Origin of the sequence: Nocardia arthritidis, assembly GCF_011801145.1 — a bacterium.
Classification (GTDB): Bacteria; Actinomycetota; Actinomycetes; order Mycobacteriales; family Mycobacteriaceae; genus Nocardia; species Nocardia arthritidis_A.
Genome location: NZ_CP046172.1, coordinates 5,791,951 through 6,022,636 on the forward strand (window position 1 = coordinate 5,791,951; position 230,686 = coordinate 6,022,636).

Here is a 230,686-nt window from a genome sequence, read left to right on the forward strand (position 1 = left end):
TCGAATTGCCTTCGCGCATACCGGCCGGTTGGGCGTCGCGCACATGGCGACGCACCGGCCATCAGCATCAACAACCGGTCGGTTCGTGTCGTTACGGCGGTGTAAGCGGGCTCGACACCGTGCGACTCATGGCACCATCCAGGACAGGACGGGGGTCGACTGGAGGACGACCAGCACGCACATGCCCGCCAGGAACAGCAGGCTCCAGCCGAGTACCCGCCGGAATATGTCGCCCTCCTTACCCGGTAAGCCGACGGCGGCGGCCGCGATGGCCAGGTTCTGCGGTGAGATCATTTTGCCGAGAACGCCACCGGAGCTGTTCGCGGCGGCCAGCAACGTCTGCGACAGGCCCGCCTTGTCGGCGGCGGCCACCTGCAGCGCGCCGAACAGCGAATTGGATGAGGTGTCCGATCCCGTGACGGCGGTGCCGAGCCAGCCGAGTATCGGCGACAGCAGTGCGAACACCCCGCCCGCTCCGGCGAGCCAGGCGCCGAGCGTGATGGTCTGGCCCGAGGCGTTCATGACGTAGGCCAGGGCCAGGACGGCCAGCACCGTCACGATCGCCCAGCGGAGTTGGCGCAGCGTTGCGCCGTAGGCCCGCAACGCTTTCGGGATGGATACCGACAGCGCCGCCATGGTCAGCAGTCCCGCCACCAGTATCTGAGTACCGGGTGAGGTCAGGATATTCAGGGTGAAGGTGACCGAACCGAGTTGTGCGCCTTTGGCATTGAACAGATGTAGACCGGGCCAGGCGAATTTGCGGGTCGCGTGATCGAGCAGTGTTTTGATCGGCCCGACCTGCCCGAGACCGAAGACGGCGATGATGATGAGGTACGGCGCGTAGGCGCGAGCGATCTCCCGCCGCGAATCGGGATGTTGGACGCGGCGCGCGAGGTCATCCGGCGCGATCTCCGTAGCAGGGACTGCACCGGCTTCTCGTCCGGGCGCGATGTCCGCGGCAGCGACCGCACCGGCTTCGGGCGCGATGTCCACCGCGGCGCCCGCGCCGACCCGCGCCGGATCGGCTGTCGCCGGCGCGGCGGTGCGCCGCACCCGGAGAAATACGACGACGGCCGACGCGGAGACCAGGGCGGCGACCACATCGGCGAGCGGCGCCGAAACGAAATTGGCTGTCGCATACTGCGCGAGCGCGAAGCAGACACCGCAGATCACGGCCACCTGCCACGTCTGCCGTATCCCGTTCTTGCGATCGACGATGAAGACGAGCACCAGCGGAACCAGCACCGACAACACCGGAGTCTGCCGTCCGACCATCGCCCCGAGCGTATCGGCGGAATGGCCGGTCACCGCGCCGAGCGTGACGATCGGCGTCGCCATCGCGCCGAATGCGACCGGCGCGGTATTCGCGGTTAGCGCGAGGACGGCGGACTTCATCGGCGCGAATCCGAGGGCGATCAACATGACGGCGGTGACCGCGACCGGGGTGCCGAAGCCCGCGAGCGCCTCCATCAGCGCGCCGAAGCAGAACGCGATGAGGATGGCCTGCACCCGCTGGTCGTCGCTGAGGCCGGCGAACGATCGGCGCAGCACATCGAAATGCCCGGTGGCGACGGTCATGTTGTACAGCCAGATCGCATTGATGACGATCCACAGAATCGGGAAGAACCCGAACGCCGCACCCTCGGATCCGGCGAGCAGCGCCTGGCCGACGGGCATTCCGTACACCCAGATCGCGACGATCAGCGCCGTGCCCAGCGCCACCAACGACGCGATCCACGCGGCCCACCGCAACACCCCGAGCAGCGCGAAGAGCACCAGTAGCGGCAGCGCCGCGACGAGCGAACTCCACGCGAGTGAATGGGCCAGTGGATCGAGCACTTGCTGATACATCGCGAAACCTCCAGAACCGAGCAGAGCCCGAGCACGGTCCGATTAGCCGCCGGTCTACGGCAGGTGGTCGGCCGGTACCCGGCAGCTGAATTCTGGTCAACTATCGAGTGTTCGGTGGTTTGTTTCGCGACAATGCGGCCGGATCAACACCTCTGAAGTCCGTGAACGGGTGTGCGACCGGCATCGCCCGCCCGAGCCCGGATACTGATCCGCATGCCGCTTCTCACCGAACCCGTCGCCACCTCGCTCGCTTGGCGCAGCCGATCGAGCAGGCAAATCGGTCCCGACGAGCAGCGCTCCCCAGTACTAGCTGATATTTGCTATTCGGCTGGTGTACAACGCAATTGGGGATCCTTCGGTGCGATGCACGGTGCTACGCTGCCATCGCGGTTCGAGGACAGGAGGGGCGATGCGCGGATCGGATCGGCGAAAGATACTGCCCGGCCGTGTATTCGGGAAATTCTGGTCGAATATCGTTGCGCTGGTGTTGCTTTCGGCGGCAATCTCGGCGGCCTCATCGACCGCACCGGCACGGGCCGCGGACGGCGATCTGACCTGCCAGGCGAAGGCGACATTCATCTTCGACCCCAGCCCGCTGTCCTACTACGACACCTATCTCACGCCCTCCGGCACGGTCGACCTGGGCGCGAAGGCCGATGCGGGCACACCGTGCACATCGGAGACCGGGGCGACGATGTCGGGCGGCACGTTCACGCTGGATCCGTTCAGCGCCGTATTCAGTTGCACGCACGCCGATCTCACCGGTACCGGCACCATCGCCTGGAACAACGGCAATCCGGCCAGCTCCATCAAATGGCATCTCACCATCACCGTGCGCGGGGACCGAACCCTCACCGCCGAGGTCGTCGCCGGGCCGCTCCAGGGCGATACCGTGACGATCTCCCCCGGAAACGTTACGGCGGACGGTGATTGCGCCGGCTACATCCACAAACTGCAATTCGACGACGCCACAATCACATTCCAGTGAGGCACGCCTATGGACGGTGGGTGGACTCCGGCCCGACTCGTCGCATGTGCACGTCGGTGAACCCGTCCTGTCGCACCGATCGGACGATGGCGAAACCCAACTTTTCCGCCACCCGCCGCGACGGCGCGTTATCCGTCGTCGTCATGATCTCGACCGGGTGATCCGGCCACGCCCGCTCGGCCCAGGACACCGCGGCCGCCGCCATCTCCGACGCGAAACCCTTCCCCCATGCGCTCGGCCGGAAGCGATAGTAGAGGTTCAACAGCCGCTCCCCGTCCCGCACGGTGACCCGCAATCCACCGAACCCGATGATCCCGCCCGCCGGGGCCACTTCGACCGCCCAATACCCGATGCCGTGTTCGGCCCAGTCGCGCAACCAGATTCGGAACAACTCGACGGATTCGTCCACGGATCGCGCCCGATCCGGCCGGAATACGTTGGCCGCCGGATCACCGTGAATCTCCACCATCGCCGGCAGATCACCGTCCGCCACCTTCCGCAGCACCAACCGGTCGGTACGTATCAATTCCGGCGCACTGTCCACCATCAAGGCAGCCTAGGACGACCACACCGCCTTCGTCACACCGTTTTGTCGCACGCCGACGGGCGAGATAGCGCTCGACGGCGATCCCGCGGCGGGACAACATGAGTCGTTTGGGCGCTCAATCGATCGGGCGTGCGTCGCGGAGGATCGCGTCCACCGTTTCGTCGACCGTCGAATCGGAACTGTCCAGCCATAAGCCGATTCGCGGGGTGTTGTCGCGGAGTCCGGTGTCGAGGTCGGCGACGCTGAAGACACCGTATGCCTTCTTCACTCGGCCCATCTCGCGGCGTGCGACCTCTTCCGCGCGTGGCGTGAGTACCACGACGTAGCGGGGGCGGGTTCGGATCCGGTCGACGAACCAGGCCAGTTCCTCGCCCAGCGCCACGTCCTGGACGATCGCGGTGAACCCGTTGTCCGCGTAGGCATCGGCGGTTCGGGCCGCCAGTTGGTAGCGCAATCGCAGCTGCGCCAACGCATCCGGGGTCGGGTCGGGGGACATCTCCGCACGGCCGTTCACCACGAAACGCCGGAACACATCACCGCGCACATGTGCCGAGCGCGGCAGACGTTCGGCCAAAGCCTGTGCGACGGTGGACTTTCCGGCCGCTTGGATTCCGGTGATGAGATATACCGCGCCTGCCATGCCGATCATGATCGAGTGCGGATGCCGATCGCACCAGCGAATTAATGGGCGGGCTGATCGATATAGCGGTGCATGGCCCAGTTCATGGTGCGCATCGCCGCGTTGTAGGCTGGCGGGAAATACCGTTGCGCCAGGTGGCCGATGCGGATGTCGGGTGAGGTGTAGATGAGGTAGCGGTCGCGTTCGACGCCGCGGACCACCGTGCGGGCGGCCGCCTCCGGGGTGACGGCGTGCCGCATGAACAGCGAGATGCCGCGCTGCACGGCGACGGTGGAGCGGTCGATGCCCGCGATGTCGACGCTGTCGACCATCGGCGTCGCCATCGCGCCGGGCACCACCAGGCTCACCCCGATGCGGTGCCTGCGCAGATCGAAGCGCAGCACCTCCGAGACGCCGCGCAGCCCGAATTTGCCCGCGCTGTACGGCGCATGCCACGGCAGCCCGAAAAGGCCCGCGGCCGAGGATACGTTGACCAGATGTCCGCCCTTGCCCGCGGCGATCATCGGCGGCACGAATTCCTCGATCACGTGAATCGGGCCCATCAGATCGATATCGATGGTGCGCCGCCACTGCTGGTGGGTCAGCCGGTCGACCGAGCCCCAGGTGGCGATGCCCGCGACGTTCATCACCACATCGACATTGCCGAGTTCGGCATGGGTCTTGGCGGCCAGGTCGACGACGGCGTCGTGATCGCTGACGTCGGCGGCCTGCGCGAGGTGCACGGTGGCCCCGGTCGCGCGCACCAGCTCGGCGGTTTCCTGCAGACCCGGATCCGCGATATCGGTGAGCACCACCGAGGCGCCCCTGACCGCCACCGCGAGCGCGGTGCAGCGCCCGAGCCCGCTGGCCGCTCCGGTGATCAAACAGCGCTTACCGCCGAACTTCGTCATGCCGACGACGATAGACGAACACCGCTGTCTATAAAAGACTGGCGCGGCAAGAGCCTCATCGCATTTCGGCCGACACCACGATGGTGGTCCACCCGCCGAGGTGGATCCGGTCGCCGCTGCGCAGCAGCACCGGCACCTTCGCCGGGATCAGCTCGTCGCTGCCGTTGAGGCTGGTGCCGTTGGTGGAACCGAGGTCGGTGATGGTGAGCGCCTCGCCGTCGATCCGCAGCATCGCGTGCGCGCGCGAGACTCCCGCGTCGGCGGGCGGGATGCCGAGGTCGATATCCGGCGCCAACCCCTGTGAGACGCTGCGCTTGCCGATCAGGATCTCACCGCCCCGCAGCGTGATCCGCCGCTCCGGATAGAACGCCGGGAACTCCACCCGGTCCGCATCGGGCCCCTTGCGCGCGATCACTCGATCGTAGAACTCGCGGTCGGCGGTGACGATCGCCACCCATCCGGATTCCGGAACAGCTTGCGCGCCAACGACTTCGGCCGCATGCACGGTGGGCGCGAGCCGGGGGTCGGTGACCGACTCCACCGGCGGCGGCGCGGGCAGCGCGGAATCGAATCCGCAGACCTCACAGAACCGGCCCGAACTCGGCGACCCGCACGACGGGCACACCGCGATCGGCGCCGCGGCCACCGTCGGCGCGGCCGTACTCCCGATCGGCGACCCGCACACATCGCAGTAATCGGTCGCCACGGACTCGTGGCCATCGGGGCAGACAACCATCACTCTCCCTTTCGCACCCGCGCCGTCTTCGTCGAGCGCGCGTCCAACGCCATCTCGTCGGCCGCCTGAACCTGCGAACGCAGCCGCACGGTGCCGCTGCGCTCGTCCACCTCCACCACACCGCGCAGCAGTTTCGCGGTGCCCTCGTTACCCGATTCGGCCGCGAGCGCGACGGCGCGGCGCAGTTTGGCGGTCGCCGTCTGCACATCACCACTCTTACGCGCCGCCAGCCCCTCCTGCACCGCCCGCGCCAGTTCGGCCTGGCCGGTGTAATGCGCGACGCGCCTGCTGATCCGGGCCGACAGTTCGGCGTCGTCGGTCCACACCGCCTTCACCAAACCCTGGCCGAGCACCTCCTCGCCCGCGACGACAGTTATTCTGGCGGCGAGCTTTTCGCGTCCCGGCGCCGCGGGCTCCACCTGCACCTGGACGTGATAGTCGCGGTCCTCCGCACCCCACGCGCCGAGCGAGTACTCCCCACCTGCGGTCCGGTGTCCACCCGGCGCCCGGTCAGATCCTCGATGGTCGGCGCGACCTGTTTGACGAAGCGGATCGTCGCGCCCGCGGGCGTCCAGACCCGCAGCGTGAGATCCGGAATCGCCTTGGCCAGCGAACCTTGCGTCATGGCGGCGAAATCGGCGGCCAGATTCGCCGGATCGGCGACGATATCGACGGTGCCGTGCAGCGCGGTGGCGATCGCACGCAGCTCGTCCACCCGCCAGTCGGTGCCGACGCCGCGGCAGTCGCAGGTGAAATATCCTTGGGACAGCTCGATTTCGGCGGCCAGCCGGGTGGGTTCCTCGTGCTCGTTCTTGCCGTCGGTGAGCAGGATGGCGTGCACCATCGCGTCCGGATGTTTCTGCGCCAGCTGACGCGACAGCCCCAGCCAGGTGCCCATGGCGGTGCCGCCGGTCGGCCGCAGCTTGTCCAGTTTGCGCCGGGCCGCGGCGCGCGAGTCGGCATTGGCGGGCAGCGACGGCACATCGGTCGGAAAGATCAAGCGCGCCAACGCCGTTCCCTCCACTATGGCGAAATGCGTGCCATCGGGCAGCGCGTCGAGCGCGGCGAGCACGGCCCGACGCGCACCCTCGAATTTGCCGCCGGCGCCCATGGATCCGGAGCAGTCCATGATCAGGATCTCCAGCCGCTGCTGCGGCCTGCCCGCGGCGACCAGTTCGGCGCCCGCCTCGACGGTGACCACCGCGTCCACCGTGCCGTGTCCGGCGGCGAGATACTCGTTCTGGTCGATGGCGACCGAAATACCGTTTCCGGCAGCAGCATTCATGATATTTCTCCTGAAGGTGCGGACCACGGCACGGGGGCGAGCGCGACGGTGATGTTATCGCTGCCCCCGCAACGCAGTGCGAATTCGACGAGTTCGCGCGCGGCCGACATCGGATCGACCCCGGTGGCGACGGCGGCCAGCGCGGCGGGATCGGGCAGGTAGTTCCACAGGCCGTCGCTGCATACCAGCAGCACGCCGGGGCCCGTGGTGCGCAGGGTGCGAACGCAGTTGTCCGACCAGGGTTTCGGGCCCGAGTCGGCGCCGAGCCAGCGCAGCAGGGTGTGCGCGCGCGGATCCTCCATGGCCGAGCCCGCGTCGAGGGCGCCCGCGTCGACGAGGGCCTGCGCCCACGAATCGTCGACGGTGAGCTGCTGCGACGGGGCGTTGCCCGGTGCGTCCGCATCCTCGGCGCGTAGCCAATAGGCCCGGCTGTCACCGACATTCGCGATGGTGATGTCGACGCCGTCCGGCCCGTGCCGCACGATCGCCGACACGTAGGTGCACGAGGGGGCCTGCCCGTCGTGCACGGCGACGGCGCGCACCGCCTCGGCCGCGGCCGCGAGCCCGGCCATCGCGGCCTCGGCCGCGGATTTGCCCTCGGCCAGCGCGATTCGCGCGCCCTCCACCCCGGTGCCCGCGGCGGCACCGGAGGCGGCCTGCGGATCCTCCGAAGTGGACACCCCGTCGGCGACCACGATCAGCGCGATATCGTCGAGTACCGCGGCCGCGACGGCATCCTCGTTGTGCGCGTGCATGATTCCGCGATCGGTCACCACCGCGACCGCCCCGAGATCGGCCTCGAAACGGTCCGGCGCCCCACGCAGCTCGCCGCAGGCCAGGCAGTAGCCGTCGGCATCGTATTCCGTCGCGCCACAACCCCGGCACGATCCCGGCGGACCGGATTCGTGGCGCGGCAAGGCGATTCGGCTGCCGGCCAGCTCGTGGCCGCAGGATTCGCAGAAACGGTCGGCGCGCCCGACGGCGGCCGTGCATTGCGGGCAGATCACAGCGTGGTCCTCGGGCGAATCGTATTGGCCTGCTCCACGAGTGCGATCCGGGCCCAGCTGTCCTCGGCCTCGCGGGCCAGGTCGCGATAGCAGCGTTCCAGGCCGGTGCGCACACCGTCCTCGTTCAGTGGCGCGCCGAGCAGCGGTGCGTCGTCGTCGGGTTTGCGGCCCGCGCGCAGCCAGCCGAGCGCCGCGCTGAGCACCTGCCTGCGCACCTCGGCGCCACGGCGCTTGGAATCCAGTGCGAGCCTGCCCGCGCGCTCGGCGGCGTCGCGCAGCACCGATTCCGCGATACTCGCCGAATCCCGTTCGGCCAGTAGGGTTTCCACAGCCGCGATACGCGCCTCGGTGAACAGCGCCGAACCGGGATCCACCTGGTCGAGCACGGCGACCGCGCCGTCCCGGTCGCCGCCGCGCCGCCGCTGCCTGGCCAGACCGAACGCGGCGCTCAGATAGCCGCGGTCGGTGCGCCACACCAGCTCGTAATACTTCGCCGCCGTCGCCATCGAAAGCCGCGCCCGCGCCGCCGCCTCGTCCGGCGCCGCATACTTACCCGGCTCCGAAACCGTTGCGACCGAGTCGGTTCCGCTCGACAGCTCGGCCACCGCGGCCAGCGCGAGCTTGGGCGCGGGCTCGCCGGGCAGCGCGGCGTAGACGGCCTCGAATTCCGCTGCGGCCTCGGGGAATTCGCCCGTCAGCAGCCGGGCCTGGCCGCGATACCAGGCCATCCGCCAGTCGCCCGGCAGCGCCGCGGTGAGCGCGTCGAGGCGGCGCAGCGCATCGGCCGCATCGCCGGATTCCAGCGCCGCGCGCACCAAACGCAATGGGATCTCAATGGATTCGTCCCGCCCGGTGACCACCGACCGCAGCCCCGCGGTGAACGCCCGCTCCAGCTCGGCGGGCGTCGCCCCTGTGGTGGTGGCCAGCAGCGCCGCCGCGCTGTCGGTCGGGTCCACCAGCGGAACGGGTAGCGCGGCAATGATTTTCACCGGGTCGGCCAGCGGCGCGATACCCGCGCCGAACACCCCGCGCACCGGACCGAAATAGGTCGACATACCCGGCCGCGGCACGCCGTCCTCGGCGCTCAGCACCTCGCGCAGCGCGCCGGTGAGCTGATCGGCCATCTCCTCCATCGAGGCGAATCGGGCCTCCGGATCCGGATCGGTGGCCCGCAGGATGCACCGGTAGAGCGAATCATGTTTCGCCAGAACGGGTTCCGTCGACGGATCGGGTAGCGCGCCGAAATGCCCGCCCTGCTGCGGCACATCCATGATCAGCACCGCGAGCGTGCGGCCCACCGTGTACACCTCGGTGGCGACGGTCGGCCCGGTCTCGCCGATCTCCGGAGCCTGGTAGCCGATGGTCCCGTAGATCGGGCTGTCCTGGTCGTCCATCGCGATGACCGCGCCGAGATCGATCAGTTTGAGCTGCTCGTCGGTCTGCATGACGTTATCCGGTTTGAAATCGCAGTACGCCAGACCCAGCGAATGCAGATAGCCGAGCGCGGGCAGCATTTCCAGGACATAGGCGATGGCCTGCGCGGGCGCCAGATTCGCGCCGTCGGCGTCGCGGCGGTCGCGCAGGATCTGCTTGAGCGAGGTGCCGCCGATGTACTCCATCACGATATAGCCGACCGGTACGCCGTCGCGTCCGGTGTGCTCGACGAAGTTGTGGATCTTCACGATGCTCGGATGCTCCACCTCGGCCAGGAACCGCCTCTCGGCGAGCGCGGCCAGCATGGCGTCGGCGTCACCGGAATTCAGCAGGCCCTTGAGCACCACCCAGCGGTCGCTGACATTGCGGTCCACGGCCAGGTAGATCCAGCCGAGTCCGCCGTGCGCCAGACATCCCGCCACCTCGTATTGCCCGCCGACCACATCGCCCGCGGCCAGCTTCGGCGCGAAGGAGAACCGGGTGCCGCAGTTCGGGCAGAAGCCGTCGGTGCGGCCGGGCTGCCCGTCGCGGCCGCGGCCGACCGGACGCTCACATTTGCCGCAGAACCGCTTGTTCTCCGCGACCTGCGGATCGGCCATGATCGCGGTGGCCGGATCGACCCGGGGCACCCGGGGCACGTCGACCATGCCCGCGCCGAGGCGGCCCCTCGTGCTCGACCGACCCGAGGCGCGGCCGGTCCGCACCGAACGCCCGGTGCCGCGCGTCGTGCCGGTGCCCTGCGTGATACCCGTGCCGCGCGTGACCTCCGTACCGTGCGTGGTATCGGGTGCGGCACCGCAGATATCGCAGTAGCCGTCGACAATCGTTCCGGCGCAACCGATTTCGGCACAGCGCGCGGGCAGTTCCGCTCCGGTGGCCGCCGCGGGCGCGGTGCCGCAGACCGCGCAGTAGCCGTCCACCACCTCCCCACCGCAGCCCGGCTCGTCACACGTCATGGTCGCCTCCCCGTCTTCTCCCCGATGAGCTGCTGAAAGTCGGCGACCGCCCGGGTGACCGCGGCGAGATCGCACGGCGTGCGCGAAAGCAGCCCCAGCGCAATCTGATTCGAGGCGAGGATGTCTCGGTCCTCGCCGATCCCCAGCCGGGCCGCCTTCGCCCGATAGGCATCGAGCCGTCCGCGCAGCTCGGCGCGCCGGTCCAGCAGCCCCTGTGCCAGTTCGCGATCCCGTTCGGCCACCGCGGTCGCGGCCGCGATCCGCCCGCGCAACTCCAGAAGTGCCGCCGCGGCACCGGTATTCGCCGCCACCTCAGCCAATCGGGCCGCGAGCCCGGCGCTTTCGTCCGGATGACTCGGCAGCGGACCGGTCCGGATGGTTCGCCCAGCCTCGGTCCGTGCCCGTTCGGCGCGCGCGCCGGTCTCGCGCAGCGCCTCGATATCGGCGCGGGTCTGGGCGACGGCGGCGGGCCAATCCGACACCAGCGCACCGAGTTCGGCGAGCAGCGCCGACTCCCGGCGCAACCGCGCCGCCAATTCCGCGATCCGGTCGTCGATTTCGGCGGCGGTGAGGGCGAGCGGATCGGTGGCCGACCGGCTGAGCAGTTCCCCGATGCCGTCGCCGACCGCGCGCAGCCGCTCGTTCGCTCCCCCCACCCGGTCCAGCTGCTCCTGCAGCGGCGCGAGCCCCGTCGTGACGCGGGTGTTCACCGCGTCGACCGCGTCCAGGAATTCGGCGATCCTCGGGAACGTCTCCCGCATGCGGTCCAGCGTATCGGCGAGGCCGACGAACAGCACCTGCTCGCTCGGACCAGTCAGCGAACGCTGCGCCATCGGGATCGGGGTGCGCGCCGCCTCGTACGGCCTGCCGCGCAGCAGCCTGGTCAGTTCGGCGCGTTCGGCGTCGGTGAGTTTGTGCTTCACTCCGCGGGTCGCGGTGGCCGAATCCAGGATCGCGCGCATCCGACCGAAGTCCTCCCACATCAGCTCCAGCGCGGCGCGCACCGGTTGCCAGCGCACCTCGGTGACTCCGGTCGGCGGGAATCGGCGGATCAGCGTGAGCCCGGGATGTTTGTCCAGTTCCAGCAGCGTCGCGGTGACCCGATCGATTTCCGCTGCGCGCCTGGCCAATTCGTGATCGATCTCGGTGATGCCGAGCGGCGGTACGGCCCCGGTCATCCGTTGTACTTCGGGGTCGGTGGCGCGGGCGGCGGGCCGATGACGCCGAGATCCGCACTGTAGATCCGCTGCCAGGTGCCGTCGCCGCGGACCCGCTCCAGCACCCCGTTGACGAAGCGGACCAGCTGATCGCTGCCCTTGGGCAGGCCGACCGCGTACGCGCCGGTGCCGAGCGATTCCCCGACGATCGACAGGTTGTGGTCCTGGGCCATCAGCCCGTAGAGAATCGGTTCGTCACCGAAGATCGCGTCCACCTGCCCCTGCTGCAGCGCGACCAGGCAGTCGGTCCAGTTGGTCACCCCGATCACCTTGGGCCGCTTGGGCAGTGCGAACACCGCGGCCACCGAACTGCTGCCGTTGAGCACGCACAGCCGCTTGCCGCCCGCGCTGGCCCCGTCGGTGATGCCCGAACCCTTCACGACCAGGAATCGTTCCGGTGCGTAGTAGTAGACGGTGGAGAAGTCGACATCGCGGCGGCGCTCGCAGGTCGCGGTGAAGGTGCGCACGACCATGTCGACCTGTTTGCTCTGCAGTGCCGTGCTGCGGTCCTGCGCGGTGAGCGTGCGCAGCTCGATCTTGTTGGGATCGTCGAACAGGTCGCGCGCGATCTCCCGCGCCAGGTCGATATCGAATCCCTTCAGCTCGCCGGAGACCGGGTCGCGGAAGCCGAACAGGTAGGTGTTCTGGTCGACGCCCACGCGTAGCCTGCCGCGCGCGAGAATCGCCGCCATCGGCGAACTCGGCGGCACCGCAAGGGGTTTCGGCTGTAGGCCGGGCCGCAGGCTGGTCTCGACATCACACGAACCCTCGGCGGGCCCCTGCGGCGGGGCGGTGATCTCGGCGGCGTCGGGCGGCAGTGGGCTCACGGCGCCGATATTGCTCCCGGCAGGCACGTGCGAGCCGGAGCAGGCGGCGGTGAACAGGATGACGCCCGCGAGTACGGCGGACCGCAACCGCCTTGCCCAAACCTTCACAGGTACTCCTCCAGCCGCGGCCAGATTCCGGCGGCCACCGCGCCCGCGGCCACGAGCAGCAGCACCAGTGCGCCCTCGGGGCCGACCAGGAAGAAGCCACCGCCGGTGTCGACATCGTCGCGCACATCGCCCCTGATCTGGGTGATATTCGTCTGTAATGCGCTGTCGAGGTGGGTGAACCGGCTGGCCGACGCGTCGCGGCCGCCGCCGATCGCCTGCTCGACCGCCGCCGGGTAATTCGCGGCCTGATAGGCCGCAACCTGTTTGCCGTGGCTTTCCACCCAGCCGTTGAATTCCGGCCACGCGGTGGAATCCTTGGCCAGCGAACTGGTGAGCAGGGCGCGCAGTTCATCGCTGTGCGCCTTGTATTTGTCCTCGATGGCGGTGATCTCGCCGCGGGTGACCAGCTCCTGGGTCTCGTCGGAGCGCGCCTGCTGCGCGAGAATCCTTGCCCGGGAAAGGTTGTCGAATCTGTTGGTGGCGCCGCCGGGACCGGTGTCGACGGTCGCGCTCGCGGCAAGGCCCGCTCCGGTGACCCACAGTCCCGCCAGCAGCACCGCGCAGGCCGCGGCCAGCACGCCGAGGTTGACGCGACGGTTGGTGCGGCGCAACAGGATCAGCGAACAGGCCAGGCAGGCCAGCAGGGTGAGCAGCAGCAGAGCGACGGTGAGCAGCGGCGGCCCGGTGAGCGCGCGCTCCTGGTCGCGGACCGCGGCGAAGCGGGCGCCGGTGAGCCGTTCGGCGTTGGGCAGCAACGAATTCTGCATCAGCGTCGAGGCCTCGTGCAGATACGCCGAGCCGACCGGGTAGCCCTGCCGGTTGTTCGCGCGGGCGGCCTCGACCATACCGGTGTAGGCGGGCAGGTCGGCGGCGATGCGGGCGAGGACCTGTCTGGTCATCGCGTCGTCGGCGCCCGCGGTGGCATCGGCGAGCGCGGCCGCGGCGTCGGCCAGCGATTGCTGATAGTGGGCGCGCACGTCGGCGGGTTCGATACCCGCGGATAGGAATGCGGTGGCGGCCGTGGCGTCGGCGGCCGAGAGCGCGACATAGAGCCGCTGCGCCGCGTCGGCGAGCGGCTCGGTGCGATTCAGCAGCGTATCGCGCTGAGTGAGCTTGTCGCCCAACTGATTCGCACCGACCAGTCCGGTGACCAGACACAGCGCGATGGTCAGCACCGCGACTCCGCCGATGGCGCCCGGCGCGGTCGCGGCGAAACGCCGCAACCATCCCACCCCCGCGCCGACGGCTACCGGTAGCCGAAAACCCACACCGCCCCCCTTCTCGAACCGGTCGGCGTTCCCGTTCGCGATAGTACGGGAGGCCGCCGACATTGTCGCCGGATGGGCTTGCCCCACGAATCACCGGGTGGATTAGGGGTTTTTCGGTGCTGTCACGCGGTTTCGTCGTCGAACGGCCACAGCCTGCGCGCGAAGGTGTTCTCCGGCGACACCGTGATCACATCGCATACCCGAACCACCTCGGCCGGGATCTCACCATCGAAATGCGCTGGCCCGGGGACGATCACGGCCTCGGCATCGATCCGGCGCGCCGTGGCGATCAGCCGGGCGACGGGAGCGTCGGTCTCCGGCCCGAAGGCGATGGTCTTGGCCAGGTCGTAGCCGAGCCGCTTGGCCGTGCTGCGTATGAGCGTTTCGTCCCAGACTTGTGAGACGCCGGACACATCACGACGCAGGTAGCCAATTGCCTTGGGGCGCAGACTCATTGGTCAACTGTCGCATACCTTCGCCACCGGGCCCCGAGCCCGGGGCGGAAAATTTACGGTCCGGTGATCTCGAGGCAACCCGCCGATCGGCCTGGCGCGCCGCGACATACCGCCGTCATCGCGCCGCGACCAGCACACCGACGTCGGAACGCACGCCGGGATCGGTGACGCGAACGGCCAGGGCAGGCGCGAAATGCATGGGCCGCGAGACCGGCGGCGGCACATTCGGGCGGGGACCGCGCGGGCCGACCGGCAGCGAAAGCGTCCGCCGCGCGGCGGGTCCGGTGGCGATGCGGGTCACGATGAGCGCGGCGACGGTCAGCACCGCGATGGTGTGCCAGCTCGCCGCCGCGGGCGCGTGGAAGTCGGCGGCCGACCGCAGCGCGTCGGGGTGGCCGCCGATGATCGAGCCGATCACCGCGACCCCGATGGTCTGCCCGAGCTGACGCGAGGTGGTGGCCAAACTCGCCGCGACACCGGCCTGTTCGATGGGCAGCCCGGCCACCGCGGTCGCCGTGATCGGCGTATTGATCAACCCGATGCCCGCGCCGAAGACCGCGTACCCGGCGAGCAGCGCCGCCCGAACACTGGTGTCGAAGGTGAAACCCAGCAGCACCGCGGCGCCGGTGGCCGCGCTCGCGCCCGCGGTCAGCGCGATACGAGCGCCGCGCTCGGCGACCAATCGCCCCGACAGCGGCCCGAAGACGAACATGGCCGCCGCCATCGGCAGCAGCGACAGCCCGGCACGCAGCGCGGTGTCGCCCCGGATCTCTTGGAGATAAAAGGTATTCAGGAACAGGAACCCGCCGAGCGCGGCGTACGCCAGCGCCGCGATCACGAACGCGCCGCTGAACAACACCGATCGGAAGGCGCGCGGATCGATCAGCGGATCGCGGTGCCGCGGCTCGTATCGGAGCAATACCGTCAGACAGGCCGCCGCGCCGAGCAGGCAGCCCACGGTCACCGCCGAACGCCAACCCCGGTGCGGCCCTTCGATGATCGCGAACACCAGCAGGCCGAGCGTCCCGGTCAGCAGCAGCTGCCCGATCGGGTCCAGCACTCGCGGCAGCTCCGATTTCGACTGCGGCACAAGGAAGCTCGTCGCCACCACGGCCACCGCCGCGATCGGCACATTGATGAGGAATACGGCGCCCCAGCCGACGGCGTCCACCAGCAACCCGCCGACCACCGGACCAGCGGCCATGCTGACGCCGATCGACGCACCCCAGACGCCGATGGCGCGCACCCGGGCCCGCGGCTCGGTGAACACCGCGGTGATGATCGCCATGGCCACCGGATTCAGCATCGAACCGCCGACGGCCTGCGCGATACGGAAGGTGATGAGCCAGCCGAGCGACGGCGCGAGACCACAGGCCAGCGATCCGACAGCGAATATCACGGTGCCCAACTGGAAGACGGTGCGCCTGCCGATCCGATCGGCGAGCGCCCCCGAGAAGGTCAGCAGGCAGGCCAGCACCAGCGTGTAGCCCGCGGCGACCCACTGCGCGCCGGCGACGGATGCGCCCAGGTCACGGCGGATCGCGGGTAGTGCGACATTCACCGCGGTGGTATCGAGATTGGCCATCACCACGGCGGTGCAGCAGATCGCCAGCACCGCCGCACGCCGACCCACTGTCGGCTCTCCGGACGCGTTGGGCGCAGTGAATGTCACGCCAGCATCCTTGCAGCTTCAAACCGAAATGCGTGGTAGGGCCGGTTGTGTCCGCGCGCCCAAGGCCCTGTGTCGAAGTCCGGCCGGATGCATCCGCGGTCCAGCTCGTCGCCTGGCAAGGCGGAGGAGGAGCCGATACCGGGGTTGTATCGGCGACGACGACAACGCGGCCAGGCGGCGAGCTGGGCCGCGGAGGCGCCGGATGGGACTTCGACACAGGGCCTTTCAGCCGGGCGGGCGGATTCGGTCGTCGGTCCAACGCGGCAGCGCGGACCTGATCAGCTCCTTGGCCTGATCGCCGTAGCGGGCCTGCCGGTGCAGTGCGGCCCAGGCCTGTTCGTAGTATCGCAGCTCCGAAGGGCGGGTGACGGTCAGCTCGGCGCTGATCGTCTCCACCATCGCCATCCGCTGATCGAACATGTCGAATGATGTTGTGGTATAGATGAATTCGGAATCGAACGGCACGACGCCGAAGATCAGCCGCGGATTGTCGAATGCGGTTTCGAGCAGCCGATGCAGCTGTTCGGTCATCACCCCGGCATCACCGACCACGGTATGCAGCGCGGATTCGTGTACCAGCGTGGCGATCCGGTGATTGCCGCGCCGCAGCACCTGCTGGCGCTCCAGCCGCGCGGCCACCGCGTCGGCCAGGTCGTCGTGCGTGCCGAGGAACCGGATACATTGCGACAGAACAGCTCTCGCGTACGCCTCGGTTTGCAGCAGTCCGGGCACCAGCACCACCGTATAGGTGCGCCGCAGCCGGGTTCTGCTCTCCAGTTCGATTGCGCGCCGCTGCCTGCGCGCGTGGCCGGTGGCCGCGACCCGCTTCCACTCCGCCCACTGCGCCTCCACATTCCGCAGTGCCGCAATGAGATCGGGCAGCGCGAGCTCGGCGTCGCAGACCCGGCACCAGATGGCGACATCGTCCTCGCTCGGCGCCTGCTTACCGTGTTCGATGCGGCTCGTCTTGGACCAGTGCCAGCCCGCGGCGGTGCTGAATCGCCTGCCGTCGAGCCGCGCGTCCTTGCGGAGTTCGCGCAGCCGGGCGCCGAGAACCTGCCTGGCCTGGTCGGCCGCCGTTACGCCCGCCATCGGAATGCGTAGTCCCCGAATGGAATCGCCGCCGCCCACACCCGGTCGCGAATTTCGGCCGCGGCGGCGACGAGCACCGGATCGCGGGTGGCCGCCGCGCCGACCCAGTACCCGGCGGCGTCGAAAAGGCTGTAGGCGACGGTGGAATCGTCGAGCATCCAGAAATCCTCCGCGGCCGCGTCGGCCGGATCGGCCTCGGTGCGCGGTAGATAGCGCACGTCCTCACCGGCGGCCACATTGTGTTCGGCAAGGGCGAGCAGGTATTTCGTGTACGCAGTGTGCGGTTCGCTGACGATGCGGGCTCGCTGCACCACCACGTTGCGGGCGACGGTGGCCCGCACCTGGCGGGCCCACGGCTCGAACCAGTCGCCGCCCGGATCCCCGCTCGGGTCGGCGAGCCAGGCCCGCAGCGAATCCGCCTCGCCTGCCGCGAGATAGTCGTCGTTGGTTTCCAAATGAAATGCCCTGTGCTGTGCTTCGTCGATCAGCTGGTCGAACGGTTCACCGGCGAGGATCCGCCTCATCCGGTATCACTTCCCTTCCCACCGGTAGCTCGAGCACGGCCTCGTGACTCGGAATCGCCATGGCCGCCAACGCTTCCGCGTCGGTGAACGGGATACCGGTCAGCAGGAAGGTGCCGTGCCCGGTGTCGGAGAGTCCGGCGAGGCAGGTGCCCGGCTCGGCGTACGCGATCAGTTTGTGCGGGATCTCGATGCGGTCCACCCGTCCGGTCTTCCATCCCTGGACGGCGAAGGTGTCGCGGTCGGTGGCGTACAGCCGTGGCGATCCCTGACTGCCGGACGGCCCGCCGAGAAGTCGAATCTTCATGCTGAAGCCCCCTTGTGTCGCGTGCGAGTGCAATGGGTTCGTCCAATGGTCGCCGTATACGGCGTAGAGCAGCAAGAGTGCGTGCACTTTCGCGCACTTCGATGGCTGCGCGGCCACGGCGGTCGTAGCGTCGCCCCGTGGCGTCCGCAACTTCATGGCAACGGGGCCGTCGCGGTGCGCCGCGAGCGGAAGGGAGTTGGCAGTGCGAAGGGATGTGCGGGTTCAGTGAGTGGAGAGCGGGTGCGGGCCGTCGCAAGCGTTTACCGCCTCGGCCCGAATCAACGTGCGGTACTTCGGTGTCTGGTAGACGGCACCCCACGCAGCGTCGCGGATATCTCGGCACGAACCGGCAAGTCGGGTAGACAGATTCGGGCCTGCCTGCCCTCGTTGTTGGCACTTCGCTATGTGCGCCCGACCCGCCCGGCGGGTTGGGTCATCACCGCGGCGGGGGTCAGGGCGGCCACGCTGCTTCGCATTCATTGGAACTGAGGTAATGCGTGGCGTCGGCGGCGCGAATCCGGGCCGCCGACGCCACATTCGGCCGAACAGCAACTTCTTAGCTTCGAAACGACAACTCGGACAAAAGTTTACGGTGCGCGGCGGGCGAAACCGTCGGCCATGTGGAACTCGTTTGTCGATGACCGCACCGATTCGCCAGACTTGGGGCCGGAGCACAAGCAGGGGAGGTCGGCCATGTCGAATTCGAAGAGCATTCTGGTCTGCGGCGGTGGTATCGCGGGGAACGCGGTGGCACTGCAGCTGGCCCGCGCGGGCATCGCGACCACCGTCGTCGAGCGCGCATCCGCGCCGCGGCCCGGCGGCCAGGCGGTCGATCTGCGCGGGCCGAGCCGCCGGGTCGCCGAGCGGATGGGGCTGATGCCGGGTATCAGGAAGCGTCAGCTCGACGAGCGCGGCATGGCCTTCGTCGACGCGCGCGGCCGCAAGCTGGTCCGGATGCCGGTCGAGATGTTCGACGGGCGCGGGATCATCGCCGATATCGAAATCACCAGGGGCGACCTCAACCAGGTGCTGCTCGACGAAATCGACGCGCTGCCGGCAAGTTCCGGCACCGTCGACTACCGCTACGGCGAATGGGCCGAGCGGGTGCGCGAGGACGCCGACGGTGTCGAGGTGACCTTCGCCTCCGGTGCGGTCGAGCGGTTCGATCTGGTGATCGGGGCCGACGGACTGCATTCGGCGCTGCGCGAACAGGTTTTCGGGCCGGACGAGAGCATCGTCGAGAACCTCGGCGGCTACATCTCGTTCTTCACCGTCCCGACGCCATCCGGCCTGGATCTCGAAACCGGTTGGGTCGGTGTGCATATCGTGCCCGGCAGCGTATTCGCGCTGCGGCCGGACACCAATCCGGCGACCTCGATGGCGATCATCTCGGTCGGGCAGCCGCTGGTATCCGGCCTGCGCGGTGACGCGGCCGCGCAGCGACAACTGATCCGGGAGCGGCTGACCGGTGGCGGCTGGATGATTCCGGAGGTGCTGGCCGCGATGGACGACGCGCCCGATTTCTATTTCGACGAGCTGGCCAGGGTCCGGCTGCCGAGCTGGTCGCGGGGCCGGGTGGTGCTGCTCGGCGATGCGGCGTTCTGCGGTTCGCCGGTCACCGGGATGGGCACCGCGCTGGCGATCATCGGCGCCTATCTGCTGGCCGGTGAGATCGCGACCACCCCGGACGATCACGCCCGCGCGTTCGGCCGGTACGAGGAACTGCTGCGTCCGATGGTCACGGCGATCCAGAAGGGGCTGGAAACCCGGGTGCGCCTGCGTCATCCGCGCAGCAGGGCCGGAATCGCGCTGACCTTGGCCATATTCCGGGTGATCACCGCGAGATCGCTTGCGCCGCTGCGGTCGCGGCTGAGCAAGCTGCTCGGCGACGAGGCGGACGAGTTCCCGCTGCCGGACTACTCCGGCCGCACCGAGCCGGCTGCCTGAGCTCAGACCAGTGCGGGCTGGCGGCGCGCGAACCCGTTGCGGGCGCGGAACTCCTGCGGCGGACACCCTTTCCACCGCCGGAACGCCCGGATGAACGAGGCCGCCTCCGCGTAGCCGAGGCGGCCCGCGACCTGTTCGGTGGTCATATGGGTATGCGTCAGCAACTCCTCCGACAGCATCTGGCGCACCTCGTCCAGCAGCGCACGGAACGAGGTGCCCTCCTCGTTCAACCGCCGGGACAGGGTGCGTGGGCTCATGTACAGCCCCGCGGCGACGGCCGCCTGATCCGGGATCTCACCGGGCCTGCGCACCAACAGATCTCGCACCGATCCGGCCACCCCGCCGCGGGCCCGCCGCTGGGCGAGCAGATCGCGGCACAGTTGTTCACAGGTCTGCCTCGCCCAGTCGCCCGCCTGCGGCAGCGGCTGGTCCAGATCACGCCGATCCACGGCGACGATATTCGCGGACGCGCCGAAAACCGGTTCCACACCGAACATCTCGCGATAGCGCGCGGTGTCGGCCGGTGCGGCGTGCCGGAAGGTCACCCGATGTAACGGCAGGGCGACCGAATACAGCTCGCGACCGATGGCGGGAAGCCCGGCCAGCACCCGTTCGGTGAGGAACGGGCGCAGATCCTCCGGGATATCGGGGCCGTCGAAAACCAGCCGCACCTCGTCCGCATCCTCCTCGAGCGTCAATCGCCCGAATACGAAGGCCAATTCGAGGTAGCGCTGCGCGACATCGATCACCTCGCGCAGGGTGCGACTGCTGAGCAGCGCCAACCCCCACGGCCCGTACAGCGAAATATGGTGGCGCGCACCGGCTTCGACACCGAGGCCGGGTTCGTCGCCACAGCGCGCCAGCAGGTTGCGGACCACCCGCAACTCCTGTCGCGCGGAGACGTCCACATTGGGATCGGTCACCGAACGCGGCGTGAGAGCCGTTCCGGCCAGAGCTTGTTCGGGACGTATCCCGCGTTCCTCGGCCAGTCGCACCAGCACCCGTACGCTGGACGCGCCGAGCGGAAAATCCCAGTCGAACATACTTCGCACCCTCGATGAGCCGGTAATTGGCGCAATGTATCAATGCGAACCACCGGATATGGGCGGAATTACAAATATCTGTGACGGCACATAAACACACCGCCGCGACGCGCGCTCCGGCGACAGGTTTGCCGGTAGCCGCGTGCCGACGGTCACTGCGCCTCGTGCAGCAGCAGATCCAGCACCGTGAGCAGCCGCGGCACGCCGAACTGTTCGGGGCGGTCCAGGGCGAGCCGGGTCACGGTGTGCACCCCGGCCTGCACCACCTCCACCAGCACATCGAGGTCGACCTCTTCGGCGCCCTCCCCCGCGGGCCGATCGGCCAGCCATTCGCCGACCAAGCGCCGCAACGGGATTCGCAGTTCGTCGCGCGCCTTCCTGATCCGTTCGCGCAGCGGCGGCGGCACCCCGTCGATCGGGAAATACACCAGCCGCCAGGTGTCGGGCATACCGCGCACCGCGGTGAGGAAGCGGGCCAGCGCGATCGCGATCGCCTCGTGCGGATCGGCGCCCGGCTCGGTGCTCTCGTCGTCGAGCGCGTGCACCACCGCGTCGCGCAGTCGGGCCGTCTCCCGGTCGATGAGCTCGCGCAGCAACTCGTCGCGATTGCCGAACGAGTCGTACACCACCGGCCTGGTCACCCCGCCGCGCTCGGCGACCGCGGCGATGGTGACCTCGGCGAAGCCGCCGGTGGTGATGATGCGCAGCGCCGCGTCGAGCAGTTGTTCGCGGCGGTCGGCGGGTTGCAGCCGTTTGGCGTAGCGGCGGCGCGGACGGGTTGGCTCGTCGGATGGTTGCGCGGGTCCGCTATCGGCTTTCGGCACGGTCCACCTTTCCGGTCGCGGCGGCGGCCACCGCCCGGCGGGCCAGCCAGCGCATGGTCGCGGCGACGGCATCGCGGCGGGCGGGCCCGTCCTCGGCCAGAACCATTCTCGCCACCGCCTCGCTGATCGCGATCACGGTGTGCCCGACCAGTTCGGCGTCGATCTCCTGACCGCGCAGCGCCGCCATGAGCCCGAGCAGCGCTTCGGTGCGTTCTCGAATTATGTTGCGGCCCTGGCGCACTCGCTGATGGGCTTCGGGCGGCATGCCCTCGCCGGGCAGCAGCACGAACCGCCACGTCTCGGGTGCGGCGAGCACGATGTCCAAAAAGATGTCCGCCGAATCGGCGGCCACCTCGGCCAGATCCGCGCCCGGCGGCACCTCGGGCACCGAGGCCGCGGCCATCATGAGCGCCCGCTCCTCCTCGCGGTCCAGCAGGGCGGCGAAAAGTTCGTCGCGGTCGGCGAATTCGGCGTACAGCGCGGGCCTGGTGGTCCCGGCCGCCCTGGCGATGGCGTGCATGCTGGCGTTGGGATAGCCGTCGCGGACGATGAGATCACGGGCCGCGTCGAGGATGTGGTCGCGCCGGTTCGACACCGTCACCTCCCTCGTGCTCCGCATCGATCATCGTCGTTGATGCCCGAATCGGACAGTCTACGCATCGAATCCGGCTTTCGCCCCTCGCCAGCCCTGGGTAACCGACAGGCGGCGCCGGCCGAATTTTACGACTTCAGCGGCGTTTTCACACGAAATTTACGACGTTGTTTTCTGGTGTGACGGGTGCTACTTTTGGCCGACGTCGGTGAGCAGCGTCACATCCTCGCCGATCCCTTGCCGGGGCGCGACGGCTCTGCCGTGATGTCTCGGATCACGTTGCGGGAGAACCCCTTTCCGGATCCTTCGCAAAGGGGTTGAGGGAGGCTTCATGACGAGTGCGAATACGGCATCGGCCCGGATGATCGCCGCGCCGGAGCCGCCGGACGAATCCGCCCTCCGCATCATCCGGCGCAATTTCACCGATACCGCGGTCGCCGCCGTCCGCACCTTCGGCCGCGCCGTCGACCTGGCCGCGGAATCCGTCCGCGGCACCGTGACCGATCTGCTCGGCCTGCGCTTCCAATGGCACGAAATGCTGCGCCAGGCGTGGTATCTCGTGACGGTGACCGCGATACCGGCGGTGCTCATGGCGGTGCCGTTCGGGGTGGTCGTCTCGGTGCAGGTCGGCAATCTGATCCATCAGCTCGGCGCGGATTCGATGATCGGCGCGGCGGGCGGGCTCGGCGTCATCCAGCAGGGCGCGCCGATCGCCACCGGCCTATTGCTCGGCGGCGCAGGCGCTTCCGCGATCGCCGCCGATCTCGGCGCGCGCACCGTGCGCGAAGAGATCGACGCGCTGCGCACCATGGGCATCAGCCCGGTGCACCGGCTGGTGATCCCCCGGGTGGCTGCGATGATGGTGGTCGCGCCGCTGCTGAACATCCTGATCATCTTCGTCGGCATCGTCTCCGGCTACGCGGTGGCGATCAGCGCGCAGAATGTGACGCCCGGAAGTTACTGGGCCACTTTCGGATCCTTCGCGGTGCTGGCCGATGTGTGGATCTCGCTGGCCAAGGCGATGCTGTTCGGCTTCCTCGTGGTGATCGTCGCCTGCCAGCGCGGGCTGGAGGCCAAGGGCGGCCCGCGCGGCGTCGCCGACGGGGTCAATGCCGCGGTGGTGGTCTCGGTGGCCGGAATCATTCTGGTGAATCTGGTGATCACCCAGGTGGTCGCGATGTTCCTGCCGCTGCGGGTGGCGTGATGGTCGCGACGCCTTACCATCCCAAAGGCCTCGGCTGGGCGTATTCGCTTGCGCGCCAACCCGGCCGGCTGCTCGCGCCGCTCGAGCACACCGGCTTCATGCTCGGCTTCGTCTGGCAGGCGCTGTGGGCGATCCCGTTGACGCTCAGGCGGTATCGCGCCCAGACCATGCGCACCATCACCGATATGACCTGGGGCCGCGGCTCGGTGATCGTCGGCGGCGGCACCGTGCCGATGCTGGTGGTGCTCGGCATCGCGATGGGCGCCGGCGTCGGCATCCAGTCCTTCGCCGCACTGGATCTGCTCGGCCTCGGCCCGGTCACCGGCGTCGTATCGGCGTTCGCGAATACCCGTGAGCTGGCGCCGATCGCGGCCGCGGTCGGCTTCGCCGCGCAGGCGGGCTGCCGGATGACCGCCGAGATCGGTTCCATGCGCATCTCCGAGGAAATCGACGCCATCGAATCGCTCGGCCTGCGCTCGGTCCCGTTCGTGGTGACCACCAGGGTGATCGCCGGCGCGGTCGCCATCGTGCCGACCTTCCTCATCGCGCTCATCCTCAGCTACCTGTCCTGTTCGGTCGTCATCGTGCTGCTGCACGGCCAGGCGGGCGGCGTCTACGATCACTACTTCTTCCAATTCACCAGCGGCTACGACGTTTTGGCCGCGGTGATCAAGATCCTGGTGTTCGGTGTCACCGTCATCCTGATCCACTGCTACTACGGCTTCTTCGCCGCGGGCGGACCCGAGGGGGTCGGCATCGCGTCGGGCCGGGCGGTGCGGGCCAGTTTCGTCGCGATCATCGCCCTCGACATGGTGCTCTCGATCCTGCTGTGGGGCATCAATTCCGCCATCGAGTTCCCGGGGTGAGCAGCCGTGCCGATCTACGGAATGCCCGGTGTGTCCATGGGCCGCAACGGGTCTCGCGCGCTCGGCGCGTTCGTCGTCGTGGTGGCCGTCGTCGCGGTGGTCGGTGCGCGGGTGCACACCGGCGGGCCCGGCGACACCCACCTGCACGTCCAGTTGCGCACCGAGCAGATCGGTGAGGGCATCGTCTCCGGCACCAAGGTGCGCATGGACGGGGTCACGGTCGGCCAGATCACCGATATCCAACCCGTCGCCCAGGGCCGTCAGCTGATCACGCTGGATCTGGATCGCCGCGAAACCGCCTCGCTCACCGACGCTTTCACCGTCGACTACGCACCGGAGAACCTGTTCGGGATCAGCGCGCTCACCCTGCGCCGCGCCGAGGGCGGCGCGGCGCTGCGCGACAACAGCGTCATCGATCTGGCGGGCCGGGTCAACGATGTGACGATGGGCAACCTGCTGCGCACGTTGGCCGGTACCACCACCGATGTGCTCACCACCAAGCTCACCGACCTGATCACCCGTTTCAACAGCGATCTGCAGGCATTCACTCCGCTGCTCCAGGCCATCGTGATGCTCAGCCGCAATATCGCGGATACCCAACGCTTTCCGTCGCCGTACCTGCTCGACCAGTACTCGTCGTTCTTCGGTGGGCTCGGCGACTTCGTCTCGGCCACCTTCAAACTGTTCAACTCGGTGCTGAATATCGAGGTACTGAAGGACGACCGGCCGCGCTACGACGCGACCATCAATATGGTCGTCGACGGCGGATTCCCGGCTTTCGGTCACGTCGGCGACGTGGCGCACACCCATTTGCAGGGCTACGCCGAGCTTTTCACGCCGCTCGTCGGCGCGATCGCCGCGACGGTGCCGACACCCGGCCGATCACGCACGGACGTCAAGGAATTGATCGATCGTCTCGACCGCATGTTCGCCAACGGTCCGGACGGTCCGGCGCTGAACGTCACGGTGGCGCTGCGCGGCATCCCGGGTCTCGGCGTACCGCTGCTGGGCCAGAGCGGTTTCGACGCACTGGGCGGTGGCCGATGACCAGGCTGTCCATCGGCGCGGTGCTGGTCAGGTTCGGCATATTCGCGATCGCGATGCTCGTGCTGCTGGTGGTGATCGTGCAGGCCATCACCCGGCCGATCGGCGGCAGCACCGACAGCTTCAGCGCCGATTTCACCGATGCCAGCGGCCTGAAAACCGGTGACGACGTGCGCATGTTCGGGGTTCAAGTGGGCAAGGTCAGCGCGATCGACCTCGTCGGCGCCACGGCGCGGGTGACGTTCACCGTGCAGCGGGACCGGCCCGTCTACGACGCCAGCGTGCTCGCCATCCGGTACCAAACCCTCACGGGCCAGCGATATCTCGACATCCAGCAACCCGCCCAGCCGACAGCGCGGCTCGGCGGCGGCGCGCATATCGCCGAGGCCAAGACGATACCGTCGTTCGATATCACTCAGCTGTTCAACGGTTTACAGCCGGTGATCGCCCAATTCTCCCCCGCCGCACTGAATCAGTTCACCGAGAGCATCCTCGCGGTGATCCAGGGCAACGGTTCGGGCATCGGCCCGGCGCTCGACGCCATCGACAAGCTCAGCCGCTACGCCACCGACCGCCAGGCGGTGATCACCGCGCTCGTGGCCAACCTCAGCGATATCTCGGCGCAGATCGGCGGCAAGTCGCCCAATCTGAAGGTGCTGCTGCGCGGCATCGCCGACGTGTTCACCGCGTTCCGGGCCAAGCTGGACGGCCTGCTCGACTTCGCGGCGGTCGCGCCCTCGGCGCTGGGCCCGCTCAACAGCCTGCTCGACGCGCTCGGCTTCACCGAACAGACCAATCCGGATCTGATGCGCGATATCCGGCTGCTCTTCCCGGATCCGCAGGCGGCCATGGACGTGCTCGGCAGGCTACCCGGCCTGCTGCAGGCGCTCAGCTCGCTGCTGCCACCGGCCGGTGCGGCCGCCACCGAGGTGAACCTCACCTGTTCGAAGGGTAACGCCAAACTGCCGCAGGTACTTTCGGTATTGGTCGCCGGACAGAGGATCGCGATATGCAACGGCTGATCCGACTGTGGAATCTACTATTCGATCGGCTGCTCGACGCCGACGGGTATATCGACCGGCACGAGGCGGTGAAGAATCGCCGCGAGTTCCGGCTCGGCCTGCTCGGCGCCTGCTTCGTCGCGGTGGTGCTGCTGGTCACGGCCGCGATCTATGTACTGCCGCTGGGCAAATCCACCTACACCGCCGACCTGCCGGAGGCCCAGTCGCTGAAGGTGGGCGACCAGGTGCGGATCGCCGGGATCACGGTCGGCTCGGTCACCGCGCTCGATCTGCGGCCGGACCGGGTGCGGACACGGTTCACCGTCAAGAGCAACGTATCCATCGGCGACGCGACCACGCTGGAGGTCCGGATGCTCACCGCGATCGGCGGCCACTACCTCGCGGTACTGCCGGCCGGTTCGAAGCCGTTGGGCAGCAAGATAATTCCGCCCGATCGAGTGAAGCTGCCGTACAGCCTGGTGCGCACCCTGCAGGACGCGGCCGCGCCGGTGGCTCAGGTCGACGGTGACACGCTGCGGAAAAATCTGGCGGCACTTCAGGATTCGATCGACAACAGCCCGGACGCGCTGCGCCGGGTCGGCCGCGCGATGCAGTCGTTCGTCGATATCCTCAACCACCAGAACGCCGAGGTATCCCAGGCGCTGACGGTGGCGCGGGAATTCCTCGGCACCGTCGAGGACAGCAAGGGCCTCATCGGTCAATTCGTCCGGCAGACCGGCATGTTGGAGATCGAGGGGCTGAACAAGCGCGCGGAGATCACGGTGGCGCTGAATGTGACCGCACAGCTGCTGTCTCGGATCGCGGCGCTGGAACCCACCTCCCGCGAGGTGCTCGAACCGCTGGCCGAGAAGCTCCGCGAAACCCTGCCGCAGCTCGAAGAGCTCGGCGCCCAACTGGATATCGCGCTGCCGCAGTGGAAGGAGCTGCGCGATCGGTTGGTCGCCGCGACGGCCGGGAAAGACGGTGTGACGGTTGATCAATCGGCGTTGAACGTTTGTATTCCGGTGCCGGGACGGGGGTGCTGATGAAACGCGTGCTGGCGTCGCCGGGTTTCGTGACGGTGGTGGGCGCGGTGCTGTCGGCCGTGGTCGCCGTCGCCGGGTACCTGGTGGTGTACGACCCGGTGAAGCCGAAGCTGGCCTATTGCGCGCTGATGCCCGACGCGGTGGGCCTCTACCCGGGCAACCATGTCACCATGCTCGGGGTCACCGTCGGCTCGGTCACCGCGATCCGCGCCGAGGGACGTTCCGTCCGTGTCGATTTCACCGTCGACGCCGCGCACCCGCTGCGCGGCGACCCCTCCGCGACAACGGTGTCGGACACCCTGGTCGCCGACCGCAATCTCGCCGTGCTCGGCGAATCCGGCGGCGCCCCTTGGGTGGCCAGCCGCTGCCTGACCAAAACTTTCACCCCGAAGAGCATCAGCGAAACCCTGCAGGGCTTCTCGGATCTGGCCGCGCAGCTCGGCGGCGGCGACAACCCGGCCGAACAGACCCGCATCCGTGACAGCGTCGCCGCGCTGCAATCCGCCACCGCCGGGACCGGGCCGAAATTCAACGCGCTGGTGCGGGATCTGGCGAACGCGCTGCGTAAACCCGATGCCGCGATCGACAATATCGGCGCGCTGATCGATTCGGTCTCCGCCATCGGCAACAGCATGGCGGTCAATTGGGAGTCCATCAAAACCGTTGTGACGCTGTTGAATACCGCGCTCGGATTCATCAACGAGCTCTGGGACACCACGGTGAAGTGGATCGATTCGCTGCTGGTGATCATGCCGTGGCTCAACCGGCTGGCCCGCGAATACGGCAGGCCGCTGCTGGGCGCGCTGGACGGCGCGGTGCCGGGTCTGCGGCTGCTGGCCGCGCATGTCGGCACCCTGCAGGATTTGGTGAATATGCTGCCGCCGCTGGTGGATTCGTTCCAGAGCGTTATCGATCCGGTCACCGGCTGGCCCAGGATCACCTATGCGGCGCCGAAGGTCGCCGTCCCGCGCGATCAAGCGGATCAGGTCTGCGCCGCCATCGATGCGGTGGCGCCGGGCCGGTGCGCGGGTGCGGACGCGATGTCGCCGGCCGGTCTGATCCCGATGGTGCTCGGCATGGTGGGTGCGCGATGAAAAAGACTGTCACCGTGGCTGTTTCGGCGGGTTTGTTGGTTACCGCCTGCTCCTTCGATCCGTCCAGCGTCCCGGTGCCCGGCGCGGAGGTCGCCGGGCCCACCTACCAGGTGCACATCGAACTCGCGAACGCGCTCAACCTGCCCGCGAAGGCCAAGGTGGTGGCCAACGGGGCGCAGGTCGGCACCCTGCGCACGGTGCGCGTCATCGATCCGACGGCGGGCGCGCCCGGCCGGGTGGATGCCGTCGTCGACATCTCCGCCTCGGTCCGGCTGCCCGACACCACCACCGTACAGCTGCGCCAGAACACCATCCTCGGCGATATCTTCATCGGATTGACAACGCCCACAACAGGTTCCGCCAAGACGATCGCACCGGGCGGCGTCATCCCGCTGACGCAGACCAAACCCGCGCTACAGGTTGAGGATCTGCTCGCCGGCCTGTCCACCTTCATCGGCGGCGGCGCGGTGCAGCAGGCGCAGAACATCATCAACCGGGTCAATGCCACGCTGCCCGCGCAACCCGCCGACACCGCACACGTTTTCGACGTCCTCGGCAAGGACGCGATCGACGTTTCCGCCAATACGGATGCCGCCGACCGCTTCCTGCAGGCGATCAAAGAGGATCTGAAGGCGGTGCTGGACAATCCGGTCGAGCTGGGCACGCTGCTCAGTCCCCGTGGCGCGGTGGAGATTCCGGCGGATGCCAATTCGCTGGTGCTCACCCTCGGCGTGGTGGGTGGCCTCGGCGTGATCGGGCATGCCGTCGCCTGGCTGGGCCCGCTGCTGGAACGGGCCGACGCGGCGGCGCGGGCGCTGGTGCCGATCCTGCTCGCCGATCACCCGCTGAACCTCGACGCGCCGTCGAATCTGAACCGGGTCGTCACCCTGTTGCGGGAGAAGATCATTCCGTTCGCCGAGCGCGGGCCGAAGATCAACGTCACCGGGGTTCAGGATGTCGGCGGGGCGGGCGCCGACCAGCAGGTGAGCGGAATCATCAACGTGCTGCGCATGATCGGAGTCGTCCGGTGAAAACGTCCTCGGTCGCCTCGCTCGCCGCCATCGCCGCCATCCTGGTGGTCGGCAGCTCGTATCTGACTTTCGGTGTGGTGCAGGTGCGTTGGTTCCAGCACGACAACACCGCCACCATGGTGGTGCCGGATTCCGGTGGGCTGCTGCCGCGTTCGAAGGTGCTGCTGCAGGGGATCCAGATCGGTCAGGTGACCTCGGTGGAGCACACCGGCCCGCGGGTGCGGGTCGCCTTCCGGTATGCCGCCGACTACCGGATACCGGCCACCAGCACCGCCCGGATCGAAAGCCTTTCGGGTTTGGGCGAACCCTATCTGGAGTTCATGCCGAGCACCGATGCCGGCCCGTACCTGAGGGACGGCCAGCAGGTGGACGCGCGGACCGTAATCGCGCCCGTCTCCCTACCCGAGGTGGCGCGCACCGCGACCAAGATGCTGGCGCAGGTGGATCCGAAGCTGGTCGGCGCCATCATCGACAATTTCACCCAGGCGTTCGCGGGCACCCGGTCGGTGATTCCCGACCTGTCCAGATCCACCGACCTGCTGGCGGCCACCCTGCTCAGCCGCACGGCCGTGATCCGCCAGCTGCTGGTCGACCTGCAGACGCGCGCCGACGACATGTGGTGGGCCGGACCGGAATTGACGAAGGCGTCCGGGCCGTGGGCCGAATTCGGGCCCAGGGTGACCGATGTCGCCGACGATATCGCGCGGGTCATCCGGGCCGGTGACGCACCCGACGCCTTCCTGACCGACACGCCCGAGGTGATCGGCCTGGTACCGCTGATCAATCAGATCGCCGCGAAGATCAACGTACTGGGCCCGGACGCGAAAACCCTGCTGCCGCTGTTCGAACCGTTCGTCCACCTCGCCACCGGCGTCGCGGGGCAGATCGATCTCAGCGCGCTCATCTCGCAAGCGCTGCACGCCACCAGCCCCGACGGCGCGCTGCGGCTGCAGCTCACCGTCAAATGACCGGAGGAACCATGCGCGACATTTCGGTCAGGGTATCGAGCCTCGTTGCCGCGGCGGTGATCTCGCTGTTGATCGCGGCGGTCGCCGTGCTGTCGGTGCTGGTGGCGGGTGCGCGCGGCGACCTCGCGGACCACGACGCCGCGGCCGCCGACACCCGGCACGCCGAGAAGGTCGCCACCGACTACGCCGTCGGCGCCTCCACCATCGACTTCAACAACCTCGACACCTGGGTCGGCCGCCTCAAAACCAACGCCGCCCCAACCCTTTCCACCCGCTTCGACGCGACCGCACCGGCCCTGCGCGAGCTGCTCACCCCCCTCAAATGGGTCTCCACCGCGAAACCCATAGCCGCCAAAGTGCTTTCCGTCACCAACGGCGCCTACACCGTCGACGTCTTCCTCACCATCAACTCCACCAACATCCAAAACCCCCAGGGCGCACTGGCCACCGTCGACTACTCGGTCACCGTCGACAAGAATTCCGGTTGGCAGGTCACCGAAGCGGGCAACGACAAACCGTTCCCGCTCAAGTGAGCGTCGAGTCTGACCGATTCCGAAATTGTTGTGGTACAAGAACTCCGGCGGCGGCAACCCGCCTCAGTCCTTGACGACGAGGCCGAGGTGGCGGGCGAAGACCGGTGCCAGGTCCAGTAGTTGGGTGTGGTTGATGGTGGCGCCGCGGAGGGCGTCGAGGCCGTCGGTGACGCCGAGGGCGGTGGCGCCGCGCAGGTCGACCTTGGCGAGTTGGGCTTTGGCGAAGGAGATGTCGTCGAGGGCGGTGCCGGGAAAGGTGACGTTGGTGAGTTTGGCGTCGCCGAAGTCCGTGTGGCGCAATACACAATCGACGAAGGTGACATCGCGCAGCACGGATTTGCGGAAGTTCACCGAATCGAATTTGCAGCCCTCGAAGCGGATGCGGCGCAGATTCGTACCGCCCGCATCCACACCGGACAGCGCGCCGTCGATCATCTCGGCGTCCTGCCACGCGGTGTCGGATACGTCGGTACCGATCCAGCGGACCTCACGCAGCCACACATCGGCGAACCGGGCGAAGCGCAGCGAACCGCGGCCGACGACCAGGCCGGTGAACGCGCACTGGGTGAAGCGCGCATTGCCCGCGGCGAGATCCTCGAGGGTGCGCCCGTCGACGTGCACGCACTCGTAGTCGCCCTCGGGCTCGAGATCCCCGTCGAACGGCGCGAGATGACGCGCGTACGGCAGATCTGCGAGCTGGTGCGGCATGGGCGTCCTCTCCGGTAGGGCTGTCGTCTCGACAGTAGCCGAGCAGCTAGGGATCGAGCCGCGCCGCCCGTCCGCGCAGGTAGCGTTGCTGCGGCACGCTCGTCGCCCGCTGCGCCGCATCGAGGTAGGCGGTGCGCGCGGCCGCGATGTCACCCGCCGTCTCCAGCAGATGCGCCCGCACCGCGAACAACCGGTGATCGCCCGCGATCCGCGGATCCGCCTCGAGTTCGGTGACGAGCCGCAACCCGGCCTCCGGTCCGGCGGCCATCGCCACGGCCACCGCGTGATTCAACGCGACCACCGGATTGTCCACCAGCGCCATCAGCCGCCGGTACAGCAGCACGATCTGCGGCCAATCGGTTTCGCCGTAACTGGGCGCCTCATCGTGCAGCGCCGCGATCGCCGCCTGCAACTGGTACGGGCCGGGCGCCCCGGACGGCAACGCGGCGGTGATGAGCTCGACACCCTCGGCGATCAACTCCCCCAACCATTTTCGCCGATCCTGCGCTTCCATCGGGATCAGCTCGTCACCGGGACCGGTACGCGCCGGTCTACGTGCGTCGGTGAGCAGCATCAGCGCGAGCAGCCCGGCGACCTCGCCGTCGGCGGGCAGCAACCGATGCAGCATCCGCGTCAAACGTATTGCTTCACTGGATAATTCGATGCGGTACAGCCGCTCCCCCGCCGTCGCGGCATATCCCTCGGTGAAGATCAGGTACAGCGTGTGCAGGACGGCGGCCAACCGCCCCGCCGCCGCGACGGGTGCGAAACCCGCGCCGCTGTCCCGTATCGTCCGCTTGGCGCGGGCGATGCGTTTGCCCATCGTCCCCTCGGATATCAGGAAGGCGCGGGCGATTTCGGCGGTGGTCAGGCCACCGACGGCGCGCAGCGTCAGCGCAACCTGTGCGGGCGGCGTCAACGCGGGATGGCAGCACAGAAACAGCAGCATCAGCGTGTCGTCGGAATCGGCCGGTGCGGTGCGCCGATCCTCCGGCAGGGTCCAGCGCGCCACCGTCTCCTCGCGCCGCCTGCGCGCCTGGTCGGCACGCAGCATATCGGTGAGCCTGCGTGCGGCCACCGCGATCAGCCAGGCGCCGGGATCATCCGGAATCCCTTGTGCGGGCCACTGTGTCGCCGCAGCGAGCAGCGCCTCCTGCACCGCGTCCTCGGCGGTGTCGAAATGCCCGTAGCGCCGCATCAGGGCGGCGAGAACCCGCGGCGCGGAGCGGCGCAGCAGGTCCGTCGCCTCCCGGTCTAGCATCGGTGCGGCTCAGTCGAATTCGGGCGCGGAGTCTTGTAGCGGCCGCACGTCGGCGTATGCGCGGTCCCGAATATGTTGGGGCGCGGGGCATTCGCTGAACCGTGCTGCGATCTCGATTGCGCGGTTGAAGCTTTCGCATTCGACGATCCAGTACCCGGCCAGCACCTCCTGGGTTTCCGCGTACGGTCCGTCGGTGACGAACGGCTTGCCGTCCTTGCTGCCCACCCGCCGAGTGTGCACCGGCGCGGCAAGCCCGCGGGTCTCCACTAGCTCGCCGGATTCCGCCAGCGCCCTGTTGAACTCGGTCATGAACGCGACCATGCCCGCGAATTCCTCCGGGGACCAACCCGATTCGCCGCCGCCGGTCATCGCGTCGTAATCCCGCTGCGAGGCGTAGCTCAGGATCATGTATTTCATCTCAACTCCTCCGTTCCCGCGCGGCCTTGGTGGCCGCTCGATAGCGACGTCGGAACCACCGACCATTTTCGGACACCCGACGGCGAAAAACCCGGAACCAGACCGTATGTAATGTTGAACCCATGGGTTCAGAAGTACATATCGACGGCGAGGTCGCCACCGGATTCGAGCGGGTGCGTGCGGTATTCGCGGCCAACTTCGCCGAAACCGACGAGGTCGGCGCGGCCGTCGCGGTCTATCGCGACGGCCAGCCGGTGGTCGATCTCTGGGGCGGTCAGGCCGATCCCGGCGCCGGCCGCGCCTGGGAGCGCGACACGCTGCAACTGGTGTATTCGGCGACCAAGGGCGTCACGAGCACGGTCGCTCATCTGCTCGCCCAGCGCGGCGAAATCGACTTGGACGCACCGGTCGCCAAGTATTGGCCGGAATTCGCGGCCGCGGGCAAGGCCGACATTCCGGTGCGCTGGCTGCTGACCCATCAGGCGGGGCTCGCCGCGCTGGACCGGCCGGTGCCGCTGGCCGACGCGCTGGCCTGGCAGCCGATGGCCGACGCGCTCGCCGCGCAGGCGCCGAACTGGACGCCGGGCACGGCGCACGGCTACCACGGGCGCACCTTCGGCTGGCTGGTCGGCGAGGTGATCCGGCGGGCCACCGGGCGCACGGTCGGCCGCATCCTCGCCGAGGAGATCGCGGGCCCGCTGGGCGTCGAATTCTTCATCGGGCTGCCCGAATCCGAGCGGCGGCGGGTGAGCAGGCTGGTGTTCGGGCCGAAGGTCGATCCGAACGCTATCCCCGACGAGCTGATCCCGCCCGCGATGGCCCCGCTCATCGCCGCGCTGCGCGACCCGGAATCGTTGGCCAACAGGGCTTTCCAGGTGACCGATCCGGCCGAGATCGATTTCGATTCACCCGAGGTGCACGCCGTGGAAATGCCCGCGAGCAACGGTATCGGCACCGCGCGCGGGCTGGCCCGCCTCTACGCCGCGCTGATCGGCGAGGTCGACGGCGTCCGGCTGTTCACCCCCGAAACCCTCGCGGCCGCGACTCGCGAGCAGGCCGCGGGCATCGACCGGGTGATGATGTTCGAGGACCGCTACGCCACCGGCTACATGCTGCCCACCGAGACCATCCCGCTGAGCGGCCCGTCCGCATTCGGACATCCGGGCCGCGGCGGCTCACTGGCCTTCGCCGATCCGGACCGTGGCATCGCATTCGGTTACGTCACCAATTACATCCTGGAAGGCGCACCGGACTTCCGGGCAAGCAATCTCGTTGCGGCCGTTCTGGATTCGCTGAACTAGCGGGGATAGACGGCGATCTCGACCAGATTGCCGTCCAGGTCGCGGCAGTAGTGCGAGGTCATCTCGCCGAGCGCGCCGATCTTGGTCACCGGTCCGTTGGTGATCTCGATCCCGCACGCGCGCAGATGATCTCGCACCTCCTGCGGCGACGCCTCGGTGATGAAGCACAGATCCTCGGATCCGGCGGCCTCGGTGGCGCCGGTCACCCAGTCCGGGTCGTCGGCGAGCGCGCCGAGCGGGCGCAGGTTGATCTTCTGATTCCCGAAACTCAACGCCGTGCGCCCCTTCGGCCCGAATTTCTCCACCCGCATCCCGAGCACCCGCGCGTACCAGTCCGCGGTGGCCGCGACATCGGCGCAGTTGAGAACGAGATGATCGAGCCGCTCCACTGTGAAACCCATGATCACGACCCTACTCACCGGAAACTCTGATCCGGCAGGGTAATTCATCACACCTTTTGACCCGTTCGATGCGGTAGCGCCATGGTCAGCGCGCCGGGCACCGCGGCGAACGCACGGTCCAGTTCCGCCGCGAGCCGCCCGATACGGGATTAAAACCCGGGTGGTTCCAATGGGTGACCCGGTGGGCCGATGCGCCGATCATCGAAGGTCCGCGGTCACCACGGTCGGCCGTGTCATGTCACTGCTGCCCGAGGAATTCATGTCGTCGATCGCATCGCGGCCCAACGCCGTTCGGCTGCGCGCCGGCTGGTGGGCGCGGGCGCTGAGCCCGGCCGCGCTGGTGCTGGCGTGGCAGGTCGCCAGCGCTACCGGTGCGCTGCCGCCGCGGCTGCTCACCTCCCCCGCCACCGTCGTGCGCACCGCGTGGGACCTCATCGCGGCGGGTACGCTGCAGCACGCCATCACCGTATCGCTCGGCCGCGCCGCAACGGGTTTCGCGATCGGCGCGGTGCTCGGGATCGGGCTCGCGGTGCTGGCCGGTTTGAGCAGATTCGCCGAGTACCTGGTCGATCCGCCGGTGCAGATGCTGCGCACCGTCCCGTTCTACGGGCTCATCCCGCTGCTGATCCTGTGGTTCGGCATCGGCGAACCACCGAAGATCGTGCTGGTGGCCTTCGGTGTGGCGATTCCGCTGTACCTCAACACCTTTGCCGGAATCCGCGGCGTCGACCCGAAGCTCGCCGAACTCGCCGAGGTGCAGCGGCTCGGCCGGCTGCAACTGATCGGGCATATCGTGCTGCCCGGCGCGCTGCCGCAGACGCTGGTCGGCCTGCGGCAGTCGCTCGGCGTCGCCTGGCTGGCGCTCATCGTCGCCGAACAGGTCAATGCCGACGCGGGCCTGGGCTACCTCATCAACGACGCCCGCGATTTCCTGCGCACCGACGTGATCGTCGTCGGGCTGCTGGTCTACGGGGCGCTCGGCCTGCTCACCGATGCGCTGGTCCGGCTGATCGAACGAAAGGCGCTGGTATGGCGACGCAACTTCCGGTGAAGGAAAAACCCACCAGGACAACCGAATTCGTCGCCCAGGTGCGCGGCCTCGTCCGCGACTTCGACGGCCGCCGGGTGCTCGACCGGCTCGATATCGATATCGCCCGCGGCGAATTCGTCGCGCTGCTCGGCCGCAGCGGCTCCGGCAAGTCGACGCTGCTGCGCGCGCTGGCCGGACTGGACCGGGAGGTCGGCGGCGACCTCACCACGCACGGCACCACGGCCGTCGCCTTCCAGGAACCGCGCCTGGTGCCGTGGAAACGGGTGCTGGCCAACGTATCCCTAGGTCTGCGGCACCCGGATCCGAAAGCCGCCGCCCGCGCCGCACTCGCCGAGGTCGGGCTGACCGAACGCGCCGACGCCTGGCCGCTCACCCTCTCCGGCGGCGAGGCCCAACGCGTCAGCCTGGCCCGCGCCCTGGTTCGCGAACCGGACCTGCTGCTGCTCGACGAACCGTTCAGCGCGCTCGATGCGCTCACCCGAATCACCATCCACCGCTTGGTGATCCAGCTGTGGCAGCGCCGCGCGCCGGGAGTGCTGCTGGTCACCCACGACGTCGACGAGGCGCTGCTGCTCGCCGACCGGGTGCTGGTGCTCGGCGACGGCCGCATCGTGCACCGGACGGTGGTCGACGCGCCGCGCCCGCGCCGCACCGAACAGCTTGCCCCACTGCGTAATCGGCTACTCGCCGAACTCGGCGTCACCCAGGAAGGATCCGCATGATCGTCAGGAAACTGGTCCTCGCATCGGCGCTCGCGCTGGTCGCGGCGGTCGGCACGGCGTGCGGATCCGGCGACAAGGCCGATCCCGCTGTGCGCGCGGACGGTTCGGTCGATCTGACCCGGGTAACGCTGCGCGTCGGCGATCAGAAGGGCACCGGATTGCAGGCGCTGCTGACCTCGGCCGGTGAGCTGGACAGGGTGCCGTACAAGCTGAGCTGGTCCCAATTCACTTCCGGCCCACCGATGTTGGAGTCGATCAACGCGGGGGCGGTGGACGTCGGCGGCGTCGGCAACGCGCCGCCGGTATTCGCGGCGGCCGCGAATTCGGCCATCAAGATCGTCACCGCATATCAGGCGGGTGTCGACGGTCAAGGCATCGTGGTGCCGAAGGATTCGCCGCTGCACGGCCCGGAAGACCTGCGCGGCAAGAAGATCGCGGTGGCCAAGGGCAGTTCGGCGCACCACCACCTGCTCACCGTACTGGCCAAGGCCGGTCTGAAGTGGAGCGATATCGAACCGCAGTACCTGCAGCCCGCCGACGCGCTGGCGGCGCTCAGCACCGGCCGGGTGGACGCCTGGGCCATCTGGGATCCGTACACGGCACAGGCCGAACAGCAGACCGGCGCGCGAATCCTGGTGAGCGGCAAGGGATATCTCAATGGCGACAGCTTCTACGTCGCGGGCGACAAGGCGCTGGCCAACAAGGCGACCGCGGCGGCGCTGCGCGACCTGCTCGCCCGGATCCAGCGTGCGCACACCTGGGCGAACGAACATCCCGAACAGTGGGCGAAGACCTACGCCGACCTCACCGGACTCCCCTACGAGGTGACCCTCACCGCGGTGAAACGCGACACCTACCGCGACCATCCGATCGACGGGCCGACCATCGACGGTGAACAGTCGGTCGCCGACATCTTCGCCGCCGCCGGTCTCATCCCGCACAAGCTCGACATCAAGTCCGCGATCGACACCCGCTTCAACGATCTGTTCTCCGGCAACCCCTGACCCGGTCGACGACGACACCTCCCGAACGACGAGAATGGACCCTTCGGTCCGCACCGCGAGACCGCGAACCGTTCGTGAGGGAGTCGATGACCAGCCCAGCAACCCGGCAATGGCGCCGCCGCGTACCCGACGAGACGACCGAATCGGGCGCCACCGCCCTCAAACGCAGCCTCGGCAGGCTCGATCTCACCGCGATGGGCGTCGGCACCATCGTCGGCGCGGGCATCTTCGTCATCACCGGTGTCGCGGCGGCCGAGAAGGCCGGACCGTCGATCGTGCTGTCGTTCGGCCTGGCCGGACTCGTCTGCGTGCTCGTCGCGCTCTGCTACAGCGAACTCGCCGCGATGGTGCCGGTCTCCGGCAGCGCGTACACATACACCTACGCGACGCTCGGCGAGGCGCCCGCCTTCCTGGTGGGCTGGAATCTGTTGCTGGAGTTCGTGATCGCGGGCGCCGCGGTGGCCATCGGCTGGTCCGGCACCACGGTTTCGGCGCTGAAATCGATCTTCGGCATCGAACTGCCCACCGCGATCACCTCGGGCCCCGCCGACGGGGGCGTGGTGAACCTGCCCGCCGTACTGATCATCGCCGTGATCGTCGCGGTGCTGGCCGGTGAGGTGTCGCTGACGGCGCGGATCACCAAGGCGCTGGTCGGGGTGACCATCGGCGTGCTCGTGCTGGTGATCGCGATCGGCGCGCCGCATATCGACGTCGGCAACTGGACGCCGTTCGCGCCGTTCGGGGCCGGCGGCATCATCGGCGGCGCGGCCATCGCCTTCTTCGCCTTCCTCGGCTTCGACGTGGTGGCCGCGTCGGCCGAGGAGGCGCGCAATCCGCGCCGCGACGTCCCGTTCGCGATCATCGGCACCGTACTCATCGCGACCCTGTTGTACGCGCTGGTCAGCGCGGTGCTCACCGGGATGTCGCCGTACGCCTCGCTCAACAACGGCGCGCCGATCGCCACCGCGTTCGGGGCGCTGCACATCGGCTGGATCGGCAACGTCATCGTGATCGCGTCCATCGTCGCGCTCACCAAGGGTCTGCTGCTGATCATCTACGCGCCGGTCCGGCTGTCGTTCGCCATGTGCCGGGACCGGTTGCTGCCCGCGCGGCTCGCCGTCACCGGGAAACGGGCGACGCCGGTGCGGTTGACCCTGCTGCTCGGCGCGATCTGCGCGGTGATCGCCGGTCTGCTGCCCATCGACATCGTGGTGGAACTGGTGAATATCGGTGCGCTGTCGGCATTCGCGGTGGTGTGCGTCGGGGTGCTCGTGCTGCGGCGGCTGGAACCGAACCGGGAACGCCCCTTCCGCACCCCGCTCGTTCCGCTGGTCCCGATCCTGGCCCTGATCGGCTGCGTCCTGCTGGCCACCACCTTGGACGCGCTCACCTGGGTGCGTTTCGCGGTCTGGGTCGCGGTCGGTATCGCGGTGTATCTCGGGTACGGACGCCGGAATTCCACGCTGGCCTGAGATCGGTTCGGCTCAGCGGTTTCACTTGACACCGAACTCTGGAAGCGGGTTCGGCCCGAGACGGCATGTGTGGTCGGTACAGACGATCGTGTCGCGACTCGGCACAGGGGTGGGGTGGTGTGTGTTCACCAAGAGAATGAAACCGGCGCACAGGACCACAACCACCGCGGCGGCCAGTACCACCGTCCATGTCGCGCCGCTCGCATGGCCGCGCTCCCAGGTGGTGGCGGCCGCCTCCGCGCCCTCGGCGTAGTACACGGCAACGACGTCGCCCTCGACCCTGGTCGCCGGACCACCCGTTTCCTCGAATCGGAATACGCGGCCGTCACGGGCCGTGAACTCGTAGACATAGTGACGTGTGGTGGACACGCTGAAATCTCCGCCACCCGACGTCGTCGTGAACATCCGCAGACAGCGCCCCTGCGCGATCAACCCGCTGTCCCACGCATGCCGGAGCTGGGCCGTGCGCCGAGCCGCCGAGTTGACGACCCACGCCGCGATCAGAACGACCCCGGCGATCATCAGACAGGGAACGATGTAGAGAAAGACGTCCATTCCGGTCTCCCGAGTTATGAACCCGCACGCGAGCGCGAACTGCTCGGTCTCATCGAGGGCGTGCGCGCGACGTTACGCGCGAAGCATCATTTATTGATCATCACGCGGCTCGGCGGCAAGCCCGATCACCGTTGCCAACCGCAAACGGGGCACAGCAAGTCACGGCGTTGTCGCCGACCCATCGGCCATTACTTCGACGCGGGGCGGGACACACGAAAGGTATTGGAAATGAAGAGAATTGGAATCGGAATCCTGGCCGCCGGAGCGGTGCTGTTCGCGGCCGGTCTCGGCGCGACGCCCGCCACGGCCGCGCCGGGACTCCCGCTCGAGCGGGCGACCGGGGACACCACACCATCGCCGCACGCACGGCCGGTTGTCGGCGGCACCGGGACCGGGTCGGGAGAAGTACTGGATTCGCTCAGTGGCGGAGGCGTTCTCTTCGGTTGCCTCCTGAACCCGAAACCCTGGTGCTACAGCGGCTGATCGGATCCACCGCTACCGGGGCACCGTGGATCGCGGCGTTCGGCACAACCGAATTACGCCAATGTCGAGTGACCGGTACGTCCTGTGAGCGGTTACGCCGCTACGACGGCTGGACCCCAGGTGAGTGCGGGGTGGCGTTGGCATCCGACACTGGCGGTTTCGCACCTCGGGCGACTGTGCACCGTCGGATTCGGCTTTGGACGCATAGCCGATTCGGAGTGCCGCACCCCGCCTTCGAACCGTGCGTTGTCGGTACGGGATGTCCGCCTGAGAAGCGGGGTGCGGCAACCGGATCGGCCGTCGTGTCTGCCGCCGACACGCCGCAGCTCAACCTTTGCCTGCCTACGGGCCTCTGCCCGGCTCCTGCTCGATTCCGGCGACAATGCCTTTGCCGGGCGGTTCGATTTCGGCGAGATAGCCGATCCGTCCCCCCTGATGAACAACGGACGGAAACGGTGTGCCTCCGCTGCTCATGTGCGGGCCAGGCTCCGATCCGATATTCCCGGCAAGGACGCCGGCTGCCAGCACGGCAACCAGACCCACGCCACCGAAGGCCTCCGCCAGGCCCGCTCGCAATGTTCGATTGGATATCATTTTCTTTGTTGCCTCTCATTGATGATCGACAGTGCCATCGACCCGGGTTTTCCCATGAACAGGATCTCTCCGAGGCTCCGCGCAGACATATCCCGAAACTTCGGGATATCTAGTCATGGCCGCGCCACCATAGTGTGCGGACGAAATTCGGCGACCCGATACCGCATTTCGACGGCGCGAACAGCTCCGCCGTAATCCCCGAATATCCAGATTTATACGACTACAGCTGAATTCGGCGCCACTACCGGCCAGCCGACAGGATCCGACCTGAATACCGCCTGCACCCGATGCGCAGCGGTGAACGATTCGGCCGCTGAAACCGACGCGTTCTCAATCCGTCCGGCGAATGAGCCGGGTCTGCTCGAACAGGGCCAGCAACTGCTGTGCATCGGGTTTCGAAAGGTGCGGGGCCGCTATCAGTATATCGTCGACGGCTACCGAGGTTGTGGTCCGGAGTCCGTCGAGCCATTGGCATGCGGGCAGGAGGTGACGGTCGAGGCAGAGGGTCGCGGTGGTTATCTCACGGAAACCGTACGCGGTGACCGAGATTTGGGCGGTGCTGTTGTCGAGTGTGTCGATGGTGATGCAGGCTTGCCCGGCCCGGACGAAAGAGGTAACGGGGGTGACCGGCCGATCGGTGATCGGGGGGCGGACGAAGTCGTGAACGTTTATCCGCCCGAGCGCGTCGGCGAACTCGAGCAAAGCGGCCTGGTGCCAGTTCGAGTCGTCGAAGTCGTACACCGACTCCCGCCAGTACGTTTCGCGCAGCAGTTCGTTCCGTAGCAGGGCCAGCAGGAAATCGAGGCGCAGCGGTGGGATCAGCAGGATGTGTATGGAGATAGAGTCCTGGTCCGAGCTGGTCTCGTGCCAGTAGCCGCGCGGGACATGCAGTACCGCACCGGGTTCGAGAACATACTCGGTCGCGTCATCCGGAATCCCGGTCGGTGTTGCGCCGTCGCTGTAGATGCGGAGGATCGGTGGCACGGGTTCTTTGGGCGACCACGCTTCCAATGGGGCGGGTGCGAACGCATTTGGGGCGACGCGCCAGGTTTTCCGGCCGGTCAGCTGGACGGTGATCACGTCTATCGGGTCGAAGTGCACGGCGGTGACGGCACCAGGCCGGTTGCAGAAGATCTGACATTTCGCCGATTTGGCCGATATCCTGAACGCTTCGGCAGCTTCCAACGCGAACGGCGCGAACTCGGCCACGTCCTGCCATATGAAACACCGGTCATTCGTTGTCGGCTTGGTGAATGAGTCGCGCTGGGCGATCGAGGAAATCGTCCACAAGACTCACATGTGTAGGGTTGGCGATCGCGGCGGCCGGGCCGGGCGAAGGCGCGTCCTCGTCCTTCCGCACTCCATCGACGACGAGCGGTGCCGGACGGTTGAGAAAGTCGTCCACGAGGCCTCCGCTGATCGTCACCGTGACCGCACCGAACGGGCGGATCGAATAATCGGTCTCAGCGCGCCGCATATCACCCTCCGGCGACGGCGGACAGGATGGTCATGTCGGAGCCGGTGCGCACCGGGGTCGCTCTGCCCTGTAGCGTGCGCACATCGACGTCGTCGATGTAGATGTTGACGAATCGGCGGACATCGCCGTTGTCGCCGATGAGTCTGGTTCTGATCGAGGGAAATTCACGCGCAAGCGTGTCGAGGACCTCACCGACGGTTTTCCCCCGAAGCCGAACTCGCTTGTGCCCCTTAGCGAACGGTCGTAGCGCGGGCGGGAGGGTGACGGTGACAAAAGGAACGGTCGGCATAGTCGAAACACCTTTCGTGGAATGGGTTCAGGATTTCTCGATACCCCGGACCCGGGGTATCCCCAAACTTCGGGATACCGATGCACATGCGGGGCGCCCTAGCTTCGAGTTCGAACATTCGATAAGCCAGCCTTCCAGGATCGAGGAATCCTCATGAGCTCGAGCGCTTCAGCCGTGCGGTCCGCGCGCGCCGCAGGCCCCGAATCCGTTGCCTTGGCAAGAGAATTGGTGTCCGGCAGGCTCGAACGCCTATTTCCGCTCTGCCACAAGCCTGCCCCCTCCGCCGACTGTTTCTATGTGGTCGCCGAGACCTGCGCGATCAATGTGGAGGCGGCACTCAACTGGCCGGTGCCGGTCGAGGCGATCATCAACGGCTGCCTCCTCGCCTCGGAATCGTCTGTCGCCGTGGCGGACACCGCCGGCGGAGTTCACACCGCGGAGGCCACATGCATCACCGTGGCCGACAAAGTCGGGAACGTCGTCGAATCGATCGAGTCGGTAAGCGGATATTTCGAATGAAGCCGACTCGGGCCTGACGATCATGCGGCAGTTGCATATCTACGCCGGCCCTACCATCTCGGACTCGGAGATACGCTCCTCGGCGCCGGACGCCCGCCTACCCGGCCCGATCCGGCACGGCGATCTGTTCGACTCCGAGATTCGTTGCGGCGACACGGTATTGATCATCGACGGTGTGTATCACCACGCTACGGCTATCCGGCACAAGGAGATCCTGCACGCGCTCACGCGCGGCATACGCGTGGTCGGGGGTGCCAGCATCGGCGCCTCGCGCGCGGCCGACCTGGCCTCGCTGGGAATGGTCGGCGTCGGTGAGATTTTCGAGTGGTACCGCGACGGGATCATCGACGATGACGCCGAAGTTGCGGTAGCCCATGCCCCGACCGGCGATCGGCGCGGTCACACCGTCGCGCTGGTGAACGTCCGGCACATGTTGCGCTTGGCATCGGCCGCCGGCTGCTGTTCCGATGACGTGGGATTCGATGCGCTGCGGCGGATTCGCGATATCTACTACGCGGAGCGCACATTCCAGCGGATCCGGTCGGTCCTTCGCGACGGCGGGCATATCCCGCTCGCGGATTGGCTCTTCGAGCAGGCCCGTCGTGATCGAAACTTCGGTGATCTCAAAAGGTCGGATGCCCGCCGGGCCGTCGCGGCCTGCGCGGCCCTTGCGCCCCTCACGTCGACGGTGCCGGCGGGCTGGGTGACCGGGTACGTCCGGGACTGGCGCAACCGCTTCACAGTGGAGCGCGCCGAGCCTGCGCGCCCGCTCGAACGCGTACGCTACCAGCAGCTTTTCGCTCCGAACTTTCCCGATGTATGGCGGGAATTCCTGTCCGAGACGTCGCTGGCTCCGGTCGACGGCAGCGCAGCGATGTCGATCGAGCAGCGGTTGCGCCGACTGCTGCCGACCCGCGCCGATCCCGTGGACAGTCCGACCGCTCGGCTGTTCCGCCCCATGTTCGATGTGGACGACCCGCGCCATATTCGACTGCTGTTGGGGGCCGAGACCGCGGCGGACGTCGATGTGGTTACCCGGTATCGAAGGGCCGACCGGGATTTCACGGTGACACAGGTCGGCGTGCATACCGGATTGTTGTCGCCGACGGCGGCGACCACTCTGCTCCGAGAGCTGTGGAGGTGCCCCGCGGATGCGTTGGACGACAACGCCATCGAGCGCGGGTTCCGGTCGGGCAGGGGGGCGATCGCCGCTCTCGCGCCCTTCGCCGTCGGCTATCTGCGCGACATCGCCGGCTCACGAGACCACGAGGAAGCCACCGCATGATCGTTTCCGATCAACGGCTCGACCTGAGTGGAACTTACCGTGCCCGCCTTCCCGAACACACCTGGGAACTGATCTCGGCCGTGCTGCCCGACTACGGCATCACCAGAGTGGCCGATGTCACCGGGTTCGATTTCATCGGCATTCCGGTATACATGGCGACCCGGCCCTTGTCGGAAACACTCACGGTGTCCCAGGGAAAGGGCGCAACGCCATTGCTGGCCAAGCTGTCCGCGGTCATGGAGTGCATCGAGCTGCAGCATGCCGAACATCCAGACGTACCCACGGTTCGTGCCGCTGCGGAGCAACTAGACCTCCGATATCCGCTCGGCGCGCTGCCGCTGCGAATCGACGCCGCCGTCATCCGGTCGTTCACCCTCGACTGGTGTCCCGCCACCGGGCTCGCGTCCGGTCGCGCCACTTTCGTCCCCCGCGATCTGGTCGACCTGTCGTTCGGTCCGGAGTCCGACTGGCGGCCCGCCATTTTCCATGCCAGCAGCTCCGGGCTCGCCTCCGGGAACACCCGGGCCGAAGCGCTACTGCATGCGCTCTACGAACTCGTCGAGCGTGACGTGGTTGCCGGACTGGTCGCGACCGGCCGCGACCATCGGATCGTTATCGATGTCACCACCATCGAGCATCCTTACTGTCGCCGGTTGGTCGACCTGCTGGTGCATTCGGGCGCCCTGTTCGAAGTCGCCTTGGTGCCCAACAGGTATCGGCTGCCGACCGCGGTCGCGTACGTCTGGTCCGCCGACTTCCCGCTCGTCTGCGGAGGATCCGGCACCCACTCGGATCCGGCCGTCGCGGTGGCCCGAGCGCTGACCGAGGCCGCGCAGTCCCGGCTGACCGCCATAGTCGGAACCCGCGACGACCTCGAAATCGACAGCGGCGTCATGGAATTACAGGTCGCACCGAATCCGCCACTGCGGACCGACGGGACGGCATGGACGAATGCTGTTGCCGGACACGGTTTTCGGCCGGACAACTTCAGCGAGGAACTCGAGACCGTCGTCCTCCGCATTGCCGAGCACACCGGTTACGAGCCGCTCTCCGTCGAACTGTCGACCCGCCCCGATATCTTCACCGTCGTCCGAGTTGTCGCGCCGGGCCTGTCCTTTCGACATCGCGGTTCCGTTCCGCGCTGACCCGCGAGTCCGGCCCGTCGTCAAGGGGTCAGCGCGGCGATCAGTTCGTCGCGTCCGTCGGCGCCGGTCTTCCGGTAGACCGCTTTGAGGTGATCGTTGACGGTGTGCGTCGACAGGTTCAGCATGCGGGCGATGTGTTTGGGGGCCGCCCCGGCGCACAGGTGCTTGATGATTTGGCGTTCGCGGCCGGTGATCTCGTACCAGTCACAGAGCGACGGCAGCAGCAGATCACCGCTTGCCACCTGGATCACGATGGCAACCTCACCCGGAGTGCAGCCTTCCAACGGCTGTCCGTGGACCGCTATCCAGCGGCCATAGGCCGCCGCCGGCCCGACCAGCAGCGCCGGGGGCGCGCCCGGATACCGAGCATGCTTACGCGCCTGTATCGCCAGCCCACTCGTGATGGACCCGACCATCCATGCCGGAACCTGTGCCGCCGCATCGAGCCGACCCAGCCAGCCCCGAGATGTGATCGCCCGGACCGTGTTGTCGGCACCGACGATGATCACACCGGGCGGCGGTGACGGAACGGACGGCGAGAGTGGACCCGCGGTGACGTACCGGCGGAGGAAGGCGATGAATGCGGGCGTCAACTGGACGGCCCGCATCATGTCCTGGTCATCGAAGGACCTTCCTCCCGAAGTCCGCAACAGCTCCAGAATTCCCCAGAGGCCGCGGCTGTCACGCAGCACCACTCTCAACTCACTGCCCACACCGTGGGCCTCCAGCAGCTTGCGCGTTGTCCGGTCGCGCCGACCACCGCCGTCGGTCCCCAGTACGGCCGCGGGAATGGGCCGCGCGAGGAGGTCTTCGGGTAAGGCTGGATCGTTGCCGGCATAAACATTCCTCATTTGCGCCCGCATGAGGTCAGCGGCATATTCATGGGCGAAACCGAACGCCCAATAGCTGAAACTCGTTGCTGGACTGACACCTGCCAAATTCACCGCGTCGTGGGCAATGATGGGCGCGATCGCGCGGGACGTGGCCTCACCCAGTTCATCCTGGCTCGCGCCGTATCGGACCGGCGCACACAGCCGCTGTGCGAAGCGATCGTTCACTTCGGGTCTCATAGGTCCCCCGTGGCGTCAGGAAGCAGCCCAGAGAGCCTGACGGCGCCTCGACTGTCTTCATCAGACGGCATCGCCCCCGTGTCCGGCCGTACGGATATTTGCTGCGCGGCGCAACCACGACAGGGTCCGTCTTACAGTCTTATACGGACCGAAGCCGGTCGTGGTTCAGGCGCGAGTGGCGTAATTGCACGGCTTCACAACGCCTATCAGATCAGCGACCTCAGTGCAAACCCACTACGCGCCGGCGATAGTTTGTAGACGGGCACTGAGTGACAATTTCGAGGCCGGTCGGGATTTGTCGCGCAGCGTTGGACATGGCTATCGGCAGTCGTTCTCGCGACTGCCGGTACCGGGTAGTGTCGGCAGCCACGCGGGCCGCAGATTACCTTGCGGAGTCGCTATACCAAAATTGCAGCGAGTGCACAAGGGGTTCCACGTGAATCAGCCGGATTACCAGAATCATTCGGGCACCCGCCCCGCCGCCTGGTACGAAAACTGGGCGCAGACACCGGATTCCCCGTTCCGGGACCGGCCGGAGCCGAAGGACGACCGGGAGTATCGCACCCTCACCTACGAGCGCGACGGCCGCATCGCCCGCATCACCTTCGACCGGCCCGACAAGGGCAACAGCATCACCCCGGATACGCCGATCGATCTGGCGCATGCCGTCGAGCGCGCCGACCTGGACCCGAGGGTGCACGTGATCCTGGTATCCGGGCGGGGCAAGGGTTTCTGCGGCGGCTACGACCTGGACATGTTCGCCGAGCAGGGCATGAAACCCGCCGAGGGCGAACTCGACCGCACCGGAACGGTTCTCGATCCGGTGGTGCAGGCGGTGAACCACAACCCGTGGGGCACTTGGGATCCGATGATCGACTACGCGATGATGAGCCGCTTCAACCGCGGCTTCGCCAGCCTGCTGCACGCCAACAAACCCACCGTCGCGAAGCTGCACGGCTTCGCGGTCGCCGGCGGCACCGATATCGCGCTCTACGCCGACCAGATCATCTGCGCCGACGACACCAAGATCGGCTACCCGCCCACCCGCGTCTGGGGCATTCCGGCGGCCGGAATGTGGGCGCACCGGCTCGGCGATCAACGCGCCAAACGCCTGCTGTTCACCGGCGACTGCATCAGCGGCAAACAGGCCGCCGAATGGGGTCTCGCGGTGGAGTCCTGGCCCGCCGACGAACTCGACGAGCGCACCGAGGCCCTGGTCGAGCGGATCGCCAGAATGCCGGTCAACCAGTTGATGATGGCCAAACTGGCGCTCAATTCGGCGCTGCTGTCCCAGGGCGTGGCGAATTCGGCGATGATCAGCACCGTCTTCGACGGCGTCTCGCGGCATACCCGGGAGGGTTACGCCTTCCAATTACGTTCGGCCACAGCCGGATTCCGCGAGGCGGTGCGGGAGCGCGACGAACCGTACGGCGACTACAAGCGCGCCCAGTTCGATACCGACTAACGCTCGCCCGACACCATGGATTCGACCCCGTCGAGGATCACCTCGAGCCCGAAGACGAAGTTGGCCTCGGCGGGATCGGCGGGCGCCCGGGTGGCGGGCGCGGCCGACGACCCGAAGACACCGGAGGAGAACAATTCGGCCGCGTCCGGAAACCGCGACGGCTCGATCAACGCGTTCATTTCCCGGCCGTAATCGGCCGCGGCGCCGGCCGGGTCGACGGCGCCGCCCGCGCGCCAACCCTGTTCCAGCTGTTGCGCCATCCGGGCGGCCATATTCACGTATCCACCGAGCAGCGTCAATATCCCGACCTTTGTCATGCGGTCGAGCCCGATATCGCGCATGGCCCGCAATCCGGCATCCATCCACGCGATCGCATTCGGCCCGCGCGGCGGGCCCGACACCGGCAACTCGGCCAACCACGGATGCGCACGATATGCCCGCCACAATCCGGCCGCCCAACCATGCAGACCCGCCCGCCACGACCTCGGAGCGTGCCCGATATCGGGCACGAAGGCCATATCCCCCATGAGAACGAGTAATTCGTCTTTCGAGCCGATATAGCGATAGAGCGACATCGGCGTGACACCGAGCCGCTCGGCGATCTTCGGCAGCGTCGCACCCGTCAGCCCGGACTGATCCGCCAACTCCACCGCGGTGCGCACCACGCGATCGGTATCGAGTGCGGCGGGCCGCCCCAGCCCCGATCCGGTCGGCAGTCGCCACAGGCGCACCAGATCGTCCGGTAGATCGGCCATGCCAACTCCTCGTCTCACCCCGGAATCATTAGTATGTCAAGTATACTATACCGCTTATCCATGCCTCCTTCAGAAGGACGACGGAGGCGAAAATCCCTAGTAAAACGACATAGACAACATATACTATTCCACCTATAGTATAGGCCATACGCTAAAGCGTCACCGGCTCGGCCACCCAAGGACCGCGACAACGATGTCACCGGCCGCGGGCCGACGCATACGGCGACCGTCACCGACGCCGATCCCCCATCCGACGACGCGGCGGCGTACTCCGGCCACGACATGCGCAGCGTGACCCGCACGCGAATATCTCGCTCGAAAGAAGTACCGCGATGCCTACATACATCGATCGCAACCCCGCGCGGAATATCGAGGTGGAGAAATGAAAACCTCGAACCCGATCGGATTGACCGTTCTCATCCTCGCCCTGATCTCGACCGGATTACTGGCGGGCACCTACTACGCGTACGCCACCTCGGTGATGCTCGCGCTCGGCAAATTCGACGACAAAACCTTCGTCGACGTGATGAACAAAATCAGTGTGGTAATCGTCAATCCGTTGTTCATGCTGAGCTTCCTCGGATCGGTCGGCCTGTCCATCGCGGCGGCGCTGTGTTATCTACGCGCGGACCTGCGGCCGGTGCTGTTCTGGATCGGCGCGGCCGTGCTGCTCAATATCCTGAGTCTCGTCGTCAGCTCGGCGTTCAATATCCCGTTGAACAACCATCTGGCCACGGCCAACGACGCGGCGGGCGCGGTCGACTACGCCGGGCTGCGCAAGGATTTCGAAATGCCTTGGCAGGTATGGAATATCGTGCGCGGGCTGATCAATACGGCGGCCCTCGCCACACTTTCGATGGCACTCGTCCAGCACGGCAGGCTGCTCCGCTGAACCGGGTGACGATCGCGGGGATCCGGCCGGGCGGCCGGATCCCCACACGTGTCGATAAAGTCATGGGATGAGCTGGACCGTCGGTTTCGACCTCGATATGACGCTGATCGATTCGCGCCCCGGCGTGGCAAGGGCAGTCGATCTGGCGGCGGCCGAGCTCGGAATCCCGGTGCTCGGGGCGGACGTCGCGAAACATATCGGTCCACCGTTGGCGAACCTGCTGCGGCAGGCGGGCGCGCCGGAGGAACGGTTGCCCGAACTGGTCGCGCGGTACCGGCAGCTGTATCCGACGATCGTGCCGCAGGTTCCGGCCATGCCCGGCGCGGACGCGGCGCTGGCGGCGGTGACCGCGCGCGGCGGGCGGGTGCTGGTCGTCACCGGAAAACACGCACCGCTCGCGCAACTGCACCTCGACGAACTCGGTTGGCGGGTGGACCATCTGGCAGGCGACCTCTGGTCCGCCGCGAAGGCGGGTGCACTGCGCGAACAGGGAGCGCGCATCTATGTCGGCGATCACGTCGGCGATATGCGCGGCGCGGCGGCGGCGGGCGCGGTCGCGGTGGGCGTCACCACCGGCCCCTGCGATGCGGCGGAACTCACGGCCGCGGGCGCCGATATCGTCCTCGCCGACCTCACCGAATTCCCGGACTGGTTCGGCGAGTTCGTTATTGGGTTAGCCTCCTAAACGTGGATCTGTTCCCGGAACGTTTCAGCGGCAAGGTCGCGGTGGTCACCGGCGCGGCACAGGGTATCGGCGCGGCCACCGCCAAACGGCTGGCCGTCGAGGGCGCGACGGTCGCGGTGGTCGACCGCGGCGCGCTCGACACGGTGCTCGACGACATCGCCCTCGCGGGCGGCACCGCGCACGGCTACAACTGCGACGTCACCGACCGCGAGTCGGTGCAACTGGTATTCGACAGCGTGGCAACCGAATTGGGCGGCCCGCACATCCTGGTCAACAATGCCGGGATCACCCGCGACGACCTCTTCTTCCGCATGTCCGAGGAGGACTGGAACGCGGTGCTCTCGGTCAACCTCAGCGGCGTCTTCCACTGCACCCAGGCGGCGCAGAAATACATGGTCGAGCAGAAGTACGGCAAGATCGTCTCGCTGTCCAGCCGGTCCGCCCTCGGCAACCGCGGGCAGGCCAATTACGCGGCGGCCAAGGCGGGCATCCAGGGCTTCACCGCCACCCTCGCCATCGAGCTCGGGCCGTACAACATCAACGTCAACGCGGTCGCGCCCGGCTATATCGCCACCGCGATGACCGCCGCCACCGCCACCCGCATCGGGCTCACCCCCGAGGAGCATCAGCGCGCCGTCGCCGAACAGACCCCGCTGCGCCGGATCGGCCAGCCCGCGGAGGTCGCCGCGGTGATCGCCTTCCTCGCCAGCGACGACGCGTCCTACGTGAGCGGGCAGACGCTGTACGTCAACGGCGGGGCGCGCTGAGCTCATCGCGCGCCGCGCCGGGCCCAATTCCAGCTCTGCCAGGTATCGTCGTCGAGCCGGTGCCGCAGGTCCGCGAGCAGCGCCGCGCGCATCGGCTCGGGCAGCCGGTCGAGGGCAGGCACGATATCGGGTGACAGCTTGCCGAGATATGCGGTGTCGAGTTCCTTGCCGTGCTGCCAGCGGTCGATATTGCGGTCGGCGATCAAACCCTCCGGATTGAGTGCGGCCAGCGCGAGCAAGGTGACCATGGCGGTGCCGATCGTCGCGCGCGGCAACCAGTTCCGCTCCAGCCGCAGCACCGCGACGAGCACCAGGAGGTAGACCAGGCCGAGCCACAGCTCGCAGGTCTGCACCAGCAACCGCAGCACGGTGAACCCGTATGCCTGCTGGTAGGTCCACATCCGGCTCAGCGCGGAGGCCACGATGATCAACGTCAATCCGCCGACGGCGCAGAGCAATACCCGCAACCACAGCCGATCCGCGGCGCAATCCTGTGCCGCCCAACGCAATACGGCCAACACGACGGCCAGGGTCAGTATGGTCACCGCCGAAAGCTGCCAGAATCCGCTGCGCGCGTACTCCGCGTAGGTCAATCCGGCGGTGCGCCGCACATAGTCATCGCCGCCGAACAGCGCGACGAACTGCGCACCGACGAATACCGCGAACAGCACCGTCAGCGCACCGACCGGCAGCGCCCACTCGATCCGCCGCCACGGGCGACCCGAAACCTCTTCCGCCGCATCGGAAGCCGGCACCGGCGGCCCCGCGAGCAGGAAGATGGCGCCGATCGCGGCCGCCGCCGCACCGCCGAACACCACACACCACCGCACCGCCGAACCGACATCGATCCGCGGCGTCGCATCACCCACCAACGCGGCGAACGTCGCATCCGCCCCCGCCAACAGCGGCACGAACACCGCGAGCAATACGACGGTCGCCCCGACCGAAACCCCTATCCGTCGCCGCCGCGCATCCATTCCACCGCGCATCCGCCCGATCCCCGCATACACCCACGGCATCGCGGCCACCGCCGCCACCGGCACCGCGATCACGTCATACAACACACCGAACCGCGACCGCCGCCCCACCACTCCCAACGACGCCGACACCGCCGCCCCCACCACACACAGCCCGAACAACCACCCCGCCGCCCGCACCGCCCCGACCCCCAGCAGCGCCAACCCCACCCCAACCCACCAAACCCGCCCCCAACTCCCCGCCATCCCCCACCCACCGGACGAACCCTCCCCTACACCAACGAATTTCGCATAGCCCGTACCGGATACCCGCACCCTGCCGGATTTCCCGGCTTCCGCATCCGATTCACCCGCATCGGCTCCGCGCAGCACACCAGACACCACATCGGTTCCGGCAGACGACGACCGAGCCGCATCCGACGCACCGGCATGCGATCCGACCAGCTGCCCGTCATCCGCACCACGCGCCATCCTCGCATCGGCTCCTCCCGCCACCTCACTCCCGGTCGCCGCACCCGAATCACTCAGCGACACAGCCCTATCCGATCCATCACGCACCCGCCCCGCGCCACGCACCGCATCACTCCCGGTCGCCGCATCCGATTCCGGAGGCCACGCACCCTCCTCTGCCACCGGCCGAAACTCGACCACCTCGGCCTCCTCCTGACCGCTCACTGGGCCCGAGGCACTCAGCGGAACAGCCTCATCCGTGTCCGCCCCAGGCCGAGCTCCCAGCGCATCGGACCCCGGACCGGCTGCCGCATCCGCGCCACGCAGCCGCGTAGGCTCACCCGCCGCTCCTGCCGACCGGACTCGCACCGGTCGGGTGAGCCGCGTCGGAACTCCCGCCTCATGTGACGAATCCCCCTCGGTCGCATCGGTTCTGGGGGAATTCGGCGCTGTGGTGAACACCGGCCGCTGCGGGTTGTCGGCAACCGAGGCGTGCTCGCTCGGCCCACGTCCGGGTTGTGCTGTCCGGCGGGCATGGCGGTCTACCGCGAACACCACACATACCGCTACCAATCCGGCTAGTAGCCAACCGATTCCGGGGCGGTCCAACGGGACCAGTACTGCCGCCGCCAATCCGATGACCACCGCCGCGGGCACTACTCCCGCCGGGTAGGCGACGAATCGCCAGGCGGGCGCAGGGCGGACGGGGAACGGTGGCGATACCTGCGCCGATCGGTAGGATTCGCCCGGCGGGGCCGGTGGGCGCGGCCGACTCTCGGCGTGTGCGTCGCCGGGGACCAGCTCTCCGGGTGCGGGGATTCGGGACGAGTCTCCGCTGTTTCCCGTAATAGGTTGTGGGTCAAAGAAATTCGAGGTGGATGACGATCCGGCAGGTGTGGCCGGGGATTCAGGTTTCGGCGAATCCGGATCGTCTGGGGTGGGAATTTCGGGCATGGCAGACCTTTCCGTGGGTATGCGGTATCCGCCCCGGAAGCGCAGGGCACTCCGGGTTGTTGAATTGCGTTGGGGTTTAAGCGATCAGGGGTTCGGTAGGGTGACGCGGATGCGGGAGCCGGGGTCGGCGACCGCTATGGTGCCGCCGTGCAGGTCGACGACCCAGCGGGAGATGGCGAGGCCGAGACCGGTGCCGCCGCCGTCGGTCCGGCCGCCCCTGGTGAATCGGTCGAAGACGCGGGCGCGTTCGGCGGGCGGGATACCGGGGCCCTCGTCCTGGACGTCGATGATCGTGACGCCGTCGCCGGCGCGGGCGTTTATGTGCACCTCACCGCCCGCTGGGCCGTGCCGCGCCGCGTTGTCGAGCAGGTTGAGCAGCACCTGATGCAGGCGCGCGGGATCGGCGTACACGGTGGCCGTGGCCGGCAGGACGTCCGTCCGGAAGCGCACGCCGCGCCCGAGCGCCGCGGCCAGCATTTCCGCCTCGGCCACCACCTCGGCGAGTAACGGTGCGACGGCTAGCTTTTCGCGATCCAGCGGCAGCGCGCCCGCCTCGATGCTCGATAGGTCGAGCAGTTCGGACACCAGGACGCTGAGCCGCTCGGTCTGCGCCAGCGCGGTCCGCAAGGTTTTCGGGTCCGGCTCCGAAACGCCGTCCACCAGATTCTCCAGCACCGCGTTCAAAGCCGTGATGGGCGTGCGCAGTTCGTGCGAAACATTGGCGATGAGATCGCGCCGCTGCCGGTCGGCCGCGGCGAGGTCGGCGGCCATCTGGTTGAAGGCAGTCGCCAGCTGCCCGACCTCATCGCGCGAGGTGGCCCGCACCCGCCAGGTGTAGTCGCCGTGCGCCATTCGCTGTGCGGCCGCTGTCATCTCACGCAGCGGCCTGGTGATCCCGTGCGCCAGGATCTGCGAGGTGACCAGCGCGATCACCATGGCCGCCACGGTGGTTCGGGTCGGCAGCCAGCCGAGCTTGTACCAGAAATACCCGAATGCCAGCCCGCCCGAGCACACCATCAGGATCGCCAGCTTCAGCTTGATCGACCGCACCGGGTCCAGCGGGCGCGGCAGCACGTCCGCGACCCAATCCCCCACTGTCCGAGGCTTTTTGCCGTCGTTCACCGTGGCTCCAGCGCATAGCCGACACCGTGCACCGTCCGGATCAGATCCGCACCCAGCTTGCGCCGCAACGCCTTCACGTGACTGTCCACCGCGCGGGTCCCCGACGCGTCGGCCCAGTCCCACACCTCCTCGAGCAGCCGCTCCCTGGCCAGCACGACGCGCGGCCGCCGGGCCAGGCGGGCGAGCAGTTCGAATTCCAGCGGCGTGAGCTGGGCCTCGCGTTCGCCCCGCCACACCCGGCGTTGATCGAGGTCGATGCGCAGGTCGCCGACCGCGATGGTGGCGGTCTCCAGCTCCGCGGTGCGCTCGACCCGTCGCAGCAGCGCGTGCACCCGTGCGACGAGCACCCGCATGGAGAAGGGTTTGGTCAGATAGTCGTCGGCCCCGACACCGAGGCCGACCAATTGGTCCGTTTCATCGATGCGCGCGGTCAGCATGAGCACCGGCATCGCCCGATCGGCCTGGATCCGCCGGCACACCTCCAGTCCGTCGAAACCCGGCAACATCACGTCCAGCACCACCAGATCCGGAGCCAGCGCCGCGGCGGCGGCCACGGCACCCGGCCCGTCGTGTGCGAGATCCACCGCGAAACCCTCGGCCCGCAATCGTGCGGCAACCGATTCGGCGATGGTCACCTCGTCCTCGACCACCAGGATCCGCCGCGCCACCGTCGCGACCGGCCTTCCGCTGTGTTCCATAGAAGGGAACCCTAGCCACCCACTGTGCAGAGAAGCCGCGCCAAATGTGGAGATTCCGTGTGCGGATCACACGGGACGGGCCTCGTGCTCGATCCCGGCGTGCTCGGCGCCGCGCCGGAACCGCAGCAACCGCAACGCATTCGCCACGACCAGCAGCGTCGAACCCTCGTGGATGAACACCGCGGGCCCGATCGGCAGGCCGAGCAGCGTGGCGGGCACCAGCGCCGCGACGATCAGCAGCGAAAACGCCAGGTTCTGCCGGATGACGCGCGCGGTCCGCCTGCTCAGCGCCACCGCGAACGGCAGCCTGCCGATATCGTCGACCATCAGCGCCACATCGGCCGTCTCCAGCGCCACCGCGGATCCGCTCGCCCCCATCGCGATGCCGACCGAGGCGTGCACCATCGCGGGCGCGTCGTTCACCCCGTCACCGACCATCGCGGCGCCCATCCGCCCGCCGATTTCGCCGATCTTGGTGACCTTGTCCTCGGGCAGCAGCCCGCCGTGCGCCGCGTCCAAGCCCATATCGCGGGCGACCGCATCGGCGACCCGCTGGTTGTCGCCGGAGATGAGCACCACCTCCGCGATCCCCAATGACCGCAGCATCGCGACCACCGGCGCCGCCTCGGCGCGCGGCACATCCATCACACCGACCACGCCCAGATAGGCGCCACCGCTGCGCACGATCATCGTGGTGCGGCCCCGCTCGTGCAGTTCGTCCATCGCCAGCACGATCGCGGGCGGCAGGCCATCGGGATCCAACTCCTCGAACATGGTCCTATTGCCGACCTCGGTCGCCCGTCCGTCCACCAAGGCCGTAATACCGCGCCCGGTAACGGAATTCACCGAATCAGCGGTCCGCTCGGCCGTCACCAGCGGCCCCAGATCCCTGGTGATCGCGGTGGCCAGCGGATGGTCGCTGTACGACTCGACCGCGTACAGCGTGGCGATCAGCTCGTCCCGCAGTTCCGCACGCGCGGGCACGATATCGGTGACGCGCGGCTGACCCCAGGTCAGCGTGCCGGTCTTATCGAAGGCGATGGAGCGAACGCGCCCAAGGGTTTCCAGCGGTCCGCCGCCCTTCGCGAGCACACCGGCCTGCGCGGCGCGGGCGATCCCGGCCAGCACCGCACTCGGCGTCGCGATGGCCAGCGCGCACGGGCTGGCGGCCACCAGCACCACCATCGCCCGGTAGAAGCTGTCGGCGAACGGCTCGCTCAACGCGAAGACCCCGACGCCGAGCACCGCCGCGACACCGACCAGAACCGCTGGGACATAGAAGATTTGGAATCGGTCGAGGAACCGCTGTGTCGGCGACTTCTGGGTATCGGCCTCCCGGACCATGGTGATCACCCGCGCCAGCATGCTGTCGCGCGCCAGGCTGGTCACCAACACATCCAGTGCGCCGGACCCGTTCAATGTCCCGGCGAACACCCGATGCCGTTCCGGCACAGTGGAATCGCTCGCCAGCAGCGCGGCGGGGTCGGCGGCCGGGCTCTTCTCCACCGGAATGCTCTCGCCCGTCACCGAGGACTCGTCGACACCGCTGGTCCCGGCGACCACGACACCGTCCGCGGGTGGACGCGAATTCGGCAGCACCACAACGACATCGCCGATCGCCAGCTCGTCCACCGGCACCTCGGTCACCGTGTCACCGCGCCGCACCAGCGCCGTACTCGGGGCCAGCTCGGCCAGCGCCTCGATGGACCGCTTCGCCCGCCCCATCGCGTATTCCTCCAGCGCGTGCCCGAGGCTGAACAGGAACAGCAGCACCGATCCCTCGGCCCACTTGCCGACCAGCGCCGCGCCGACCGCGGCGACCAGCATCAGGAAGTCCACCTCGAACCGCCCGCGCCGCACGGTGGCCAGCGCGGTCCGGACGGTGAAGAACCCGCCGAACACATAGGTGGCGGCAAACAGCGTCAGAGCCAACCAGCCCGGCGCGTCCACCAGATATTTCGCCGTCATACCGCCCGCATAGGTGACACCGGAGGCGATGGCGGCGATCAGCTCCGCGCGCTCACCGAGCGGGCCGCTGTGCGCGTCCGTGCTTTCTTGATCGCGTTTCGTCATGAGGCGATTATATGCATAGATTGCAATATCTAGATAGATGGTTGTTTTATGGCTTCGCCGCACCCCTGATCGCCACCGAGCCGTTGCCGTACCGGGATCCGGCGAAACCGAAATACCGGTCGCGATCCGGGACAATCAAGGGATCTCCACCATCGCCCACTCGCCGGGTGTGCCCCACTCGCTGGACGAAGGACACCGATATGGTCGTTCCGGGGATTCGTTGCATGCTGGCGGCGGCCGTCGCGGCGCTGATCACGATCGGTCCGTGCGGTTCGGCGGCGGCACAGCAGACCGTCGCCCTCGGCGGGGGCTCCGGCATCCTGGTCGGGTCGAGCACCGCATGCACCCTCACCACCATCGGCTACGACCGCGGGGGCAGGCTGACCGGCCTGACCGCGGGCCACTGCGCCGAACCCGGGATGCCGGTGCGGGCCGAGGCCACACCGGACACCGGCGTCGTCGGCACGGTTGCCGCGGTGGATCATTCGGACGACTACGCGGTCATCGTGTTCGACCGCGATCGGGTGACGCCGGTGCGCCGCGTCGACGCGACGGTTATCGCCGGCATCGGCGCACCGCCGCGGCAGGGCGATCTCGTCTGCAAGAACGGCCGCACCACCGGCGTCGACTGCGGCCTCGTATGGGCGACCCACGAATGGTGGTTCCAGAACCAGGTCTGTTCGCGGCCCGGCGATTCCGGCGGCCCGGTCACCCTCGGCGATCGGCTGGTCGGCATGAACGTCGGCCATATCGGCACGGAGGCGATCGGAATCACCCTCGCCGACCTGACCTGCCGTCACCCGGCCGCATCGGGGCACGACCCGGCCGTCGCCATCCAGATCGGCATGGTGCTCGCCGCCATCGAGCAAGCCGGCGGTCCCGGCGCCGGATTCCAGCCCGTGTGACGCGTGGCCCGAATCCGGCGGCGCCCGTACGATATCGCTGCGCCACCGAGCCAACGCAGGAGCGAATCGTGGAGCCTCCGTACAAACGCTTCGTCGCACTCGGCGACAGCCAGACCGAGGGCATCGGCGACCCGGACGGCAACGGCGGCCACCGCGGCTGGGCCGACCGATTCGCCGCCCTGCTCGCCGCCGCCGGCCCGGGACTGCACTACGCCAATCTGGCGGTCCGCGGTCGCCGCGCCGCGGAGATCCGCGCCGAACAGCTGCCGCCCGCGCTCGCGCTCGGCCCCGACCTGGTCACCGTCGTCGCGGGGATGAACGATGTCATCCGGCCGCGCCTGGACGGCGCCGCACTGCTCGCCGACCTGGACGCGATGTTCGCCGCGCTGGTCACCGCGGGCGCGCGGGTGGTCACCTTCACGTACCCGGATATCGGCGCGATCGCGCCGTTCGTGCGCCCGCTGTCCGGGCGGGTGCGCGCGCTCAACGCCCGGTTGCGCGAACTGTCCGCGCGCCACGGCATCACCCTGGTGGATTTCGAACCGGTGCACGCCACCACCCATCCGCTGGTCTGGGCCGAGGACCGGTTGCATCTGAGCCCGCTCGGCCACGATCTGGTCGCCCGCGCAGTCGCCGACACCCTGGGCGTCCCCGGCGCCGACACCACCTGGCGCGACCCACTCCCCCCGGTCCGGCGCACCTTCACCGCCGCGACCGCCGCCGAATGGCGCTGGACCACCCGGCATATGCTGCCGTGGCTCGGCCGCCGGGTCCGCGGCATCTCCACCGGCGCGGGCTTACCCCCGAAACGTCCTGAGCTGCAGCCCGTTTCGGGTTGAGCCGACCGCCGAGCAAATCCTCGACTCCCTCGCCAGATATCTGCAAACGCACTTCAGGCGCAGACACCAGGTGTACTGACCACGGACGTGGGTGACGGACTGACTGGCGAAGACCTGCGAGCTGCCGAGCACAGCACTTCGATTCGCGGAAGTCTCCGGGCAGTTAGTCGGCGGAGGTAGCGCTCGAGCACCTGCGGCGCGAGCGACAGGCCCGGAGCCGGTAGCTTGCGTCACCACAAACCTAGGTCGCTTGCGGCGACGTGTTCGTCCAGGCCGATGCGTGTACATGTCCGAGACCACACGCTGGCACCGAATCGCCCCGTCGATCCCCAGACCTGGGCCGATGACGAACCTTCCCTACGACCGGCAGTAGTATGGCGCGGTGCGGAAACCGACGGAGGCGATGGCGCGGGCGCGTGGCGCGTTCGTCGGTTGCGCGTCCGGTGCGGTGAGCATTGCCGCGCACGGCCTGGCGGGCGGAAGCGTCGCGATCGGGCAGTCCGGGCTGGCGCTGCTGATCGCGGCCTGCGCGGCGGTCGGCTACGCGGTGGCCGCCATGCGGAACCGGTACGGCATCGCCGAGGTGATGGCGCTGCTGGCCGGTGGGCAGGCCATCGGGCACACCGCGCTTTCGATGGCGCCCGAACATCACCACGGCGGCGGCGCGAATCAGATCATGCTGGCCGCGCATCTCGTGGCGATCCCATTGGGCGCCATACTCATTCGCGGGGCGGAACGCGCGGTCGCCCGGCTCGCCGGTGGCGTGCGACGAGCCGTCGCGGCATTGGATCCGCTTCCCGCCGTTGCGGTTTCGACGGCGGTCGCGGCATGGCAGGCTCCGGCCCGGGCGCCGCGGTCGCTGCTCGGTTCGGGAATCGGCAGGCGCGGGCCGCCGGTGTCGCGGTAGTTGTTCGTTACACACCGCCGTACCGCGCTGCCGGATCGAAGAGATCGTTCCAGGTAAGTGGGTTGCGCACGAGCGGAATCGGCTCGACGGCGCTCGAAAAGGGGTGGCGCCCGCCGGAATTCCGGCGGCGCACGCGCACTCCGACCGGCGGTATCTCGAAAACCCGTACCCGAATGGAGTTCTCATGTCCGTCACTACCCGTATGCCCGCGATCCGGATACTGGCCTGCGCGGCCGCCGCCCTCGCGCTGCTGGCAGGTTGTTCGTCCAAGAACGACAGCGGCGCGACGAAGGCCGCCGACGCGGTCACCGTCAAGGATCAGTGGGCCAAGGCCGCCGACAGTGGAATGTCGGCCGCCTTCGGTGAATTGGATAATTCCGGCGACAAGGCGGTGGCCGTCGTCGCCGCGTCCAGCCCCGCGGCCAAGGCGGTCGAACTGCACGAGGTGGTGGCCGCGGCCGACGGATCGAAGACGATGCGGCCCAAGGCCGGTGGCTTCGCGATCCCCGCGCACGGCAGCATCAAATTGGCGCCCGGCGGCGAGCACATCATGTTCATGGGCCTGACCGGCCCGCTGCGCACCGGCTCGGACACACCGGTGACGCTCACCTTCGACGACGGCTCGACGAAGACCTTCACCGCCCAGGTCCGCGATTTCTCCGGCAATCAGGAGAACTACTCCCCCGAACACGGTGGCTGAGCGGGATACGGCAGCCGGATCGATCGGCTCGGCGAACGCGCCCGAGCACCAAGGCACGGCGGCCGGACCGAGTGACCGGCGGACCGGCGGTTTCTCCAGGCGGCGCCTCTTCGGTAGGGGCGCCGCCGTCGCGGGGGCGGCCGGAATCGGCTGGGGCGCGGCGGCATTCACCGGGCATCGAACCGAGCCCGCGGGCCGCGCACCGACCGATACCGAACCGTTCTACGGCGAACACCAGGCCGGTATCGCGACCGCGCCGCAGGATCACGCCGCCTTCGTCGCGCTCGACCTGCGGCCCGGCGCCCGCCGCGCCGATGTCATCGGCATCCTGAAGATCTGGACCGATGACGCCGCCCGTCTCACCCAGGGCGCCGCGGCACTGGGCGATACCGAACCCGAACTGGCGCAACGTCCTTCGCGGTTGACCGTCACGGTCGGCCTCGGCCCGAACGCCTTCACCGTTGCCGGCGCCGAACAGCGCAGGCCCACCTGGCTGCGTCCGCTGCCGCCGTTCGAGATCGATCGGCTCGAACCGGGTTGGAGCGACGGCGATTTCCTGCTCCAGATCTGCGCCGACGAGGCGACCGCGGTGTCGCACGCGGTGCGGGTGCTGTGCAAGGGGGTCGGCTCGCTGGTGACGGTGCGCTGGGTGCAGCGCGGCTTCCGCAACGCGAAACCCGGTGCGTCACCGCGCAATCTGATGGGTCAGGTGGACGGCACCGTCAATATCGCCCCGGGCACACCGGATTTCGAGCGGCTGGTGTGGGATGACGGCGCGGCGCAGCCCTGGTTGCGCGGCGGTACGTCGCTGGTGCTGCGCCGGATCGCCATGAAACTCGACACCTGGGACGAAATCGACCGGGATGGAAGGGAATTGACGGTCGGCCGCACCCTGGACACGGGTGCGCCGCTCACCGGGAAGCACGAATTCGACGAACCGGATTTCGCGGCCGTCGACCGCTTCGGCATTCCGGTGATCCCGCCGTCGTCGCATATCGCCAGGGCGCATCACACCAGCGACGGGGAGCGGTTCCTGCGCCGCGGCTACAACTACGACGACGCGCCCACCCCCGGTCACATCTCGAATTCGGGGCTGCTCTTCGCCGCCTTCCAGCGCGATGTGGACGCCCAGTACCTGCCGGTGCAGCGGCGGCTGGCCGAATTCGACGCGCTCAACGTGTGGACGACCCCGGTGGGGTCCGCGGTGTTCGTCATCCTGCCGGGGGTGCGGGCGCCGGGCGGATATCTCGGACAGTCGCTGTTCGAATCATGAGGGGGAGGTTCGATGCCCGGCCACCGGGCATCGAACCTCATCATTTAATGCCACAGTGCGGCGACCAGGACGTTGACCACCGCCAGCCCACCCGCCGCATGCGGCATCCAGGTCACCGGCTTACCGCGTTTGGCATCGCCGTGTCCCATCTCCGCGAACGCCGCGACCAGCAGCGCGACGACCAGTTTGACCCCGATCTTCACCATATTCGGATGCTTGTCCAGCGAATGGATGCCGTCGGCCATGCCGACGAGCACCAGTCCGGTGACGATCTGCAGGCGCGCACCCCACACCATCAGCTCGGACACCGTATCGCGCTGCGCCGCGTAGCCGCCGACGACCGCGGCCATACCGAGCAGATGGGTGACGACCACGACGTTGTAGACGAAGTTCATACCGCAGACGCTAGTTGATCGCCCCCGCGTCTACTACATAAGGTCGTTTTTCGACGCCACCTGCGGCGATACGAGAACGGCCGCCGGATCGCCCTGCCGATCCGGCGGCCGTGCCGCGTGAGATACCTTCGGCCGCAGCCGAATCCGGCTCAGACCTGGTCGAGCGCGCGGGCATCCTTGCGGATGCCGAAGGCCATGATGATCTCCATGATGCCGATCACCAGCAGCCACACGCCGACCACTACGGTCAGCGTCGCCACCGATTCCAGCGGCCACGCGATCACCACGATGCCCGCGATGGTGGTGAGCAGGCCGAAGAAGACGGCCCAGCCCCGGCCCGGCAGCGCGGGCTCCGACAGGCCCATCATGGTCGCGCCGACCCCGCGGAACAGCCAGCCGACGCCGATCCAGATGGCGAGCAGCAGGATCGAATCCAATTCGTCCCGGAAGCAGAACACGCCGATCGCGATGGACAGCACGCCGCTGATGAAGCCGAGCACCCGCATCCCGGCGCTGGACGGTATGCCGAACGCGGCCACCAGCTGCAGGAAGCCGGAGACCACCAGATAGATACCGAAAAGGACACCCGCCGCAAGCAGTGTCGGCCCCGGCCAGACCAGGACGATGACGCCGAGAACCACCGACAGGAGTCCGGTGACCAGGGTGGTCTGCCACGCACTGCGAGCGAGCGCTTTGACCGGGCCCTCTAGCACGCTGTTTGTCGTCATGCACAGATGCTATGTCCCGAGATGGGCGATTCACCGGATATCCGGCCCGCACACTGTCGCGAGCCGGAACCCGCCGCGCGGAACGATCTACCGCCGTGCCACGAACCTATTGCGGCGCACCGATATTGACCATCCAGGAGATGCCGAACCGGTCGACGCACATACCGAATTCGTCTCCCCACATCTGCTTCTCCAGTGGCACCGTCACCCGGCCGCCGGCCGACAGGCCGTCCCAGTAGCCGCGCAGCTCCTCGGCGTCGTCACCGCTGAGGCTCACCGAGATGCTGCTGCCCGGGTGGTATTCCATCCCGGGCGGGGTGTCGGCGGCCATCAACGTGAATCCCTTGGCCGTCTCGAGTAGTCCGTGCATGACCAATTCGGCGCCGGGTGCTTCCTTATCGCCCATATCGCCGAAGGTGCTGATGGTGAGATTGCCACCGAAGACGTCGCGGTAGAACTCGAGCGCAGCGCGCGCCGAGTCCTGGAAACCGAGGTACGGATTGAGCCGGGAGACCATGGCATGCTCCTTGCCGCCGAATGTCATTGCGAAACTCGCGCCACGAACAAGGCTAGAGCACATATAAGGGGCACGCGTTGCATAACGCACGCCACACTACGTTTCACCGGTCTCCTGGTCGGGTAGTCATCCCTAAGTTGGCTCGTGACGGCGGGCGATACCGAAAGTCGGGTCGGTCTAGGAGTTCAGGGTGTCGGTAGTTCTCGTGCTGCAAGCACGCGGCCTCGGTGACTTGCTCACCGCGGTCCCCGCACTACGTGCTCTGCGCCGTGCGAGACCCCATGACCATATCGTGCTCGCGGCCCCGCAGCGGGTCAAACCCATCGTCGACCTGATCGCCTCGGTCGACGAGCTGGCGCCCACCGCCGATGGCATATTGCGTTGGGACGGACCGCGTCCCGCGCTCGCGGTGAACCTGCACGGCCCGCACGCGGAGAGCATCGTCGCGCTCGGCAAGACCGATCCCGACCGCATCCTGAGCTACCGCAATCCCGCCTTCCCCGATCTGGAAGGTCCGCAGTGGCAACAGGATCGGCATATCGTCGACTGCTGGTGCCATCTGCTCGAATACGACGGAATCGACGCCGATCGGCGCAATCTCGGTCTGGTGCCGCCGGTTTCGACGACCAGCCACCGCGATTGCGTCGTGGTGCACATCGGCGCGGGCGCGCAGGCCCGGCGCTGGCCCGCCGACCGGTTCGCCGCGGTGATCCGGCATCTGCTCGTGCTCGGGCGCGAGGTGGTGGTGACCGGGGACGAATTCGAACGCGATCTCGCGCTGCATATCGCGGCGCGGGCCGGACTCTCCGTGAGCCGGGTGCTGGCCGGGGAACAGAACCTGACCGAGTTGGCCGCCACCGTCGCCGAGGCGGCACTGGTGGTCTGCGGCGACACCGGAGTCGCGCACCTGGCGACCGCGTTCGGCACTCGCACGGTGCAGTTGTTCGGTCCGACGCCGCCGCGCTGGGCCGGTCCGCCGCCGCATCTGCTCGGCCGTCATTCGGTGCTGTGGGCGGGTCAGCTCGGCGACCGCGACGCCGACACCCCGGATCCGGGTCTGCTGCGCATCGGAGTGACCGAGGTGATCAACGCTGTCGACAAACAGCTCAGCAAAAGGCGCTGGCCGGGAACCGGGACCGCGGACCGCAGGCGCACCGCTTACCGGCGCGTCGGCTGAGGTCCGGCGTCGCCGGTTCGGTCAACGTCGTCGATCCGAGCCGCGCTGAGTGCCGCGGAGTAGGCCGCTATCGCGCTGGGCCAGAACTGCTCCAGGTAGTCGCGGGCCGCGCCGAGGCCGCGCGGGTCCAGATGGTAGAGCCGCCGATTTCCGTCGGGACGCATGCCGACCAGTCGCGCCTCGCGCAGCACCCGCAGGTGTTGGGATACGGCGGAACTGCTGACGCCGACGGTGGCGGCCAGTTCGCCGACCGAGCGCGGCGCCTGCGGCAACGCCTCGAAGATCGCCCGGCGGGTGGGGTCGGATAACGCCTCCAGGGCACGGACTCCATTAGTAGCCACTGAAATAGTGTGATCATTGGACCACCGTCCGGTCAACCGGACGCAATACGGCATTCACCAAGGTCGAGCCGCGAGACACGCCGTAGCGTTATCCGTTTGTAATAGGTGAACTGGGCTTTTGTACCAAGGTGACGCTAGCCACACGATTGCGAAGTCGCCACGGATGCCCGTTACGTTCGACCAATGCTCGTGACCGTTCCGTTACCTTCCCGGCGCGGCGCGACCCGTAGTCGACGACACCGCGCAGCGACCCGCGCGGTCGCCGTCTCCGCGGTCGCGATCTCCGCACTGACGGCCCTCAACGCCGCCGACGACCTCCCGGCCCAGGCCCAGGCGCCCATCGCGCCGCTCGCCTTCACCCCGCGCGAAGCGCAGATGCCGCAGACCGTCCCCGAGGCGGTGCTGGCGACGCAACGACGCATTGCCGACGAAGCGGCCCGGATCGCCGCCGAACTCGCCCGGCCGCACACCGTCCGTCCCGTCGCGGGCGTGCTCACCTCCACCTTCGGCATGCGCTGGGGCGCGCTGCACGCGGGCATCGACTTCGGCGATCCGATCGGCACCCCGATCGAGGCGGTCACCGACGGCGTCGTGATCGATGCGGGCCCGGCCGACGGATTCGGCCTCTGGGTGCGGGTGCAGCAGGACGACGGCACCATCGGCATCTACGGACACGTGAACGAGATCATCGCGACGGTCGGCCAGCACGTGCGCGCGGGCGACGTCATCGCCACCGTCGGCAACCGCGGCTACTCCACCGGCCCGCATCTGCACTACGAAATCCATTCCGCCGCAGGCGAACCCATCGATCCGCTGCCCTGGCTCGCCGCGCGCGGCATCGTCGTCTCGGGCGATCCGTCCTGAGTCCCGCCGTTTCGTGAGCAAGCTTGCGAGCGAGCCGTGCCACGGCGCGCATCAGCGAGTGAATGAGGGGCTCACGAAACGGCGTTCTCCCCGGAAAGCCGTCGCCGATGATCACGACTTTCCCGAGTTGGTCGCGGGACTGATCGGACACGCCCGGAGATGGCAGGGCCGCGCCGCGCCGTAGGATCGGCCGATGCACTACCGCGTCATCCGCACCGTATTCGCCGCCGTGCTGGCCGCCGGACTGTCCTTCGGCACCGCCCAGGCGGACGCACCCGCCGCGTCACATCTGCTCACCGTGCGCGAAACCGGTGTGCTGCGGGTGTGCACCACCGGCGACTATCCGCCCTATACGGTGCGCGACGACAACGGGACCTATCGCGGCACCGACATCACGCTGGCCACCGAACTCGCTGCGGCGCTTCAGGTTTCACCGCAGTGGGTGCCGGTCACCTGGGCCGGGCTCGCCGGCGATTTCGCGGCGAGGTGCGATATCGCGGTCGGCGGGATCTCCGACACCGCCGCGCGCCGAGAGCTCGCCGACTTCTCCGTCGCCCTGTCCACCGACGGCAAAACCCCGGTCAGCCGACGCGAGGACGGCGACACCTACGCCACCATCGCCGATATCAACCGGCCCGGCGTGCGGGTGATCGTCAACCGCGGCGGCACCAACGAGAATTTCGCCCGCGCCAATTTCCCGGCCGCCGACCTCACCGTCTGGCCCGACAACCTGACCATCTACGACGAGATCGAACAGGGCCGCGCCGATGTGTTCGTCACCGATTCGGTCGAGGGCCGCTACCGGCAACTCACCCATCCAGGTCTGCGAGTCCTGCACCCGGACAAGCCCTTCGACTCCTTCACCAAGGCGTACATGCTCCCCCGCGGCGACAGCATCTTCGATGCCGTCGTGAATACCTGGCTCACATATCAGCTGCGCACCGGACACGTCGACCGGCTCACGGCGGAATGGCTCGGCGTCTGATACCGGGGTATCGGAGTCGAATAGCGCTGCGGCGGGACGTGATCCGGCGTTGCGGATTCCTACCGTCGGTGCATGGTCACAACATTCGAATCGCACCCCGTCGATCAGCGTCCCGCGACGGCCGGTCGGCATCGCCCGGCCGGACGAGCGGGCCGTCTACATCGGCCGCTGCTGTGGCTCGTCGGCGCGATGGCCGTGCTGGCCATCGCCTCGGCGGCCGGGATGATCTTCGACGATCGCACGCTGCTCGGTGAGTCTGTGTGGCTCAAACCGTTCAAGTTCGCCGTCGCGTTCGTGCTGTACAGCGGGACGCTGGCGTGGCTGCTTTCCTTGCCGCACAAGGGAAGCCGGGCCACCTGGTGGCTCGGCACGATCTTCGCGGTGACCGGATGTGTCGACGTCGGTTTCATCGTCATGCAGGCGGCGCGCGGCACCTTCAGCCATTTCAATACCCAGACCGATGCGTTCAACGATATCGGCCAAAAGGTCTTCGCCTCCGGCGTTCCCGGCCTGTTCTTCGCGAATCTGGTTATCGCCGCGATCCTTTCGTGGCAGCGGGTGGCGGACCGGCCGCTCTCGCGGGCCATTCACGCCGGAATGGGACTCGCCGTCGCCGGGATGATGCTCGGCTACCTGATGGGGTTCACCGGTAAGCAGCTGGTGCGCGACGCCGACGGCAATATCGTCGAGCTCGTGGCGGGGCACACCGTGCTGCACGACACGCCCATGCCGCAGGCCCGCGACGCGCTCGCCGGGCTGCCGATCACGCACTGGAGCACGGTCGGCGGCGACCTGCGGGTGCCGCACTTCGTCGGCCTGCACGGCATCCAGGTGCTGATCCTCGCGGCTATCGCGCTCAGTTGGCTCGCGCCGCGGGTCGGCTGGCTGCGCGACGAGCGCACCAGGGCCAGGGTGGTCGGAGTACTCGCCGTCGGCTACGCCGGGCTGCTCGCCATCGTGTTCCAGCAGGCCATGCGCGCACAGCCGCTGATCCACCCGGACACGATCACCGTCGCCGCGTTCGGCGGGCTGGTCGCGGTGGTCGGTCTGCTGCTGGCCGCGGTATATGTGTACGGCCGCAACACGATCGGGGGCCTCAGCGCAGCCGTTCCGCTTCGCGGGTGAGCTCCAGCAGGGTGGCGCTGAGGGATTTCAGCTCGGCGTGGTCGGCGCCCTCGCCGATCGCCGTCGCGACATCCTCGGCGGCACAGCGGGCCGCGAACCAGCGATCGGCCAGATCGCTGGCCTCCTGCGCCGACAGCACCACCGAATCGGTCGGAATTCCCGTGCCCTTCAAGCTGTTTCGATGCTCGTAGGCGCGCTGCCTGCACGATTGACGACAGTACCGGCGGCGACGGCCCGCCTCGGATTCGACGATCTCCCGCCCGCACCACAGGCAGGACACCTGTCGTTTCGGGGCGCTATGGCCTGACCTGGGCACATGAGACACGCCGCACACCTTAACCACTCACGTGTCCACCGGCACAAACGGGCCGCCTCCCGGTGTCGCCCGCCCGCGAATCGGCGCCGGAGCGGGCACCGTGAGCGCGGCGTATTCGGCGCAGCCACTACAATGGAGGGGTTCGCCGGCACCGTATCGGGAACTACATCGTGCCGGGAACTATCGAGGCAGGCGCGCGCGTTGTTCCTGAATCGACGTTTAGTCGGCGCAGCAAGAGCTCGAGAGCACACAGGGAGAGGACCGCACATATGGCAGATCGCGTACTCCGAGGCAGTCGGCTCGGAGCGGTGAGCTACGAGACCGATCGCGACCACGACCTGGCCCCGCGCCGGATTGCCCGGTACCGGACCGATAACGGCGAGGAATTCGACGTCCCGTTCGCCGACGACGCCGAGATCCCGCCCACCTGGCTGTGCCGCAACGGCCAGGAAGGTGTCCTGATCGAGGGCACGAACCAGGAGACCAAGAAGGTCAAGCCCCCGCGCACACACTGGGACATGCTGCTGGAACGCCGCAGCAAGGATGAGCTCGAGGAACTGCTCAAGGAGCGCCTCGAACTGCTCAAGACCCGGCGCCGGGCGTAACGTGACACGAAAGCCGCTCCCCTCACGAGGGGAGCGGCTTTTTGTATGGCCAGGCTACCGGCTCGCCACCTTGCGATAGCGCAGCAGCGCCATCGGCATCGCCACGCAGAGGATCACCAGCGAGCAGGCGATCGAATATTCGACGCAGTGGTCGGCGGCCCAGCCGTGCGGCGGGACGAAGGTGGGCGGGGACCCGTTGACGAACAGTTTGCGGCCCGCCGCCGAGACCGCGGTGATCGGATTCCATTCGGCCACCGTGCGCAGCGGGCCGGGCAGGGTTTCCGCGGAGATGAACGCCGAGGAGATGAAGGTGAGCGGGAAAAGCCAGATGAGACCGGCGCTTTGCGCGACCTCGACGGTCGGCGAGAGCAGACCGGTGAGCGCGCCGACCCAGGACATGGCGAAGGCGAACAGCAGGATGACACCGAAAGCCAATGCGGCATCGGCGATTCCGCCGTTGATCTGCCAGCCCACCGCATAGCCGCAGCCGACCATCACGCCGAGGCTCAGGATATTCACCACCAGATCCGAGAGCGTGCGGCCCATCAACACCGCGAGCCGCGACATGGGCAGGGTCCGCATCCGGTCGATGATGCCCTTCTGCAGATCGCCCGCCAGGCCGACGGTGGTGAACGCGGCATTGAAAGCGACTGTCTGCGTGAAGATTCCGGCCAGCAGAAATTCCCGGTACTGGCTACCACCCAGCGAGGCGCCGAAGATGTAGGCGAACAGGAAGACGAACATCAGCGGCTGGATGGTCGCGGTGACCAGCAGGGTCGGCACCCGCAGGATGGTGAGCAGATTGCGGTAGGCGACGATCGCGCTGTCCCGGAAAACCCGCAGCCGTGGGGCCCGCTCGGATGGCGCTGTGGTGGATGCGGCCGACGCGGTGGTCACGCCCGTACCTCCTCTTGGATCTCGTCGTCCACCGGCTGCTCGTCCTTCTTCGCGGAAGTTCCGGTGAGGGAAAGGAATACGTCGTCGAGGCTGGGCCGGTGCACGGTGGCGTCCACCACGCAGACTCCGGCGTCGTCGAGCCTGCGCAGCGCCTCGACCATGGTGCGGGTGCCGTCACCGACCACGACGGTGGCCTCCTCGGTGCCCGGCTCGTGGATCGGCTCGCCGATCCCGACCTGCGCCAGCACCGAAAGCGCCGGTTTCATATCCTGTCCGGCGGCCAGGGTGACGGTGAGTTTGTCGCCGCCGATGGCGGTCTTCAGCTCATCGGCCGAACCGCGCGCGATGACCCGGCCGCGATCGATGACGGTGATCCGGTCGGCGAGCAGATCGGCCTCCTCCAGATACTGCGTGGTGAGCAGCACGGTGGTGCCGTCGTCGACGAGATCGCCGATGACCCGCCACATATCGAGCCTGCCGCGCGGATCCAGGCCGGTGGTCGGCTCGTCGAGTACTACGACCGCGGGCCGGGCCACCAGCGCGCCCGCCAGGTCGAGCCTGCGGGCCATACCGCCGGAATAGGTGCCCGCCCGCCGGTGCGCCGCGTACTCCAGACCTAGCGCCTGGAGTAGTTCCGCCGCGCGAGAGGTGGCCTGCCGCTGCGACATCCCGTACAGCCGGGCCACCATGCGCAGGTTCTCGTAGCCGGAGAGGTTGCCGTCCACCGCGGCGTACTGGCCGGAGAGCCCGATTCGCCTGCGCGCCAAGGCCGGATCGCGCAGCACGTCCACCCCGGCCACCCGCACCGACCCGGCGTCGGGCCGGAGCAGGGTGGTGACGATCCGGACCGTGGTGGTCTTCCCGGCGCCGTTCGGGCCGAGCAGACCCATCACCGTGCCCGCCGGGACCTGTAGGTCGATGTGGTCGAGCACGCGTACGCGACCGTAATGCTTGACCAGGTCGAGCACTTCGACCGCGAGGCTCACGGCTTCACCTCGAAGAACCGGCAAACACGCATCACAGCTCGACCCCACTATCGCTAGGTTTCGCCGCGATCTCGAATCCCGCTTGCCGACAATGGCTTTCGTCGTCGGCGCGGGAATCCGGCGCGGCGGATCGTTGGTTGTATTCGGCCAGCACGGCGCGCCGCCAGCGGCGCCCGGTCGGCCCCCAGTGACCGACTCTGGCGCCACCGCTCGCCGATTCACCACACATGCTCACTGCCGTGTCTCCTTTCGCCGGGCGCGCACGGGCGAGTCGATGGACAGGTGTTCGTCGGGATGGTCGCCGTCGGCGGCGGACCCGTTGCGCGGCTGCGCCTTTCCGCGCGGTGGTAGCACGCCGGGCACCAGCCGCTGCCCGGATTCCGCGGTCACCCGGCCGTCGAGCTGATCGGCGGGCGTACCCGGAATGCGGCCCACCGGAAGCTGTCCCGGATTGGCCGGGGCGTATCCCTCCAGCGGTTCCGGAGATTCGCCGAGCTCGCGATCCCGGCGCCGCTCCCCCGCCGTACGCGCCTTGCCGCGCTTCAGCGGTTCGACGATCGCCCTGGCATCGGGTTCGGCCGCGAGATGGCGCCGCAGCACCGGGCCGATCACCGCGAGCGCCTCCGGTGTCGTCATCGCCGCATGGACGCAACGGATTTCGTGATCCTCGACCTGTCCCGTGATGTACGGCAGCCAGGCGGCGGCCCGGCGTTCCGGATGGGCCCGGTTGATCTCGTCGTCGGCGGCGGTGAAGAACAGCAGGTCACCGTCGAAGACGCCGGGCCGGAACCCGTTGGCCTGCACCGTGCCGTTGGTGTAGCCGGTGTAGAGCCGCTCGAGGTGGTCGACGGTCAGCGCCGCGAACGGACCGGGCCGCGAGCGCAGCAGTTCCGCCGCGGCGTGCAGATCCGTCGCCGAATCGAGGCCGGCCGCGAGATCGCCGCCGAATTCGCCGATGATCTCGGCGATGGTCGGCACGGCCCGCTCGAACAGCTCACCGGAGAGCAGGTAGCTGTCCAGCATGGCGAGCAGCGCGACCCGATCGCCCGCCGCCTGCAGTCGCACGGCCACCTCGTGCGCGATCAGGCCGCCGAGCGACCAGCCGAGCAGGTGGTACGGACCGTCCGGCTGAACCGACTTGATATGGGCCACATAGTGTTCCGCTGCCTCGGCGATCGAATCGAAGCTCTCCGCCCCCGCGACGTGCGGTGCCTGCAATCCGTAGACGGGGCGTTCCGGCGGCAGCTGACCGACCAGCCCGGAGTAGCACCAGGCCAACCCGATCGCCGGATGCACGCAGAACAGCGGGGCCGCGATGGCGGAGCTGCTCGCCCGGATCGGCAACACCGGCGCCAGCGCCGTCGCCGCGATGGCGTCCGCGCCGTGCCCATCGATCCTGGCCGCGATGGCGGCCGGGGTCGCCTCGCCGAACATCAGCGCCACCGGCAGATCGATTCCGGAATCCCGCAGCTGGGCAACGACCTTCGTGGCCAGCAGCGAATTACCGCCCAGCTCGAAGAAGCCGTCGTCGGCGCCCACCGAATCCATGCCGAGCACCGCGGCGAACGCGGCGCACAGTGCGGCCTCGGTCGGCGTCGCCGGTGCGCGGTAACCCTCGGCCGCCGTGAACACCGGCTCCGGCAACGCTTTCCGGTCGAGTTTGCCGACCGGATTCAGCGGCACCTCGTCGATCAGCATGATCGCCTGCGGCACCATGTAATTCGGCACCCGTTCGGCGACGTGTTCGGTGAGTTCGGCCACCGAGGGTGCGGTCCCGTTGCGCGGCTTGACATATGAGACCAGCGCCATCGCACCCGCCGGCGTCCGGTGACCGATGGTGGTGACGAATTCGACGTCGCGGTGCCGGGCCAGCGCCGCATCGATCTCGCCGAGTTCGATGCGGAAACCGCGGATCTTCACCTGGAAGTCGGTGCGGCCGACGTATTCGATCTCCCGGTCGCCGCCCGTCCACCAGCGCACCAGATCGCCGGTGCGGTACATGCGCTCACCCGGTTTGCCGAACGGGTTGGCGACGAACCGCTGCGCGGTCAGGCCGGGCCGGTTCAGGTAGCCGCGGGCCAGCGCGGCCCCGGCGAGGTGCAGTTCCCCGGTGACGCCGATCGGGGCCGGATGCAGCCGCCCGTCCAGGATGGTCGCGCCGACGCCGCGGATCGGGCCGCCGATGGTGATGGGTCCGCCGGGCGTCAGCGGCGCCGAAATCACCGTGACGATGGTGGTTTCCGTCGGCCCGTACACGTTGTACAGGTTGCGGCCGGGCGCCCACCTGGTGACCAGATCCGGCGGCAGCGCCTCGCCGCCGACCAGCACATGCCGCAGTTCGGTGACGCCGGCCGGATCCACCGTGCCCAGCGCGGAGGTGGTGATGAAGGCGTGTGTGATGCCTTCGTCGATGAACACCTGCCGCAGGTCCGCCCCGCCGACCACGCCGGGCGGAGTGATCACCAGGGTGGCCGCGCCGCCGAGCGCGAACAGCAGGTCCAGCATCGCCGCGTCGAAACTCGGTGTGGCGAAATGCAGTACGCGGCAACCGGGCCGGACCTCGAACCGGGCCGCGGTCTCGGCCGCGAAATTGGACAGGCCGCCGTGCGTGACCACCACGCCCTTGGGTGTGCCGGTGGATCCGGAGGTGTAGATGACGTAGGCCGGATTGTCGACGCGCAGCGGAGTGATCCGCTCGCGCGGGTCGAGTGGACCGTCCGGCGCCGCGAGCACGGTGGCCCGGAATTCCGGATCGTCGAGCACGATCCAGTTCGCGGCCGACGGCAGGTTCTCCCGATGGGCCGTGAGCGTAATGCCCAGCGCCGCACCGGAATCGGTGAGCATATGGGTGATGCGCTGCGCCGGGTACAGCGGGTCGACGGGTACGAACGCCGCACCGGCCTTGGCCACCGCGAGCATGGTGGCCACCGATTCCACCGAACGCGGAATTCCGAGCGCGACAAGGGTTTCCGGACCGACGCCGTGGGTAATGAGTACTCGGGCCATCCGGTTCGTCCACCGGTCGAGCGCGTCGTAGGTGACCTGGGTGCCATCGGCGGACAGCGCGACCGCCTCCCGGTCGGCGTTCGCCGCGGCGGCGAATACCTCGGGGAAGGTGACCGGCCGGTCGGCCTCGGCACCGCGCACCGGGGCGAGCCCGGACCATTCGGCCGGGTCGAGTAGGTCCAGATCGCCAACGGCGGCAACGGGATCCGCCGCGATCGAGGACAGCAGCCGGACCAGCCGGTGGCCGAGCCGCAGCGCCGTCGCCTCGTCGAACAGGTCGCGGGCGTAGCTCACCGTGAGCGCGATACCGCCCGGATCACGCTGTGCCGCAGCGGATCCGGACTGCTCGACGAAGGTGAACTGCAGATCGAATTTGGCGACGCCGGTGTCGACGTCGGCCGCCTCGATGCGCAGCCCGGGCAGCTCGAGCACCCGTGCGGGCTCGTTCTGCACCGAGAGCATCACCTGGAAGAGCGGGTGATGCGCCTGCGAGCGCACCGGATTCAGCACCTCGACCAACCGCTCGAACGGAAGGTCGGCGTGCGCGAACGCGTCCAGGTCGGTGTCACGAACCGCATGCAGCAGATCGGTGAACCGGGCGCCGGGATCGACCCTGGCGCGCAGCACGAGCGTGTTGACGAACATGCCGATCATCCGGTCCAGCGCGGGATGTCCGCGACCGGCGATCGGGGTGCCGACGGTGATGTCGTCGGTGGCCGTCATCCGGTACAGCAGCACCGCGAGCGCGGCGTGCAGCACCATGAACATGCTGACGTTGTTGCTGGTGGCGACCGTGCGCAGCCCGCGATGGGTGAACGCGTCCACCGCGCAGTGCACCGTACCGCCACGATAGGACGGCGTCGGCGGGCGCGGCCGGTCCGCCGGGACGGCGAGCAGCTCCGGGCCGTCGGCCAGCGTGCGGCGCCAGTAGTCGAGCTGGGTGCGCAGTACCGAATCCGGATCGTCCTCGGTGCCGAGCGTATCCCGTTGCCACAGTGTGTAATCCGCGTACTGGATATCCGGCTCGGGCCAGTCCGGCGCCCGACCCGCGGCCAGCGCCCGGTACGCGGTGGCCACATCGACGGCGAGCGGCTGCAGCGACCAGCCGTCCATCGCGATGTGATGCACCACCAGCACCAGCACGTGTTCGGTCGCGCTCAGCTCCAGCAGGGTGGCCCGGATGGGGACGGTATTGGCCAGATCGAAGCCGGCGGCGGCGAAATGCCGCACGGTGTCCGTGATTTCGGCCTCGGTGACCACCAGGGTGGTCAGCGGGACGGCGGCCACCTCCGGTTCCAGCACGCGCTGGCACGGCTCGCCGTCGCGCTCCGGGAAGACGGTGCGCAGGGTTTCGTGCCGCTCCTGCACCGCGTGCAGCGCGCCGCGCAGTGCGATGACGTCGAGCGGCCCGGTCATCCGCAGCGCGACCGGAATGTTGTACGCGGCGGTGTTGTCGCCCGCGTGGAACCGGTTGAGGAACCACAGCCGATACTGGGCCGCCGACAACGGAATTCGCTCCGGACGCACCCGCTTGACCGGTCCGGGGCGGGCGTCGCCCGCGGTGCCGCCGTCGAGCAGCGCGGCCAGTCCGGCGACGGTCGGCGCGGCGAAGACCGTCCGCACCTCCAGCCGGATATTGGTGGCCGCCGCCAGCCGGGCCACGAGTTGCGTTGCCAGCAGCGAATTTCCGCCGATATCGAAGAAGCTGTCGCCGGCGCCGATCCGATCGGCGCCGACCAGTTCGCCCATCACCCGCGCGACCAATTGCTCGGACGCCGTCTCCGGCATCCGATCCGGTACTGCCGCAACGAGTTCCGGTTCGGGCAGGGCGGCGGTATCCAGTTTGCCGACCGGAGTGAGCGGAATCCGTTCCAGCACGGTGATACTCGCGGGCACCATGTGCGCGGGCAGTTGTGCCGCCGCGTGCGTGCGCACCGCGCCGATATCGAATCCGCGCCCTTCGGCGGGTTGTACGTAGGAGACGATCCGCGCCGCACCCGCGATCTGCCGCACCTCGGTGTGCGCGAACCGCACACCGGCGTGCCCGGCCAGCACCGCGTCGATCTCGCCCAGTTCGATGCGGAACCCGCGCACCTTCACCTGATGATCGCTGCGTCCCAGGTAGACCAGCTCACCGACGGCGTTCCAGCGCACGACATCGCCGGACCGGTACATCCGCGAACCCGAAGGCCCGTACGGATCGGCGACGAACCGGGCCGCAGTGAGCCCGAACCTGTCGAGATAGCCGCGGGCGACACCGAATCCGCCGAGGTACAGATCACCGGGCACACCCACCGGAACCGGGCGCAGCCGCTCGTCCAGCACCAGCGCCCGCGCGCCGCGCACCAGGGTGCCGATGGTGATCGGCTGTCCAGGGGTCATCGGACGCGAAATGGTAACGACGACAGTGGTTTCCGTCGGACCGTAGCCGTTGAGCAGCATCCGGCCCGGCGCCCAGCGCGCCACCAGATCCGGCCCGCACGCCTCGCCACCGACCATGATCGACCGCAGCTGCGGCAGCGGCCAGCGGTCCCGGTCGATGGTGGCCAGCGCGGCCGGGGTGATGAAGGTGTGGCTGACCTGTTCGCATTCCAGCAGCGCGGCCAGTTCGTCGCCGCCGTAGATATCAGGCGGGCAGATCACCATCGTCGCGCCCGCGCCGACCGCGAGCAGCAGATCGAATACCGCCGCGTCGAAGCTGGGTGAGGAGAAGTGCAGCGTGCGCGCGTTGCGGTCGACCCGCATGCGCTCGCGGATCTCGTCCGCGAAATTGGACAACCCGGCGTGAGTTACCGCGACGCCCTTGGGTTTTCCGGTGGAACCCGAGGTGTAGATGACGTAGGCGAGTTCGTCGGCCCGCAGCGGCAGCCAGCGCTCCCGATCGTCGATCAACTCCTCGGAGTAGCCGTCGAGTTCGGTGGCGACGGCCGGGTCGTCCAGCAGCAACCATTCAGTCGTCGGACCGTCGCCCGCGTGCAGCCGCTCGGCGTGCGCGGCGACGGAAACCCCGACGCGGCAACCGGAATCGGTGAGCATGTGCCGGATCCGGTCCACCGGATAGTTCGGGTCGACCGGTACGAAGGCGGCGCCGGATTTGGCCACCGCGAGCACGGTGAGCACCGATTCGATCGATCTGGTCAGGCCGAGCGCGACCCGGTCGCCCGCGCCGATGCCGCGTTCGATCAGCGCCCGCGCCAGGCGATTCGAGCGGCCGTCGAGTTCGCCGTAGGTCAGCACGGTGGTTCCGGACCGCAGCGCGGGCCGGTGCGGATGCATATGCGCGGTGGCCGTGAAATACGCGGCGAGGGTGCACTGCGGCGTGGTCGGGCCGCCGAGCGCGGGGGCGAACCGCCTGCGCTCGGTCTCGGTGCGCGCGTCGATATCGCGGATCAGCACCCTTGGGTCGGCGGTGATCGCGGCGAGCACCCGGAGGAACCTGTCGGCCAGGGTCTCGATCGTCGATTGGTCGAAAAGCTCTGCGGCGTAGACGAATTCGAATGCTCGACCGGGTTCGCCCGGACCGGCGTCGCAGCCGATATGCGCGACCCGCAGCTCCAGATCGAATTTCGCGCGCGCGATATCGAGTTCCTCGGCCCTGATGGCGAGTTCGGGCAGCTCCAGGATCGGCACCGGACCGTCCTGCACCGAGAGCGCCACCTGGAACCGCGCCCCGCGACCCAACTCCTCCACTACCCGCTCGAACGGGATGTCGGCGTGCGCCATCGCGGCGAGTTCGGTGTCCCGGTCGGCGCGAAGCAGTGCCGCGAAACTGCTGTCCGGATCGACATCCGAGCGCAGCAGCAGCGTATTCACGAACATACCGACGAGTTCGTCGAGCTTGGTGTCGGTGCGCCCGGCGACCGGCGTGCCGATGGCGATATCGCGGCCGCCGGTGACGAAGCGCAGCAGCACCGCGAGCGCCGACCGCAGCACCATGAACAGGCTGACGCCCTGCTCCATCGCCAGCTGGGCGAGCGCCCGCTGGACGGGATCGGGCACCGTGAACCGCACGGTGCCCGCCTCCTGGGTCGGCTCAGCGGGCCGGTGGCGGTCGTATGGGAGCGGCAGCTCCTCGGGGAGTTCGGCGAGTGCGGTGCGCCAGTAGTCGAGTTGAGCGCGGGCCAGGCTGTGCGGATCGTGTTCGTCGCCGAGGCAGGCCCGCTGCCAGAGCCCGAAATCGGCGTACTGCACCGGAAGCGGCGGCCAGGACGGCGCCGCGCCCTGATGCCTGGCGATATACGCGGCGGCCAGATCGCGGGTGAGCGGCCCGAGCGACCAGCCGTCCGCCGCGATGTGGTGGATCGCGATACCGAGCAGATGACGCTCGGATCCGGTGCGCAGCAACATCATTCGCAGCGGAATCGCCCGGACGAGATCGAATCCGCGCTGCGCCATCGTCCGCAGCAGTTCCCGGGCTCCCGTGTCGTCGGCGTCGACCGGCTCGAGCGCCGGGAGGGCGCGGCCGGTCGGCAGCACCACCTGGTGCGCGCCGGCGTTGTCCTCCGGGAAGATGGTGCGCAGCACCTCGTGCCGCTCCACCAGGTCGGCGAGGGCGGCGCGCAGCGCGTCGACATCCAATTCACCCGCGATCCTGATGACGAAAGCGATGTTGTACGCGCTCGATTCGGGTGAGAATCGATTCAGGAACCACAGTCGCTGTTGCGGCAGCGACAATGGAAGGCGTCCCGGACGCGGGGTGTGCACAGCCAGCGCCAGCCGCTGCGTCCGGGGCGCTTCCGTAATCCGCACGGCCACTCCGGCGACGGTCGGCGCCTCGAAGATCACCCGCACCGGCAGCTCGACGCCGAATTCGGCGTGCAGCGCCGCCGCGAGCCGGGTCGCCAGCAGCGAATTGCCGCCGACCTCGAAGAAGCTGTCCTCGGCGCCGGCCACCGGGTGGCCGAGGATCGCGCCGAAGACGTCCGCGACCCGGCACTCCAGTTCGGTCACCGGTGCGCGGGACGGGCCGGACGCCGCGAAAACGGGTTCCGGCAATGCTTTTCGGTCCAGCTTGCCCGCCGGGGTGACGGGCAGCTCGTCGAGCACGGTGATCGCCGCGGGCACCATATACCCGGGCAGCCGCTGGCGCGCGGTCTCGGTGACCGCCGCCGGATCGAGTCCGGCGGCGCCGGTCAGATAGGCGGCCAGGCGCGGCTGGCCGTGCTCGTCGGTGTGCACGACGGTCAGCGCGAAGGTGACGCCGGGATGTCCGCGCAGCACGTGGTCGATCTCGCGCAGCTCGATCCGGAAGCCGCGGATCTTGATCTGGTCGTCGGCGCGGCCGAGGAAGCGCAGCCTGCCGTTGGCGTCGGCGACGACGAGATCGCCGGTGCGGTACATGCGCTCGCCGCGGCGGCCGTGTGGATTGGCCGGAAAGCGTTGCGCGGTAAGGCCGTAACGACCGTGATAGCCGCGGCCGAGTCCGGGGCCGGACAGGTACAGCTCACCGGGGGTGCCCGGCGGCACCGGATGCAATCGGGCGTCGAGGACGAACAGCCGCATGCCGCGCACCGGCAGGCCGAGCGGCACCGGGTGGCCCGCGACCAGCGGGCCGGTCGCGGTGGCCGCGACGGTCGCCTCGGACGGGCCGTACATGTTGTGCATGCGGCGCCCGGCGGTCCACGCCTCGACCAGTTCCTCACCGCACGCCTCGCCGCCGACCAGCACCGCCTCCAGGTCGGGCAGGTCGGCATTGGGCACCGTGGCCAGCGCGGCGGGTGTGATGAAGGCGTGCGTCACCCGTTCGGTGCGCAGCAGCGCCGCCAGTTCCGCGCCGCCGTACATGCCGGCGGGGGCGACGACGACGGTGGCGCCCGCGGCGAAGCCGAGCAGCAGCTCGAGCACCGACGCGTCGAAGCTCGGCGACGAGAAGTGCAGTGTCCGAGCCGAATCCGTGACGCCGAACAGGTGCATCTGCTCATGCGCCAGCGAGGCGAGCCCGGCGTGGGTGATGATCACCGCCTTCGGCTTGCCGGTGGATCCGGAGGTGTAGATCAGGTACGCGGGGTGCCCGGTGCGCAACGGGTGGTGCCGCTCGGCGTCGGTGATCGGCGCGACGCCGAATCGCGCCGATTCCGCGGCCAATTCGGCGGAGCCGAGCACCAGCCAGTCGACGTAGGACTTGCGGTGTTTGCCCCGGGTGCCCGCGGGCCAGGACGGCATGGCGGCCAGGCAGTCCGGCACGGTGATGCCGAGCATGGCGCCGGAGTCGGCGATCATATGCCCGATCCGCTCGGCCGGGTAGCCCGGATCGATAGGCACATACGCCGCACCGGTTTTCGCGACGGCCCAGACGGCGACGATGGAGTCGAGGCTGCGCGGCAGCGCGACCGCGACCACCACCTCCGGCCCGGCCCCGTGCTCGATCAGCGTGCGCGCCAGGCGATTCGACGTCTCGTCGAGTTCCCGGTAGGTGGTGTCGACGCCGAGGTAACGCACCGCGACGGCGTCGGGTACCCGTTCCGCGGTGTCGGAAAGCAAGCGCGCCAACGTGATCGACGGTTCGGCGGGCGAGCCGGCGATGGGCACCAGGTTGGCGCTCTCCCGGCGGTCCAGGATCCCGATATCGCCGACGGGCAGCTGCGGCGCCGCGACCGCCGCGCCGAGCACCGCGATGAATCGGCGGGCGAATCCCTCGATCGTATGTTTGTCGAAAATATCGGTGGCATAACCGAATTCGGCCGTCAGCGGGCCGTCGGCGAGGCTGTCGTGCACCTCGAGCCGCAGATCGAATTTGGCGATATCGGCGTCGATCGGCAGCACCTCGGCGTGCACGCCGGGCAGGTCGATGCGCAGTTCGGGGGCGCGGTCGTAGGACAGCATCACCTGGAACAGCGGATGCCGGGCGGCGGAGCGCTCCGGATTCACCGCCTCCACCAGCCGTTCGAACGGGACGTCCGGGTTGGCGAAGGCGTTGAGGTCGGTCTCCCTGGTGATGTCGAGCATCCGGTCGAAGCCCGCCGCCGGATCCACCTCGGTGCGCAGCACCAGCGTATTGACGAACATGCCGACGAGATCGTCGAGCGCCGGATCGGAGCGGCCCGCGATGGGGGTGCCGATGGCGATATCGGTGGTGGCGCACAGCCGGGCCAGCAGGGTGGCCAGCGCGGCGTGCAGCACCATGAACATGCTCACACCCCGGCCGGCCGCCAATTCGACTGCGGCGCGCCGGATTTCGGCGGGTATGGCGAACGGGACCCGGCCGCCCGCGGTGGACCGGCGCAGCGGGCGCGGGCGGTCCAGCGGCAGGTCGAGCTGGTCGGGCAGTCCGGCGAGCGCGCCGCGCCAGTAGGCCAGCTGCCTGCTCAGCGCGCTGGCCGGATCGGCCTCCTCGCCGAGCAGTTCGCGCTGCCAGAGCGCGAAATCCGCGTACTGCACGGGCAGCGGTATCCACTGCGGCGCCGCCCCCGCGGCCCTGGCCGCGACCGCGGTCATCAGGTCGCGGGCCAGCGGCGCGATCGACCAGCCGTCACCGCAGATGTGGTGCAGCACAACGAGAAATACATGCCGGTCCGGCGCGATCCGATACAGCGCGACGCGAATCGGCGCTTGGCCGCGCAAATCGAAGCCGTAGCCAGCGAATTCGGTGGCCAGCTCCAGCACGTCGGCGCTCGCCGCATCGATCGGGTCCATGGTGAGCGGGATTTCGGCGGCCGGGTGGATCACCTGGTGCGGTCCGCTCGGCCCCTCCGGGAAGGTGGTGCGCAGGCTTTCGTGCCGCTCGATCACGTCGATGAGACCGGCGCGCAGCGCCGCGGCGTCCAGCGGTCCGTTGATCCGCACCGCGAGCGGCATGTTGTACGCGGCGGCGTGTTCGGCGAAGCGGTTCAGGATCCACAGCCGCTGCTGCGCCAGCGAGAGCGGAATGTGTTCGGGCCGAGGGCCCGCGACCAGCCGCGGCGATGCGGTGTCCGGATTGTGGGTGGCGAAGTGTTCGGTGAGTGCGGCGATGGTGCCGGTTTCGAACAGGTCGCGGATGGTGAGTCCGGCGCCGAGGGCGGCATTGATCCGCGCGACCGCGCGGGCCGCGCTCAGCGAATTGCCGCCGAGGTCGAAAAAGCTGTCGGTGACGCCTATTTCGGTGCTGGGCCGGTCCAGTACCTCGGCGAAGACGACGGCGAGTACCCGCTCGACCTCGGTGCGTGGTTCGGCGCTGGCGCGGCCCGCCCGCTGCCCCGCGGTCTCGGGGGCGGGCAGCGCTTTGCGATCGATTTTGCCGTTGGCGCTGAGTGGTAGTTCGTCGAGGCGCATGAGCACCGCGGGCACCATGTAGCCGGGCAGGGTGCGGCGCAGCGCGGCCAGCAGGGCCGCGGTATCCAACGCGTCCCCGGCCGCGGGTGTGGCGACCACGTAGCCGACCAGTTCGGCGCCGTTGCGCCCCTCGTGCGCGATGCAGACCGCACGCGCGACCCGCGCGTCGGCCAGCAGGGCGGCCTCGATCTCGCCGAGTTCGATGCGCAGGCCGCGGATCTTCACCTGGAAATCGGTGCGGCCCAAGTATTCCAGCACACCGCCGTCGGGCCGCCAGCGCGCCAGATCGCCCGTGCGGTACATTCGCGCACCCTTGGTGAACGGGTTGGCCACGAAACGTTCCGCGGTGAGCCGGGATTGGCCGAGATAGCCGCGGGCCAGCTGGACACCGGCCAGATACAGCTCGCCCACCACCCCGGGCGGCACCGGCCGCAGCAGCGAATCCAGTACATAGGTTTGCGTATTCCACACCGGCGCACCGATCGGTACCGACTCCGGATCGGGCGGGCACGGCCAATAGGTGACATCCACCGCGGCCTCGGTCGGCCCGTACAGGTTGTGCAACTCGGGGCCGCCATGCAGCGCCGCCCGGAAATCCCGCACGGTCGCCGCGGGCAACGCCTCACCGCTACAGAACACCCGCCGCAGGCTCGCGCAGCCACGCACATCGGTGTCGGTGACGAACACCGACAGCATCGACGGCACGAAATGCGCCGTGGTCACACCCTTCTCAGCGATCAACCCGGCCAGATACGCCGGATCACGATGACCGTCCGGCGCGGCGATCACCAGCCGTGCACCGATCTGCAACGGCCAGAAGAACTCCCACACCGACACATCGAAAGTGGCCGGGGTCTTCTGCAACACCACATCGCTACCGTCGAGCGGATACTCGTGCTGCATCCACCGCAACCGGTTCACGATCGCCGCGTGAGTCACCATGACACCCTTGGGTTTTCCGGTGGAACCCGAAGTGAAAATGACATACGCCGGATGATCGGCGCGCAGCGGCGCACGGCGGTCGGTATCGGTGATCGGACGGTCGTCGACCTCACGCAGATCCAGCGCGTCGACGGCCAGCTGCGGTGTGCCCGCCGGGAGGGCGAGCCCGTCGCCCGCGGCGGTGAGCACGCATACCGGGTCGGCCTGGGCCAGGATCTGCTCGATCCGGTCGGCCGGATGTTCCGGATCCAGCGGCAGATACGCCGCACCGGCCTTCACCGCCGCGTACATCCCGACCACCAGCTCCAGGCTGCGCCGCAGGCACAGAGCCACCGTGGTCTCCGGGCCCGCGCCACGCGCGATCAACAGCCGGGCCAGCCGATTCGCCTGCCGGTCGAGCTCGCCATAGGTCAGCGTCGCGAAGCGACTCGTTGAGGGGCGGTGGTCGGGCGACGGGTGGGCCAGCGTCGCGAAGCGACTCGTTGGGGGGCGGTGGTCGGGCGACGGGTGGGCCGTTGCGCTGTCATCGAATTCGAGCGCGATCGCGTCCGGGCAGATGGCCGCCCGATCGGCGAACAACCCGGCCAGTGTGCCCTGCTGCGGCGCGGTCCGGGTCGAATTCCATTGGCGCAGCACGAGTTCACGCTCATCGGCGGTGATCGCCGACAGCTGCTCGGCTGGCGTATCCGGTTCCGCGGCAAGGAATCTGGTGAGGAAATCGAGGAACCGACGGTGATGCACCTGCACCTCGGCCTCACCGTACAGGCGCGGATTGGCCTCGAAATCGACATGGATGCGCCCGCCCGCACCGTTGTACAGATTGACCGACAGATCCTCCACCGGACCGGTCGACAGCACGTGCAGCGACCCGACCAGACCGCCGAACCGCAACTCATGGTGGAACAACATGATGTTGACCATCGGACCGAAGAACCCACGCGCATCCCGCGAATAGCCGCAATCGCGCCGGATATCGTCGTGCCGGTAACGCTGATGCCGCAGCGCACCGGTGATCTGCAACTCCGCCGCCTTCACCAGATCGCGAATCGTGGTGTGCGGGGCGAACTTCAACCGAATCGGCACCACATTCGACACCACACCCGCCGACCGGCGCAACGACACCGTGGTACGCGCCGACACCGGAAGACTCAGCACCACATCCGGATTGCCGGTCACCGAACGCACATATCCGGCCAACGCCGCGACGAACAGGGTCGAGATCTGGGTGCCGAAGCCCTCGGTGGCGGCCATCGCGGCCGCGCCGAGTACGCCGGTGGCGATGCGCCTGCCCGCGTCCGGATGCGCCGGGCTGCCGCTGGCCGCCAGGCTGACCGGACCGCCCGCGCCGGCCAACTGCTCGAGCCAGTAGTCGCGGTCGGTGCGGAAACGCTGGGATTCCCGGTAGTTCGACTCGTCGGCGTACAGCTGTGCCAGCGGGGTCGCGCGCGAGCTGACCGGTTCGGTGCGCGCCTCCACCGCGGTGTAGATCTCCGCGGTTCGGGTGCACGCGTTCATCGCGCCGTAGCCGTCGATGACGATGTGATGGGCGCGCGCGTACCAGATGTAATCCGAATCCCCGGTCCGCAGCACCACATTGGTGGTGAGCGGGTCGCGCTCCAGATCGATGGGCGAGCTGGCGTGCTCGTTCATCCAGCGCAGCGCCGCGGCATGCGGGTCGGCCTCGCCGCGCAGGTCGATCCTGGCCCAGCCCGGCCTGCGGGCCGGATCCACCAGCTGATGTGGCACACCGTCGATTTCGATCAGCCGGACATGGCCGACCTGGGTCTCCGAGCCGAAGCGTTCGATCGCGTACAGCAGCCGCCCGACGTCGAGATCACCGTGGATCTCGACGTACTGGGCGATGGTCAGCGGGACTTCGGGGCGAATGCGCTGGGCATACCAGAGTGCGGTCTGGGCGGGTGTGAGCGCGAATGGTTGTGCCGAGAATTCGCCGGAGGTGCATTTGGCGACCCGATCGGTGGCCAATGAACTCATCAATCACTCCTTCTGCCGCTGTTGACGCATCTCCCCGCAACTCCCCGAGCATCGCCACCGCCGGGCACGCAAGCGCCAGTCGTCGGACGTGATCCACGCCCTATGATTCGGAGCATCACATCGGCCGGATTGGCACCGTTTACGATTTGTTTCCCTTCCAACCACATTGGCGGTAGGCCATTTTCATTGGCTACATCTCCGCAAACATGATGGAAGCGGCGGTCGGACAATAGAAATCGCCAGCAAACCCACATCAGAAGGGCGCAGCGTGCGCATTTCGGCTACACGCTGGCGAACAGGTTCTCCCGGCACGCGAAAGACCCGTTGGTCACACCGGCCACGGAACCTACCGGATGTTCGGTTAGTCCGCGACGGCCTGGCTAGTCTCGGGCAACCGGTCGACGGCGCTGGCGCGCCGCGCATTTCGGCGCAGGACCACGGCCCACAGCACCCCGGCCGCGCACAGGATAACGGAGAGGTATTCGGGAACCGGCCCCAGGCGGGTGGCCAGAGTCGTCGTGTCGCGCAACGGGAGTCGCGCCTCCAGCGCGGCGGGCACGAACTTCGCGGTCTGCTGCCGGACCACGCCGTCGGCGGTGATGATGCCGCTCACCCCGGAGGTCGCCGCCACCACCAGTGCCCGGCCGTGCTCCACCGCGCGGACACGGGACATGGCCAGCTGCTGATAGGTCATTTCGGAATCGCCGAAGGTGGCGTTGTTGGTCGGCACGGTGAGCAGCTGCGCGCCCGCGTGCATGGAATCGCGGAAGGCGCGGTCGAAGGCCACCTCGTAGCAGGTGGCGACGCCGATATCGATGCCGTTGGCATGCACCGCGCCGGAACCCGTACCCGGAACGAAATACCCTGCGCGATCGGCATATTCGGAGAACAGCCGGAAGAAGCCGCGCATCGGCAGATATTCGCCGAACGGCTGGATGATCTTCTTGTCGTGCCGCTCCCCCGGCCCGGCCGCGCCGTTCCACACGATCACCGAATTGGTGGTGGTGCGGTTATCGTTCACCAGCACCGCGCCGACCAGGATCGGGGCCTTGATCCGCTCGGACGCCTGCGTGATGAGCTGTGCGGCATCGGAGTTGCGCAGCGGATCGATATCCGAGGAATTCTCCGGCCAGATCACCACATCCGGCTGCGGCGCCTGCCCGGCCGCGACCTGGCGCGCCAGCTCCAACGTCTCCCGGACGTGATTGTCGAGCACCGCGCGGCGCTGCTCGTTGAAGTCCAGGCCCAGCCGCGGCACGCTGCCCTGGATGGCGGCGACCGTGATCGTCCGGTAGCCGTCCTCCGGGCCGGGCAGCGTTGGCCGAAGGATCACCCCGGCGAGAGGCATGATAGCGAAAGTCGCTGTCGCAGTGATAATTCCGAGCTTCAGCGGCAGCCTACCTGCGTCGATGCCGCGCGGCGCGAGGACAAGCGCCGCGATACCGGTCCCGGTCAGCGCCACCGCGAAACTCACCAGCGGTGCGCCGCCGTATGCCGCGAGGGGCAGGAACCAACCGTCGGCCTGCCCGAAAGCCAAACGGCCCCACGGGAATCCCCCGAACGGAAAACTCGACCGCACCCATTCCGTCGTCGTCCAGGCCAGCGCGACCCACAGCGGTCGGCCCGGCAGCCCGCGCAGCAGCCTGGTGAGCAGCCCGAACAGCCCGACATACACCGCGCACACCGCCGACAGCGCCAGCCACGGCACCGGCCCGACATAGATGCCGGTCCACGGCAGCAACGGCACGAAGAACGCCAACCCGCCGAGGAAGCCGTACCCGAAACCGCCGCGCAGCTTTCCTACCCCGCCCACGGCCAGCGTCAACATCGCGATGCCGAACGGTGCCAGGAACCACAGCGGCCGAGGCGGAAAGCTGCCATATATAAGAAGGCCACCGAGCACCGCACCCAGTGAACGCACCAGCACCGGATACCGCCCGAGCAACGCCGTCCCGGCCCCGATGCGCAACCGCGACTCCTCGAGCAGCTCCGAACCCATGCGCACAGCCTCGCATATCCGGCCGAGTTCGGCCGATTCGGTTCGTCGATAACCGCCGCACCCCGTCCCTATTTGGCACACCCCGTACAACCAATGCACGGTTCGAAGACAGGGTGCGGCAACCTCTGACTCACCTTTGAACACGTAGGTATCCGGGGTGCGGGCGGCAATTGGCTTCCCGCGAACCGCTACGCCTGGTAGATCGTGACGCCGCGGTGGACGGTGCGCAGGCAGGTGGGCAGGGTGGCGTCCGGGTCGAGGCGGGGTAGGCCGGGGACGCGGGAGCGGGGGTCGGTGGACCAGCGTTGGACGGAGTCGGCGGCGGCCGCGACGACGAGTTCGTCGGCAGACCAGATCGCGTACGAGGCGGGGGCGCCGGGGACGAGGGTGCCCGCGATGCCGTCGCGGACGCCGCCCGCGCGCCAGGCGCCGCGGGTGGCGGCGGCGAAGGCGGCGCGCGGGGAGAGCACGTGGGCCGGGTTGTGGTGGTTCACGGCGGCGCGCACCGCCGCCCACGGATGCAGCGGGGTGACGGGGGCGTCGGATCCGATCGCGAGCGCGATACCCGCGGCGGCCATGGCGGCGAACGGGTTGAGCGCGGCGGCGCGCTCGGCGCCGAGGCGGGCGGCGTACATACCGTCCGCGCCACCCCATGCGGCGTCGAAACCCGGTTGCACGCTGGCGATTACACCCCAGGAGGCGAGTTTCGCGATCTGTTCGGCGGTCAGCATTTCGGCGTGTTCCACGCGGTGGCCGCGGGCGGCGACGGCCGGGCCGCCGAATTCGGCGACCACCCGTTCGAAGCCGGTGACCACCGCGTCCATCGCCGCGTCGCCGATCACATGGAAGCCCGCCTGGATTCCGGCCTCGGTGCAGGCACGCACATGTGCGGTGATCGTGTCGACATCGAGATAGCTTGTGCCGGAACCAGTTCCGTCGGTGTACGGCTCGCGTAGCCAGGCGGTGCGGGAGCCGAGCGAACCGTCGACGAACAGATCGCCGCCCAGCGCGTGCACCCCGAGTTCGGCGACCAGAGACTTCGCTTCGTCGGCGGTGCGAACGGCCTCGCCCCAGTAGGCGCGCACCTCCACGCCGTGCTCGAATGCAAGCAGTTCCCGAATGTCTTCGCGCCCGGCGATTTCCGGCCCGCCGCATTCGTGCACCGCGACGACGCCCTGCGCGGCGGCCTGGTCCAGCGTGGCCCGGCGGGCCCGATCCCGTTGCGCGCGAGTCGTTTCCGCGCGCGCGGCAGCGCGCACCAGATGGTGTGCCTCGGCCCGCAGCGGCTCGCCGCGGGTGTATCCGGCGGCCGAGGTGACGCCGGGCACCGCGTCGAGCAACGCGGTCGACACCACCGCCGAATGCGCGTCGATCCGCGACAGGTAGGCGTGCCGCGCGCCGACCGCGGCGTCGATCTCGTCGAGGGTCGGCGGTCTGCCCTCCGGCCAGGTGGTTTCGTCCCAGCCGTCACCCAGCACGGTGCCGTCCGGATGCGCGTTCGCGAAGTCGCGCAGCAGTTCGAGGCAGTGCGCGAGCGACCGCGCCGCCGACAGGTCGAGCCCGGTCAGCTTCAGGCCGAGCGCGGTGACGTGCACATGCGGATCGACGAAGGCGGGCGCGACGAACGCCCCGTCGAGGTCGATGATCTCGGCGTCGGGGTGCAGTGCCCGCCCCGGCTGATCCGCGCCGAGCCACACCACGGTTCCGTCGGTGACGGCCATCGCCGTCGCATCCGGTGAACTCGAACTGTAGATCCGACCGCCGATCAGCAACTGGGTACTCACGGTGCATCAGTCTGCCAGCGCCCCGGTCCGCCGACGGCATGCGGTAGTCCTCGACGTGAGCCACACCATCCGGCCGAGCCAATGCACCTCGAGCCGATCTGGGGCGATACGACCAACCTGACGCGGCCGGACGATCTCGCCGCCTCGCAGGACCTACCTCACCCGGTGCTCTCGTCACAGGGCAGCGCCAGCAGCGCCACAACGTCGTTGTACGCCAACGAATCACAGCTGCGGGTATGAGCGGCTACCGGCGTGGTGCCGGTGTCCATCGCGATGAGTCGCAATCGCAGGGCAGCGGCGGCGAATCCGGAGATCGATTGTCCGGAGGTTTCGGCCGCGCGCCTGACGGTTGCGGCCAGCTCCTCGTCCACGGTGATGGTGAGTTGTGTGGTGGCCACGCAGGAACGATAGTCCCGCCGGATGGCATACGCGAGAGCACAACTCGCGGTTGTCCGAGGTGTCCGGTTTTTTCAGGCGGGGCCGATGGCGCGGTGCGCGTTGCCCTGGCCGTCGTCGTAGTACTCGCGCACCACGGTGGCGTCGACGATCTCGTCGCCGTCGATCACCACGCCGCGGTACGGGACGCTCGCCGTCACCAACCGGCCGAACCGTCGCGCGGCGAACGCGGTGACGAGCGGCCGCACCAGGAATCGGGTGGGCGGCAGCAGCAACAGCAGACCGGCCACCGAGGTGACCAGCCCGGGCACGAACATCAGGAATCCGCCCGCCGCCACCAGCGCGCCGTCGGCGACCGCGGTGCCCGGCGGGATCTCGCCGCGGCCCGCGCGGCGGAACTGTTCGAACACCCGCCTGCCCTGCGAGCCGATCAGCAGCATGCCCGCGGCGGATCCGGCGATCAGCAGCAGGATGGCGGGTACGACGCCGAGCCAGGCGCCGACGGCGAACAGCGCGGCGAGTTCGACGACCACGTAGAGGACGAACAGCAGGGCGGGCATGGCGATCCTTTCGGACGATCTACCCGTTCCAACGTCGCGCGCCGCGATTTTTCTCCCGGATTCACCTGATAACTCGCTGAGCGGGTCACCCGCCGGGCCGCACCAGCCCGGTCTCGTACGCGAGCACGACGGCCTGAACCCGGTCGCGCAGACCGAGTTTCGTCAGCACCCGGCCGACGTGCGTCTTCACCGTCGCCTCGGAGAGGAACAGCTGTTCGGCGATCTCCGCATTGGATCGCCCGGCCGCGATCTGCTCCAGCACCTCACGTTCCCGCGCGGTCAGCACGTCGAGTACGCCGGGATCCCGGGTGCGGCCCGGATCCTCGGCGATCAACCGGTCCAGCAGCCGCTTGGTCACCTTCGGCGAGACGACGGCGTCCCCGGCCGCCACGCTGCGGATCGCGGAGACCAGATCCTCGGGCGGCGTATCTTTCAGCAGGAATCCGCTGGCCCCCGCACGCAGCGCCCCGAGTGCGTGCTCGTCGAGGTCGAAGGTGGTCATCACCAGCACCCGGACGCCGTCGCCCGCCTCGATGATGCGGGCGGTGGCTGTCACCCCGTCCACCACCGGCATGCGTACATCCATCAGCACCACGTCGGGCCGCAGTTCGGCGGCGCGGGCGACGGCCTCCGCACCGTTGGCGGCCTCGCCGATCACCTCCAGGTCGGGGTGCGCGCCGAGCACCATTTTCAGCCCCATGCGCATGAGTTCCTGGTCGTCGACTACGAGTACGGTGATCGGCACGGCACCCAATCTATCGGGTTATTCGCGGTTCTCCGGCGCGAGCGGAATGGTCGCGGTGACCTTCCACGCACCGTCCGGGCAGCGGCCCGCCTCCATATTTCCGCCGAGTACCGCGATCCGTTCCCGCATGCCGACCAGTCCCAGCCCGCTGCCCTGGATGCGGTCGCCGTTGGCGAGAGCGCGCATCGGCACCCCGCCGGAATCGACGACCTCGATTCGAACCTCGTTGTCGCGCCGCCACACTCGCACCCACGCCATCGGATGGTCGCCCGCGTGGCGCAGCGTGTTCGTCAGCGATTCCTGCACGATGCGGTGCACGCCGAGGCTCACCTCGGGCGGTATTTCGTCGAGTTGGCCGGTCATCTCGAGTTCCACCGCGAGCCCGGTGCCGCGCATCATCTCGACGACCTTGGCCAGTCCGGCGGTGCCGTGCTGCGGCAGCTGATCCGGCGCGTGTTCGGTGCGCAGCAGCGCGACGGTGCGGCGCAGTTCGCGCAGCGCCTCCCGGCCGGTGCCCGCGATGGTGGCCAGCGCCTGTTCGGCCGCGTCCGGGTGCTGGCGAAGCGCGTACCGCGCGCCGTCGGCCTGCACGATGATCACGCTCACCGCGTGCGCGACCACATCGTGCAGTTCCCTGGCGATGCGGGTGCGTTCGGCGGCGACGGCGTCGTGCGCCCGGCGCTCCCGGTCGTAGTCGGCCACCGCGAGCCGGGCCGCGACCTCGGCGTCGTACGCGTGCCGAGCGCCGACGAATTCGGCGAGCGTCCAGCACAGCGCGTAGAGGAGTGCGGTGACGAAGATATCCATGCCACCGTCGGGCACCGAGACCAATCCGTACCCCGCGACGTAGGCGAGGATCAGTCCGAGCAGGTACCACAGCCCTTCGCGCCTGCCGACATACGCGACCAGCGTGTACAGCGCGATGCCGAGTGCGATGAGCGCCGGATGCTGTACGCCGCGGACATCGAACAGGTAGCCGAGACAGGCGACGACCATGGACAGCGCGAGCAGCGCGATCGCCGTCGCGCGGGGGTAGGTGCGGCGGAACACCAGCGGAATCACCAGCATCAGGCCGGTGACGAGATAGAGCGCCTTCTGTTTGCTGTCGCCCATGGCGAGCAGGTCGAACAGGAATACGACGAGCGCCAGCAAGGCATCGGTGATCATGGGCTTCTCGCGAAGCCACAGGCTGAAGCGGCGCACGTGACAAGCCTAAATGCGCAGATGACACCGATGCTGCCGCGCCCTGGTTCTCGGGTGGTCGTCCCACGTCTGATTGTCTTGCCGCGTGAGTGTTACGGACTGGGCAGTCTTGTTGGTGGCGACGGCGGGGGCGGGATGGGTCGACGCGGTGGTCGGCGGCGGCGGGTTGATCGTCTTGCCGACATTGCTACTGGTGATGCCCGGCATCGCACCGCAGACCGCGCTCGGCACCAACAAGCTCTCGTCCGTGATGGGCACCGGCGCCGCCGTACTCACCTTCGCCAGAAAGGTGCCGATCCAGTGGCGAATCATGCTGCCCGCGGCCGGAATCGCCGCGCTCATGGCGGCCTGCGGCGCGGCGGCGGTCTCACTGATCGATAAGAGCCTGTTCATCCCGATCGTGATGGTGGTGCTGGCCGGCGTCGCCGTCTTCGTGACGCTGCGGCCGTCCATCGGCGTCACCATGGCGACCCATCCGCCGACCCGGCGCAAGACGCTGCTGGTGATCGGCCTTGCCGCCGGGCTCATCGGCGGGTACGACGGCCTGCTCGGGCCGGGCACCGGGACCTTCCTGATCATCACCTTCGCCACCATGCTCGGCACCGAATTCGTGCGCGCCGCCGCGATGGCGAAGGTGATCAACTGCGGCTCGAATATCGGCGCGCTGATCTACTTCGGCGCGACCGGGCACATCATGTTCGTACTCGGCCTGACCATGGCGGCGGTGAATATCGCCGGATCGATCGTCGGCTCGCATATGGCGATGCGCAACGGCGCGAAGTTCATTCGCGCCGTGCTGCTCATCGTGGTGGTGGTGATGGTGGTCAAACTGGGCTGGCAGCAATACAACGCCTGATTCAGGACGTCGTCGAGCGCGAATGCTCCCCGTGCGTGCACGTGGTCGACAACCAGGGCTGCAGCACCCGGGAGGTGGTTTCGTGGATGCGGCGGTGCAGCCGCTCCCCGTCCTCCGCGCCCGCGTGCGGTCCCTGGAACAGCACGGTCAGCGCGCCGGATACGGCGCCGACCACCGCGCCGACCAGCGCGGCGGCGCCGACCTCGTCCAACTCCTGCGGAAACGCGGCGTGCAGCTGCCTGGCGATCTCGCGCTGGGCGACCAGCTGCGCGTGCGCCGCGCGGCCGCTCACCGCGGGCACCGTGCGCGAAACCTGCGCTCGCACACCGGCGATGCGCGCGCCGAGATCGTCGACCAGGTGGTCGCCCGGGTTGTCGCCCGCCGCGCGTAGCGCACGCAGCAGCACCTCCACCGGCCGCTCGTCGGAGCGGCGGCTCGCGATGGCGGCGACCGCGGCCCGCACCCGTTCGTCCGGCTCCGGGAAGAGCAGCTCTTCCTTGCTGGCGAAGTAGTTGAAGAAGGTGCGGGTGCCGACCTCGGCGGCGGCGGCGATATCGGCCACCGTCGTCGCCTCATAGCCTCTGGTTTCGAACAGCTCGACGGCTGCCTCGAGCAGGGCGCGGCGGGTACGGTCCTTTTTTCGGTCACGGAGGGCGGATGGCGGCACGCGGGCACCCTACGGCATTCGGCAACGTAGTTGCGGTAGGCGGAGTTTCGCGCGCGCCGCTGCACCCGGCCGAACGGCCCGAGTTAGCACGCTGTGCCACTGCGCATTTCATGCATAGTTGCACACGGTGCAAAGTCGCACGGCGTGTATTCCGGGACCGCGGCGCACCGTCGCCGACGGGGCGACTAGCGTATTCACGGTGACCACCGCGACTTCCAGGGATGTGGACGCCGAATTCCTTGCGCTGCCACTGAGCTTGCTCGCCGACGCCGCGCTCTCGACCGCCCGCGTCGCCGGCGCCGAACATGCCGACCTGCGGGTGCACCGGCTCGTCACCCAGTCGATCCGACTGCGCGACGGGCGGGTCGAGTCGATCACCAACGCCACCGATCTCGGTTTCGCCGTACGAGTGATCGTAGACGGCACCTGGGGTTTCGCCTCGCATGCCGCGCTCACCCCCGATACCGCCGCCGAGGTGGCGACGCGGGCGGTGACCGTCGCGAAGACGTTGCGCGCGCTGAACCGGGAACGGGTCGAGCTGGCCGCCGAACCTGCATACGACACCACCTGGGTCTCCGACTACGCCGTCGACCCGTTCGACGTGCCGACCGCCGACAAGGTCGCACTGCTGCAGGACTATTCGGGACGACTGTCCGCGGCCGATGGCGTGGACCACGTCACCGGATCGGTGCTGCAGGTCAAGGAGCAGACCTTCTACGCCGACACCGCCGGGTCACGGATCACCCAGCAGCGGGTGCGCCTGCACCCCCAATTCGAGGCCGTCACCGTGGATCCCGCGGCGGGCGCGTTCGAGACCATGCGCACGCTGGCCCCGCCCGCGGGCCGCGGCTGGGAGTACGTCACGGGCGCGGACGAAACCTGGGACTGGGGCGGCGAACTGGCGCAGATCCCGGCCTGGCTCGCGGAAAAGGTGAAGGCGCCCAGCGCGATCGCGGGCCCCACCGATCTGGTGATCGATCCGACGAACCTGTGGCTCACCATCCACGAGTCCATCGGCCACGCCACCGAGTACGACCGCGCCATCGGCTACGAATCCGCCTATGCCGGAACCTCCTTCGCCACCCCCGACCAACTCGGGACGCTGAAGTACGGCACGCCGATCATGCATGTCACCGGTGATCGCACGGTCGAGCACGGGCTGGCCACCGTCGGCTACGACGACGAGGGCGTCGCCGGACAGCAGTGGGATCTGGTGCGCGACGGCATCCTCGTCGGCTACCAGCTGGACCGGGTCTTCGCGCCGCGGCTGGGCCTGTCCCGCTCGAACGGCTGCTCGTACGCGGACTCCCCGCACCACGTGCCGATCCAGCGAATGGCGAACGTCTCGCTGCAACCGGATCCGGTGCGCGACACCAGCACCGAGGAGCTCATCTCCCGGGTGGACGACGGCATCTACATCGTCGGCGACCGGTCGTGGTCGATCGATATGCAGCGCTACAACTTCCAGTTCACCGGCCAGCGGTTCTTCCGTATCCGCAACGGCCGCTTGGACGGTCAGCTGCGCGACGTCGCGTATCAGGCCACCACAACGGATTTCTGGGGCGCCATGGAGGCGGTGGGCGGCGCGTCCACCTGGCAGCTGGGCGGCGCGTTCAACTGCGGTAAGGCGCAGCCGGGCCAGGTCGCCGCGGTCAGCCACGGCTGCCCGTCGATCCTGGTGCGCGGCATCAACATTCTCAACACCAGGACGGAGGCGGGCCAGTGATCCCGGCAGGCGAGGTCGTCGAGCGCGCGCTGAAGCTGTCGCGGGCCGACGAGGCGATCGTGCTCGTCACCGACAAATACGACGCCTCGCTGCGTTGGGCCGGAAATTCCATGACCACCAACGGTTCCGCCGTCTCGCGCGAGTGGACCGCGATCTCGGTCTTCCGCGACGGCCCGAATTCCGCACGGGTGGGCAGCATTCGGTCCACCAGCGTCGATGCGGCGGATATCGAGGCCGTGGTGCGGGCCAGCGAGGCGGCCGGGCGCACCGCCGAACCGGCGAAAGACGCGATGCCGCTGCTGGATCCGGATGGCGCACCGGACGCGGACTGGGCCGCCGAACCCGGCCGCACCGGCATCGAGGTGTTCGCCGGCCTGGCGGGCGATCTGGCTCAGGGCTTCGACGGGGCCGATCGGCTCTACGGATTCGCCCACCATCAGGTGCACACCACCTGGCTCGGCACCTCCACCGGCGTCCGCCGCCGGTTCGCGCAGCCGACGGGTTCGGTGGAGATCAACGGAAAGCGCGGCGCGGGAAGCGATCTGGCCAGCGCCTGGGTCGGGGTCAACACGCCGGACTTCACCGGCGTCGACGTGCCCGCCATGCTGGCCGAGCTGTCCCGCCGCCTCGACTGGTCGAAGAGCCGGGTGGACCTGCCCGCGGGCCGCTACGAAACCCTGCTGCCCCCTTCGGCCGTCGCGGATCTGATGATCTACATGATGTGGACGATGGAGGGCCGCGGCGCGCAGGAGGGCCACAACGCCTTCGCCAAGGCGGGCGGCACCCGAATCGGTGAGCGGCTCACCGATATTCCGCTCACCCTCTACAGCGATCCCACCGCGCCGGGGCTGGAGTACCGGCCGTTCGTCGCCGTCGACGCGTCGTCGGAATCGCTTTCGGTATTCGACAACGGCCTCGCGACGCGGCGCGTCGACTGGGTGCGCGACGGCGTGATCGACGCGCTGGTGTACCCGCGTGCGACGGCCGCCGAATTCGGCGCCAGCACAGCGGTTCCCGGGGAGAACCTGCTGCTCACCGGCGGCTCGGCGGCCACGCTCGACGAGATGATCGCGCGCACCGAGCGCGGTCTGCTGCTCACCACGCTGTGGTACATCCGCGAGGTGGATCCGGCGACGCTGCTGTTGACCGGACTCACCAGGGACGGCGTCTATCTGGTCGAGAACGGCGCGGTTACGGCCGCGGTCAACAACTTCCGGTTCAACGAGAGCCCGATCGACCTGTTGCGGCGCACCACCGAGGCGGGCGCCACCGAGCCGACCCTGCCACGCGAGTGGAAGGATTGGTTCACTCGAACGGCCATGCCGCCGTTGCGGATTCCGGACTTCCACATGTCATCGGTGAGTCAGGCCACCTAGGGCGCGTCCTCGAAGTCCGGCCGGATGCATCCGCAGTTCAGCTCGTCGCCTGGCAAGGCGGAGGAGGAGCCGATACCGGGTTTGTATCGGCGACGACGACAACGCGGCCAGGCGGCGAGCTGGACCGTGGAGGCGCCGGATGGGACTTCGAGGACGTGCCCTAGGGCTACTGCGGCGTTATCTCGATGCCGACGGTGCCCGACCGGCCGCGACGCACGAAGCTGCCGAGGATCGTGACCGGTCCGAGGATGAAGTACTTGCGCATCAGCAGCTTTCGCACGCGCGCCGTCCCCGTGGCGTCCAGTACCCGCCCGGTGCCCGCGACGATCGGCCCGCGCGGCTTGCCTGCGACATTGCACGGCTGCACGGTCACCGCGGGATTGCGGCGCAGCCGCTTCACCTTCCAGCTGTCGGTGACCGTCCAGATGTACAGCTTGCCGTCGTCGGCCACCGCCCACACCGGGGTCGTGACCGGCGTTCCATCCTTGCGATAGGTGGTGAACAGCACGTAGTCGGCCGAGCCGACCGGTCCGAGCGCAGTGGTCATAGGGGCAGGATATCGGCCGGGCGCACACGTCATTCGGCCATGTTGTATTCGCCCGACTCCAGGCGGGCGATCACCCCGGCGGTCCAATTCGTGAGATTGTCGAAGACCCCGCTCCACAGCTCCAGCAGATCGGTGGTGTGCGGGGCCGAGTGGCGACCGGGAAAGTCCGGCACCATGGCCAGCAGGTCGTCGCGGACTTCCCTACTGCGCCTTTGCTGTTCGCGCAGTTTCGCGATGACGTGCGCGCGCGGCAGCGCGTCCATGAAGGCAATGGCCGCGCCGAGCTCCTCCATATCGACGCTCACCAGCGCCTCATCCATCAGCCTGCGGAATTCCGCCTCACCCGCCTCGGTCACCGCGAACAGGGTGTGCGCGGGCCCGCGATCGCTGTCCCGCGGGCCGAGGGAGCTCAGATTCCCTTCCTGCGTCAGCTGTTTGAGCGCGTGATAGATCGAGCCGGGTTTCACATTGGTCCAGGTCTCGGCGCGCCAGGTCAGCAGTTCGCGCCGCACCGCATAGCCGTGGGCGGGTTGGCGCAGCCGTAGCACGCCGAGGACGAGCAGCCGGACGGCGGGCATCGCACTCCTTCGTCGGAATCAGTACGACCATACTAATCAAATTTGACTTCCCCAGGTAGTCAACCTATCGTCCACTAGCCAAATTTGATTAGCGGAGGAATCATGAGCGACACCTCGGTGCCGGTACTACGCAGCGGCGACCTGTCGAATACCCTGGACTTCTATCGAGCCCTCGGCTATCAGGTGACCCATGAGCAGACGCGGCCGTACGCCTACGGCGTGGTCACCGCCAACGGCTGCGAGGTGCACTTCGCCGCAGGACCGAAGACCGCCGACAACTCCGGCGACGCGGGTTGCCTGATCATGGTCGACGATGTCGCCGCCCGCCATCGCGACTTCAGCGCGGCACTGCGCGCCCGCTACGGGAAGGTGCCGTCCAAGGGAAATCCGCGAATCACTCGATTCCGGCCGGGGCAAACCCGATTCACCCTCGTCGACCCGGCGGGCAACTGGATCATCTACATCCAGCGCGACGAACCGGTCGAACTCGAATACGGCGGCTCCTCCGAATTGAGCGGCCTGGCAAAGGTTCTCGACAACGCCAGGATCCTGCGCGATTTCAAGAACGACGACAGCGCCGCGGCACGGACGCTGGAGGTCGGGTTGGGCAGGCACGGTGCGCAGGCTCCCGCCGTCGACCGGGCGCGGGCACTCGCCGCGCTCACCGAATTGTCGATCGCCACAGGTGATTCCGCGCGTGCCGAGCGGTTCCGGGCCGAGTTGCGCGGTATCGAACTCACCAAGACCGAACGGGCGTCGGTCGCCGCCGAGCTGCGCGCGGCGACCGACCTCGAAGCTTGGCTAACCGAAACATCCTGATCCGCAGGGCAGTTCACGCCGCCGAGGTCAACACCTGCGGCCCGTCCTCGGTGATGGCGACCGTATGTTCGGAGTGCGCGGTCCGCGACCCGTCCGCGGACCGGATCGTCCACCCGTCCGGATCGGTGTAGATCTCGTCCGTTGTCGCGGCGAACCACGGTTCGATCGCGATGGTCAGGCCGGGACGCAGCTTGAAGCCGTGTCCCGGCTTGCCGACATTGGATACGTGCGGATCCTCGTGCATGGTCCGGCCCAGCCCGTGCCCGCCGAACTGGGTGTTCACCGGATATCCGTAATCGCTTGCGACGGCGGCGATCGCGGCCGAGATATCACCGATCCGGTTGCCCGGCACCGCAACCGCGATGGCGGCGGCCAGCGCCTCCTCGGTGGCCCGCACCAGCCGCAGATCCGCCTCGGCGGCCGTGCCGACCACAACGCTCACCGCCGAATCGGCCACCCAGCCGTCGATGGCGACGGCGAGATCCATGGTGAGCACATCGCCGTCGCGCAGCGCGTAGTCGAACGGAAGCCCATGCAGCACAGCGTCGTTCACCGACAGGCAGACGGTGTTGCGGAACGGGCCGCGCCCGAACGAGGGCGCGTAATCCCAGTAGCAGGACACCGCGCCGCGCAGCGCGATCCTGTTCCGCACATGCGCCTCCAGATCGAGCAAGTTGACCCCGACCCGCGCCTTGGCCCGCAACTCCGCGAGCACCTCGGCGACGAACTGCCCCGTCACCCGCATCCGCTCGATCTCGTCGCGGCTCTTCAACTCCACCATGCCCACTCCACCCTTCGGTATTTTAATACCAGCATAGCCGCTTGCGGTATTTAAATACCAGCCGTAGCCTGTGTGCCATGGTTCGTCTGCCGCTCACCCCCGCCCAGGTCGAGGCGGGCCGCCGCCTCGGCGCCGCACTGCGCGCGGGCCGCGGCGACCGGGATCTCGCCGAGGTCGCGCACGCCGCCAACATCTCCCCGGAAACGCTGCGCAAGATCGAAACCGGCAGGCTGCCCTCGCCCGCCTTCGGCACGGTGGTGGCATTGAGCCAGGCCCTGCGGCTGCCGCTGGACGATCTCGCCGATATCTGGTGTTCCGCGGGGCTGGCCCAATCGGCCTGAGCGGGCTGAGTTTTCCTGGCCGGGGCCCGGGTTTTCAGCCCTGCTGGGTGATGGCGAGCCCGACCGTCGCGTCCGCGCCCTTCAGCAACCGATGGCCGCGGATACCGAGCCAGCCGATCGCACCGTATTTGCGGGCGACCAGCGCGCGCACCCGCTCGGTGCCCTCCGCGTCGAGGATCTCCGCGCGACCGCGGTAGACGCAGTCCTCTTTCGGGCGGCCGCGATTATCCGAAATCTGTAGCAGCACTTTCGAATCGCTGCGCAGCCGCTTCACCTTCCCGGTCCGCGAGCCGGTCCAGACGACGATCCGTTCACCATCCGCGGCCACCCAGACCGCCGTGGAAACCGGGGTGCCGTCCCGCTTATAAGTGGTCAGCCGCGCATATTTACTCGCGGCGAGGTCATGCCAACTCATATCCGCCACGCTATGACCGCGGTGCGGGCCCGGCATCGGACTCCGGGCTCATTTTCGGCTACGCCCAGCGGCGTATGCGGTGGGTTGATCCCGCGTCAACCCCCCGCCGCGCCGACTCATCCCCGATGCTTACCGAAGAACCTCCGGATGTCGTCGACCAGCAGTTCCGGCGTCTGCAGCGCCGCGAAGTGGCCGCCGTCGGCGTACTCGCTGTAGTGCTCGATCCGCTTGTCCGGATCCATGATCCGGCGCAGCACCGGATTCGCGTCGAATACCGCCCAGCCCTGCGGGACAAGCGATGGCGCCATCCAGTCGAGCCCGGAATGCGCTGTCTCCCACAGGAATTGCGCAGCGGAGGCACCGCTGCGGGTGAACCAGTAGATGCTGATATTCGCCAGCAGCAGATCCCGGTCGACCACGGAGCTCTGCGTACCGCCCCACACCACGAACTTCTCGGCGATCCAGGCCAATTGAGCGATCGGCGAATCGGTCAACGCCGCGGCCAGCGCGTTCGGCTGCGTGGTCTGCAACACCAGGTACCCCTTCTGCTGCGCCCAACGTTCCTGTGCCGCATGGATTACCGACATCTCTTCGGATGAGAGACCATCCGGGATCGGGAATTGCTCCCCGGCCAGACCCAGCGAACCCTGATCGCTGTTGACGTGGGTCGCGATCACCCGGCCCGGATACAGCGCGGCCAGCCTGCCGGTGACGCCCGCGCCGATATCGCCGCCCTGCGCCGCGAACCGCCGATAGCCCAGCCGCGTCATGAGTTCGGCGAAAGCCGCTGTGGTGCGGGCCAATTCCCATCCGGTCGCGGCCAGCGGGGTGGCGAAGCCGAAGCCGGGCAGCGACGGGATCACCAGGTGGAAGGCATCGGCGGGCGAGCCACCGTGCGCCCGCGGATCGGTCAGCGGGCCGATCACCTCGAGGAATTCGACCACCGAACTCGGATAGCCGTGCGTCATCAGCAGCGGCACCGCATCCGGCTCCGGCGAACGGACATGCAGGAAATGTATGGTCTGACCGTCGATTTCGGTGACGAACTGATCGAAGGCGTTCAGCCGCGCCTCCTGCGCCCGCCAATCGAATCCGGTGCGCCAATATTCGGCCAGTTCGGCGAGGAGGTCGGGCGCGATACCGCGCCGCCAATCGGATTCGGTGCCCGGCACCGGATTCGGGACGCGGGTCGCGGCCAGCCTGCGGTGCAGGTCGTCCAGCTCGGCCTGCGGGATGTCGATACGGAAGGGGCGGATATCCGCGGTGTTGGTCATGGGAACTACTCTCGAACCTATTGCGGAAGACTTGCTTCCGCGATTGCCGGAAGGCTCGCACCGATGTTGGAAACCTCCGCACGATTGCTCCGGCTGCTGTCACTGCTGCAGCTGCACCGGGATTGGACCGGCCCCGCGCTCGCCGAACGGCTCGGGGTGAGCACCCGCACCATCCGCACCGATATCGAACGCCTGCGCGTCCTCGGCTATCCGGTGCACGCGACGCCGGGCGTCGCGGGCGGATACCGGCTCGGCGCCGGATCCGCGCTGCCCCCACTGCTTTTGGACGACGACGAGGCGGTGGCCGTCGCGGTGGGATTGGCCACCGCCGCGGGCGGCGCCGTCGCGGGCATCGAGGAGACCTCGGTGCGCGCGCTGGCGAAACTGCTGCAGGTCTTGCCGTCGCGGCTGCGGCACCGGGTGCGGGCGCTCACCGCGGCGATGGTGCATGTGCCGCGCGCGGGCAACCCGACCGTGGACGCCGCGGTGCTCACCGCGATCGCGACCGCGATCCGGGATGGCGAACGGCTGCGCTTCGACTACGAATCCCATTCCGGCGCACCGTCGTACCGCGACGCGGAACCGCATCGGCTGGTGCACTGGTCGGGTATCTGGTATCTGGTGGCCTGGGATGTCGGGCGCGCGGATTGGCGCACCTTCCGGGTGGACCGGATAGTCCCCAAGACCCCGAACGGCCCGCGCTTCACGCCGCGGACCGTTCCGGACGCCGACCCGGCCCGGTACGTACAGCGCCGCATCGGCACCGCGACATGGCGCTACCGAGCCACCGTCCGGGTGCACGCACCCGCCGAGACCATCCGGGCCAGGCTGCCCGGCACGCTTCCGGTGACCGAGGACGGACCTGATCACTGTGTGATTCGGGTGGGTTCGGATTCACCGATCATGCTCGCCCACTATCTCACCCTGCTGGACGCGGATTTCGAGCTCTCGGACGCAACGGAACTCGCCGCGCAGTTGCGCGTCATCGCCGAGCGATTCCGGAAAGCGGCGGAATCGCATCCCTGAAATTTGATGATTCGATATTCACATGACGGCGGCCCGCGAAACTACCGCAGACCGCCGTGATTGCGCCGCAACGGATATCGCTATCCGGTTGCTCTATTACCGCTGGTTGGCGCCGGCGATACCGCCGATGATGCCGCCGATCACACAGCCGGGGATGGCTCCGACGAAGAAGACGATCAGCCCGATCAAGAAGCCGATCGCGCAGCCGATGAGCACACCGGCCACCGTGGTGCCCGCATCACCGATGGTCTGCGGCGCATTGATTCCGGCGGCCGCGGTGCTGACCGGCTTCAATGTCAGTGTCGTTGCCGCGGCGTCGATCTCCGGCGCCACCTGAACCTCTTGACCGGTCACCGTCCGCATGACGGTCGGCGCCGTGCCGACCGTGGTGCCGTCGTTCGCGACGACGGCGACCGCATCGGGGGTGAGCACGAACTTGCCGGAGGCGAGATGCATTGTCGCACTCGACCGATCCGGCGCGACCGAGGCGGTGTATGCCACGCCGCCGTCGACCCCGTTGAAGGAGGGACCCGCCACCTCTGCCTGACCGTATGCCGTCGCCGCCGCGATACCGGTGGCCGCGATCGTCAAGGTCGTGGTCGCCACCAATTTCCTGATCATCATTACACTTTCCAATCATCCGGCCGATTTCTATTGACGTTCCCCGAAAGAAACGGCGTTGGGACACTGATCATCATGCGCCCGGAACGCTTGTCATGTCGATAGAGTTACCCGACCGAATTACTGTGCAAGATCAAGTAATTCACGCGATACCCCAAGTAATCGGGGGGTTGATTTCAAATCGGTTTCGACCAGTACGCCAAAAAGTGGAACCGCGAGGTTTACCAGATCCTGATAGGGGAAACCGATTTCGCTATTCTAGTTCGCCCTCGGTCTCCAGATAAACCTCGCGCAGCCGATCCAGGGTCTGCGGCTCGGGCCGCTCCCAGAGCCGGCGCTCGGCGGCCTCCAGCAGCCGCTCGGCGATGCCGTGCAGCGCCCACGGATTCGACCGGTCCATGAACTTGCGGTTCACCTCGTCGAAAACGTAGCTCTCCGCGAGCTTTTCGTACATCCAGTCGGCGACGACATTCGTGGTGGCGTCGTAGCCGAACAGGTAGTCCACCGTGGCCGCCATCTCGAACGCGCCCTTGTACCCATGCCTGCGCATGGCCTCCAGCCAGCGCGGATTCACCACCCGGGCACGGAAGACCCGGGACGTCTCCTCGGAGAGGGTGCGGGTGCGCACCGCGTCCGGCCGGGTGCTGTCGCCGATGTAGGCCTGCGGATTGCGCCCCGTCAGGGCGCGCACCGTCGCCACCATGCCGCCGTGGAACTGGAAGTAGTCGTCGGAGTCGGCGATATCGTGCTCGCGGGTGTCGGTGTTCTTGGCCGCCACCGTGATTCGGCGATACGCCGAGCGCATATCGGCCGCGGCGGGCGCACCGTCCAGATCGCGGCCGTAGGCGTAGCCGCCCCAGGTGGTGTACACCTGCGCCAAATCGTCGTCGGTGCGCCAGCTCTTCGAATCGATCAGTTGCAGCAGGCCCGCGCCGTAGGTGCCCGGCTTGGAACCGAAGATGCGGGTGGTGGCGCGGCGCTCGTCGCCGTGTTCGGCCAGATCCGAGCGGGTATGGGCGCGAACGTAATTCAGCTCGTCCGGCTCGTCGAGCGCGGCGACCAGCCGGACCGCGTCGTCGAGCAGGGCGAGCACGTGCGGGAAGGCGTCACGGAAGAATCCGCTGATGCGCACCGTGACATCGATGCGCGGGCGGCCGAGTTCGGCCTGCGGGATCACCTCCAGCGTGGTCACCCGGCGGCTGGCCTCGTCCCACACCGGGCGCACGCCGAGCAGCGCGAGCACCTCGGCGATATCGTCGCCGGAGGTGCGCATGGCCGAGGTGCCCCACACCGAGAGCCCGACCGAGCGCGGGTATTCGCCGTGATCGGTCAGATAGCGCTCGACCAGCGAATCCGCCATGGCCTGCCCGGTTTCCCAGGCCAGGCGCGATGGCACCGCCTTCGGATCGACGGAGTAGAAGTTGCGTCCGGTCGGCAGCACGTTGATCAGGCCGCGCAGCGGCGAACCGCTCGGGCCGGCCGGGATGAAGCCGCCGTTCAGCGCGTGCAGCACCCGCTCGATCTCGACGCCGGTCTGCCGCAGGCGCGGCACCACTTCCGTTGCGGCGAAACGCAGTACGGCGCGCACCGGCTCGGATTCGGTGAGTCCGGCCACCGCGTCGACCGACCAGTCCGCCGCCTGCAGCGCGCCGACCAGCTCGCGCGCCCGCGCCTCGGCCGCGTCCACCCGCTCGCGGGATTCCGCGCCGGATTCGTCCAGCCCCAACGCCTCTCGCAGACCGGGCACGTTGCGCTCGCCGCCCCAGAGCTGGCGGGCCCGCAACATGGCGAGCACCAGGTCGAGTTCGCCGTCGCCGGCGGGCGCCTGGCCGAGCACGTGCAGGCCGTCGCGGATCTGCACATCCTTGATCTCGCACAGCCAGCCGTCGACGTGCAGCAGCATATCGTCGAAGGATTCCTCGTCCGGGCGCTCGGCCAGCCCCAGATCGTGGTCCATCTTCGCGGCCCGCATGAGCGTCCAGATCTGCTGGCGGATCGCGGGCAGTTTGGCCGGGTCGAGGGTGGAGATATTCGCGTGCTCGTCCAGCAACTGCTCCAAACGCGAGATGTCGCCGTAACTTTCGGCGCGCGCCATCGGCGGAATGAGATGGTCCACCAGGGTGGCGTGCGCGCGCCGCTTGGCCTGGGTGCCCTCGCCGGGATCGTTGACCAGGAACGGATAGATCAGAGGCAGCTCGCCGAGCGCGGCATCGGTGCCGCAGGCGGCGGACATGCCGAGGGTTTTACCCGGCAGCCATTCCAGATTGCCGTGCTTGCCGAGATGTACCATGGCGTCGGCGGCGAAACCCTCCGGCGCGGACAGCCAGCGGTAGGCGGCCAGGTAGTGATGGCTCGGCGGCAGATCCGGATCGTGGTAGATGGCCACCGGATTCTCGCCGAAACCGCGCGGCGGCTGCACCATCAGCACCACATTGCCGAAACGCAATGCGGCGATGACGATTTCACCCTTCGGATCGGCGGACCGGTCGACGTACAGCTCACCCGGCGGCGGACCCCATGCCTCGACGACGGCCGCCCGCAGCTCTTCGGGGAGAGTGGCGAACCACGCGGCGTATGTGTCGGCGCCGATGCGAATCGGGTTGCCCTCCAACTGTTCCGCGGTGAGCCAGTCCGGATCCTGGCCGCCCGCCGCGATCAGCGCGTGGATCAGCGCGTCGCCGTCCCGCTCGTCCAGGCCGGGGACCTCGCCCGGCGCGCCGAGATCGTAACCGGCCGACCGCATCTCGGTGAGCAACCGGATGGCGCTGGCCGGGGTGTCCAGGCCCACCGCATTGCCGATCCTGGCGTGCTTGGTCGGATAGGCCGAGAGCATGATCGCGATCCGCTTGCGCGCGTTGGGAATCCGGCGCAGCCGGGCATGGCGGACGGCGATGCCCGCCACCCGGGCGGCGCGCTCGGCGTCCGGCACGTAGGTCGACAGGCCGTCGGCGTCGAACTCCTTGAACGAGAACGGAACCGTGATGATGCGGCCGTCGAATTCCGGCACCGCCACCTGGGTGGCCACATCCAGCGGCGAGAGGCCGTCGTCGTTCGCCGCCCACTGGTCCCGACCGGTGGTCAGGCAAAGTCCTTGCAGGATGGGCACATCCAGGTCGGCGAGCGCGCCGACATCCCAGGCCTCGTCATCGCCGCCCGCCGATGCCGCGGCCGGTTTCGTACCGCCCGCGGCCAGCACCGTCACCACCAGGGCGTCGGCCCGGCGCAGCGCGGCGAGCAGCTCCGGTTCCGCGGTACGCAGCGAGGCGCAGAACAGCGGCAGCGCGCGGGCGCCCGCATCCTCGATCGCCGTGCACAGCGCGTCGACGTAGGCGGTGTTTCCCGCGAGATGCTGTGCGCGGTAATAGATCACGGCGACGGTCGGCGCGTCCGGACCGGATTCCGCCGCGGTACGCGGCAATTCGCCCCAGCTCGGCAGCTGCACCGGCGGTTCGAAGCCGTGCCCGGTGAGTAGCACCGTATCGGACAGGAAGTTGTGCAGCTCACGCAGATTCGCCGGACCGCCCGCGGCCAGATAGTTGTGCGCGTCGGCCGCGACGCCGCCCGGCACCGTCGAACATTCCATCAGCTCCGCGTCGGGCGCGATCTCGCCGCCCAGGGCGACCAGCGGAACTCCGCTGGCCCGCAACGCTTCCAGGCCCTCTTCCCAGGCGCGCTTACCACCCAGGACGCGCAGCACGACCAGCTCGGCGCCGTCCAGCAGCGCGGGCAGATCGTCGAGCAGCAGCCGGGCCGGATTGCCCCAGCGGTAGTCCGCGCCGCTGGCGCGCGCGCTGAGCAGATCGGTGTCGGACGTGGACAGCAGCAGGATCACGGTGACGGCCTTCCTCGGGTGACGCGCCCATCGGGGGTGTGCTGCTCGCCGGAGAGGGTCTGGCTGTACACAGTGGCGCGACCGCACCGGAATTGCACCGGTTTCCTCGTCAGCCGCCGAGCATGGGCAGCCTACCCGCCGCCGCGCCCGACACCGGTATCCGGTGCTACGTGAGGTCCGCGTTACCCTCGATCGCCTTCAGCAGATAGTGGAATTTGCTCACCCGCCAACCGTCGCCACCCCGCTCGACGGCGAGGTCGTAGCTGCCGATGAAGGTGCGGGTCTTACCGTGCACCGCGTCGTTCTTCACATGCACCGCAATGGAATCCGCGTGCACCTTCGCGGTATCGCCGCGCAACTCGATCAGATGGTTTCCGGACTGATGCTGCAGCGCGTCCAGATCGCCGAGGCCGGTCCGCCAGTCGCCGACGATATCGGCGGCATCGCGCACCGCCGCCGCCCCGCCGAATCCCCCGTCGAAATCCACCTTCTCGGTGAATACGCCGAGCAGGTCGTCCCAGCGCTTCTGATCGCAGTACACGAACATCTTCGTAATCGTTTCGATGATCGCGAGCCGGTCCGCGACATCAGAGATCTCACTCATTCCGGTGACATTAGCGAGCGGATTCGCCGGTCCGCGACCGAGTTTCCCAGGCATCGCGCCGCCGCGGCCGGACGGCGAACATGCTGACCGCGCGATCAGGCGTACCTCCGCCCCGGCCGTGCACGGGCTTCAGGCGGCTATGCCAACAGCGCCATCAGGCATACCGCCGCATTCGCTCCGGCCGTGCGTGGGCTGCGGACGGCCACGCCGACCGCGCGATTAGGCGTACCTCCGCATTCGCTCCGGCCATGCGCAGGCTGTGGACGGCTTCGCCGACAGCGACATTAGGCTGGTTTCGTTATGACTCGTACCTCCTCCGATTCGTGTCCCGGCGTGCTGCGGCTGCACGATGCGGCCGACGGGCCGCTGGCGCGGATCCGGCTGCCCGGTGGCCGGTTGGCGCCCGCACAGCTACAGGCGCTGGCCGAGGCCGCGCGGGATCTCGCGGACGGCGCCATCGAGCTGACCTCGCGCGGCAATATCCAGCTGCGCCGGGTGCGGGACGCGGGCGAGTTGACGACGCGACTGGAGGCGGCCGGACTGCTACCGAGCCGGACGCACGAGCGGGTGCGCAATATCGTCGCGTCGCCGCTCTCGGGCCGGGTCGGCGGATGGACCGACGTGCACGGGCTGGCGAGCTCGCTCGATGCCGGGCTGCGGGCGCGGCCGCGGCTCGCGGACTTGCCGGGGCGGGTGCTGTTCACCCTGGACGACGGGCGCGGAGATATCAGCGGGCTCGGCGGGGATATCGGCGTACACGCCACCGGTGCGGACGAATTCGCGGTACTGCTGGCCGGCCGGGATTCCGGTATCCGGGTCTCGGCGGCCGACGCGGTCGAGGTCATGCTCGCGGCCGCGGACGGCTTCCTGGACGTGAGCTCCGGGCAGTGGCGGCTGCACGAGGTCGACGGCGGCGCGGACCGGATCGTGGACCGGCTCGGGCTGGCGCCGGTGCCGCAGCGGCTGGAATTCGGCGCCGCGCACGATATTCCGATCGGCTGGCTGGAACAGGACAACGGCTTGGTCGCACTGGGCGCGGGCGTCCGGCTCGGTTCGCTGCCGGCCCGGGTCGCCGAATTCCTCGCCGCCGTGGAACGCCCACTGTTCGTAACCCCTTGGCGCAGCCTGGTTCTCGCCGATCTCGAGGAGTCGCCCGCCGAGCAGGTCGTCCGGGTGCTCGCCCCGATGGGACTGATCTTCGACGCGAATTCGCCCTGGCTGCTGGTGAGCGCCTGCGCCGGACAACCGGGTTGCGCGAAATCGCGGACCGATGTGCGGGCCGACGCCGCCGCGGCCGTCGAATCCGGACGGGTGCTGCCGCTGAGTGAAAAGCACACGGCCGCAGGCGTGTTCACGGCCGAAGAGGTGGAAGTGGCCGGGCGCCAGCACTGGTCGGGCTGTGAACGCCGGTGCGGGCGCCCGCGCGGCACGGTGACCGATGTGGTCGCCACCGAGACCGGCTATCGGGTAGACGGAGGATCCGCGCGAGAAGGGGTGTGACGCATGATGATCGGACTCGGCGATGACGAGATCGCGGCGATGTCCCCCGAGGAGCGCCGGGAGCTGATCCGGCGGCTGCAAACACCGCATGTGCTGCCGCGACCCTCGGTCGTCCGGCTGCACCGCCGCATTCGGCTCACCCTGATGACGGGCGGCACGATCGCGCTGATCCCGTGGATCACCTACCTCGGATTCACCCTCCCCGACGACTACACCGCCCGGAACTGGACACTCACCTGGGTGGGCTTCGACATCCTGCTCGTCATCATGATGGCGACGACGGCGTTCCTCGGCTGGCAGCGCAGACCACTCGTGCTGCTCCCCGCCTTCGGCACCGGCATGCTGCTGCTCGTCGACGCCTGGTTCGACATCACGACCGCCGATTCCCGCGATGTCTGGGTATCGCTGGCCATCGCGTTCGGCGCGGAACTCCCGCTCGCGCTGCTGCAGATCGGCGGTGCGCTGCTGCTGTTCAAATTCCTCGCCAAATCGCATCCGCTGGCCCGTCCGGAGGTCAGCGCGTGGCGGGTGAAACTGCCGCTCTGACAACGGGCCGCGCACCGGACGAATCCGATGCGCGGCCCGCCGATCGAGAAGTCAGTGCACCTCCAGCGTGCAGCACTTGACGCCGCCGCCCGCCTTCAGCAGTTCCGAAAGGTCCATCCCGATCGGGTTGAAACCCCTGGCGCTCAGCGCCGCGGCCAGATCGGTCGCCCGGCGGCTGAGGAAGACGTTGTACCCGTCGGAGACGCCGTTGAGCCCGAGCACCTCGGCATCGGCGTCGGTGGCCAGCACCGCGTCGGGGAACAGCCCGGCGAGCACGTCCTGACTGTCGGCGCTGAAAGCCGCCGGGTAGTAGGCGATTTCGTCCTCGCCGAGCACCATCAGCACGGTGTCGAGGTGGTAGAAGCGCGGATCGACCAGCTCCAGCGATACCACCGGAATGCCGAAGTACCGCTCCACCTCCTTGTGCGCCGCAAGGGAACTGCGGAATCCGGTGGCCGCCAGGAAGCGGTCGCCGATGAGCACGAAATCGCCCTCGCCCTCGTTGATCTCCTCGGCGGCAACGACTTCCGAATATCCGCGCTCGGCGAACCACCGGTGGTACGCGGGCCCCTCCGCCGCGCGCTCGGCGTGCGTGAATCGGGCCGACATCACCCGGTCGCCGACGATCAGGCCGCTGTTCGCGGCGAAAACCATATCGGGCAGCCCGGGTTCGCCGGGTACGACATCGATGTGGTGGCCGTACTGCTCGAATGTCGCGCGCAGCGTCTCCCACTGGGACAGCGCGAGTTCGCGGTCGACCGCCAGATTCGGGTCCATCCACGGGTTGATCGAGTAGAAGACGTCGAAGTGGTCCGGACGGCACATGACGAACCGCCGCGGCACGGATCGGCGTACGGCGGCGGGTTCGGGGCGGGTGGCTACAGAGGTCAAGGGGATCTCCCGGGTGTAGGCGCGAGCTAGCGACTGACACGAAGGTAATTCGCGCACTATTGCGTCAGAAATATGGATTCGTTGCGCAAATCCCCTAAAAAACATCGATTCATTGCGTGAGAAGGCAGAATTGTGGCATGGACGACATCGACCGCCGCATCCTGGCCCATCTGCTGCGCGAGGCGCGCGCCTCCTTCCAGGAGATCGGCAGCGCGGTGGGGCTCTCGGCGCCCGCGGTGAAGCGCCGGGTCGACAAGATGGTGGCCAGCGGCCAGATCACCGGTTTCACCGCGCAGGTCAACCCCGCCGCGCTCGGCTGGCGCACCGAGGCATACGTCGAGGTCTACTACCGCGACAACATCTCACCCGCCGAACTGCGGCGCGGATTGGAACCGATCCCGCAGGTGGTCGGCGTGTGGACGATCGCGGGCGAGGCGGACGCGCTGGTGCACGTGATGGCCACCGATATGGCAGAGATCGAATCCACCGTCGAACGGATCAGGGAGAACGCGCGGGTCGGCCGCACCCGCAGCTCGATCGTCATGTCGCGGCTGCTCGAACGGCCACGTACATAGAACACGGTGCGTCACCCGACCCGAACCGCCGCAACGCCTACCTTCTAGGGTGAACGGCATGTCCGACCTGCGCACCAGCTACCTCACCGACGGCGCCGAGATCTATCGGCGCTCGTTCGCGATGATCCGCGCCGAGGCCGATCTGAGCGGTTTCCCACCGGATGTCGCACAGGTGGTGGTGCGGATGATCCACGGCAGCGGACAGGTGGATCTCGCTGGGGACGTTGTGTTTTCGCCCGGCGTGGTGGCCGCGGCCCGCGCCGCGCTGCGCGCCGGTGCGCCGATCCTGTGCGATGCGACCATGGTCGCCGCGGGCGTCACCCGCAAACGGCTGCCCGCGGACAACGAGGTGATCTGCGCGCTCGCCGATCCGCGGGTGCCGGAATTGGCCGCATCCCTTGGCAATACGCGCTCGGCCGCGGCGCTGGAGCTGTGGCGCGACCGGCTCGGCGGCGCCGTCGTCGCCATCGGCAACGCCCCGACCGCGCTGTTCCACCTGCTCGATCTGCTCGACGCAGGCGCGCCGCGGCCCGCCGCGATCCTCGGCATCCCGGTCGGATTCGTCGGCGCCGCCGAATCCAAGGAGGCGCTGATCGAGTACGGCGGCGTCGAGTATCTGACCGTGCGCGGCAGGCGCGGTGGCAGCGCGATCACCGCGTCGGCACTGAATGCGATTGCGAGCGAACAGGAATGACCGGCAAGCTCTGGGGTATCGGACTCGGGCCGGGCGATCCGGAACTGGTGACGGTGAAGGCGGCCAGAATCATCGGCGAGGTGGCGGTGATCGCCTTCCACAGCGCCCGGCACGGCCGCAGCATCTCCCGCGGCATCGCCGCGCCGTATATGCGGCCCGGCCAGTTGGAGGAACATCTCGTCTACCCGGTGACCACCGAAACCACCGACCATCCCGGCGGCTATCAGGGCGCCATCGACGAGTTCTACGAGCAGGCGGCGCAACGACTCGCGGCGCACCTGTCCGCGGGCCGCTCGGTCGCGCTGCTCGCCGCGGGCGATCCGCTGTTCTACAGCTCCTACATGCATATGCACCGTCGCCTCGCGGACCGGTTCGAGACGGAGATCGTGCCGGGAATCACCTCGGTGAGCGCCGCCGCTGCGGCACTGGGCACCCCGCTGGTGGAGGGCGAACAGGTGCTCACCGTGTTGCCGGGAACCATGCCCGCCGAGGAGCTCACCGCCCGGCTGCGCGAGACCGAGGCCGCCGCGATCATGAAGCTGGGCCGCACGTATCCTGGTGTGCGCCGGGCACTTTCGGATTCCGGACGGCTGGCCGACGCCTACTACGTCGAGCGTGCGAGCACCGATCGGCAGCGGGTGCTGCGGGCGGCCGATGTCGACGAGGCGCAGGTGCCGTACTTCTCGATCACCCTGGTTCCGGGTCCGACACCGAATACCCCACTGCCCCTGGATGATTCGGCGGTATCGACCGAATCCGCAACGGGCACGGCCCCTTCCGCCGGCGAGGTGGTGGTCGTCGGCCTCGGACCGGGCGCGCCGGAGTGGACCACCCCCGAGGTCCGCCGAGCCCTTTCCGAGGCAACGGATCTCGTCGGATACACCACCTACATCGACCGCGTCCCCGTCCGGCCCGGGCAGCGCAGGCACGCCAGCGACAACCGGGTGGAGTCCGAACGCGCCGCCATGGCACTGGATCTCGCCAAGCACGGCGCGAAGGTCGCGGTGGTCTCCTCGGGCGATCCCGGCGTCTTCGCCATGGCGGCGGCGGTACTGGAGGAATCCGCCGACCCGCAGTGGTCCGGCGTCCCGGTCCGGGTGCTGCCCGGGATGACCGCGGCCAATGCCGTCGCGGGCCGGGTGGGCGCGCCGCTCGGCCACGATTACGCGACCATCTCGCTCTCGGATCGACTCAAGCCGTGGGAGGTTGTGGCGCAACGTCTTTCGGCCGTCGCCGCGGCCGATATGGCGATCGCGATCTACAATCCGGCGTCCACGCAGCGCACCTGGCAGGTCGGCGCGATGCGCGAGCTGCTGCTGGAGCACCGCGCACCGGACACCCCGGTGGTGCTCGGCCGCGACGTCGGCGGACCGGACGAATCGGTGCGGGTCACCACGCTGGCCGCACTGGACCCGGCCGAGGTCGACATGCGCACGCTGCTGATCATCGGCGCGTCGTCCACCACCGCATTCGAAACACCCCACGGCACCAGGGTGTTCACCGCTCGTCGCCATCGCGGCGCACCGGCGCGGCACCCCTGACGCGATAGCGCGCCATGGCGACTGGGGCCGTCATGACGCGTAAGATCGCGTGACGCACCGATGAACGGAGGGGATCGTGGCCGCGACACAACCGGTCGGCGACACCTAGCGACCCATATGTCCGATCAACGTTCCATTGTGGGATATTGGATGGACTGTCGAGCGCGAAGGGAGCTGTCGGTTGACCAGGAACGGAACCAAACCCAAGCAGCTGAACTCCACGGCGGCATCGCTGCTCGGATTTCTGCACGACGGCCCGATGTCCGGCTGGGACCTCGTCGCCCAAGCGCAGGACCGGATCGGCGATTTCTGGACCATCACCCAGAGCCAGGTGTATCGGGAACTCGCGGCCATGGACGCGGCGGGCCTGGTCGAGAAGGGTGAGACCGGGGCGCGCGAACGCACCCCGTACCGGATCACCGAAGCGGGCCGAGAGGCGTTCCGCGAGTGGATCGCCCGCGATCCCGGCGGCGAAACCATCCGGGTGCCACTGCTTTTGACCCTGCATTTCGGCGAACATCTCGCCCCGGCGCACCTGGACCAGATCATCGCCGCCAATCGCGATATCCACCAGCGCCGCCTCGACCGCTACCTGTCCGAGGACGCCGCCGCGATGTCCGCGCACCAGCGCGCCACCCTCGAGTTCGGCATCGGCTACGAACGCACCGTACTCGACTGGTTCGACCGGCTGCCCGAGACATTGAACCGGCCGAGGTCGCGGCGGAACTGACCGAATCGCCGCACACCTCCCCTCGGCGGCGGTGTCGTGGTATCCATTTCCGTATGAGTAAGGCGGCGCGCGTGACGGTGACGCTCGATCCCCAGGTCGCCGAATGGGCGCGGCAGGCGGCGCAGCGGCAGAACCGCAGCCTGTCCGCGCTGGTGAACGCCGCCGTCCGGACCGCGCTGGTACAGGACAGCCTGGCCCGGCTGGTGATCGATGAGGAAGCCGAGCGCGCCGCCGCCTACGCCGAGCTGCGCGCGATGGCCGCCGCGGAGGAGGACGACCGCCGACACCCGCGCGGCGCCGCATGAGCCGAACCGGTGCCACGGTCCGCGGGGTATCGGTATGAAGCGCGGACAGGTGTGGCACTACTCCCCCGCACTGCCCGACGGCACCCCCTCACCGCGGCAGAGCACCGTTGTGCTGGTATCCGATCCGGCGGTGATCACCTCGCCCTACCGGTGGTTGCACGCGGTGCCGTTGGTCGACGCCGATCCCGGCCATGTGCTCGCCGTCGAGACCAGCCACGGCTGGGCCGACGCACTGGAGTTGCACCGGGTATACCGGGAGTGGCTCACCGAACAGTCCGGCGAGCTCACCGATGTGGAGGCGGATTCGCTCGATGCGCGACTACGCGCCACGCTCAGCATTTAGGCCCTTTGCCGAAGGTCTCACCAGACTTCGAGGACAGGTCCTGGCCGCGGAAAACCAAGTCGCGCAACCATTTCCACGCATCAGGCACAGTGTCGACGATGGTCGCGCCGTCCGGCGGCGCCGGGCGATCGATCATGACGACCGGTATTCCGGCCGCGCATGCCGCGGTCAATTTGGCATCGGTGAGCGAGCCGCCGCTGTCCTTGGTGACCAGGACATCGATCCGGTGCCCGGCGAGCAGCGCGGATTCCGCCTCGACAGCGAAAGGCCCACGGGCCAGCAATAATTCGTGCCGTGGCGGCAGCGCGCCATCAGGCGGATCGATGGCGCGGATCAGGAACCAGTGTTCGGCGAGCCCGGCGAAGGCGGATACGCCCTGCCTGCCGATCGTAAGGAAAACCCGCTCCCCCAACGTGTTCAGGGCCGCGGCCGCCGACTCGCGATCTGGCACGCGAATCCACTTGTCGCCCAGGCTTTCCGACCAGCCGGGCCGCCGCAGGTGCAGCAGCGGAACGCCGGCGGCCGCGGTGGCCGCCGCGGCATTGGCGCTGATCGTGCCCGCGAACGGATGGGTGGCGTCGACAACGGCCTCGATCGCGTTGGCCGCCAACCATTCCCGCAGCCCCTCCGGGCCGCCGAAGCCGCCGATCCGCACCTGCCCGGCCGGCAGCAGCGGATCGCGGACGCGTCCGGCGAGCGCGGAGACGACGTCGAATCCACGCTCGCTGGAAGCGATTCGGGCGAGTTCACGGGCCTCCCGGGTCCCGCCCAGGATCAGGATTTTCAGGGCTGCCCGCTGAAGTAGGCGATGCCCGCGTTGAGCAGCGACGGGCCGCCGGCCACCGCGAGGCCGATGAGCGCGCCGATCACCGCGCCCGGAATCGCGCCGCCGATGAAGAACAGGAAGCCGATCGCCGCGCCGAGCACGCCGCCGACCAGCGCGCCCAACGAGGAACGCTGCAGTTCGGCGAAGAACCACTCCTGCGCGGAGATCACCTCGGCGGTCGCGGGGGCCGACGCGGTCGGGGTGATCTGCGGGGTGAGCGTCAGCCGGGTGGCGTCGCCGTCGATGGCGGCGGCGATCTCGACCGGTTTGCCCTGCGCGGTGGCCGACAGCGGAATCTCGGTGACCACCTCGCCCGCGGCATTCTTCAACTGCACCGACTTCTTGTCGGCGGTGAGCCCGAACGCGCCGCCGGTGACCGTGGTGACCACCGACTTACCCGCATCCGCCAGCTGCAGCACGTAGTCGACCCCCTTGTCCGCACCCTTGACGGTGGGCGCGGCGGCGGGCTGGTCCTGCGTGACCGGGGCGGGCGCGGGTTCGGCGACGGAGGTACCCGCGGCGACGGTGGTGGCGGCGACGGCCAGCAGCGCCGTCGCGGCGAACTTCTTGTACTTCATCTATCTCCCAATCAAGAACGGACTTCCGGCCTTCGACCGGAACTCCGGGCCGACCCTACCGGGTGCCGACACCTGGCCGAATGCGAGTTCATCTAGGCGCTTTGCGCACGGACCATTGGGTGACCGGCAGTTGCGGACGCCACGCGGTGAATCCGCCGAGCGCTTCGGCTCGATAGATTTGGAACTTTCGCAGTTCGCCGCCGTACTCGGCGGCCCAACGCAGCAGCAGCGCTTCGGATTCCGCGGTGACCGCGTTGGCGACCAATCTGCCGCCGTGGCGCAAATGTGACCAGCAGGTCTCGAACAGGCCATCCTGGGTGAGCCCGCCACCGAGGAATACCGCGTCCGGGATGTCGAGGGGTGGTTCGCTCAGCTCGGCACCGGCCTCGCCGCGCACCATGATATGCGGAACCCCGAGTGCGGCCGCGTTTTCCGCGATCTGGGTGCGGCGCTTCGCCATTCGTTCGAAGGTGACGGCGCGGCAGGCGGGATGGGTGCGGCACCATTCGATGGCGATGCTGCCGGAGCCGCCGCCGATATCCCACAGCAGTTCGCCCGGCGCGGGCGCGAGCGCCGCCAGCGTCAGCGCGCGCACCTCGGCCTTGGTGAGTTGTCCGTCGCCACCGAAGAATTCGTCGGGCAGTCCGGGTAATCGGGTCGCCCGCAGGCGTTTCGGATCGGCCACCGCCTCGATCGCGATGATGTTCAACGGATCGCCGGGCGGCACGTCCCAGGTGTCGGCACGTCCGCTGGTTATCCGCTCCGACGGTCCGCCCAGTTGCTCCAGCACGGTCAGCTCGGAACAGCCGAATCCGTTGTGCCGCAGCAATTCCGCGATTTTCGCCGGGGAGTGCTGGTCCGCGGCGAGTACCAGAATCCGCCGCCCGTCCGTCAATTCGGGCAGCAGCGTTTCCGCCGGCCGCCCGACCACGCTCACCACCGGCGTCTCCGCCACCCCCCAACCCAGCCGCGCACACGCGAGCGATGCCGATGACGGCTGCGGAAATACTTGCAGCGCACCGGAACCCAGCAGCCGGGCCAGCGTCACCCCGATCCCGTAGAACATCGGGTCACCGCTGGCCAGCACCGCGATCCGCCGGTCCGCATGCGCCGCGAACAGCCCGGGCAGCGCGGGCATCAGCGGTGACGGCCAAACCACCCGCTCCGCCGATCCGTCCGGCACGAGCGCCAGCTGCCGCCGGGATCCGAACAGCACCGCGCAGTTCGCGACCGCCTCCCGCGCCGCGCGGCTCAGACCGTCCCAGCCGTCCGCGCCGATGCCGACCACCGCGATTCGCGGGCCGTGCCATTCGGTGCGGCCCGGCGCCGACGGACCGCCTCCGGCGTCCACACCGGATCCGTCTACGTGCGCTTCGCCTCCGGGATTCCCGGCACCGGCAAGCGCGTCGCGGGACAACTCGCGCGCTACCGAAAATTCCCGCCGCGCGGTGGCATCATCCGTGGCGCGATCGGCGGGATTGCCCGCACCAGCGACGAATCCGCTGTCGGCGGCCGAACTCCGCTGCGCCGCACCGATATCGGCGGCTCCCGAACCGAGCATCGACTCACCGGAATGCGCCGACGCGGCCAACCGCCGCTCCGCCGGGAGCGCGCTCACCGCGGCAACCGCCGCCAGATCGCTTGTGGCACAAAACGCATGGCGAAGAACACCGGCCCGAGGATGCCGGGCACCCAAATCGCGCGAGCGCGTTTACGCAGGCCGCGGACGACGGCGTCGGCCACTTGGCCGGGAGTGCTGGAGAACGGGGCCGGACTCATCCCCTCGGTCATCCGGCCGATGACGAAGCCCGGACGCACCAGCAGCAGATGAATCCCGCTGCCGTGCAAGGCATCCGTTAGACCGGAGACGAAACCGTCCAGACCCGCCTTGGCCGATCCGTACACGTAATTGGCGCGCCGCACCCGCACGCCCGCCACCGAACTGAACACCACGATCTGTCCATCACCCTGTGCGCGAAGCAGATTCGCGAGAACCGTCAGAATGCTCAGCTGCGCGACGTAATCGGTGTGCACCACCGAGATCGCGTGCGCCGGATCGCGTTCCGCCCGCTCCTGATCGCCGAGAATGCCGAACGCCAGCACCGTCACCCCGAGCCGCCCGTGCTCGGCCGCGATCTTCTCCAGCAGCGCCTGATGACTCGCCGTATCATCGGCGTCGAATTCGACGGTGTGCACCGCCGTCGCACCGGCCGCCACCAGCCGCGCACTCTCCTGCGCCAACTCGGCACTGCGCCGCGCGGCCAATATCACCACCCGCCCCGCCGCCAATCGCTGCGCCACCTCGAGACCCATCTCGCTGCGCCCACCGAGCAGCAGCACCGGCCCATCCGCGATCCCACGCACTCCCATGCCGCCAAGTCTGTCACCCGCACCCACCACCCCGACCGCCGGGCAACTCCGGTTTCCCATCAGTTCACGACACGCTGAGCCGATTCGACTGACCTGACCGGGTGGCGCCCGGATCGCGCCGCTAACGTCGGAGTATGCCGACCACCAGCACCGCGCTATCGCCGACCGCACTCAAGTTCGTCACCGAACGTCATCTCGCGACACTGTCCACATTGCGCGCCAACGGGACTCCGCATGTGGTGGCGGTGGGGTTCACCTGGGATGCGGAGGCCGGGATCGCCAGGATCATCACGAACGATGGTTCGGTGAAGGTGCGCAATGTGCGGCGCTCGGGGTATGCGGCCGTGAGCCAGGTGGACGGGGCGCGCTGGCTCACCTTGGAGGGACCGGCGCGGGTGCTGGACGATCCGGCCGAGGTCGCCGAGGCCGTGGCTCGATACGCGGCCCGTTACCGGACGCCTCGGGAGAATCCGACCCGGGTGGTGATCGCGATCGAGGTGCGGCGGGTCCTGTCCAGCAGCACCCTCAACGGAATGTCGTGAGCGACGTGTGGTGACGGGACCCGCCCGCCACCACGCGACAATCACTACAGCACGGTCAGACCGTGCGGGCGCTGATTCATCGACTCGCAGCCGTCCGCGGTGACGACGACGATGTCCTCGATGCGGGCGCCCCACTCGCCGCGGAAATAGATGCCGGGTTCGATGCTGAACGCCATGCCCGGCTCCAGCACCAGGTCGTTGCCCGCGACGATGTACGGCTCCTCGTGCACCGACAGGCCGATGCCGTGACCGGTGCGATGCACGAACGCCTCGCCGAATCCGGCCTCCGCCAGCACATCCCGCGCCGCGGCGTCCACCGACTCGGCGGTGACGCCCGGCCGTGCCGCGGCCACCGCCGCGGCCTGCGCGCGCTCCAGCGCGGCGAACTTCGCGGCGACCTCGGCATCCGGCTCACCGATGGCATAGGTGCGGGTGGAGTCCGAGTAGTAGCCGGGTTCGACCGGGCCACCGATATCGATGACCACGACATCCCCCTGCTCGACCCGCCGCTCCGACACCCCGTGATGCGGATCCGCGCCGTGCGGGCCGCTGCCGACGATGACGAACGCCGCCGCGGTATGCCCCTCCGCGACGATGGCGTCGGCGATATCCGCGCCGATCTCGGCCTCGGTGCGCCCCGCCCGCAGGAATTCACCCATCCTGGCGTGCACCCGGTCGATGGCCGCACCGGCCCGGCGCAGCGCGTCGACCTCGGCGGCATCCTTCTTCATGCGCAGCGCGCGCAGTACCGGGGTGGCCGAAACCGGAAGTCCGGTAAAGGATTCCGCCAGCGGCAGCAGGTGTAGCGCGGGCATCACCTCGGTGACCGCCACCCGGGAACCGACATGCAATGCCGACTTCACCAGTTGGTAGGGGTCGACGCCGTCGACCCAGTCGAGCACCTGCAAACCCAGCTCCCCGGCCGCCGAACTCGCCAGCGCCGCCAACTCCATCTTCGGGACCACCACCGACGGCGTCGACCCGTCAGCCGGGATCACCAGGCAGGTCAGCCGTTCGAAAGTTTCCGCGGCGGATCCGATCAGGTACCGCAGATCCGGTCCCGGCGTGATCAACAGCGCGTCCAGGTGTGCGGTGCGCATCTGCTGCACCGCCCGCTCCAGTCGCTCGCCGTAGACCTCCGCCGCGAACCTCGACTCCGTGTGCGAACTCATACCTGCCGACGTTACCTGGTACGCAAGCGCCGATCCGACCGGTTGTCGGATCGTACGGGTAGCCTCTTGGTTCGTGACTGCGTCCGCCGGACCCCTGCTGCTGTTGGATGGTGCGAGCCTGTGGTTCCGCGCCTTTCACGCCATCCCGGAGAAGATCACCGCACCCGACGGTCGTCCGGTGAACGCGCTGCGCGGCTTCACCGATATGGTCGCCGCGCTGATCGTCAAGCACCGGCCGAGCAGGCTGGTGGTCGCCCTCGACCTGGATTGGCGGCCCGCCTACCGGGTGGAGCTGGTGCCCTCGTACAAGGCGCACCGCCTCGACACCGCCGCCGATGCCGCACCCGGCGCCGAGGAGGTGCCGGACACCCTCACCCCGCAGGTCGACATGATCCTGGAGGTCCTGGAGGCGGCCGGTATCGCCACCGGCGGCTCGGCGGGCCTCGAGGCCGACGATGTGCTCGGCACCCTCGCCACCCGCGAACGCACCGATCCGGTGATCGTGGTGAGCGGCGACCGCGACCTGCTGCAGTTGGTCCGCGACGAACCGCGACCGCCGGTGCGGGTGCTGTACGCGGGCCGCGGCCTGGCCAAGGCGGAACTCTTCGGCCCCGCCGAGGTTTCCGCGAAATACGGTGTGCCGCAAGTGAACGCGGGCCCCGCCTACGCGGATATGGCCACCCTGCGCGGCGACGCGTCGGACGGCCTGCCCGGCGTGCCCGGCATCGGCGACAAATCCGCGGCCACCCTGATCACCCGCTTCGGTTCACTGGACGCACTGCGCGCCGCCGTCGACGACCCGGACGCCGACCTCGCCCAGGGTGTCCGCACGAAACTCCGTGCGGCAGAAGCCTATTTGAAGGCGGCCGCCCCGGTGGTCCGCGTCGTCCGCGACGCCGAGGTCACCCTCTCGCGCCCCGACACCCTCCCCACCGCCCCGGCCGACCCGGCCCGCCTCCTCGACCTGGCCGCCCGCTACAACGCCGACAGCCCCATCACCCGACTCACCGCGGCCCTCACCACACCGCGTTAGAAATCCGTTCCGGGCGAACGAGATTCAGCTCGATGCGGAGTCACCATCGTGCACCGCATCGGATGGGTCGACGCGTTGATCGTTGCGCCGCTACGACGTACGCAATCACCCAAGATGGTTGCGGGCAAGCAGAATGCGCCCTGCTGATCCGCCGAATCCGATGCCGCGGACCCGAATTCAACCATCGGAGCGGATCATTCGACGGGCCGGAGTTTGCCGTCGATATTGCCGCGCGGCACCCCGTCCACGGCGACGCACAGGCCGAAAACCCGCTCGTGGCCGGTCCATCCGTTGATGCGGCCGCGGTTGTTTCCGATCTGGATCCGCTTTCCATCGGTTGCCGTCGCCAAGTGCAGGTAAATCGTCCCGGCCACCTTCGCGAGCACGATGTCGCCGACCTCGACGCGCGCGGGATCGACCGGCGCGACCGTCACCAATTGCCGACTGCGGATCAGCGGCACCATCGATGACCCCGTCGGACGGAATCGCACCGTCTCTCCCGATGCGACCCGGGCCGCCACACTGTCCAACACGCCCACGATAGGAGCGTGACGCCCATATCTCGTTCGGCGCAACCGAATTACGCCCGATGCCGAGTGATCGGTACGTCGGGTTGGTGGTTGCGCCGCTACGACGACTGGATCGCCCCAGGCAGGCGCGGGGCGCGTCGGCGAGCGGTGTGCCGGTTCCGCACCCCGGATGCCGTTGTTCCCGCGTCGGTTTCAGGCTCTCGCGCACGCAATAGCATGCGCGAGAAACCAATTGCCGCGCGCGAACCGGATACCTACGTGTTCAAAGGTGAATAAGGGGTCGCCGAACCCCGTCTTCGAACCGCGCATTCGTTGTACGGGGTGTGCACCTTAGAACCGGGGTGCGGCGTCACCGTCACCTGCCAACGCCCTCCGCACCCCGGATGCCGTTGTTCCCGCGTCGGTTTCAGGCTCTCGCGCACGCAATAGCCTGTGCAGGAAGCCAATTGCTACGCGCGAACCAGATACCTACATGTTCAAAGGTGAATCCGGGTGATCTACGCACCGGCGCTGTAGCATCCGGCCTGAGCGGACAAAACCACGCGATTTCCGCCGGATTTCCGCCTATTCGCGCGGATTTTGTCCGCTCAGGCCGAGATCACCTTTGATCCAGTAGGCAACCGGCTCAAAGCACCCCGTCTTCGAACCGCACATTCGATGTACAGGGTGTGCCAAATAGCGACGGGGTGCGGCGGCTATCGACGAAACCGGTACCGGCTGACCCGGTCCCACGTGATGGGAACGAGACCCCGCCTGCCAACGCACCCCGCGCCTACCTCGGGCGATCCAGCCGTCGTAGCGACGCAACCACCCACCCAACGCACCGACCACTCCCAACATGCAGCCCCAACCGCCAAGTCGGCGTGGTGAAGACGGGACCCGCCTGGCCAACGCACTCCACGCCGATGTCGGGCGATCCAGCCGTCATAGCGACGCAACCACGCACCTAACGCACCGACCACTCCCAACGGGACCGACCCGCTGCCGAATCGAGTGCGCACTCACCTCGAACAACCCCGACGCGAAACTGCCACACCACAATCCAGCGCACCAATTAGCTTCCCGCGCACAATCGCACACGCGGGAACCTGAAACCTACGCGGGAACAACGTCATCCGAGGTGGACCGCAATCAACGCACCACGCGCCCATCCCGTACACCGCCGCGCCGCAACTACCCGACCCGCCGAGGCACAACCCTTCGGCCCCAACCGGATCGCCGAACGAACTAGCTCGGCCGACCGACCTCGTACGTCCCGTCGGACTTGGTGATCTTGATGGTCACCTTCTTCTGCTCACCGCTGACCTTGAGGTCGCAGGTGAAGGTCTGGTCCACCTTGACCTCTTGGCCGGACGGGCAGGAGACGTCGCTGACGTCCTGGATGCCGTACGAATCGGACAGCACCTTCTTCACACCGTCCTGGACGGCGGACTGGTCCAGCTTGTCCTTGGAGGTCAGGATCAGGACCAGCGCGACGACACCGCCGATGACCAGCACGCCAATGGCGGCGAGCGCGATGAACAAACCCTTGCCGCGCTTCTTCTGCACCGTCAGGGGTGGCTGCCCCCACTGCTGCGGCTGCTGGCCCCACTGCTGTTGCGGCGGCTGCTGCGCGTTCCAGTCCTGCGGCTGCGCCTGCTGCCACTGCGGTTGCGACTGCCCCCACTGCGGCTGCTGCTGGCTCGGCTGCTGCTGACCCCACTGCTGCTGCGGCGGCTGACCCCACTGCGCCTGCTGCGCGTTCGGATCGTTCCATTGCTGAGTGGGCTGCGCCGCGGACGGATTCTGCGGCTGCTGACCACCCCAGTGCTGGGTGGGCCCGGCCTGGCCCGGCGCCTGCTGACCCCAGTGTTGGGTGGGATCGTCGCGCCCCTCCGGGTTGTTCGGTCCAAACGGGCCGCTCATGAGTCGCTCACCTGCTCGCCTCCACTCGCATAGTTACACATACGGTAGCCCCCCGCGTGCGACTCGTCGCACATGCCTTCGCCGAAACATGCACGAGCCGCGCTGTGTTGATGATTCACTCGCCTCGCTCGCTCAGCGACTCCTACACCACGGTCGGTACGCGAAAGAAATCAAATCACAATCGAATACGTTGTGTTCGCATTGGCGGCCCCGCGTGGTCACCCAACCATGAGCTCATGCCGCGTCCACCGCGACGACACCCCGCCGGATCGCGCGAACCGCCTTCGCCGCGGTGCCCGCGATCTCCGGATCGTCGGCGGTGTTGTGGATCTGGTCGAGCAGATCGATCACCTGACGGCACCAGCGCACGAAATCGCCCGCGGACAGCGGCGCGCCCTGATCGCCGCTGGCCAGCAGCGAATCCGCGAGTCCATCACCGCGCGCCCACTTGTAGACGCCGGTAACGAAACCGAGGTCGGGTTCCCGCGTCGGCGGCAGCTTGTGCCTGGCCTCATCGGTGCGCAGTTCGCTCCACACCCCGATGGTCGCGCCGACCGCGCGCCGGACCGGCGGCGTCGGCCCGCTGGCGCCCAAATAGCCACTCTCCTGGCGGGATTCGTAAACCAGGATCGACGCGACACCGGCCAATTCGGCCGGGCCGAGCCCGCGCCACAGTCCCTGGCGCAGGCATTCGGCGATCACCAGATCGCTTTCCGCGTAGATTCTGGCGAGCCTGCGGCCGTCGGCGGTGACCTCGCCCTCGTGTACGAAGCCGCGTTCGTCGAGCAGCGCGAGAATCCGGTCGAAGGTGCGGGCCAGCGAATTCGTCGTCGCCGCAACCTTTTGCCGCATGGTTTCGGTCTCCCGCAGCAGCCGGTTGTACCGCTCGCCGACACGGCTCATCTGCTCCCGGTCCGGCCTGGTGTGCGCCGGATGCGAGCGCAGGCTGCGCCGCAGCGTCGCCAGTTCCCGATCGTCGGCGGCGGCGGAGCGCTTACCGCGCCGCTGCCTGCCCGGCGCGGATATTCCGGTGCTGCGCAGCGCCGAGGCCAGATCGCTGCGGGCCCGCGCGGTGCGATGATCGACCCGGCGCGGCAGCCGCATATGGCCGAGCGGCTGGGCGGGCGTCGGGAAGTCGGCCACCGACACCCGGCCTGCCCATTTGTCCTCGGTGAGCACCAGTGGACGCGGATCACCCGGTGTCGCATCGGGTTCCAGGATCACCGCGAGCCCGGCCCGCCGCCCGGACGGGATGGCGACCACATCGCCGCGGCGCAGCGCCGTGAGCGCGTCCACGGCGGCGCCGCGCCGATCGGTCCGGCTCTGCTGCGCCAGTTGACGTTCCCGCTGCTTGATCCGTTCGCGCAGCGAAATGTATTCCAGGAAGCCGCTTTCCGAACCGCCGAGCTGATCGCGCAGCTTACGCAGCTGACCCTCGTTGCGCTCGATGCCGCGCACCAGCCCGACCACCGAACGGTCCGCCTGGAACTGGGCGAAGGACCGTTCCAGCAGTGCCCGCGATTCGTCGGCGCCCATCCGATCGATCAGGTTGATCGACATGTTGTAGCCCGGCCGGAACGAACTGCGCAGCGGGTAGGTGCGGGTGGAGGCCAGGCCGGCGACCGCGCTGGTGTCGACCTCGGGCTGCCAGAGCACCACCGCATGGCCCTCGACATCGATGCCGCGCCGACCAGCCCGCCCGGTGAGCTGCGTGTATTCGCCCGGGGTCAGCTCCGCATGCGTTTCGCCGTTGAACTTCACCAGCCGTTCCAGCACCACCGTGCGGGCCGGCATGTTGATGCCCAAAGCCAATGTCTCCGTGGCGAATACGGCCCGCACCAGCCCGTTGACGAACAGTTCCTCGACGGTGTGCCGGAAGGCGGGCAGCATGCCCGCGTGATGTGCGGCGAGCCCGCGGTGCAGCGCCTCGCGCCACTCCCAGTAGCCGAGCACCTCCAGATCCGCCTTCGGCAGGTCGCCGGTGTGCTTCTCGATGATGGCGTCGATCGCGTCGGCCTCATCGGGCCTGCTCAGGTCCAGCCGCGAACGCAGGCACTGGGCCAGCGCGCCGTCGCAGCCCGCCCGGCTGAAGATGAAGGTGATGGCGGGCAGCAGCCCCTCCTCGTCCAGCTTGGCCAGCACCTCGGGGCGCGGCAGCGGACGGAAATCCCGGCGCGGGCCGCCGCCGCGGCGCGGACCACCCCAGGCGTTCGCCCGGTCGGCCTGTTCGCGGTGCCGGATGAACCGCACCAGATCCTCGTCGACCAGCACCTTCTGGTCGGAGGATTTCGAATCGAACAGGTCGAACATGCGCCTGCCGACCATCACGTGCTGCCACAGCGGCACCGGCCTGGTCTCGTCGACCACCACCGCGGTGTCGCCGCGCACGGTCTCCATCCAGGCGCCGAACTCCTCGGCGTTGCTGACCGTCGCGGACAGGCTGACCAGCCGCACATCCGGCGGCAGATGCAGGATGACCTCCTCCCACACCGCGCCGCGGAACCGGTCGGCTAGGTAGTGCACCTCGTCCATCACCACATACGACAGTCCGCGCAACGCGTCCGAGGAGGCGTAGAGCATATTGCGCAGCACCTCGGTGGTCATCACGACCACCGGCGCGTCCGGGTTGATCGACTGGTCGCCGGTGAGCAGGCCGACGCTGTCGCGGCCGTGCCGCTCGGTGAGGTCGGCGAATTTCTGGTTGGACAGCGCCTTGATCGGCGTGGTGTAGAAGCATTTTCCGCCCGCGGCCAGCGCTAGATGTACCGCGAATTCGCCGACGACCGTCTTACCCGCACCGGTCGGCGCGCAGACGAGCACGCTGTGCCCGGCTTCCAGCGCCTTGCAGGCGGTGTGCTGGAAAGGGTCGAGGGTGAACCTCAGCTCAGCGGAGAAGGCGGCAAGCTGCGACCGTTGATCTGTCACCGTCAGAGGGTATCGGAGTAGTCCGACACCGGTCGTGCGGATTTATCCGCGGGATCCATGATCGATTCGGCGGGCCGGATCGGTTCCGGCGCGGCGATCTCGGAGGCCTGGTCATCGGACAGCGCCGCCCAGTCCTCGGCCTGCTGCCGCCGGGCCCGCCGCTTGTCATTGAGCCGGGAGAACTGGATGGCGACCTCGAACAGCACCGTCAGCGCGAAGGCCAGCGCCAGCATGGAGAACGGGTCCTGCGGTGTGACGATGGCCGCGAATACGAAGAGTCCGAACGTGATTCCGCGCCGCCACCGCTTCAGCTTGTCGTAGGTGAGCACGCCGATGAGGTTCAAACCCACGATCAGCAGCGGAGTTTCGAAGCTCACGCCGAAGATGACGAGCAGTTTGATGATGAAGCTGAAGTACTGCGAACCGCTCAGCGCGGTGATCTGGACATTGTTGCCGATCGTCAGCAGGAACGACAACGCGTGCGCCACAACGACGTAGGCCAGCACCGCTCCGGTGACGAAGAGCACCGATCCCGAGGACACGAAGCCGACGGCGTACTTGCGCTCCTTGGCGTACAGGCCAGGTGTGATGAACGCCCACAGTTGATATAGCCAGATCGGTGCGGCAAGGACGATGCCCGCCGTCATGCCGACCTTGAGACGCAGGCTGAACTGCTCGAACGGCGCGGTCGCCAACAGCTGACAAGCGTTGGGGTCCGGACTCAGCTGGGCACGTGAGGACGCGGGCAGCGCGCAGTAGGGCCCGGTCAGGATATCTCCCAGGCTCTCCAGGCCGAAGATCGAGTACTTGTACCAAAGGAAGCCGACGATCGTGGTGACGACGATCGCCGCGATCGAGACCAGCAGCCGGTAGCGCAGCTCGTGCAGGTGCTCGACCAACGACATGGTGCCGTCGGGATTCAACCTGCGCTTGCTGCGCCGGGGATCGAACGGGATTCGCATGATGGTGTGGTTGCCCCTGCTTCAGTGAGCCGCGCCGACGCATTGTCCGGAGCGAGTGGCTCGCCCCGGGATGAAACTATGTGCGGTCAGACCGACTTCGGCTCACTTTGGGGCTTGGTCAGCGTCGGCTGCTCGGGCTGCGCGACGGGCAGCTCCTGCTGCGGTTGCTGAGTGGGTGCTGGGGCGGGTGCGGTGCTTTCCGACTGCATCTGCGTGACCTCGCTCTTGAAGATCCGCATCGACTTACCCAGGCTGCGGGCCGCGTCGGGCATCCGCTTCGCGCCGAAGAACAGCACGAAGACGGCTGCGATGATCAGCCAGTGCCAGATGCTCAAACCGCCAGTCATGATTTACCTCCGAAGACTGTGGTGTGCGGACCTTTCCGCACACGGTGACAAGGCATGCCGAAGGCACGTCCCATCACCAGTGATAGTTCAGATGCTACCGGACCCCGAACTGGGTGAACTCCTCCTACCGGCCGCATTCAGCGACCCTTCAGCCGTTCGCCTGTGCGATCGCCGCCCGCAGTTGCGCGAACAGCTCGGCGCCGGTCCACCGGCGCTGGTCGCCCTGCTCGGCCGCCACGATCAACTCTATGAGCCGCTGATTCACCGGGGTCGGCATGCCGACCATCGCGCCGAGGCTCACGATCTCCCCACACAACCAGGAGATTTCGGTTTTGCGACCGAGCGCCAGATCGTCGGCCATCGACGAGCGCGCCTGCGGATCCACGGCGAGCACCTGCGCGGCGAACCGGTGGAATACCGCGTCCGGCACCGTGAGCGACCGGGCGAACAGTTCCGGCGGCAGCGGGGTGAGCCGGGCGGGTTTTATGCGCGCCCTCTTCATCGCGGCCAGCGCCTCCCGCTGGGTCAGCGACAGGCAGCGCCGGAAGTCGCGATCCGCCAATTGCTCCCGCAGCGGCAGCCCCGACAGCGCGTTGATCGGATTGTTCAGGTTGATCAGCAGTTTCGACCACTGCACCGGCAGCAGATCCGGGTAGCGGCGCAGCGGCAGCCCCGCGGCCGCGAACAGTTCGACGAACGGTTCCAGCGCCGGATCGTCCTGCACGGCGAGCCCGCCCTCGGTGCCGCGATGGAAATGCCCGCCGCCGTGCTGCACCACGTTGAACATCACCATGCCCGCCAGCACCACACAGGTGGGCAGGATCTCCCGGATCACCGCGTCGTTGCCGATGCCGTTCTGCAGGCTGAGCACCAAGGTGCCGGGCTTGATCCGGCCGACCAGATCGCGCACCGCCTCCGCGGTCGCCGCCGATTTCACCGTCACCAGCACCAGATCCACCGATCCCGCCGAATCCGGCTTGGGCGCCACCCAGAACCTGGTGTTGGGCACCTCGGCGTCGTTGCCGTCCAGATCGGTGAGCAGCAGGCCCGACGCCGCGATCTCGTCCAGCACCCGCGGCCTGCCGACGAAGGTGACGTCCGCGCCCGCCGACGCCAGCCGTCCGCCGACGTAAACGCCGACACTGCCCGCGCCGAGCACCATCACCTGACCCGTCACGCGGGAGCAGCCTCCTCGAATCCGGCTTCCTCATAGGCGGCGAGCGCCGCATTCGACCGCTCCCGCACCGCGGCGACCAGTTCCGGCGGGCCGAGCACCGTGACACCTGAACCGAAGCCGAGCAACAGCCGCGCCATCCAGTCCAGCGTGGCGAACCGCATGGTCGCCTCCAGGCCACCGTCCGGGTGCACGGCCACCTTGTGCATCGGATACTGGTCCAGCACCCAGGCATAGTCGGCGCGAATCAGCAAGCGCGCCAACGGAACCGCCGGATCGTCCTGGAACAGGTCGAGCGCCGCCGACTCCTCGGTGGCGTGGCTCGGCGGCCGCGCCGGCTCGTCCAGCGCGGTGGCGTCCTCGATGCGGTCGAACCGGAACAACCGAACCCCCTCGGCCGACCTGCACCACGCTTGTAGGTAACTGTTGTTGTCCACCAATACGATTCGGATCGGATCGACCACTCGCTCGGACACCACATCCCGGCTCGCCGAGTAATACACCAGCCGCAGCGCCCGGTGCCGGGCCAGCGCCGAGCGCACCGTCGCCACCGCGGGCGCCTCCACCGGCGCCGCGATCTCGGCGGATCCGGCGCCCTCGCCGACGATCGCCGCCTCGATCTTCGCGATCGCCGCATGCGCGGCCGTCGGATCCACCATGCCCGGCATATCCACGATCGAGCGCAGCGCCACCAGCAGGGCCGTCGCCTCCGTCGAGGTGAGCCGCAGCGGGCGCTCGATGCCGGCGGAGAAGGTGACCTCGATGCTCTCCTCGGAGAACGACAGGTCGATCAGGTCGCCGGGACCGTAACCGGGCAGGCCGCACATCCACAGCTGGTTGAGGTCGCTCATCAGCTGTTTGGCGGTGACGCCCAGATCGTCGGCGGCCTCCGCCGCGCTGATACCGGGATTCGCGATGAAGTACGGGATCATGTTCAGCAGCCGCGAAAGCCGAACCGACAGCCGCGAATTCACGCCCTGACCTCCGTGTGGTCGAACACCGAACGCAGCCGGGCGATCACATCGGCGCGCAACTCGTCCGGGGCGAGCACCACCGCGTCGGGGCCCAGACCGGTGATCAACCGGGCCACCCAGTCGCGCGAGCGGATCGGGAATTCCACGATCGCGCCCGGCCGCCCGCCGATGGACCGCTCCTCGACCACCATGCCCTGCCTGCGCAGCTCGCGCCCGCGGCCGTCGGCCACCCACACCGTCGCGGTGCCGCTGACCGTCGGCGAACTGCCGGTGACCTCGGCGACGATCGCGCGCAGGTCGACGCCATCGGGTTTGTGCACCGAATTCGGCGGACCGTAGGGGGTGATGTCCTCACCGATCCGGGAGAGCCGGAAGCTGCGGACCGCATCGCGATCCCGGTCGTGCCCGACCAGATACCAGCGGCCGTGGTGCGTCACCACACCCCATGGCTCCACATCCCGCATCAGATAAGGGGCATTGATAGCGCCGCGATGTTCGAACCGCACCGCCTGCCCGGCATCGATCGCGGCGAGCAGTTTGCCGAGCACCGGCTCGGAGCCCCTGGTGCGCGCGGGCACCGCGGGCACCGACGCCACCGCCGCATCGGTCTCCACATGAATTCCGGCCGCCCGCAATTTCAGCAGCGCCCCCTCGGCGGCCGCCGCCAGCTCCGGCGACTCCCACATCTGCACCGCGACCGCGACCGCCGCGGCCTCCGCGCTGGTCAGATCGATCTCGGGTAGCTCGTAGGCGTCGCGGTTGATCCGGTAGCCCTCCGCCGTCGAATACCGGCTCACCGGACCGATCTCCAGCGGAATGCCGAGGTCACGCAGCTCGTTCTTATCCCGCTCGAACATCCGGCTGAACGCCTCGTCGCTGACCGAATCCTCGTAGCCAGCGACGCTCTCCCGGATCCGCTCCGCGGTCAGGAACTGCCGGGTCGACAGCAGCGCGATGACCAGATTCATCAGCCGCTCGACCTTGGATATCGCCACCCGATAGAGGGTAATCGGCGGCACGCGCCCACCGCGCGGCGGCGCGCGATTCGCCGGCGGGCCGTGTCGATGATTCGGCCGCGATACGCCGGATCCGGGCATGATCGAATCATGATCATCGCGTTCTCCGTCACACCGTTGGGCACCGGCGTCGAGGTCGGCCGGGCCGTCGCCGAAGCCGTGCGCGTCGTGCGCGCCAGCGGACTGCCCAACCGCACCGATGCCATGTTCACCACCGTCGAGGGTGAATGGGATGAGGTGATGGGCGTCGTCAAACAGGCCACCGACGCGGTCATGGCGGTCGCGCCGCGCTGCAGTCTGGTGTTGAAGGCGGATATCCGGCCCGGGGTCACCGGGGCGATGACCTCGAAGGTGGAATCGGTCGAGCGTTATCTCGCGGAGGGGTGAGGTCGGGTCGGCATGCGGCGGGCCGCCGATCCGGCCCGCTCCGAATGCGGCCGCCGCGAACCCGATGCCGTCGCCGACCGCGCGCAACCGCTCGTTCGCACCCCCCACCTGGTCCAGCTGCTCCTGCAGCGGCCCGAGCCCCGTCGTGACGCGGATGTTCACCGCGTCGACCGCGTCCAGGAATTCGGCGATCCTCGGGAACGTCTGATCTCAGTCCCGCTGCGGTGGATAACCGGGCGGCGGGTACGAACCCGGCGGCTGGGCCGGATAGCCGGAGGGCTGCTGATACCCGGGTGCGCCCGAATAACCCGGTGGCGCTTGATAACCCGGGCCTGACTGCGCGCCCGGTCCGGGCTGATAACCTGGCCGCGGCTGCGCGCCAGGTGTGGGCTGATAACCCGGTTGCGGCTGCACGCCAGGTGTGGGCTGATAACCCGGTTGCGGCTGGGCACCGGGTGTGTGCTGGTAACCCGAAGGCTGTGCACCAGGTGTTGCGCTATGGCCGGATTGTGGCGGATACCCTTGACCAGCAGCGTAATTGGGCGTTGCCGGATGCCCGCTGGGCGAATACCCCTGTGCCGGTGAGTATCCACCCGCCGGATATCCCTGTGCGGGCGGATATGCCCCTGCCGCCGGATATCCCGGCTGATTCGCCCCCTGCCGATTCTGTTGTGCCAGTGCGTCTTCGTACGTGTCGGCGACCTCGACCAACCAGTGTTTCTTCGGCCGGAACCACGGATGGAACAGAATCCCGCCGAGCACCACGAACACCACACCAGCACCCGCGAGCTTCAGCCCACCGGACCGATCCGATGACGCCGCACAACTCTGATGCCCCGACCCCGTTGCCGCACAATGCGATCCGGACTTGACGAACAGATACCCACCGAAGCAGAGCAGCCCGACCCCGACAAGCACCATGATCCACGCCCAGAACAGCGTCCGCGCATTCTCCAACTTGTTCGAAAAGTTGAGCGCCGTTTTCCAAAACGCCATGAACATCCCCCCTCGGTCGTCCAACAAACCCTACCGCCGGTCAGCCTGCCACACGGCACCGACCACCGGAATCCGTTCGGCGGCATGCCGCGACCGTCAGCTGAGCGGAGTGCGCAACAACTCCCGACTTCGGCGCCGCGCATCACCGACCATCGCCGATGGGTCGACGACAAGCACGTCACTCACCACGCAATTCCCGCAAGGTCTCGACTGCGAAATCACCGGTGACATCCGACTCCGGATCTTTTGCTAGCGCCTTGCGAATCTCGGCGAAGGCCTCGGCCTTCTCGTCGGGAATCTCAACGCCCGCCCCGGGTCCTGGATCGCTGGCAAGTGCCTGCCGAACGGCGACGGTCGCGCCCGACTTCGGAGGGCGTCGCGCCATCGCGATGAATTCCTGCCACAGATATGCGGAGAGCGACATACCCGCTTCGGCGGCGCAGGTACGGAGTACCTCGACAACCTCTTCGGGTACGTCATCAATCCGGATCGTGGCCATAGCGCTTATATGTAGCGCTACGGCCACGCTTCGCGAGCGGTTAACTACATCGACGCGATCAGCCGGTCGACTCGTTCGTCCACCGAGCGGAACGGGTCCTTGCAGAGCACGGTGCGCTGGGCCTGGTCGTTCAGCTTGAGGTGGACCCAGTCGACGGTGAAGTCGCGGCCCGCCTCCTGGGCGGCGGTGATGAAGTCGCCGCGCAGTTTCGCCCTGGTGGTCTGCGGCGGGGTGTCCACCGCGGCGTCGACGGCCTCGTCCTCGGTGATCCGCTTGGCCAGCCCCTTGCGCTGCAGCAGGTCGAAGACGCCGCGGCCGCGCTTGATGTCGTGGTAGGCCAGATCGAGCTGGGCGATCTTGGGGTCGGCCAGCTCCATGTTGTAGCGGTCCTGGTAGCGCTGGAAGAGTTTGCGCTTGATCACCCAGTCGATCTCGGTGTCGACCTTGGCGAAGTCCTGACTCTCCACCGCGTCCAGCGTGCGACCCCACAGGTCGACGACCTGGTCGATCTGCGGATCGCGGTCGCGGTTGCGCAGGTGCTCGACGGCGCGGGCGTAGTACTCGCGCTGGATATCGAGGGCGCTGGCCTGCCTGCCGCCCGCCAACCGCACCGGACGGCGCCCGGTGAGATCGTGCGAAACCTCGCGAATGGCACGAATCGGATTGTCCAGCGCGAAATCTCGGAACGAGACGCCCGCCTCGATCATCTCCAGCACCAGGGCGGCGGTGCCGACCTTGAGCATGGTTGTGGTCTCGGACATATTCGAATCGCCGACGATGACATGCAGGCGGCGGTACTTCTCCGCGTCGGCGTGCGGCTCGTCGCGGGTGTTGATGATCGGCCGCGACCGCGTGGTCGCCGAGGAGACGCCCTCCCAGATGTGTTCGGCGCGCTGCGAGAGGCAGAAGGTGGCGGCCTTCGGCGTCTGCAACACCTTGCCTGCGCCGCAGATCAGCTGGCGGGTGACCAGGAACGGCAGCAGCACATCGGAGATCCGGGAGAACTCCCCGGCCCGCACGACGAGGAAGTTCTCGTGGCAGCCGTAGGAGTTGCCCGCCGAATCGGTGTTGTTCTTGAACAGGTAGATATCGCCGCCGATACCTTCCTCGGCGAGCCGCTGCTCGGCGTCGATGAGCAGCTCTTCCAGCACCCGCTCCCCCGCGCGGTCGTGGGTGACCAGCTGGTGCAGGCTGTCGCATTCGGCGGTGGCGTACTCCGGATGCGACCCGACGTCGAGGTAGAGCCGAGCACCGTTGCGGAGGAACACGTTCGAGCTACGGCCCCAGGACACGACCCGGCGGAAAAGGTACCGGGCTACCTCGTCGGGGGACAGCCGACGGTGACCGTGGAAGGTGCACGTGACACCGAATTCGGTCTCGATCCCCATGATTCGTCGCTGCACACTATCGACATTACAGCTATGTCGTACCGTCGCGTGGGGCTGCGGAGAACCGGGATGCATACGTCTTCGCAACGATTTGGGCGGTTTCGCCGATTCTGCCAAGACCCTGAGCCCATGGGGCCCTTGACACACCTCGGGCCCGCGATCACGGCCGACCGACCGGTTTCGCGGGCCCGGGATTGTGTTGTGCCGGTTGACTACTCCGCTTCGGCGTCCTCCGCCTTCGGCTTCGCCTTACCCTTGGCCGGGTTCAGCAACTGCTCCAACTGAGCGCTGGTGATCCGGCGGAAGGCCCGCCGCGGCCGCGCCTGCTCGAGCGTGGCCACCTCCAGCAGGCTCACCCCGATCACCCGCTTCTCCTTCTCCGGCCCCTCCGAGGCCCCGGCCTGTAGCGCCTTGACGGCGACGCCGACCGCACCGGCCAGGTCGAGACCCGATTTGTAGGAGGCCTTGAGCGCCGTCACGATGGGTTCGGTGGTGCCGCCCATCACGACGTAATCGCGCTCGTCGACGATCGAACCGTCGAAGGTGATCCGGTAGAGCACCGAACGCGGATCCTGCTCCGGATACCCCACCTCGGCGACGCAGATCTCCACCTCGTACGGCTTCATCTGGTCGCTGAAGATCGAGCCGAGCGCGGAGGCGTACGCGTTGGCCAGCGCCCGCCCCGTGACGTCGCGGCGGTCGAACTGGTAACCGCGCAGATCGGCCTGCAGAATGCCACCGCGGCGCAGGCTCTCGAACTCGTTGTACTTGCCGACCGCGGCGAAACCGACCCGGTCGTACAGCTCACTCACCTTGTGCAGCGTCGCGGACGGATTCTCCGCGACGAACAGCACGCCCTTGTCGTACACGAGCACCACGACACTGCGACCCCGAGCGATGCCCTTGCGCGCGAGCTCGGTCTTGTCGCGCACGATCTGCTCGGCCGACATGAAGTACGGCAGGGTCATGCGCCTGCACTCCCTTCCTCCGCGGCCTCGCGGTCCGCGACGATCGCGCGGGTGATCTCCGCGAGCTGGGCCTCGGTCACCTCGACCGCACCCTCCTCATCGATGACGATCGCCGTCGGATAGATCCCGCGAACCAGGTCGGGACCGCCGGTGGCGGTGTCGTCGTCGGCCGCGTCGAACAGGGCCTCCACCGCGATCCGGAGCGCACGCTCCTGATCAATTCCCTTGGCGTACAACTTCTTCAACGACGATTTGGCGAACGTCGAGCCGGAACCGACCGCGGCGTAACCGAATCGCTCCTCACTGCGGCCACCCACCACGTCGAACGAGACGATCCGGCCGGCCCGGTCCGGATCGGTCGCGTTCACGTCGTAGCCGACCAGGATCGGCACGACGGCCAGACCCTGCATGGCGATGGGCAGATTGTCCCGCACCATCTTCGACAGTTTGTTGGCCTTACCGTCGAAGGTCAGCGAAACACCCTCGATCTTCTCGTAGTGCTCCAACTCCACCGCGAAGATCCGCACCATCTCCACCGCCATGCCCGCGGTACCCGCGATCCCGGAGGCGGAGTAGGTGTCGGTGATGAACACCTTCTCGATATCCCGCTGCGCCAACAGGTTTCCCATGGTGGCGCGCCGGTCGCCCGCGATGAGCACGCCGCCGCGATAACTGATCGCGACGATCGTGGTGCCGTGCGGCGCGATATCCTTCACGGCCGCACCGTCCAACGCGCCGAACCTGCTGCCGGGCAACAGATCCGGCGCGTGCTCACGCAGATACTCGGAGAAGGATGAGAGGGCGTACCCCAAGTGGAGACGCGTGGGGTCACCTGCAGTCACTGGCCGCCCTTCTGAACATACGCGCGGACGAAGTCCTCGGCGTTCTCCTCGAGCACATCGTCGATCTCGTCGAGCAGGTCGTCGGTGTCCTCCGCCAGCTTTTCCCGGCGCTCCTGGCCCGCGGTCTCGACGCCGTCGAGGCCCTCATCGTCGTCGCCGCCCCCGGCGCGCTTGGTCTGCTCTTGTGCCATGGCAGCCGACCTCCTGTAGTCCTCATCATGATCGGAGCCCTAGCCGAGCACGACCCCGATCATGAGCAATGTCCGTGCTCGTACAACAACACTACCCAGCATGAACGACACCTTGTCGGATCTGTGTTGAATTTGCCGCGCAAGCGCGGCGGGTTCGCGGCCCTGGGAGTCTCGCGTCCGAGCGGTCGAGACTCGCGCCTGCAGCGCATGCACTTCGACCGCTCGGACGCGAGACGGCCGCGAACGTCGCTCGTAAGACTCGCTCCCGAGGGGTTGTGTTTGCGAGTTCATTGCCGCCCTTCAACGGGCGCCTAGGTCGTCAGCTGTTCGACCAACTGGGCGGCGGTGTCGACGCCGTCGAGCAGCTTGCCGACATGCGATTTGGTGCCGCGGCGGGGTTCCAGCGTCGGAATTCGGACCAGCGAATCGCCGCCGAGATCGAAAATCACCGAATCCCAGCTCGCCGCCGCGATATCGGCGCCGAAGCGGCGCAGGCATTCACCCCGGAAATAGGCCCTGGTGTCGGTGGGCGGATTGGTCATCGCGTCGAGCACCTGCTGCTCGGTGATCAGCCGCTTCATCGAACCGCGGGCCACCAGGCGGTTGTACAGGCCCTTCTCCAGGCGCACATCGGAGTACTGCAGATCCATCAGATGCAGTTTCGGGGCGGCCCAGCTCAGGCCCTCGCGCTGGCGCATACCCTCCAGCAGACGCAGTTTCGCGGGCCAGTCGAGCAGGTTCGCGCACTCCATCGGATCCCGCTCCAGCAGGTCCAGCACCATCGCCCAGTTGTCCAGGATGTCCTGTACGCGCGGATCGTCATTACCTTCGCGATCCATGAACTTGGCCACCCGCTCGTGGTAAAGCCGTTGCAGCGCAAGGCCGGTCAGCTCGCGGCCGTCGGCGAGCGCGACGGTGGCGCGCAGCGTCGGATCGTGACTGATCGCGTGCACCGCGGTGACCGGGCGGGCCAGTTGCAGATCGGACAGGTCCTCCCCCGCCTCGATCAGGTCGAGCACCAGCGCGGTGCTGCCGACCTTCAGATAGGTCGACATCTCGGCCAGGTTCGCATCGCCGATGATCACGTGCAGGCGGCGGTACTTGTCGGCGTCGGCGTGCGGTTCGTCGCGGGTGTTGATGATGCCGCGCTTGAGCGTGGTCTCCAGACCCACCTCGACCTCGACGTAGTCGGCGCGCTGGGACAGCTGGAATCCGGCGTGATCGCCCGACTGGCCGATGCCGACCCGGCCGGAACCGCAGATCACCTGCCGCGAGACGAAGAACGGGGTGAGCCCGACGATGATCTGGTTGAACGGGGTGTCGCGGCTCATCAGGTAGTTCTCATGGGTGCCGTAGGAGGCGCCCTTGCCGTCGACATTGTTCTTGTACAGCTGCAGCCGCGGCGCACCCGGCACGCTCGACGCGTGCCGTGCCGCCGCCTCCATGACGCGCTCGCCCGCCTTGTCCCAGATCACCGCGTCCAGCGGATCGGTCACCTCGGGGGCGGAGTATTCGGGGTGGGCGTGGTCGACGTACAGGCGGGCGCCGTTGGTGAGGATCATGTTGGCCGCGCCGACCTCGTCGGCGTCGATCACCGGGGCCGGGCCGTTCATCCGGCTCAGATCGAAACCGCGGGCATCGCGCAGCGGCGATTCCACCTCGTAATCCCACCGGGTCCGCTTCGCGCGCGGCACCCCCTCCGCGGCGGCGTAGGCGAGAACCGCTTGAGTGGAGGTGAGTATCGGATTGGCCGACGGCTCCGTCGGAGTGGAGATGCCGTACTCGACCTCGATACCGATGATGCGCTGCATACGTTCGAGCGTAGTGTGCGCGGCGCGCGATGCCGCCGCAAGCCCGCGCATATGGATTCGGCAATCATCCTCGCGGTGGTACTTCCGGAGGATACGGGTTCCGGTGCGCGGCCGAGATAGTCGACGGCATGACCGAATCGACCGTCTCCGTCCCCGGCGGGCACACGGGTGTCGCGCCCGCGAGCACGGGTGGCGTCGCGTCGCGCTTGGCGACGCTCGATGTGCTGCGCGGCATCGCGATACTCGGCACGCTCGGCACCAATATCTGGATCCTCGCCAACCCCGAGGGCATGATCGGATATCTGCACGACGTCGATCGATCCGCGCACGGTTGGATCTGGGTCGAGCGGGTGCTTCAGCAACTGGTCCAGGGCAAGTTCCTCGGACTGCTCACCATCATGTTCGGCATCGGCCTTGCCATCCAACAGAATTCGGCGCGCCGGGCCGGACGGCGCTGGCCGGGTAGCTACCCGTGGCGAGCCGGGCTGCTACTGCTCGACGGGCTGCTGAACTTCCTGTTCGTCGCCGAATTCGATGTGCTGATGGGCTACGCGGTGACCGGTCTGGTCGTCGCCTTCGTTCTCGCGAAAAGCGAACGGGCACAACGTCGCTGGCTGACGTGCGCGGCGGGCGTGCACGTCGCGATTCTGACCGTCATCGCGGCGGGCATGATACTCGCGCCACAGCAGTCGAAACCCGCCCAACCGTTGGACCCGAATCCCTATGCGGACGGCTCCTTCTGGGATCTCGTCGGCTTCCGATTGGCACACCTCGGCACCTTCCGGTTCGAGCCGGTATTCATCTTCGCCATGTCGATCGCGCTGTTCCTCACCGGCGCGTTCCTGTATCGCAATGGCGTGTTCCGCGTCGAGGGGTCGCGGATCCGCAAGCGGTTCATGGCGATCGGCTTCGGGATCGCGCTGCCCATCGACCTGCTCGTCGGCGTGTTGGTCGGCGGTGACGCGATGGCGTTCACCAGATACGGCACCGCGCCGTTCGTCTCGCTGGGGATTCTCGCGCTGGTCATCGAATTCTATCTGCGACGGCCGCGGGTCGGATTCGTCGGGCGCAGGCTCACCGAGGTCGGCCGGACCGCGCTCAGCTGCTACATCCTGCAGAACCTGGTCGCGTCGATCCTGTGCTACGGCTGGGGATTCGGGCTCGCGGCACGGGTATCCGACACCGCGCGAGTGCCTTTCACGATAGCGATCTATCTCGTCACCGCCGCGGTGATCGTGACGGGTGCGCATCTGTGGTTGCGGCGCTTCGAACGCGGGCCGGTCGAATGGGTGTGGAATGTGAGCTATCGGGCGCTGGCCCGGGAGCGCTGAACCCGCCGAGTCGAGCCGTGTCCGCGGCGGCTCGACTCGGCGCTGTTCGGCTGGCGAAACCGCCTCGGGGACAAGGTCGTTCGCTACTGTCCGCCGAGCGCCGGGCTCAGCGCGGTGCCGCCGCTCACATCGATCACGTCACCGGTGATCCAGCGGGCGGCGTCGGAGGCGAGGAAGGCGATCACGTCGGCGACATCGGCGGGCCGCCCGATCCGGCCGAGCGCGGTCATACCGCCCATCGCCGCGCGCATATCGTCATTCAGGACCGACGCCATGGTTTCCGTCTCGACCGGGCCGGGCGCCACCGAATTCACCGTGATGCCACGCGAACCGAGTTCCACCGCAAGGGTTTTCGTCATGACATCGATCGCGCCCTTGGTCATCGCATACGCCACCTGCGACGGCGCGGCCACCCGCGGCGCGATCGAGGAGATGTTCACCACGCGGCCGCCGTCACGCAGCAGCGGCACCGCCCGCTGGGTGACGAACAGCGGCGCGGACACATTCACCGCGAACAACCGGTCCACCTCGGCCGGGGTGAGCTGCCCGAGCGAGCCGCCGTTACCGCCACCGCCCGCGTTGTTCACCAGAATGTCCAGCCGCTGCCCGGACAGACCCGCCGCCAGCCCGTCGAACAGCGCATCGATGCCCTCGGGCGTGCCGAATTCGGCCCGCACCGCGAAGGCGCGACCACCGCCCGCCTGTATCTCGCCGACCGTCCGCGCCGCGGCCTCGGCATTACCGCCGTAATGCACGACAACCAGCGCGCCATCGGCGGCCAACCGCAGCGCGACAGCGCGCCCGATTCCGCGCGAGCCGCCGGTGACGAGAGCGGTTTTGCCGGTAAGCGTTGACATTTCGAACTCCTCTGCGATGGATGATCCGTTACGCGAACCACATTCATCGACAGCGCTCACCGAACACGCACCGTCCGCTCACCGGCGCTCACCGGCGCGTGCGCCGACAACGACGGCACATGGGGGCGAGAGTGCGACTACGGCGAACCGCGATGCGTATCCGCCCGACCTGGCACCAGCTCGCATGCAGGCGGCGCGATCTGTTTGAAAGGGGTAGCGCCACCCGCGGTACCGCCCGGAACTCGCCCACGAGCGGAGGTGTTTCCTCCGCCGACGCACATCCCGCAGCGGCGCGCGGAACCCGCCCGCAAGCCGACCTGTTCATCGGCCAGCGCACATCCCACGGCAGCGCGCGGAACCCGCCCACAAGCCGACCTGTTCATCGGCCAGCGCACATCCCACGGCAGCGCGCGGAACCCGCCCACAAGCCGACCTGTTCATCGGCCAGCGCACATCCCACGGCAGCGCGCGGAACCCGCCCACAAGCCGACCTGTTCATCGGCCAGCGCACATCCCACGGCAGCGCGCGGAACCCGACCACAAGCCGAGGTGTTCGTTCGCCAACGCGTATCTCGCGGCAGAGCGCGGCTCGCCCACGCCGACCTGTTCATCGGCCAACGCGCATCCCTCGGCACAGCCCGGAACTCGCCCACGCGCCGACGTGTCATTCGCCAACGCGCTCCCTCGGCAGCGCGCGGATCTCGACCACAAGCCGAGACTGTTTGCTTGGCTCGCGTATCGGGTGTGATGGGTTCGGGGCGACCACTGGATGCCTGGCTGGGTGGGTCGAGTGCATACTCGTGCGCGTGTGCGTTGCCGGTCCGATGGGAAGTTGACGTGTTCGGGGTTCTCGGTGCCGTGCTGGTGATGCGGTCGGACGGGTCTGCGGTGGCGGTGGGTGGGCCGCAGGTGCGGGCGTTGTTGGCGATGTTGGCGCTGGAGGCCGGGCGCACGGTCGGCCGGGACGCGTTGATAGACGGGTTGTACGGGGTGGATGTCCCTGCGGACGCGGGGCATGCGTTGCAGTCGCAGGTTTCCCGGCTGCGGCGGGTGCTGCGGGACCATGCGGTGGAGGTGGTTTCGGCGGGCGGCGGATATCGGCTGGCGTTGGATCCCGATGCGGTGGACGCGCATCGGTTCGCCCGCCTCGCCGCCGACGGTCGGCGCGCGCTGGCGGCCGGTGACGCGACCGGTGCGGCCGCCCTGCTGGACGAGGCGCTCGCGCTGTGGCGCGGTCCGGCGCTGGCCGACGTCCGGGATATGCCCTTCGCCGACGTGCAGGTCACCCGGCTCTCCGAGGCGAAGCTCACCGCGCAGGAGGACAGGGCCGCGGCCGCGCTGGCGCTCGGCGAGGCCGGGCGGGTCATCGATGATTTCACCGAAATCGTTGCCGCCCAACCACTTCGGGAACGTGCACGAGCCCTGCTCGTCCGCGCGCTGGCCACCGATGGCCGACAGGCCGACGCGCTGGCGGTCTTCGAGGCGGGCCGGGAACTGCTCGCGACGGAGCTCGGCGCGGATCCGGGCCCGGAATTGGCCGCTGCCCATCTCGAGGTGCTGCGCGGCGAATCGGCCGTACCGGCGCGCAGCCGGACACTGCCCGCCCAGCTGACCGAAATAATCGGCCGCGATGACGAATTATCGCGCTTGGCAACGGTATTCGGCAGAACAAGACTGGTCACCCTGACCGGACCGGGCGGTACCGGCAAGACCCGGCTCGCCATCGCGGCGGCCGAGCGGAGCACCGGCGACGTGTGTTTCGTCGATCTCACCGTCGTGGCCGCGGATGATCAGGTCGTGCACGCGGTCGCGACCGCGGCGGGCGTCCGGGCCGCGGCCGCCGATATCGAAACCAGGCTCACGGCAACCCTTTCCGGCCGCGCCGTACTGCTCGTCCTGGACAACTGTGAGCACATCGTCGCCGCCGTCGCCGCGTTGACGCACCGGCTGCTCACCGCCTGCCCCGGCCTCCGGGTGCTGGCCACCAGCCGGGAGGCGCTCGGCATCACCGGCGAATTACTGTTCCCCGTAGGACAATTGGACGTCGGGGTCGCGGACGATGACCCGGACACCGCCGCGCGACGTTCGGCGGTGGCGCTCTTCGCCGAACGCGCGTCGGCCGCCAGTCCCGGTTTCACCCTCGACTCGATGACGGTCGCCGCCGTGCGACGCATCTGTACCGCACTCGACGGACTGCCGCTGGCCATCGAACTCGCCGCCGCCCGCCTGCGCGCGCTGTCGCTGGACGAGATCGAGGCGCGACTCACCGATCGCTTCCGGCTGCTTTCCCGCGGCGGCCGTACCGCCGCGCCCCGGCACCGCACCCTGCGCGGCGTCGTCGAATGGAGTTGGGAGCTCTTGGATTCCGCCGAGCGCACGCTCGCCCGGCGGCTGACCGTATTCGCGGGCGGCTGCACATTGGCCGATGCCGAACAGATCTGTGCCGTACCGGATACCGACGATCTGCTCACCGGCCTGGTGGAGAAATCCCTCGTCGAAGCGACCGACGGCCGCTATCGCATGCTGGAGACGATTCGCGAATTCGGTGCCGAGCAGCTCACCGCCTCGGGTGAACTGGAACGCTTCCAGCGCGCCCACGCAACGCATTTCGCGCGGCTGGCGGCCGTGACCGATCCGCTGCTGCGCGGCGCGGATCAGCTCCCCGCGCTTGCCAGGCTCACCGCCGAACACGGCAATCTGCTCGCGGCGCTGCGCTGGTGCGCCGACAACGATCCGGAGCTCGGCGGGCGACTGGCACCGGATCTGTCCTGGTATCTGTGGCTGCGCGGCCTGCGCTCGGCGGCGGCCGGACCGGCCGCCCGCATCGCCGCCACCCTGGCGAACAGCGAAACCGACTTCCCCGCAGCCGAATACGCGCTGTGCGTCACGATGGCCGCCGCGGGCGGTGCGGCGGGTCCGGCCGAACTCGCTCATGCGACGCGCGCCCTGCTGGCCGCGAAACGCCCACTGCGCCTGCCACATACCGTGCTGATGCTCGCCATGGTCACCGGATCGATCGTCGATCCCGATGGTGATCCCGACGCCCAGCGCGACCTTTTCGACACCGATCCCTGGTCACAGGGCCTGCTGCGGCTCGGCACCGGCCTGCGTCACCAGTTCCTCGGCGACGAAGCGGCCGCACGCGCCGAATTCACCACGGCCCTGGCGGAATTCCGGACCGTGGGCGATCGCTGGGGTATCGCCTCGACTCTGGACAAACTTTCGGCGTCGGCCCAGCGCGACGGCGCGCTGGCGGAAAGCCTGGCGCTGGCCGACGAGGCCATCGCGCTCGCGGAACAGCTGGGCACCGTGGAGGATTCGGCCGATCTGCTGATCCGCCGCGCCGACGCCCGCACCGCCGCCGGCGATTTCCCCGCGGCCCGTGCGGATTACGAGCGGGCGGGCCGCGCCGCCCACGCGGTCGGCTCGGCCGAGATGTTCGCCGACGCCCAGCGTGGTCTCGGCGACCTGGCCCGGCAACTCGGCGAATTCGATACCGCCCGCGCGTGCTACGCGGCGGCGCTCACCGGCTGCACGGCCGACTCGATACCGGCCGCCGAGGTGCGCGCGAAGGTGGCGAACGGCATGGCCGCACTGGCCGCGAATACCGCGCAACCGCAGGGTGATTCATAACGCCGGGCGGTATCGCGGCAGGCCCCCGACCGATCGCCGGTCTGTCGCCGAGTAGAGCGGGATTCGAACACGAGTAGACCGCTACTCGTGTCCTTACGGCGCGTCTGTCCGATCCTCGGTACGCGTCACCGGGTTTCGGGTGGGCGCACAGGTGATCGGGAGGTGCGCCATGCCGGGTCCGGCGCGTGCGATGAGTTGTGCCGCGGCATACGCGCGGCTACGGAAGCTGGCGAACGAACAGGTAATTCGTCTTGCCGAACCGTCGACGGCGAACAGGGTGCTACTGGACGGTCTCGGCCCGCACACACCCGGGATCATCGCGGGTGTCCGGTTGCACGACACCGCGGGCGCACCCTACCGGCCTGGTCTCCTCGACCCACGAAACGCATTGGCGCTCATCAGGTTCACCGAATTCCTCCGGGACAATTTCGGCGTCACCGAACTGCTGCTCGACGCCGGCGGTCACTGCGCGGCGCTGCGCGAGAGCCACCGCACCGGCCGCGCGATCGATGTCGCGGGTGTCGTCATGCTCGTCGGTGAGGTGCGCCGCCGGATCACGGTGGCTGACCACTGGGGTGGCGTCGCCACCGCCGCAACCCCGGGCGGCGACTGGCCCGCGCACGCCGGGCCATCGCTGCGCTACCGCCTGGACGAACCGGACGCGCATCCGCTCGGCGATCCGGACGGCGATATGTTCGTCGCCGACTTCTTCCGCAGCGTCTACGATTTCGCGGCCGGTGAGTGGCAGGACCGCTCGACCGGACCCGATCCGGCGGGCCCGCCGACCGCCATCGGCGAACCGAGCCTCATCCGGCATCCGGATCATCCCGGATGCCCGGTGGCGCCGCACCGGCGCAGGCGCTACCGGACACATCTGCATCTACAGATCGGCGGTACCGAATAGCAACCGCCACACCGATTCGATCTCGAGCCCGGCCACCCGTCCTTCGATTCGATCGCATCCATCGACCGGCGAATGCGGGTGGTGCTGGAAGCCACCAGTTCCAACGGCCCATGATCTGCATCAATGCGGGCACCAGAACGAGCCGGATCAGCGTCGCGTCGACGATCAAAGCCGTTGCGACGGCGAATCCGAGTTCCCGCAGGCCGTTCATTCGCGACGCCAGCAGGCTGCCGTACCCGACCGCGAGAATCACCGCGGCAAGCGAAATCGGGCGCGCCGTACTCTGCAGGCCGGTGGCGACCGCACGGCGATTGTCCCCTGTCGCCAGGTATTCCTCCTGTATCCGACGCACGAGGAACAACTCGTAATCCGTGGACAACGCGAACAGCAGGACGAACACGATCAGCGGCACCTGGGGCCAGATCACCGCCGGGCCGGCCGCGGAATCGCCGCCGTGGCGCTGGAATACCAACACGACGAGCCCATACGCCGTCCCGGTGGCGAGCAGGCTCATCAATATCGCCTTCAGCGGGAGTAGCAGGCTGCGGAGCATGACAAGCAGGAGGGCGAACATCAGGGCCAGCACACAGCCGACCACCCACCACAGCTTGACCGCCGTCTCGCCGAGGATGTCCGCCGCGGTTCCGCCTGGCCCGCCGACCAGCGCGGAGACACCGGGCGGTATGGCACCCGGCACGATCTGTGTGCGGATCCGCTGCACCAACCGCGTCACCGTGGTCGAGTCGACGACGTGGCCGGGCAGGACGAGGATGGCGGTGAGGTCGACACCGTTGTCGAGGGAGGTAACGGCGGCGACATCCGGATCCGCACGCAGGGCCGCCTCGAGTGGTCGACTGTCCACTTCGGTGCCGTCAGCCGGCCGTTCCAGTAGAACGGCCACCGCGGCCCGCATGCCCGGCAGTTCGTGTTCCGCGATGGTGAGACCGGCGGCGAATGGCGTGTCCGCCATCGCCCGACGTTCGGGGTCGGTACCTATCGTCATATCGGTCATCGGGATTGCCGCACACAGCAATCCGACGGTGACAGCGATGGTGTACGGCCATGGGTGTCGCATGAGGTGCTCGACCCAGCGAGTCAGCCATTCCACCCGTGCGGTAGGGCCGGTCGGCGGGGTTCGCCACGCCAGCCACGGCGTCAGCGACACCAGAACAGCCGGCAGCAATGTGACCGAGGCAGCCATCACCACGACGACCACCGCCATGGTTCCGATCGCCGCCTGAATGAATACGTGCCAGCGAACGAGGAACAGGGCCATGGACGCCAAGATCAAGATCAGTCCCGAATACAGCACCGTGCGGCCGGTCGTGGACAACGCGGCACTGATCGCCCGTTCCGGCGCCGCTCCGGCCGCCAACTCCTCCCGGTAGCGGTTCATCACGAACAATGCGTAGTCGATGCCGATACCCAATCCGATCGCATTGATCCCGACGAGCAGCATGCCGTCAACCGTGAAAATCCGGGTCAGTAGGGCGAATACACCGAGGGTTACCAGCGTCGACGCAGCGGCGATCAGTACCGGCACCAATGCCGCGACCGGTTTTCGCAGACCCCACCACAGCACTGCGATCGCGAGCGGTACCGCGACGAGTTCGATATGCCGCAGATCCGTGACCTCGACCTGCTGGGCCTGGTGACCGAATACGGATGGTCCGACCAGATATGCACGGACCGCACCGCCGGATACCGCCTGCGTCGCGCGGTCGACGGCGGTCTGCAACACCGGCGCGCTTTTCTGACGGTGCCGATCGTCGCCGGAGAAGCCCACCAACAGATATGCCGTGTGCTCGTCGTGCAATAGCGGCCGCAGTGGTTCTAATGTGTCGGGCAACGCCAATGGCTGGTCGGGGTCACCCGCCACCGGTAGCAGGAGGACCCCGGAGACTCCCTTTTCGTGTCCCAGTGCCGCCATGCCGGCATCGATCGCCGCTCGAAATGCCGGGTCCGCTGTCCGGCGATCGGAGGAATGCAACACCGCGATGGAAGGTTCGTCGCCTAGTGTCGGCAGACGCTCCGCCAGAATCCGGCTCACCCGTTGGGATTCCGAGCCCGACACCTCGATCGGCGGAGCCAGGATCGATCCCAGTAGGTGCGGCAGTCCGATCAGCCCGGCAATCGTCGCGATCAGCCATCCCAGGTAGACCCGGCGTCGGTATCGGACCATGGTTACCGCCAGCCACGGCAGCATGCCCCCGGAGCGCGTTGGGCCGCTTGTTCTCTCGGTGCCGCTCGTCCGCATGCCGGTCACAGCGTCTGCTCATATCGCTCGATTCGCCGTTGTGAATCGGCGATGATTTCACTCAGGGACACGACCGTTCGCTATTTCGGCTCGACGACGTGAACATCGCCTTTCACCGTGAAAGTGCCGGTCGGGAGATTTCCTCTGTCGCATGACTTCATAATCACAGCGGTGGTGGTGGTCCCACTGACAGTGAGGGCATCCGATTTGTGCTTGCTGTCCGGGGTAAGTTTTATTGTCGCCTCGAACTTCGCCGGCTTTGTCGGCCTACCCGCACCGAGCGGAATGGTGATCCTGATGTTCCCCGTGGAGATCTTGTCTTCGCCACCACTCGCTTCTTGTTCTTTCCCTTCGATGCCGGACGACTCGATCACACAGGTATTACCGGACTCGGTGAACTTCAATGTTGTTGCATCACCTATGTCCGTGCCCGGCACATTACACCTTTTGTCATCTTCGGCAGGAACATGGAGATCGCCCTCCCCTGCGGTAGCGTTGACTTGTCCGCTATCCTTCGCGATCACGACTTTACCGTTGACACCGTTACAGTCGAACTCGCTTGCCGAGGAGTCGTTATCCGAGTCCGCCAATGTGTCCTGGGCGTTGAGAACGCTGTATCCGAAAGCGGCCGCGCTCAACAGTCCTGCGGTAAGAAAAGCCGACCAACCCATTCCCTTTCGGCATCGCATCGAACTCACCGGCTCTCGCTTTTCCGATCGTCCTATTTTCACAGGAATCCCTTCGTATGGTTTTTCGAACGAATCATTTCTGCTCGGCAACAACCGACTTCGCATCATGTTCGGTACGGCGCCGCCCGGGGATGGGTGGATCCTGGTCGGTGGCTCAGGAAGGCCACCGACCGGATAGCGGCGTGATCAGTCGATCGGGATCGCTGTGGTGCTGACGACGAAGAGTACCGAAGGTATTGTCGCCGAACGTATTCCGTGTGACCGACGGGCGCCGGATCGGCGAAAGCGAGCCGCGCCGGCGGGCACGTAGGTTAGCATCTGCACTTCGAATCTCCCCCAAGATCGCGAGGTGTCGTGACGTTGGCAGGGCAGTCTTTATCCGCGTTCGATCGAGCTTTTCTCTGGTATGAGCGCACTCATCCGCGGGCGAATCCGGGGATCGGGGCGCTGGGACTCTTCGACGGCGCGGCGCCGTCGCTGGATGACGTGATCAAATGGGTGGACGCGTGTCTGGATGTGGTGCCGCGACTGCGGTGCCGGTTGGTGCACGACCGACGCCATCCGACCGGACTGATCCCGATGCCCATTGATCTCACTGCGCTGGTACGGGAATCGGTTGCCCCGGCCGACTCGGGTGAAGCGGGTCTGCGCGCGACGATCAACGGTCTGCTGGCCGAGCGCTTCACGCCGGACCTGCCACCCTGGCGGCTGTGGCTCATTCACGGCCACGCGCCAGGTGAGTTCGCCACTTTGTTCGTGGCCCACCATGCGATATGCGACGGACAATCGTTGATTGCGATCATTCGAACCTTCGGTGCGGCCGCGGGGACGCCGATGACACACGGAGACGGCGAGACCGCCGGTCCGGTGCCTCCGGGGCGGATTGTCGGGCCGAGCCCACTGGCCGTTGTTCGCGGTGCCGCGAGCGCGATGAGCAGCCTACTTCCTCCGGCGGCCCGGCTCGGGCCGCCGGCGCTCCACGGAAACCGTGACTATCACTGGGCATTCACTCCCGCCGACACCCTCCGGAAAATCGCGGATGGCTACGTCGTGACAGTGAACGACATCCTGCTGGCCACGCTGAGTGGTGTGCTGCGGGACTGGCGCGGATCGCCGTGGCACGACCTGTCGCGGCGCGGGCGGCGGCTGTGGTGCCTGATGCCGATGAGCGCACGCGACGATGTGGAGTTGAGCCGGATCGGCAACCGCGTGAGTTTCGTGCGGGTCGCCCTTCCCTGCGGGGAGCCCGACCCGGTCCGGCGTATCCGGCTCATCGCCGCCCAGACCGCGAAGGCCAAGGCGGGAGGGCGACGTGCGGCAGGAGCCGCTTTCGGTCGCGGGGCGCCCACATGGCTGGCGAGAGCGATCGTCAAGATAATCATGAGCCCCCGTTTCGCACATGTCGTGGCCGCCAATGTAGGGGTGGGATTCGACGGAACGGTGTCGCTCGGCGGGCGACCGATGCGGGCATTGGCGCCGGTGATGGGATTACCAGCCGGGCGCCCGTTGCAGGTGGCTTTCGTTACCTGTCAAAACGACCTCGCCGCCGGTCTGGTCGCCGACGCTCGGATAGCCGGCACGGAAGAGTTGCCATCGCTTTGGGGTCGGGCGGTGGATGAGTTGGAACTAGCGCTGTAAGCGCGGCGACGAAGGGGGATGAAGCAACCTATGGGTCGCAAGCCGGGCACTGTACCGCCCGAATTCGCCGAATTGATTCCGGACGATCAACGGCTATTGGCGTCGTGTTTCGATAATTATCATTCGGTAGGTGGCGGGCTATTCGCTATCGGATCCGAAGTGGAGCGCATCGACCACCTCTCCAGCACCGGTATGGATTATTCCGACGGTAAGCTCTATCGCTGCCTGTGGAGTACGGATGGAAATCCGGCCGAACTCGTCGCCTATGACCATATCGGCGTGCTGAACTATCGACGGCTGGACAACATCTCCATGCCGCACGATGTCATGTCCATCGATGGCCGAATATTGATCGCCGCCACCATACAGAACCAGGTGCAGTGGATCGCCGCGGACGGCAGTGTCGTCCGGTGCTGGACGGCGCCCGGCGAAGTGGACAGCTGGCATCTCAACAGCCTCGCCACCTTCGACGGCGGAATCGCCGTGTGCGCCTTCGGCCGCTACGAACATCGCCGCGGCTGGCAGGCGGCGGGAAAACCGGCGAACGGATGTGTCATCGACCTCGAATCCGGTCGGCAATTACTCGGCGGTCTGCACGCGCCACACAATCCCTATTTCCTCGGCACGTCCTGGCTGGTCTGCAATTCCGCCGCGGGTGAGATCATCGAGGTCGGCCATGCGACCGGCGAAGTGCTGCGGCGACAATCGCTACCGGGCTGGCCGAGGGGCCTGCTGGTGACCGAGCGGCACCTATTCGTCGGCCTGAGCGCCGACCGGCACGCCGCCGGTTCCAAGGGAACCGCGAGCGTCGTCGCCATCGACAGGGAAACCCTGAGGCCGATCGCCCGAGCGGACTGTCCGGCACGGGAGATCTACGCGCTGTCCATGGTTCCGGAAACTCTGCTCGACGGCCTACGGCGTGGGTTCGCGACGAACGCGACCAGGGTGCACGAACAAGGGCAGTGGGCGATGTTCGATGGGTTGGGGATCGAGCCTCGTCGGCTCTGGGCGGTCGGCGAGCTCGTCAGCCCCGAGGAGCAGGGCGTCCATATAGTCGTCGACGCACCCCCGGTGAACCCCTTCCCGGCGGGCGTTCTGCTGTCGCTGCACTGCACGATCACGAATATCGGAACCGCGATACTGACGCCGGCGCCACCGCATCCAACGAAGATCATCCACCGCTGGTACGACGCGAACGGCGACATCGTTCCCACCGAGGAGATCACCGCGGCCCTCGGCGCGAGCCTGCCACCCGGATCGATGTTGACCGTTCCGGTTCGAGCCCGTGCGCCCCGGAACCCCGGATGCTATCGACTGCGGATCACCGCTGCCCAGGACGGCGGCCAGAGTTTCGATGAAACCGGCAGATCGAATTATCTCGATCTCGATGTGACAATATGCGGGAACAACACCCGCGGCACCGACTCCACACCACGCGCGGCCACCAACGGCTGCTACAGCGAAACCCGCAGCAGCACAGTAAAATCGGTGCACAATGTCACCGAAAGTGTGCTAGAGCCAACGTTTTTCGCCGGACCGGCCGACCGGTCTCGGGCCGCCGCACCGCGACCCGATACGGTCGAGTCGTGAGCGAGCGAACCATAGGCACAGCAGCATTGCTAGCGACGGAGCCGAGCGCCGGCGAGGCGCGGTCGTGAGCTACGCCGAGCGATATCCGCTGCTGCACCGGCCGACCCATTGGGTATGGGGCAATCTCGACGTCCAATTCTCCACCGACCCACCGCCCGACGAGTTGGTCACCAACGTGCACGCGGTGTGCTTCACCGGCGCCGAGGTGGTGCTGTGCCGCGACGACCGCGACCGCTGGCTGCTGCCCGGCGGCACCCGCGAACAGCACGAATCCATCGAGGATTGCCTCGCCAGGGAACTGCTGGAGGAGGCGGGCGCCCGGCCGACGGGTCCGCCGACCTGGCTGGGCGCCCATTACGCCACCGCCAAAGACCCTGTGCCGTACCGGGATTGGCATCCGCACCCGAACAAGGCCTGGCTGTGGGTCGCGGTCGACGTCGCGCTCACCGCGACGCCGACCAATCCGCCCGACGCCGAACAGATCGTCGAGGTGCGCGCCTTCCCGCTGGACGCGGCGCTGCGCTTCGCCCGCACCGACGGCGACTACCTACCCGAACTGGTCGCACTCGCCGCCGAACTGCACCGGCACTGAATCGTCTTGGCTAGCAGACGAATTCGGTGGCCAGCTCCGCCTCCGGCGCGATGGTGCCCGACCGGGCCAGATGCGCCATCAGATACGGAATCGCCACGTCCACCGCGGATTTCGGGCTGATCCGCGGATGCACGTTCACCTCGAAAACCACACCGCCGCTCTCCGGGGCGAGGTCGACACCGGCGAACGGCAGGCCGAGCGCCTCGGTGGCGGCAATGCCCAATTCGGCGACGCCGGGCGGCAGATCGTGCAGCGGGACGGCCGTCGACACCGCGCCGCGCGCGACATTGCACGGTGCGTCCGGGTCGAGCTGGACGTGTTCGGCCGCGCGCAGCACCCGGCCCTCCAGCACGACCACCCGGTACTGGTGGCGATGGCCTGCCGCGTCGAAATTGCCTGCGTCCCTGGAGATCAGCCAATCCTGACCGAACCGGTCGTAGAATCCGGCCACCTCGTCGAGCTGGTCGTAACTGGTGACGTGGAAGACGTCCTCACCACAGGTGCCGGTGGTGGGCCGGGCCCAGACGTCGCCGCCGAGCCGCTCGAACGCGGCGACCATGCCGCCGGGTCCGGCGTCGCGGGAGCCGACCGATTCCATCTGCCCGACACCGGCGGCGGCGAGCCGCTCCACGGTGAGGTGCTTGTCGGTGGCGATCTGCCACGCCTCGACATCGGTGCCGAGCGAACGGGCACCGAACCGGCGCAGCTGATGCTGGAACGGCGCGAGCCCGGCCCGCAGCTCGGGCGCGATCTCGTAGACGACGACCGCCGACGCTGTGATGGCGAGGTTTTCGGACGGCACCTCCAGGCGCAGCATGCCGTCGAGCAATCGGACCCGGCCACCGCCGCCGGTCATGAAATATCGGGCGTCGATCAGCCGCGGCGGGCGTCCGGTGAGCGATTCGGCCGCTCCCGCAAGCACGTTCCTGCTGCCTTCCGTCGAACTGTGATCGGCGACCACGACCAACTCATCGACTTCCACACGAACCCCTTGTCAGCTGAGATGACGGTGATTCCGCACAGGTCGATGCGGAACCATGGCTTGGCCGTCCGGAAGAGCCGGCGGCCGAAATCGTTTTTTTCCTCGGATCGCGACGGGGTCAGCCCGCCGCGACGGTACTGCTTTCGCGCATGGCCCAGCAGACGGGCAGGACGAATTGTCGCGTCAATGCCCGGATCGGGTGGGGCACAACAGGATACGACGCAGACATCGGGCCGGGAACCGGCCCGGGCGCGAACGCGGAACCACTGCACTCGACGGTGCGTCCGGAATTTCCGCCCCCGCTGACCATCGACGCTGCGAGCCACCGTGCCCTGTATGCGGTCATTGCCCGGACTCCCTCCGTAACTGGGGCGAGTCCTCCCGCCGCACCGGGACTATACAGGTCGCGGCGACGTTGAGCGTCATATCAATACGCTACGGGGTTAAGACACGGTTAACCCTAGGAACTGTGGATCTCCGCTGGCTCCAACGGGTATGGCGGCACGCCGATGCCGACGATGCGCAGATTCCCCCACGGATCCCGTTCCTGCAGGCGGGCCGGGGTCGCGGCGCCGCCGGGAATGGTGAGAAATACTTCGGACCGACCCGGATCGGGCAAATCGGAACTCGTAGTCGCGGATATCCGTCCGTACCAGTGGTATAGGCCGTCGGTCGGGTCCGGGTGACCGCTCAGCGCCACCTCCACCGGCAGCACCGAACCCGGTGCGTCGAGCAGCGCCGGGCCCGCGTATTCGTGCGCGGGTTCCCGGTCGGCGGGCACGGTGAGTTCGTAGTGGTTCGGGTCGAATCGACGCATGGTGCGCAGGTAGGACCCGCTGGATCCGGGCCAGGCCGTCAGGCCGCGCCCCTGCTCGTCCTGGAACCGGTCGCCCGAATTGTGAAACCCGTCCGCGGATTTCGCCCGCATCCGCCGGTTGAATTCGTGCTGGGTCGCGGCGCGCACCTCCATCCGGGTGCTCCCGGTCAGCCGCATCCGTTCGATGCATCGGCGGATATAGCGGGCCTGCGCCTCGATCACGAAAAGGCCGGATCGGCGCCCGGCACCGCAATTCGGGCCGGTGATCAGGAAAAGATTGGGGAATCCGTGCACGGCGACGCCGAGAAACCCTTCCGGGCCATCGCGCCACACCTGTTGAATGGTCAGCCCATTCGCGCCGACGAGATGCCGATCGGCGAATCGGTCGGTGATCCCGAATACGGTTCCGTAGACGATGGCGTCGAATTCCCGCTCCCGGCCGTCGGCGGTGGCGATACCCGATTCGGTTATCCGCATGATCGGATCCGTAACCAATTCGGCATTATCGTGTCGCGCAATCGGATCATATTTTCCGGATATCCACCGGGAGAGCCGCCGCACACCGGGGCCGTGTTCGAACAGCCTGTGCCACAACGACTTCGGTGCAGCAGGCTGGAATATCGCCACGCGCACAGCCTGTTTCGCCAGCTCCGGCAGGAATTCCAGCGCACCGCTCCCGACGACCGCCACCCGCTTGCCGACACAGTCGATGCCGTCGTTCCAGCGCGCGGCGTGAAAGCTGGTGCCGCGGAAGGAATATCGGCCCGGAAATGCCGGAAACGCGGGCTCGAACCCCGATCCGGGCGCCAGCACGACCACTCGCGGGCGCCACAGCGAGTTTTCGGCGGTGCGCACCGACCACCGGTCCTCGGCGTCGTCGAAGTCGAGTGCGACCACCTCCGACCGGAATCGGATATGCCGCAGGATGTCGTACTTGTCCGCCGTGCGCGGCGCGGGATCGTCGCCCTGCTCCAGGATCACGAAGTCGTCGATACCGGCCCGGCGCAGCTCGACCGCCATCCCGATACCGCCGAAACCCGCTCCGACAACCAGGATTTCGGGCTCTCCCCCGCTCATGCCCACAGGCCCCTGCGCCGCCAGACCCACTTGCCTACCGGCCCGATCAGCCCCTGCTTGTCGAGGAACTGACCGAGGTTGGCGGCGCCGACGCCCAAGGCGCGCTTGGCGAACGGATTCTGGACGGCGATCCGGCGGGCGGCCCTGCCGTCCAGCCCGGCGCGGGTGTACATGTGCCGGTTGGTCATCAGATAGACGAACAGCGGAGCCGCAACGGCCACACAGAGTTTCGTGTACGCCAGCTCGGCCCGCGACATGGTGGGCACCCGCCGGGCCAGCGCGTCGCGGGCGAAGCCGATATGCCGCGCCTCCTCGGTGACGTGGATGCGCATGGCGCGAGATACCAAGGGCTGCAACTGCGGATCGTCGAGCGTCCGGCGCTGCAGCGCGTCGAAGATCTCCTCGCCGACCAGCGCACCGACCCAGGTCATCGAACCGCGCAGGAACAGCGGCAGCACACCGATCGCGAGCCTGCCGCCGCGGCGCGGCCAGTACGGGCGGGCCTCGATGCGATCGATCAGCTTGCCGAACATCATCATGTGCCGGCATTCGTCACCCATTTCGGTGAGCGTGTAGTGCGAATGCCTGGTGGTCGGATCGCCGGCGAGCAGTTCGCGCAGCAGCAGGCGGTTCAGCAGATTCTCGAACCAGATGCCGATGGACAGCACGTTGGCCAGCTCCTGGCGGGACAGCTCGCGCCGCTGCTGCGGGGTCATCGCCTCCCACAGTTCGGTGCCGTACAGCGAGACCACCTCGGCGGGCAGGAACAGTTTGTCCGGATCCAGCGGCGCGTCCCAGTCCATATCGACGACCGGGTCGTACGACTTCTTCACCGATCCGGCGAGTAGTCGCTGCGCGAAGGATTCCTGCGCGATGGTTGCGGCGGCTTCGTTGCCCATGGCCAGCTCTCCGACTCTCGAATAACCGATACAAGCTGTTACAGACAGATTAGTGATACACACTGTACCGGTCAATAGCTGGGCGAGTATCGTGATTCCTGTGACCACGACCAGCGAAAAGCCCGGTACCGACGGCCGCGCCGCCCGCTGGACCGGGCACAAGGCGCGCAGGCGCGGCGAGGTCATCGACGCCGCGATCACCGCCATCGAGACCGGGGGCGTCGGGGTCTCGGTGCAGCAGATCGCCGAGCAGCTGCGGCTGCCGCGCACCGTGGTCTACCGGCATTTCGACGGCCGCCCCGATCTCGACGAGCAGATCCGCCGCCGCATCCTGGAATCGCTGCTGGCCGAGCTGATGCCGACGCTGCACCCCGGCGGCACCGTGCGCGATGCGGTGCGCGGTGCCGTCGGCACCTACGTGCGCTGGGTCGCGGAACATCCGAACCTGCATCGGTTCCTCGGAAATGCCGCGCCCCAAGGGGATTCGAACGACCCCATAGCCGGGGCCAAGGATCGCATCGGCACGCGCCTGGCCGACCTGTTCGCGGTCGCGCTCGCCCGCTCCGGCATCGATCCGGCCCGCGCCCGCCCGATGGCCTTCGGCATCATCGGCTTCGTCGACGGCGTGGTGAACGACTGGCGCGCCGATGCCGATCCGGTGCTGACCTCCGATCAGATCGAAGGCATCCTCACCGAATCCGTACTGGCACTCTTCGAGGGCAACGCCCGCAGCCTCGGCGTACCGCTGGACCGCGACACGATCGTCGGAGACCTGCTGCGCCCCCGCGAATCGACCTACACGTCGAAGTAGAGTTCGAACTCGTAAGGGTGTGGGCGGACGTTGATTTCGGCGATTTCGGTGTCGCGCTTGAGCCGGATCCAGGTCTCGATCAGATCCTCGGTGAAGACATTGCCCTCGGTCAGGTAGTCGTGGTCGGCCTCCAGCCGGGCGATCACCGATTCCAGGCTCGCCGGGGTCTGGGTCACCTCGGCGGACTCCTCCGGGCTGAGCTCGTAGAGATCCTTGTCGATGGGCTGGGCGGGTTCGATCTTGTTCTTGATACCGTCCAGCCCGGCCATCATCATCGCCGCGAAGGACAGATACGGATTACCCGACGAATCCGGGCAGCGGAACTCCAACCGCTTGGCCCGCGGATTCGTGCCGGTGACCGGAATGCGAACGGCCGCAGAGCGATTGCGCTGTGAGTAGACCAGGTTCACCGGCGCCTCGAACCCGGGAACCAGCCGCTTGTAGGAATTCACGGTCGGGTTGGTGAAGGCGAGCAGCGATGACGCGTGCAGCAGCAGGCCGCCGATGTAATGCCGTGCCAGATCGGACAATCCGGCATACCCCTGCTCGTCGTAGAACAGCGGCGAACCGTCCTTCCACAGGGATTGGTGCACGTGCATACCGGAACCGTTGTCGCCGAACAGCGGTTTGGGCATGAAGGTCACCGTCTTGCCGGACTGCCACGCGGTGTTCTTCACGATGTACTTGTACAACTGCAGATCGTCGGCGGCGGCCAGCAAGGTGTTGAAACGGTAGTTGATCTCGGCCTGCCCCGCGGTGCCGACCTCGTGATGGCCCTTCTCCAGTTCGAAACCGGCCCGCTGCAGATTGGTGCACATGCTGTCGCGCACGTCGACATCGGCGTCATAGGGCGCCACCGGGAAATAGCCGCCCTTGGGGCGCACCTTGTAGCCGCGATTCAGGGTGCCGTCCGGGTTGTACTTCGCGCCGGTGTTCCAATCCGCCGACGCCGAATCCACCTCGTAGAAGGCGCCGTTCATGGTGGTGTCGTAGCGAACCGCGTCGAAGATGTAGAACTCCGCCTCCGGGCCGAAATACGCGGTGTCGGCGACGCCGGTGCTGCGCAGGTACTCCTCGGCCTTGCGTGCGACGTTGCGCGGATCGCGACTGTAGGCCTCGCGGGTGTTCGGGTCGTGCACGAAACAATTGATGTTCAGCGTTTTCGCCTGCCGGAACGGATCGAGCTGTGCGGTGCGCAGATCCGGGAACAGCAGCATGTCGGATTCGTGGATGGATTGGAAGCCGCGCACCGACGAGCCGTCGAAGGCGACCCCGTTGTCGACGAGATCCGGGCCGAAACCGCTGGCCGGAATCGAAAAGTGTTGCTGCACACCGGGAACGTCGCAGAAGCGGATATCGACGTATTCGACTTCCTCGGTGCTGATGTATTCGACTATCCCATCGGTGGTTGGGTTCGGCACGATTTTCTCCTCGCTGACGCCCGGCGCTTTCCGCGGTTCGGCGAGGCGAACGAGGGTTCTGCTCGCCGCATTTCACGATACGACTCCCGACGCCCGCACCGGATGCGAATCGTTACCCAGACCGAGCGGTACGGAATCGCACTGTCGGGCAGTCGAACCAATTCCGGTCGGCCGAATCGGGCAATCTGCCGCTACCGCGGCACCCGCCCGTGCGGTGAGCTGAAGGATACGACCGCGACCGGAGGCCACCATGACCAGATCGACACCGTCCATGCCGAGATCGGCGGCCAGAATCGCCGCCGTCTGCGTGATCTGCTGCGCCGCAGCCGGTTTCGCACGCGCGGCGGACGGGCACACCTGGTATGTCGCGGCGGCCGCCGCGCCCGGCGGAAACGGTTCGGCGGCACAGCCTTTCGATTCGCTGGCAACGGTGCAGGCGAATTCGGGACCGGGCGACACGATCGTGGTGCTCGGCGGACCCGCCCCACTCGATGGCGGGATAGCGCTGCAACCCGGCCAGCGGCTGATCGGCAGATCAACACCCGGATCCATTGCGGCGGTGACCAATTCGACCAACGCCAACGACGGTGACGCGATCCGCCTCGCCACCGGCAACGAGGTCAGCGATATCACCGTCACCGGCGCGCGGCGCGGCGGGATCTACGGCACCGACGTGGGTGTCGCGGTGTTGACCGGCAACACCGTCACCGGCACCAACCGCGACTGTCACGACGGCTTCATCGTGCAGCCGTTCCCGCCGATGCTCGGCGTACCCTTCGGCAGAGCGCTGCCCGCCGCGCCCGATCTGGTCGGACTGAACAATGGCTGGGCGGGCATCATGATCGATTCCGGCGCGGGCGCGAGCACTCTGACACTCGAGCGGAATACGGTGCGCGACACCGCATGCGGCGACGGCATCGATGTGCGGACCAGCGGAACCGCGCGGGTGAGCGCCACCCTCACCGATAATCTGACCGAGAACATCAACGAGGGCATCGCCAAACTCTCGGTACTCGCCGTCGGCCTGCAGAGCACCGGCGCCTCCGAACTCACCGCGACCCTGCGCGGCAACACACAACAGGGGATCGCGCTGCCCGAGCGCGATCCGCTCAACGCGCTCGCCGACGGCGAGGGCATCTTCGTCAACGCCGCCGAACGCGCGCGCATGCGAATAACCATCGACCGCAACACCTATCGGCACGGCGGCGGCCACTTCTCGGCCAACGGCCTCGAATACGTCACCAGCAATGGAACGCCGGATACCGAGGTGCGGCTCACCGACAGCGAATTCACCGACGTCCCAGGCGATATCGTGCAGAACCTCAACCTCAGCGACGAGGGCGCGCGGCATTCGCTGATCGTCGACGGGCTCACCGCCTCCGGATCGTCGTTCCCGGGCGCCGCGCTGAATCCGCTGGTGCCGGGCAATCTCGGATCCTGTTTGTTCTCGGCCAGTTTCGGCCGCGACAACCACACCGCGCTGGAGTTGCGCGACGCGCGGCTGAGCCGGTGCAGCGCGGACGGCATCGGTATCTACGCGTACTCCCCCACCGGGCCGAACCCCGCCACGCACGAGATGCGCTTCACCGTCGCCGCGACGGCGGTGTCCGATGTCGCGGTCGCGGCGCTGCATGTGCGCACGGTCGGCGATCTCGCCGCGCTGACCGGCACGGTCGAGGATTCGCGGCTGGCGGGTCCGATCGCACTCGGTCGATCGGACGGAACCCTCGGCCCCGGTTCGGTCCTCGATTTCACCGGCCGGAACTGCTTCGCCCCCGGCGTCGCGGCCGAGCTCGCCACCCCGGCGCTGCCGGTGCGCGCGGACAACTGGCCTTCCTGCTGAATTTTGGTCGAGTGCACAATCCGGCGCGCAACAATCTTGGCGTTTGCCGCTAGCGTGCCCGTGCCGTCATGCGTTGTGCTGATAACAGACGATGAGGTCGCCCCTGTCGTGACCTCACCCAATTTCTCGAACAAGAGGTCAGGTCCTTGGTTTCATCGAAGGTCCCGGCGGCGCGCACCCGCCCGGACACGCTATGTGCCGCATTCCAGGCGAATGTCGCGCGGTACGCCGACGCGGTGGCGATCCGCAGCTATGACGGCACGCAGACGCTCACCTGGCGCGAATACGGCGACCGCGTCCGCGATATCGCGGCCGGGCTGGCCGGGCTCGGCATCGGCCCCGGCGAAACGGTGGCGCTGATGCTGACCAACCGACCGGAATTCCACCTCTGCGACACCGCGGTGCTGCACACCGGCGCGACACCGTTCTCGGTATACAACACCAATCCGGCGGAGCTGCTCACATACCAGTTCGGCAATGCGGGCAATAAGACGGTGATCTGCGAAACCCAGTTCGTACCAAGGATTCTCGATGCGGTAGCGCAGGCGGCCGAGCAGGGCTTCGTCGTCGAACACATCATCTGCGTCGACGGCGCGCCCGCGGGCACCGTCTCGCTGGACGACGTAATAGCCAATCCGGCAAAGGATTTCGACTTCGACGCGACCTGGCGCAAGGTGAATCCGGACGATCTGCTCACCATCGTGTACACCTCCGGCACCACCGGCCCGCCGAAGGGCGTCGAGCTCACCCACACGAATTTCCTCGAAAACGCCCGCGTCATCGAGCAATTCGGCGGCGGCGGCCCCGACGACCGGGTGATCTCCTACCTGCCGGACGCGCATGCGGCCAACCGCTGGTTCGCGCACTATCTGACGATGCAGGAGGGCGGCGAGATCACCACCGTCCCGGATTTCAAACAGGTGGCCGAGGCGCTGTCCGCCGTGCATCCGACGGTATTCCTCGGCGTGCCGAGGGTGTGGGTGAAAGTCAAAGGCGCGCTGGAGGAACGGTTCGCCGCGGAGAATCCGGTCCGGCGCGCGCTCGTCCACTGGGCCATCGGCGTCGGCCGCGCCCGGGTGCGCGCGCTCTCCGACGGCCGCGCACCCGGACTACGCAACCGCTTACAGTACCGTTTGGCCGATCGAATCGTGCTGTCTCCCGTACTGTTCCGGCTCGGCCTCGACAAGGTCCGGATCGCGGTGACCGGATCGGTCGCCATTCCGCCCGACGTGCACGAGTTCTTCCTCGCGCTCGGACTGCCGTTGTGTGAGGGGTACGGCATGACCGAATGCACCGCGGGCGCGACGCTCAACGGTCCGGACCGGGTGAAGATCGGCACCGTCGGCACGCCGCTGCCGGGCGCCGAGGTGCGGCTCGCCGCGGACGGCGAGGTGCTCATCCGCGGCAAGATGGTGATGCGCGGTTACCGCAACGCGCCGGAAAAGACCGCCGAGGCAATAGATTCCGAGGGTTGGCTGCATACCGGCGATATCGGCCGCTTCGACGCCGACGGCTACCTCTCGATCATCGACCGCAAGAAGGAGCTGATCATCAACGCGGCGGGCAAGAACATGTCGCCGTCGAATATCGAGAACACCGTCGCCGAGACCACTCCGCTGGCGGGCACCGTTGTCGCGATCGGCGACGAGCGCCCGTTCAACACGGCGCTCATCCTGCTCGACCCGGAGCTGGCCGCGGCGTTCGCCGAGCGCAACGGCATCGCGGCGAACTCGGTGGCCGAGCTGGCGCGCGACCGGCGGGTGCTCGCCGCGATCGAGGACGGTGTCGCGGCGGCCAACCGCAGGCTGTCCAGGGTCGAACAGATCAGGAAGTACGCGGTGCTGCCGGACATCTGGGAAAACGGCGGCGACTATCTGACCGCCACCGGGAAGTTACGTCGTAAGCCGATCACAGCGAACTATACGGATACCATCGAGGCGCTGTACTCGAGCTAGTCCGAGACTGGGGAACCATATGATGCCATCGCGGACCCGGGTGTTCGACGACCTCCACCGGCGGGCCGCCGCGATGGTCGAGGGGTTCTACACCGCGCTGCCGCCGTACCAGAAGATGCCGCAATCGCTGGTCGAGACCGATTTCGCGCGCGGAACCAAGCTGAACGTCGACCTATTCTTCGAGTATCTGCGCCGTGGCGTCGAGCCCAGCGAGGAGGACAGCAGGGAGCTGATCGAGCTGGCGATGGACCGGTTGCGCGACGGCACCCCGCTGGCCGAGGTGCTCGACCGCTACCGGCTCGGCGCGGCCTTCCTCTGGGAGCGGCTGCGTTCGGTGGCGACGCCGAGCGAGCGCGAGCTGATGCTCGACGTATCGGTGGCGCTGTTGAAGTACGTGACGCTGATCATCACCCGGATCTCGACGGCCGCCTCCCAGCGCGTGCACGATCCGCGCTGGGATCTGCTGGAGCGCCGCCGCGGCATCGCCGACGCGCTGCTGTCCGGCCAGGATCCGGTGGAGTGGGTGAACGATCCGGTGATCCCGGTGGCCGATGCCTTCCTCGTCGCGGTGTTCCGGCTGGCGGGCACGCGCGGCGGGCCCGCATCGGCGCTGCGGCACCGGGTGGAGGCGATTCCCGGCGTCTTCCTGCGGCTGGACGCGGGCGGTTGGACCGCGCTCATCCCACTGCAGCCCGGCGACGACGGCACCGCGACCGAGGCCGCGCTGCTCGGACGCCTGCCCGCGGCGCAGGCCGGGCCGCCGCCCTACTGGGTCGGCGTCGGCGCCGCGCATACCCGCGAGTCGATTCCGGTGATGTTCGACGAGGCACGGGTGCTCGCCGAGCTGGGCCGCTGCCTGGCCCATCGAGAAGTGTTGTGCCGCAGGCAACATCTACAGTTCGAGTACACGGTCGCGGTGAGCGATGCGGCCCGGCCCGGACTGGCCGCGGTGCTCGCGCCGCTCGATGCCCAGCCGCTGCTGGCGGAGACGCTGGAGGTGTTCGTCGACAGCGGATTCAACCAGCTGGCCACCGCGCGGCAGCTGAACGTGCACCGCAACACCGTCACCTATCGGCTGTCGCGGGTGCACGAGCTCACCGGACTCGATCCGCACCGCCCCGCCGACGCGATGACGCTCTCCGCGGCCCGGCTCGCCCGGCGGTTGGAGTCCGCCGATTTCGCCCCCTAGAACTCGCCGGCCGCTCGAGCATATTGAGCAAAAAGGCGAAAACGAGAAATTGCTGGTCCCGGTTAAAACCATCCAGATGGAAATAAAGTTGCACCAGGCATTTCATCGATCGACACCAGCCAACGGCCCGATGATTGCGGACCACAAGCGGATCCAGGCATCCATTATGTCCATTTCAACCGATTTGTCTGGTTTGCTGGTGACCCGGAGCCGGTCACACCCGCAGATCACGGGACCATCGCAGCTGGTCAAAGCAACAACACCGACCTCGGCTCACAACAGCTAGCCGACCAGCAGTTTCGACTGCGAGCCACCTCACTTTTATGGGCCCGCGCCTGTAACGTTTCGGTATAGCTATGATGAATTTCAGGTGAGGTGCACCACTGATTTCAGCACACTTTCAGCTAACTTAATAAGCCTCGCTTCACATCTTTGCAGGCCACGGCGTTGCGGCAGACCATTCGGTCGGTCCCGGCGCCGTTTTCCTCGTTTGCGGTGTAAATACCGGTGACTCACCTCACCGTCACATAACGCTTTGAAATCTCTTATGGTTTTCTCATTCCGAACCAGACGACGACGTCCCGGGGTTGAACCCGACCGCAGCCCCGCTTCTCGGATGTGAAAAAAACTGTCACTATTTTCGGATCGGTAATCCGGACTCTGCAAAGAATTACCGATGGGCAGCTGAAGGTGCGTCATGGAATTCATCGAACTGGCCGACTACCCCTTGTCGGCCGGCCACGTCATCGAGTGGCAGCCGACCGCCCGCAGGCACTGGGCGGACTGGCCGCGCGACAACAGGGCGGTGTCCTACAACCACGAGCATCATCTGCGAGATGCCTTGGAGCACAGCAGAATTCGAGATCAACGACACTACTGGCTGGGCCACGCGTTCCGCATCGACGGTCCGCTGGACCCGCAGGCGTGGCGCGGTGCGCTCGACGCCTGGATCGACCGGCACGAGGGCCTGCGCAGCCACGTCACCATCGAGGGCGGCAAACCGGCGCGCTACACCCTCCCGCCCGGTGAGATCCGGGTGCATGCCGTCGACGCCGGACGGCCGACCTCGACCATCTCCACCTATCACCTGGTACAGGGCCTGCTGGACCAGGGCACCGCACCGAGCCGGTGGCCGGCCTACGTCTGCGTCACCATCGCCAACCGCGGCGGTTTCACCGTGGTCATCGCCGCCGACCACTCCATCCTGGACGGCTATTCGACCATCACCATCGGCAGCGAGCTGCGACAGTTCTACGCCGCCGCACTCGACCCGAAATGCCAACCGCCGCAATCGAACCCGGGTAGTTACCTGGACTTCTGCGACCAGGAGCGCAGCAGCGCCGACGCCGCGACCGTCGACACCGACGGCGTGCGGACCTGGCAGGAATTCCTGTCCGACGCCAGGACCGCGGGCGAATCCGACGCGACCACCGGGCCGCTCGCGCCCACCGCGCCGCTGAGCCGGGTGGCCGCCCGGCCCATCCAGCTCGGCGCGGGCGAACAGCAACCGACCCGGCTGATGCAGCGCAACCTCACCATCGAGGTGCTCGATGCCGACGGCGCCGACGCCGCATCGGCCGCCGCCCGGGAAAAGCGGCAGGGCCTGTTCCCCGTGCTGCTCGCCGCATTCGCCGCCGCCACAACGGAATACGGTGCGGGCCGGGACTTCCGGACCGTCATCCCGCTGCACACCCGCAGCGAGCAACAGTGGGCCGATACGCTCGGCTGGTTCGTCGGCCTCGCGCCGTTCCAGCTCGACACCGCCGCCGCGCGCGGCATCGCCGAGCTGATCGGACCCGCCGGCGAGGAACTGCGCCGCGTTCGCACCGCGGCGACGGTGCCGTTCGGCCGGGTCTGCGAACTGCTGCAGGCGCGCCCGCGCATCTCGTTCATGGTGTCCTACATGGACGTTCGCGCCCTCCCGCTGTCGGACACCTGGGTCGAGACCGATACCAGATGGCTGCGCAGCCGCAATGTGTCGGATAACGAATTCTTCTTCTGGTTCATCCGCACACCGTCGGGCGTCACGCTCAACACGCGTTACCCCGGCACCACCCGGGCCACCCGCGATATCCACCGCCACGTGCTGCGGATGCGGGATCTGCTCGCCGAATTCGTCCGCTACGGGGACGCCGCCATCCGTCCGATCGAAGGAGCGCCGCTGTCATGGAAATGACCCTCACCGAAGACTGGCTGCCGAAACCCGGTGCGCTGGTTGAGTTCTCGCCGACCGCCGCCACCCTTTCCGCGGTCGCGGACGCCGAACCCTCTTCCGTACCACCGACTTTCCTGCAGGAGTCGCATATCCGCCGCTGGGCCGACCGGCGCTACGGTGACAACCCGCTCGCCTCCGAGCTCGGGCTGTGCTTCACCGTCGCGACGCCGCTGGACCCGGAGGCGCTGCGCAAGACCTTCACCACCTTCCTGCGCAGGCATGAAACCCTGCGCTCCTGGTTCGATCTCGACGAGACCGGCGGCCGCTTCGCCGTCACCCGGCATCTGCTCGGCGCGGACGAGGTCGACCTGGTCACCACCTACGGCGGCAGCTTCGCCTCGGGTGAGGAACTGCGCGACACCCTGATCGCCAGGTTCCGCTCGGCCGCCGATCCGACCCGCTGGCCCGCGTTCTTCTGCGGCGCCATCGATCACGGGCCGGATGGCTTCACCCTGCTCTACAGCATCGATCACGCGTTCAGCGACGGACTTTCGCTGGTCGGGGCGATCTTCGAACTGCACGGCATCTACGCCGCGTACGCGGCGGGACAGGAGCCGCCGCTGCTGCCGGTGGGCAGCTACGTGGAATTCGCGAAGGCCGAGCGGGCCGCCGTCGCGGCGGGTTCGCCGGAGCTGGACCGGATCGCGGCCATGATCGCCGACAATGCCGAACGGGTGCGCCCGCTGCCCATCGACCTCGGTCTGGCGCCGGGCGAGGCGGTCGACAGCCGCGGCATCAAGGTCGATCTGCTCGACGCGGCCGAATGCGAACAGTTCGCCACCGCGTGCAAGAACGCGGGCGGCTCGTTCTCCTCGGGCCTGTTCGCCGCGATCGCGCTGGCGGAGCTCTCGCTCACCGGACGCGCGCACTACCTCGCCCTGAATGTGGTCGGCACCCGCAAGGAGCCGAAATACCAACTGGCCCAAGGCTGGTTCATCAACCTGCTGCCGATCTACTTCGAACTCGACCGCACCGAACAGTTCTCCGCGCTGATCGGCCGGGCCGGCTTCGCACTGGACTGGGTGAAGCCGCTGTCCGATGTGCCGATCCACGCCGCGCTGTCCAGGGCCGCCGAACTGACCGCCGCCAAGGTGCCGCCGACCACCGAATGGCCGTGGATCTCCTATATGGACGTGCGCGCCATTTCCGGTGCGGCACTGGAGAATGCGCTGCCGGGCGTCAGCGGTATCAACGGGCTCGGCTCGCGCAGCAAGATCGGGCAGACCTCGCCGGTGTGGTTCAGCCGCGAACTGGACCGGCTGCACGTCACCATGATGTATCCGGACACCGAGGCCGCGCACGCCTCCGCGACGCGCTACCTCGACCGGGTGCGGGAGACGCTGCGCACGGTGGCCGCCATCGGCGACTTCACCGCGAGCGCGCCCGAGGATTCGGCACTTTCGACCGTACAGGGGCCGTGATGCGTCTGCTATTCCTCGATCACCTCGATCCCGAACCCGGAAAACTGTTGGAGTGGACCGCGATCGCCGATCCCGGCCCGGCCTTCGACCCGACACCGCCCACCTCGAACCAGGCCATCCACCTGAGTTCCGGCGCGCCGACCAATTGGCTCGCGGCACAGTTCGAGGTGGCCGGGCCGATCGACGAGGCCGCGCTGGAGGCGGCGTTCACGGCCTGGATTCCGCGGCACGACGCGCTGCACTGCTGCTTCGCCGAGCCGGCGGGCGGCGGTCCGGTCGCGGTACATCTGGTGTCGGACACCGACATTCGGCTGGAACGCCGGGCGCCGGTGGCCGCGGATTCCACCGCGGAACTGCGCGCACTGCTCGGCGCGCGGCTGGACGCGGCATGCGATCCGTTCCGCTTCCCGCCGTATTTCCTCGGCGCGGTCAGCAGGCCCGAAATATCCACCGTGATAGTCGGTTTCGACCACGCCATCTGCGATGCCTGGTCGATCACCATCGCCGTCACCGAACTGGACGAGCTCTACCGGGCGGCGCTGGACGAGGGTGATACGGCGCGGGTCGCGCTGCCGGAGGCCGGGAGTTTCCTGTGCTATTCGGGCCGGGAGGCGGCCGTCCCGTCGGCGACGACGGGACCGCTGATCCGCGGCTGGCGGGATTTCCTGCGCGAGGCGGGCGACGACCTGCCGCATTTCCCAGTGGATTTGGGGATTCCGGCCGGTTCGCGGGCGCCGTTCGGCGGCGATGTCCGGCCGCTGCTCGGACCGACGGCCACCGATGCGCTGCACCGGCGGGCGCGGGCGGCCGGTCATTCCCTGTTCGCCGCACTGCTGGCGCCGGTGGCGCTGGCCGCCGCCGAATTGGGCGGCGGCGCGGCGACGGATCTGGTATTCCCGGTGCACACCCGCCGAGAACCACGGCATCACAACACCTTTGGTTGGCTCGTCGCGAACGCGCCCGCGCGCGTCCCGGCCGCGAAGGATTTCGCGACCACCGTGGCGGGCGCCGACGCGGCCATCCGGAACGGGCAGCGGCTCGCCCATGTGCCCGCCACCCAGGTGCTCGCCGCACTCGGTCCGGAACTGCGGCGCACCAGGCACGACCTGTTCAGCGTCTCGTACACCGACTACCGCCACCTGCCGGGTGGTTCGCGCTGCGACACCACCCGCACCCGGCCGCGCAATCCGGTGCAGTTCAGCCGTAGCGCGTCGCTGGACGATGTCCAGCTCTGGTTCACCCGCACCGACGACGGCCTGTCGCTGCGGACCCGGTTCCCGGACACCCCCACCGCACGGCCCCTGGTCACGGACTTCCTGGACCGGGTGGCGAAGACCCTGGTCGGCGCGGCCCAGGGCGGGTAAGTACAGCAGTTTCGCCACCGGAGTCGTTGCCGCTCAACCCGTTCGCCATAAAATTGCCCACCGGGAAACATTGCCCGGTGGGCAATTTTCTGTCATGCTCGTGTCATGGCAGAGGAGAAGCTCGGACTCCGCGAACGCAAGAAGCTCGATACCCGAAAGGCGTTGAGCGACGCGGCATTCGAGTTGATCTTCGAGCGCGGGTTGGACAATGTGGTCCGGGAGGACATCGCGGCCAGGGCGGGCGTATCGGTGCGCACGTTCAACAACTACTTCAACGGAAAATTCGATGCGCTGGCCTATCGTCAAATCGAACGCATACAGCGCACCGTGAAGGTGCTGCGCGCCCGCCCGGCGGACGAGCCGATCTGGACCGCGATCACCGCGGCGGTGCTGGAGCCACTGGAGAACGACGGGCTGAGGTACGCGCCGGTGCCGACCCCGGGACATCTGGCCGAGGTACGCAAGTTCGCGACTCAGCCCGAGATCCAGGGCGCCTTCTTCGGATCCGAGGTCTTCGGCGATCTCATCGCGGCCATCGCCGAACGAACGGGCACCGACCCGGTGCACGATCTGTATCCGCGCCTGGTCGTCGGCACGGTGCACTCCGCCTACAGCGCCGCCATGCACGTCTACATACACGCCGATCCCCCGATGTCGATAATTCCGCTACTGGAACAGGCATTCGAGGCGATCGCCGACGGTCTACCCGCTCCGCGATGACGCGGACCGCGTAACCGAAACACCAAGAACGACAAGGGGTTTACCTTGTCGTGCCGGTAAACGGGGCAGTCAGCTCCGAAACACCAAGTGAGACAAGAGGTGTCTTTGTCATGTCCGAAAACCGCACTGATGTAGTGATTTCCGGTGCCGGACCGAACGGGCTGATGCTCGCCTGCGAGCTGGCGCGAGCCGGTATTCGGCCGATCGTGTTGGAACGCTTGGCCGGTCCGAGCGGCGAACCCAAGGCGAACGGCTTGGTCGGCCCGGTGGCGCGGGTTCTCGATATGCGCGGGCTCTACACCGCGTGGGGCGGGTTGTCCGACGGTCCGCAGCCGATGCCCGGGTTCGTCTTCGGCGCGCTGCGAATGGATTTCACCGACCTGGATCCCAATCCACTTACCGGCCTGTTGGTTTCGCAGCCGGAATTGATCGAGAAGCTGCTCGCTCTCGCGGCCGAGCTCGAGGTGGATATCAGGTGGGGCCATGAGGTCACCGGTCTGCGCCAGGACGGCGATGACGTGCTCGTCACGGTCACGACACCGGACGGCCCGCTCGAACTCGCCACTCGCTACCTGGTGGGCGCGGACGGCGGCAAGAGCACGGTCCGCAAACTGACGGGTATCGAATTCCCGGGCAGCACAAACGATTCGCACATCTCTCGGATAGGGCATGTCACGATGCCGGACGAGCTGCGCACCGCAGACGGCGGGATCGAGATACCCGGCGCGGGCCGATTCCAGCCCGCGCACAACAGGGTCGAGCGTGGCATGTTCATCTTCGCGCAGATGCCGACCGGCACCCTGATGGGCGTCATGGAGCACGGAGCCGAGCCGGTAGACGAACAGGCGCCCATGGACTTCCAGGAATTGCGCGACGCCATCGAGCGCGTGCTCGGCGTTCCGGTTCCGATCGAGCCGCCGACCGGACCCGGCCCATTCGCGTTGCGCCGCATAGTCGGACAAAACACCCGGGTGGCGCAGGAGTACCGCGTCGGCAATATCTTCCTGATCGGCGATGCGGCACACGTACATTCGGCGATCGGTGGGCCCGGCCTCAACCTCGGTCTGCAGGACGCGTTCAACCTGGGCTGGAAGCTCGCCGCACAGCTCAACGGCTGGGCGCCCGACGGCTTGCTCGACACCTACCAGGCCGAGCGGCGCAGGTCCGCCGAACGCACCGCCATGCAATCGCTCTCCCAATCCGTCCTGGTATCGCCGGGACCCGAGATCACCGCGCTGCGTCAGCTTTTCGGCGAGCTGCTGCGCAATCCGGACAATGTCGCCTACATCGCGAACCTCATGGCCGGGGCCGACATCCGCTACGACACCGGCGACGAGCACCGCGTATCCGGTTATCTCGTACCGGATTTCCGCCTCGACACCGGTCAGCGGGTCGCCGAACTGCTGCACAGCGCCCGCCCGGTCCTGCTGAACCTCACCGGCGAACCCTGGTCCGAACACCTCGACGGCTGGACCGACCGCATCGACCTGGTCAACGCCATCAGCCCCGACGCACCCGCGGCCGCCCTACTCATCCGGCCCGACGGCTACGTCGCCTGGGCCACCGACTCCCCCGTCCACCCGGACGATCCGGGCCTGCGCGCGGCGCTGAACCGCTGGTTCGGTCCCGCTCGCTCCCTCGCCCCAGTGCGGTAGATCACCCGGTTGCGGCGCTGGGAATACCCCGGCGCCGCAACCTGGGTTTGCAGACCGGCGCTTACGAGTCATGCACCGCAAGAGGTTTCGCACCGATCATGATCGCGATCGGCTTCACCTACCGCCGCCAATCACTCAGGCACCGAAATCGCATATGGTCGAGGCGGAATCGGGAATGGCGGCGGCATCGGCGGTGACGAGCGCTCCACCGCGCACACCCAGCAGCCGCGACGCCCCGTAGGACGTCGGAATCGCGTTGCGGCCGAACCTGATTCGGCTCAGCCGACCGGGACGGCGGCGCTGCGGCGATGCCGCAGCCAGCCGCGAACGCCGGTGGCCAGCGGCACCAGGACGGTGAGGAACCCGGATACGGGTTCGAAGATGAGGCCGAACGCCGTGAGAGCGGCGGTCGCGGTGAGGATCGACGCGGGCACATAGCCCCGGGTTCGCTCCGTCTCGATTACGGCGATACCGAGGCCGACGGCGGCGACTCCGAACGCGGTGAACCAGAACGCGAGCTCGGTCTGCTCTCGACCGGTCGCCCAGATGACGCAGCCGAGCGCGGTATGCGCCGATCCGATGAAGGTGACCAGGGTGCCCGTCAGCGGGAACGCGGTTTTTGAATCCATATTCCAAAACATTGCCTTAGGCTGTTCCCCGTGGCAAGACCCCGGCGATTCACCGATGACCAAGTCCTCGACGCAGCACGCGATCTGCTCGCGGATCCGGCGACGACCCGGCCGACAATCGCCGCGATCAGTGCCGCCTCCGGCGTCCACACCGGATCCATCTACGTGCGCTTCGCCTCCCGCGAAGAGTTGCTCGCACGACTGTGGCTGCGTTCGATCCAGCGTTTCCATGTGGGTTTCATCGCCGCACTGTCGGGAGCCGACCCGCTGCTCGGGGCCGCCATGCACCTGGCGAAATACTGCCGTGCGCATCCCACCGAAGCCCGTGCGATGAAGATGTTCCGGCGCGAGGAGCTGCTGGCGGTGGGGCCCGATGAGTTGCGCGCCGAGATCACCACGGTCAACGACCGGATGAACGATGCGCTGCGCGCCGCCGTCGCGGCGCAGTTCGGCGACGCCGACGAGCAGCATATGGCGATCGCGGTGGCGGCCGTCAAGGCGATTCCCTATGGGCTGGTCCGCGAGTACATCGCGAACGCGGCGCCCATTCCGGACTGGGTCGACGACGTCATCGCCACCGCAACGGCCGCCGTCGTGCACCGGCTGCTGCGCCCGCCACGGTCCGAGTCCTCTTTTGCGGCAACAGTTTTCGATGCCGCAAGCCAGGCTCGTAACTCGTGAGAGGAAGCTAAAGGGCGCCGAGGTCGGCGGAGAGCCAGTGCTCGGGGCGCATGTAGATGGCGACCTGCGGGCCGAACGCCGCGGATTTGGCGAGGTAGGCGTCGACCTTCTCCGGAGCGAGATAGCGGGTGACCATCTCGAGGTGCAGTTCGTCGGTCATCGGAACGACCCGGGTGACCGGGCCCTCGACCGTGACATATCGAACGCTTGGTTCGAGGGTCTCGGCCATCAGGCTGAACCGGCCCGCCTGTTCGATGAGGGCGAATTTGCGGCTCTTCGGGCCGGTCAGCACCCATAATTCACCGCCGGGGGCGTACTGATACCAGATGGGGACGGTCAATGGGGCACGGTCGGGGCCCGCGGTGACGGCTAGCGCACCGATATGCGGCTGGGCGAGAAATTCCTGACGTTCCGGTGAACTCAGTGCCATATCAACAACGGTACCGACCGGTCCGCCCCATTGACGCTGTTGGCCGCGCCCGACCGCCGCAGGTACGCTCGGCAGCATGTTCACGCGGGCCCAGTTGACGGCGTTTGCGATCTTCGCAACCGTCCTGCCCGCGTTGGCGCTGTTCGCCGTGCCGGACAAGGCGACATCACTCGCGGTGGTCGGTGTGGTGGCCGCCGAGCTGGTGCTGGCGCTGGTCGCGTTGCAGACCACCCGGCTGGTGCCGATCCGGGTCTACGTCTCCGGTCCGCCACCGTCCGCGCAGCGCCGATTGCGGGGATCCTTTCTGCGGCAGAGCAATCCGGATGCGCCGGGGCGGGTCCGGCCACGAGCGCCCGGTCGCGCGGTCCGCTGACCACCCGCGCCCTAGGCACGGCCGCGGGGACGTCGGCAGCGGTTGACCAACGTCCGCGCGTGCGCGACGCACGCCCCACAGTCAGGTATCCACCTTGCTCAACTTCATCTACTATCCGGTGTCGGCCGTACTCGCGGTGTGGCACAGCGTTTTCGGATTCGTCTTCGGTCCGGCGAGCGGGCTCGCCTGGATTCTCGCCGTCGTATTCCTGGTGCTCACCTTCCGCGCCGTACTTTTTCTGCCGTTCCTGAAACAGGCTCGCACCCAAGCGGTTATCGCGCGCATCAGGCCGGAGATGAAGAAGATCCAGCAGCAGTACAAAGCGGACCGGATCAAGCAGAGCACCGAACTGCAGAAGTTGTATCAGGAGAACGGGATAAGCGCCCTGGCCACCCTGCTCACCATGGTGACCGTCTTCGCGCAGCTCCTGCTTTTCCTCGGGCTGTTCCATGTGTTGCGGTCCTTCGATCGCACCGAGCAGCACACGAATCTGCCGTTCCTGTCCTCGGGCCGGATGACACCCGAACAGAACGCCGCGACACCGAATTACGTATTCGGCGCCGACGACGTGCAATCGTTCCTGCACGCGAAGATCCTCGGCGTGCCGCTGTCGACGGCGATGGCCACCGCCGGTGATCTCGTCGCATCGGTGGCGCTGGTCGCCGTACCGCTCATGCTGATCGCCGCGGTGGCAACGCATTTCACCGCACGCACCTCGATGACGCGGCAGGATTCGACGGCGATCCCGTTCATGCGCCCGCTCAGCCTGTGGCTGTTCCCGGCGATGGCGCTGGTCGGCGGCATGGTGATGCCGGTGGCGATCCTGCTGTACTTCGTCACCAACAACGCATGCACCTTCGCCCAGCAGCACCTGGTCTATCGCAGGCTCGACGCCGATGAACGGCAACGGGCCGCCGCGGCCGCGCAACGCACCGCGGAGATCCGGGCGTCGAACACCCCGAAGCCCGGCGCGCGACCCAAGCGGGTCAAGAACCGTACGTAACCCAGCTCAGGCCGGTTGGGCCTGCACGTAATCGGTCGCGGAGATGGTCTGTAGCACCAGCCGCACCGGCGCGGGCGCCCAACCGGCCGAAGGATCATGGTGCACAACGGGATTGGTCATCTCGACGACCTTCCCCCTGACCTCCAGCTCGAAATCCCCTGCGGCGAGCACATTCTTGAGCCAGTCGACGCCGGTCCCGTAGGTGAGCGCGATGCGGTAACCGCCATCGCGTTCGAAAACCGTGACCGGGGTGCGGTATACCCGCCCGGATTTTCGGCCCCGATGCACCACGATGCCGAATCCGGGCGCCCGGCCCGCGACCAGACCGGCCACCTGATTGGTGGCGTACCGATTGAATTTCCCGAGCGCGCGCGGCAACGTCATCGACGCGGTCCTCTCTTCGGATACCGGACGGCACAACGGTACCCTCTTCCGGTGCCGGCACAACCACACTCGGAGCGGATCGCGGTGTACGACAGCGCCGGACGGGTGATCGGCGCGGCCGACCGGGCCACCGTCTACCGCGACGGGCTCTGGCACGCCAGCGCCGGCGTGCTGGTCCGCTCCGGCGACGGCGAGCGGATATACGTGCACCGCCGCACCGAGACCAAAATGGTTTTCGCCGGTATGCACGACTGCCTGGCGGGCGGCGTCGTCGACCCCGGCGAGGATCCGGCCGACACCGCGACCCGCGAACTCGCCGAGGAACTCGGCATCGTCGCCGAAACCCCGCCGCTGCCGCTGGCCAGCGCGTCCTGGGACGGCGAATGGCTCGGAAAGCCCATGCGCTGCCATCTTTTCGCCTACGAACTGCGCTACGACGGACCGATCCGGCATCAACCGGAGGAGATCGCGGACGGCTGGTGGTGGACCGAGCAGCGGCTGCGCGCGCACCTCGCCGACCCGGATTGGCCGTTCGTCCCCGACACCCGGGTGCTCATCCCCGAAATGTTCACCTGAACGCGGTCATTCGAGTGAGCGCAGCGCGTCCTCGGAGCGCGCGACCACCGCGCGGCCGTCGTCGAGCAGCACGATCGGCCGCTGGATCAGCCGAGGGTCCGCGGCCAGCGCCTCGATCCACCGCTCCCGATCGGCGGGCGTGCGGCCCCACGTGGACATGCCGAGATCCTTCGCCGCCTGTTCGCCGGTTCGGGTGATCTCCCACGGCTCCGCACCGAGCCGCTTCAGCACCGCCTTCAGTTCGGCGACGGTGGGCGGCTGATCGAGGTAGCGGCGCTCGGTGTAGTCGAGGCCCGCGTCTTCCAGGAAGCTGAGGGCGGCACGGCTCTTCGTGCACCGCGGGTTGTGCCAGATCTCGGTCATGGACGAAGAATAATCCGCGCTACAGATGCATCCAGACCGGCCACACCTGCGACCACGGATGCCGCAGCCCGGTGCACTTCCAGATGGTGACGTCCTGGGTGCTGCCCGGGTAGCCGAGCCTGCTGTCCACCTTGCCCACCGGCTCGACCCGATCGAAATCCCAGCGCAGGAACGATTCGTTCACCGCGATGGCGAGTACCACGCTCGCGGAATCCGGTGGGGCGCCGAAGTATCCGTAGCCGCGGCTCGGACTGTAGATGGGCGGCAGGCGATTCCGGTCGAACTGGTCGAGCGCGCTCGCCTGCCAGTAGGTGTCGGTGATGACGATCGCATTCGACCGCTCCGGCTCCGGCAGTTCGTCATAGGCCCGCAGCACCGCGGAAGTCAGTTCGGGCCAACCGAATTCGCCGTATACGCCGATATTGATGGTCGCGTCGGCCTGGCTCTTCGGCGGCTCGATGCCGTCGGCCGACCGCCACGGCGTCGCCCAGAGCACGAAACCTGCCGCGACGGTTGCCAATACGACGCCGCCCGCGATCAGCGCCCGCCGCCCTCCGGTGCCGAGCCGCTCGGCGAGCGCGACGATCCCGGTCGCGCCCGCGGCCATCACCACCCCGAACATGCCCGCCGCGTAATAGATTCGGCCACCGACCACGAGAAAGGTCACCACCAGCAGCAGTAACGTGACCCCGAGGAACCGGTACGCCCGCAGCCGCGGCTCGCGCAGCAGCACCCACACGCCGTACACCAGCAGCACCGCGCCCAGGTATCCGGCGGTCAGCGCCGTGAGCGGAACGAACATCAGCCAGCCGCCGAGAATCCCCTGCTCGCCGCTGATCACCTTGCCCATCTCCAGCTGCGGCCAGCCGTGGTGGCTCTGCCAGAGCAGCGTCGGGGCCGTCGCGACCAGCACCAGCAAACCACCCGCCCACAGCAGCGGCCTGCGCACCAGCTCACGCGGCCCGAACACCAGCGAGCTGACCGCCACCGCGATCCAGAAAAACGGGATCAGCCATTTCACCTGCATATCGATGGCGGTGACGGCGGCGGCACACAGCAGCAGCGGATCCCAGCGGCTGCGTACCCAGTGCACGAGCAGCCAGGTGATGATCACCCACAGCACGGTGTCGACCGCGTTCGTCGTGAGCAGTTTGCCCTGCAGTAACAGGAACGGCGAGGTGGCGTAGCCGAGCGCGGCCAGCACCTGCGCCGCGCGGCCGCCGCCGAACTCCCGGGCGATGAGCGCCGTCAGCACGATCGCGAGCACGGTGAGCAGCACCGCGGGCAGCCGCAGCAGGAAGAACGAACCCGGCGCGATGGTGTCCATGGTCCGCGCCAGCGTGGGCAGCACCGGACCCTGGTCGGCGTAGCCGAAGGAGAGGTGCCGCCCGGCCGCCAGGAAATACAGCTCGTCGCCGAAGTAGTCGTATCTGCTCGCCGCGAACAGCAGTACGGCCGCCGACACCGCGGCAACGGCGGCGATCCCGCCGGTGGCCACCGGCGGGCGCGTATCGGGTGAGGCGAGCTCCTGACGATCTTCGGTATCGGTCATGGCGCAGCTCCCGGAGGGTAGGTGCGTCGAATTTAGCTCGCGCGAACGGCGATCCGCGCCGCGACACGATGCCCTTATGTCATCCCGTGACGTATCCGTCGGCCACCGAAAGCACCTCGTCGACGATTTCGAGTCCGGTACGCAGCTCGTCGGCGGAGGTGGTGAGCGGCGGGGCGATCTGGAATCGGTTGCCCGCGTTGAACGGCCACAGCCCGCGCGCCTTCGCGGCGGCGGTGACCGCGCCCATCGGGGCGGCCGCCGCACCCGCGGCGCCGAACGGCACCAGCGGCTCCCTGGTGGCCGGGTCGCGCACCAGGTCCAGCGCCCAGAAGAAGCCGAGCCCGCGCACCTCGCCGACGCTCGGATGCCGAGATGCCAAGTCGTGCAAGCCTTTTCCGAGCACATCCGCACCTGCCGTCCGAACGTGGTCGAGGATGCCCTCGCGTTCGAAGATGCCGATCGACGCGACGCCCGCCGCGCAGGCCAGCGGATGTCCCGCGTAGGTGAGCCCGCCCGGGTAGACCGTATCGTCGTAGCGCCGGGCGATCCGCTCGGCCATCAGCACCCCGCCGAGCGGCACATATCCGGAGTTGACGCCCTTGGCGAAGGTGATGATGTCGGGTGCGACGCCGAAGGCCTGCACCGCGAACCATTCGCCGACCCGGCCGAATCCGACCATCACCTCGTCGGCGATGTAGACGATGCCGTATTCGTCGCACAGTTCGCGCACGCCCGCGAGGTAGCCGGGCGGCGGAACCAGCACGCCGTTGGTGCCGACCACCGTCTCCAGGATCAGGCCCGCGATGAGCTGCGGGCCCTCCAATTCGATCACCTGACGCAGGTGCGCCAGCGCCGCCGCCGTCTCCTCTTCGGGAGTGCTTGTGCCCCAAGGGGATCGGTACGGATACGGACCGAAGAAACGGACCACGTCGACATTGGTCGGCTCGGCGCCCCAGCGCCGCGGCTCACCGGTCAAGCCGATCGCGGTGCCGGTGCCGCCATGGTAGGACCGGTATGCCGCAAGCATTTTCGTGCGTCCGGTATAGCTGCGGGCCAGCCGCACCGCATGCTCGATGGCCTCGGCGCCGCCGGTGGTGAACAGGATGCGGTTCAGGTCGCCCGGTGCGCGTTCCACGATGAGCCGGGCCAGTTCGCTGCGCGCCTCGTTGCCGACCGTCGGCGAGATGGTGGCCAACCGCTGCGCCTGCGCGACGATGGCCGCGATCATCTCCGGATGCTGGTGTCCGATATTGAGATTCACCAACTGGGAGGAGAAGTCGAGATACCGCTTGCCGTCGGCGTCCCAGAAATACGAGCCCGAGCCGCCGACGATCGGCACCGGGTCGACGCTCGCCTGCACGCTCCACGGATAGAAGACGTGATCGGTCACCTTATTTACCGCCTTCCGTCAGCGTCACCTGGATGGGCTGGTAACCCGTTCCGGTGACCTCGATTCCACTGTTCTTCAGCAGGTCCAAGGCCTTGGTCACGTACTCGTTGGTGTAGGCGCCCGTGTCCGGATCCTTCCGCAACACCGTCGCGCCGTCCTGGTTCTTCGTCTCCTTGGCGATCTTCACAGTGCGATCCCACGCCGCCTTGTCGACCATCCCGATTCCGTTGGGGGACGGCCAGATCAGCTTGTTCACCTCGTTGATCTGCCACTGCTGATGCGAGGCGCCCAGCGTGCTGCCCGCCTTCACGGTGATGTCGCGGCATTCGTCGACGTGGTCGCGGCAGTACGCCCAGCCCTTCAGCGAGGCCGCGATGAATTTCACCGTCTGGTCCTGATATTTGCTGTCGCCGAGCTTGGCGGTGTTCGCCCAGATCGCGTCCTGCAGCATCGCGACGCCCTGATCGTTCCAGTCGATGAGGTTGAAATCGCTTGGGCTGTAGAGGTTTCCGGTCGCCGGATTCTTGGTCTCCAGCACCTGTGCGTACTCGTTGTACGACATGGCCTGGGCGGCGGCGATATCCTTGGACAGGAAGGCGTTCATATCGAACTGCTGCTGCACCAGTTTCACGTCCTTGGCCGGGTCGAGGCCCGCCTTGGTCATCCCCGCGAAGAGTTCGAATTCGTTGCCGTAGCCCCAGTTTCCGACGGTCTTACCGCGCAGCGCGGCCGGGCCGGTGATGCTCTCCCCCTTGAACGACACCTGTTTGGTGCCGGAACGCTGGAAGATCTGCGCCACATCGGTGATCCCGGCCCCGGCCTCGCGCGAGGCCAGCGCCTTCGGCACCCAGGCGACGGCGTAGTCGGCCTGACCCTGCGCCAGCACCGTCTGCGGCACGATATCCGTTCCGCCGTCGAGGATTTCGACCGACAGTCCCTGCTCCTTGTAGAACCCCTTCTCCACCGCGGCCAGGTAGCCGGCGAACTGGCCCTGCTTGAACCACTGCAGCTGCAAGCGGACCTTGGTTAGTCCGTCGGCCGTTGTGGTGGAACCGCTTTCGGTGGTGCTGCAGCCGGTGAGGGTGGCCGCGACCACCGCGGCGAGCGCCAGGCAGGCGCGCAATCGCTTGGTGGCAACTGTCATTTCGATCTCCGGGGATTGTCGAGCAGGCCCAGCTTGGTGCGGGGACGGCGGGTGAGTTGTTCCAGAATCAGGACCGCGGCCAGGAACAGCAGGCCGACGATCATGGCGCCGACCACATATGCCCAGGCCCTGGGATAGGCGGTGTTGGCGGCCGCCGAGGTGATGCGGCTGCCGAGTCCGTTCTGCAGACCCCCGAAGTATTCGGCGATGATCGCGGCGATCACCGCGCCCGGCGCGGCGATCCGCAGCCCGGTGAACAGGTGCGGCAGCGCGGCCGGCAGCCGCACGGTGCGGGTGACCTGCCAGCCGCCCGCCGCGTACGAGGTCATCAGGTCGGTGTGCACCTGGGGCACCTGGCGCAGACCGCGGGCCGTACTGACGAACATCGGGAAGAACACGACGATCGTCACGACCATTCGCCGCGGGGTATCGGTGGTGGTGGAGTACATCGAATTCAACAGGGGCGCAAGGGCGACGATGGGTACGGCCGCCGCGGCGGCGGCCAGCGGGGTGAGCAGGCCGTCGATCACGTGGAAGCGTACCGCCAGCACGGCCGCCGCGATGCCGGAAACGGCGCCGATCAACAGACCGATCAACGCATTCGCTCCGGTGGCCCGCGCGGCCGCGCAGATCCGGTCGAAATTGTCCGCGAATTCGTGCGCGATCGCCGTCGGCGACGGCAGCAGGAACGAGGGTACTCCGGCCGCCACCGTCACCACCTGCCACAGCACCAGCGCCGCGACACCGAAAATCAGTGGCGGCAGTACGGATTTCAGCGGCAGCGCCCTCATCGCAGCTCCCGTCCGGCCACCCGGGCGCCGTGCCCGCCGTGCAGCGCCGCGCGCACCGCCGCGACAGCGTCGAAAAACGGTGTGCTGGAACGGATATCGTCGGCGTCGGCATCGGTGCGATCCCAGCCGGTCGGCACGATCTCGGTGATCCGGCCGGGCCGCGGCGACATCACCACCACCCGGTCGGACAGGAATACCGCCTCCGGAATCGAATGCGTCACGAAAACCACCGCGGCGCCGGTCTCCTCGGCGATGCGCAGCAACTCGGCCTGCATCCGCTCCCTGGTCATCTCGTCCAGCGCGCCGAACGGCTCGTCCATCAGCAGCAGCGACGGTTTGCGGGCCAGCGCCCTGGCGATGGCCACCCGCTGCTGCATGCCGCCGGACAGTTCGGCCGGATAGCGCCGGGCGAATTCGGTGAGCCCGGCCATCTCCAGCAATTCCGCACTGCGCGTTCGGCGTTCGCGCTTGGGCACCTTGTGCAGCTCGAGCGGCAGCTCCACATTCGCCTGTACCGTGCGCCAATCCAGCAATCCGGCCTGTTGGAACGCGATGCCGTAGTCCTGATCGATCCGGGCCCGGCGGGCCGTTTTGCCGTGTACCGCCACGGTGCCGCTGGTCGGCTCCTCCAGATCGGCGATGATCCGCAGCAGGGTGGACTTGCCGCAGCCGGAAGGTCCGATGAGCGAGACGAATTCGCCCGCCGCGACGGTGAGCGAGACGTCCTGCAGCGCGGTGACCGATCCGGCCTGGAAGATCTTCCCGACGTGCGCGAGTTCGACCGCGGGTACCCGGTCTCCGGGTTCGGCGACGGCCGAAATCGTGCTGCCTTCGGTGGTCGCCACCTCGTCGGGCGATGTGTGCGCGGTCAACGGGTACCTCCTGAGTCGCGCGCTCCCGCGGGACGGCTGTAGCGGCGCAATGCGAATTCGATCAAGGCGACGACGGTGGTCACCACGACGCCCAGCAGCGCGGCCGCCAGCACGGCGGCGTAGAGCCGGGCCGCGTCACCGGTCGCCTGTTGCGCGAAAACGATGATCTGGCGGCCGATTCCGCCCGCGGTGCCGGTGGAGATCTCGGCGACCACCGCGCCGATCACCGAGGCGGCGGCGGCCAGCCGCAGCGCGGGCAGCAGATGCGGAACCGCGGCCGGGAAGCGCAGCCGTACCAGCGTCTGCCACCAGCTCGCCGAATAACTGTGCAGCAGTTCGACCGACGCCTTGGCCGGTGCCTGCAGCCCGCGCAGCATACCCACCGCCACCGGGAAGAACGCCAGATACGACGCGATCACCGCGATGCTCATCCACGGCTGCCACGGCTGCCCCGCGATAACGATCTTGCCGCCCCACCCGGCGACGAGCGGAGCCAGGGCGATCAGCGGAACCGTCTGCGAGACAACGATATACGGCAGCAGTCCGCGTTCGACGAAGGCGAACCGCTGCATCAGCACCGCGAGCAGCACGCCCACCACCGTGCCGAGCACCAGGGCGAGCAGGGCCAGCCCGAGGGTGAATCCGGCGGTGCGCAGCAGGGTCGCGCCGACGGTCGACTTCCCGTCCCGCTCCCCGAGCACGGTCACCACCGACCACACGTGCGGCATCGCCGCATTGGTGGTGCGCGGCAGCAGGCGCTGCCCGCCGACGCTCAAACCTTGTTCCGGCACAAGGTATTTCACCAGCTCCCACAGCGCGGCGAGCAGCGCGAACGCGGCGACCGCGTACCCGGCTCGCGCGCCGCGGCCGCCGAATCCACGCAGCGTCACCCGACCGCCTCCGTCGCGGTCACCGGAGGCGCGAGCCGCGGCAGCACCGATTCGCCGTACGCCTCCAGGGTCGCCGTTTTGGCGTCGTGCTGGAGGTAGACGGCGAACTGGTCCACGCCCAGCTTCTCCAGCTCGCGCAGCCGCGCCAGCTGATCGTCGGGCGTGCCGAGCAGACAGAACCGGTCCACGATGGCGTCCGGCACGAATTCGGCGTGCGTATTCCCGGCCCGGCCGTGCTGGTTGTAATCGTAACCTTGCCGCCCGGCGATGTACTCGGTGAGCGCGGCCGGAATCTCGCTTCCCGCACCGTATTTCGCGACGATATCGGCGACGTGATTGCCGACCATACCGCCGAACCACCGGCACTGCTCCCTGGCGTGGTCCAGGGCGGCCGCCGTCCCGTCGGTGACGTATGCCGGTGCGGCGACACAGATCTTGACCGATCCGGGGTCGCGCCCGGCCCGCTCGGCGGCGGCCCGCACCCGCGCGATGGTCCACGCGGTGATGTCGGGATCGGCCAGCTGCAGGATGAACCCGTCGGCCACCTCGCCGGTCAGGTCGAGTGCGCGCGGGCCGTAGCCCGCCACCCACACCTCGAGCCGGGAATCGCCCGCCCAGGGGAACCGCACCTGGGTGTCGCCGATGCGCGCGGCTCGACCGTTCCCCAATTCCCTTATCACCCTTATCGATTCACGCAATGTCGCAATGGTGGTCGGCTTGCCGCCCAGCGTGCGCACCGCGGAATCACCGCGTCCGATCCCGCAGATCGTCCGGTTGCCGAACATATCGTTCAGCGTGGCGAAGGTGGACGCCGTCACCGTCCAGTCCCTGGTGGCCGGATTGGTCACCATGGGGCCGACGACGACCTTGCGCGTCGCGGCCAGGATCTGGCTGTAGATGACGTACGGCTCCTGCCACAGCAGATGCGAATCGAAGGTCCACACGTGCGAAAACCCGTGTGTCTCGGCGATTCTGGCCAGTTCGACGACCCGCGAGGCGGGCGGCGTGCATTGCAGCACCACGCCGATATCCATGCGGCACACTCCAATCCAACTGCGTGCTCAGATGAGGTTCTGCGAGAGTCCGCGTTTCACGAACCGGCCGTGGCCCGTGCTGCCCGAATACCGGCCGCCGTCCACGATCACCCGGCCCCGCGACAGCACCGTGTCGACGTGGCCGTCGATCTCGAAACCCTCCCAAGCGGAATGGTCCATATTCATGTGGTGGGTCTTGCCGTACCCGATGCTCGTGTGCCCGTTGGGGTCGTAGATCACGATATCGGCGTCGGCGCCCGGGCTGATCACGCCCTTGCGCGGATACATGCCGAACATCCGCGCCGGCGTGGTACAGCAGACCTCCACCCAGCGCTCCGGCGAGATCCAGCCGTTCTTGACACCCTGGAACATCAGGTCCATCCGGTGTTCGACGCCGCCGATCCCATTGGGAATCTTGCTGAAATCGCCGATGCCGAGTTCCTTCTGATCTTTCATGCAGAACGGGCAGTGATCGGTGCTGACCGCGGTGACGTCACCGGTGCGGATATAGCGCCACAGCGCGTCCTGGTGCCCCTCGGCCCTGGACCGCAGCGGTGTCGAGCACACCCATTTGGCGCCCTCGAAACCCGGTGCGCCCAACTGTTCTTCGAGCGAGAGGTACAGATACTGCGGACAGGTTTCGCCGAAGACGTTCTGCCCGTTGCCGCGCGCGGCGGCGATCTGCTCCAGCGCCTGCTTCGCCGAGACGTGCACGACATATAAAGGCGCGCCGGTCAATTGGGCCAGCATGATGGCGCGGTGGGTGGCCTCCTCCTCCAGTTGCCACGGCCGCGATGTGCCGTGGAAGTAGGGTGCGGTGTCGCCGCGCGCGACGGACTGGGCGACCAGCACATCGATCGCTATTCCGTTCTCCGCGTGCATCATCAGCAGTGCGCCGAGGTCGCCCGCCGACTGCATGGCCCGCAGGATCCGCCCGTCGTCGGAGTAGAAGACGCCGGGGTAGGCCATGAACAGCTTGAAGCTGGTGACCCCCTCCGACACCAATTCGGCCATCCCCTTGAGGGATTCGTCGTTCACCTCGCCGACGATCTGATGGAAGCCGTAATCGATGGCGCACTGGCCCGCGGCCTTCTGATGCCACAGGTTCAGCGTGTCCTGGACGCGCTCGCCGGGCTTCTGCACCACGAAGTCGATGATGGTGGTGGTGCCGCCCCAGGCGGCCGCGCGGGTTCCGGTTTCGAAGGTGTCGGAGGCCTCGGTGCCGCCGAACGGCATCTGCATATGCGTATGTCCGTCGACGCCACCGGGAATCACGTATTTGCCGGTGGCGTCGATGACGACGTCGGCGTTGGCCTTCAGGTCCGCGCCGAGCGCGGTGGAACCGGGTTGCAGTACGGCGACAATGGTTTCGTCGTCGACGAGCACGTCCAGCGGTTGCGATCCGGTGGCCGAGACCACCGTGCCGCCATGGATGAATGTCTTCATGCCGCACCCCCCGCTATCACGGCTGTACCAGCGGCCCGTAGGCATCCGGGCGGCGGTCACGGTAGAAGGCCCACCGATCGCGCACCGTCTTGATCAGATCCATATCGAGATCGCGCACGATCAGTTCCGGATCGCGATCCGAACCCACCTCGCCGACGAATTTGCCCTCGGGGTCGACGAAATAGCTGGTGCCGTAGAAATCGTCGTCACCGTAATCGCTCTCGATGCCGACCCGGTTGATCGCGCCGATATAGTACTCGTTGGCGACGGCCGATGCGGGCTGTTCCAGCTTCCACAGATATCCGGACAGTCCGCGCGAGGTGGCCGACGGATTGAACACGATTTCCGCGCCGGCCAGGCCCAGCGCGCGCCAGCCCTCCGGGAAATGCCGGTCGTAGCAGATGTAGACGCCGACCCGGCCGACGGCGGTGTCGAATACCGGCCAGCCGAGATTGCCGGGACGGAAGTAGAACTTCTCCCAGAACCCGCTGACGTGCGGAATGTGGTGTTTACGGTATTTGCCCAGGTAGCTGCCGTCGGCATCGATCACCGCCGCGGTGTTGTACAGCAGGCCCGGCTGCTCCTGCTCGTACACCGGCAGCACCATCACCAGGCCCAATTCCTTTGCCAGCGCGGCGAAACGCTCCGTCGTCGGGCCGGGTACGGATTCGGCGTAGTCGTAGAACTTGGCGTCCTGTAGCTGGCAGAAGTACGGACCGTAGAACAACTCCTGAAAGCAGATCACCCGGGCGCCCTGCGCGGCCGCCTGCCGCGCGTAGTCCTCGTGTGCCTTGATCATCGACTCTTTGTCGCCCGTCCAGTTTGTCTGGACTAGGGCGGCTCGCACGATTGCCATGTTTGTGATCCTCCACCCTGAACTGATTCAGTTGTGTTACAAGATTACGGAAACAGTTTCGCGCCCGTTACGTTTTGGGCTCCTTGAATTACAACGACTTTCGGCCGAGCAGAATGAGATCGTGACAATCGACCCAGCGACCGATCAGCATGCGCCCGCGGACGGCGCGCAACCGGCCGCGGGCGGGTCCGCCGCGAGCTTTCTCACCGATCTGGAAGACCGAACCCCGGCCGGTATCGCGGCCGCGATGAGCCGCCGAATCCGTTCCGGCGCAATACAACCGGGCACTCGGCTGCCGACGGTGCGCGAGGTGGCCCGGGAACTGCGAGTCTCCCCCGCCACCGTCAACCAGGCCTGGCGGGCACTGGCCGCGACGGGCGCCATCATCGCGCGCGGCCGGGCGGGCACCTTCGTCGGCGAACCGGTGGCGACCCGGATTTCCCGGCCGGAGGGGCGCTATCAGCGGCTGCATCCGCCCTCCGACAGCGCCTTCCGGCTCGATCTTTCCCGGGGCACGCCCGACGCCCGGCTGCTGCCGGATCCGAGCGCGGCGCTGCGCGCGCTGGCCGACGCGGGGACGGCGGGCGATCTCGCGTCGAACTATCTCGGCGACGCGGTGCTGCCCGAATTCGCGGCGAAGCTGCGGGCGGACTGGCCGTTCCGGCCCGAGACCATCGCCGTACTCGACGGCGCGCTGGACGCCGTCGACCGCCTGCTCACCGCGCATGTCCGGCTCGGCGACGCGGTGGCCGTCGAGGATCCCTGTTTCCCACCGTTTCTCGATCTGCTGAGCCGGATAGGCGCCCGGCCCGTCCCGGTGCGAATGGACGAATCCGGTCCGCTACCCGCCGATCTCGCGGCCGCGGTCACCGAATACGGTGTCGCGGCGCTGATCCTGCAACCGCGCGCGCAGAACCCCACCGGGGCCTCGCTCACCGCACGCCGGGTCCGCGATCTCGCCGAAATCCTCGCGCCTACCGGAACTCTCGTGATCGAGGACGATCACTCCACCGGAATCGCCTCGGCCCCACTGCGTTCGATCGGCGCACGGCTGCCCGGCCGAACCGTGCACATCCGTTCCTACTCCAAATCGCATGGCGCCGATCTGCGGATCGCCGTCGCGGGCGGACCGGCGCGGCTGCTCGATCCGGTCGTCGAACGCCGCATGCTCGGACCGGGCTGGACCTCTCGCCTGTTGCAGCGCCTGCTGCTCACCATGCTCGACGATCAGGACGCCGTCCGCGCCGTCGAGCACGCGCGGGCCGAATACCGCAGGCGCTCAGCCGAATTGCGCCGCGCCCTGGCCCGGCGCGGGGTGCAGGCGCCGCGCGCCGACGGCATCAACCTGTGGCTGCCGGTGGCCGAGGAGAACGCCGCGATGATCTCGCTGGCCGCCGCCGGGATCAAGGTCGCGCCGGGCGGCCCGTTCGAGGTGCGCGACCATCCGGGCTCGGATCACCTGCGGATCACCGTCTCCCCACTCGGCGACCACGACTTCGAGTGGCTGGCAACCGAACTCGCCGCCGCCACCAAGGCGCTGCCCACCTACCGGCGGATCCGCCGAGTTTAGGGTTCCAACGGGATCGGCTGGGTGTCGTGCACCTGCTGGAAGATCACCGAGCTGCGGAAACCGGCCACCTCGCGGCGTTTGCTGAGCCGGTCGACCAGGAATCCGTGCAGGCGGTCCAGGTCCTGCACCGCGACGTGCAGCAGGAAATCGTGCTCACCCGACAGCACGAATACGCTCAGCACCTCGCGGAACGCGGCCGCCGCCTGCTGGAACGAATCGATCATGGCCGCGCTCTGCGGGCGCACCTGCACCAGCACCATCGCCTGCACCCGGCGATTCAGCGCGGCGGGATCGATCTCGGCGTGATAACCGCGGATCACGCCGCGCCTGGTCAGCGTGCGCACCCGTTCGAGACAGGTCGATGCGGCGATGCCGACCCGGCGGGCCAACTCCCGATTCGACTGCCGCGCATCTGCTTGGAGTAGGCCGATGATTTCCGAATCAAGTTCATCCACAACCGAATTCTGCCGCCGATTTCGGCCGAACGTTCGGTGAACAGCGCGATCGGCCGTCCGAATGGTTACGTTTATCAGGTCTGCCGCCGCGATCGGCAGACCGCGCCGGGTACCGATCGGCCACGGGCCCACCTCTCCCTCAGCCGATCGGCCACCCTCGGCATCGTGGCGCGGCCGCCGATTCGCCCTCGGCGGCCGCGCCACCCCACGGGTACGCGCCAGGGAGGCTTCCAGTGAGCACACAGCACAGTTACGACGAGATCGCCGCGGCGTACGCGGATCGTTTCCAGCACGAGCTGCGCGGCAAACCACTGGACCGGGCCCTGCTCGACGTATTCGCGAGCGAGGTGGAGTTCACCCACCCGATCGCCGATATCAGTTGCGGCCCCGGGCATATCGCGCGCTACCTGAACGACCTGGGGCTGTTCACGATCGGCGTCGATCTCTCGCCGCGGATGATCGAGATCGCCGCGGCGACACATCCCGGCATCGAATTCCGCACGGGTGATATGCGCAAGCTCGACCTCGCCGACCATACGTTCGGCGGGCTGGTCGCCTTCTACTCGATCATCCATGTGAGTCCGGACGATCTGCCGGTCGCCTTCGCCGAATTCTTCCGCGTGCTGCGGCCGGGAGCGCCTCTGCTGCTGTCCTTCCACATCGGCGACGAGGTGCGCCACCTCGACGAGATGCTCGGTCACGCCGTCGATTTGGACTTCCACTTCTACCCGCGGCCGGCGATCGAATCACTGCTCACCGCCGCCGGTTTCGAGATCACCGCGACGCTGGAACGCGCGCATTACCCGACCGAGGTGGCCACCACCCGGGCCTATGTTTATTGCCGGGCGTAGCCCGTCCTCAGCCCGCGCCGGGCCGAGCTCCTGCGCGAGGCACTCGCCTACATTTACTGCCGGAAGTAGCCCGTCCCGCAGCCCACACCGGGCCGAGCTCCTGTGCGAGGCGCTCGCCTACCTTTATGCCCGCCGCGAAAATCCTTCGACAGCAACCGGCCTCGCGCATACCGTCGCCAACCATGCGGACCGACACACTGCGCCTGCGACCGCTGCGGCCCGAGGACGAGGCGGTGGTGCGCGCCGCGCAACTCGCGCTCGGGCAGGAGGTTTTCACCTTCGCGCTCGGACTCGAACCGGAGCTCGGCTGGGCCGACTATTTGACGCGGCTCGAACACAACCGCCGGGGCATCGACCTGCCGGACGGCATGGTGGCGTCCACCTTCCTCGCCGCCGTCGTCGACGGCGAGATCGTCGGTCGCACCTCGATCCGGCACGAGCTCACCGATTCGCTGCGCCGCGACGGCGGCCACATCGGCTACGCGGTGATCAGGGAGCACCGGCGGCGCGGCTACGGGCGGGCGATTCTGCGGCAGAGCATCGTCATCGCGCGCCGCCTCGGCATCGAACGCATCCTGGTCACCTGCGACGACAGCAATATCGGCTCCGCGAAGATCATCGAATCCTGCGGTGGCGCACTGGATTCCGTGGTGGCCCGGGCCGACGGCAGACCCACCCGCCGCTACTGGATCGACTGACCGCGGCGAGTAGACTCGGCACGGGATGGACGCGCATATCGGCTATCGCCGGGTTTACGACGCGGTCGCACCCTCGGACGGAACACGGGTGCTGGTGGACCGCGTGTGGCCGCGCGGCCTGCGGCGCGATGACGAGCGCCTCGGCGAATGGTTGCGCGATATCGCGCCGTCCACCGAGCTGCGGCAGTGGTACGGGCATCGGCCGGAGCGGTTCGCCGAATTCGAGCGACGCTACCGGGAAGAGCTCACGCGACCCGATCGCCGGGATTCCGTGCGGCGGCTGCGCGAACTCGCGGCGAGCGGTCCGCTGACGCTGGTGACCGCGACCAAGGACGCCGACCACAGCCAGGCGGCGGTCCTGGCGCGATGGCTGACGGCCCAGTATCGCGTAGCGATGCCATGAGGGGTGTGGTCGGGCGACGGGTGGGCCTAGCCCGCTTCGGGAGTCGCCGAGCGAACCCTCGCGAAGTCGCCGAGCGGTAGCCGGATGGCGCGGTAGCGGTCGAGGATCTTCTTCACGGCATCGGTTACCGGAGGCTCCTCGGTGAGCTCCAGCCAGCCGTGCGCGTCGTGCGCGCGTAGTCGGATCGGTTCGGGGGCGGTGACGCGGACGACGAAGTTGAACTGCCTGGCCGGGATGTCCTCGGCCGACGGATAGTCGAATTGCCCTAGGTAGGTGGAGATTTCGGCAGCCACCAGCCCCGTTTCCTGGGTCACCGCGCGGATCAGCGCCCGATCGATGGATTCACCGGATTCGATCTCGCCCCCGGGTGGCTCCCAGATACCGCCCGGACAATCGGATTCCGGGCGGCGCAGTAGCAATACGCAATCGCCGTACTCGACGATGGCGCCGACGACGAGCCGCTGGATCTCATCGCGTTCCGCGCCCGCGATCAGATGCCGCAGCAGTGACTGGTCCACCATCGGTTTCATCCCTTTCGCGACGGACAGCAACGAATGGGTAACCCGTTGCGGTCGGCCGCATTTCCTCGAATCCGCGTTCGAAATCTTATCCACCGATCGGCGACCTGTCACGGAAATCGGTTCTGAACTGGGAATCTTCAGATTGGAACTATCTGGACGACAGGTATACTGCGAACCTGGCGCGTACCGGCAGTACCGGCTATCTGTTTGCTGGGCAGCGGGCAGCAAACCTCGAAATCGGTTGCCGGACCGCCGAATACGGCAATCGCCCGGGTGTATCCCGGGCGATTGCCGTGCGGGGCCGCGGCTCAGCCGAGGTTCAACATCCCCGGCCAGGCCGTCGACCACGGTGTGTGCGGACGATCACAGCGCCAGATGGTGACATCGCGGGTGACGTCCGGAAAACCGAGCCGGGAGTCCACCCGCCCGATCGGTGTCACCGAATCGAAGTGCTTGCGCAGGTCGTCCTGTGAGCCGCCGACCCACAGCACCGTCGTCGCGGTATCCGGTGGCGTGCCGAAGTAACCGAATCCGCGATTCGGGCTGTAGATCGCGGGCAGACCGTAGCGGCCTCGCTGCACATCCAAAGCGCTTGCCTGCCAATAGTTTCCGGTGATAATCACCGCATGCTCGCGGTCGGCGGCGGGCAGCGCCGAGTAGGCGGCCGCGGTGGCGTCGCGCAGCTCCGGCCAGCCGAATTTGCCGTACAGCCCGATCTGCAGGCCCGCCGCCTGATCCGAATCAGGTTGGCGCAGTTCCGATTCCGGCTTCAGCGGCAATGAGAACACCACGAATGCCGCCGAGGTGACCGTGAGCGCGATCGAGAAGATCCGCCGCCAGCGCGCGGGTTTGCGCGTCCACCAGACCGCGCCCGCCGCCATCACCGCGGCGTAGCAACCCATCACGTAATACGGCCGCCCGTTGCTCGCGAGGAAGGCGACCACCACCAGCAGCTGCACCGGGGCCAGAAAACGGTAGGGCCGCAACGGTTCCCAGCGAAACAGTGCGATGAGCCCGGTTACCAGCAGAAAGACGCCGAGACCACCCGCCGCGATGAGCGCGATCGGCACGAAGAGGATCCGCCCGCCGATCTCCGACTGTTCCGCGGCCACCTGTGCGGTCATGCCCAGCTGCGGCCAGCCGTGCCGGGCCTGCCAGACGAGCGTCGGCGCGGTCGCCGCCAGCGTGATCGCCCCACCGGCCCACAGCAGCGGGCGGCCGAGCAATTCGCGTGGCCCACAGGCCAATACGCTGAGCACTACGGCGATCCAGAACGCCGGGATCAGCCACTTCACCTGCATATCGACCGCCGTGACGACCCCGGCCAACAGCAGCAGCACATCGTGTCTGGTGCGCACCCAGCGGATCAATAACCAGGTGATCGGCACCCACAGCGCGGAATCGATGACGTTGGTGGACAACTGAGCGCCCTGGAGGAGCAGGAACGGCGAGGTCGCGTACGCCGCCGCGGCGAGCACCTGTGCGGTGCGCGAGCCGCCGAACTCCCGCGCAATCAACGCGCTGAAGACGATGGCGGCCAGCGTTATCAGCACCGCCGGGAGTCGCAGCGCCACAAGCGATCCCGGCGCCAGCGCATCCATCAGCCGAGCGAGCAGCGGCAGCACCGGCCCCTGATCGGCATAGCCGAAGCTCAATCTGTGCCCGGCGGCGATGAAATACATTTCGTCGCCGAAGAATCCGTACCGGCCGCTGGAGAACAGCAGCGCGACGGCGCTCAGCCCCAGTAGTACGCCGACGCCGAGGTAGGCGAAGGGCGGGCGCGCGGTCGCGGTATTCCCTTGCATCGCTTCCATTTCCAGTGTCTCGGTCACGACAGTTCCTCCTCCCGGATCGCCAGCCCCCGGCGACCCTCCTCGATTTCGGCCTCCCCGCGGGTGGCGAGGCCGTAGACGCGGCACAGATGCGCGGAATATCCGGGCATATCGAAATCCGGATCGCGGACGGCCCTGCTGCCCGCACCGTCGATCGAGTCCCGGATCGATCTCGCCATCAGCTTCGGATCGAATTCGCCGAATTCGCCGCTGCGCTGGCCTTCGCGCAGCAACTCCGCGAGCGGTTCGATCACGTCTTGCTCCTCATTGCTGCCGTCGAAAACCGGTGTGCCGTCCGGCTTCCGAAAGTTCAGCGCCACAGCGACCATCGCACCGATGTGCTTGCGGTTCTCGTCGATGTAGCGCAGGTTCGATTCCAGGTAGACGCGCAGCCGGTTGCGCGCGCCCGTCTCGGCCTCGATGAGCGGGACCATATACTCCGCGCCCGCCACGAACAGCTGCACGACCAGCTCGGTCATCAACTCGTCTTTACCCGCGAAGTGGTATGAGATGACGCCCTTGGAGATCCCCGCACGTTCGGCGATCCGGGCCAGCGACGCATTCCCATAGCCGACCTCGGAGATCACCTCGACCGCCGCCGCGATGATCTGCTTCCGCCGCGCCGCCTCGATGAACGACTTCCGTTGGCCATCCGACCCATTTTCTGACCGCACGGCCAAAATTTAACACAACCGGCCAGAGCCCGGCGAGGCCACATTTCCGTGGGGGCCGAGCGTCAGGCCCTCGGTACCGGCGTGAGATCGATATCGGCCGGTGGCCGCAGGCGTCGCAGCGTGCCGTCGAAGCCGGTGACGTATAACGCCCATCCGTCGCCGTCCGGGCCGATACGCACCGAACTCGGTCCGGTCCATCCGCCCGACAAACCGGACGCGACAACGCAGGAAGTTCCAGTGTTCGGGTCGAAGCGGTGGATTGCGCCTTGCAGGTGCGCGGCGACGAACACGTCTCCGGCTTTCGTCATGGTCAGATCGTCGGGTCCGGTCGCGATACCGGGCAGCCGTCCGACCACGGTCCAGCCGCTCGGGGCGTCCAGCGGGACTCGGTAGATCTCGCCGCTGAACAGGTCGTCGGTGTAGACCGCGTGACGGTCCGGGCTCAGCGCCAGACCTTCCGCGCGAGGCACCGACGCCCAGTTGGGTTGCACGGCACCGGTGCCGTGTGAGTAGCGGGTGATTCCTTGCGACGGACCGCCCTCGGTGCCGACCCAGGTGGTCAGCAGGTCACCACCGGGCAGGCGCAGCAAACCGTTACCGCCTTGGCGGGCGAGGACGGTCGATTCACCGGTGGTGGTGTCGAATTCGGCGAAGGTCCCATCCAGCCCGGCGAAGTAGAGCGTCGTCCCGTCGAGCTGCAGACCGCCGAAACCGCTGCCTTGGTGGGCGAGTACGGTGCGAACCCGGCCCGACGCATCGACGTGATAGAGCGTGGACTCCAAGCCGGAGAGGTAGAACCCGCCAACGCCATCGGGCTCGAGGTTCTCCAGTTTCTCGAGCCCCTGCACGACCGTATCGACCTGCCAGCCGCCGCACCCGGTTGCGATATCCCCAGACGCCGGTGCCGCCGGCACGCCCGCCATGACCGCGGCGGCCACGCACAATGCGCGAATTCTTCTCCCCACCAACCTCATTCCGCGCACGATACCGAACTCGGCCGCATTGTGTCCCGGCACCGAACCCCACCGACCGGCCTCATCCGAGGTGTTTGTCGACGAGCTCTTCAACCTTCGCGACCACCGCCGCGGCGCCGTCTTCTTCGGCGATCCGGGTGGCGAGTTGTTCGGCATGTGTTCGGTGGCTGGGCTCGGTCAGCGCGGTGTCGATAGCGCGGGCGAGTCGTTCGGCGGTGAGTTTCGGGCGCGGCAGAGTTGCCGGGCTGACGCCGAGTTCGTGTAGCCGCCGCGCCCAGAAGGGTTGGTCGCCACCCGGTGATGGGATGGCGACCGTGGGTAGTCCGGCGCGAAGGCCCGCGGCCGTGGTGCCCGCCCCGCAGGAGTGCGCCACCGTGGCCACCTTGCCGAACAGCCAGTCGTGCGGGACGGCGCCGATGGTGATGACGGTGTCGTCGCGCACGTGCAGACCGGCGCCACCCGCCTGGACCACGCCGCGCACCCCCACGGTGTGCAGCGCCTGCCGGACGAGTTCGGACACATGCGTCGTCTGGCTCTTGGAGAGCATGAGACTGCCCAAGCCGAAAAATACTGGCGGAGAACCGGATTCGAGGAACGAGACGAGCTCGCCCGGCGGCTCCCACCCGATAGGTCGTCGCGGCCACCAATAGCCGGTCACCGTCAAACCGGGCCGCCAGTCGCCGGGACGCGGCACGACACTGGGCGAGAAACCGTGCAGGACAGGCCATTCGGCATTCGTGCGCCGACGCCGCAGCGACCGCTGTGCCACCCTCGGCAAGCCCAATCGGTCGCGGAACCCGGCGATGGTCTTACCGTAAATTCGATCGAACATCGCGGTGGCGAAGCGTCCGGCGCCGCGGTTGACGGCCGGGCCTGCCGACCAGGCGCCCAAAAGCGACGGCGGGAACGCCGAAGTCGTCGAAAGCGGTTGCAGGCGTACGCCGATGCTGGGGATGTTGCGCGCTTCGGCGAGCGGATGCCCGGCGAGTTCGGCGAACGGCGAAAGCAGCAGCACATCGGCCGGCACGTCGGCGAGTGCGGCCAGCAGATTCTCGCCGAGTCGGCGCATACCTTTGGGAGACAACAGTTCCATGGCGGCTTTGGCCGGCTTGTCCAGGTCTATCTCGTGGTCGGGTGCGAAGTCGACCGGCCTCACCTCGAGCCGGCAGGCGGCTATTTCGTCGACGAGGTCCGGCGTCGCGGTCATGACGACGTCGTGACCCGCCTCGCGAAGCCGACACCCGAAGTCGGTCAACGGGACCAGATCTCCTCGTGACCCGAACGCTGCTATCGCGATGTGCGCCACGACTTTCCCCCAATTGATGTAGGCGTTATCTGTTTTCGGCGGCGAGCAGAAACGCGGTGACGAGATCCTCGCCGTAGGCGCGGACATCGAAGTCCGGGTCGGTGGTCGAGTTCAGCAAGGCTCCGCCGATGGCGCTGCGCACCGCCAGTGCCATGGAAACCGGGGACAGCGAACGGAATTCGTTCGATTCGACGCCGCGTTCGAAGATCGCTTCCAGTTCCAGTTTCGCCAGATCGGTCCGCTGGTCGGGGGCGAGGTCAACAGTCAGTTCATGCAGACGCCGCCCGGCGCGGCTGCGGTAGTTGGCGGCGATCTCGGTCAACGCGATTTGGTGCGAGCGATGAGTCGCGATGTATTCGGTATGGGCTCGAATGTGGGCCGCGAGTTTCCCGGCCGCGGTGGTTTCCCGCTCGACCACGGGCAGCATGATCTCGATGACCGACCGGTAGCACTCGGTGACGATCGCGGCGACGAGTTCGTCCTTGTTCCCGAAGTGATACAGCACCACGCTCATCGCGACACCGACCCGGTCGGCGATCTTGCGGACCGACGCCTGGTGATAGCCCAGCTCGGCGATCGTCTCGATAGCACAGTCGACGATCTGGGAGCGGCGCGCCACCTCGGTGAACGTGGACTCACCGCCTCTAGATCGCATGATCTAATAATAGATCACCCGATCGAGACGCATTCGGGAATCGGCAATATGCCTCCGCTCAGCGGCGGCGGAACCGGACCGGTCGCCGCGTTCTCGCACGGGCGGTACCGGGAGATGGCAAGATGCGCACCGCATCGACCGATGCGCCGACCCGAATGAAGGAGACACTGACCGGTGAGCAACGAAGTGCGGGGCAAGCGGAACTACGGCAGGATCGACCGGAGTAGCCAGATACTGAAGGGCGCAACTGTTTTCGCGGCAACCATCGGCGCGGTCGCATTCGCGGCGGGCGGTGCGGGCGCGGTCGAGCGCCCGGCGCTCACCGGTGTCAGCGTTCCCGGCTGCCAGGATCCGAAGGCCGGTCAGCCCAACGGCAAACAGTGGCCCGCCGAACCGGCGCTCACCGTGGACCAAGGCGCCCAGTACACCGCGACCCTCGAAACCAGCTGCGGGACAGTGACGATCGCGCTCGACGCGGCCAAAGCGCCGCACACGGTGAACTCGTTCGCCTTCCTGTCCGGCGAGAACTACTTCGACCACACCCGCTGCCACCGGCTCACCACCCAGGGCATCTACGTGCTGCAGTGCGGCGATCCGACCGCCACCGGAACGGGCGGCCCCGGCTACCGGTTCGGGGATGAGAACCTGCCGGGCGCCAGCTACGCGGCGGGCACCGTCGCCATGGCCAACTCCGGGCCCGACACCAACGGCAGTCAGTTCTTCCTGGTGTACAAGGACACCCAATTGCCGCCCAACTACACGCCTTTCGGCAAGGTCACCGCCGGGCTCGATGTCCTGCAGAACATCGCGAACGCCGGCGTCCAGGGCGGCGGCGCCGACGGTGCGCCCGCGGTGGATGTCTCGCTGGATTCGGTTGCCACGGTTCGCAATTAGCGAATGCCGCGCCGGGCGGCGGCTATCGCGGCCCGGCGCTCATCTGCCCGGTTTCAGCGGGAAGGTGTCGGATCCGTTGTCCCCGGCCGGAATAACCGGGATCACCACCGACGACGGATGCTGCGAATCGCGGTACACCGTCTGCGTCGCGGGCTGGGTGCGTGCACTGTCACCGAAACGCTCCCCCGTATTGGGATTCGGCGCGTACTGCGGATAATCACTACTCGACACCGCCACCCTGATCCGGTCACCGGCCTTGAACTGGTAACTCGTAGGCCAGATCTTGATCGTGAACTGATACGGCTTACCCGGCTCGATCGGCGACGGATCGCTCAGCGAATCACGGAACGCCGCCCGCAGGATCCCGTTATTCAGATTCACCGCCGACCCGTCCTGTGTCACAACCTCCAGCCGCGCAACGAAATCTGTATCCGGCGCCGTCGACGACGCCCACAACTTCACCGTCACCGGACCCGTCACCTCGGTATCGGCGGTGAGCGGGTCGGTGGTGTAGGTCAATACATCGGTGCGCTGTTCGACCGAGGTCTGATCGTACGGACCCTGTACGCCAATTCCGATGCCGCAGCAGGAATGCCCGCCGACGCTCGGCGCCGGATCGGCCGGATCGTAACGGTAGCGGTCCGAGCCGTCACCGGTCGGCGGCTGCGGCATCAACTTGCCGACCCGGCCCGCGGACGAGATCGTCCCGGTGTCGGTGAAGAAGTATTCGGTCCATTTCGTTTGCGGCAGTGGCCAACTCGGCGCGGACTTCCACCTGTTCGCACCCATCACGTAATAGTCGACACGCGGCTTACCCGCGACACCGTTGTCCACACCCTTCAAGAAATGGTCGTACCAGGCCAACATCAGCTCGTTCATCGGGCTGTCGGCCACCGGGCCGAGATTCTCCAGGCGCGGCGCGATCACCGAATCCTTTCTGCCCCAACCGACATGGTCCCACGGACCGATCACCAGCCGCTGATTGTCCTTCGCCTCCTGACTGCCGCCGCGTTCGACCATCCCGGTGAAGTTCTCCACGCCGCCCGCCAGGAATACGTCGTACCAGCCCGCCATATCGAGCACCGGCACCTTGACGTTCTGATATCGGTCCCGAATGCTCCACTGCTTCCAGTAATCATTGCGAGTCGAGTTGCGAATCCAGTCGTAGAACCACGGCGCGACAGCCGGATTGGTCGGCTGGAACGGCGGAAAGTCTTTGTACGGGCGGAAATTCATCCACGACGTGACATCGGTGAGCGCCGCCTTCAGCTGATCCTCGGCCGCCTTGTCGCCGCGGCGCTGGGCCGCCTCGATACCGATGGTGAGCATCGCCCACGGTTCGACGAAGGCCAGCCGGAACGCGCCGCCCTCATAGTTCCAGCCGTCGTAGTAGTCGGAGGACGTATTGGCGGGCACGATCGCGGCCAGATGCGGCGGCGTCTCGGTGGCGGCGAGCCACTGCGTGGCACCGACATACGACGAGCCGTACATGCCGACCTTGCCGTTGCTGCCCGGCAACTGCGCGGCCCACTCGACGCTGTCGTAGCCGTCGCGCTGATCGTTGGTGAACTCGCTGAAGACGCCATCGGATTTGCCGAGGCCGCGAGTGTCTTGGATAACCACCAGATAGCAGTGCGAGGCGAACCAGTCCGGTGCACGGTACCGCGACGGCTGGATCTGCGCCGACGACTTGAGGTACTGGGTACGCATCAGGATCACCGGCACCGGCTGATCGGTTTTCGGCCGGTAGACATCGGCCCGCAGCACGGTGCCGTCACGCATGGTGGCGGGCACATCCGGCTGCTTTTCGACCGCACAGTCACCGCGATCGGTATCCGGCGGCCACGCCGCGGGCTGCGCCGTCATCGACGAGCTCGAACCCGTATTCTTCGACTCCCCCGAACTGTCGCAGCCGATGACCAGAATGCCGACGCAAGCCAGCGCCGTGAACAGCCGGACTCTGCGAATGGTGAACCGAGACAAGGCCTTACACCTCCCACCGGAGGCGATACCCCTACGATGCACCCCCGCCGGAATCATGGTATCAATGCCGCGATCGTCGCAGGGCGGGTCCGTCGAGTCGGCGGTGACCCCAATTATGTTGGGTCCGTGTGGTATTGACTTCGCTTACTTGCCGGGCTTCAGCGGGAAGGTGTCGGATCCGTTGTCCCCGGCCGGAATTACCGGAATAACCACCGAGGAAGGGTGCTGCGCATCGCGGTACACCGTCTGCGTGGCGGGCTGGGTGCGTGCGCTGTCACCGAAACGTTCGCCGGTATTGGGATTCGGCGCGTACTGCGGATAATCGCTGCTCGACACCGCCACTCGAATCCGGTCGCCGGTCTTGAATTGGTAACTGGTAGGCCAGATCTTGATCGTGAACTGATACGGCTTACCCGGTTCGATCGGCGTCGGATCGCTCAGCGAATCACGGAACGCCGCGCGCAGGATGCCGTTGTTCAGATTCACCGCCGCGCCATCGGGTGTCACAGCCTCCAGCCGCGCAACGAAATCCGTATCCGGCGCAGTGGACGACGCCCAGAGCTTAACCGTGACCGGACCCGTCACCTCGGTGTCGGCGGTGAGCGGGTCGGTGGTGTAGGTCAACACATCCGAACGCTGTTCGGCCGCGGCTTGATCGAACGGACCCTGCGGACCCTCGCCGACCCCGCAGCAGGAATGCCCGCCGACGCTCGGCACCGGTGTCGCCGGGTCGTAGAGGTAGCGGTCGGAGCCGGTGCCGGTCGGGGCCTGGGTGACGAGTTTGCCGACCCGGCCCGCGGGTCCGTTGACGCCGCTGTCCTGGAAGAAGTATTCGGTCCATTTCGTTTGCGGCAGTGGCCAACTCGGCGCGGACTTCCACTTGTTCGCGCCCATCACGTAATAATCGACACGCGGCTTACCCGCGACACCGTTGTCCACACCCTTCAAGAAATGGTCGTACCAGGCCAACATCAGCTCATTGATCGGGCTGTCGGCTACCGGGCCGAGGTTCTCCAGCCGTGGCGCGATGGTGGAACTCTTTCTGCCCCAACCCAAATGGTCCCAGGGCCCGATGACGAGCCGCTGATTCTGTTTGGCCTCCTGGCTGCCGCCGCGATCGGCCATTCCGGTGAAGTTCTCCACGCCGCCGGCCAGGAACGCGTCGTACCAGCCCTCCATATCCAGTACAGGGACTTTGACGTTCTGATAGCGGTCGCGAATGCTCCACTGTTTCCAGTAGTCGTCGCGAGTCGAGTTGCGGATCCAGTCGTAGAACCACGGCGCGACAGCGGGATTCGACGGCTGCAAGGGCGGAAAGTCTTTGTAAGGGCGGAAATTCATCCAGGAGGTGGCATCGGCGATGCCCGCGGTGATCCGGTCGGCGGCCGCCTGGTCCTTGCGCTGCTGCGCGGCCTCCAGCCCGATGGTGCCCATGGCCCACGGTTCGATGAAGGCGAGGCGGTACGCGCCGCCCTCGTAGGTCCAGCCGTCGTAGTAGTCCGAGGCGGTATTGGCGGGCACGATGGTGGTCAGATGCGGCGGGGTCTCGGTGGCGGCGAGCCACTGCGTGGCACCGACATACGACGAGCCGTACATGCCGACCTTGCCGTTGGCGCCGGGCAACTGCGCGGCCCACTCGACCGTGTCGTAGCCGTCGTGCTGATCGTTGCCGAATTCGCTGAAGACGCCATCGGATTTGCCGAGGCCGCGCACGTCCTGGATGACGACGAGGTAGCAGTGCGAGGCGAACCAGTCCGGGGTGCGGTACCGCGACGGCTGCACCTGGGCGGCGGATTTGCCGTATTGGGTGCGCATCAGGATCACCGGCACCGGCTGATCGGTTTTCGGCCGGTAGACATCGGCCCGCAGCACAACGCCGTCACGCATGGTGGCGGGCACATCCTGCTGCTTTTCGACCGCACAGCTGCCGCGATCGGAATCCGGCGGCCACGCCGTGGCCTGCGTCGTCGTGGGTGAGCTCGTTCCGGTGTTCTTCGAATCCCCGGAGGAACAGCCGATGACCAGCAGGCCGACGCATCCGAGCGCGGTGAGCAATCGGAGCGTGCCGATAGTGGATCGAGACAAGGCGATACACCTCCATCGGAGGCGATACCGGACCCTGCAAAGCGCCTCCGCCGGAATGATCGTATCAGTTCGTGATCATGGCGCGATGCTCTCGACGACCCCAATACTGTTGGCTCCGTGCGGCGTTGACCAGGTCCGAATTCGCCGACCCGGCCGCCGCGGGTGTCAGGGAGGAAGGCGGCGGCCGAGTCGGCACCCCCGTGATCCCGCCGCCGACGGGGCAGACGCCGGGCGAAACCACGAACGGCTCAGCTAACTATTAGCTATCTTCGCCGATGTCCCTAGAGAACCATATGCCGTCCCACATCACAATGAGATACAGATCACATTCATGACTCCGCATCCATTCGCGGGCAAGTCGGTACCACACGAATTCGGTTTCCCGGCAACGTGATTCGGGCTCTAGACGGCGAAGTATCTGCGTATCCGCACAGGAATTCCCGACAGGGTCTGTCGACGAAGCCGTTCACAGACCCCCGCACAGCCGGAGCGATTTGCGAAAGGTACGCCATCGACGAAGTCACCCACAGGCCCGGCATGCGGATATGCCTAACCGTCGAAGCGGTGTTCGGTACCGCGCCGCCAGCCCGGATCACCCGCGCGCACGAAGCCCGCCCAGCGGGTGCGCACCTCGTCCACCAGTTCGCCCGGTCGCTGCCCGCACAGCATCGGCGCCGCCGCCCACGCCGCCGCGTCACCGAGTACGAAGGGCAACTCGATGCCGTGGCACGCGCCGAACGGGCTGTCCGGCGGGCACCAGTCGAATCGATATCGCCACGGCGCCGCTCCCCCGGCGGCCAGCGAATCCGACAGCCTCGGCAGCGAATCGGTGAAGAACCGGGCGGTGGCGGCCGCGATCGCCGCTGGCTCGCCAGCGAAGAATCCGGCCCCTTCGTCCCGGTTCGTGCCCGCCAGCACGTCGACGTCGGTGCGCGGCACGGTCAACAGGTCCGCGGGCACCAGATCGCCGTCGGCGACCAACTGGAACGGCGGGGTCGCCCCGGACCGCCGAGCCGCGACCGCGTCCTGCGCCGCCAGCAGCGCAGCGACCGGAACCTGCCGCAACCGCTGCTCGTCCGCTATTCCCAACTCCGCCAGCAACATTCGCCCGACAGTCAGCGCGTCGTCCGGATCGGCCGGCGGCATTCCCAGCGGGGTGCTCTGTAGGATCGCCCGCCGGAACAGCCCCGAACCGCTCCGCCCGGCCAGCATCGCGACGATCGACAGCGCGCCGCCGGACTGGCCCGAGACGGTGACCAGCGCCGGATCGCCGCCGAACGCGGCGATATTGTCGCGCACCCAGCGCAGCGCCGCGAGCTGGTCGAGCAGTCCCAGATTGCCCGCGCTCACCCCGGGCAGCGCCAGATAGCCGAGCGCGCCGAGCCGGTAGTTCACCGTCACCACAACGGTATCGGTGGCGGCCGCGAATTCCGTGCCGTCGTACCAACCGAGTCGCCCTGCGCCGCTGGAGAATCCGCCACCGTGCAGGAACACCAGCACCGGATGTCGTTCGCCCGCAGGTGCCCACACGTTCAACGACAGGCAGTGCTCGTCCTGCGGCACCTCGAACGGCCCGAACACGCGCGCCAGCCGGGACGCCGATTGCGGTGCCGCAGGGCCGAATTCGCTGGCGTCCCGGACGCCGGGCCATGGCGGAGGCGGCTCCGGTGAGGCGAACCTCTCCGCGTGCGCGAAGGGTATGCCGCGGAATACCCGCACCGGCCCCACGGCGGCTCCGCGCACCCGGCCCGCGGTCGTCTCGGCGGTCAGCACGACACGAACCGCAGGCAGGCGCCGTACGCGTCGCGGGCCGAGACGGAGAACCCGTCCGGTAACGAACGAGTCTGTGTCCCAGCGCTTTCCACCAATCGCCTGGCCCGGTCCGGCGCATCGACCCGGATGGTCATCGCGGCGAAATACGACGCCCGCGGCGCGGGTTCGCCCGGCAGCGCCTCTCCGGCCGCCGACGCTCGGACGAACTCCATCCGGATCTCCTTGTGCGCCAACACCGTAACCGGCCCTTCCAGAACCGGCTCGGCCGCGATTATCCGGCGGTACCGGTCGACTACCTCGTCGAATCGGTCGTCGGCCACCACGGTCGTCACCGCGGCGATGCCCCGCGCGCCGTTCGGGTGGCCGAGATAGCGCTGCTGGTGCACATATTCGGGTGTGCGGTGCTGCGAGAGGCCGAGCAAACCCTCCGGGGTGCTGTGCGGATCAATGTGCACCGTCCTGGCCCGCATGGTCCGCACGCCTGCCTCGGTATCGACGTCGCGTGCCAGCTCGTGCACGCCGGAGGCGGGCAATCCGGCCGCGGCGAGCCGCGCACTGTCGGCGGCCGGATCGTCGGTGTCCAGGTTGAGGATCCAGAAACCGTCGGCGAGCGTCTTGGCGTGCCACGGATCCGGCGCCGCCGGGTCGACCACGCCGAACAGCTCGATGTAGGAGTCGCCGAATACCGCGCATTCGTTGGCGGTGCAACCGAGTGTCGGTGCGGCGCCGGGACGTTCGCTCATCAGATGTCGCGACCGCGGGGTGAGCAGGAATCCGAAGGAACGGTATTTGGCGGCCAACGCGTCGAGGTCGCCCTTGACGCCGGTGTGGTGGAAGCGATTGATGTGCTCGTTGATCACCCCGACGAGCCTGCCCGGCGATGCGGGCCAACGGCTCGTACCGAACGGTGGAACGCCGTTTTCCGACATCGCCTTACCCTGGTCCGGTGGATTCGGACAGCCTCGACGAACTGGATCGGCAACTGTTGCACGCGCTGCAGATCGACGGCCGCGCGCCGTTCAGCCGGATCGCCGAGGTGCTCGGCGTCTCCGACCGCACCCTGGCCCGCCGCTACGGCAGGCTGCGCGGCGCGGGCGTGGTGCGGGTGACCGGTGTCGCCGACAGCGCGGGCATCGGCGCCGCCGAATGGGTGGTGCGAATCAAGGTGCGCGCCAACGCCGTTGCCGCGCTGGCGCGCGCACTCACCGCCCGGCCGGATATCGCGTGGGTCAGCGTGCTGTCCAGCGGCACCGAAATCGCCTGCCTCTTCCGGGTTCCCGGGAACGGTCCGGCGCCGCTCGCCGAACTGGCGCGGCACCAACAGGTCTCGGACATCTCCGCGCAGCGCGTGCTGCGGCACCTGATGCGCCGGCGCTGGCACGGCCGCACCTCCGCGCTCGACGCGGACCGGATCGCGGCGCTGCGGCCCGCCGATCCCGATGTGGCGCAACCGATATCGCTCACCGAGCTGGATCACCGACTGCTGGCGGCCCTGGCCGCCGACGGCCGCGCCGCGTACCCGGATCTCGCGCGGCGCACCGGCTGGTCGGAGTCGGCGGTGCGGCGGCGCCTCGCGGAGCTGCGGCGCACCGGGCTGGTGCGCTTCAGCGTCGAAATCGACCCCGGGGTACTGGGTTTCGCGGCACCCTGTGTCATCTGGTTGACGGTTGCGCCGAATCGGCTCACCGCCGTCGGCCGGTCGCTGAGCGAGGACGCCGAGGCGGCGTTCATCGCCGCGACCACCGGCGTCCACAACCTGATCCTCATCGCGGTCTTCCACGATTCGAGCGATCTGTACACCTACCTGGCCGAACGGATCGGCGCCATCGACGGCATCGAACGGGTCGAAACCGCACTCATCGCCACCTTCGCCAAACGCGACGCCCCTACGCCGCCGTCGTGAGTCACCGGGGCATCCGTCTGGAGTGATCGGTGTGTCAGGTCGGCGGTCGCGCCGCTACGACGACTGGATCGCCCCAGACAGGCGCGCGGTACATTTGGCAAGCGGCGTTCCGGTTCCCCACCAGGCAATGGCGAAAGGCGTTTCACCAGTGCCCACTACCTGATTGCACACGCACGCCGAATTACCTACGCGCGCAAAGCTAAAAAAACCGCGCCGCACCCCGTCTTCGAACCGAACATATGGTACAGACAAGGCGCAGTTCGAAGACGGGGTGCGGCAGCACGCCAATGCGCAAGGACCGCACCCAATAAGAGTGCGGCCCTTGCCTTCTCGACCTCTCGACCTTCCGGCCCCTCGACCTCTCGGCCCCTCGACCTTCCGGTCCCTCGACCTCTCGGCCCCAACCGATTACAGGTACTGCCCCGTATTCGACTCGGTGTCGATCGCCCGGCTGGCCGAGGCGTTCTTCCCGGTGACCAACGTGCGGATGTAGACGATCCGCTCGCCCTTCTTACCCGAGATCCGCGCCCAGTCATCGGGATTCGTGGTGTTCGGCAGGTCCTCGTTCTCGGAGAACTCGTCGACGATCGAATCGTAGAGATGCTGGATGCGCAGGCCCGGGTTGCCGGTGTCGAGCACCGCCTTGATCGCGTACTTCTTGGCGCGGTCGACGATGTTCTGGATCATGGCGCCGGAGTTGAAGTCCTTGAAGTACAGGACCTCCTTGTCACCGTTGGCGTAGGTGACCTCCAGGAACCGGTTGTCCTCGCTTTCGGCGTACATCCGCTCGACCACCCGCTCGATCATCGCGCCGATGCAGGCCGCCTTGTCACCGTTGAATTCGGTGAGGTCGTCGGCGTGCAGCGGCAGATCCTCGACCAGGTACTTGGAGAAGATGTCCTGCGCGGACTCCGCGTCCGGACGCTCGATCTTGATCTTCACATCGAGGCGGCCGGGCCGCAGGATGGCCGGATCGATCATGTCCTCGCGGTTGGACGCGCCGATCACGATAACGTTCTCCAGGCCCTCGACGCCGTCGATCTCCGACAGCAGCTGCGGCACCACGGTGGTCTCCACATCGGAGGAGACGCCCGAACCGCGGGTGCGGAAGATCGAATCCATCTCGTCGAAGAACACGATCACCGGGGTGCCCTCGGACGCCTTCTCGCGGGCCCGCTGGAAGATGATCCTGATGTGCCGCTCGGTCTCGCCGACGAACTTGTTGAGCAGTTCGGGGCCCTTGATGTTGAGGAAGTACGACTTGGCGTCCTTGGCATCCTCACCGCGCGCCTCGGCGATCTTCTTGGCCAGCGAATTGGCCACCGCCTTGGCGATGAGCGTCTTACCGCAGCCGGGCGGACCGTAGAGCAGCACGCCCTTCGGCGGGCGCAGCGCGTACTCGCGGAACAGATCCTTGTGCAGGAACGGCAATTCCACCGCATCCCTGATCTGTTCGATCTGCCTGCTGAGGCCGCCGATATCGGCGTAGTCGACATCCGGGACCTCTTCCAGGACCAGATCCTCGACCTCGGCCTTGGGGATGCGCTCGAAGGCGAAGCCCGCCTTGGTGTCCACCAGCAGCGAATCACCGGGCCGCAGTTTGCGAATCGGGGAGTCCGGATCGTCCAGATCGTCCACTTCGGCCACCTTGGCCAGCGGTCCCGACAGCCACACCACACGCTCCTCGTCGGCATGGCCGACGACCAGGGCGCGGCGGCCGTCGTCGAGAATTTCGCGCAACGTGCCGATCTCGCCGACCGAGTCGAAGTATCCGGCCTCGACGACCGTCAACGCCTCGTTGAGGCGGACGGACTGACCGTATTCGAGGACGGAGGTGTCGATATTCGGCGAACACGTCAACCGCATCTTGCGACCCGAAGTGAACACGTCGACCGTCTGATCGTCGTACACACCGATCAGGATGCCGTAACCGCTCGGCGGCTGACCGAGCCGATCGACCTCCTCGCGCAGCGCGACCAACTGCTGGCGCGCCTCCTTGAGTGTGTCCATCAGCTTCGTGTTGCGAATGGTCAGCGAATCGATGCGGGCTTCCAATTCCCGTGTGCGATCCGGCGAATCGGCGAGTTGCCTTCGGAGTGCAGCCGCCTCGGCGCGTACTGCCTCGAGCTCTCTCCAGGCCGCCGAATCCGAATTCTCGATGGGGCTCATGTGCTGCTCCTCCCAGTCCCGGTCTATCAACGCTACCGGGCGTGAACGGTTCTCGCTTTCCGACATGGTTTCGTCGTGATCACATCTGGGCTGCGATCGGCGTCCGAACAACCATGTTAGCCTGCCCTAACCCCGACTGCGGCGAGTCAGTTCGCCCACCGAGCCGAAAGGTTGCTGAAGATGCTCCTTCCCGACAGGACATTCCGTATTGCCGTGGCTACCGCGGCCGCTGCCGTCGCCGTTACGGTCGGGCTGACCGCCTGCGGGTCGGACGACAAGTCCGATTCGGCCAAGGCGTCGAGCACGACCGCCGCGCCGGCGAGCAGCAGCGCAGCGGGGTCCGGGGATCACAGTGCCACCGTCGCGCCGACCGCGGAAGCGCTTCAGGCGAACTTGCTGCTCATCACCGACCCGAATAAGCCTACGGCGGATAAGGCCGCGGCAATTGTCAACGGGGACAAGCGGACTGCCAACATCGACAAGATGACCGCCGGACTGGCCAACTACCCGTTGACGTTCGCCGTCAGCGATATCAAGCTCGATGGCACCAAGGCGGCGGCACAGGTCGGCATCACCTCGCCGCACGGCACCGCCCCGGTGCCGATGACCTGGGAGCAGTCCGACGGCAAGTGGAAGCTCTCGGACGCGAGCGCCTGCACCATCTTCGGCTTCGCCAAGGCGCCCTGCACTCCCTGACCACCCTCAGCCCTTCGAGGGCCGCCGTTGCGGTTTCGGGGTGACAACACCCTCGGCCAGCCTGCGCGCGCTCACCAGGAAGGCGGTGTGGCCCTGCATCCGGTGTTCGGGCCGCACCGCCAAACCGACCACGTGCCATGGCCGTACCAGCGATTCCCACGAGCGCGGCTCGGTCCAGCACTCCTGTTCGCGCAGCGCCTCCACTACCTTCGACAGCTGGGTGACGGTCGCCACATAGACGATGAGCACCCCGCCGGGCACCAGCGCCTTCGCCACCGACGGCAGCGCGTCCCACGGCGCGAGCATGTCCAGCACCGCCCGGTCCACCGGATCGCCCGGGTAGTCGGCCACGTCACCGACCGTCAGCGACCAGTTAGCCGGACGTTCGCCGAAGAATGTCTCGACATTGCGAACCGCGTGGTCGGCATGGTCTTGGCGGATCTCGTAGGACACCACCGCGCCCGCCGGGCCTACGGCCCGCAACAGTGAGCAAGTCAACGCGCCGGATCCGGCGCCCGCCTCCAGCACCCGCGCACCGGGGAACACATCCCCCTCGTGCACGATCTGCGCGGCGTCCTTCGGGTAGATGACGGCCGCGCCGCGCGGCATCGACAGCACATAGTCGACGAGCAGCGGCCGCAGCGCCAGATACGGGGTGCCGTTGGTGGAGTGCACCAGGCTGCCCTCGTCGGCGCCGATCAGGCTGTCGTGCTTGATCCCGCCGCGATGGGTGTGGAACTCCTTGCCCGGCTCCAGGACCACCGTGTACAGGCGGCCCTTCGCATCGGTCAGCTGCACCCGGTCCCCAGTGGTGAATGGCCCGGTCCGTCTGGCCGCCAAAAGTCACTCCGTTCTGTGTTCCGCATTCTCATGCGGGCCTCGCGCTGTCGGTACGCCGGGATAGCCTGCCAGGTATGTCGGTGCCCGTTTCCACGCCCCCTGCCGATCCAGCGGAGAGCAGGCCGCGGCCCGCGCTGTCGCCTTCCCGCGCAATGGATTTCAAACAGTGCCCGCTGAAGTACCGTTTCCGCGCCATCGATCGGATTCCGGAGCCGCCGACGCGGATCCAGGTGCGCGGCACGGTGGTGCACGCGGTGCTGGAGGACCTGTACGGACTGCCGAGGGGTGACCGGCTGCCGGGGCGGGCGGCCGCCCTCGCGGAACCGGCGCTAGCCCGGCTGCTCGCCGAACATCCCGAGGTGGCCGAGCTGGTCACCGATCGCGAAACGTTCCTCGGCGAGGTGCGTGCGCTGGTCGACACCTACTACCGCATCGAGGATCCGACCGGATTCGATCCGGAATCCTGCGAGTCGCGGGTGGAGGTGGCGCTGCCGGACGGAGTTCTGTTGCGCGGCTTCATCGATCGCATCGATGTCGCCCCGACCGGACAGCTGCGCGTGGTGGATTACAAGACCGGGCGGGCCCCCGGGGTCGACTACGAATTGAAGGCGCTGTTCCAGCTGAAGTTCTACGCGCTGATCATTCTGCGCACCCGTGGAATCGTGCCCGCCCAACTGAAATTGATCTATTTGGCCGACGAACAGACCCTCACCTACACCCCCGACGAGGCGGAACTGCTGCGCTTCGAGCGCACGCTCTCGGCGCTGTGGCAGGCGATTCTGACGGCGGGCAGCACCGGCGAATTCCAGCCGAATCCCGGTTGGCTGTGCGGGTTTTGCGCCTATCAGGCGATTTGTCCCGAATTCGGCGGCACGCCACCGCCGTATCCAGGCTGGCCGACCGGCGACACCGGGGAATCACCGGACGAAACCCTCGCCGACGCGGTCGCCGATTAAAGGTGATGCATGATCGACGCCATTGACCCGATGGCGTCGTCATGTGACCCGATGATCGCGATGACCACGATCAAAACCAAAACACCGACCACATCCCCGGTGGCGATCAGGATGCTCCTGATCCGCGACCATGTGGTGGCCGATTCGAGTTCAGACTCCACGACTTCCTCCCACGCGCACATTACTGCGCACCGTAGCGATACCGCTGCGTTCTTCGGTTATTCGACGCACACAGTCTCGCGAACGGTTTATTAGGTTTTCGTGAACCGGCCCGGCACCGCAACGCGTGTCGCGGTTTCCGGCCCGATCCGCTCGCGTGAGCCTACGACGCGGCCGATCGCCGGACCAAGCGGCGAGCCTCCCCACTGAAGGCATTATTCCCGCGTGGGGTTTCGGCTTCCCGCGCACGCAATCGCCTGCGCGGGAAGCCATTCGGTGTGGGTGAACCGGCGCTCAGAAGGCGCGGCAGGAGCGGATGTCGGTGGCCAGGATGGCCTTCGCGCCGAGATCGGCGAGCCGGTCCATCAGCTCGTTGCCCTGTTTGCGCGGGACCATGGCGCGGATCGCGACCCAGCCGGGATCGGCCAGCGGGGAAACGGTCGGCGATTCGAGGCCGGGCGTGATCTTGACGGCCTCCTCCATCAGGTCCTTCGGGCAGTCGTAGTCGAGCATCAGGTACTGCTGGGCGAAGACGACGCCCTGAATGCGCGCCACCAGCTGGTTGCGGGCGCGGTCGCGCTGATCCGAACCGGTGCGCTCGATCAGCACACCCTCCGAATCGCACAGCGAATCCCCGAACGCGACCAGGTTGTGCTGGCGCAGGGTGCGGCCGGAGCCGACCACATCGGCGATGGCGTCCGCGACGCCGAGCTGGATGGAGATCTCCACCGCGCCGTCGAGGCGGATCACCTCGGCCTCGATACCGCGGCGGCGCAGGTCACCGAGCACCAGGTTCGGGTAGGAGGTGGCGATGCGCTTGTCGTACAGATCGTCGACGGTCCACTCGCGGCCGCCGGGGGCGGCGTAGCGGAAGGTGGAGCGCCCGAAGCCGAGCGCCAGACGTTCCTGTACCGGCGCACCGGAATCCAGCGCCAGGTCGCGGCCGGTGATGCCGAGGTCGAGCTCGCCGGAGCCGACGTAGATGGCGATGTCCTTGGGCCGCAGGAAGAAGAATTCCACCTGGTTCGCCGGGTCGAGCACGGTGAGGTCGCGCGAATCGGTGCGCCTGCGGTATCCGGCCTCGGCCAGGATGGAGGTCGCGGATTCGGACAGGGCGCCTTTGTTGGGGACTGCTACGCGCAGCATGCGGGAGGGTTTCCTTTCGGGGAGAGTGCGGCGGGAGTGTCGGCCGTCACAGATGTCGGTAGACGTCCTCCAACTTCAGTCCCCGACCCACCATCAGCACCTGAACCCAGTAGAGCAGCTGCGAGATCTCCTCGGCGAGCGACTCGTCGCTCTCGTGTTCGGCGGCCAGCCACACCTCGCCCGCCTCCTCCAGCACCTTCTTACCCTGGGTATGGACGCCGGCGTCCAGCGCGGCCACGGTTCCCGACCCCTCTGGGCGGGTGACCGCACGATCCTGCAGCTCGGCGAACAGGGATTCGAAGTTCTTCACGACCGGTCATTCTCGCAGACCGGTCACCACCCACCGCTGGTCGGCTCCGGGTTCGCTACGGCCGATCGATCCGGTAGATGTAGTGCGTGCCGTCGTCGACGGGGTTGTCAGGCGTCAGCCTGCCCTCCGCGACGCGCCGCAGCCCCGCCTTCTCCAACGCCCGCCACGACGCGCGATTGGCGGCGGCCACCGGGATGATCACGCAGGTGGCGCCGGGAAATTCGGCCCAGGTTCCGACGAGTATCGCGCGCAGCATGGCCGGACCTACGCCCCGCCCCACCCGGTCCGGCCCGGCGACGAGGTAGTCCAGGCTCATCGCGCCCGCCGGCAGTTCGACCAACCCGTCGAGCTCGGCGATGTACTCCGGATAGTCGGCGAGCACGCAGCGCTGCACCAGGCCGATCGGCTCGCCGCCCACGAAGATCAGCAGATCCTCGGCCGGTTCCTCGCCGCGCGCGGTCGGCCCGAAATCCCGCTCGACCGCCTCGGGCGAAGTCTCGTGGTGCCACCACCGCTGGATATGCGGCTGCATGAGCCATTCACGCAGCAGCCCGAAATCCGCCTCGGTCACCCGACGCCACCTGAATTCCGGTGCGGGCGTTACCGGTCCGCTCACCTCGTCCTCGCGGATGCCACCCGTGATTCGATCATGCGCCGCCGAGCAGGTCGGTGAGTTCGGCCACGGCGGTGCGCAATTGATCCGCGAACGCGTACATCTGGTCGGCGACCGTTTTCGGGGTGGCCAGGTAGATGTTCCAGCGGTCCGGCAACAGCACGTAGGCCACGCCGATACAGCGCGGGCTGGTCGATCCGAAACCGAAGTAGCGGATGTTGACCGACGGCGCCGAACTGGTGGACAGGTAGTCGTCGCGCATGATGACCCAGCCGGGGCTGTCGTAGAGCGGAATCGGTTCGGTGACACCGAGTTCCGCGCCGCGCCTGCGCTGGATCCACTGGAGCTCCCAGAGGTGCTGTTCGGGCGCGTCACCCGCCTGGCACTGTTTCGCGCGCGTCACGTGCGCCTCGGCGGCCGCCAGCGCCGCCGCCCGCCTGGTCGCCGCGTCGGCGGCCGGATCCAGCATGGCGTCGACGAAGGCGATCATCTGCGGGGTGACCACCCGCATGGCCTCGGTGCGGCCGTTGCGCCACTGCCTGGTCGCGATGGATTCGTATGTGGCGCCGGTGATTCCCTTGCTGCGCCGGTGCGCGAGCTGATAACTCAACTGCGCGAACGCATCCGGCGAGATGCCGAGCTGTTTGGCGCGTGCGGTCCCGAACTCCTCGAAAGAGACCGTCGCGGTGGCGTTTTCGGCGGCGTAGCGGGCGAACGCCGCCCCCGCCGCCGCGATATCGGTGCGCTGCGCGGCGTCGAGGACGAATTCGATCGGCTCGACCGCGGGCAGGCCCTGCGCCGCCGCGCCGGACCGTTGCGCGTGCTCGTCCATCGGAGTCTGTAGCAGCGTGTCGACGAACGACAGGATGGTGGTGCCGTCCAGCCCGCAGTGTTCCACGTTGATCCCGGCCTGCCCGTCGGCGAAGACGATGAACGACACCGCCTTGTCGAACCAGCGGTTCGCGCTGTCGCCGTGCAGCAGCTGATCGCAGGCGTGCAGGGTGTCGCGCGGCGCGAAATCCTCCAGGCAGACGCAGAACAGCGCGGTCTCGATGGCGTCGAGGGCCGCGACATTGGCCGGTTCGGTCCGCAGACCCGCTCTGCTGCGCGCCCATTCGGCCCTGGCCTTGGTGGTGAGATGGCCCACCGCGGTATCCGTGCGGGCCGGGCGCGCGCCCGCCTTCAGCACCGCGCGCAGACCGTCGGCGATATCGCCGGACGCGTACGGCACGCCGTCCGGTCCGATGACATCCATCCGGAACATGCTGCCGCGGAAGAACACCACGATATGCCGGGCCCGGGACGGACCGGGCCATTCGTCGCTGTAGGGCACCCGCACGGTGTCCTGCTGCTCGCCCGGAATTCTGGTCTCGGAGAACAGGTATTTGTTCTGCCACATCGAAAGCCGTTGGCCGCGTTGCACGACCGGCGGGATCGCCTCGTCGTCCAGCGCCAGCTTGTACGCCAGTGCGGCGGTGATGATTCCGGCGGCGCGCGCCGCCTGCCCCTGGCCGGTCGACATCGCCAGCGGGGTGTCGTCGCGGAAGAGGAAGAAGAAGTTGGCGTTCAACGCGATCCGGTCGCGGCGGCCGAGATACCGGGACGGCCAGAACAGGTCGAGCCAGCTGCCGACGCCGGGGGTGGCGTCGTATTCCCGAAGTGCGGCATGCAGTTTCCGCCCCGGGCCGTCGGGGCGCAGCAGGTCGGCCACCGCCGCCTCGGTGGTGGACAGTTCCTCGGCGGTGAGCAGCGGGGCGCACCATTCCAGGAATCGCGCGCAGCTGTCCTCCAGGGTGGGTAGCGGCACCCGGGGCAGGCGGTCGTCGGCGGCGAAGGTGCGTTCTTCGCTGTCAGTCATTCTCGATCCTCGGAATCGGTGTGCGGGCGGGACAGGTAGAGGTTCGCGTACAGCCAGCCGTCGGATTCGCAGTCATCGGTGTCGATCCCGTTGGCGGCCAAGGTGTTCAGCACTCGGGTACGTTCGGCGGCGGAGGCGAAGCGCCGCTGCTCGAACAGTCCGGGCGCGCGTTCGGTGCGGTAGCCGAGCCCGGCGAGGGCCGCGGCGATCGCGTCGAATCCGTACATGCGCAGCACGAAGTGTGCCATCCACGGTCGCCTGGTCGGATGCGCGACGGCCACCCGGGTCAGGGTTTTTTCGGTGATGTAGCCGACGCAGCCGGTGGAGATGACCAGATCGGCCGCGGCGAGCGTATCGCGCTGGGCGTCGGTGGGTTCGGCGTTTTCCAGATCGGCGTGCACCGTATCGTGCAGCAGGCCCGCCTCCCGCGCGTAGCTGAGCGCGGTCATGGACGCGTCCATGCCGACGAACCGGACATCGGGCTGGCCGTCGGCGGCGGTGAGCACCGTCCGGTCGCGGGCGAGCAGGTCGGCGCGGTCGGCGTCACCCGCCGCGCCGTAGTGGTCGGCCAGTCCGCGCATGGTGGTGTCGAAGCGCAGCAGCGCCGCGTTCACGCCGTAGGAGCAGCCGATATCGAGCACCGTGATGCGGGTCGCCCCGGTGGCCGCGCGGTAGTCGTCGAATTGCCGCTGGAAATACGGTTTCGCCAATTCCGGTATGCGATAGTCCAATTCGGACATGCGGGCGTAGTAGTCGCGGGGATCGGGGCGGTCGTAGATATCGTCGAAGGAGGCTTTCCCGGTCGTGTGCGACGCTGGCATATCCTGTTTTCCCCTTCTCGCGCACCGCTCAGTCGAGCAGTCGGTCGCCCCGCATCGCGGCGGCGTCCAGGTGATCCGATAGGACCCGCCCGAAGAGCTGACGGGTTCGTTCGATGCTGCCGATCACCCCGGGGCGGTCGGTGTAGGCGAAAATCGCCGAATGCCGTTGCCGCGCACCGGATACCGGTGATACCCGGTGCAGGGAGAAGCGGCCGTGGAACAGCTGCAGGTCACCGGGGCGCAGCTCCAGCCGTTTGACGAGCCGCTCGCCCGCGCCGGTGAGCACTGCACGCACGTCGTCGAGATTTTCCGCGTGCGGTGCGCGAATGTTGGGGCAGTATTCGAAGATTCCGCCCGAATCCGCGGCCTGGGTCAACATGCTGACGGTGCATTCGTTGGTATCGAAATGCCACGGATGCGACATGCCGGGCTCCACCACGTTCAAACACAGACCCGCCAGCGGATCGGCGAATTCGTGTAGTTCGGCGCCGCCGAAACATGCGGCGAGGAAACGCTGGAACGCGGGGTCGACGTAGAGCCGGTGGATCAGCGCGCCGGCCGGAATGAGGTCGCGGGCGACGAAGGCATTGCCGCGTTCGAGCACGATACGGCCCGGATGATCGTCCGGCAGCGGCGAATCCAGCGGAATGTTGTACGCGTTGACTCGCTCGACCGCGTAGTGCGCGCGCGGCGCCATCTCGGCGCCCTGCGCGCGCAGGGTTTCGCGCAGTTCGGGCCGGATGAAATCGCGCAGTACGGTGCAGCCTTCGGCGGCGAGTTCGGCGCGGGCCCGCGCGACGACGGCGCTCGCGCCAGCCGCGAGCGGATACCGTTCGGTGTCGACGATTTCGTCCAGGACACCCATCGCTGCCATGCGCGCCATTCTGGTGCAGCGCCGCCGCCCGCGCGCCGAATTCGCTGAGATTGCCAGTGACTACGGTCACACCCGCTCAGCTGGGCGCACTCCCGTTGCGGCGCAGTAACTCTCGACACGGTTCCGACAGATTCGGTGCGTATCCGAATTGCCCGATTCGTGTTCCGGGCCGCCGCACCCCGTCTTCGAACCGGACATTCGAAACACGAGGTGCGCGGTTCGAGCACAGGGTGCGGCTGTCAAATGCTATGCGGGAATGGAGGTTTGCGGCGCAGGGCCGCTTCCAGGTCGGCGAGTTCGAGTCCGACGAGTGTGTCGCGGAAGAGACGGCCGGGGGCATCGGGCACCGGGATTTCGCACGGCACCACGAGTAGGGCGCAGCCGGCGGCTTGGGCCGCCGCAGCACCGGTTGGTGAGTCCTCCACCGCGACACAGTGTTCCGGGTCCTGCCCGAGCAGTTCGGCCGCCCGCAGGTAGATGTCGGGTGCGGGTTTGCCCTGCGGCACCTCGTCGCCGCACACGGTGACGTCGAAGTATTCGCGACCGAGGGTGTCCAGGCCGTACTCGGTGAAATCGCGCTTGGTGTTCGTGACCAGCGCGGTGGGCAGCCCGGCCGAACGCACCAGCGCCAGCGCGTCCTTCGCACCGGGCCGCCACGGAATCGGGCCGGACATCAGCTCGACCACCCGCCGGTCGAGGAATTCCCGCGACGCGCGCACCGCCGCGGGCGTCTCCTCGATTCCCAAGCCGTGGAACATGATTCGCAGCGAATTCTCCACCGACGTGCCGATCAGCGCGTGCCGGATGGCGGCGGTCATCTCCCGGCCGTGCTCCCTGGCCAGCTCGCGGACCGCGACATCCCACAGCTTTTCGGAGTCGAGCAGGGTGCCGTCCATATCCCACAGCACCGCGGCGGGCCGCACGGTCATTGCGATTTTCCTCCTCGACTCCTCGGCAAGCTCACTCATACCGCTCCCCGTCGACACTCGGCCGCGATGGGCGCTGTGTCGTGATTCGCGCAAGTTCATTCATGCCCGCTGGGAATTGGCGATCACGGTCCGCCCGCCATCCGAGGTCACCAGGAACCAGCGCCGCTCGGTCTCCACGAACCCGTTCGTGTGCACGTAGGTGACCGTCCCGGTGACGGTGTCGCCGTTCTGCGTCAGCCCCGAAACGCTGACCGACCTGAACTCCTTCCAGAACGCGACGTACGAGTTGTAGCCGCCGGTCGAGGCCTGGTACGAGGACGACAGCTGCGACCAGGCGCCCGAGGGGTTCCCGGGCAGCATGCCGTAGTAACCACTCACGAAGCCCGACTTGTCCACGACGGCGGGGCCGAACGGCGTCGTGGTGATGGGCGGCGGCGGGGTGGTGGTCGGCGGTTTGGCGCCGCTCGACGGCGCGCCGCTGCTGGGCGTCGGTGTCGGCGTCGGCGTCGGCTGCGTGGACGGGGTGCCGGTCGCGGGGTTCGGCTGTTCCGGCACAACGGGATTCGCGACGGCCGGGGACGGCGTCGAACTGTCCGTGCCGCTCGACGAGGCGACGGGCGGCACGACCGAGGACGACGACGCGGCGGTCGAACCACTGTCGTGCCCGGAGTTCACCGCGTACGCGATGACGCCCGCGACGATCAGCACCACGAGCGCGGCGACCGCGCCGATGGCGACCACCCGGTTGCGCGCACCGCCGTCGCTATTCCCCCCTGGCAGCGTCGAATTCGCGGATTTGGCGGGCGGCGGCAGTGCGGGGGTGGCGACCGGTGCGGCGACCACCTCGGTGGCGCCCGCGGGCTCCGGAGCCGAGATCACCGTCGTCTTGTCGGAGCCGCCGTCCGCCTCCGCCGCCGGCATCACCTTGGTCTGCGGTGGCGGCGCCAGCTCCGGATTCCGGCCCGCCGCAATATCTTCCAGCGCCTGCTTGGCCTCGCGCATGGTCGGCCGCTCCTCCGGCGTCGGCGCGAGCAGCCGCAGCAGAACCGGGCCGAGCGCGCCGGCGCGCTCCGGCTTCGGCACCTCCGCGCGGGCCACCGCGTGCAGTACGGCGAGCGGGTTGTCGCCCTCGCCGAACGGCGGGCTGCCCTCCACCGCCGCGTACAGCGTTGAGCCGAGGGCGAATACGTCGGAGGCCGGTTCCGGCTTCTCGCCGCGCGCCACCTCCGGTGCGAGATATGCGGGTGTGCCGGCGAGGAATCCGGTCGCGGTGACCGTGACATCGCCGACCGCGTGCGAGATGCCGAAATCGGTGATCTTCACCGTGCCGTCGTCGCCGACGAGCAGGTTGGCCGGTTTGACGTCGCGATGCATGATGCCCGCATCGTGCGCGGCGGCCAGCGCGCCCGCCGCCTGCGCGCCGATCCGCGCCACCTCGGCGGGCGGCAGCGTGCGCTTACCGGATAGCCGCGCCGCCAGGCTCGGCGCGTTCATGTACTCCATCACCAACCACGGCTGGCCGTCCTCCTCCGCGACGTCGAAGACGGTGATCGCGTTCGGATGATGTAGCCGGGCGGCGATGCGGCCCTCGCGCATCGCCCGCATTCGCGCCTCGACCGCCTGCGACCTGGACAGCCCGGGTCCGAGCAGCAGCTGTTTCACCGCGACGGTGCGTCGCAGTCGCACATCGGTGGCCCGCCAGACCACACCCATGGCGCCAGTGCCGATCGGATCCGTGAGCCGATACCGTCCCGCGATCAACCGATCCGCCGTCATGGTGTACTGCCTCCCGATAACCCGCCGAGTTCTTCTCGCCCAACGGCGCGTGGCCCGGAAACTCCGAAAACCCTACGCGCCGAAGCGCTTTACACCCGAAGGCCACGGGGAACGCACCCGTCGACTGCTCCGGATGCAGTTGCAACGTATCGACAATGGCATAACTACCCAGCCCGTATCCACCAGCATGCCGAATAGGCGCCCGGCCCGGTGAGGGCCGTCACATTCTGCTGGGCGGTCGGATAACGGGATGGGCGATGCCGCGCTGTTCGATTCTCAGACGCTGAAGTACTTCGCCTCCGGATGCAGCAGTACGAAAGCGTCGGTGGATTGTTCGGGATGCAACTGCAATTCCTCCGAGAGGGTCACCCCGATGCGGCCCGCGTCGAGCAGCTCCACCAGCTTGGCGCGATCCTCCAGATCCGGGCAGGCGCCGTACCCGAAGGAGTAGCGCGCGCCGCGGTAGCCGAGCTTGAAGTAGTCGAGCACATCGTCCGGATCGGAATCGGCGACCGCGCGCCCGTCGATGCGCAACTCCTCGCGGACGCGGCGGTGCCAGTACTCGGCCAGCGCCTCGGTGAGCTGCACGCCGATACCGTGCACCTCCAGGTAATCGCGATAGTTGTCGGCGGCGAAGAGCTCGTTGGCGAAGTCGGCGATCGGCTGACCCATGGTGACCAGCTGGAACGGCCACACGTCCACCTGGCCGGTCGCCTCGGCCTGCTCGCGCGACCGGATGAAGTCGGCGACGCAGAGGAACCGGTCCCGCTGCTGACGCGGGAAGGTGAACCGATACCGTTGCGCCGCATCGGGATTCGGCTCGGCGAGCACGATGACGTCATCGCCCTCGGACACCGCGGGGAAGTAGCCGTACACCACCGCCGCATGCTGCAGCACTCCCTCGGTGCTCAACCGGTCCAGCCAGGCGCGCAGCCGCGGCCGCCCCTCGCTCTCCACCAGTTCCTCATAGGACGGCCCGTCACCGCCGCGCTGCCCGCGTAGACCCCACTGGCCGAGGAAGAGCGCCCGCTCGTCGAGCAGGCCCGAATACTCGTGCAGCGAAAGGCCTTTCACCACCCGCGAACCCCAGAACGGCGGCACCGGCACCGGCAGGTCGGCGGCGACATCCGAACGCTCGGGCACCACGATCGGCGCCTCGGCGGCCTTGCGCTCCTCCGCGATCCGCTTGGACCGCTCGTGCCTGGCCTTGCGTTCGGCCGCCTTCTCACGTTCGGCGATGGCCGCGGGGCTGTCCGGATCGAGCCCGCCGCCGCGCTTGCGGGTCATGATGTCGTCCATCAGGCGCAGGCCCTCGAAGGCGTCGCGGGCGTAGTGCACATCGCCGTGGTAGACCTCGGTGAGGTCGTTCTCGACATAGGAGCGGGTCAGCGCCGCGCCGCCGAGCAGCACCGGGAACTGGTCGGCCACTCCCCTGGAGTTGAGCTCCTCCAGGTTCTCCTTCATCACGACCGTCGACTTGACCAGCAGCCCGGACATGCCGATCACATCGGCCTTCTTGTCCACCGCGGCGTCCAGGATGGTCGCGATCGGCTGTTTGATGCCGAGGTTCACCACCTCGTAGCCGTTGTTGGACAGGATGATGTCCACCAGGTTCTTGCCGATATCGTGCACATCGCCCTTGACCGTCGCCAGCACGATGCGGCCCTTGCCGGAATCGTCGGTGGCCTCCATATGCGGTTCCAGGTAAGCCACCGCCGACTTCATCACCTCGGCGGACTGCAGCACGAACGGCAGCTGCATCTGACCCGAACCGAACAGTTCGCCAACGGTTTTCATGCCCGAGAGCAGCGTCTCGTTGATGATCCGCAGCGGCGGAACGGATTTCATGGCCTCGTCCAGGTCGGCGTCGAGGCCCGCCTTCTCGCCGTCGACGATCCGGCGCTCCAGCCGCTCGAAAAGCGGCAGCGCCGCAAGCTCTTCCGCGCGCGAGGCCTTCGACGACGATGCCGAAACGCCCTCGAACAGCGCCATCAGCTTCTGCAGCGGGTCGTAGTCCGGGGTGCGCCGGTCGTAGACCAGGTCCAGCGCGGCCGTGCGCTGCTCGTCCGGGATCCGGCTGATCGGCAGGATCTTCGAGGCGTGCACGATGGCCGAATCCAGTCCGGCCTGGACGCATTCGTGCATGAAGACCGAGTTGAGCACCTGCCGCGCGGCCGGGTTCAGGCCGAAGGAGATATTCGAAAGTCCAAGGGTGGTCTGCACTTGCGGATGACGCCGCTTCAATTCCCGGATGGCCTCGATGGTTTCGATGCCGTCGCGCCGCGACTCCTCCTGGCCGGTGCCGAGGGTGAAGGTGAGCGTATCGATGATGATGTCGCTCTCGGAAAGCCCCAGTTGCCGGTGATATCGGCGATGAGGCGCTCGGCGATCTCCACCTTCTTCGCCGCGGTGCGGGCCTGGCCCTCCTCGTCGATGGTCAGCGCGACCACCGCGGCGCCGTGTTCGGCCACCAGCCGCATGGTCTGCTGGAAGCGGGAATCCGGGCCCGCGCCGTCCTCGTAGTTCACCGAGTTCACCGCGCAGCGTCCGCCCAGATGTTCCAAACCCGCACGCAGCACCGGGGTTTCGGTGGAGTCGAGCATGATCGGCAGCGTCGATGCGGTGGCCAGCCGGGATGCCAGCTCGGACATATCCTTCGTGCCGTCGCGGCCGACGTAGTCCACGCACAGGTCGAGCATGTGCGCGCCGTCGCGGGTCTGATCCTTGGCGATATCGAGGCAGCGCTGCCAGTCCTCGGCCAGCATGGCCTCGCGGAATGCCTTGGAGCCGTTGGCATTCGTGCGCTCACCGATCATCATGATCGAGGCGTCCTGCTCGAACGGCACCGCGGTGTACATGCTGGAGACGCTCGGCTCGTGCACCGGATTGCGCTGTGCCGGTTGAACTTCCGCGACCGCCTCGGCCACCTGCCGGATATGCTCGGGCGTGGTGCCGCAGCAGCCGCCGACCAGCGCGAGCCCGAATTCGGTGACGAAGCCGCGCAGCGCGATCGCCAGCTCCTCCGGCGTCAGCGGATAGACCGCGCCGTCGGCGCCGAGCACGGGTAGGCCCGCGTTCGGCATCACCGATACCGGCACCCTGGCGTGCCTGGACAGATGCCGCAGATGCTCGCTCATCTCGTCCGGACCGGTCGCGCAGTTCAACCCGATCATGTCGATGCCGAGCGGTTCGATCGCGGTGAGCGCCGCGCCGATCTCGCTGCCCACCAGCATCGTTCCGGTGGTCTCCACGGTGACGTGGGTGATGATCGGAATCCGCCGTCCGGCGGTGATCATCGCCCGCTGGCTGCCGGTGACCGCGGCCTTGACCTGCAGCAGATCCTGGCAGGTCTCGATGAGGATCGCGTCGGCACCGCCGTCGAGCATGCCGAGCGCCGCCTCGGCGTACGCGTCGCGCAGCGCGGTGAACGGGGCGTGGCCCAGCGTCGGCAGCTTGGTGCCCGGACCCATCGAACCGAGGACATACCGCGGAGCGCCGTCGGCGGACGGACCCATCTCGTCGGCGACCTCGCGGGCCAACCGGGTGCCGCGCTCGGACAGATCGCGGATCCGGTCGGCGATGTCGTAGTCGGCGAGGTTGGGCAGATTGCAGCCGAAGGTGTTGGTCTCCACCGCATCCGCACCCGCCTCGAAATACGCGCGGTGGATGCCGCGCAACACATCGGGGCGGGTTTCGTTCAGTATCTCGTTGCAGCCTTCCAACCCGCGGAAATCGTCGAGGGTCAGGTCGGCCGCCTGCAACATTGTTCCCATGGCGCCGTCGCCGATCACGACACGCCGACGGAGCGTGTCGAGCAGCGTGGTGTCGAACTCGGCGGGGCGGTGCGCGGACATGGGTCCAGCGTAATTGGCCGATCGGACAATCCCCGATACGGAGCCCGGTTGGGGTGTCCGGCGCCACACTCGGGATCGGATTCACCCGGCGTTGCCCGCCGCCGGTCGGCTCCGCCGCCGTACCACCCCCGTGGCATCAAGAGGAACGGCCGGGAACACGGGAGTAGGAACACAACTGGGCCTCATACACCGTAGGCTGACCGGGTGAACCCCAGTGAACCTCCCGACTCCGAATTGCCGACGTTGCGGGATCCGGTCCTCGTCGCCGCCTTCGAAGGCTGGAACGATGCGGGCGACGCGGCCAGCGGCGCGGTCGAACATCTGGAACTGATCTGGGACGCCGAACCACTGGCCGAACTCGATTCCGAGGATTACTACGACTACCAGGTCAATCGGCCGACGGTGCGTCAGGTTGACGGCGTCACCAGGGAGATCCAGTGGCCATCCACCATGCTCTCGGTGTGCTCGCCGCCCGGCAGCGACCGCGACATCGTGCTGCTACGCGGTATCGAACCGAATATGCGCTGGCGCAGCTTCTGCGCCGACCTACTGGAGTTCATCGAACAGCTGGGCGTCCAGACGGTCGTCATACTCGGCGCCCTGCTGGCGGACACACCGCACACCAGGCCGGTCCCGGTGACCGGATCCGCCTACAGCAAAGAGGCGGCCGAACGGTTCAACCTGGAGCAGACCCGATACGAGGGTCCCACCGGCATCACCGGCGTACTGCAGGACCAGTGCGTGAAGGCCGGTGTGCCCGCGGTGTCGTTCTGGGCCGCGGTGCCGCACTACGTTTCGCAGCCGCCCAACCCCAAGGCGACCATCGCGCTGCTGCACCGCGTCGAGGACGTCCTCGATATCGAGGTCCCGCTCGGCGAACTGCCCAAGCAGGCCGAGGACTGGGAGACCGCGGTCAACGAGATGACCGTCGGCGACGACGAAATCAGCGAGTACGTACGGTCTTTGGAGGAGCGCGGCGACGCGGCGCTGGATCTGAACGAGGCCATCGCCAAGATCGACGGCGACGCCATCGCGGCCGAATTCGAGAAGTACCTGCGGCGCCGGGGGCCGGGCAGCTTCGGGCTGTGACGGGCGGCCCGGCACTGTAGCACCGGTTCACCAGAAGTTCGCGGGGGGCCACCCGAAGGATGTAATCGGCTCGCCCCGTAGACTTCTCGGGGTGACCATCTTCCCGATCGTCGCCGGCCTGAACGGCTACGACGACCGGATCGCCGTCCTCTGCTCTCGATCTGCCTCGGCGAATGTCACAGCGGCGGAATCGGTGACGGAGGATTTGCAGCGGGTCACCTACGCGCGGCTGGCGGCACTCGTCGCGGAGTACGCGAGCACACTCGGACCGAACCGGCGTCTCGTCGCACTGGCCGTGCGCAACGACCTCGATTCCCTCGTCGCATATCTCGGCGCGCTGGCCGCGGGCTGCGCGGTGCTGCTCACCGCCGAGATCACCGATGAGCTGATGCGGATCTACGACCCGGATGTGGTGCGCGATGGCGGCGTGACCCGGATCCGCCGGGCGGTGACGAAACACCGGCTGCATCCGGATCTCGCACTGCTGCTGAGCACTTCGGGTTCCACCGGGTCGCCCAAGCTGGTGCGGCTTTCGTACCGGAACCTGTTCGCGAACGCCGCGGCCATCGCCGCGTACCTCTCGCTCGGCCCGGACGACCGGGCGGCCACCACGCTGCCCATGTTCTACTGCTACGGCCTATCCGTGGTGCACAGCCATCTGCTTTGCGGCGCAAGCCTTCTGCTCACCGAACGGTCGGTCTTGGACGACGAGTTCTGGGCCGAGTTCCGCGGGCACCGCGCCACCTCGTTCGCGGCGGTCCCCTACACCGTCGAACTGTTGGAGCGCATCGGGTTCGACCGCATGACGCTGCCCGCGCTGCGCTACATCACCCTGTCCGGCGGCAGGCTGGCGCCCGCGCTGGTGCGCCGGTACGCGCGGCTCGGGGCAAGTGCCGGTTGGGATTTCGTCGTCATGTACGGCCAGACCGAGGCGACGTCGCGGATGGCCTACCTTCCGGTCCGGCTCACCGCCGCGCATCCGGACTGCGTCGGCGTCGCGATTCCGGGCGGCCGGTTCACCCTCGAACCGGCCGATGGCGAGGATGCGCACGAACTCGTCTACCACGGCCCGAATGTGATGATGGGCTACGCCGAATCCGCCGCCGATCTGGCGCTCGGCCGGACCGTGCGCGCGCTGCGCACCGGCGATCTCGCGCAGCGCACACCGGAGGGCCTGATCCGCATCGTCGGCAGGCGCAGCCGCTTCGCCAAGCCGTTCGGGCTCCGCATCGATCTGGAACGGCTCGAATCCGGGCTGGCCGCAGCGGGATTCAGCACCTGCTGCGCCGAGGGCGACGCGGGCCTCGTGGTCGCCGTGCGCACCGACGGCTCGGCCACCGATCCGACCGCGCTCGTCACCGAACTGAGCGGTCTGCCCGCGAGCGCCATCCGGATCGTCCCGGTCGGCGAATTGCCGCGGCTGGCAAACGGAAAGCTCGACTACGCGGCCGTTCGTGGGCTATCCGCCCCGGCGCCCGAACTCGCCGATATCCGGGCCATCTACGCCGACGCGCTCGGGCTGCGTCCCGAATCCATCGCCGCCGAACGCACTTTCGGCGAGCTCGGCGGCAATTCGCTGACCTACGTGCACACTTCGGTCCGGCTCGGGCGCGTCATCGGCGCACTGCCCACCGACTGGCCGGATCGCACCGTCGCGGAACTGTCCGCGCTCCGTGCCGGCGAGACGGGTAAAGCCAAGCGCCACAGGCATTTCAGCCGGACCATCGACACCGCCACCGGACTGCGCGCGGCCGGTATCGTGCTGATCGCGGGCACCCATATCGGCCTGTTCCAACTGCTGGGCGCGGCCCACGTGCTGCTCGCCGTCGCCGGATTCAACTTCGCCCGGTTCGCGCTCACCTCGGTGCCCGGGCCCGCGCGCACCCGGCACGCGCTACGCACCGCGGCGTTCATCGCGGTGCCGACCGCGCTGTGGGTGGCCGCGACGCTGCCGTTCACGGATTACTACGGCTGGCAGAACCTATTGCTGCTCAACAAGATTCTGGGTCCGGCCGAGAGCAGCACCGCGGGCCACCTGTGGTTCCTGGAGGTGCTCGTCTACTTCCTGATCGCCGCGGCGCTGCTCATCCGGCTACCGCTGGTGGACATGCTGGAGCGGCGCGACCCGTTCCGGTTCGCGCTCGGCCTGCTCACGGTCGCGCTGATCTTCCGGTACCTGCCCGTCGGACCGTATTCGTCCGCGGATGTGCCGTATTCGCCGCTGGCCGCCTGGTTCTTCGTCGTCGGCTGGGCCGCGGCCAAGGCGACGACGACGTGGCAGCGCGTGCTCGTCGGCGTCATCGTATTGGTAACGGTGCCAGGCTATTTCGCCGATGCCGAACGCGAGCGGCTGGTCATCGCGTGCCTCCTGCTGCTGGCCTGGCTGCCCGCACTGCGGGTGCCGGTACCGATCGCCGGGGTGGCGGCGCTGCTGGCCGACGGCTCACTGTTCGTCTACCTGTTGCACTGGCAGATCTATCCGCTGTTCGGAACACACGACAGCACAGCGCTTTTCGCCTGTCTTGCCGCTGGGATCGCGGCGAGTCACACGGTGGCGCTTATCCGACGCTGGGTGTTCGCGAGGAGCCGGAAGACGTCAGCGTTCGACGGTCCAGACCTGGGCCGCCGCGTCCTGGGCCAGCTTCGCGATGAGGATGTCACGCGGAATCGTCTGGCCGGCAAGGTGATCGAGTGAGGGCACCACGACGTGGTGCGCGTCCGCGCGCTGCAGCTCCCGCGTCAGCTCCGCAAACGCCGTGCCGTCACCCGATGTCGATTCATGGAAAGTTGCGGCGAAGCACAGGCCTTCGGCACGGGCGAGGGTGCTCATCGCGTTCTCGAGCTCCTCGCTGTGCCCATCGGCCAGATCGTCACGCAAATATCCATAGATCAACGCTTCCACCCGAACCTCCGTTGGATGTGGGGATCGCTGTTCTCTTCGTGGATGACCCCCGGCAGCATACCCGTCGGAGGCGTTGCGCATGTGCAAGTACAAATGTTCTTGCATCTGGGGTTTGGCAAACTCTCCGCGCCCAATATCAGGATGCGGAACGCCAGCATGCAAATGCAGCTGTCAACCCGATGACATCTATCTGCCCTATTCGGGCCACCAGACGTTAACTGGTGCGATACTAGGGGCGTGGCCGCTGGAGACGATCGACCCGTCTGGGCTGTCCGAATGCGCTCCGAACGCGATGCCAGGGGGTGGTCACAAGCAGACGCCGTCCGGGTGATGCGCGCGAAGTCTTCGCACAACCTGCCGACCGACAGTACGTTGCTACGCAATTGGCGGCGGTGGGAGTCGGGCGAGTCGCGCCCCGACGACTTCTACGCACCCATCATCGCCGCCGCGTTCGACACCGTGACCGCCGCCTTCTTCCCCAAGGCCCGGCCCAATCGCGACGACGAATTGCTCAGTGCCACAGGGATGGACACGCTCGAATTCATCGGACGACTGCGCATGTCCGATGTCTCGGCGGCCACCCTGGACGCCATCCGGATCACCGCCGAGCGGCTGTGCTGCGAGTATCCGATCGCCGATCCGCACGAGTTGCACACCGAGGGCACGGCGTGGCTGCGCCGCATCACCTCCCTGCTGGACGGCAGACTTACTCTGTCGCAACACCGGGAGATCCTCGTACTGGCCGGTTGGGTCGCGCTGCTGGTCGGCTGCGTCGACTACGACATCGGGCGGCGCACCACCGCCGAGGCCACCCGCCGCGCCGCGCACTCGCTCGGCCTGGAGGCGGAGAATCCCGAAATCACCGGCTGGGCAGCGGAAATGGCCGCTTGGTTTGCCCTTACTCAGGGTAACTACCGGGGTGCGATCGAGGCGGTCGACTCGGCCATCGACACGAGTCGGCAACTCGGCGTGGGTGTCCAGTTGTCCGCGCAGCGGGCCAAGGCACTCGCCCGGCTCGGCGAGCGCAAAGAGGTGGAGAACGCGCTCGGCGAGGGCCGAGCAATCTTGGAGCGACTCGACCATCCGGCCAATCTGGACAATCATTTCGTCGTCGATCCGCAAAAGTTCGACTTCTACGCGATGGACTGCTGCCGGGTAGCCGGCGAGGACCGGCTCGCCGAATCCTATGCGCGCGAGGTGATCCGGAACTCGACGCGGGCCGACGGCACGGTGCGCAACCCGATGCGGGTCTCCGAGGCGCACCTCACCCTCGCCGTCGTCGCGGTCCGCAACCGGGATCTGGAGCTCGCGGTGGACGAGGGCATGCGCGCCTTCGCGGGCAAGCGCCGCTCGCTACCGTCGCTCATGTGGATCGCGGGCGAGACCGCGCGGGAAATCATCGAACGCTTCCCCGGCGACCCGCGCACCCGTATCTACCTCGATCAACTGCGCTCACTGTCCGCCGAGTGAATTCGGACCACCCCGCGTCGCGCAGACCAGCGCGGCGCGGTTCCCGTTCGCACGGTGCCGAATCACACTCAGCCGGAATGACGGATCCGCAACCGACCCAGCCAGGGCGGAGCGAGTGTTATGAGCGACGTCCGCGACGCGGCGAATCAGAAACAAGCTATGCCGTGGCAAATTCGTCGGTGCTGACCACTACCCTGTTTCCGGTGACCGACTCCACCGACGATCGGCTACGGCTGTTCTCCTTCGCCACCGCCGAGAAACGCGCAGAGTACCTGCTGGTGCTGCGCGCCTTCGACAGTGCGCGCGCGGCCTATGTGGTGTTGCTGCACGCCGACGATGTGGCGCGGTGGATCGAGCGCGATAGCCAGGGTCAGGACACGGCGGCGGTCGAGTGCCTGTCCGGCGCGGAGATCGGGCCGCTGCTGGAACAGTTACATCAGTGGGGCGTGTTGCAGCGAAGTTATGACGGCACCCGCGCGGCAACCCTGGCGGAATACCGGAATCGGCACTTCGTGTATCAGTTCTCGCAGGCCGGATTCCAGGCATACCGGGCGGTCGCCGGTGTCCTGGACGCGCGCTTGGACGAGGCGTCGCTGTCGCGGCTCGTGCTGCCGGAACTGCTCGCGGATCTGCAAACGCTCGCCGAGGTGAATCGGGCGGGCGACGCCGAGCGGGTCTATCGGACGCTGCGCAGGCTGGATACCGCGCTCACCGAGATGGCGGCGCGGGCGGCGCACTTCTATCTCTCGCTCGGCGATCTGGTGCGCACCACCGAGATCACGCCGGAATCCTTTCTGGCGCACAAGGATGCGCTGCTGGCGCATATGCGCGAGTTCAGTATGGATCTGGCCAGGTTCGCGCCGCGGCTGGCCGCCGCCATCGCCGCCATCGAGGAGACCGGCGCCGATGAGCTGATCGAGCGGGCGGCCCGCTGCGATGAGCGGGTTCTGCTGAGTTATGCTGAGCGGCAAGCGGATTGGCGCGCACGCTGGCAGGGCCTGCGGACCTGGTTCGTCACCGTGCCGTCGGCGGACGGCTCGGGGGAATCCACCGAGGCGGATCGGTTGCGCGAGGCGACGATGAGCGCGATCGCCGCGGTGTTGTCGCTGCTGCGGCGGGTCACCGAGACGCGCAGGGGTGGGGTGAGCCGAGAATCGGCGCTGCGGCATCTGGCGGGCTGGTTCATCGCCGCGCCGACGGCCGACAGCGCGCACGCACTGTTCGACGCGGTATTCGGTTTGGGCAGGCCGCGGCATCTGGCCATGGAACATCCGGACGCGGAACTGATTCCGCCGATGCGCTCCTGGTGGGAGGCGCCGCCGCTGGAGATCTCGCGCACGCTGGCCGAGACCGGCCGACCGCCCTCACCGGGCGCGCCGGCCCGCATCCAGCGCAACGACGCCGGGATCCGGCGGCTGCGCGAGGCGCAGCTGGCGGCGCAGCGGGCCAGGGCCGAGGCCGCCGCATCGCTGGCCGCGGCGGATGTATACGAGCGAGTGCTGGACGAGCGGGAGACCGAGGTGCTGTTGCGATTGCTGGACGCGGCGTCCACCGCGTGGGTGCCGGTGAGCGGAAGGGTCGGCGGCACAACGGGTTCCGACAGCGGTGTCACGCTGACGGTCTCCGAGCACAGCGGTTCGACGGTGGTGCGCACCGCGCGCGGGCTGCTGCACCTGAACAATCGCAGGCTCGAGGTGCGGCCGACGCATCGGCGCGGCGGGAACGGCAAGCGCGGATGATCCAGGCGCGCAAGATAGATTCGCTGGCGCTGGACAATTATCAGCGCGCGGCGCGGGTGGTGCTGGCCAATCATCTGGTCACCAGAACCTATCCGGACCGGATCGCGCTGCCGCTGATCCGGCGCTGGGCCACCGAACTGCGCGAGGATCTGGCCGAGCTGTTCGGCTACCGGCTGGAGGTCACCGAGACCACGGCGCGGGTCTTCCCGCTGATCGATCGGCTGGATCCGGGTAAACCCGCGCGCACACTCGCCGACCGGATCTTCGACCGCCGCCGCTACGCCTATCTGGCATTGGCGCTGGCCGCGCTGGGCCGGGCGGGCGATCAGATCACGTTGTCGGAGTTGGCCGATCAGGTCGCGGCCTATTCGGGCCGGGTGGACGGGCTGGAGCTGTCCACCGATCGCGCCGCGGACCGGGACGCCTTCGTCGACGCGGTCGGCTGGCTGGCGCTGCGCGGCGCGCTGACCCTCGCCGACGGCGACGCGGGCGGCTGGGCGGCCGATCCGGAGGCGGGCGAGGCGCTCTACGACATCGACCGGCCGGTGGTCTTCGCGCTGTTCCGGCCGCCGCGTGCGCTACAGCATCTGCACAGCGTGCACGGGCTGCTCGCGGAGGAGCCCGCCGCACCGGCCGATGCGGCGCGCCGAGTGCGACGCGCGCTCGTCGAACGTCCGGTCGTATATCTGGAAGACCTTGTGCCGCAGGAACGTCCGCTGCTCGGACAGGAGCGGCTGATCGCGGAGGTCGAACTGCTCACCGGGCTGCGGGCCGAGCGCAGGGCCGAGGGCGTCGCGCTGATCGACGTCTCGGGGCGGCTGTCGGATATCCGCTTCCCGAGCACCGGGACGCTGGCCCAGGTGGCGTTGCTGCTGGTCGGCGAGATCGCCGATCTGGTGCTCGATATCGACAACCCGGTCGAAACCCGCACGGGCGCAACGGAACCGGACTCGGCACTGGCCGAACAGCTGGACGCGGCGATTCCGGAATCCACGCTGTTCGCACCGCTCGCCGAGCTACCGCTACCGGATAACGAAGCGGCCGAACCGGATTCGGTGGACGAGGCCGAGGAGGACGCGGAACCCGAAGCGGCGCCGACATATCCGTACCTCGCCATGACGTGGGTGCGGGAAACGGTGCAGGCGCTGGCCGACCGGTACGGCAATACCTTCGCCGCCCAGTGGCAGGCCGATGTGCCCGGCCTGACCGCCGAGGTGGTCGCGCTGCTGGAGCGGCTGCGCCTGATCCGCACGGCGGACGACGGACTGCTGGTGCTGCCCGCGCTGGCGCGCTATCGCGGCGCCGTGGTGACCGTGCGCACCAAACGCGCCGAGGAGCTTTTCGTCACAGCCGCCGAAACCATGGGCACGGAAGGGATTTGATATGACGCTCATCCACGGCGGGGTCCGATTCGTGCCGACCCGGGCCGGCATCGTGAACCTGTGGGACTACCGCGATCAGGAGTTCTGCTTCGCCGACGGCCGCCTGGTGCTGCGCGGGCCCAACGGTTCGGGCAAGACCAAGGCGCTGGAGGTGTTGTTCCCGTTCGTATTCGACGGGCGGATCGAGCCGCGCAGGCTCAACCCGTTCGCCGGTGAGGAACGCACCATGAAGTCGAATCTGCTGTATCGCAAGCAGGAATCGGCCTACTCGTATGTGTGGATGGAGTTCGCGCGCGGCGACTGGGACGATCCGGAGGTCGTCACCATCGGTATCGGCATGCGCGCGACCCGCTCGTCCGACAAGGTGACCCGCTGGTATTTCGTCGCGGACGGCCGTGTCGGCGTTGATTTCTCGCTCATCGGCCCGGACGATCGGCCGTTCACCCGCAAGCAGCTGGCCGACGAGATCGGCACCGACGCCATCGTCGACCGGCCGGTGGAATACCGGGCCGCGATCGATGCGCGAATGTTCGGCCTCGGCGTGCAGCGCTACGACCAGCTGATCAATCTGATCCTCACGCTGCGCCGCCCGCAGCTGGCGAAAAACCTCGACCCGCGCGGACTTTCGCAGGCGCTCACCGACGGCCTGCGCCCGCTGGACGAGCAGCTGATCCTGGACGCGGCCCGCTCGTTCAGCGATATGGAGGAGGTCGGCAAGACGCTGGAGGGCCTGGTGCACGCCGACAGCGCGACCAGGACCTTCGTCGACGTATACCGGAAATACCTTGCGGTGCAGGCGAAGACGGATGTGGACCAGGTCCGCTCCCGGCTCGACGCGGTGACGCACGCGAGCACGGCGTTGTTCGCGGCCACCGCGCTGCGCGAGCGCAGGGAGGCCGAGCGCACCGCCGCCGAGACCCGCGCCGAGGACGCCGACCGCGCGTACGAGCAGGCGCTCAACGATCGCGAAACCCTGCAGCGCTCCAGCGCTTACGAGGGTAAGCAGCAGCTCGACGACCTGGCCGACGCGGTGCGCAGGCTGGAGACCTCGGCGGCGGTGCACCGGGACAAGGCGCTCAAGGCGCGCCAGACGCTCGACCAGCGGGCGCAGGAGGCCGAGCGGGCCCGCTCCTCGGTTCAGGCGGCCGCCGCCGCGCTCGCCCGGGGTGAGGACGATCTGCGCGCCGCGGCCGAGGAGGCCGGGATCACCTGGGTGACGCCCGCCGAGGACGCGCGCGCCGACCAGCTGACCACCGCCGTGCGCGGGCACGCCGAGGAGCGCGACGCCGATGTGCGCGCGGTGCGAAAGACGTTGGCGCTCATGGATACCGCCGCCGCCGAGCGAACGAGGGCGGAGCGGCTCGCCGATCGCGCACGGGAACTGCGCGAAACCGCCGCGGCCGAGGTCGCGCACGCGGAGGCCGCCGTCGCGCTGGCTCGCACCGAGGCGTCGGCCGCGCTGCGCGCCTGGTGGCAGGAGTATCGCGCGGTCTACTCCCCTATCCAGGACGGCCTTTTCGACGCGCTCGACGCCACCATCGCGCAGGCCGGATCCGATGCGGCGACCATGCCCGCGGAGGTGCTGGCCGAGCGGTCCGAACCGCTGCTCGACGAGATACGCAATCGCCGTCAGGAGGCGCGCGCCGGGGCCGCCGCCGCGACGGCCCGGCTCGCCGGGCTGGCCGCGGAGCGGGACCGGGTCGCGGCGCAAAGCGACGATGCCCCACCGGCTTTCGCCGCCCGCACCGGCACCCGCGAGGACCGGCCCGGCGCTCCGCTGTGGCGGCTGGTCCGGTTCGCCGACGGCGTATCGCCCGCGGCCGCCGCGGGTATCGAGGCCGCGCTGCAGGCCGCCGATCTGCTCGACGGCTGGGTGTGCGACGAACCGCCCGCCGATTACACCTCGGATCAGTTCCTGGTGCCGCTCCCGGCCGGCGCCCGGCCCAAGGGTCGCACCCTCGCGGATGTTCTTGTGGTGGAAGAGGATTCGGCACAGCTCACGGTGCCGCGGGATACCGTCGCCGCGGTACTGTCCTCGATCGCGTTGTACGAGAAGGATTCCCAGCTCGACGGCGGTATCGCGGTCAGCAAGGCGGGCGGCTTCCGGCAGGGTGTCCAGATCGGCCGCCATCACAAGGCCGATGCCGAATTCATCGGCGCGACGGCCCGGGCCCGCCGCCGCGAGCTGCGCCTCGCCGAATT

Annotated in this window: 206 protein-coding genes, 1 pseudogene and 1 riboswitch (1 of these 208 cut by a window edge); of the genes and pseudogenes, 86 read left to right on the forward strand and 121 right to left on the reverse strand. The window is 67.9% G+C overall.

The annotated features are described in order from the left end of the window. Nucleotides 1-126: 126 nt before the first annotated feature. Nucleotides 127-1,851 carry an L-lactate permease gene (locus tag F5544_RS26005; protein WP_167475615.1) on the reverse strand — a complete coding sequence of 575 codons (1,725 nt, stop codon included), beginning with the start codon at nt 1,849-1,851 and terminating at the stop codon, nt 127-129. A gap of 409 nt (nt 1,852-2,260) precedes the next feature. Here F5544_RS26005 and F5544_RS26010 point away from each other — a divergent pair, with 409 nt between their 5' ends. Next, nucleotides 2,261-2,839: a hypothetical protein gene (locus F5544_RS26010; protein ID WP_167475616.1), complete on the forward strand. Its 579-nt coding sequence runs from the start codon at nt 2,261-2,263 to the stop codon at nt 2,837-2,839. A gap of 7 nt (nt 2,840-2,846) precedes the next feature. Here F5544_RS26010 and F5544_RS26015 read toward each other — a convergent pair whose 3' ends face one another. From F5544_RS26015 to F5544_RS26030, 4 genes are all read right to left on the reverse strand, one after another. Then, nucleotides 2,847-3,386 carry a GNAT family N-acetyltransferase gene (locus F5544_RS26015; protein WP_167475617.1) on the reverse strand — a complete coding sequence of 180 codons (540 nt, stop codon included), beginning with the start codon at nt 3,384-3,386 and terminating at the stop codon, nt 2,847-2,849. Between the two features lie 115 nt (nt 3,387-3,501). Beyond that, nucleotides 3,502-4,026, reverse strand: a complete 525-nt coding sequence (locus F5544_RS26020) for an AAA family ATPase (protein WP_167475618.1) — start codon at nt 4,024-4,026, stop codon at nt 3,502-3,504. 41 nt (nt 4,027-4,067) lie between these two features. Continuing rightward, complete coding sequence (locus F5544_RS26025; protein WP_167475619.1) at nt 4,068-4,916, reverse strand: SDR family oxidoreductase; 849 nt, start codon at nt 4,914-4,916, stop codon at nt 4,068-4,070. Between the two features lie 55 nt (nt 4,917-4,971). Then, entirely contained in the window at nt 4,972-5,457 is a 486-nt protein-coding gene (locus F5544_RS26030; protein ID WP_238846662.1) for an FHA domain-containing protein, read from the reverse strand. Here F5544_RS26030 and F5544_RS46540 point away from each other — a divergent pair. Further along, nucleotides 5,444-5,611, forward strand: coding sequence for a hypothetical protein (locus tag F5544_RS46540; protein ID WP_238846663.1), 168 nt, complete (start codon nt 5,444-5,446; stop codon nt 5,609-5,611). The genes F5544_RS26030 and F5544_RS46540 overlap by 14 nt on opposite strands. A gap of 40 nt (nt 5,612-5,651) precedes the next feature. Here the strand turns inward: F5544_RS46540 and F5544_RS46545 are convergent, their stop codons facing one another. The 12 genes from F5544_RS46545 to F5544_RS26085 all read right to left on the reverse strand — a co-directional run bounded on the left by F5544_RS46545 (nt 5,652) and on the right by F5544_RS26085 (nt 17,801). After that, nucleotides 5,652-6,077, reverse strand: coding sequence for a hypothetical protein (locus F5544_RS46545; protein ID WP_238846664.1), 426 nt, complete (start codon nt 6,075-6,077; stop codon nt 5,652-5,654). Continuing rightward, a complete protein-coding gene (locus F5544_RS26035; RefSeq protein ID WP_238846665.1) occupies nt 6,026-6,937 on the reverse strand; it encodes a vWA domain-containing protein in 912 nt (303 codons plus the stop codon). Before F5544_RS26035 ends, F5544_RS46545 begins: the two co-directional genes overlap by 52 nt. Continuing rightward, nucleotides 6,934-7,944 (reverse strand): PP2C family protein-serine/threonine phosphatase, encoded by a 1,011-nt coding sequence (locus tag F5544_RS26040; protein WP_238846666.1) that lies wholly within the window; start codon nt 7,942-7,944, stop codon nt 6,934-6,936. Before F5544_RS26040 ends, F5544_RS26035 begins: the two co-directional genes overlap by 4 nt. Further along, nucleotides 7,941-10,334: a serine/threonine-protein kinase gene (locus F5544_RS26045; protein ID WP_167475621.1), complete on the reverse strand. Its 2,394-nt coding sequence runs from the start codon at nt 10,332-10,334 to the stop codon at nt 7,941-7,943. Before F5544_RS26045 ends, F5544_RS26040 begins: the two co-directional genes overlap by 4 nt. Next, the gene (locus F5544_RS26050) at nt 10,331-11,512 is read right to left on the reverse strand and encodes a hypothetical protein (protein WP_167475622.1); all 1,182 of its coding nucleotides are present in this window, start codon (nt 11,510-11,512) and stop codon (nt 10,331-10,333) included. Before F5544_RS26050 ends, F5544_RS26045 begins: the two co-directional genes overlap by 4 nt. Further along, on the reverse strand, nt 11,509-12,486 hold the full coding sequence (locus F5544_RS26055; protein ID WP_167475623.1) for a glutamate ABC transporter substrate-binding protein: 978 nt from the start codon (nt 12,484-12,486) through the stop codon (nt 11,509-11,511). Before F5544_RS26055 ends, F5544_RS26050 begins: the two co-directional genes overlap by 4 nt. Further along, nucleotides 12,483-13,754 carry a hypothetical protein gene (locus F5544_RS26060; protein WP_238846667.1) on the reverse strand — a complete coding sequence of 424 codons (1,272 nt, stop codon included), beginning with the start codon at nt 13,752-13,754 and terminating at the stop codon, nt 12,483-12,485. Before F5544_RS26060 ends, F5544_RS26055 begins: the two co-directional genes overlap by 4 nt. 122 nt (nt 13,755-13,876) lie before the next feature. Beyond that, entirely contained in the window at nt 13,877-14,209 is a 333-nt protein-coding gene (locus F5544_RS26065) for a hypothetical protein (protein WP_167475624.1), read from the reverse strand. 115 nt (nt 14,210-14,324) lie between these two features. Beyond that, the gene (locus F5544_RS26070) at nt 14,325-15,881 is read right to left on the reverse strand and encodes an MFS transporter (protein WP_167475625.1); all 1,557 of its coding nucleotides are present in this window, start codon (nt 15,879-15,881) and stop codon (nt 14,325-14,327) included. Between the two features lie 225 nt (nt 15,882-16,106). Continuing rightward, nucleotides 16,107-16,973: a helix-turn-helix domain-containing protein gene (locus F5544_RS26075; protein WP_167475626.1), complete on the reverse strand. Its 867-nt coding sequence runs from the start codon at nt 16,971-16,973 to the stop codon at nt 16,107-16,109. After that, nucleotides 16,961-17,497, reverse strand: coding sequence for a DUF6879 family protein (locus F5544_RS26080; RefSeq protein WP_167475627.1), 537 nt, complete (start codon nt 17,495-17,497; stop codon nt 16,961-16,963). The genes F5544_RS26075 and F5544_RS26080 overlap by 13 nt, the downstream gene beginning before the upstream one ends. Beyond that, entirely contained in the window at nt 17,475-17,801 is a 327-nt protein-coding gene (locus F5544_RS26085) for a hypothetical protein (RefSeq protein WP_167475628.1), read from the reverse strand. The genes F5544_RS26080 and F5544_RS26085 overlap by 23 nt, the downstream gene beginning before the upstream one ends. Nucleotides 17,802-18,494: 693 nt before the next feature. Here F5544_RS26085 and F5544_RS26090 point away from each other — a divergent pair. Continuing rightward, on the forward strand, nt 18,495-19,748 hold the full coding sequence (locus F5544_RS26090; RefSeq protein WP_167475629.1) for an FAD-dependent monooxygenase: 1,254 nt from the start codon (nt 18,495-18,497) through the stop codon (nt 19,746-19,748). Nucleotides 19,749-19,750: 2 nt separating this feature from the next. On the opposite strand, the gene F5544_RS26095 is transcribed toward F5544_RS26090, so the two are convergent. The 3 genes from F5544_RS26095 to F5544_RS26105 all read right to left on the reverse strand — a co-directional run bounded on the left by F5544_RS26095 (nt 19,751) and on the right by F5544_RS26105 (nt 22,234). Then, a complete protein-coding gene (locus tag F5544_RS26095; RefSeq protein WP_167475630.1) occupies nt 19,751-20,791 on the reverse strand; it encodes an AraC family transcriptional regulator in 1,041 nt (346 codons plus the stop codon). A gap of 152 nt (nt 20,792-20,943) precedes the next feature. After that, complete coding sequence (locus F5544_RS26100; protein WP_167475631.1) at nt 20,944-21,615, reverse strand: TetR/AcrR family transcriptional regulator; 672 nt, start codon at nt 21,613-21,615, stop codon at nt 20,944-20,946. Further along, on the reverse strand, nt 21,599-22,234 hold the full coding sequence (locus F5544_RS26105; protein ID WP_167475632.1) for a TetR/AcrR family transcriptional regulator: 636 nt from the start codon (nt 22,232-22,234) through the stop codon (nt 21,599-21,601). Before F5544_RS26105 ends, F5544_RS26100 begins: the two co-directional genes overlap by 17 nt. Nucleotides 22,235-22,538: 304 nt before the next feature. On the opposite strand from F5544_RS26105, the gene F5544_RS26110 reads away from it, so the two are divergent. From F5544_RS26110 to F5544_RS26150, 9 genes are read left to right on the forward strand one after another with little or no spacing between them, the layout of a single operon-like run. Continuing rightward, nucleotides 22,539-23,411: an ABC transporter permease gene (locus F5544_RS26110; RefSeq protein WP_238846668.1), complete on the forward strand. Its 873-nt coding sequence runs from the start codon at nt 22,539-22,541 to the stop codon at nt 23,409-23,411. Continuing rightward, a complete protein-coding gene (locus F5544_RS26115; RefSeq protein WP_167475633.1) occupies nt 23,411-24,277 on the forward strand; it encodes an MlaE family ABC transporter permease in 867 nt (288 codons plus the stop codon). The genes F5544_RS26110 and F5544_RS26115 overlap by 1 nt, the downstream gene beginning before the upstream one ends. Nucleotides 24,278-24,283: 6 nt before the next feature. Further along, nucleotides 24,284-25,324, forward strand: coding sequence for an MlaD family protein (locus F5544_RS26120; RefSeq protein WP_167475634.1), 1,041 nt, complete (start codon nt 24,284-24,286; stop codon nt 25,322-25,324). After that, on the forward strand, nt 25,321-26,343 hold the full coding sequence (locus F5544_RS26125) for an MCE family protein (RefSeq protein ID WP_342760383.1): 1,023 nt from the start codon (nt 25,321-25,323) through the stop codon (nt 26,341-26,343). The genes F5544_RS26120 and F5544_RS26125 overlap by 4 nt, the downstream gene beginning before the upstream one ends. Then, entirely contained in the window at nt 26,331-27,368 is a 1,038-nt protein-coding gene (locus F5544_RS26130) for an MlaD family protein (protein ID WP_167475635.1), read from the forward strand. The genes F5544_RS26125 and F5544_RS26130 overlap by 13 nt, the downstream gene beginning before the upstream one ends. Continuing rightward, nucleotides 27,368-28,462, forward strand: coding sequence for an MlaD family protein (locus tag F5544_RS26135; RefSeq protein ID WP_167475636.1), 1,095 nt, complete (start codon nt 27,368-27,370; stop codon nt 28,460-28,462). Before F5544_RS26130 ends, F5544_RS26135 begins: the two co-directional genes overlap by 1 nt. Further along, the gene (locus F5544_RS26140; protein ID WP_167475637.1) at nt 28,459-29,493 is read left to right on the forward strand and encodes an MlaD family protein; all 1,035 of its coding nucleotides are present in this window, start codon (nt 28,459-28,461) and stop codon (nt 29,491-29,493) included. The genes F5544_RS26135 and F5544_RS26140 overlap by 4 nt, the downstream gene beginning before the upstream one ends. Next, the gene (locus F5544_RS26145; RefSeq protein WP_167475638.1) at nt 29,490-30,461 is read left to right on the forward strand and encodes an MlaD family protein; all 972 of its coding nucleotides are present in this window, start codon (nt 29,490-29,492) and stop codon (nt 30,459-30,461) included. Before F5544_RS26140 ends, F5544_RS26145 begins: the two co-directional genes overlap by 4 nt. Before the next feature lie 11 nt (nt 30,462-30,472). After that, a complete protein-coding gene (locus F5544_RS26150) occupies nt 30,473-30,994 on the forward strand; it encodes a hypothetical protein (RefSeq protein WP_238846669.1) in 522 nt (173 codons plus the stop codon). Between the two features lie 63 nt (nt 30,995-31,057). Here the strand turns inward: F5544_RS26150 and F5544_RS26155 are convergent, their stop codons facing one another. The 3 genes from F5544_RS26155 to F5544_RS26165 are packed head-to-tail and all read right to left on the reverse strand — an operon-like array spanning nt 31,058 to nt 33,380. Next, nucleotides 31,058-31,702 carry a pentapeptide repeat-containing protein gene (locus F5544_RS26155; protein ID WP_167475639.1) on the reverse strand — a complete coding sequence of 215 codons (645 nt, stop codon included), beginning with the start codon at nt 31,700-31,702 and terminating at the stop codon, nt 31,058-31,060. Nucleotides 31,703-31,748: 46 nt separating this feature from the next. Continuing rightward, a complete protein-coding gene (locus F5544_RS26160) occupies nt 31,749-32,963 on the reverse strand; it encodes an RNA polymerase sigma factor (RefSeq protein ID WP_167475640.1) in 1,215 nt (404 codons plus the stop codon). A 9-nt stretch (nt 32,964-32,972) separates the two neighbouring features. Next, nucleotides 32,973-33,380 carry a YciI family protein gene (locus tag F5544_RS26165; protein WP_167475641.1) on the reverse strand — a complete coding sequence of 136 codons (408 nt, stop codon included), beginning with the start codon at nt 33,378-33,380 and terminating at the stop codon, nt 32,973-32,975. 122 nt (nt 33,381-33,502) lie between these two features. On the opposite strand from F5544_RS26165, the gene F5544_RS26170 reads away from it, so the two are divergent. Then, nucleotides 33,503-34,681 (forward strand): serine hydrolase domain-containing protein, encoded by a 1,179-nt coding sequence (locus F5544_RS26170; RefSeq protein ID WP_167475642.1) that lies wholly within the window; start codon nt 33,503-33,505, stop codon nt 34,679-34,681. Here the strand turns inward: F5544_RS26170 and F5544_RS26175 are convergent. After that, the gene (locus F5544_RS26175; protein WP_167475643.1) at nt 34,678-35,082 is read right to left on the reverse strand and encodes a VOC family protein; all 405 of its coding nucleotides are present in this window, start codon (nt 35,080-35,082) and stop codon (nt 34,678-34,680) included. The genes F5544_RS26170 and F5544_RS26175 overlap by 4 nt on opposite strands. A 259-nt stretch (nt 35,083-35,341) precedes the next feature. Here F5544_RS26175 and F5544_RS26180 point away from each other — a divergent pair, with 259 nt between their 5' ends. The 4 genes from F5544_RS26180 to F5544_RS26195 all read left to right on the forward strand — a co-directional run bounded on the left by F5544_RS26180 (nt 35,342) and on the right by F5544_RS26195 (nt 39,331). Further along, the gene (locus F5544_RS26180; RefSeq protein ID WP_174867624.1) at nt 35,342-36,133 is read left to right on the forward strand and encodes an ABC transporter permease; all 792 of its coding nucleotides are present in this window, start codon (nt 35,342-35,344) and stop codon (nt 36,131-36,133) included. Then, nucleotides 36,112-36,855 (forward strand): ABC transporter ATP-binding protein, encoded by a 744-nt coding sequence (locus F5544_RS26185; RefSeq protein ID WP_167475644.1) that lies wholly within the window; start codon nt 36,112-36,114, stop codon nt 36,853-36,855. The genes F5544_RS26180 and F5544_RS26185 overlap by 22 nt, the downstream gene beginning before the upstream one ends. Next, nucleotides 36,852-37,859: an ABC transporter substrate-binding protein gene (locus tag F5544_RS26190; protein ID WP_174867407.1), complete on the forward strand. Its 1,008-nt coding sequence runs from the start codon at nt 36,852-36,854 to the stop codon at nt 37,857-37,859. Before F5544_RS26185 ends, F5544_RS26190 begins: the two co-directional genes overlap by 4 nt. An 86-nt stretch (nt 37,860-37,945) precedes the next feature. Further along, complete coding sequence (locus tag F5544_RS26195; RefSeq protein ID WP_167475645.1) at nt 37,946-39,331, forward strand: APC family permease; 1,386 nt, start codon at nt 37,946-37,948, stop codon at nt 39,329-39,331. 21 nt (nt 39,332-39,352) lie between these two features. Here the strand turns inward: F5544_RS26195 and F5544_RS26200 are convergent, their stop codons facing one another. Continuing rightward, nucleotides 39,353-39,886: a hypothetical protein gene (locus F5544_RS26200; protein ID WP_174867409.1), complete on the reverse strand. Its 534-nt coding sequence runs from the start codon at nt 39,884-39,886 to the stop codon at nt 39,353-39,355. Nucleotides 39,887-40,114: 228 nt separating this feature from the next. On the opposite strand from F5544_RS26200, the gene F5544_RS26205 reads away from it, so the two are divergent. Then, entirely contained in the window at nt 40,115-40,369 is a 255-nt protein-coding gene (locus F5544_RS26205; protein WP_167475646.1) for a hypothetical protein, read from the forward strand. A 924-nt stretch (nt 40,370-41,293) separates the two neighbouring features. Here F5544_RS26205 and F5544_RS26210 read toward each other — a convergent pair. The 3 genes from F5544_RS26210 to F5544_RS26220 are packed head-to-tail and all read right to left on the reverse strand — an operon-like array spanning nt 41,294 to nt 42,729. Next, on the reverse strand, nt 41,294-42,172 hold the full coding sequence (locus F5544_RS26210) for a JmjC domain-containing protein (RefSeq protein WP_275106967.1): 879 nt from the start codon (nt 42,170-42,172) through the stop codon (nt 41,294-41,296). 22 nt (nt 42,173-42,194) lie between these two features. Further along, nucleotides 42,195-42,440 carry a hypothetical protein gene (locus F5544_RS26215; RefSeq protein WP_167475648.1) on the reverse strand — a complete coding sequence of 82 codons (246 nt, stop codon included), beginning with the start codon at nt 42,438-42,440 and terminating at the stop codon, nt 42,195-42,197. Between the two features lies 1 nt (nt 42,441). Further along, nucleotides 42,442-42,729, reverse strand: coding sequence for a MoaD/ThiS family protein (locus F5544_RS26220; RefSeq protein WP_167475649.1), 288 nt, complete (start codon nt 42,727-42,729; stop codon nt 42,442-42,444). Nucleotides 42,730-43,026: 297 nt separating this feature from the next. On the opposite strand from F5544_RS26220, the gene F5544_RS26225 reads away from it, so the two are divergent. The 3 genes from F5544_RS26225 to F5544_RS26235 are packed head-to-tail and all read left to right on the forward strand — an operon-like array spanning nt 43,027 to nt 45,678. Continuing rightward, nucleotides 43,027-43,248: a hypothetical protein gene (locus F5544_RS26225; RefSeq protein ID WP_167475650.1), complete on the forward strand. Its 222-nt coding sequence runs from the start codon at nt 43,027-43,029 to the stop codon at nt 43,246-43,248. A 31-nt stretch (nt 43,249-43,279) separates the two neighbouring features. Further along, the gene (locus tag F5544_RS26230; protein WP_167475651.1) at nt 43,280-44,533 is read left to right on the forward strand and encodes a TfuA-like protein; all 1,254 of its coding nucleotides are present in this window, start codon (nt 43,280-43,282) and stop codon (nt 44,531-44,533) included. After that, nucleotides 44,530-45,678 (forward strand): YcaO-like family protein, encoded by a 1,149-nt coding sequence (locus F5544_RS26235; protein WP_167475652.1) that lies wholly within the window; start codon nt 44,530-44,532, stop codon nt 45,676-45,678. The genes F5544_RS26230 and F5544_RS26235 overlap by 4 nt, the downstream gene beginning before the upstream one ends. Before the next feature lie 20 nt (nt 45,679-45,698). Here the strand turns inward: F5544_RS26235 and F5544_RS26240 are convergent, their stop codons facing one another. Next, nucleotides 45,699-46,736: a helix-turn-helix transcriptional regulator gene (locus F5544_RS26240; protein WP_203217357.1), complete on the reverse strand. Its 1,038-nt coding sequence runs from the start codon at nt 46,734-46,736 to the stop codon at nt 45,699-45,701. Between the two features lie 448 nt (nt 46,737-47,184). On the opposite strand from F5544_RS26240, the gene F5544_RS26245 reads away from it, so the two are divergent. After that, nucleotides 47,185-48,213, forward strand: coding sequence for a crotonase/enoyl-CoA hydratase family protein (locus F5544_RS26245; RefSeq protein WP_167475654.1), 1,029 nt, complete (start codon nt 47,185-47,187; stop codon nt 48,211-48,213). Here F5544_RS26245 and F5544_RS26250 read toward each other — a convergent pair. Further along, nucleotides 48,210-48,968, reverse strand: a complete 759-nt coding sequence (locus tag F5544_RS26250; protein ID WP_167475655.1) for a TetR/AcrR family transcriptional regulator — start codon at nt 48,966-48,968, stop codon at nt 48,210-48,212. The two genes, F5544_RS26245 and F5544_RS26250, sit on opposite strands and share 4 nt — an antisense overlap. Nucleotides 48,969-49,350: 382 nt before the next feature. Here F5544_RS26250 and F5544_RS26255 point away from each other — a divergent pair, with 382 nt between their 5' ends. From F5544_RS26255 to fabG, 3 genes are all read left to right on the forward strand, one after another. Then, the gene (locus F5544_RS26255; RefSeq protein ID WP_167475656.1) at nt 49,351-49,860 is read left to right on the forward strand and encodes a DUF1772 domain-containing protein; all 510 of its coding nucleotides are present in this window, start codon (nt 49,351-49,353) and stop codon (nt 49,858-49,860) included. Between the two features lie 67 nt (nt 49,861-49,927). Continuing rightward, entirely contained in the window at nt 49,928-50,545 is a 618-nt protein-coding gene (locus F5544_RS26260) for an HAD family hydrolase (RefSeq protein WP_167475657.1), read from the forward strand. A gap of 2 nt (nt 50,546-50,547) precedes the next feature. After that, nucleotides 50,548-51,312 (forward strand): 3-oxoacyl-ACP reductase FabG, encoded by a 765-nt coding sequence (fabG, locus tag F5544_RS26265; RefSeq protein WP_238846671.1) that lies wholly within the window; start codon nt 50,548-50,550, stop codon nt 51,310-51,312. 2 nt (nt 51,313-51,314) lie between these two features. Here fabG and F5544_RS26270 read toward each other — a convergent pair whose 3' ends face one another. The 4 genes from F5544_RS26270 to F5544_RS26285 form a co-directional block, all read right to left on the reverse strand. After that, on the reverse strand, nt 51,315-52,760 hold the full coding sequence (locus F5544_RS26270) for a DUF4153 domain-containing protein (RefSeq protein WP_238846672.1): 1,446 nt from the start codon (nt 52,758-52,760) through the stop codon (nt 51,315-51,317). A gap of 1,017 nt (nt 52,761-53,777) precedes the next feature. Further along, nucleotides 53,778-54,710, reverse strand: a complete 933-nt coding sequence (locus F5544_RS26275) for an ATP-binding protein (RefSeq protein ID WP_167479488.1) — start codon at nt 54,708-54,710, stop codon at nt 53,778-53,780. Nucleotides 54,711-54,811: 101 nt separating this feature from the next. Next, nucleotides 54,812-55,513 (reverse strand): response regulator transcription factor, encoded by a 702-nt coding sequence (locus F5544_RS26280; protein ID WP_167475658.1) that lies wholly within the window; start codon nt 55,511-55,513, stop codon nt 54,812-54,814. 66 nt (nt 55,514-55,579) lie between these two features. Next, the gene (locus tag F5544_RS26285) at nt 55,580-57,586 is read right to left on the reverse strand and encodes a heavy metal translocating P-type ATPase (protein WP_167475659.1); all 2,007 of its coding nucleotides are present in this window, start codon (nt 57,584-57,586) and stop codon (nt 55,580-55,582) included. A 200-nt stretch (nt 57,587-57,786) separates the two neighbouring features. On the opposite strand from F5544_RS26285, the gene F5544_RS26290 reads away from it, so the two are divergent. The 5 genes from F5544_RS26290 to F5544_RS26310 all read left to right on the forward strand — a co-directional run bounded on the left by F5544_RS26290 (nt 57,787) and on the right by F5544_RS26310 (nt 62,210). Continuing rightward, on the forward strand, nt 57,787-58,491 hold the full coding sequence (locus F5544_RS26290) for a S1 family peptidase (RefSeq protein WP_174867411.1): 705 nt from the start codon (nt 57,787-57,789) through the stop codon (nt 58,489-58,491). A 68-nt stretch (nt 58,492-58,559) separates the two neighbouring features. Then, the gene (locus F5544_RS26295) at nt 58,560-59,330 is read left to right on the forward strand and encodes an SGNH/GDSL hydrolase family protein (RefSeq protein WP_238846673.1); all 771 of its coding nucleotides are present in this window, start codon (nt 58,560-58,562) and stop codon (nt 59,328-59,330) included. 382 nt (nt 59,331-59,712) lie between these two features. Beyond that, nucleotides 59,713-60,237, forward strand: a complete 525-nt coding sequence (locus F5544_RS26300; protein WP_167475660.1) for a hypothetical protein — start codon at nt 59,713-59,715, stop codon at nt 60,235-60,237. 211 nt (nt 60,238-60,448) lie between these two features. Further along, entirely contained in the window at nt 60,449-60,937 is a 489-nt protein-coding gene (locus tag F5544_RS26305) for a copper chaperone PCu(A)C (RefSeq protein WP_174867626.1), read from the forward strand. Nucleotides 60,938-61,082: 145 nt separating this feature from the next. Next, a complete protein-coding gene (locus F5544_RS26310) occupies nt 61,083-62,210 on the forward strand; it encodes a Dyp-type peroxidase (RefSeq protein ID WP_238847485.1) in 1,128 nt (375 codons plus the stop codon). 44 nt (nt 62,211-62,254) lie between these two features. On the opposite strand, the gene F5544_RS26315 is transcribed toward F5544_RS26310, so the two are convergent. From F5544_RS26315 to F5544_RS26325, 3 genes are all read right to left on the reverse strand, one after another. Beyond that, complete coding sequence (locus F5544_RS26315) at nt 62,255-62,605, reverse strand: hypothetical protein (RefSeq protein ID WP_167475662.1); 351 nt, start codon at nt 62,603-62,605, stop codon at nt 62,255-62,257. Nucleotides 62,606-62,754: 149 nt separating this feature from the next. After that, nucleotides 62,755-63,333, reverse strand: coding sequence for an HdeD family acid-resistance protein (locus F5544_RS26320; protein ID WP_167475663.1), 579 nt, complete (start codon nt 63,331-63,333; stop codon nt 62,755-62,757). A gap of 106 nt (nt 63,334-63,439) precedes the next feature. After that, nucleotides 63,440-63,850 carry a VOC family protein gene (locus F5544_RS26325; protein WP_167475664.1) on the reverse strand — a complete coding sequence of 137 codons (411 nt, stop codon included), beginning with the start codon at nt 63,848-63,850 and terminating at the stop codon, nt 63,440-63,442. Between the two features lie 190 nt (nt 63,851-64,040). Here F5544_RS26325 and F5544_RS26330 point away from each other — a divergent pair, with 190 nt between their 5' ends. Next, nucleotides 64,041-65,027 carry a glycosyltransferase family 9 protein gene (locus F5544_RS26330; RefSeq protein ID WP_167475665.1) on the forward strand — a complete coding sequence of 329 codons (987 nt, stop codon included), beginning with the start codon at nt 64,041-64,043 and terminating at the stop codon, nt 65,025-65,027. Here F5544_RS26330 and F5544_RS26335 read toward each other — a convergent pair. Then, nucleotides 65,009-65,368: an ArsR/SmtB family transcription factor gene (locus F5544_RS26335; protein ID WP_167475666.1), complete on the reverse strand. Its 360-nt coding sequence runs from the start codon at nt 65,366-65,368 to the stop codon at nt 65,009-65,011. The genes F5544_RS26330 and F5544_RS26335 overlap by 19 nt on opposite strands. Before the next feature lie 183 nt (nt 65,369-65,551). Between F5544_RS26335 and F5544_RS26340 the strand changes: the two genes are divergently transcribed. The 3 genes from F5544_RS26340 to F5544_RS46020 all read left to right on the forward strand — a co-directional run bounded on the left by F5544_RS26340 (nt 65,552) and on the right by F5544_RS46020 (nt 68,342). Further along, nucleotides 65,552-66,232 (forward strand): M23 family metallopeptidase, encoded by a 681-nt coding sequence (locus F5544_RS26340; protein WP_167475667.1) that lies wholly within the window; start codon nt 65,552-65,554, stop codon nt 66,230-66,232. A 193-nt stretch (nt 66,233-66,425) separates the two neighbouring features. After that, on the forward strand, nt 66,426-67,217 hold the full coding sequence (locus F5544_RS26345; protein WP_167475668.1) for a transporter substrate-binding domain-containing protein: 792 nt from the start codon (nt 66,426-66,428) through the stop codon (nt 67,215-67,217). Nucleotides 67,218-67,289: 72 nt separating this feature from the next. Continuing rightward, a complete protein-coding gene (locus F5544_RS46020; RefSeq protein WP_174867413.1) occupies nt 67,290-68,342 on the forward strand; it encodes a hypothetical protein in 1,053 nt (350 codons plus the stop codon). Here the strand turns inward: F5544_RS46020 and F5544_RS26355 are convergent. Then, nucleotides 68,314-68,667, reverse strand: a complete 354-nt coding sequence (locus F5544_RS26355) for a hypothetical protein (RefSeq protein ID WP_238846674.1) — start codon at nt 68,665-68,667, stop codon at nt 68,314-68,316. The genes F5544_RS46020 and F5544_RS26355 overlap by 29 nt on opposite strands. 260 nt (nt 68,668-68,927) lie before the next feature. Between F5544_RS26355 and F5544_RS26360 the strand changes: the two genes are divergently transcribed. Further along, on the forward strand, nt 68,928-69,263 hold the full coding sequence (locus tag F5544_RS26360; protein ID WP_167475669.1) for an RNA polymerase-binding protein RbpA: 336 nt from the start codon (nt 68,928-68,930) through the stop codon (nt 69,261-69,263). A gap of 54 nt (nt 69,264-69,317) precedes the next feature. Here the strand turns inward: F5544_RS26360 and F5544_RS26365 are convergent, their stop codons facing one another. The 9 genes from F5544_RS26365 to F5544_RS26405 form a co-directional block, all read right to left on the reverse strand. Further along, nucleotides 69,318-70,160 carry an ABC transporter permease gene (locus F5544_RS26365; RefSeq protein ID WP_238846675.1) on the reverse strand — a complete coding sequence of 281 codons (843 nt, stop codon included), beginning with the start codon at nt 70,158-70,160 and terminating at the stop codon, nt 69,318-69,320. Further along, nucleotides 70,157-71,146, reverse strand: coding sequence for an ATP-binding cassette domain-containing protein (locus tag F5544_RS26370; RefSeq protein ID WP_167475670.1), 990 nt, complete (start codon nt 71,144-71,146; stop codon nt 70,157-70,159). Before F5544_RS26370 ends, F5544_RS26365 begins: the two co-directional genes overlap by 4 nt. Nucleotides 71,147-71,377: 231 nt before the next feature. Then, nucleotides 71,378-85,339: a non-ribosomal peptide synthetase gene (locus F5544_RS26375; RefSeq protein ID WP_238846676.1), complete on the reverse strand. Its 13,962-nt coding sequence runs from the start codon at nt 85,337-85,339 to the stop codon at nt 71,378-71,380. Nucleotides 85,340-85,700: 361 nt separating this feature from the next. Further along, complete coding sequence (gene lnt, locus F5544_RS26380) at nt 85,701-87,338, reverse strand: apolipoprotein N-acyltransferase (protein ID WP_167475671.1); 1,638 nt, start codon at nt 87,336-87,338, stop codon at nt 85,701-85,703. Between the two features lie 188 nt (nt 87,339-87,526). Next, nucleotides 87,527-89,122 carry an amidohydrolase gene (locus F5544_RS26385; RefSeq protein WP_167475672.1) on the reverse strand — a complete coding sequence of 532 codons (1,596 nt, stop codon included), beginning with the start codon at nt 89,120-89,122 and terminating at the stop codon, nt 87,527-87,529. Nucleotides 89,123-89,280: 158 nt separating this feature from the next. Next, on the reverse strand, nt 89,281-89,520 hold the full coding sequence (locus F5544_RS26390; protein WP_167475673.1) for a ribbon-helix-helix domain-containing protein: 240 nt from the start codon (nt 89,518-89,520) through the stop codon (nt 89,281-89,283). 72 nt (nt 89,521-89,592) lie between these two features. Next, nucleotides 89,593-90,078 (reverse strand): FxsA family protein, encoded by a 486-nt coding sequence (locus tag F5544_RS26395; protein ID WP_167475674.1) that lies wholly within the window; start codon nt 90,076-90,078, stop codon nt 89,593-89,595. An 85-nt stretch (nt 90,079-90,163) separates the two neighbouring features. Then, nucleotides 90,164-90,823 (reverse strand): response regulator, encoded by a 660-nt coding sequence (locus F5544_RS26400; RefSeq protein WP_167475675.1) that lies wholly within the window; start codon nt 90,821-90,823, stop codon nt 90,164-90,166. An 18-nt stretch (nt 90,824-90,841) separates the two neighbouring features. Then, nucleotides 90,842-92,026, reverse strand: a complete 1,185-nt coding sequence (locus F5544_RS26405; RefSeq protein ID WP_167475676.1) for a sensor histidine kinase — start codon at nt 92,024-92,026, stop codon at nt 90,842-90,844. An 85-nt stretch (nt 92,027-92,111) separates the two neighbouring features. Between F5544_RS26405 and F5544_RS26410 the strand changes: the two genes are divergently transcribed. Continuing rightward, entirely contained in the window at nt 92,112-92,882 is a 771-nt protein-coding gene (locus F5544_RS26410; RefSeq protein ID WP_167475677.1) for a TSUP family transporter, read from the forward strand. A gap of 1 nt (nt 92,883) precedes the next feature. On the opposite strand, the gene F5544_RS26415 is transcribed toward F5544_RS26410, so the two are convergent. Beyond that, entirely contained in the window at nt 92,884-93,549 is a 666-nt protein-coding gene (locus F5544_RS26415) for a TetR/AcrR family transcriptional regulator (protein ID WP_238846677.1), read from the reverse strand. A 199-nt stretch (nt 93,550-93,748) separates the two neighbouring features. On the opposite strand from F5544_RS26415, the gene F5544_RS26420 reads away from it, so the two are divergent. Then, the gene (locus F5544_RS26420) at nt 93,749-95,275 is read left to right on the forward strand and encodes a TldD/PmbA family protein (protein WP_167475678.1); all 1,527 of its coding nucleotides are present in this window, start codon (nt 93,749-93,751) and stop codon (nt 95,273-95,275) included. Beyond that, the gene (locus F5544_RS26425; RefSeq protein WP_167475679.1) at nt 95,272-96,651 is read left to right on the forward strand and encodes a metallopeptidase TldD-related protein; all 1,380 of its coding nucleotides are present in this window, start codon (nt 95,272-95,274) and stop codon (nt 96,649-96,651) included. Before F5544_RS26420 ends, F5544_RS26425 begins: the two co-directional genes overlap by 4 nt. A gap of 166 nt (nt 96,652-96,817) precedes the next feature. Here the strand turns inward: F5544_RS26425 and F5544_RS26430 are convergent, their stop codons facing one another. Both F5544_RS26430 and F5544_RS26435 read right to left on the reverse strand, forming a co-directional pair. Continuing rightward, a complete protein-coding gene (locus tag F5544_RS26430; RefSeq protein WP_167475680.1) occupies nt 96,818-97,198 on the reverse strand; it encodes a PPOX class F420-dependent oxidoreductase in 381 nt (126 codons plus the stop codon). A gap of 29 nt (nt 97,199-97,227) precedes the next feature. Then, the gene (locus F5544_RS26435) at nt 97,228-97,776 is read right to left on the reverse strand and encodes a PadR family transcriptional regulator (RefSeq protein ID WP_167475681.1); all 549 of its coding nucleotides are present in this window, start codon (nt 97,774-97,776) and stop codon (nt 97,228-97,230) included. A gap of 102 nt (nt 97,777-97,878) precedes the next feature. Here F5544_RS26435 and F5544_RS26440 point away from each other — a divergent pair, with 102 nt between their 5' ends. Next, entirely contained in the window at nt 97,879-98,595 is a 717-nt protein-coding gene (locus tag F5544_RS26440; RefSeq protein ID WP_167475682.1) for a glyoxalase, read from the forward strand. 13 nt (nt 98,596-98,608) lie between these two features. Here the strand turns inward: F5544_RS26440 and map are convergent, their stop codons facing one another. Then, nucleotides 98,609-99,376, reverse strand: coding sequence for a type I methionyl aminopeptidase (map, locus tag F5544_RS26445; protein WP_167475683.1), 768 nt, complete (start codon nt 99,374-99,376; stop codon nt 98,609-98,611). Between the two features lie 77 nt (nt 99,377-99,453). Here map and F5544_RS26450 point away from each other — a divergent pair, with 77 nt between their 5' ends. Beyond that, nucleotides 99,454-99,717, forward strand: a complete 264-nt coding sequence (locus F5544_RS26450) for a helix-turn-helix transcriptional regulator (protein ID WP_167475684.1) — start codon at nt 99,454-99,456, stop codon at nt 99,715-99,717. A 34-nt stretch (nt 99,718-99,751) separates the two neighbouring features. Here the strand turns inward: F5544_RS26450 and F5544_RS26455 are convergent, their stop codons facing one another. Both F5544_RS26455 and F5544_RS26460 read right to left on the reverse strand, forming a co-directional pair. Next, entirely contained in the window at nt 99,752-100,132 is a 381-nt protein-coding gene (locus F5544_RS26455) for a PPOX class F420-dependent oxidoreductase (protein WP_167475685.1), read from the reverse strand. Nucleotides 100,133-100,248: 116 nt separating this feature from the next. Beyond that, complete coding sequence (locus F5544_RS26460; RefSeq protein ID WP_167475686.1) at nt 100,249-101,406, reverse strand: epoxide hydrolase family protein; 1,158 nt, start codon at nt 101,404-101,406, stop codon at nt 100,249-100,251. 63 nt (nt 101,407-101,469) lie between these two features. Between F5544_RS26460 and F5544_RS26465 the strand changes: the two genes are divergently transcribed. Beyond that, on the forward strand, nt 101,470-102,432 hold the full coding sequence (locus tag F5544_RS26465) for a helix-turn-helix transcriptional regulator (RefSeq protein WP_167475687.1): 963 nt from the start codon (nt 101,470-101,472) through the stop codon (nt 102,430-102,432). A gap of 96 nt (nt 102,433-102,528) precedes the next feature. Here the strand turns inward: F5544_RS26465 and F5544_RS26470 are convergent, their stop codons facing one another. The 3 genes from F5544_RS26470 to F5544_RS26480 all read right to left on the reverse strand — a co-directional run bounded on the left by F5544_RS26470 (nt 102,529) and on the right by F5544_RS26480 (nt 107,489). Next, nucleotides 102,529-103,038 (reverse strand): hypothetical protein, encoded by a 510-nt coding sequence (locus F5544_RS26470; protein WP_238846678.1) that lies wholly within the window; start codon nt 103,036-103,038, stop codon nt 102,529-102,531. 268 nt (nt 103,039-103,306) lie between these two features. Next, nucleotides 103,307-106,885 (reverse strand): cobaltochelatase subunit CobN, encoded by a 3,579-nt coding sequence (cobN, locus tag F5544_RS26475; RefSeq protein ID WP_167475689.1) that lies wholly within the window; start codon nt 106,883-106,885, stop codon nt 103,307-103,309. Nucleotides 106,886-106,918: 33 nt separating this feature from the next. Continuing rightward, nucleotides 106,919-107,040, reverse strand: a riboswitch (cobalamin riboswitch). Between the two features lie 11 nt (nt 107,041-107,051). Beyond that, nucleotides 107,052-107,489 (reverse strand): nuclear transport factor 2 family protein, encoded by a 438-nt coding sequence (locus tag F5544_RS26480; RefSeq protein WP_167475690.1) that lies wholly within the window; start codon nt 107,487-107,489, stop codon nt 107,052-107,054. Nucleotides 107,490-107,789: 300 nt separating this feature from the next. Here F5544_RS26480 and cobG point away from each other — a divergent pair, with 300 nt between their 5' ends. Together cobG and F5544_RS26490 are read left to right on the forward strand one after the other, a co-directional pair. Further along, a complete protein-coding gene (cobG, locus tag F5544_RS26485; RefSeq protein ID WP_167475691.1) occupies nt 107,790-108,989 on the forward strand; it encodes a precorrin-3B synthase in 1,200 nt (399 codons plus the stop codon). Nucleotides 108,990-108,992: 3 nt separating this feature from the next. After that, nucleotides 108,993-109,535 carry a hypothetical protein gene (locus tag F5544_RS26490; protein WP_167475692.1) on the forward strand — a complete coding sequence of 181 codons (543 nt, stop codon included), beginning with the start codon at nt 108,993-108,995 and terminating at the stop codon, nt 109,533-109,535. Nucleotides 109,536-109,586: 51 nt separating this feature from the next. Here F5544_RS26490 and ddaH read toward each other — a convergent pair whose 3' ends face one another. Beyond that, on the reverse strand, nt 109,587-110,426 hold the full coding sequence (gene ddaH / locus F5544_RS26495) for a dimethylargininase (protein ID WP_225731782.1): 840 nt from the start codon (nt 110,424-110,426) through the stop codon (nt 109,587-109,589). A gap of 137 nt (nt 110,427-110,563) precedes the next feature. On the opposite strand from ddaH, the gene F5544_RS26500 reads away from it, so the two are divergent. From F5544_RS26500 to F5544_RS26525, 6 genes are all read left to right on the forward strand, one after another. Then, nucleotides 110,564-111,001, forward strand: coding sequence for an Lrp/AsnC family transcriptional regulator (locus tag F5544_RS26500; RefSeq protein WP_167475693.1), 438 nt, complete (start codon nt 110,564-110,566; stop codon nt 110,999-111,001). Nucleotides 111,002-111,059: 58 nt separating this feature from the next. Continuing rightward, nucleotides 111,060-111,695, forward strand: coding sequence for a precorrin-8X methylmutase (locus tag F5544_RS26505; protein ID WP_167475694.1), 636 nt, complete (start codon nt 111,060-111,062; stop codon nt 111,693-111,695). After that, on the forward strand, nt 111,692-113,236 hold the full coding sequence (locus F5544_RS26510) for a precorrin-2 C(20)-methyltransferase (protein ID WP_167475695.1): 1,545 nt from the start codon (nt 111,692-111,694) through the stop codon (nt 113,234-113,236). Before F5544_RS26505 ends, F5544_RS26510 begins: the two co-directional genes overlap by 4 nt. Nucleotides 113,237-113,417: 181 nt before the next feature. Continuing rightward, nucleotides 113,418-113,966 (forward strand): PadR family transcriptional regulator, encoded by a 549-nt coding sequence (locus F5544_RS26515; protein WP_167475696.1) that lies wholly within the window; start codon nt 113,418-113,420, stop codon nt 113,964-113,966. 53 nt (nt 113,967-114,019) lie between these two features. Continuing rightward, the gene (locus F5544_RS26520; RefSeq protein WP_167475697.1) at nt 114,020-114,271 is read left to right on the forward strand and encodes a hypothetical protein; all 252 of its coding nucleotides are present in this window, start codon (nt 114,020-114,022) and stop codon (nt 114,269-114,271) included. 34 nt (nt 114,272-114,305) lie between these two features. Further along, nucleotides 114,306-114,614: a hypothetical protein gene (locus tag F5544_RS26525; protein WP_167475698.1), complete on the forward strand. Its 309-nt coding sequence runs from the start codon at nt 114,306-114,308 to the stop codon at nt 114,612-114,614. Here F5544_RS26525 and F5544_RS26530 read toward each other — a convergent pair. The 4 genes from F5544_RS26530 to F5544_RS26545 all read right to left on the reverse strand — a co-directional run bounded on the left by F5544_RS26530 (nt 114,604) and on the right by F5544_RS26545 (nt 118,388). After that, nucleotides 114,604-115,401 (reverse strand): cobalt-precorrin-6A reductase, encoded by a 798-nt coding sequence (locus tag F5544_RS26530; RefSeq protein ID WP_167479496.1) that lies wholly within the window; start codon nt 115,399-115,401, stop codon nt 114,604-114,606. The genes F5544_RS26525 and F5544_RS26530 overlap by 11 nt on opposite strands. Further along, nucleotides 115,398-116,018, reverse strand: coding sequence for a hypothetical protein (locus F5544_RS26535; protein WP_167475699.1), 621 nt, complete (start codon nt 116,016-116,018; stop codon nt 115,398-115,400). Before F5544_RS26535 ends, F5544_RS26530 begins: the two co-directional genes overlap by 4 nt. A gap of 88 nt (nt 116,019-116,106) precedes the next feature. Next, complete coding sequence (gene cbiE / locus F5544_RS26540) at nt 116,107-117,369, reverse strand: precorrin-6y C5,15-methyltransferase (decarboxylating) subunit CbiE (protein ID WP_428847181.1); 1,263 nt, start codon at nt 117,367-117,369, stop codon at nt 116,107-116,109. 263 nt (nt 117,370-117,632) lie between these two features. Continuing rightward, complete coding sequence (locus tag F5544_RS26545) at nt 117,633-118,388, reverse strand: SDR family NAD(P)-dependent oxidoreductase (protein WP_167475700.1); 756 nt, start codon at nt 118,386-118,388, stop codon at nt 117,633-117,635. Nucleotides 118,389-118,522: 134 nt separating this feature from the next. On the opposite strand from F5544_RS26545, the gene F5544_RS26550 reads away from it, so the two are divergent. Next, nucleotides 118,523-118,930, forward strand: coding sequence for a PPOX class F420-dependent oxidoreductase (locus F5544_RS26550; RefSeq protein ID WP_167475701.1), 408 nt, complete (start codon nt 118,523-118,525; stop codon nt 118,928-118,930). Between the two features lie 44 nt (nt 118,931-118,974). Here F5544_RS26550 and F5544_RS26555 read toward each other — a convergent pair whose 3' ends face one another. Then, a complete protein-coding gene (locus F5544_RS26555) occupies nt 118,975-120,102 on the reverse strand; it encodes a M24 family metallopeptidase (protein ID WP_167475702.1) in 1,128 nt (375 codons plus the stop codon). 73 nt (nt 120,103-120,175) lie between these two features. Between F5544_RS26555 and F5544_RS26560 the strand changes: the two genes are divergently transcribed. Next, entirely contained in the window at nt 120,176-121,135 is a 960-nt protein-coding gene (locus tag F5544_RS26560; protein ID WP_167475703.1) for a 5'-3' exonuclease, read from the forward strand. 194 nt (nt 121,136-121,329) lie between these two features. Here F5544_RS26560 and F5544_RS26565 read toward each other — a convergent pair whose 3' ends face one another. The 8 genes from F5544_RS26565 to F5544_RS26600 form a co-directional block, all read right to left on the reverse strand. Further along, complete coding sequence (locus tag F5544_RS26565; protein ID WP_167475704.1) at nt 121,330-121,674, reverse strand: S26 family signal peptidase; 345 nt, start codon at nt 121,672-121,674, stop codon at nt 121,330-121,332. 1,218 nt (nt 121,675-122,892) lie between these two features. Further along, nucleotides 122,893-123,570: a DUF4333 domain-containing protein gene (locus tag F5544_RS26570; protein WP_167475705.1), complete on the reverse strand. Its 678-nt coding sequence runs from the start codon at nt 123,568-123,570 to the stop codon at nt 122,893-122,895. A 234-nt stretch (nt 123,571-123,804) separates the two neighbouring features. Further along, a complete protein-coding gene (locus F5544_RS26575) occupies nt 123,805-126,495 on the reverse strand; it encodes a DEAD/DEAH box helicase (RefSeq protein WP_428847072.1) in 2,691 nt (896 codons plus the stop codon). 2 nt (nt 126,496-126,497) lie between these two features. Continuing rightward, nucleotides 126,498-127,457: a twin-arginine translocase subunit TatC gene (tatC, locus tag F5544_RS26580; protein WP_167475706.1), complete on the reverse strand. Its 960-nt coding sequence runs from the start codon at nt 127,455-127,457 to the stop codon at nt 126,498-126,500. Nucleotides 127,458-127,543: 86 nt separating this feature from the next. Continuing rightward, nucleotides 127,544-127,804, reverse strand: coding sequence for a Sec-independent protein translocase subunit TatA (gene tatA / locus F5544_RS26585; protein ID WP_167475707.1), 261 nt, complete (start codon nt 127,802-127,804; stop codon nt 127,544-127,546). Nucleotides 127,805-127,952: 148 nt separating this feature from the next. After that, a complete protein-coding gene (locus F5544_RS26590) occupies nt 127,953-128,981 on the reverse strand; it encodes a 2-dehydropantoate 2-reductase (RefSeq protein ID WP_238846679.1) in 1,029 nt (342 codons plus the stop codon). Then, nucleotides 128,978-129,952, reverse strand: coding sequence for a helix-turn-helix transcriptional regulator (locus F5544_RS26595; RefSeq protein ID WP_167475708.1), 975 nt, complete (start codon nt 129,950-129,952; stop codon nt 128,978-128,980). Before F5544_RS26595 ends, F5544_RS26590 begins: the two co-directional genes overlap by 4 nt. Beyond that, a complete protein-coding gene (locus F5544_RS26600) occupies nt 129,949-130,947 on the reverse strand; it encodes a helix-turn-helix transcriptional regulator (RefSeq protein ID WP_167475709.1) in 999 nt (332 codons plus the stop codon). Before F5544_RS26600 ends, F5544_RS26595 begins: the two co-directional genes overlap by 4 nt. A gap of 111 nt (nt 130,948-131,058) precedes the next feature. Between F5544_RS26600 and F5544_RS26605 the strand changes: the two genes are divergently transcribed. Next, entirely contained in the window at nt 131,059-131,355 is a 297-nt protein-coding gene (locus F5544_RS26605; protein ID WP_167475710.1) for an MTH1187 family thiamine-binding protein, read from the forward strand. A 210-nt stretch (nt 131,356-131,565) separates the two neighbouring features. Here the strand turns inward: F5544_RS26605 and F5544_RS26610 are convergent, their stop codons facing one another. From F5544_RS26610 to dop, 7 genes are all read right to left on the reverse strand, one after another. After that, on the reverse strand, nt 131,566-132,351 hold the full coding sequence (locus F5544_RS26610) for a hypothetical protein (protein WP_167475711.1): 786 nt from the start codon (nt 132,349-132,351) through the stop codon (nt 131,566-131,568). A 178-nt stretch (nt 132,352-132,529) separates the two neighbouring features. Beyond that, nucleotides 132,530-132,850 carry a hypothetical protein gene (locus tag F5544_RS45775; protein ID WP_174867414.1) on the reverse strand — a complete coding sequence of 107 codons (321 nt, stop codon included), beginning with the start codon at nt 132,848-132,850 and terminating at the stop codon, nt 132,530-132,532. A gap of 44 nt (nt 132,851-132,894) precedes the next feature. Beyond that, complete coding sequence (pafA, locus tag F5544_RS26620; RefSeq protein ID WP_194252436.1) at nt 132,895-134,253, reverse strand: Pup--protein ligase; 1,359 nt, start codon at nt 134,251-134,253, stop codon at nt 132,895-132,897. Nucleotides 134,254-134,450: 197 nt separating this feature from the next. Then, nucleotides 134,451-135,206 carry a proteasome subunit alpha gene (gene prcA, locus F5544_RS26625; protein ID WP_167475713.1) on the reverse strand — a complete coding sequence of 252 codons (756 nt, stop codon included), beginning with the start codon at nt 135,204-135,206 and terminating at the stop codon, nt 134,451-134,453. Next, on the reverse strand, nt 135,203-136,048 hold the full coding sequence (prcB, locus tag F5544_RS26630) for a proteasome subunit beta (RefSeq protein WP_167475714.1): 846 nt from the start codon (nt 136,046-136,048) through the stop codon (nt 135,203-135,205). Before prcB ends, prcA begins: the two co-directional genes overlap by 4 nt. Then, nucleotides 136,045-136,239 (reverse strand): ubiquitin-like protein Pup, encoded by a 195-nt coding sequence (locus tag F5544_RS26635; protein WP_167475715.1) that lies wholly within the window; start codon nt 136,237-136,239, stop codon nt 136,045-136,047. The genes prcB and F5544_RS26635 overlap by 4 nt, the downstream gene beginning before the upstream one ends. 311 nt (nt 136,240-136,550) lie before the next feature. Next, nucleotides 136,551-138,050: a depupylase/deamidase Dop gene (gene dop, locus F5544_RS26640; RefSeq protein ID WP_167475716.1), complete on the reverse strand. Its 1,500-nt coding sequence runs from the start codon at nt 138,048-138,050 to the stop codon at nt 136,551-136,553. Nucleotides 138,051-138,178: 128 nt separating this feature from the next. On the opposite strand from dop, the gene F5544_RS26645 reads away from it, so the two are divergent. Continuing rightward, complete coding sequence (locus tag F5544_RS26645; RefSeq protein WP_167475717.1) at nt 138,179-139,381, forward strand: DUF418 domain-containing protein; 1,203 nt, start codon at nt 138,179-138,181, stop codon at nt 139,379-139,381. Between the two features lie 83 nt (nt 139,382-139,464). On the opposite strand, the gene F5544_RS26650 is transcribed toward F5544_RS26645, so the two are convergent. Further along, nucleotides 139,465-140,238: an SDR family oxidoreductase gene (locus tag F5544_RS26650; RefSeq protein WP_167475718.1), complete on the reverse strand. Its 774-nt coding sequence runs from the start codon at nt 140,236-140,238 to the stop codon at nt 139,465-139,467. A gap of 837 nt (nt 140,239-141,075) precedes the next feature. Between F5544_RS26650 and F5544_RS26655 the strand changes: the two genes are divergently transcribed. Continuing rightward, complete coding sequence (locus tag F5544_RS26655; RefSeq protein ID WP_167475719.1) at nt 141,076-143,871, forward strand: BTAD domain-containing putative transcriptional regulator; 2,796 nt, start codon at nt 141,076-141,078, stop codon at nt 143,869-143,871. A 169-nt stretch (nt 143,872-144,040) separates the two neighbouring features. Then, nucleotides 144,041-144,775, forward strand: coding sequence for a hypothetical protein (locus F5544_RS26660; protein WP_167475720.1), 735 nt, complete (start codon nt 144,041-144,043; stop codon nt 144,773-144,775). On the opposite strand, the gene F5544_RS26665 is transcribed toward F5544_RS26660, so the two are convergent. Continuing rightward, nucleotides 144,678-146,981 carry an MMPL family transporter gene (locus tag F5544_RS26665; RefSeq protein ID WP_167475721.1) on the reverse strand — a complete coding sequence of 768 codons (2,304 nt, stop codon included), beginning with the start codon at nt 146,979-146,981 and terminating at the stop codon, nt 144,678-144,680. The genes F5544_RS26660 and F5544_RS26665 overlap by 98 nt on opposite strands. 131 nt (nt 146,982-147,112) lie before the next feature. After that, nucleotides 147,113-147,670, reverse strand: coding sequence for a hypothetical protein (locus F5544_RS26670; protein ID WP_167475722.1), 558 nt, complete (start codon nt 147,668-147,670; stop codon nt 147,113-147,115). A gap of 405 nt (nt 147,671-148,075) precedes the next feature. Here F5544_RS26670 and F5544_RS26675 point away from each other — a divergent pair, with 405 nt between their 5' ends. The 3 genes from F5544_RS26675 to F5544_RS26685 all read left to right on the forward strand — a co-directional run bounded on the left by F5544_RS26675 (nt 148,076) and on the right by F5544_RS26685 (nt 151,541). Further along, nucleotides 148,076-149,359 (forward strand): wax ester/triacylglycerol synthase domain-containing protein, encoded by a 1,284-nt coding sequence (locus F5544_RS26675; protein ID WP_167475723.1) that lies wholly within the window; start codon nt 148,076-148,078, stop codon nt 149,357-149,359. A 159-nt stretch (nt 149,360-149,518) separates the two neighbouring features. Beyond that, on the forward strand, nt 149,519-150,949 hold the full coding sequence (locus tag F5544_RS26680) for a DUF4915 domain-containing protein (protein WP_167475724.1): 1,431 nt from the start codon (nt 149,519-149,521) through the stop codon (nt 150,947-150,949). Between the two features lie 64 nt (nt 150,950-151,013). Further along, the gene (locus F5544_RS26685) at nt 151,014-151,541 is read left to right on the forward strand and encodes an NUDIX hydrolase (protein ID WP_167475725.1); all 528 of its coding nucleotides are present in this window, start codon (nt 151,014-151,016) and stop codon (nt 151,539-151,541) included. 10 nt (nt 151,542-151,551) lie between these two features. Here F5544_RS26685 and F5544_RS26690 read toward each other — a convergent pair whose 3' ends face one another. The 3 genes from F5544_RS26690 to F5544_RS26700 all read right to left on the reverse strand — a co-directional run bounded on the left by F5544_RS26690 (nt 151,552) and on the right by F5544_RS26700 (nt 155,316). Continuing rightward, nucleotides 151,552-152,523 (reverse strand): ATP-grasp domain-containing protein, encoded by a 972-nt coding sequence (locus F5544_RS26690; RefSeq protein WP_167475726.1) that lies wholly within the window; start codon nt 152,521-152,523, stop codon nt 151,552-151,554. Between the two features lie 460 nt (nt 152,524-152,983). Further along, nucleotides 152,984-154,417, reverse strand: a complete 1,434-nt coding sequence (locus F5544_RS26695) for a DUF4873 domain-containing protein (protein ID WP_167475727.1) — start codon at nt 154,415-154,417, stop codon at nt 152,984-152,986. Further along, the gene (locus tag F5544_RS26700) at nt 154,414-155,316 is read right to left on the reverse strand and encodes an AurF N-oxygenase family protein (RefSeq protein ID WP_167475728.1); all 903 of its coding nucleotides are present in this window, start codon (nt 155,314-155,316) and stop codon (nt 154,414-154,416) included. Before F5544_RS26700 ends, F5544_RS26695 begins: the two co-directional genes overlap by 4 nt. 100 nt (nt 155,317-155,416) lie before the next feature. Between F5544_RS26700 and F5544_RS26705 the strand changes: the two genes are divergently transcribed. After that, nucleotides 155,417-156,127 carry a TetR/AcrR family transcriptional regulator gene (locus tag F5544_RS26705; protein WP_167475729.1) on the forward strand — a complete coding sequence of 237 codons (711 nt, stop codon included), beginning with the start codon at nt 155,417-155,419 and terminating at the stop codon, nt 156,125-156,127. On the opposite strand, the gene glnA is transcribed toward F5544_RS26705, so the two are convergent. Further along, on the reverse strand, nt 156,112-157,548 hold the full coding sequence (gene glnA, locus F5544_RS26710) for a type I glutamate--ammonia ligase (RefSeq protein WP_167475730.1): 1,437 nt from the start codon (nt 157,546-157,548) through the stop codon (nt 156,112-156,114). The genes F5544_RS26705 and glnA overlap by 16 nt on opposite strands. Before the next feature lie 250 nt (nt 157,549-157,798). On the opposite strand from glnA, the gene F5544_RS26715 reads away from it, so the two are divergent. The 8 genes from F5544_RS26715 (at nt 157,799) to F5544_RS26750 (ending at nt 169,910) form a co-directional block, all read left to right on the forward strand. Next, nucleotides 157,799-159,391, forward strand: a complete 1,593-nt coding sequence (locus tag F5544_RS26715; RefSeq protein ID WP_167475731.1) for a right-handed parallel beta-helix repeat-containing protein — start codon at nt 157,799-157,801, stop codon at nt 159,389-159,391. Between the two features lie 146 nt (nt 159,392-159,537). Then, the gene (locus F5544_RS26720) at nt 159,538-161,346 is read left to right on the forward strand and encodes an AMP-dependent synthetase/ligase (RefSeq protein WP_167475732.1); all 1,809 of its coding nucleotides are present in this window, start codon (nt 159,538-159,540) and stop codon (nt 161,344-161,346) included. A gap of 19 nt (nt 161,347-161,365) precedes the next feature. Next, nucleotides 161,366-162,535, forward strand: coding sequence for a PucR family transcriptional regulator (locus F5544_RS26725; protein ID WP_167475733.1), 1,170 nt, complete (start codon nt 161,366-161,368; stop codon nt 162,533-162,535). A gap of 697 nt (nt 162,536-163,232) precedes the next feature. Beyond that, nucleotides 163,233-164,711, forward strand: a complete 1,479-nt coding sequence (locus tag F5544_RS26730; RefSeq protein WP_167475734.1) for a condensation domain-containing protein — start codon at nt 163,233-163,235, stop codon at nt 164,709-164,711. Continuing rightward, nucleotides 164,702-166,171 (forward strand): condensation domain-containing protein, encoded by a 1,470-nt coding sequence (locus tag F5544_RS26735; protein ID WP_167475735.1) that lies wholly within the window; start codon nt 164,702-164,704, stop codon nt 166,169-166,171. Before F5544_RS26730 ends, F5544_RS26735 begins: the two co-directional genes overlap by 10 nt. Continuing rightward, nucleotides 166,171-167,535 carry a condensation domain-containing protein gene (locus F5544_RS26740; RefSeq protein WP_167475736.1) on the forward strand — a complete coding sequence of 455 codons (1,365 nt, stop codon included), beginning with the start codon at nt 166,171-166,173 and terminating at the stop codon, nt 167,533-167,535. Before F5544_RS26735 ends, F5544_RS26740 begins: the two co-directional genes overlap by 1 nt. Before the next feature lie 105 nt (nt 167,536-167,640). Beyond that, nucleotides 167,641-168,255 carry a TetR family transcriptional regulator gene (locus F5544_RS26745; RefSeq protein WP_167475737.1) on the forward strand — a complete coding sequence of 205 codons (615 nt, stop codon included), beginning with the start codon at nt 167,641-167,643 and terminating at the stop codon, nt 168,253-168,255. 110 nt (nt 168,256-168,365) lie between these two features. Beyond that, nucleotides 168,366-169,910, forward strand: a complete 1,545-nt coding sequence (locus tag F5544_RS26750; protein ID WP_167475738.1) for an FAD-dependent monooxygenase — start codon at nt 168,366-168,368, stop codon at nt 169,908-169,910. A gap of 278 nt (nt 169,911-170,188) precedes the next feature. On the opposite strand, the gene F5544_RS26755 is transcribed toward F5544_RS26750, so the two are convergent. Further along, complete coding sequence (locus tag F5544_RS26755) at nt 170,189-170,539, reverse strand: DUF6463 family protein (protein WP_238846680.1); 351 nt, start codon at nt 170,537-170,539, stop codon at nt 170,189-170,191. A gap of 30 nt (nt 170,540-170,569) precedes the next feature. Here F5544_RS26755 and F5544_RS26760 point away from each other — a divergent pair, with 30 nt between their 5' ends. After that, on the forward strand, nt 170,570-171,220 hold the full coding sequence (locus F5544_RS26760; protein WP_167475740.1) for a TetR/AcrR family transcriptional regulator: 651 nt from the start codon (nt 170,570-170,572) through the stop codon (nt 171,218-171,220). A gap of 7 nt (nt 171,221-171,227) precedes the next feature. Here F5544_RS26760 and F5544_RS26765 read toward each other — a convergent pair whose 3' ends face one another. Next, nucleotides 171,228-171,650: a pyridoxamine 5'-phosphate oxidase family protein gene (locus F5544_RS26765; protein ID WP_167475741.1), complete on the reverse strand. Its 423-nt coding sequence runs from the start codon at nt 171,648-171,650 to the stop codon at nt 171,228-171,230. Nucleotides 171,651-171,726: 76 nt separating this feature from the next. Here F5544_RS26765 and F5544_RS26770 point away from each other — a divergent pair, with 76 nt between their 5' ends. Then, nucleotides 171,727-172,023, forward strand: a complete 297-nt coding sequence (locus F5544_RS26770) for a DUF6412 domain-containing protein (protein WP_167475742.1) — start codon at nt 171,727-171,729, stop codon at nt 172,021-172,023. Between the two features lie 94 nt (nt 172,024-172,117). Then, nucleotides 172,118-173,026, forward strand: coding sequence for a membrane protein insertase YidC (gene yidC / locus F5544_RS26775; RefSeq protein ID WP_167475743.1), 909 nt, complete (start codon nt 172,118-172,120; stop codon nt 173,024-173,026). 6 nt (nt 173,027-173,032) lie between these two features. On the opposite strand, the gene F5544_RS26780 is transcribed toward yidC, so the two are convergent. Further along, a complete protein-coding gene (locus F5544_RS26780) occupies nt 173,033-173,410 on the reverse strand; it encodes a nitroreductase family deazaflavin-dependent oxidoreductase (protein ID WP_167475744.1) in 378 nt (125 codons plus the stop codon). Nucleotides 173,411-173,461: 51 nt separating this feature from the next. On the opposite strand from F5544_RS26780, the gene F5544_RS26785 reads away from it, so the two are divergent. Further along, a complete protein-coding gene (locus F5544_RS26785; RefSeq protein ID WP_167475745.1) occupies nt 173,462-173,986 on the forward strand; it encodes an NUDIX hydrolase in 525 nt (174 codons plus the stop codon). Between the two features lie 6 nt (nt 173,987-173,992). On the opposite strand, the gene F5544_RS26790 is transcribed toward F5544_RS26785, so the two are convergent. From F5544_RS26790 to F5544_RS26835, 10 genes are all read right to left on the reverse strand, one after another. Continuing rightward, nucleotides 173,993-174,349 carry an arsenate reductase family protein gene (locus tag F5544_RS26790; RefSeq protein ID WP_167475746.1) on the reverse strand — a complete coding sequence of 119 codons (357 nt, stop codon included), beginning with the start codon at nt 174,347-174,349 and terminating at the stop codon, nt 173,993-173,995. A gap of 19 nt (nt 174,350-174,368) precedes the next feature. Continuing rightward, nucleotides 174,369-175,901: a glycosyltransferase family 39 protein gene (locus tag F5544_RS26795; RefSeq protein ID WP_167475747.1), complete on the reverse strand. Its 1,533-nt coding sequence runs from the start codon at nt 175,899-175,901 to the stop codon at nt 174,369-174,371. A gap of 79 nt (nt 175,902-175,980) precedes the next feature. Then, nucleotides 175,981-177,291, reverse strand: coding sequence for an aspartate aminotransferase family protein (locus F5544_RS26800; RefSeq protein ID WP_167475748.1), 1,311 nt, complete (start codon nt 177,289-177,291; stop codon nt 175,981-175,983). Between the two features lies 1 nt (nt 177,292). Then, on the reverse strand, nt 177,293-178,435 hold the full coding sequence (locus tag F5544_RS26805; protein ID WP_167475749.1) for an ABC transporter substrate-binding protein: 1,143 nt from the start codon (nt 178,433-178,435) through the stop codon (nt 177,293-177,295). Then, complete coding sequence (locus F5544_RS26810) at nt 178,432-179,226, reverse strand: ABC transporter permease (RefSeq protein WP_238846681.1); 795 nt, start codon at nt 179,224-179,226, stop codon at nt 178,432-178,434. Before F5544_RS26810 ends, F5544_RS26805 begins: the two co-directional genes overlap by 4 nt. Further along, entirely contained in the window at nt 179,223-180,047 is an 825-nt protein-coding gene (locus F5544_RS26815) for an ABC transporter ATP-binding protein (protein ID WP_428847182.1), read from the reverse strand. Before F5544_RS26815 ends, F5544_RS26810 begins: the two co-directional genes overlap by 4 nt. A gap of 47 nt (nt 180,048-180,094) precedes the next feature. Further along, a complete protein-coding gene (locus F5544_RS26820; RefSeq protein WP_203217359.1) occupies nt 180,095-180,988 on the reverse strand; it encodes an ABC transporter permease in 894 nt (297 codons plus the stop codon). Continuing rightward, nucleotides 180,985-182,022 (reverse strand): TIGR03842 family LLM class F420-dependent oxidoreductase, encoded by a 1,038-nt coding sequence (locus F5544_RS26825; protein ID WP_167475750.1) that lies wholly within the window; start codon nt 182,020-182,022, stop codon nt 180,985-180,987. The genes F5544_RS26820 and F5544_RS26825 overlap by 4 nt, the downstream gene beginning before the upstream one ends. 27 nt (nt 182,023-182,049) lie before the next feature. After that, nucleotides 182,050-183,468, reverse strand: a complete 1,419-nt coding sequence (gene hydA, locus F5544_RS26830) for a dihydropyrimidinase (protein ID WP_167475751.1) — start codon at nt 183,466-183,468, stop codon at nt 182,050-182,052. Nucleotides 183,469-183,484: 16 nt separating this feature from the next. Next, nucleotides 183,485-184,324: a nitrilase-related carbon-nitrogen hydrolase gene (locus tag F5544_RS26835; protein WP_167475752.1), complete on the reverse strand. Its 840-nt coding sequence runs from the start codon at nt 184,322-184,324 to the stop codon at nt 183,485-183,487. A 121-nt stretch (nt 184,325-184,445) separates the two neighbouring features. Between F5544_RS26835 and F5544_RS26840 the strand changes: the two genes are divergently transcribed. Continuing rightward, nucleotides 184,446-185,894 carry a PLP-dependent aminotransferase family protein gene (locus F5544_RS26840; RefSeq protein ID WP_238846683.1) on the forward strand — a complete coding sequence of 483 codons (1,449 nt, stop codon included), beginning with the start codon at nt 184,446-184,448 and terminating at the stop codon, nt 185,892-185,894. Here the strand turns inward: F5544_RS26840 and F5544_RS26845 are convergent. Next, on the reverse strand, nt 185,891-186,349 hold the full coding sequence (locus tag F5544_RS26845) for an Lrp/AsnC family transcriptional regulator (RefSeq protein ID WP_167475753.1): 459 nt from the start codon (nt 186,347-186,349) through the stop codon (nt 185,891-185,893). The two genes, F5544_RS26840 and F5544_RS26845, sit on opposite strands and share 4 nt — an antisense overlap. 233 nt (nt 186,350-186,582) lie before the next feature. Between F5544_RS26845 and F5544_RS26850 the strand changes: the two genes are divergently transcribed. From F5544_RS26850 to F5544_RS26860, 3 genes are all read left to right on the forward strand, one after another. Beyond that, entirely contained in the window at nt 186,583-187,200 is a 618-nt protein-coding gene (locus tag F5544_RS26850) for a class I SAM-dependent DNA methyltransferase (protein WP_167475754.1), read from the forward strand. A 182-nt stretch (nt 187,201-187,382) separates the two neighbouring features. After that, entirely contained in the window at nt 187,383-187,898 is a 516-nt protein-coding gene (locus tag F5544_RS26855) for a GNAT family N-acetyltransferase (protein WP_167475755.1), read from the forward strand. Between the two features lie 25 nt (nt 187,899-187,923). After that, nucleotides 187,924-188,301: a DUF488 domain-containing protein gene (locus F5544_RS26860; RefSeq protein WP_167475756.1), complete on the forward strand. Its 378-nt coding sequence runs from the start codon at nt 187,924-187,926 to the stop codon at nt 188,299-188,301. Nucleotides 188,302-188,327: 26 nt separating this feature from the next. Here the strand turns inward: F5544_RS26860 and F5544_RS26865 are convergent, their stop codons facing one another. The 6 genes from F5544_RS26865 to F5544_RS26890 all read right to left on the reverse strand — a co-directional run bounded on the left by F5544_RS26865 (nt 188,328) and on the right by F5544_RS26890 (nt 194,263). Further along, complete coding sequence (locus F5544_RS26865) at nt 188,328-188,822, reverse strand: NUDIX hydrolase (RefSeq protein ID WP_167475757.1); 495 nt, start codon at nt 188,820-188,822, stop codon at nt 188,328-188,330. A 308-nt stretch (nt 188,823-189,130) separates the two neighbouring features. Then, the gene (locus F5544_RS26870) at nt 189,131-190,636 is read right to left on the reverse strand and encodes a glycosyltransferase family 39 protein (RefSeq protein ID WP_167479504.1); all 1,506 of its coding nucleotides are present in this window, start codon (nt 190,634-190,636) and stop codon (nt 189,131-189,133) included. Between the two features lie 14 nt (nt 190,637-190,650). After that, nucleotides 190,651-191,328, reverse strand: a complete 678-nt coding sequence (locus F5544_RS26875) for a TetR/AcrR family transcriptional regulator (protein ID WP_167475758.1) — start codon at nt 191,326-191,328, stop codon at nt 190,651-190,653. 62 nt (nt 191,329-191,390) lie between these two features. Then, on the reverse strand, nt 191,391-192,302 hold the full coding sequence (locus tag F5544_RS26880; protein ID WP_167475759.1) for an SMP-30/gluconolactonase/LRE family protein: 912 nt from the start codon (nt 192,300-192,302) through the stop codon (nt 191,391-191,393). 61 nt (nt 192,303-192,363) lie between these two features. After that, the gene (locus tag F5544_RS26885; RefSeq protein WP_167475760.1) at nt 192,364-193,608 is read right to left on the reverse strand and encodes a glycosyltransferase; all 1,245 of its coding nucleotides are present in this window, start codon (nt 193,606-193,608) and stop codon (nt 192,364-192,366) included. 25 nt (nt 193,609-193,633) lie between these two features. Beyond that, nucleotides 193,634-194,263 (reverse strand): TetR family transcriptional regulator, encoded by a 630-nt coding sequence (locus F5544_RS26890; RefSeq protein WP_167475761.1) that lies wholly within the window; start codon nt 194,261-194,263, stop codon nt 193,634-193,636. Nucleotides 194,264-194,437: 174 nt separating this feature from the next. Between F5544_RS26890 and F5544_RS26895 the strand changes: the two genes are divergently transcribed. Continuing rightward, nucleotides 194,438-195,157 (forward strand): peptidylprolyl isomerase, encoded by a 720-nt coding sequence (locus F5544_RS26895; protein WP_167475762.1) that lies wholly within the window; start codon nt 194,438-194,440, stop codon nt 195,155-195,157. Nucleotides 195,158-195,196: 39 nt separating this feature from the next. Here the strand turns inward: F5544_RS26895 and F5544_RS26900 are convergent, their stop codons facing one another. The 4 genes from F5544_RS26900 to F5544_RS26915 form a co-directional block, all read right to left on the reverse strand. Next, complete coding sequence (locus F5544_RS26900; RefSeq protein WP_167479505.1) at nt 195,197-197,023, reverse strand: CocE/NonD family hydrolase; 1,827 nt, start codon at nt 197,021-197,023, stop codon at nt 195,197-195,199. Nucleotides 197,024-197,284: 261 nt separating this feature from the next. Continuing rightward, nucleotides 197,285-199,027, reverse strand: a complete 1,743-nt coding sequence (locus F5544_RS26905) for a CocE/NonD family hydrolase (RefSeq protein ID WP_167479506.1) — start codon at nt 199,025-199,027, stop codon at nt 197,285-197,287. A 747-nt stretch (nt 199,028-199,774) separates the two neighbouring features. Further along, a complete protein-coding gene (locus F5544_RS26910) occupies nt 199,775-200,998 on the reverse strand; it encodes a carboxylesterase/lipase family protein (protein ID WP_167475763.1) in 1,224 nt (407 codons plus the stop codon). Then, on the reverse strand, nt 200,992-201,927 hold the full coding sequence (locus tag F5544_RS26915; protein ID WP_167475764.1) for a VOC family protein: 936 nt from the start codon (nt 201,925-201,927) through the stop codon (nt 200,992-200,994). The genes F5544_RS26910 and F5544_RS26915 overlap by 7 nt, the downstream gene beginning before the upstream one ends. A 17-nt stretch (nt 201,928-201,944) precedes the next feature. Here F5544_RS26915 and F5544_RS26920 point away from each other — a divergent pair, with 17 nt between their 5' ends. After that, the gene (locus tag F5544_RS26920; protein WP_167475765.1) at nt 201,945-202,901 is read left to right on the forward strand and encodes an Lrp/AsnC family transcriptional regulator; all 957 of its coding nucleotides are present in this window, start codon (nt 201,945-201,947) and stop codon (nt 202,899-202,901) included. A gap of 408 nt (nt 202,902-203,309) precedes the next feature. On the opposite strand, the gene arc is transcribed toward F5544_RS26920, so the two are convergent. Then, entirely contained in the window at nt 203,310-205,070 is a 1,761-nt protein-coding gene (gene arc / locus F5544_RS26925; protein WP_167475766.1) for a proteasome ATPase, read from the reverse strand. 180 nt (nt 205,071-205,250) lie between these two features. Between arc and F5544_RS26930 the strand changes: the two genes are divergently transcribed. Next, entirely contained in the window at nt 205,251-205,766 is a 516-nt protein-coding gene (locus tag F5544_RS26930; protein WP_167475767.1) for a hypothetical protein, read from the forward strand. A gap of 6 nt (nt 205,767-205,772) precedes the next feature. Here the strand turns inward: F5544_RS26930 and F5544_RS26935 are convergent, their stop codons facing one another. Further along, nucleotides 205,773-206,606 carry a tRNA (adenine-N1)-methyltransferase gene (locus tag F5544_RS26935; RefSeq protein ID WP_167475768.1) on the reverse strand — a complete coding sequence of 278 codons (834 nt, stop codon included), beginning with the start codon at nt 206,604-206,606 and terminating at the stop codon, nt 205,773-205,775. Between the two features lie 74 nt (nt 206,607-206,680). Between F5544_RS26935 and F5544_RS26940 the strand changes: the two genes are divergently transcribed. Both F5544_RS26940 and F5544_RS26945 read left to right on the forward strand, forming a co-directional pair. Next, nucleotides 206,681-207,562 carry a RecB family exonuclease gene (locus tag F5544_RS26940; protein WP_167475769.1) on the forward strand — a complete coding sequence of 294 codons (882 nt, stop codon included), beginning with the start codon at nt 206,681-206,683 and terminating at the stop codon, nt 207,560-207,562. A 9-nt stretch (nt 207,563-207,571) separates the two neighbouring features. Further along, on the forward strand, nt 207,572-207,817 hold the full coding sequence (locus F5544_RS26945) for a hypothetical protein (protein ID WP_167475770.1): 246 nt from the start codon (nt 207,572-207,574) through the stop codon (nt 207,815-207,817). Nucleotides 207,818-208,015: 198 nt separating this feature from the next. Here F5544_RS26945 and hisG read toward each other — a convergent pair whose 3' ends face one another. From hisG to metH, 9 genes and pseudogenes are all read right to left on the reverse strand, one after another. Continuing rightward, nucleotides 208,016-208,867 (reverse strand): ATP phosphoribosyltransferase, encoded by an 852-nt coding sequence (hisG, locus tag F5544_RS26950; RefSeq protein ID WP_167475771.1) that lies wholly within the window; start codon nt 208,865-208,867, stop codon nt 208,016-208,018. Nucleotides 208,868-208,913: 46 nt separating this feature from the next. Continuing rightward, nucleotides 208,914-209,177, reverse strand: a complete 264-nt coding sequence (locus F5544_RS26955) for a phosphoribosyl-ATP diphosphatase (RefSeq protein WP_167475772.1) — start codon at nt 209,175-209,177, stop codon at nt 208,914-208,916. 55 nt (nt 209,178-209,232) lie between these two features. Next, nucleotides 209,233-209,748, reverse strand: coding sequence for a GNAT family N-acetyltransferase (locus F5544_RS26960; RefSeq protein WP_238846685.1), 516 nt, complete (start codon nt 209,746-209,748; stop codon nt 209,233-209,235). Nucleotides 209,749-209,824: 76 nt separating this feature from the next. After that, nucleotides 209,825-211,648, reverse strand: a complete 1,824-nt coding sequence (locus F5544_RS26965; RefSeq protein WP_167475773.1) for a choline/carnitine O-acyltransferase — start codon at nt 211,646-211,648, stop codon at nt 209,825-209,827. Then, nucleotides 211,645-212,469 (reverse strand): class I SAM-dependent methyltransferase, encoded by an 825-nt coding sequence (locus F5544_RS26970; RefSeq protein WP_167475774.1) that lies wholly within the window; start codon nt 212,467-212,469, stop codon nt 211,645-211,647. The genes F5544_RS26965 and F5544_RS26970 overlap by 4 nt, the downstream gene beginning before the upstream one ends. A 28-nt stretch (nt 212,470-212,497) precedes the next feature. Continuing rightward, nucleotides 212,498-213,343, reverse strand: coding sequence for a HalD/BesD family halogenase (locus tag F5544_RS26975; protein WP_167475775.1), 846 nt, complete (start codon nt 213,341-213,343; stop codon nt 212,498-212,500). 239 nt (nt 213,344-213,582) lie between these two features. After that, the gene (locus F5544_RS26980; RefSeq protein ID WP_167475776.1) at nt 213,583-214,272 is read right to left on the reverse strand and encodes an HAD family hydrolase; all 690 of its coding nucleotides are present in this window, start codon (nt 214,270-214,272) and stop codon (nt 213,583-213,585) included. Nucleotides 214,273-214,371: 99 nt separating this feature from the next. Next, nucleotides 214,372-216,048 (reverse strand): serine/threonine-protein kinase, encoded by a 1,677-nt coding sequence (locus F5544_RS26985; protein WP_167475777.1) that lies wholly within the window; start codon nt 216,046-216,048, stop codon nt 214,372-214,374. A 276-nt stretch (nt 216,049-216,324) separates the two neighbouring features. Continuing rightward, nucleotides 216,325-219,902, reverse strand: a pseudogene (gene metH, locus F5544_RS26990) (methionine synthase). Between the two features lie 204 nt (nt 219,903-220,106). On the opposite strand from metH, the gene F5544_RS26995 reads away from it, so the two are divergent. Together F5544_RS26995 and F5544_RS27000 are read left to right on the forward strand one after the other, a co-directional pair. Then, nucleotides 220,107-220,991 carry a PAC2 family protein gene (locus F5544_RS26995; RefSeq protein WP_167475778.1) on the forward strand — a complete coding sequence of 295 codons (885 nt, stop codon included), beginning with the start codon at nt 220,107-220,109 and terminating at the stop codon, nt 220,989-220,991. Nucleotides 220,992-221,082: 91 nt separating this feature from the next. Then, nucleotides 221,083-223,686 carry an AMP-binding protein gene (locus F5544_RS27000; protein WP_167475779.1) on the forward strand — a complete coding sequence of 868 codons (2,604 nt, stop codon included), beginning with the start codon at nt 221,083-221,085 and terminating at the stop codon, nt 223,684-223,686. Here F5544_RS27000 and F5544_RS27005 read toward each other — a convergent pair. Continuing rightward, nucleotides 223,588-223,893: a hypothetical protein gene (locus F5544_RS27005; RefSeq protein ID WP_167475780.1), complete on the reverse strand. Its 306-nt coding sequence runs from the start codon at nt 223,891-223,893 to the stop codon at nt 223,588-223,590. The two genes, F5544_RS27000 and F5544_RS27005, sit on opposite strands and share 99 nt — an antisense overlap. Before the next feature lie 276 nt (nt 223,894-224,169). On the opposite strand from F5544_RS27005, the gene F5544_RS27010 reads away from it, so the two are divergent. The 4 genes from F5544_RS27010 to F5544_RS27025 form a co-directional block, all read left to right on the forward strand. After that, nucleotides 224,170-225,363 carry an XRE family transcriptional regulator gene (locus tag F5544_RS27010; protein WP_203217360.1) on the forward strand — a complete coding sequence of 398 codons (1,194 nt, stop codon included), beginning with the start codon at nt 224,170-224,172 and terminating at the stop codon, nt 225,361-225,363. Between the two features lie 203 nt (nt 225,364-225,566). Further along, a complete protein-coding gene (locus F5544_RS27015) occupies nt 225,567-227,102 on the forward strand; it encodes a TIGR02677 family protein (RefSeq protein WP_238846686.1) in 1,536 nt (511 codons plus the stop codon). Next, nucleotides 227,102-228,484: a DUF2398 family protein gene (locus F5544_RS27020; RefSeq protein WP_167479509.1), complete on the forward strand. Its 1,383-nt coding sequence runs from the start codon at nt 227,102-227,104 to the stop codon at nt 228,482-228,484. The genes F5544_RS27015 and F5544_RS27020 overlap by 1 nt, the downstream gene beginning before the upstream one ends. A gap of 1 nt (nt 228,485) precedes the next feature. Next, nucleotides 228,486-230,686, forward strand: partial view of a TIGR02680 family protein gene (locus F5544_RS27025; protein WP_167475782.1) — the 5' portion only. The gene runs 1,987 nt beyond the window's last position; the window shows 2,201 of its 4,188 coding nt (coding positions 1-2,201); it begins with the start codon at nt 228,486-228,488; its stop codon lies off the right edge, out of view.

Bases quoted from the DNA above. Each gene is read 5' to 3' on its own strand.
- F5544_RS26065 (WP_167475624.1), bottom strand. From the start codon at position 14,209: ATGAGTCTGCGCCCCAAGGCAATTGGCTACCTGCGTCGTGATGTGTCC.
- F5544_RS26140 (WP_167475637.1), top strand. From the start codon at position 28,459: ATGAAAAAGACTGTCACCGTGGCTGTTTCGGCGGGTTTGTTGGTTACC.
- dop (WP_167475716.1), bottom strand. From the start codon at position 138,050: ATGCAGCGCATCATCGGTATCGAGGTCGAGTACGGCATCTCCACTCCG.
- F5544_RS26945 (WP_167475770.1), top strand. From the start codon at position 207,572: ATGATCGACGCCATTGACCCGATGGCGTCGTCATGTGACCCGATGATC.
- F5544_RS26315 (WP_167475662.1), bottom strand. From the start codon at position 62,605: ATGAACTTCGTCTACAACGTCGTGGTCGTCACCCATCTGCTCGGTATG.
- F5544_RS26200 (WP_174867409.1), bottom strand. From the start codon at position 39,886: ATGGACGTCTTTCTCTACATCGTTCCCTGTCTGATGATCGCCGGGGTC.
- F5544_RS26195 (WP_167475645.1), top strand. From the start codon at position 37,946: ATGACCAGCCCAGCAACCCGGCAATGGCGCCGCCGCGTACCCGACGAG.
- lnt (WP_167475671.1), bottom strand. From the start codon at position 87,338: ATGGGTTCGGAGCTGCTCGAGGAGTCGCGGTTGCGCATCGGGGCCGGG.
- F5544_RS26770 (WP_167475742.1), top strand. From the start codon at position 171,727: ATGTTCACGCGGGCCCAGTTGACGGCGTTTGCGATCTTCGCAACCGTC.
- F5544_RS26010 (WP_167475616.1), top strand. From the start codon at position 2,261: ATGCGCGGATCGGATCGGCGAAAGATACTGCCCGGCCGTGTATTCGGG.
- F5544_RS26570 (WP_167475705.1), bottom strand. From the start codon at position 123,570: ATGAGCGGCCCGTTTGGACCGAACAACCCGGAGGGGCGCGACGATCCC.
- F5544_RS26700 (WP_167475728.1), bottom strand. From the start codon at position 155,316: ATGGGCAACGAAGCCGCCGCAACCATCGCGCAGGAATCCTTCGCGCAG.
- F5544_RS26185 (WP_167475644.1), top strand. From the start codon at position 36,112: ATGGCGACGCAACTTCCGGTGAAGGAAAAACCCACCAGGACAACCGAA.
- F5544_RS26940 (WP_167475769.1), top strand. From the start codon at position 206,681: ATGTCGGTGCCCGTTTCCACGCCCCCTGCCGATCCAGCGGAGAGCAGG.
- F5544_RS26805 (WP_167475749.1), bottom strand. From the start codon at position 178,435: ATGACAGTTGCCACCAAGCGATTGCGCGCCTGCCTGGCGCTCGCCGCG.
- F5544_RS26970 (WP_167475774.1), bottom strand. From the start codon at position 212,469: ATGCCAGCGTCGCACACGACCGGGAAAGCCTCCTTCGACGATATCTAC.
- F5544_RS26465 (WP_167475687.1), top strand. From the start codon at position 101,470: ATGTTGGAAACCTCCGCACGATTGCTCCGGCTGCTGTCACTGCTGCAG.
- F5544_RS26835 (WP_167475752.1), bottom strand. From the start codon at position 184,324: ATGGCAATCGTGCGAGCCGCCCTAGTCCAGACAAACTGGACGGGCGAC.
- F5544_RS26345 (WP_167475668.1), top strand. From the start codon at position 66,426: ATGCACTACCGCGTCATCCGCACCGTATTCGCCGCCGTGCTGGCCGCC.
- F5544_RS26095 (WP_167475630.1), bottom strand. From the start codon at position 20,791: ATGTTCGACTGGGATTTTCCGCTCGGCGCGTCCAGCGTACGGGTGCTG.
- F5544_RS26340 (WP_167475667.1), top strand. From the start codon at position 65,552: ATGCTCGTGACCGTTCCGTTACCTTCCCGGCGCGGCGCGACCCGTAGT.
- F5544_RS26125 (WP_342760383.1), top strand. From the start codon at position 25,321: ATGACCAGGCTGTCCATCGGCGCGGTGCTGGTCAGGTTCGGCATATTC.
- F5544_RS26180 (WP_174867624.1), top strand. From the start codon at position 35,342: ATGTCGTCGATCGCATCGCGGCCCAACGCCGTTCGGCTGCGCGCCGGC.
- F5544_RS26550 (WP_167475701.1), top strand. From the start codon at position 118,523: ATGCCGACCACCAGCACCGCGCTATCGCCGACCGCACTCAAGTTCGTC.
- F5544_RS26110 (WP_238846668.1), top strand. From the start codon at position 22,539: ATGACGAGTGCGAATACGGCATCGGCCCGGATGATCGCCGCGCCGGAG.
- F5544_RS26215 (WP_167475648.1), bottom strand. From the start codon at position 42,440: ATGCGGCGCGCTGAGACCGATTATTCGATCCGCCCGTTCGGTGCGGTC.
- F5544_RS26545 (WP_167475700.1), bottom strand. From the start codon at position 118,388: ATGGGAGTGCGTGGGATCGCGGATGGGCCGGTGCTGCTGCTCGGTGGG.
- F5544_RS26500 (WP_167475693.1), top strand. From the start codon at position 110,564: ATGGACGACATCGACCGCCGCATCCTGGCCCATCTGCTGCGCGAGGCG.
- F5544_RS26440 (WP_167475682.1), top strand. From the start codon at position 97,879: ATGAGCGACACCTCGGTGCCGGTACTACGCAGCGGCGACCTGTCGAAT.
- F5544_RS26860 (WP_167475756.1), top strand. From the start codon at position 187,924: ATGGACGCGCATATCGGCTATCGCCGGGTTTACGACGCGGTCGCACCC.
- F5544_RS26275 (WP_167479488.1), bottom strand. From the start codon at position 54,710: ATGGTGTGCTCGGGCGGGCTGGCATTCGGGTATTTCTGGTACAAGCTC.
- F5544_RS26780 (WP_167475744.1), bottom strand. From the start codon at position 173,410: ATGACGTTGCCGCGCGCGCTCGGGAAATTCAATCGGTACGCCACCAAT.
- F5544_RS26135 (WP_167475636.1), top strand. From the start codon at position 27,368: ATGAAACGCGTGCTGGCGTCGCCGGGTTTCGTGACGGTGGTGGGCGCG.
- F5544_RS26020 (WP_167475618.1), bottom strand. From the start codon at position 4,026: ATGGCAGGCGCGGTATATCTCATCACCGGAATCCAAGCGGCCGGAAAG.
- F5544_RS26430 (WP_167475680.1), bottom strand. From the start codon at position 97,198: ATGACCACTGCGCTCGGACCGGTCGGCTCGGCCGACTACGTGCTGTTC.
- F5544_RS26105 (WP_167475632.1), bottom strand. From the start codon at position 22,234: ATGCGGAGCACGAGGGAGGTGACGGTGTCGAACCGGCGCGACCACATC.
- F5544_RS26395 (WP_167475674.1), bottom strand. From the start codon at position 90,078: ATGCCCGCCCTGCTGTTCGTCCTCTACGTGGTCGTCGAACTCGCCGCG.
- F5544_RS26160 (WP_167475640.1), bottom strand. From the start codon at position 32,963: ATGCTAGACCGGGAGGCGACGGACCTGCTGCGCCGCTCCGCGCCGCGG.
- F5544_RS26810 (WP_238846681.1), bottom strand. From the start codon at position 179,226: ATGAGGGCGCTGCCGCTGAAATCCGTACTGCCGCCACTGATTTTCGGT.
- F5544_RS26905 (WP_167479506.1), bottom strand. From the start codon at position 199,027: ATGCGTGACGGCGTTGTGCTGCGGGCCGATGTCTACCGGCCGAAAACC.
- F5544_RS26715 (WP_167475731.1), top strand. From the start codon at position 157,799: ATGACCAGATCGACACCGTCCATGCCGAGATCGGCGGCCAGAATCGCC.
- F5544_RS26610 (WP_167475711.1), bottom strand. From the start codon at position 132,351: ATGGCGTTTTGGAAAACGGCGCTCAACTTTTCGAACAAGTTGGAGAAT.
- F5544_RS26725 (WP_167475733.1), top strand. From the start codon at position 161,366: ATGATGCCATCGCGGACCCGGGTGTTCGACGACCTCCACCGGCGGGCC.
- F5544_RS26220 (WP_167475649.1), bottom strand. From the start codon at position 42,729: ATGCCGACCGTTCCTTTTGTCACCGTCACCCTCCCGCCCGCGCTACGA.
- F5544_RS26165 (WP_167475641.1), bottom strand. From the start codon at position 33,380: ATGAAATACATGATCCTGAGCTACGCCTCGCAGCGGGATTACGACGCG.
- F5544_RS26130 (WP_167475635.1), top strand. From the start codon at position 26,331: ATGCAACGGCTGATCCGACTGTGGAATCTACTATTCGATCGGCTGCTC.
- F5544_RS26660 (WP_167475720.1), top strand. From the start codon at position 144,041: ATGCCGGGTCCGGCGCGTGCGATGAGTTGTGCCGCGGCATACGCGCGG.
- F5544_RS26505 (WP_167475694.1), top strand. From the start codon at position 111,060: ATGTCCGACCTGCGCACCAGCTACCTCACCGACGGCGCCGAGATCTAT.
- F5544_RS26865 (WP_167475757.1), bottom strand. From the start codon at position 188,822: ATGGTGGACCAGTCACTGCTGCGGCATCTGATCGCGGGCGCGGAACGC.
- prcA (WP_167475713.1), bottom strand. From the start codon at position 135,206: ATGACCCTGCCGTACTTCATGTCGGCCGAGCAGATCGTGCGCGACAAG.
- F5544_RS26260 (WP_167475657.1), top strand. From the start codon at position 49,928: ATGAGCTGGACCGTCGGTTTCGACCTCGATATGACGCTGATCGATTCG.
- F5544_RS26900 (WP_167479505.1), bottom strand. From the start codon at position 197,023: ATGACGGCGCAGCCCGCGGCGTGGCCGCCGGATACCGATCGCGGTGAC.
- F5544_RS26455 (WP_167475685.1), bottom strand. From the start codon at position 100,132: ATGAGTTGGCATGACCTCGCCGCGAGTAAATATGCGCGGCTGACCACT.
- F5544_RS26460 (WP_167475686.1), bottom strand. From the start codon at position 101,406: ATGACCAACACCGCGGATATCCGCCCCTTCCGTATCGACATCCCGCAG.
- cobG (WP_167475691.1), top strand. From the start codon at position 107,790: ATGACTCGTACCTCCTCCGATTCGTGTCCCGGCGTGCTGCGGCTGCAC.
- F5544_RS26360 (WP_167475669.1), top strand. From the start codon at position 68,928: ATGGCAGATCGCGTACTCCGAGGCAGTCGGCTCGGAGCGGTGAGCTAC.
- F5544_RS26855 (WP_167475755.1), top strand. From the start codon at position 187,383: ATGCGGACCGACACACTGCGCCTGCGACCGCTGCGGCCCGAGGACGAG.
- F5544_RS26870 (WP_167479504.1), bottom strand. From the start codon at position 190,636: ATGGAAGCGATGCAAGGGAATACCGCGACCGCGCGCCCGCCCTTCGCC.
- F5544_RS26285 (WP_167475659.1), bottom strand. From the start codon at position 57,586: ATGACGAAACGCGATCAAGAAAGCACGGACGCGCACAGCGGCCCGCTC.
- F5544_RS26605 (WP_167475710.1), top strand. From the start codon at position 131,059: ATGATCATCGCGTTCTCCGTCACACCGTTGGGCACCGGCGTCGAGGTC.
- arc (WP_167475766.1), bottom strand. From the start codon at position 205,070: ATGAGCCCCATCGAGAATTCGGATTCGGCGGCCTGGAGAGAGCTCGAG.
- F5544_RS26170 (WP_167475642.1), top strand. From the start codon at position 33,503: ATGGGTTCAGAAGTACATATCGACGGCGAGGTCGCCACCGGATTCGAG.
- F5544_RS26320 (WP_167475663.1), bottom strand. From the start codon at position 63,333: ATGACGACAAACAGCGTGCTAGAGGGCCCGGTCAAAGCGCTCGCTCGC.
- F5544_RS26750 (WP_167475738.1), top strand. From the start codon at position 168,366: ATGTCCGAAAACCGCACTGATGTAGTGATTTCCGGTGCCGGACCGAAC.
- F5544_RS26665 (WP_167475721.1), bottom strand. From the start codon at position 146,981: ATGCTGCCGTGGCTGGCGGTAACCATGGTCCGATACCGACGCCGGGTC.
- F5544_RS26090 (WP_167475629.1), top strand. From the start codon at position 18,495: ATGTCGAATTCGAAGAGCATTCTGGTCTGCGGCGGTGGTATCGCGGGG.
- F5544_RS26375 (WP_238846676.1), bottom strand. From the start codon at position 85,339: ATGAGTTCATTGGCCACCGATCGGGTCGCCAAATGCACCTCCGGCGAA.
- F5544_RS26890 (WP_167475761.1), bottom strand. From the start codon at position 194,263: ATGCGATCTAGAGGCGGTGAGTCCACGTTCACCGAGGTGGCGCGCCGC.
- F5544_RS26985 (WP_167475777.1), bottom strand. From the start codon at position 216,048: ATGACGGCGGATCGGTTGATCGCGGGACGGTATCGGCTCACGGATCCG.
- F5544_RS26235 (WP_167475652.1), top strand. From the start codon at position 44,530: ATGATCGTTTCCGATCAACGGCTCGACCTGAGTGGAACTTACCGTGCC.
- F5544_RS26645 (WP_167475717.1), top strand. From the start codon at position 138,179: ATGACCGAATCGACCGTCTCCGTCCCCGGCGGGCACACGGGTGTCGCG.
- F5544_RS26650 (WP_167475718.1), bottom strand. From the start codon at position 140,238: ATGTCAACGCTTACCGGCAAAACCGCTCTCGTCACCGGCGGCTCGCGC.
- F5544_RS26005 (WP_167475615.1), bottom strand. From the start codon at position 1,851: ATGTATCAGCAAGTGCTCGATCCACTGGCCCATTCACTCGCGTGGAGT.
- F5544_RS26175 (WP_167475643.1), bottom strand. From the start codon at position 35,082: ATGGGTTTCACAGTGGAGCGGCTCGATCATCTCGTTCTCAACTGCGCC.
- F5544_RS26975 (WP_167475775.1), bottom strand. From the start codon at position 213,343: ATGGCAGCGATGGGTGTCCTGGACGAAATCGTCGACACCGAACGGTAT.
- F5544_RS26730 (WP_167475734.1), top strand. From the start codon at position 163,233: ATGGAATTCATCGAACTGGCCGACTACCCCTTGTCGGCCGGCCACGTC.
- F5544_RS26250 (WP_167475655.1), bottom strand. From the start codon at position 48,968: ATGGCCGATCTACCGGACGATCTGGTGCGCCTGTGGCGACTGCCGACC.
- F5544_RS26790 (WP_167475746.1), bottom strand. From the start codon at position 174,349: ATGACCGAGATCTGGCACAACCCGCGGTGCACGAAGAGCCGTGCCGCC.
- F5544_RS26050 (WP_167475622.1), bottom strand. From the start codon at position 11,512: ATGACCGGGGCCGTACCGCCGCTCGGCATCACCGAGATCGATCACGAA.
- F5544_RS27010 (WP_203217360.1), top strand. From the start codon at position 224,170: ATGCGCTCCGAACGCGATGCCAGGGGGTGGTCACAAGCAGACGCCGTC.
- F5544_RS26980 (WP_167475776.1), bottom strand. From the start codon at position 214,272: ATGACCGTGCGGCCCGCCGCGGTGCTGTGGGATATGGACGGCACCCTG.
- F5544_RS26150 (WP_238846669.1), top strand. From the start codon at position 30,473: ATGCGCGACATTTCGGTCAGGGTATCGAGCCTCGTTGCCGCGGCGGTG.
- F5544_RS26115 (WP_167475633.1), top strand. From the start codon at position 23,411: ATGGTCGCGACGCCTTACCATCCCAAAGGCCTCGGCTGGGCGTATTCG.
- tatC (WP_167475706.1), bottom strand. From the start codon at position 127,457: ATGCGAATCCCGTTCGATCCCCGGCGCAGCAAGCGCAGGTTGAATCCC.
- F5544_RS26075 (WP_167475626.1), bottom strand. From the start codon at position 16,973: ATGGCGGGCGTAACGGCGGCCGACCAGGCCAGGCAGGTTCTCGGCGCC.
- F5544_RS26480 (WP_167475690.1), bottom strand. From the start codon at position 107,489: ATGAGTGAGATCTCTGATGTCGCGGACCGGCTCGCGATCATCGAAACG.
- F5544_RS46020 (WP_174867413.1), top strand. From the start codon at position 67,290: ATGGTCACAACATTCGAATCGCACCCCGTCGATCAGCGTCCCGCGACG.
- map (WP_167475683.1), bottom strand. From the start codon at position 99,376: ATGGTGGAGTTGAAGAGCCGCGACGAGATCGAGCGGATGCGGGTGACG.
- F5544_RS26915 (WP_167475764.1), bottom strand. From the start codon at position 201,927: ATGTCGGAAAACGGCGTTCCACCGTTCGGTACGAGCCGTTGGCCCGCA.
- tatA (WP_167475707.1), bottom strand. From the start codon at position 127,804: ATGACTGGCGGTTTGAGCATCTGGCACTGGCTGATCATCGCAGCCGTC.
- F5544_RS26745 (WP_167475737.1), top strand. From the start codon at position 167,641: ATGGCAGAGGAGAAGCTCGGACTCCGCGAACGCAAGAAGCTCGATACC.
- F5544_RS26510 (WP_167475695.1), top strand. From the start codon at position 111,692: ATGACCGGCAAGCTCTGGGGTATCGGACTCGGGCCGGGCGATCCGGAA.
- F5544_RS26255 (WP_167475656.1), top strand. From the start codon at position 49,351: ATGAAAACCTCGAACCCGATCGGATTGACCGTTCTCATCCTCGCCCTG.
- F5544_RS26270 (WP_238846672.1), bottom strand. From the start codon at position 52,760: ATGGCGCGTGGTGCGGATGACGGGCAGCTGGTCGGATCGCATGCCGGT.
- F5544_RS26025 (WP_167475619.1), bottom strand. From the start codon at position 4,916: ATGACGAAGTTCGGCGGTAAGCGCTGTTTGATCACCGGAGCGGCCAGC.
- F5544_RS45775 (WP_174867414.1), bottom strand. From the start codon at position 132,850: ATGGCCACGATCCGGATTGATGACGTACCCGAAGAGGTTGTCGAGGTA.
- F5544_RS26555 (WP_167475702.1), bottom strand. From the start codon at position 120,102: ATGAGTTCGCACACGGAGTCGAGGTTCGCGGCGGAGGTCTACGGCGAG.
- F5544_RS26825 (WP_167475750.1), bottom strand. From the start codon at position 182,022: ATGGATATCGGCGTGGTGCTGCAATGCACGCCGCCCGCCTCGCGGGTC.
- F5544_RS26795 (WP_167475747.1), bottom strand. From the start codon at position 175,901: ATGACCGATACCGAAGATCGTCAGGAGCTCGCCTCACCCGATACGCGC.
- F5544_RS26880 (WP_167475759.1), bottom strand. From the start codon at position 192,302: ATGAGGTTGGTGGGGAGAAGAATTCGCGCATTGTGCGTGGCCGCCGCG.
- hisG (WP_167475771.1), bottom strand. From the start codon at position 208,867: ATGCTGCGCGTAGCAGTCCCCAACAAAGGCGCCCTGTCCGAATCCGCG.
- F5544_RS26080 (WP_167475627.1), bottom strand. From the start codon at position 17,497: ATGAGGCGGATCCTCGCCGGTGAACCGTTCGACCAGCTGATCGACGAA.
- F5544_RS26695 (WP_167475727.1), bottom strand. From the start codon at position 154,417: ATGAGCGGGGGAGAGCCCGAAATCCTGGTTGTCGGAGCGGGTTTCGGC.
- F5544_RS26635 (WP_167475715.1), bottom strand. From the start codon at position 136,239: ATGGCACAAGAGCAGACCAAGCGCGCCGGGGGCGGCGACGACGATGAG.
- F5544_RS26015 (WP_167475617.1), bottom strand. From the start codon at position 3,386: ATGGTGGACAGTGCGCCGGAATTGATACGTACCGACCGGTTGGTGCTG.
- F5544_RS26085 (WP_167475628.1), bottom strand. From the start codon at position 17,801: ATGAAGATTCGACTTCTCGGCGGGCCGTCCGGCAGTCAGGGATCGCCA.
- F5544_RS26035 (WP_238846665.1), bottom strand. From the start codon at position 6,937: ATGAATGCTGCTGCCGGAAACGGTATTTCGGTCGCCATCGACCAGAAC.
- F5544_RS26280 (WP_167475658.1), bottom strand. From the start codon at position 55,513: ATGGAACACAGCGGAAGGCCGGTCGCGACGGTGGCGCGGCGGATCCTG.
- F5544_RS26930 (WP_167475767.1), top strand. From the start codon at position 205,251: ATGCTCCTTCCCGACAGGACATTCCGTATTGCCGTGGCTACCGCGGCC.
- F5544_RS26525 (WP_167475698.1), top strand. From the start codon at position 114,306: ATGAAGCGCGGACAGGTGTGGCACTACTCCCCCGCACTGCCCGACGGC.
- F5544_RS26965 (WP_167475773.1), bottom strand. From the start codon at position 211,648: ATGACTGACAGCGAAGAACGCACCTTCGCCGCCGACGACCGCCTGCCC.
- F5544_RS26155 (WP_167475639.1), bottom strand. From the start codon at position 31,702: ATGCCGCACCAGCTCGCAGATCTGCCGTACGCGCGTCATCTCGCGCCG.
- F5544_RS26190 (WP_174867407.1), top strand. From the start codon at position 36,852: ATGATCGTCAGGAAACTGGTCCTCGCATCGGCGCTCGCGCTGGTCGCG.
- F5544_RS26045 (WP_167475621.1), bottom strand. From the start codon at position 10,334: ATGACGTGTGACGAGCCGGGCTGCGGTGGGGAGGTGGTGGACGGCTAC.
- F5544_RS26290 (WP_174867411.1), top strand. From the start codon at position 57,787: ATGGTCGTTCCGGGGATTCGTTGCATGCTGGCGGCGGCCGTCGCGGCG.
- F5544_RS26205 (WP_167475646.1), top strand. From the start codon at position 40,115: ATGAAGAGAATTGGAATCGGAATCCTGGCCGCCGGAGCGGTGCTGTTC.
- F5544_RS26535 (WP_167475699.1), bottom strand. From the start codon at position 116,018: ATGAAGTACAAGAAGTTCGCCGCGACGGCGCTGCTGGCCGTCGCCGCC.
- F5544_RS26325 (WP_167475664.1), bottom strand. From the start codon at position 63,850: ATGGTCTCCCGGCTCAATCCGTACCTCGGTTTCCAGGACTCGGCGCGC.
- F5544_RS26735 (WP_167475735.1), top strand. From the start codon at position 164,702: ATGGAAATGACCCTCACCGAAGACTGGCTGCCGAAACCCGGTGCGCTG.
- F5544_RS26765 (WP_167475741.1), bottom strand. From the start codon at position 171,650: ATGGCACTGAGTTCACCGGAACGTCAGGAATTTCTCGCCCAGCCGCAT.
- F5544_RS26520 (WP_167475697.1), top strand. From the start codon at position 114,020: ATGAGTAAGGCGGCGCGCGTGACGGTGACGCTCGATCCCCAGGTCGCC.
- hydA (WP_167475751.1), bottom strand. From the start codon at position 183,468: ATGAAGACATTCATCCATGGCGGCACGGTGGTCTCGGCCACCGGATCG.
- F5544_RS26490 (WP_167475692.1), top strand. From the start codon at position 108,993: ATGATGATCGGACTCGGCGATGACGAGATCGCGGCGATGTCCCCCGAG.
- F5544_RS26435 (WP_167475681.1), bottom strand. From the start codon at position 97,776: ATGCCCGCCGTCCGGCTGCTCGTCCTCGGCGTGCTACGGCTGCGCCAA.
- F5544_RS26450 (WP_167475684.1), top strand. From the start codon at position 99,454: ATGGTTCGTCTGCCGCTCACCCCCGCCCAGGTCGAGGCGGGCCGCCGC.
- F5544_RS26755 (WP_238846680.1), bottom strand. From the start codon at position 170,539: ATGGATTCAAAAACCGCGTTCCCGCTGACGGGCACCCTGGTCACCTTC.
- F5544_RS26740 (WP_167475736.1), top strand. From the start codon at position 166,171: ATGCGTCTGCTATTCCTCGATCACCTCGATCCCGAACCCGGAAAACTG.